The organism is Natronosporangium hydrolyticum (genome assembly GCF_016925615.1).
Lineage (GTDB): Bacteria > Actinomycetota > Actinomycetes > Mycobacteriales > Micromonosporaceae > Natronosporangium > Natronosporangium hydrolyticum.
This window is the reverse complement of the sequence record NZ_CP070499.1, coordinates 4,132,309-4,362,994: the sequence shown is the minus strand read 5'-3', so window position 1 is coordinate 4,362,994 and position 230,686 is coordinate 4,132,309. Positions and strand designations below refer to the sequence as shown.

187 protein-coding genes, 3 tRNA genes and 3 pseudogenes (1 of these 193 cut by a window edge) are annotated in these 230,686 nt (G+C 69.3%); 114 read left to right on the top strand and 79 right to left on the bottom strand.

Annotated elements, in window-relative coordinates:
• The 3 genes in view from JQS43_RS19525 to JQS43_RS19515 are tightly spaced (each overlapping or abutting the next) and all read right to left on the bottom strand, a layout consistent with a single transcriptional unit that may run on beyond the window.
• Positions 1–753, bottom strand: the 5' portion of a protein-coding gene (locus JQS43_RS19525; protein ID WP_239675830.1) for a DUF6807 domain-containing protein. It extends 189 nt beyond the left edge of the window; the window shows 753 of its 942 coding nt (coding positions 1–753); it begins with the start codon at positions 751–753; its stop codon lies off the left edge, out of view.
• Positions 753–1,904 carry a Gfo/Idh/MocA family protein gene (locus JQS43_RS19520; RefSeq protein ID WP_239675829.1) on the bottom strand — a complete coding sequence of 384 codons (1,152 nt, stop codon included), beginning with the start codon at positions 1,902–1,904 and terminating at the stop codon, positions 753–755. Before JQS43_RS19520 ends, JQS43_RS19525 begins: the two co-directional genes overlap by 1 nt.
• Positions 1,901–4,219 (bottom strand): beta-xylosidase/alpha-l-arabinosidase, encoded by a 2,319-nt coding sequence (locus JQS43_RS19515; protein ID WP_239675828.1) that lies wholly within the window; start codon positions 4,217–4,219, stop codon positions 1,901–1,903. Before JQS43_RS19515 ends, JQS43_RS19520 begins: the two co-directional genes overlap by 4 nt.
• A 360-nt stretch (positions 4,220–4,579) precedes the next feature.
• On the opposite strand from JQS43_RS19515, the gene JQS43_RS19510 reads away from it, so the two are divergent.
• From JQS43_RS19510 to xylB, 3 genes are read left to right on the top strand one after another with little or no spacing between them, the layout of a single operon-like run.
• A complete protein-coding gene (locus JQS43_RS19510) occupies positions 4,580–5,626 on the top strand; it encodes a LacI family DNA-binding transcriptional regulator (protein ID WP_239675827.1) in 1,047 nt (348 codons plus the stop codon).
• Between the two features lie 18 nt (positions 5,627–5,644).
• On the top strand, positions 5,645–6,835 hold the full coding sequence (gene xylA / locus JQS43_RS19505; RefSeq protein WP_239675826.1) for a xylose isomerase: 1,191 nt from the start codon (positions 5,645–5,647) through the stop codon (positions 6,833–6,835).
• Between the two features lie 45 nt (positions 6,836–6,880).
• Positions 6,881–8,278: a xylulokinase gene (gene xylB / locus JQS43_RS19500; RefSeq protein WP_239675825.1), complete on the top strand. Its 1,398-nt coding sequence runs from the start codon at positions 6,881–6,883 to the stop codon at positions 8,276–8,278.
• A 106-nt stretch (positions 8,279–8,384) separates the two neighbouring features.
• On the opposite strand, the gene JQS43_RS19495 is transcribed toward xylB, so the two are convergent.
• The 4 genes from JQS43_RS19495 to JQS43_RS19480 all read right to left on the bottom strand — a co-directional run bounded on the left by JQS43_RS19495 (position 8,385) and on the right by JQS43_RS19480 (position 12,959).
• A complete protein-coding gene (locus tag JQS43_RS19495; RefSeq protein ID WP_239675824.1) occupies positions 8,385–9,308 on the bottom strand; it encodes a carbohydrate ABC transporter permease in 924 nt (307 codons plus the stop codon).
• Positions 9,308–10,261 (bottom strand): carbohydrate ABC transporter permease, encoded by a 954-nt coding sequence (locus JQS43_RS19490; protein WP_239675823.1) that lies wholly within the window; start codon positions 10,259–10,261, stop codon positions 9,308–9,310. Before JQS43_RS19490 ends, JQS43_RS19495 begins: the two co-directional genes overlap by 1 nt.
• A 42-nt stretch (positions 10,262–10,303) precedes the next feature.
• Positions 10,304–11,449, bottom strand: coding sequence for an ABC transporter substrate-binding protein (locus JQS43_RS19485; protein ID WP_239675822.1), 1,146 nt, complete (start codon positions 11,447–11,449; stop codon positions 10,304–10,306).
• A gap of 364 nt (positions 11,450–11,813) precedes the next feature.
• Positions 11,814–12,959 carry a winged helix-turn-helix domain-containing protein gene (locus JQS43_RS19480; protein ID WP_239675821.1) on the bottom strand — a complete coding sequence of 382 codons (1,146 nt, stop codon included), beginning with the start codon at positions 12,957–12,959 and terminating at the stop codon, positions 11,814–11,816.
• Positions 12,960–13,109: 150 nt separating this feature from the next.
• On the opposite strand from JQS43_RS19480, the gene JQS43_RS19475 reads away from it, so the two are divergent.
• From JQS43_RS19475 to JQS43_RS26360, 4 genes and pseudogenes are all read left to right on the top strand, one after another.
• Positions 13,110–14,405, top strand: a complete 1,296-nt coding sequence (locus tag JQS43_RS19475) for an ABC transporter substrate-binding protein (RefSeq protein WP_239675820.1) — start codon at positions 13,110–13,112, stop codon at positions 14,403–14,405.
• Positions 14,402–15,706 carry an ABC transporter permease gene (locus JQS43_RS19470; protein WP_239675819.1) on the top strand — a complete coding sequence of 435 codons (1,305 nt, stop codon included), beginning with the start codon at positions 14,402–14,404 and terminating at the stop codon, positions 15,704–15,706. Before JQS43_RS19475 ends, JQS43_RS19470 begins: the two co-directional genes overlap by 4 nt.
• On the top strand, positions 15,706–16,623 hold the full coding sequence (locus tag JQS43_RS19465; RefSeq protein WP_239675818.1) for a carbohydrate ABC transporter permease: 918 nt from the start codon (positions 15,706–15,708) through the stop codon (positions 16,621–16,623). Before JQS43_RS19470 ends, JQS43_RS19465 begins: the two co-directional genes overlap by 1 nt.
• 11 nt (positions 16,624–16,634) lie before the next feature.
• Positions 16,635–16,814, top strand: a pseudogene (locus JQS43_RS26360) (WhiB family transcriptional regulator); the annotation flags it as partial.
• Between the two features lie 175 nt (positions 16,815–16,989).
• Here JQS43_RS26360 and JQS43_RS19460 read toward each other — a convergent pair.
• On the bottom strand, positions 16,990–17,793 hold the full coding sequence (locus tag JQS43_RS19460; RefSeq protein WP_239675817.1) for an MHYT domain-containing protein: 804 nt from the start codon (positions 17,791–17,793) through the stop codon (positions 16,990–16,992).
• 229 nt (positions 17,794–18,022) lie between these two features.
• Complete coding sequence (locus JQS43_RS19455) at positions 18,023–18,706, bottom strand: SDR family NAD(P)-dependent oxidoreductase (protein ID WP_239675816.1); 684 nt, start codon at positions 18,704–18,706, stop codon at positions 18,023–18,025.
• Between the two features lie 341 nt (positions 18,707–19,047).
• Here JQS43_RS19455 and JQS43_RS19450 point away from each other — a divergent pair, with 341 nt between their 5' ends.
• Positions 19,048–19,977 (top strand): sigma-70 family RNA polymerase sigma factor, encoded by a 930-nt coding sequence (locus JQS43_RS19450; protein WP_239675815.1) that lies wholly within the window; start codon positions 19,048–19,050, stop codon positions 19,975–19,977.
• A gap of 46 nt (positions 19,978–20,023) precedes the next feature.
• On the opposite strand, the gene JQS43_RS19445 is transcribed toward JQS43_RS19450, so the two are convergent.
• Both JQS43_RS19445 and JQS43_RS19440 read right to left on the bottom strand, forming a co-directional pair.
• The gene (locus tag JQS43_RS19445) at positions 20,024–21,247 is read right to left on the bottom strand and encodes an acyl-CoA dehydrogenase family protein (protein ID WP_239675814.1); all 1,224 of its coding nucleotides are present in this window, start codon (positions 21,245–21,247) and stop codon (positions 20,024–20,026) included.
• A gap of 10 nt (positions 21,248–21,257) precedes the next feature.
• Complete coding sequence (locus JQS43_RS19440; protein WP_239675813.1) at positions 21,258–22,283, bottom strand: phosphotransferase family protein; 1,026 nt, start codon at positions 22,281–22,283, stop codon at positions 21,258–21,260.
• A gap of 178 nt (positions 22,284–22,461) precedes the next feature.
• On the opposite strand from JQS43_RS19440, the gene JQS43_RS19435 reads away from it, so the two are divergent.
• From JQS43_RS19435 to JQS43_RS19405, 7 genes are all read left to right on the top strand, one after another.
• Positions 22,462–23,274 (top strand): ABC transporter ATP-binding protein, encoded by an 813-nt coding sequence (locus tag JQS43_RS19435; protein WP_239675812.1) that lies wholly within the window; start codon positions 22,462–22,464, stop codon positions 23,272–23,274.
• Positions 23,271–24,053 (top strand): ABC transporter ATP-binding protein, encoded by a 783-nt coding sequence (locus JQS43_RS19430; RefSeq protein WP_239675811.1) that lies wholly within the window; start codon positions 23,271–23,273, stop codon positions 24,051–24,053. The genes JQS43_RS19435 and JQS43_RS19430 overlap by 4 nt, the downstream gene beginning before the upstream one ends.
• A complete protein-coding gene (locus JQS43_RS19425; RefSeq protein WP_239675810.1) occupies positions 24,050–25,936 on the top strand; it encodes an AMP-dependent synthetase/ligase in 1,887 nt (628 codons plus the stop codon). The genes JQS43_RS19430 and JQS43_RS19425 overlap by 4 nt, the downstream gene beginning before the upstream one ends.
• Positions 25,933–26,823 carry a branched-chain amino acid ABC transporter permease gene (locus JQS43_RS19420; RefSeq protein WP_239675809.1) on the top strand — a complete coding sequence of 297 codons (891 nt, stop codon included), beginning with the start codon at positions 25,933–25,935 and terminating at the stop codon, positions 26,821–26,823. Before JQS43_RS19425 ends, JQS43_RS19420 begins: the two co-directional genes overlap by 4 nt.
• A gap of 4 nt (positions 26,824–26,827) precedes the next feature.
• Positions 26,828–27,931, top strand: a complete 1,104-nt coding sequence (locus JQS43_RS19415) for a branched-chain amino acid ABC transporter permease (RefSeq protein ID WP_239675808.1) — start codon at positions 26,828–26,830, stop codon at positions 27,929–27,931.
• Between the two features lie 26 nt (positions 27,932–27,957).
• Positions 27,958–29,280, top strand: coding sequence for an ABC transporter substrate-binding protein (locus tag JQS43_RS19410; protein WP_239675807.1), 1,323 nt, complete (start codon positions 27,958–27,960; stop codon positions 29,278–29,280).
• Positions 29,281–29,744: 464 nt separating this feature from the next.
• Positions 29,745–29,927 carry a DUF6232 family protein gene (locus JQS43_RS19405; RefSeq protein WP_239675806.1) on the top strand — a complete coding sequence of 61 codons (183 nt, stop codon included), beginning with the start codon at positions 29,745–29,747 and terminating at the stop codon, positions 29,925–29,927.
• A 120-nt stretch (positions 29,928–30,047) separates the two neighbouring features.
• Here JQS43_RS19405 and JQS43_RS19400 read toward each other — a convergent pair whose 3' ends face one another.
• The gene (locus JQS43_RS19400; RefSeq protein WP_239675805.1) at positions 30,048–30,923 is read right to left on the bottom strand and encodes a helix-turn-helix domain-containing protein; all 876 of its coding nucleotides are present in this window, start codon (positions 30,921–30,923) and stop codon (positions 30,048–30,050) included.
• A 342-nt stretch (positions 30,924–31,265) separates the two neighbouring features.
• On the opposite strand from JQS43_RS19400, the gene JQS43_RS19395 reads away from it, so the two are divergent.
• Positions 31,266–31,478 (top strand): DUF397 domain-containing protein, encoded by a 213-nt coding sequence (locus JQS43_RS19395; protein WP_239675804.1) that lies wholly within the window; start codon positions 31,266–31,268, stop codon positions 31,476–31,478.
• A gap of 52 nt (positions 31,479–31,530) precedes the next feature.
• On the opposite strand, the gene JQS43_RS19390 is transcribed toward JQS43_RS19395, so the two are convergent.
• The 5 genes from JQS43_RS19390 to JQS43_RS19370 all read right to left on the bottom strand — a co-directional run bounded on the left by JQS43_RS19390 (position 31,531) and on the right by JQS43_RS19370 (position 35,085).
• Positions 31,531–31,857 (bottom strand): DUF3817 domain-containing protein, encoded by a 327-nt coding sequence (locus JQS43_RS19390; protein WP_239675803.1) that lies wholly within the window; start codon positions 31,855–31,857, stop codon positions 31,531–31,533.
• 1 nt (position 31,858) lies between these two features.
• Positions 31,859–32,296, bottom strand: coding sequence for a hypothetical protein (locus JQS43_RS19385; protein ID WP_239675802.1), 438 nt, complete (start codon positions 32,294–32,296; stop codon positions 31,859–31,861).
• Between the two features lie 70 nt (positions 32,297–32,366).
• A complete protein-coding gene (locus JQS43_RS19380; protein ID WP_239675801.1) occupies positions 32,367–33,146 on the bottom strand; it encodes a prepilin peptidase in 780 nt (259 codons plus the stop codon).
• Between the two features lie 13 nt (positions 33,147–33,159).
• Positions 33,160–34,191 carry an ROK family protein gene (locus JQS43_RS19375; protein ID WP_239675800.1) on the bottom strand — a complete coding sequence of 344 codons (1,032 nt, stop codon included), beginning with the start codon at positions 34,189–34,191 and terminating at the stop codon, positions 33,160–33,162.
• A gap of 138 nt (positions 34,192–34,329) precedes the next feature.
• Positions 34,330–35,085, bottom strand: coding sequence for an SDR family NAD(P)-dependent oxidoreductase (locus tag JQS43_RS19370; RefSeq protein WP_239675799.1), 756 nt, complete (start codon positions 35,083–35,085; stop codon positions 34,330–34,332).
• A gap of 133 nt (positions 35,086–35,218) precedes the next feature.
• On the opposite strand from JQS43_RS19370, the gene JQS43_RS19365 reads away from it, so the two are divergent.
• The 3 genes from JQS43_RS19365 to JQS43_RS19355 are packed head-to-tail and all read left to right on the top strand — an operon-like array spanning position 35,219 to position 37,929.
• A complete protein-coding gene (locus tag JQS43_RS19365; protein WP_239675798.1) occupies positions 35,219–36,124 on the top strand; it encodes an ABC transporter substrate-binding protein in 906 nt (301 codons plus the stop codon).
• 17 nt (positions 36,125–36,141) lie between these two features.
• Positions 36,142–37,134, top strand: a complete 993-nt coding sequence (locus JQS43_RS19360; protein ID WP_239675797.1) for an amino acid ABC transporter permease — start codon at positions 36,142–36,144, stop codon at positions 37,132–37,134.
• A gap of 6 nt (positions 37,135–37,140) precedes the next feature.
• Positions 37,141–37,929 carry an amino acid ABC transporter ATP-binding protein gene (locus JQS43_RS19355; RefSeq protein ID WP_275581097.1) on the top strand — a complete coding sequence of 263 codons (789 nt, stop codon included), beginning with the start codon at positions 37,141–37,143 and terminating at the stop codon, positions 37,927–37,929.
• 96 nt (positions 37,930–38,025) lie between these two features.
• Here the strand turns inward: JQS43_RS19355 and JQS43_RS19350 are convergent, their stop codons facing one another.
• Positions 38,026–38,232 carry a hypothetical protein gene (locus tag JQS43_RS19350; RefSeq protein ID WP_239675796.1) on the bottom strand — a complete coding sequence of 69 codons (207 nt, stop codon included), beginning with the start codon at positions 38,230–38,232 and terminating at the stop codon, positions 38,026–38,028.
• Positions 38,233–38,441: 209 nt separating this feature from the next.
• On the opposite strand from JQS43_RS19350, the gene JQS43_RS19345 reads away from it, so the two are divergent.
• Both JQS43_RS19345 and JQS43_RS19340 read left to right on the top strand, forming a co-directional pair.
• A complete protein-coding gene (locus JQS43_RS19345; RefSeq protein ID WP_239675795.1) occupies positions 38,442–40,028 on the top strand; it encodes a BCCT family transporter in 1,587 nt (528 codons plus the stop codon).
• Between the two features lie 189 nt (positions 40,029–40,217).
• Positions 40,218–40,424 (top strand): hypothetical protein, encoded by a 207-nt coding sequence (locus JQS43_RS19340; RefSeq protein ID WP_239675794.1) that lies wholly within the window; start codon positions 40,218–40,220, stop codon positions 40,422–40,424.
• A 25-nt stretch (positions 40,425–40,449) separates the two neighbouring features.
• Here the strand turns inward: JQS43_RS19340 and JQS43_RS19335 are convergent, their stop codons facing one another.
• The 4 genes from JQS43_RS19335 to JQS43_RS19320 all read right to left on the bottom strand — a co-directional run bounded on the left by JQS43_RS19335 (position 40,450) and on the right by JQS43_RS19320 (position 44,896).
• Complete coding sequence (locus tag JQS43_RS19335; protein WP_239675793.1) at positions 40,450–41,646, bottom strand: ROK family transcriptional regulator; 1,197 nt, start codon at positions 41,644–41,646, stop codon at positions 40,450–40,452.
• A gap of 23 nt (positions 41,647–41,669) precedes the next feature.
• Positions 41,670–42,932, bottom strand: a complete 1,263-nt coding sequence (locus JQS43_RS19330; RefSeq protein WP_239675792.1) for a sugar ABC transporter permease — start codon at positions 42,930–42,932, stop codon at positions 41,670–41,672.
• Positions 42,929–43,714, bottom strand: coding sequence for an ATP-binding cassette domain-containing protein (locus JQS43_RS19325; RefSeq protein ID WP_239675791.1), 786 nt, complete (start codon positions 43,712–43,714; stop codon positions 42,929–42,931). The genes JQS43_RS19330 and JQS43_RS19325 overlap by 4 nt, the downstream gene beginning before the upstream one ends.
• A 93-nt stretch (positions 43,715–43,807) precedes the next feature.
• Positions 43,808–44,896: a sugar ABC transporter substrate-binding protein gene (locus tag JQS43_RS19320; protein ID WP_239675790.1), complete on the bottom strand. Its 1,089-nt coding sequence runs from the start codon at positions 44,894–44,896 to the stop codon at positions 43,808–43,810.
• 358 nt (positions 44,897–45,254) lie between these two features.
• Here JQS43_RS19320 and JQS43_RS19315 point away from each other — a divergent pair.
• A tRNA-Arg gene (locus JQS43_RS19315) sits at positions 45,255–45,327 on the top strand.
• Between the two features lie 1,486 nt (positions 45,328–46,813).
• Here the strand turns inward: JQS43_RS19315 and JQS43_RS19305 are convergent.
• Entirely contained in the window at positions 46,814–47,872 is a 1,059-nt protein-coding gene (locus JQS43_RS19305; RefSeq protein ID WP_239675789.1) for an alpha/beta hydrolase, read from the bottom strand.
• A 99-nt stretch (positions 47,873–47,971) separates the two neighbouring features.
• On the opposite strand from JQS43_RS19305, the gene JQS43_RS19300 reads away from it, so the two are divergent.
• The 5 genes from JQS43_RS19300 to JQS43_RS19280 all read left to right on the top strand — a co-directional run bounded on the left by JQS43_RS19300 (position 47,972) and on the right by JQS43_RS19280 (position 54,512).
• The gene (locus JQS43_RS19300) at positions 47,972–49,183 is read left to right on the top strand and encodes a beta-ketoacyl-[acyl-carrier-protein] synthase family protein (protein WP_239675788.1); all 1,212 of its coding nucleotides are present in this window, start codon (positions 47,972–47,974) and stop codon (positions 49,181–49,183) included.
• A 196-nt stretch (positions 49,184–49,379) separates the two neighbouring features.
• Positions 49,380–50,096, top strand: a complete 717-nt coding sequence (gene ssb, locus JQS43_RS19295) for a single-stranded DNA-binding protein (protein WP_239675787.1) — start codon at positions 49,380–49,382, stop codon at positions 50,094–50,096.
• 115 nt (positions 50,097–50,211) lie between these two features.
• Complete coding sequence (locus JQS43_RS19290) at positions 50,212–51,456, top strand: M48 family metallopeptidase (protein ID WP_239675786.1); 1,245 nt, start codon at positions 50,212–50,214, stop codon at positions 51,454–51,456.
• Between the two features lie 93 nt (positions 51,457–51,549).
• Complete coding sequence (locus JQS43_RS19285) at positions 51,550–52,923, top strand: dipeptidase (protein WP_239675785.1); 1,374 nt, start codon at positions 51,550–51,552, stop codon at positions 52,921–52,923.
• Positions 52,924–52,943: 20 nt separating this feature from the next.
• Positions 52,944–54,512: an ATP-dependent DNA ligase gene (locus tag JQS43_RS19280; RefSeq protein ID WP_239675784.1), complete on the top strand. Its 1,569-nt coding sequence runs from the start codon at positions 52,944–52,946 to the stop codon at positions 54,510–54,512.
• Here JQS43_RS19280 and JQS43_RS19275 read toward each other — a convergent pair.
• Positions 54,509–55,117, bottom strand: a complete 609-nt coding sequence (locus tag JQS43_RS19275) for a DUF1707 SHOCT-like domain-containing protein (protein ID WP_239675783.1) — start codon at positions 55,115–55,117, stop codon at positions 54,509–54,511. The genes JQS43_RS19280 and JQS43_RS19275 overlap by 4 nt on opposite strands.
• Positions 55,114–55,920: an SURF1 family cytochrome oxidase biogenesis protein gene (locus tag JQS43_RS19270; RefSeq protein WP_239675782.1), complete on the bottom strand. Its 807-nt coding sequence runs from the start codon at positions 55,918–55,920 to the stop codon at positions 55,114–55,116. Before JQS43_RS19270 ends, JQS43_RS19275 begins: the two co-directional genes overlap by 4 nt.
• A gap of 144 nt (positions 55,921–56,064) precedes the next feature.
• Here JQS43_RS19270 and JQS43_RS19265 point away from each other — a divergent pair, with 144 nt between their 5' ends.
• The gene (locus JQS43_RS19265; RefSeq protein WP_239675781.1) at positions 56,065–56,634 is read left to right on the top strand and encodes a GNAT family N-acetyltransferase; all 570 of its coding nucleotides are present in this window, start codon (positions 56,065–56,067) and stop codon (positions 56,632–56,634) included.
• A gap of 12 nt (positions 56,635–56,646) precedes the next feature.
• Here JQS43_RS19265 and JQS43_RS19260 read toward each other — a convergent pair whose 3' ends face one another.
• Positions 56,647–58,785, bottom strand: a complete 2,139-nt coding sequence (locus JQS43_RS19260) for a transglycosylase domain-containing protein (RefSeq protein WP_239675780.1) — start codon at positions 58,783–58,785, stop codon at positions 56,647–56,649.
• Between the two features lie 89 nt (positions 58,786–58,874).
• On the opposite strand from JQS43_RS19260, the gene cobA reads away from it, so the two are divergent.
• Positions 58,875–60,113: a uroporphyrinogen-III C-methyltransferase gene (cobA, locus tag JQS43_RS19255; protein ID WP_239675779.1), complete on the top strand. Its 1,239-nt coding sequence runs from the start codon at positions 58,875–58,877 to the stop codon at positions 60,111–60,113.
• A gap of 18 nt (positions 60,114–60,131) precedes the next feature.
• Here cobA and otsB read toward each other — a convergent pair whose 3' ends face one another.
• Positions 60,132–60,944, bottom strand: coding sequence for a trehalose-phosphatase (gene otsB / locus JQS43_RS19250; protein WP_239675778.1), 813 nt, complete (start codon positions 60,942–60,944; stop codon positions 60,132–60,134).
• Positions 60,944–62,329, bottom strand: a complete 1,386-nt coding sequence (locus tag JQS43_RS19245) for an alpha,alpha-trehalose-phosphate synthase (UDP-forming) (RefSeq protein ID WP_239675777.1) — start codon at positions 62,327–62,329, stop codon at positions 60,944–60,946. Before JQS43_RS19245 ends, otsB begins: the two co-directional genes overlap by 1 nt.
• 447 nt (positions 62,330–62,776) lie before the next feature.
• Here JQS43_RS19245 and JQS43_RS19240 point away from each other — a divergent pair, with 447 nt between their 5' ends.
• The 7 genes from JQS43_RS19240 (at position 62,777) to JQS43_RS19210 (ending at position 69,063) form a co-directional block, all read left to right on the top strand.
• Complete coding sequence (locus tag JQS43_RS19240; RefSeq protein ID WP_239675776.1) at positions 62,777–63,355, top strand: hypothetical protein; 579 nt, start codon at positions 62,777–62,779, stop codon at positions 63,353–63,355.
• A complete protein-coding gene (locus tag JQS43_RS19235; protein ID WP_239675775.1) occupies positions 63,352–63,633 on the top strand; it encodes a hypothetical protein in 282 nt (93 codons plus the stop codon). The genes JQS43_RS19240 and JQS43_RS19235 overlap by 4 nt, the downstream gene beginning before the upstream one ends.
• Positions 63,634–63,788: 155 nt before the next feature.
• Positions 63,789–65,210, top strand: a complete 1,422-nt coding sequence (locus JQS43_RS19230; RefSeq protein ID WP_239675774.1) for a hypothetical protein — start codon at positions 63,789–63,791, stop codon at positions 65,208–65,210.
• A gap of 111 nt (positions 65,211–65,321) precedes the next feature.
• The gene (locus JQS43_RS19225; RefSeq protein ID WP_239675773.1) at positions 65,322–65,969 is read left to right on the top strand and encodes a hypothetical protein; all 648 of its coding nucleotides are present in this window, start codon (positions 65,322–65,324) and stop codon (positions 65,967–65,969) included.
• A 197-nt stretch (positions 65,970–66,166) separates the two neighbouring features.
• The gene (locus tag JQS43_RS19220) at positions 66,167–66,376 is read left to right on the top strand and encodes a hypothetical protein (RefSeq protein WP_239675772.1); all 210 of its coding nucleotides are present in this window, start codon (positions 66,167–66,169) and stop codon (positions 66,374–66,376) included.
• A gap of 334 nt (positions 66,377–66,710) precedes the next feature.
• Positions 66,711–68,387, top strand: a complete 1,677-nt coding sequence (gene ettA, locus JQS43_RS19215; protein WP_239675771.1) for an energy-dependent translational throttle protein EttA — start codon at positions 66,711–66,713, stop codon at positions 68,385–68,387.
• 7 nt (positions 68,388–68,394) lie between these two features.
• Entirely contained in the window at positions 68,395–69,063 is a 669-nt protein-coding gene (locus JQS43_RS19210; protein ID WP_239675770.1) for a DUF8185 domain-containing protein, read from the top strand.
• 526 nt (positions 69,064–69,589) lie between these two features.
• On the opposite strand, the gene JQS43_RS19205 is transcribed toward JQS43_RS19210, so the two are convergent.
• Positions 69,590–69,742: a hypothetical protein gene (locus tag JQS43_RS19205; RefSeq protein ID WP_239675769.1), complete on the bottom strand. Its 153-nt coding sequence runs from the start codon at positions 69,740–69,742 to the stop codon at positions 69,590–69,592.
• Positions 69,743–69,847: 105 nt separating this feature from the next.
• On the opposite strand from JQS43_RS19205, the gene JQS43_RS19200 reads away from it, so the two are divergent.
• The gene (locus JQS43_RS19200) at positions 69,848–70,810 is read left to right on the top strand and encodes an ATP-binding cassette domain-containing protein (RefSeq protein ID WP_239675768.1); all 963 of its coding nucleotides are present in this window, start codon (positions 69,848–69,850) and stop codon (positions 70,808–70,810) included.
• The gene (locus tag JQS43_RS19195; RefSeq protein WP_239675767.1) at positions 70,807–71,652 is read left to right on the top strand and encodes an ABC transporter permease; all 846 of its coding nucleotides are present in this window, start codon (positions 70,807–70,809) and stop codon (positions 71,650–71,652) included. The genes JQS43_RS19200 and JQS43_RS19195 overlap by 4 nt, the downstream gene beginning before the upstream one ends.
• On the opposite strand, the gene JQS43_RS19190 is transcribed toward JQS43_RS19195, so the two are convergent.
• The 4 genes from JQS43_RS19190 to JQS43_RS19175 all read right to left on the bottom strand — a co-directional run bounded on the left by JQS43_RS19190 (position 71,636) and on the right by JQS43_RS19175 (position 76,266).
• Entirely contained in the window at positions 71,636–74,881 is a 3,246-nt protein-coding gene (locus JQS43_RS19190; protein WP_239675766.1) for an ATP-binding protein, read from the bottom strand. The genes JQS43_RS19195 and JQS43_RS19190 overlap by 17 nt on opposite strands.
• 97 nt (positions 74,882–74,978) lie before the next feature.
• Positions 74,979–75,452, bottom strand: a complete 474-nt coding sequence (locus tag JQS43_RS19185; RefSeq protein WP_239675765.1) for a PLDc N-terminal domain-containing protein — start codon at positions 75,450–75,452, stop codon at positions 74,979–74,981.
• Positions 75,453–75,559: 107 nt separating this feature from the next.
• Positions 75,560–75,889, bottom strand: coding sequence for a DUF202 domain-containing protein (locus tag JQS43_RS19180; RefSeq protein WP_239675764.1), 330 nt, complete (start codon positions 75,887–75,889; stop codon positions 75,560–75,562).
• Positions 75,886–76,266, bottom strand: a complete 381-nt coding sequence (locus JQS43_RS19175) for a YidH family protein (protein WP_239675763.1) — start codon at positions 76,264–76,266, stop codon at positions 75,886–75,888. The genes JQS43_RS19180 and JQS43_RS19175 overlap by 4 nt, the downstream gene beginning before the upstream one ends.
• A gap of 176 nt (positions 76,267–76,442) precedes the next feature.
• Between JQS43_RS19175 and JQS43_RS19170 the strand changes: the two genes are divergently transcribed.
• From JQS43_RS19170 to JQS43_RS19150, 5 genes are all read left to right on the top strand, one after another.
• Complete coding sequence (locus JQS43_RS19170; protein ID WP_239675762.1) at positions 76,443–77,222, top strand: electron transfer flavoprotein subunit beta/FixA family protein; 780 nt, start codon at positions 76,443–76,445, stop codon at positions 77,220–77,222.
• A 13-nt stretch (positions 77,223–77,235) separates the two neighbouring features.
• Positions 77,236–78,198, top strand: coding sequence for an electron transfer flavoprotein subunit alpha/FixB family protein (locus tag JQS43_RS19165; RefSeq protein ID WP_239675761.1), 963 nt, complete (start codon positions 77,236–77,238; stop codon positions 78,196–78,198).
• A 110-nt stretch (positions 78,199–78,308) separates the two neighbouring features.
• Positions 78,309–79,076, top strand: a complete 768-nt coding sequence (locus tag JQS43_RS19160) for a DUF4397 domain-containing protein (protein ID WP_239675760.1) — start codon at positions 78,309–78,311, stop codon at positions 79,074–79,076.
• A gap of 137 nt (positions 79,077–79,213) precedes the next feature.
• On the top strand, positions 79,214–80,050 hold the full coding sequence (locus tag JQS43_RS19155; protein WP_239675759.1) for a DUF4397 domain-containing protein: 837 nt from the start codon (positions 79,214–79,216) through the stop codon (positions 80,048–80,050).
• Positions 80,047–80,775, top strand: coding sequence for a class F sortase (locus tag JQS43_RS19150; protein ID WP_239675758.1), 729 nt, complete (start codon positions 80,047–80,049; stop codon positions 80,773–80,775). The genes JQS43_RS19155 and JQS43_RS19150 overlap by 4 nt, the downstream gene beginning before the upstream one ends.
• 10 nt (positions 80,776–80,785) lie before the next feature.
• Here the strand turns inward: JQS43_RS19150 and JQS43_RS19145 are convergent, their stop codons facing one another.
• The 4 genes from JQS43_RS19145 to JQS43_RS19130 form a co-directional block, all read right to left on the bottom strand.
• Positions 80,786–81,934 (bottom strand): hypothetical protein, encoded by a 1,149-nt coding sequence (locus JQS43_RS19145; RefSeq protein ID WP_239675757.1) that lies wholly within the window; start codon positions 81,932–81,934, stop codon positions 80,786–80,788.
• Positions 81,931–82,536, bottom strand: a complete 606-nt coding sequence (locus JQS43_RS19140; RefSeq protein ID WP_275581096.1) for an ABC transporter ATP-binding protein — start codon at positions 82,534–82,536, stop codon at positions 81,931–81,933. The genes JQS43_RS19145 and JQS43_RS19140 overlap by 4 nt, the downstream gene beginning before the upstream one ends.
• 44 nt (positions 82,537–82,580) lie before the next feature.
• On the bottom strand, positions 82,581–83,429 hold the full coding sequence (locus JQS43_RS19135) for a hypothetical protein (RefSeq protein ID WP_239675756.1): 849 nt from the start codon (positions 83,427–83,429) through the stop codon (positions 82,581–82,583).
• 197 nt (positions 83,430–83,626) lie between these two features.
• Positions 83,627–84,250 (bottom strand): hypothetical protein, encoded by a 624-nt coding sequence (locus JQS43_RS19130; protein ID WP_239675755.1) that lies wholly within the window; start codon positions 84,248–84,250, stop codon positions 83,627–83,629.
• Between the two features lie 790 nt (positions 84,251–85,040).
• Here JQS43_RS19130 and JQS43_RS19125 point away from each other — a divergent pair.
• The 15 genes from JQS43_RS19125 (at position 85,041) to JQS43_RS19035 (ending at position 114,177) form a co-directional block, all read left to right on the top strand.
• Positions 85,041–86,201, top strand: coding sequence for a cysteine desulfurase family protein (locus tag JQS43_RS19125; protein WP_239675754.1), 1,161 nt, complete (start codon positions 85,041–85,043; stop codon positions 86,199–86,201).
• Between the two features lie 28 nt (positions 86,202–86,229).
• Entirely contained in the window at positions 86,230–87,309 is a 1,080-nt protein-coding gene (gene mnmA, locus JQS43_RS19120; protein ID WP_239675753.1) for a tRNA 2-thiouridine(34) synthase MnmA, read from the top strand.
• 134 nt (positions 87,310–87,443) lie between these two features.
• Complete coding sequence (locus JQS43_RS19115; RefSeq protein WP_239675752.1) at positions 87,444–88,832, top strand: ATP-binding protein; 1,389 nt, start codon at positions 87,444–87,446, stop codon at positions 88,830–88,832.
• 72 nt (positions 88,833–88,904) lie between these two features.
• The gene (locus JQS43_RS19110; RefSeq protein ID WP_239675751.1) at positions 88,905–89,393 is read left to right on the top strand and encodes a nucleoside deaminase; all 489 of its coding nucleotides are present in this window, start codon (positions 88,905–88,907) and stop codon (positions 89,391–89,393) included.
• A gap of 82 nt (positions 89,394–89,475) precedes the next feature.
• Positions 89,476–90,477 (top strand): uroporphyrinogen decarboxylase/cobalamine-independent methonine synthase family protein, encoded by a 1,002-nt coding sequence (locus JQS43_RS19105; RefSeq protein WP_239675750.1) that lies wholly within the window; start codon positions 89,476–89,478, stop codon positions 90,475–90,477.
• Between the two features lie 87 nt (positions 90,478–90,564).
• The gene (locus JQS43_RS19100; protein WP_239675749.1) at positions 90,565–90,960 is read left to right on the top strand and encodes a VOC family protein; all 396 of its coding nucleotides are present in this window, start codon (positions 90,565–90,567) and stop codon (positions 90,958–90,960) included.
• Positions 90,961–91,042: 82 nt separating this feature from the next.
• Positions 91,043–93,154 carry an NAD-dependent DNA ligase LigA gene (gene ligA, locus JQS43_RS19095; protein ID WP_239675748.1) on the top strand — a complete coding sequence of 704 codons (2,112 nt, stop codon included), beginning with the start codon at positions 91,043–91,045 and terminating at the stop codon, positions 93,152–93,154.
• Positions 93,155–93,264: 110 nt separating this feature from the next.
• Positions 93,265–95,343, top strand: coding sequence for a putative bifunctional diguanylate cyclase/phosphodiesterase (locus JQS43_RS19090; RefSeq protein WP_239675747.1), 2,079 nt, complete (start codon positions 93,265–93,267; stop codon positions 95,341–95,343).
• Positions 95,324–95,623 (top strand): Asp-tRNA(Asn)/Glu-tRNA(Gln) amidotransferase subunit GatC, encoded by a 300-nt coding sequence (gene gatC, locus JQS43_RS19085; RefSeq protein WP_239675746.1) that lies wholly within the window; start codon positions 95,324–95,326, stop codon positions 95,621–95,623. Before JQS43_RS19090 ends, gatC begins: the two co-directional genes overlap by 20 nt.
• A gap of 5 nt (positions 95,624–95,628) precedes the next feature.
• Positions 95,629–97,137 (top strand): Asp-tRNA(Asn)/Glu-tRNA(Gln) amidotransferase subunit GatA, encoded by a 1,509-nt coding sequence (gatA, locus tag JQS43_RS19080; RefSeq protein WP_239675745.1) that lies wholly within the window; start codon positions 95,629–95,631, stop codon positions 97,135–97,137.
• A 56-nt stretch (positions 97,138–97,193) separates the two neighbouring features.
• Positions 97,194–101,366, top strand: coding sequence for a hypothetical protein (locus JQS43_RS19075; RefSeq protein ID WP_239675744.1), 4,173 nt, complete (start codon positions 97,194–97,196; stop codon positions 101,364–101,366).
• A gap of 21 nt (positions 101,367–101,387) precedes the next feature.
• Positions 101,388–102,878, top strand: a complete 1,491-nt coding sequence (gene gatB, locus JQS43_RS19070) for an Asp-tRNA(Asn)/Glu-tRNA(Gln) amidotransferase subunit GatB (RefSeq protein ID WP_420847713.1) — start codon at positions 101,388–101,390, stop codon at positions 102,876–102,878.
• 410 nt (positions 102,879–103,288) lie between these two features.
• Positions 103,289–108,067 carry a S8 family serine peptidase gene (locus JQS43_RS26100; protein WP_275580927.1) on the top strand — a complete coding sequence of 1,593 codons (4,779 nt, stop codon included), beginning with the start codon at positions 103,289–103,291 and terminating at the stop codon, positions 108,065–108,067.
• Between the two features lie 199 nt (positions 108,068–108,266).
• Entirely contained in the window at positions 108,267–111,953 is a 3,687-nt protein-coding gene (locus JQS43_RS26095) for a S8 family serine peptidase (protein ID WP_275580925.1), read from the top strand.
• A 283-nt stretch (positions 111,954–112,236) separates the two neighbouring features.
• Positions 112,237–114,177, top strand: a complete 1,941-nt coding sequence (locus JQS43_RS19035; protein WP_239675742.1) for a BACON domain-containing protein — start codon at positions 112,237–112,239, stop codon at positions 114,175–114,177.
• A gap of 57 nt (positions 114,178–114,234) precedes the next feature.
• Here JQS43_RS19035 and JQS43_RS19030 read toward each other — a convergent pair whose 3' ends face one another.
• From JQS43_RS19030 to JQS43_RS19020, 3 genes are all read right to left on the bottom strand, one after another.
• Positions 114,235–115,887, bottom strand: a complete 1,653-nt coding sequence (locus JQS43_RS19030) for a metallophosphoesterase family protein (protein ID WP_239675741.1) — start codon at positions 115,885–115,887, stop codon at positions 114,235–114,237.
• 78 nt (positions 115,888–115,965) lie between these two features.
• Positions 115,966–117,129, bottom strand: a complete 1,164-nt coding sequence (locus JQS43_RS19025; protein WP_239675740.1) for a PQQ-dependent sugar dehydrogenase — start codon at positions 117,127–117,129, stop codon at positions 115,966–115,968.
• A gap of 23 nt (positions 117,130–117,152) precedes the next feature.
• On the bottom strand, positions 117,153–117,530 hold the full coding sequence (locus JQS43_RS19020; protein ID WP_239675739.1) for a PH domain-containing protein: 378 nt from the start codon (positions 117,528–117,530) through the stop codon (positions 117,153–117,155).
• A 189-nt stretch (positions 117,531–117,719) separates the two neighbouring features.
• On the opposite strand from JQS43_RS19020, the gene JQS43_RS19015 reads away from it, so the two are divergent.
• The 4 genes from JQS43_RS19015 (at position 117,720) to JQS43_RS19000 (ending at position 122,446) form a co-directional block, all read left to right on the top strand.
• Positions 117,720–120,359, top strand: coding sequence for a putative bifunctional diguanylate cyclase/phosphodiesterase (locus JQS43_RS19015; protein ID WP_239675738.1), 2,640 nt, complete (start codon positions 117,720–117,722; stop codon positions 120,357–120,359).
• Between the two features lie 87 nt (positions 120,360–120,446).
• A complete protein-coding gene (locus tag JQS43_RS19010) occupies positions 120,447–121,532 on the top strand; it encodes a WD40/YVTN/BNR-like repeat-containing protein (protein WP_239675737.1) in 1,086 nt (361 codons plus the stop codon).
• Positions 121,529–121,807: a MoaD/ThiS family protein gene (locus tag JQS43_RS19005; RefSeq protein WP_239675736.1), complete on the top strand. Its 279-nt coding sequence runs from the start codon at positions 121,529–121,531 to the stop codon at positions 121,805–121,807. The genes JQS43_RS19010 and JQS43_RS19005 overlap by 4 nt, the downstream gene beginning before the upstream one ends.
• Positions 121,808–121,873: 66 nt before the next feature.
• Positions 121,874–122,446, top strand: a complete 573-nt coding sequence (locus tag JQS43_RS19000; protein WP_239675735.1) for a thioredoxin family protein — start codon at positions 121,874–121,876, stop codon at positions 122,444–122,446.
• Positions 122,447–122,454: 8 nt separating this feature from the next.
• Here JQS43_RS19000 and JQS43_RS18995 read toward each other — a convergent pair whose 3' ends face one another.
• On the bottom strand, positions 122,455–124,893 hold the full coding sequence (locus JQS43_RS18995) for a putative bifunctional diguanylate cyclase/phosphodiesterase (protein WP_239675734.1): 2,439 nt from the start codon (positions 124,891–124,893) through the stop codon (positions 122,455–122,457).
• 302 nt (positions 124,894–125,195) lie between these two features.
• Between JQS43_RS18995 and JQS43_RS18990 the strand changes: the two genes are divergently transcribed.
• Positions 125,196–126,629, top strand: coding sequence for a cellulase family glycosylhydrolase (locus tag JQS43_RS18990; protein WP_239675733.1), 1,434 nt, complete (start codon positions 125,196–125,198; stop codon positions 126,627–126,629).
• Positions 126,630–126,701: 72 nt separating this feature from the next.
• Here JQS43_RS18990 and JQS43_RS18985 read toward each other — a convergent pair whose 3' ends face one another.
• Complete coding sequence (locus JQS43_RS18985; protein WP_239679497.1) at positions 126,702–128,534, bottom strand: Hsp70 family protein; 1,833 nt, start codon at positions 128,532–128,534, stop codon at positions 126,702–126,704.
• A 151-nt stretch (positions 128,535–128,685) separates the two neighbouring features.
• Between JQS43_RS18985 and JQS43_RS18980 the strand changes: the two genes are divergently transcribed.
• The gene (locus tag JQS43_RS18980) at positions 128,686–129,342 is read left to right on the top strand and encodes a hypothetical protein (RefSeq protein ID WP_239675732.1); all 657 of its coding nucleotides are present in this window, start codon (positions 128,686–128,688) and stop codon (positions 129,340–129,342) included.
• A 5-nt stretch (positions 129,343–129,347) separates the two neighbouring features.
• On the opposite strand, the gene JQS43_RS18975 is transcribed toward JQS43_RS18980, so the two are convergent.
• From JQS43_RS18975 to JQS43_RS18920, 11 genes are all read right to left on the bottom strand, one after another.
• Positions 129,348–130,844 carry a dynamin family protein gene (locus tag JQS43_RS18975; RefSeq protein WP_338037130.1) on the bottom strand — a complete coding sequence of 499 codons (1,497 nt, stop codon included), beginning with the start codon at positions 130,842–130,844 and terminating at the stop codon, positions 129,348–129,350.
• Positions 130,841–132,652, bottom strand: coding sequence for a dynamin family protein (locus JQS43_RS18970; protein WP_239675730.1), 1,812 nt, complete (start codon positions 132,650–132,652; stop codon positions 130,841–130,843). Before JQS43_RS18970 ends, JQS43_RS18975 begins: the two co-directional genes overlap by 4 nt.
• Positions 132,653–132,725: 73 nt before the next feature.
• Positions 132,726–134,132: a hypothetical protein gene (locus JQS43_RS18965; protein WP_275580924.1), complete on the bottom strand. Its 1,407-nt coding sequence runs from the start codon at positions 134,130–134,132 to the stop codon at positions 132,726–132,728.
• Positions 134,133–134,281: 149 nt separating this feature from the next.
• Positions 134,282–136,600 (bottom strand): LuxR C-terminal-related transcriptional regulator, encoded by a 2,319-nt coding sequence (locus tag JQS43_RS18955; RefSeq protein WP_239675728.1) that lies wholly within the window; start codon positions 136,598–136,600, stop codon positions 134,282–134,284.
• 167 nt (positions 136,601–136,767) lie between these two features.
• Complete coding sequence (locus JQS43_RS18950) at positions 136,768–137,664, bottom strand: NAD(P)-dependent oxidoreductase (RefSeq protein WP_239675727.1); 897 nt, start codon at positions 137,662–137,664, stop codon at positions 136,768–136,770.
• Positions 137,661–138,356 carry an SDR family NAD(P)-dependent oxidoreductase gene (locus JQS43_RS18945; protein ID WP_239675726.1) on the bottom strand — a complete coding sequence of 232 codons (696 nt, stop codon included), beginning with the start codon at positions 138,354–138,356 and terminating at the stop codon, positions 137,661–137,663. Before JQS43_RS18945 ends, JQS43_RS18950 begins: the two co-directional genes overlap by 4 nt.
• Positions 138,357–138,358: 2 nt before the next feature.
• Positions 138,359–139,258: a cupin domain-containing protein gene (locus tag JQS43_RS18940; RefSeq protein WP_239675725.1), complete on the bottom strand. Its 900-nt coding sequence runs from the start codon at positions 139,256–139,258 to the stop codon at positions 138,359–138,361.
• Between the two features lie 10 nt (positions 139,259–139,268).
• Positions 139,269–140,609 carry an amidohydrolase family protein gene (locus JQS43_RS18935; protein WP_239675724.1) on the bottom strand — a complete coding sequence of 447 codons (1,341 nt, stop codon included), beginning with the start codon at positions 140,607–140,609 and terminating at the stop codon, positions 139,269–139,271.
• Positions 140,610–140,643: 34 nt separating this feature from the next.
• A complete protein-coding gene (locus tag JQS43_RS18930; protein WP_239675723.1) occupies positions 140,644–141,633 on the bottom strand; it encodes an alpha-ketoacid dehydrogenase subunit beta in 990 nt (329 codons plus the stop codon).
• The gene (locus JQS43_RS18925) at positions 141,621–142,628 is read right to left on the bottom strand and encodes a thiamine pyrophosphate-dependent dehydrogenase E1 component subunit alpha (RefSeq protein ID WP_239675722.1); all 1,008 of its coding nucleotides are present in this window, start codon (positions 142,626–142,628) and stop codon (positions 141,621–141,623) included. Before JQS43_RS18925 ends, JQS43_RS18930 begins: the two co-directional genes overlap by 13 nt.
• Positions 142,625–143,965, bottom strand: a complete 1,341-nt coding sequence (locus tag JQS43_RS18920; RefSeq protein ID WP_239675721.1) for a M24 family metallopeptidase — start codon at positions 143,963–143,965, stop codon at positions 142,625–142,627. The genes JQS43_RS18925 and JQS43_RS18920 overlap by 4 nt, the downstream gene beginning before the upstream one ends.
• A 195-nt stretch (positions 143,966–144,160) precedes the next feature.
• On the opposite strand from JQS43_RS18920, the gene JQS43_RS18915 reads away from it, so the two are divergent.
• The 7 genes from JQS43_RS18915 (at position 144,161) to JQS43_RS18885 (ending at position 153,369) form a co-directional block, all read left to right on the top strand.
• Positions 144,161–144,784: a helix-turn-helix domain-containing protein gene (locus tag JQS43_RS18915; RefSeq protein ID WP_239675720.1), complete on the top strand. Its 624-nt coding sequence runs from the start codon at positions 144,161–144,163 to the stop codon at positions 144,782–144,784.
• A gap of 1,091 nt (positions 144,785–145,875) precedes the next feature.
• On the top strand, positions 145,876–147,606 hold the full coding sequence (locus tag JQS43_RS18910) for an ABC transporter substrate-binding protein (RefSeq protein WP_239675719.1): 1,731 nt from the start codon (positions 145,876–145,878) through the stop codon (positions 147,604–147,606).
• A gap of 99 nt (positions 147,607–147,705) precedes the next feature.
• Complete coding sequence (locus JQS43_RS18905; RefSeq protein ID WP_239675718.1) at positions 147,706–148,701, top strand: ABC transporter permease; 996 nt, start codon at positions 147,706–147,708, stop codon at positions 148,699–148,701.
• The gene (locus JQS43_RS18900; protein ID WP_239675717.1) at positions 148,698–149,684 is read left to right on the top strand and encodes an ABC transporter permease; all 987 of its coding nucleotides are present in this window, start codon (positions 148,698–148,700) and stop codon (positions 149,682–149,684) included. The genes JQS43_RS18905 and JQS43_RS18900 overlap by 4 nt, the downstream gene beginning before the upstream one ends.
• Before the next feature lie 3 nt (positions 149,685–149,687).
• Positions 149,688–150,635, top strand: a complete 948-nt coding sequence (locus JQS43_RS18895) for an ABC transporter ATP-binding protein (RefSeq protein ID WP_239675716.1) — start codon at positions 149,688–149,690, stop codon at positions 150,633–150,635.
• Positions 150,636–150,641: 6 nt separating this feature from the next.
• A complete protein-coding gene (locus JQS43_RS18890) occupies positions 150,642–151,622 on the top strand; it encodes an ABC transporter ATP-binding protein (RefSeq protein WP_239675715.1) in 981 nt (326 codons plus the stop codon).
• A gap of 10 nt (positions 151,623–151,632) precedes the next feature.
• On the top strand, positions 151,633–153,369 hold the full coding sequence (locus tag JQS43_RS18885; RefSeq protein WP_239675714.1) for an ABC transporter substrate-binding protein: 1,737 nt from the start codon (positions 151,633–151,635) through the stop codon (positions 153,367–153,369).
• On the opposite strand, the gene JQS43_RS18880 is transcribed toward JQS43_RS18885, so the two are convergent.
• Positions 153,356–154,390, bottom strand: a complete 1,035-nt coding sequence (locus tag JQS43_RS18880) for a LacI family DNA-binding transcriptional regulator (protein WP_239675713.1) — start codon at positions 154,388–154,390, stop codon at positions 153,356–153,358. The two genes, JQS43_RS18885 and JQS43_RS18880, sit on opposite strands and share 14 nt — an antisense overlap.
• Before the next feature lie 198 nt (positions 154,391–154,588).
• On the opposite strand from JQS43_RS18880, the gene JQS43_RS18875 reads away from it, so the two are divergent.
• From JQS43_RS18875 to JQS43_RS18865, 3 genes are all read left to right on the top strand, one after another.
• Entirely contained in the window at positions 154,589–157,135 is a 2,547-nt protein-coding gene (locus JQS43_RS18875) for a glycoside hydrolase family 2 protein (protein ID WP_239675712.1), read from the top strand.
• A 116-nt stretch (positions 157,136–157,251) separates the two neighbouring features.
• A complete protein-coding gene (locus tag JQS43_RS18870) occupies positions 157,252–157,476 on the top strand; it encodes a type II toxin-antitoxin system Phd/YefM family antitoxin (protein ID WP_239675711.1) in 225 nt (74 codons plus the stop codon).
• Positions 157,464–157,862 (top strand): type II toxin-antitoxin system VapC family toxin, encoded by a 399-nt coding sequence (locus JQS43_RS18865; RefSeq protein ID WP_239675710.1) that lies wholly within the window; start codon positions 157,464–157,466, stop codon positions 157,860–157,862. The genes JQS43_RS18870 and JQS43_RS18865 overlap by 13 nt, the downstream gene beginning before the upstream one ends.
• 4 nt (positions 157,863–157,866) lie before the next feature.
• Here the strand turns inward: JQS43_RS18865 and ilvD are convergent, their stop codons facing one another.
• Positions 157,867–159,714, bottom strand: coding sequence for a dihydroxy-acid dehydratase (gene ilvD / locus JQS43_RS18860; protein ID WP_239675709.1), 1,848 nt, complete (start codon positions 159,712–159,714; stop codon positions 157,867–157,869).
• A 291-nt stretch (positions 159,715–160,005) separates the two neighbouring features.
• Between ilvD and JQS43_RS18855 the strand changes: the two genes are divergently transcribed.
• The 4 genes from JQS43_RS18855 to mpgS all read left to right on the top strand — a co-directional run bounded on the left by JQS43_RS18855 (position 160,006) and on the right by mpgS (position 164,790).
• On the top strand, positions 160,006–161,886 hold the full coding sequence (locus JQS43_RS18855; protein ID WP_239675708.1) for an acetolactate synthase large subunit: 1,881 nt from the start codon (positions 160,006–160,008) through the stop codon (positions 161,884–161,886).
• 11 nt (positions 161,887–161,897) lie between these two features.
• Positions 161,898–162,416 (top strand): acetolactate synthase small subunit, encoded by a 519-nt coding sequence (ilvN, locus tag JQS43_RS18850; RefSeq protein ID WP_239675707.1) that lies wholly within the window; start codon positions 161,898–161,900, stop codon positions 162,414–162,416.
• A 27-nt stretch (positions 162,417–162,443) separates the two neighbouring features.
• On the top strand, positions 162,444–163,457 hold the full coding sequence (ilvC, locus tag JQS43_RS18845) for a ketol-acid reductoisomerase (RefSeq protein WP_239675706.1): 1,014 nt from the start codon (positions 162,444–162,446) through the stop codon (positions 163,455–163,457).
• Positions 163,458–163,545: 88 nt separating this feature from the next.
• Positions 163,546–164,790, top strand: coding sequence for a mannosyl-3-phosphoglycerate synthase (mpgS, locus tag JQS43_RS18840; protein WP_239675705.1), 1,245 nt, complete (start codon positions 163,546–163,548; stop codon positions 164,788–164,790).
• On the opposite strand, the gene JQS43_RS18835 is transcribed toward mpgS, so the two are convergent.
• Complete coding sequence (locus JQS43_RS18835; protein ID WP_239675704.1) at positions 164,784–165,332, bottom strand: hypothetical protein; 549 nt, start codon at positions 165,330–165,332, stop codon at positions 164,784–164,786. The genes mpgS and JQS43_RS18835 overlap by 7 nt on opposite strands.
• Before the next feature lie 169 nt (positions 165,333–165,501).
• Here JQS43_RS18835 and serA point away from each other — a divergent pair, with 169 nt between their 5' ends.
• The 4 genes from serA to JQS43_RS18815 all read left to right on the top strand — a co-directional run bounded on the left by serA (position 165,502) and on the right by JQS43_RS18815 (position 170,246).
• Complete coding sequence (serA, locus tag JQS43_RS18830) at positions 165,502–167,100, top strand: phosphoglycerate dehydrogenase (protein ID WP_239675703.1); 1,599 nt, start codon at positions 165,502–165,504, stop codon at positions 167,098–167,100.
• 34 nt (positions 167,101–167,134) lie between these two features.
• Positions 167,135–167,347: a DUF397 domain-containing protein gene (locus JQS43_RS18825; RefSeq protein ID WP_239679496.1), complete on the top strand. Its 213-nt coding sequence runs from the start codon at positions 167,135–167,137 to the stop codon at positions 167,345–167,347.
• Between the two features lie 611 nt (positions 167,348–167,958).
• A complete protein-coding gene (locus tag JQS43_RS18820) occupies positions 167,959–168,987 on the top strand; it encodes a 3-isopropylmalate dehydrogenase (RefSeq protein WP_239675702.1) in 1,029 nt (342 codons plus the stop codon).
• 161 nt (positions 168,988–169,148) lie between these two features.
• Positions 169,149–170,246, top strand: a complete 1,098-nt coding sequence (locus tag JQS43_RS18815; RefSeq protein WP_239675701.1) for a branched-chain amino acid aminotransferase — start codon at positions 169,149–169,151, stop codon at positions 170,244–170,246.
• 56 nt (positions 170,247–170,302) lie between these two features.
• Here the strand turns inward: JQS43_RS18815 and JQS43_RS18810 are convergent, their stop codons facing one another.
• Positions 170,303–171,040 (bottom strand): tyrosine-protein phosphatase, encoded by a 738-nt coding sequence (locus tag JQS43_RS18810; RefSeq protein WP_239675700.1) that lies wholly within the window; start codon positions 171,038–171,040, stop codon positions 170,303–170,305.
• A 46-nt stretch (positions 171,041–171,086) separates the two neighbouring features.
• Positions 171,087–171,491: a PRC-barrel domain containing protein gene (locus JQS43_RS18805; protein WP_239675699.1), complete on the bottom strand. Its 405-nt coding sequence runs from the start codon at positions 171,489–171,491 to the stop codon at positions 171,087–171,089.
• A gap of 237 nt (positions 171,492–171,728) precedes the next feature.
• Between JQS43_RS18805 and cimA the strand changes: the two genes are divergently transcribed.
• The 4 genes from cimA to JQS43_RS18785 all read left to right on the top strand — a co-directional run bounded on the left by cimA (position 171,729) and on the right by JQS43_RS18785 (position 174,495).
• Positions 171,729–173,318, top strand: coding sequence for a citramalate synthase (gene cimA, locus JQS43_RS18800; RefSeq protein ID WP_239679495.1), 1,590 nt, complete (start codon positions 171,729–171,731; stop codon positions 173,316–173,318).
• A 134-nt stretch (positions 173,319–173,452) separates the two neighbouring features.
• Positions 173,453–174,241: a fumarylacetoacetate hydrolase family protein gene (locus JQS43_RS18795; RefSeq protein WP_239675698.1), complete on the top strand. Its 789-nt coding sequence runs from the start codon at positions 173,453–173,455 to the stop codon at positions 174,239–174,241.
• 84 nt (positions 174,242–174,325) lie between these two features.
• Positions 174,326–174,397: transfer RNA gene (locus tag JQS43_RS18790), tRNA-Gln, on the top strand.
• A 22-nt stretch (positions 174,398–174,419) separates the two neighbouring features.
• Positions 174,420–174,495 (top strand) — tRNA-Glu (locus JQS43_RS18785).
• Between the two features lie 98 nt (positions 174,496–174,593).
• On the opposite strand, the gene JQS43_RS18780 is transcribed toward JQS43_RS18785, so the two are convergent.
• Complete coding sequence (locus JQS43_RS18780) at positions 174,594–175,280, bottom strand: IclR family transcriptional regulator (RefSeq protein ID WP_239679494.1); 687 nt, start codon at positions 175,278–175,280, stop codon at positions 174,594–174,596.
• A gap of 119 nt (positions 175,281–175,399) precedes the next feature.
• Between JQS43_RS18780 and leuC the strand changes: the two genes are divergently transcribed.
• The 3 genes from leuC (at position 175,400) to JQS43_RS18765 (ending at position 178,171) form a co-directional block, all read left to right on the top strand.
• Positions 175,400–176,851 (top strand): 3-isopropylmalate dehydratase large subunit, encoded by a 1,452-nt coding sequence (leuC, locus tag JQS43_RS18775; protein WP_239675697.1) that lies wholly within the window; start codon positions 175,400–175,402, stop codon positions 176,849–176,851.
• Entirely contained in the window at positions 176,851–177,438 is a 588-nt protein-coding gene (gene leuD, locus JQS43_RS18770) for a 3-isopropylmalate dehydratase small subunit (protein ID WP_239675696.1), read from the top strand. Before leuC ends, leuD begins: the two co-directional genes overlap by 1 nt.
• A gap of 208 nt (positions 177,439–177,646) precedes the next feature.
• Positions 177,647–178,171: an HU family DNA-binding protein gene (locus JQS43_RS18765; RefSeq protein ID WP_239675695.1), complete on the top strand. Its 525-nt coding sequence runs from the start codon at positions 177,647–177,649 to the stop codon at positions 178,169–178,171.
• Between the two features lie 4 nt (positions 178,172–178,175).
• On the opposite strand, the gene JQS43_RS18760 is transcribed toward JQS43_RS18765, so the two are convergent.
• The 6 genes from JQS43_RS18760 to cofC all read right to left on the bottom strand — a co-directional run bounded on the left by JQS43_RS18760 (position 178,176) and on the right by cofC (position 185,340).
• Positions 178,176–179,135 (bottom strand): NUDIX hydrolase, encoded by a 960-nt coding sequence (locus JQS43_RS18760; RefSeq protein ID WP_239675694.1) that lies wholly within the window; start codon positions 179,133–179,135, stop codon positions 178,176–178,178.
• Positions 179,123–180,790, bottom strand: a complete 1,668-nt coding sequence (locus JQS43_RS18755) for a CYTH and CHAD domain-containing protein (RefSeq protein ID WP_239675693.1) — start codon at positions 180,788–180,790, stop codon at positions 179,123–179,125. Before JQS43_RS18755 ends, JQS43_RS18760 begins: the two co-directional genes overlap by 13 nt.
• A gap of 10 nt (positions 180,791–180,800) precedes the next feature.
• Positions 180,801–183,053 carry an RNA degradosome polyphosphate kinase gene (locus JQS43_RS18750; RefSeq protein ID WP_239675692.1) on the bottom strand — a complete coding sequence of 751 codons (2,253 nt, stop codon included), beginning with the start codon at positions 183,051–183,053 and terminating at the stop codon, positions 180,801–180,803.
• A gap of 71 nt (positions 183,054–183,124) precedes the next feature.
• Positions 183,125–183,376 (bottom strand): cold-shock protein, encoded by a 252-nt coding sequence (locus JQS43_RS26355; RefSeq protein WP_420847599.1) that lies wholly within the window; start codon positions 183,374–183,376, stop codon positions 183,125–183,127.
• A 35-nt stretch (positions 183,377–183,411) separates the two neighbouring features.
• Positions 183,412–184,482 carry a phosphotransferase family protein gene (locus tag JQS43_RS18740; protein ID WP_239675691.1) on the bottom strand — a complete coding sequence of 357 codons (1,071 nt, stop codon included), beginning with the start codon at positions 184,480–184,482 and terminating at the stop codon, positions 183,412–183,414.
• Positions 184,483–184,644: 162 nt separating this feature from the next.
• Positions 184,645–185,340: a 2-phospho-L-lactate guanylyltransferase gene (gene cofC, locus JQS43_RS18735; RefSeq protein WP_239679493.1), complete on the bottom strand. Its 696-nt coding sequence runs from the start codon at positions 185,338–185,340 to the stop codon at positions 184,645–184,647.
• Between the two features lie 137 nt (positions 185,341–185,477).
• On the opposite strand from cofC, the gene JQS43_RS18730 reads away from it, so the two are divergent.
• The 4 genes and pseudogenes from JQS43_RS18730 (at position 185,478) to JQS43_RS18715 (ending at position 188,774) form a co-directional block, all read left to right on the top strand.
• The gene (locus tag JQS43_RS18730; protein ID WP_239675690.1) at positions 185,478–186,212 is read left to right on the top strand and encodes a lysophospholipid acyltransferase family protein; all 735 of its coding nucleotides are present in this window, start codon (positions 185,478–185,480) and stop codon (positions 186,210–186,212) included.
• Complete coding sequence (locus JQS43_RS18725; protein WP_239675689.1) at positions 186,209–187,201, top strand: NAD(P)H-dependent glycerol-3-phosphate dehydrogenase; 993 nt, start codon at positions 186,209–186,211, stop codon at positions 187,199–187,201. Before JQS43_RS18730 ends, JQS43_RS18725 begins: the two co-directional genes overlap by 4 nt.
• Positions 187,202–187,214: 13 nt before the next feature.
• Positions 187,215–188,312 (top strand): annotated as a pseudogene (locus JQS43_RS18720) (cystathionine gamma-lyase); the annotation flags it as partial.
• 180 nt (positions 188,313–188,492) lie between these two features.
• Complete coding sequence (locus JQS43_RS18715; protein WP_239675687.1) at positions 188,493–188,774, top strand: hypothetical protein; 282 nt, start codon at positions 188,493–188,495, stop codon at positions 188,772–188,774.
• Positions 188,775–188,886: 112 nt separating this feature from the next.
• Here JQS43_RS18715 and mgtE read toward each other — a convergent pair whose 3' ends face one another.
• Both mgtE and JQS43_RS18705 read right to left on the bottom strand, forming a co-directional pair.
• The gene (mgtE, locus tag JQS43_RS18710; protein WP_239675686.1) at positions 188,887–190,242 is read right to left on the bottom strand and encodes a magnesium transporter; all 1,356 of its coding nucleotides are present in this window, start codon (positions 190,240–190,242) and stop codon (positions 188,887–188,889) included.
• 435 nt (positions 190,243–190,677) lie between these two features.
• Entirely contained in the window at positions 190,678–191,175 is a 498-nt protein-coding gene (locus JQS43_RS18705) for a protein-tyrosine phosphatase family protein (protein ID WP_239675685.1), read from the bottom strand.
• A gap of 89 nt (positions 191,176–191,264) precedes the next feature.
• On the opposite strand from JQS43_RS18705, the gene JQS43_RS18700 reads away from it, so the two are divergent.
• The gene (locus JQS43_RS18700) at positions 191,265–192,347 is read left to right on the top strand and encodes a D-alanine--D-alanine ligase family protein (RefSeq protein ID WP_239675684.1); all 1,083 of its coding nucleotides are present in this window, start codon (positions 191,265–191,267) and stop codon (positions 192,345–192,347) included.
• Positions 192,348–192,479: 132 nt separating this feature from the next.
• On the opposite strand, the gene JQS43_RS18695 is transcribed toward JQS43_RS18700, so the two are convergent.
• Together JQS43_RS18695 and JQS43_RS18690 are read right to left on the bottom strand one after the other, a co-directional pair.
• A complete protein-coding gene (locus JQS43_RS18695; RefSeq protein WP_239675683.1) occupies positions 192,480–193,055 on the bottom strand; it encodes a DUF3515 domain-containing protein in 576 nt (191 codons plus the stop codon).
• 20 nt (positions 193,056–193,075) lie between these two features.
• Positions 193,076–193,309, bottom strand: coding sequence for an Lrp/AsnC ligand binding domain-containing protein (locus JQS43_RS18690; protein ID WP_239675682.1), 234 nt, complete (start codon positions 193,307–193,309; stop codon positions 193,076–193,078).
• Between the two features lie 83 nt (positions 193,310–193,392).
• Here JQS43_RS18690 and JQS43_RS18685 point away from each other — a divergent pair, with 83 nt between their 5' ends.
• A complete protein-coding gene (locus JQS43_RS18685) occupies positions 193,393–194,355 on the top strand; it encodes a thiamine-phosphate kinase (RefSeq protein WP_239675681.1) in 963 nt (320 codons plus the stop codon).
• A gap of 41 nt (positions 194,356–194,396) precedes the next feature.
• Positions 194,397–194,864: a GNAT family N-acetyltransferase gene (locus JQS43_RS18680; protein ID WP_239675680.1), complete on the top strand. Its 468-nt coding sequence runs from the start codon at positions 194,397–194,399 to the stop codon at positions 194,862–194,864.
• A 70-nt stretch (positions 194,865–194,934) separates the two neighbouring features.
• Here JQS43_RS18680 and rpmB read toward each other — a convergent pair whose 3' ends face one another.
• Positions 194,935–195,126, bottom strand: coding sequence for a 50S ribosomal protein L28 (gene rpmB, locus JQS43_RS18675; RefSeq protein ID WP_239675679.1), 192 nt, complete (start codon positions 195,124–195,126; stop codon positions 194,935–194,937).
• A gap of 170 nt (positions 195,127–195,296) precedes the next feature.
• Between rpmB and JQS43_RS18670 the strand changes: the two genes are divergently transcribed.
• Both JQS43_RS18670 and recG read left to right on the top strand, forming a co-directional pair.
• Positions 195,297–196,976, top strand: coding sequence for a DAK2 domain-containing protein (locus tag JQS43_RS18670; RefSeq protein WP_239675678.1), 1,680 nt, complete (start codon positions 195,297–195,299; stop codon positions 196,974–196,976).
• Positions 196,973–199,174 (top strand): ATP-dependent DNA helicase RecG, encoded by a 2,202-nt coding sequence (recG, locus tag JQS43_RS18665; protein WP_239675677.1) that lies wholly within the window; start codon positions 196,973–196,975, stop codon positions 199,172–199,174. The genes JQS43_RS18670 and recG overlap by 4 nt, the downstream gene beginning before the upstream one ends.
• Positions 199,175–199,177: 3 nt before the next feature.
• On the opposite strand, the gene JQS43_RS18660 is transcribed toward recG, so the two are convergent.
• Entirely contained in the window at positions 199,178–199,774 is a 597-nt protein-coding gene (locus tag JQS43_RS18660; RefSeq protein ID WP_239675676.1) for a TetR/AcrR family transcriptional regulator, read from the bottom strand.
• A gap of 68 nt (positions 199,775–199,842) precedes the next feature.
• Between JQS43_RS18660 and JQS43_RS18655 the strand changes: the two genes are divergently transcribed.
• The 10 genes and pseudogenes from JQS43_RS18655 (at position 199,843) to JQS43_RS18610 (ending at position 218,745) form a co-directional block, all read left to right on the top strand.
• Positions 199,843–200,844 carry an alpha/beta fold hydrolase gene (locus tag JQS43_RS18655; protein WP_239675675.1) on the top strand — a complete coding sequence of 334 codons (1,002 nt, stop codon included), beginning with the start codon at positions 199,843–199,845 and terminating at the stop codon, positions 200,842–200,844.
• A 252-nt stretch (positions 200,845–201,096) separates the two neighbouring features.
• Positions 201,097–207,033 carry a LamG domain-containing protein gene (locus tag JQS43_RS18650; RefSeq protein WP_239675674.1) on the top strand — a complete coding sequence of 1,979 codons (5,937 nt, stop codon included), beginning with the start codon at positions 201,097–201,099 and terminating at the stop codon, positions 207,031–207,033.
• Between the two features lie 50 nt (positions 207,034–207,083).
• The gene (locus tag JQS43_RS18645; protein ID WP_239675673.1) at positions 207,084–213,809 is read left to right on the top strand and encodes a polymorphic toxin-type HINT domain-containing protein; all 6,726 of its coding nucleotides are present in this window, start codon (positions 207,084–207,086) and stop codon (positions 213,807–213,809) included.
• A 27-nt stretch (positions 213,810–213,836) separates the two neighbouring features.
• A complete protein-coding gene (locus tag JQS43_RS18640; RefSeq protein ID WP_239675672.1) occupies positions 213,837–214,268 on the top strand; it encodes a hypothetical protein in 432 nt (143 codons plus the stop codon).
• Positions 214,269–214,375: 107 nt separating this feature from the next.
• Positions 214,376–214,906, top strand: coding sequence for a DUF4265 domain-containing protein (locus JQS43_RS18635; protein ID WP_239675671.1), 531 nt, complete (start codon positions 214,376–214,378; stop codon positions 214,904–214,906).
• 13 nt (positions 214,907–214,919) lie between these two features.
• Positions 214,920–215,453, top strand: a complete 534-nt coding sequence (locus JQS43_RS18630) for a hypothetical protein (protein ID WP_239675670.1) — start codon at positions 214,920–214,922, stop codon at positions 215,451–215,453.
• Positions 215,454–215,711: 258 nt separating this feature from the next.
• Positions 215,712–216,923 carry an ISAs1 family transposase gene (locus JQS43_RS18625; protein ID WP_239675669.1) on the top strand — a complete coding sequence of 404 codons (1,212 nt, stop codon included), beginning with the start codon at positions 215,712–215,714 and terminating at the stop codon, positions 216,921–216,923.
• A 50-nt stretch (positions 216,924–216,973) separates the two neighbouring features.
• A pseudogene (locus JQS43_RS18620) lies at positions 216,974–217,591 on the top strand (helicase-related protein); the annotation flags it as partial.
• Between the two features lie 144 nt (positions 217,592–217,735).
• Positions 217,736–218,149 (top strand): hypothetical protein, encoded by a 414-nt coding sequence (locus JQS43_RS18615; protein WP_239675668.1) that lies wholly within the window; start codon positions 217,736–217,738, stop codon positions 218,147–218,149.
• 2 nt (positions 218,150–218,151) lie between these two features.
• Positions 218,152–218,745 (top strand): polymorphic toxin-type HINT domain-containing protein, encoded by a 594-nt coding sequence (locus JQS43_RS18610; RefSeq protein WP_239675667.1) that lies wholly within the window; start codon positions 218,152–218,154, stop codon positions 218,743–218,745.
• Positions 218,746–219,318: 573 nt separating this feature from the next.
• Here the strand turns inward: JQS43_RS18610 and JQS43_RS18605 are convergent.
• Entirely contained in the window at positions 219,319–219,684 is a 366-nt protein-coding gene (locus JQS43_RS18605; protein ID WP_239679492.1) for a transposase, read from the bottom strand.
• On the opposite strand from JQS43_RS18605, the gene JQS43_RS18600 reads away from it, so the two are divergent.
• Both JQS43_RS18600 and JQS43_RS18595 read left to right on the top strand, forming a co-directional pair.
• A complete protein-coding gene (locus JQS43_RS18600) occupies positions 219,601–219,789 on the top strand; it encodes a hypothetical protein (protein WP_239679592.1) in 189 nt (62 codons plus the stop codon). The two genes, JQS43_RS18605 and JQS43_RS18600, sit on opposite strands and share 84 nt — an antisense overlap.
• A gap of 157 nt (positions 219,790–219,946) precedes the next feature.
• Positions 219,947–220,963 carry a hypothetical protein gene (locus tag JQS43_RS18595; RefSeq protein ID WP_239679591.1) on the top strand — a complete coding sequence of 339 codons (1,017 nt, stop codon included), beginning with the start codon at positions 219,947–219,949 and terminating at the stop codon, positions 220,961–220,963.
• Positions 220,964–220,980: 17 nt separating this feature from the next.
• Here the strand turns inward: JQS43_RS18595 and JQS43_RS18590 are convergent, their stop codons facing one another.
• A complete protein-coding gene (locus JQS43_RS18590) occupies positions 220,981–221,448 on the bottom strand; it encodes an NUDIX hydrolase (RefSeq protein WP_239675666.1) in 468 nt (155 codons plus the stop codon).
• A 448-nt stretch (positions 221,449–221,896) separates the two neighbouring features.
• On the opposite strand from JQS43_RS18590, the gene JQS43_RS18585 reads away from it, so the two are divergent.
• Positions 221,897–223,675, top strand: coding sequence for a glycoside hydrolase family 6 protein (locus tag JQS43_RS18585; protein WP_239675665.1), 1,779 nt, complete (start codon positions 221,897–221,899; stop codon positions 223,673–223,675).
• Positions 223,676–223,748: 73 nt separating this feature from the next.
• Here the strand turns inward: JQS43_RS18585 and JQS43_RS18580 are convergent, their stop codons facing one another.
• The 6 genes from JQS43_RS18580 to JQS43_RS26205 all read right to left on the bottom strand — a co-directional run bounded on the left by JQS43_RS18580 (position 223,749) and on the right by JQS43_RS26205 (position 228,759).
• On the bottom strand, positions 223,749–224,144 hold the full coding sequence (locus JQS43_RS18580; protein ID WP_239675664.1) for a type II toxin-antitoxin system VapC family toxin: 396 nt from the start codon (positions 224,142–224,144) through the stop codon (positions 223,749–223,751).
• Complete coding sequence (locus tag JQS43_RS18575; protein WP_239675663.1) at positions 224,141–224,380, bottom strand: FitA-like ribbon-helix-helix domain-containing protein; 240 nt, start codon at positions 224,378–224,380, stop codon at positions 224,141–224,143. Before JQS43_RS18575 ends, JQS43_RS18580 begins: the two co-directional genes overlap by 4 nt.
• A gap of 136 nt (positions 224,381–224,516) precedes the next feature.
• Positions 224,517–225,350 carry a hypothetical protein gene (locus JQS43_RS18570; protein WP_239675662.1) on the bottom strand — a complete coding sequence of 278 codons (834 nt, stop codon included), beginning with the start codon at positions 225,348–225,350 and terminating at the stop codon, positions 224,517–224,519.
• Between the two features lie 239 nt (positions 225,351–225,589).
• Positions 225,590–226,615 carry a PVV-CTERM domain-containing choice-of-anchor G protein gene (locus tag JQS43_RS18565; RefSeq protein WP_239675661.1) on the bottom strand — a complete coding sequence of 342 codons (1,026 nt, stop codon included), beginning with the start codon at positions 226,613–226,615 and terminating at the stop codon, positions 225,590–225,592.
• A 266-nt stretch (positions 226,616–226,881) separates the two neighbouring features.
• Positions 226,882–227,766 carry a hypothetical protein gene (locus tag JQS43_RS18560; RefSeq protein WP_239675660.1) on the bottom strand — a complete coding sequence of 295 codons (885 nt, stop codon included), beginning with the start codon at positions 227,764–227,766 and terminating at the stop codon, positions 226,882–226,884.
• A 177-nt stretch (positions 227,767–227,943) separates the two neighbouring features.
• Positions 227,944–228,759: an LPXTG cell wall anchor domain-containing protein gene (locus JQS43_RS26205; protein WP_338037129.1), complete on the bottom strand. Its 816-nt coding sequence runs from the start codon at positions 228,757–228,759 to the stop codon at positions 227,944–227,946.
• A 204-nt stretch (positions 228,760–228,963) separates the two neighbouring features.
• Between JQS43_RS26205 and rsmD the strand changes: the two genes are divergently transcribed.
• The 3 genes from rsmD (at position 228,964) to JQS43_RS18540 (ending at position 230,673) form a co-directional block, all read left to right on the top strand.
• Positions 228,964–229,524, top strand: a complete 561-nt coding sequence (rsmD, locus tag JQS43_RS18550; protein WP_239675659.1) for a 16S rRNA (guanine(966)-N(2))-methyltransferase RsmD — start codon at positions 228,964–228,966, stop codon at positions 229,522–229,524.
• Entirely contained in the window at positions 229,521–230,000 is a 480-nt protein-coding gene (gene coaD / locus JQS43_RS18545) for a pantetheine-phosphate adenylyltransferase (protein WP_239675658.1), read from the top strand. Before rsmD ends, coaD begins: the two co-directional genes overlap by 4 nt.
• Before the next feature lie 166 nt (positions 230,001–230,166).
• A complete protein-coding gene (locus JQS43_RS18540) occupies positions 230,167–230,673 on the top strand; it encodes an ATP synthase subunit B family protein (RefSeq protein WP_239675657.1) in 507 nt (168 codons plus the stop codon).
• The last annotated feature ends 13 nt before the right edge of the window (positions 230,674–230,686 follow it).

Here is a 230,686-nt window from a genome sequence, read left to right as displayed (position 1 = left end):
GCGGACGAACCAGCGGGTGGGGTGGCCGAGGTTCGCTGGCGCGTCGACGAAGACCAGGGTCGAGTGGCGGCCGTGGTCGTCGTGTTGGCCGGTGAATCCGAGCCAGGGGGAGCGGGCGCCCATCAGCTCGTCTTTGCCGCTGCCGGCGGGCAGGTGTGCGGTGCCACCGCTGAACGAGCGGGGGCCACGCCAGAACAGGCCGCCGTAGCCGGCGTTCTGTCGGCCTTCGGTGGTGGGGCTGCCGAAGACCAGGTCGTGCCCGGAGACATTGGTCAGCCGGGTGGCGAATCGGAGCAGCCAACCGTGGTCGGCCAACACATGCACCGACCAGGCGCGCTCCTCGGCGACCCAGCGCCGGCCGGCTTGGGTGATCCAGTCGAGCCGCTGCCGGATCGAGATCTGCTCGCCGTCGGAGTTCAGGTCGAGGAACTCTTGGTGGACCATGGCCCCGTCGTTGGGCAGCTGAACGTAGTCCCGCCCCCGTAGGTAGGTGGGGCCACCCCAGAAGTTCTCGGTACCGTCGGGGCCGGCGAGGTTCGGCAGCGAGAAGGCGATCCCCTTGTGCCACACGTGGTCGTGAGGCCGGTATAGGCTGACCTGGTCACCACCCAATGTGTGCAGTGGATGCCAGTATGGTCGGGGGGACTCAAGCTGCCGGTCGGTGGGTCGGTAGACGTACTGTGCCAGCTCCTGGTCGCCGTACCAGATCCGCAGCGACCCGGATTGCTCGTGTACCAGGCTGAGCTTGCTCACTAAGCCTCCCAGGGGGCGCCGTTGCCGTCCATCCGGTAGTAGAAGGAAGAAGTCTCATCGATCTGGCCTCGGCGCACCGGCGCACCGGTAAACGCCGACGCATAGATCGCCGCGACCAGCTCCATCGTGACGCGGGTGTCAGGCAGCGTCACCGGCGGCGGCTGACCGGCCGCCAGCGCGGACACGACCACCGACAGCTGCGCGTGGTGGCCACTTGGTTGGCCGGTCGGCCCGTCGGCCCACGCTTCGGTCACCGGGTCGGCGTGACCGGGGGCGGGGGTCACCCGCCAGTCTTCGTCGCGGTAGCCGTAGAGGTGTTCCAGCTCCACCGTCGCGTGGGCGAAGTCGAATCGTAGATAGCTGGTCTCCCGCGGGGAGAGCAGGCTGTTCAGCACGGTGACCACCGCTCCGGAGTCGAGGGTGACCAGCGCCGCCGAGACATCCTCGGTCCGGGTCGGCCGGGCACGCCGGTCGGCCACCGCGACCACTTCGCGCCAGTCGCCGAGGATCGAGAGCACCAGGTCGATCTGGTGGATGCCGTGGCCCATGGTGGGCCCACCGCCCTCGACCTCGAAGCTGCCCCGCCACGGCACGTGGAAGTATTCGTCCGGCCGATACCAGAGGGTGTGGCAGACCGCGGTCATGGGTGCTCCCAGCCGGGGGTCGGCGGCGGCGACCAGCGCTCGGAGGCGCTGCGCCCCGCTGCCGAACCGGTGCTGGAAGACGGTCGCGAACGAGCCGCCGCTGCCGGCTTCGGCGGCGGCGATCTGGTCCAGTTCGGCGAGGCTCAACACCGGTGGCTTCTCGCACCAGACGGTCAGATCGCGGGCGAGGCAGGCGATCGCCTGGGCGGTGTGCAACCCGGGCGGGGTGGCGAGGTCGACCAGGTCCGGCCGCTCCGCGTCGAGCATCGCCTCCAGCTTGGTGTACTGCCGGGGGATCGACCAGCGGGCACAGAACTCGGTCAGCCGGTCGGGGTCGGTGTCGACCGCGGCCACGATCCGGGCCCGGTCACCGAGGCGGTCGATGTCGCCGGCGTGAACGGTGGCGATGCCGCCGGTGCCGACGACGGCGATCTGACAGGTCCGGGCGTGGGGCTCGGCCGGTCGTGGGCTCGGCACGGCCACCGTGGGGGTGGGGGTAGTTTTCAACCGATCGTCACCTCCGTGGTGAACCGCCGTCGGTGGCCGATCACTCGCTGCGGCCCGACCAGCTCGACCGTGGCGGTGTGCTCAATGTCCTCACAGGACCTGCCGAGTCGGAGTTCGAGCGAGCCCGGTTCCACGATGCGCTGACCGTCCCGGCCGGTGAACGAGGCCAGGTCGGTCGGCATGGTAAGGGTCACCAGTCGGGACTCGCCGGCGGCCAGCGGCACCCGGGCGAACCCGACTAGCCGCACCACCGGCAGCGCCACTTGGGCCACCGGGTCGTGCAGATACAGCTGGACCACCTCCACACCGGCGCGCGGGCCGGTGTTGCGGACTCGAACCGACACGCTCACCGTACCGTCGGTGCCGACCGCTTGCTCTGCCACGGTTACCTCGTCCCAGCTGAAGGACGTATATGACAGGCCGTAGCCGAACGGGAACAGTGGCGTCGGGTCGATGCTGCTGACCTCGGTGCGTCGGCCCAGTTGTGGCGCGAGGTAGGTGCCGGGCTGGCCACCCGGGTCGCTGGGAATGCTGACCGGCAGGCGACCGCTGGGGTTCACCCGCCCGCTGAGCACCCCGGCGATCGCCGCCCCGCCGGCCTGGCCAGGGAAGAACGCCTGCACGGCGGCGGCGAGCCGATCGATCACCGCGCCGAGGGCGTACGGCCGGCCGGTCAGGAGTACCGCCACCACCGGGGTGGCGGTCTCGGTCAGCGCGGCGAGCAGCTGCTCCTGTTGGTACGGCAGCTGGAGGTCGGCTGCGTCGCAACCCTCGCCGGAGGTGCCCCGGCCGAATAGCCCCGACCGGTCGCCGACGACCGCGACCACCACGTCGGCGGCTTCGGCGGCCGCCACCGCCCCGGCGAGGTCGCCGCCGGTGACCGGGTAGAAGCTGATCGTGGCGTCGGGCAGCTCGTCGTGCAGCGCCGCCAGGACAGTGTCGAACTCGCCTGCGGGGTGTTCGTCGGTCGCGTCGTCCTGGTGCTGGCCGTGGTTCGGGAACGCGTAACAGCCGAAGAGCGGCTGGGTCTCGTCGGCGAGCTCGCCGACCACCGCGATCCGGGGTGCCGTCAACGGCAGCACCCCCTCGTTGCGGAGCAGAATCACTGACTCCTCGGCGAGGATCCGGGCGGTCTCCTGGGCGCCGGGCGGGTCGAAGTCGACCTCGCCGCCGGGTTCCCGCAGGGCCGGCGGCAGCGGATTCCAGTCGGGGTCGAGCAGGCCCAGCTCACACTTCTGGAGCAGCACCCGGGTCACCGCCAGGTCGACAAGCGACTCGTCGAGCTCGCCGGCGCGGACCGAGTCGATCAGCGGCTGGCCGTAGCAGCGCACGGTCGGCAGTTCGACGTCCACCCCGGCGGTCAGCGCCGACCGGGCCGCCTCCGCGGAGGAGCCGGCCACGGCCTGGTTCAGCTCCAGGAATGTGACTCCGAAGTAGTCGGAGACGACGGTGCCGGTGAAACCCCACTCCTGCCGGAGAATGGTGGTCAGCAAGTGGTAATCGCCGTGCGAGGGAACCCCGTCGATCGCCGAGTAGGAGGCCATCACGGAGTCCGCTCCGCCCTCCTGGAGCGCCATCTCGAACGGCGGCAGTAGGACATCGGCGAGCTCGCGCGGGCCGATCGAGATCGGGCCGTGGTTGCGGCCGGCGACGGAGGCGGAGTAGCCGACGAAGTGCTTCAGCGCGGCTAGCACGCCGGCCGATTGCAGCCCGCTGACGTAGGCGCTGCCGATGGTCCCGACCAGGTACGGGTCCTCCCCGACGGTCTCCTCGACCCGGCCCCAGCGCAGATCCCGGGCGACGTCCATCACCGGCGACAGGCCCTGGTGAACCCCGACCGAGTGCATCGCGGCGCCGATCTCGGTCGCCATCTTGGCGACCAGCGGGGCGTCGAAGGATGCGCCCCACGCCAGTGGGGTCGGGTAGATCGTCGCCTGCCAGGTCATGAACCCGGTCAGGCACTCTTCGTGGACCAGCGCCGGGATACCGAACCGGTTGCCGGCGACGACATCGGCCTGCAGTCGAGCCAGCGCCTTGGCCCCCTCGGTGGGGTCGACCGGAGCGGTGCCGAACGGGCGGGTGAGCTGACCTAGCCCCGACTGCAGCAGGGTCGGCAGGTCGAGCCCTGGATCGGCGAGCTCGTGCTGGTGCGGCGCCACGTCGTCACCGGAGGTTTCGACGCCCGCCCACACTCCGTACAGCTGGGCGACCTTCTCTTCGAGGCTCAGCTCGGCCAGGAGGTCGGCCACCCGCGCCGCCGCTGGGCGGTCGGTCTGCTGCCACGGTTTACGCTCGTTGTCGGTTGCCATCCCCATCCCCGTCTGCCTGCCAATCGGGCCCGAAAATTATCGGAAACTATAGCTCCGATTCTCGGTAAGGTTGCCTCAGGGTAGCACCGTAACAACCTGGACAACAGAGGTTGACCAGCCGGTAATTCGGGCGCTAGGGTGCGAGATGTCACTGAAACTACCGCGCTACATCCGAAACTGTTCCGGTCGGGTCGGCCGCCGCTGGCGGATCCGGCCACACCGCATGTCGTGACCGGCGGTTGCTCCGGTGGCGGCGATGCACCCCCGGACTACCATGCGGGAAAGGGCGAGTCGGTCGCTCCGGTCCGGATGGTCCGGGCCGGGTGGATGTTCGGTAGGTGGCAGATGGTGAACGAGGAGGCAGGTGTGACGGTCGACGACCACACCAACCGGCCGGAGGCCACGCGCTCCCGGCGCGTCACCATCAGCACAATCGCGGCCGAGGCCGGAGTCTCGGTGCCGACCGTTTCCCGGGTGATCAACGGGCGTTCGGATGTCGCCCCGCAGACCCGCGAGCGGGTGGAAGAGCTGCTCCGCCGGCACGGCTACCGCCGCCGGGCCTCCCGACCCCGCAGCAATGCCCGGCTGATCGACCTGGTCTTCAACGATCTCGACAGCCCGTGGGCGGTCGAGATCATCCGCGGGGTGGAGGATGTCGCCCACGCCGCCGGTGTCGGCACTGTGGTCTCAGCGATCCACCGCAAGCCCGCGCTGGCGCGGCAGTGGCTACAAAACCTGCGCGCCCGCGCCTCCGACGGGGTCATCCTGGTCTTGTCTAATCTCGACACACCGCTCCAGGCGGAGCTGCGGCGGCTGGCGGTGCCGATGGTGGTGGTCGACCCGGCCGGCGGCCCGAGTCTGGACGCACCGACGATCGGGGCCACCAACTGGGCCGGCGGCCTCGCCGCCACCGAATACCTCCTGTCGCTCGGCCACCAGCGGATCGGGCTGATCTCCGGGCCCCGGCCGCTGCTGTGCAGCCGGGCCCGGCTCGATGGTTACCGGGCCGGCCTGGAGGCGGCGGGGGTTCAGCTCAAGGACGAACTCATCCGGGAGGGCGATTTCTACCACGAGTCTGGCTTTCACGGCGGCCAGGAGCTGCTGTCGTTGCCGGACCCGCCCACCGCGATCTTCGCCTCCAGTGACCAGATGGCGTTCGGGGTGTATGAAGCGATCCGGCAGCGCGGGCGTCGAGTGCCCGACGACGTGAGCGTGATCGGCTTCGACGACCTGCCCGAGGTCCGCTGGTCCTCGCCGCCGTTGACCACCGTCCGCCAACCGTTGGCGGAGATGGGCTCGCTCGCCGCCCGGACCGTGCTGCGCCTCGCCGGTGGGGACACGGTCGACAGCCCGCGGGTCGAGCTCGCCACCGAACTGGTGATCCGAGAGAGCACCGCCGCCGTTGACCGCTGACGAAGGAGCGATCGAGCCATGCAGCTGACCCCGACCCCAGAAGACCGGTTCACCTTTGGCCTGTGGACCGTCGGCTGGACCGCCCGCGACCCGTTCGGGGACGCGACCCGGCCGCCGCTCGACCCGGTCACCGCGGTACACAAGCTCGCCGAGCTCGGCGCGTACGGCGTCACCTTCCACGACGACGACCTGATCCCGTTCGGTGCCAGCGACGAGGTCCGTGACCAGCACATCGCCCGGTTCCGGAAGGCGCTCGACGAGACCGGGCTGGCGGTGCCTATGGTCACCACCAACCTCTTCCTGCACCCGGTCTTCCGGGACGGCGGATTCACCAGCAACGACCGCGAGGTACGCCGGTTCGCGCTGCGCAAGGTCCTGCGCAACATCGACCTCGGCGCGGAGCTGGGCGCCACCACTTATGTGTTGTGGGGCGGCCGGGAGGGCGCCGAGTCGGACGCCGCCAAGGATGTTCGGGTCGCGCTCGACCGGTACCGGGAGGGGCTGGACATCCTCTGCCAGTACGTCATCGACCAGGGCTACGACATGCGGTTCGCGATCGAGCCGAAGCCGAACGAGCCCCGCGGCGACATCCTGCTGCCGACCGTGGGTCACGCGTTGGCGTTCATCAATGGCCTCGCCCATCCGGAGCGGGTCGGGGTCAACCCCGAGGTCGGGCACGAGCAGATGGCCGGCCTGAACTTCGTGCACGGCATCGCCCAGGCCCTCTGGCACGGCAAGCTGTTCCACATCGACCTCAACGGTCAGCGCGGCATCAAGTACGACCAGGATCTGGTCTTCGGCCACGGTGACCTGCTGAACGCGTTCTTCCTGGTCGACCTGTTGGAGTTCGGTGGGCTGAACGGTGGCCGGGCCTACGAGGGGTCCCGGCAGTTCGACTACAAGCCGCTGCGGACCGAAGACATGGCCGGAGTCTGGGCCTCTGCCGCCGCGAACATGCGTACCTACCTGTCGTTGAAGGAGCGGGCCCGGCAGTGGCGGGCCGATCCGGAGGTCGCCGAGGCGCTCGCGGCCAGCCGAGTGGACCAGCTCGCGGTCCCGACGCTGAACCCGGGCGAGTCCTATCAGGATCTTCTCGCCGACCGTTCCGCGTTCGAGGAGTTCGACCCGGACGCGGCGGCGCAGCGCGGCTACGGCTTCGTCCGGCTCAACCAGCTCGCCGTGGACCATCTGCTCGGTTTCCGCGGCTGACTCATCGTCTGACCCGCTGCTGACCCACCGTGGAAGGGGCCGCTTGTGACCCTCGTCGCCGGGGTGGACTCATCCACCCAGTCCTGCAAAGTGGTGATCCGCGACGCCGACACCGGTGAGCTGGTCCGCTCCGGCCGGGCCAACCACCCGGACGGCACCGAGGTCCACCCCGAGGCGTGGTGGGAGGCGCTGTCGGCCGCGACCGAGCAGGCCGGCGGCCTCGCCGACGTGGCCGCGGTCTCGGTCGCCGGTCAGCAGCACGGCATGGTGTGTCTGAACCCGGCCGGCGAGGTGGTCCGGCCGGCGTTGTTGTGGAACGACACCAGGTCGGCGGCGGCCGCCGCCGACCTGGTGTCGGAGCTGCCGGGTGGGGCGAAGGCCTGGGCGGACGCGGTCGGCTCGGTCCCGGTCGCCTCGTTCACGATCAGCAAGCTGCGCTGGCTCGCGCAGCATGAGCCGGCGCACGCCGCGGCCACCGCCACCGTGTGCCTGCCCCATGATTGGCTCACCTGGCGGCTCACCGGCGGGGCCGGGGCACCGGTCACCGACCGCTCCGACGCCAGCGGCACCGGGTACTGGTCGGCGGCGACCGGCGAATACCGGCGTGACCTGCTCCGCCTCGGCCTCGGCCGGGACGACGTGACGCTACCAGCGGTGCTCGGTCCGGCCGAGCGTGCCGGCCAGGCCGCCGGCGGCGCGCTGCTCGGGCCGGGCGCCGGCGACAACGCCGCGGCCGCGCTCGGGGCCGGTGCCCGCCCCGGCGACGTGGTGGTCTCGATCGGGACCTCCGGCACGGTCTTCTCGGTCGCCGATACGCCGGCCGCCGACGCTTCGGGCGCGGTCGCCGGGTTCGCCGATGCCTCGGGCCGGTACCTGCCGTTGGTCTGCACCCTCAACGCTGCCCGGGTGCTGGACGCGGCGGCGACCCTGCTCGGGGTCGACCACCAGGCGCTCTCCGAACTGGCCCTATCCGCGCCAGCGGCTGCCGACGGGCTCACCCTGATCCCGTACCTGGAGGGGGAGCGCACTCCCAACCGTCCGCTGGCGACCGGCGCGGTGCATGGACTCACTCTCGGCACCGCGAGCCCGGCGCATCTGGCCCGGGCGGCGGTCGAGGGGATGCTCTGCGCGCTCGCTGATGGCTTGGACGCGCTGCTCGCCCAGGGCGCGACCGTCCGCCGGGTGATCCTGATCGGGGGCGGCGCCGCCTCGGAGGCGGTCCGCCGGATCGCCCCGCAGGTCTTCGGCTGCCCGGTGCTGGTGCCGCCGATGGGCGAGTATGTAGCCGACGGCGCCGCCCGGCAGGCCGCCTGGGTGCTCACCGGGGCTGCTGAGCCACCGGAGTGGACTTCGGCGGCGGCGGCCACCTACGAGGCCGACCCGGCCCCGGCGATCCGCGAGCAGTACGCCGCCGCCCGCGACCACGTCATCGACCGCCCCTAGCCTTCGACCCGGCCGATCACCCACCCCCGGCCGATCATGAGTTTGTGAGCAGACACGCCGAGCGTGTCTGCTCACAAACTCATGATCGGCGACGAAGTGGTGGGCGTCAGCCCTTGACGCCGCCCGCGGTGAGGCCGGAGACGATGCGACGCTGGAAGATCAACGCCACGATGATCATCGGGATGGTCACCACCACACAGGCCGCGGTGATGGTGCCGATCGGGCGCTGGAACTCCACCGCCCCGGTGAAGCCGGCGATCGCCACCGGCACTGTTTGAGCGATCTCCGGGTTGCGGGGTGCGAAGGTACTGGCGAGCAGGAACTCGTTCCACGACAACACGAAGATGATGATCGCGGCGGCGAACACCCCCGGAGCGGCGAGCGGAAAGATGATCTTATAGAACGCCTGGAATGGAGTGGCACCGTCGATCTTGGCCGCCTCCGCCAGATCCTTCGGAATCGCGGCGAAGAAGGTGGTCAAGATAAAGATGGTCAGCGGTAGCGTGAACGCCGTGTAGGGGATGTAGAGCCCTTCCCAGGTGTTCAGCAGCCCCAGCGTGCGCCACAGTTCATAGAGCGGCGGCACCAGCGCGACCGGCGGGAAGAGCGAAACCGCGAGGACGCTGGAGAGCAGCAGGATCTTCCGCTTGATCGGCAGTCGGGCGATGGCGTACGCGCACAGCGAACCGACGATGACACATAGGATGGTGGTGACACCCGCGATCATCAGTGAGTTTCGCAGGTTCAGATGGAAGCTCTGCTCGAAGACCGCCCGGTAGTTGCCGAGGCCGAACGGGCCCTCGAAGAGGTTGGGGCTGTTGAGCGCCCGGTCGCCCTGCTTGAGGCTGGTCGAGATCAGCCACACGAACGGAAATAGGCACCAGACCATGATGACGCTGAGCAGCGCGGTCTTTCCCCAGACCTGCGCGGCCCGACGACGGTTGAGGCGACGCAGGTCGGAGCTGCCGCCGTGCAACTCCGGGTCGAGCTCTGGATCCCGGGTCGACTCGACCGGGGTGGGGGCAGTCATTACTTACCCTCCTCTCTGCCGATGACGAGATCCCGACCGAGCAGCCGGACGAAGATGATGCCGATACCGAGGATCAGGACGAAGGTGATGGTGGAGAGCGCGGCACCGAGTCCGGGGTTCGGGGTACGGACCACATACTGCTGGACCAGCATCGATAGTGATTCGGTGTCGAACGCCCCACGGGTCATCACCTGGGGCAGGTCGTAGACGCGTAGCGCGTCCACGGTCCGGAACAGCAGCGCCACCAGGATCGCCGGCTTGAGCAGCGGCAGCGTGATGTGGAAGAACCGGGCGGCCGGACCGGCGCCGTCGACCTTGCCGCTCTCGTAGACGTCGTTCGGGATGGTCTGGAGCCCGGCCAGCAGCAGCAGCGCCACGAACGGGGCGGTCTTCCAGACATCCGCGAAGATGATCGCGAAGGCGGCGGTGCCGCTCTGTCCGAGCCAGTTGAAGTTCCCTAGCCCGAAGATGGTGTTGATGAAGCCCGGCGTGACGTTGAACATAAAGAACCACATCTGGGCCGCGACCACCGTCGGGATGACCCACGGGATCAGGATCGCCGCCCGGGTCACCCCCCGGCCGCGGAATGCCTGGTTCATCAGGAGCGCGAAGCCCATGCCGATGACGAATTCCAGCGTCACTGAACTAAGCGTGAAGACGAAGGTGAACTGCAACGAATCCCAGAATCGCGGATTCGTCAACGCCGTCACGTAATTGTCGAAGCCGCCGAAGCCCTCCGGCTGCCGTCGCGTGTAGACGTAGAGGCTGAGGACGAATGCCCAGATGACTGGGAACAGCGCCACCAGCGACATCAACGCGATCGACGGGGAGATGAAAATTCTCCCCAGGGCCTTTTCGGATAGCCCTTGCCGGACGGCGCGGGGACTCCCACGACCGCCACCTCCGGCGCCCGACCGGGTGCCCGGGTCCGGTGCAACTGATGTGCCGGTCATGGGAGCCCCCTTTCCGTACTTAGTGAGCGAACTCAGGGTCGGTTACTGGATGGTGCTCTCGAGGTACTCCCGCACGCTCTCCGCCGCGCTCTGGGCGTCGGCGTCGCCGTTGTAGGCGGGGAAGAGCGCCCGCTGCATCTCGACGCTGATCTCGTTCCAGGCTGGCGACGGGGGACGCGGCAGGGAGTCGGCGAGCACCTCACCCAACAGCGACATCACCGGGTCGCCGGCTAGGTCGTCGTAGACCGAGGCCATGGTCGGCGGCAGCGACTCTTCCGCCAGCAGGGTCTGAACCTCTGGGTCAGTGGCGGCCCAGACGACGAAGTCGGTCGCGGCCTCCGTGTTGTTGGAGTAGGCGCTAACCGCGTTGTTGAAGCCGCCCAGCGCCGAGATGGTGCCGGTGCCGGTGAAGGTCGGCAACGGCGCGATGTCGAAGTTGCCGTTGGCTGGGCTGCCCTCATCGTCCTGGATCTGCCCGTACGCGTACGGCCAGTTCCGCATGAAGACGGCATTGCCGGCCTGGAACTCGTTGCGGGCCTCTTCCTCCTGGGCGGTGTTGAAGCCCGGGGCGAAGCAGTCGCCGAGCGAGTCGTTCATCCACTCGGTCACCTCGACCGCCGCGTCGACGTCGAAGGTGACCGCCGACTCGTCCTCGTTGAACAGGTCGGCGCCGGTGCTCCAGTAGTACTCGAGCCAGTTCACCACGAAGCCCTCGTACTGCGCGCCCTGGGCGACGAAGCCGGCGATTCCTTCCTCGGCGCCCACCTCGGCCCCGACCTCACACAGCTCTTCCCAGGTCGTCGGTGGTTCGTCCACCAGGTCGGTGCGGTAGTAGAGGAACCCGGCGTTGGAGTTGTACGGCGCGGCCCACAGCTCGTCGCCCCAGGTGGCAGAGTTGAACGGTCCGGGCAGGGTGACCGCTTCGATGTCGGCGCGGACATCCTCCAGGCTCTCGACCCAGCCGTTCTCCGAGTACTCGCCGGTCCAGATCACGTCGACCCCGAGCACGTCGAAGCCGCTGCCCTCGGCCTGCAGTTCTAGAGCGTGCTGCTCGCGCTGGCCGTCGGCGTCCTCCGGCAGCACCTCGATGCGGATCGGGGTGTCCGGGTTCTCCTCGGACCACAGCTGGGCGATCTGCTGGTGAACCCGTCCCGGCTGGGCGTCCGCGCCGCCGATCGCCCAGACCATTTCGCCATTCTCGTCATCGTCGCCACTTGGCGTGCAGGCGGTGGTAGCGAGCAGAGCTATCGCCCCGCCGGCAGCCAACCACGATCTGCGAATTCCCATTGTCAGTAATCCCCACTTCTCGTTTGTTGTGCTTTCGTGGCCGTTTTCGGGCTTGTTCGAAAGCACCGGGGTGGTGCATTAACCGGTCCGTAGCGATCATGAAATACCTACCCTGCCGCGGTGTCCAGTGGCCCCTACCGGGTTTGTAGGTAACGATCAGGTCACGGGGCGCCTGGAGGGCTTGCTACCGCGTGCGGTGAGTGCATGGGGCCCGGTGCGCTGCGGATTCCGCACGGCGTACGGCGCGGTCGGGTCACCGCCCGACTCAGAGTGCGAGCCGGTAGCCGTGTTTGACGATGGTCTGCACCAGGTCGGCGGCTGGGTGCGGAGCGGCGGTGCGGAGCGCCTGCCGAAGTCGGGAGATCGCCATCTCTACCGCATGGTCATCCACATCGGAGGGCTGGGGGAGGGCGGCCCGGATGTCGGCGGCCGAGAGCACCTCGCCGGGGTGCTGCGCCAGCGCCCGGAGCACCGCCAGCGGGCCGGCCTGGACCGGGATCAGCGAGCCGTCGAGCACCACCGCGTGACCCCGCAGCTCCAGCTGATGTCTGGCGGAGGCGACCCGTAACGCCCGGCTGGGCAGCCGGGCGAGCAGCGCCTCGGCCAACTCGGCGGGGTACGGGGCGGCGGCGAGCGCCGGTTGCGCGGTGGCGAGCGGGGCCGCGCTGTCCGGCCCCAACGCGACGCAGATCACCTCCTCGCGCAGCGCCTCGGTCAGCTCGGCGAGCCGTCCCTCGCGTACCGCCTGGCTCCGGAGCTGGTCGGCAGCTTGGCCGCCGACCAGCGCTAACGCTTCGACCTGCCGGCGCGCCACCAGGTCGAGTAGCCGGCGTACCGAGAACGTCTCGGCCGGGCCCGTCGCGGTGTAGGTGGGCACGTCGACCACCTCGGCCCCGCGGCCGGCCAAGACCGCGGTCGCCTCGGTCAACGACTGCCGGTCGGTCTGCACCACTACTCGTTGCCCGTGCAGTGACTGCGCCGCTAAGAACCGGAGCAGCTCCTCGGTGCTCTCACCCTCGGTGGAGAAGATTTCGCGGAAGCCGAGCGCCCGCAGTCCGTCGGCGGCGGCGGCGTCCCGGGCGAGCAGGCGGGCACCGGCGAACCGGGCGACCAGTTCGTCGCGCACCCCCCAGCGTCGGGCGGCGGTGAGCCAGGCGCGGAGCCCCAGGGCGGTGGAGATGACGACCTCCTGGCAGGGGGCGGCGAGGCAGCGTTCCGTCGCCGCCCGGAGTTGGGCCGGATCTGGTTTGGCGACCGACCGGGCGGCTTGAACACCGACGGTGCGCGCGCCTACACTCTCCAGCAGTGCCGCGACGCCGTGCCGCCGCCGGTCGCTGGCGATGGCCACCGTGTAGCCCGCCAGCGCCGCCGACGATTCGTCGCGAATGGGCGCGCGGTGCGGACGGGCCAACGGGCCTCCCGGCTCCAGTTGTTGATCTTGTGAGCTGTGTTCAGCTTGGGTTACGAAGTTGTGGCTTCCATTGTGCGCACGTAACGCGGGCGGTCAGGATTCCAGTCACCGCACCCCCACCGCACCCCGCCGTCTTACGGAGCGCAGCGAATGCCACGCAGGGTACAGCTCAGCGCCATCCTGGCGGCGCTCGTGCTGGTCACTGCGGGGTGTGTGGCCACCAACGATGCCGGCGGGAAAGGCCGATTCGCCGGTGAGACCGTCGAGGTCGCCGCGATCTGGACCGGCACCGAGCAGGCCAGCTTCCGAGCCGTACTCGACGCCTTCGAAGAGGATACCGGCGCGACGGTGCGTTACACCTCGGGCGGTGACGATCTCCCTACGCTGTTGAACAGCCGGCTCGCCGGTGGCTCGCCGCCGGACGTGGCGCTGCTGGGGCAGCCCGGCGTGGTAGCCCAGTACGCCCGCCGAGGCGTGCTCGCGGAGCTCACCGGCGAGGCGGCCGAGGCGGTACGGGCCCACTACTCCCCGTTCTGGGTCGAGCTCGGCAGCGTGGAAGACGCCCTGTATGGCGTCCACTACAAGGTCGCCCACAAGTCGCTGATCTGGTACCGGGTCGAGGCGTTCGACGAGGCCGGCGTCTCCCCGCCGCAGACCTGGCCGGAGCTGCTCGACGCCACCCGGACGCTGGCCGACGCGGGCGTCGGCACCATGTCGGTGCCGGGGGCGGACGGCTGGGTGCTGACCGACTGGTTCGAGAACGCGTACCTGCGGGTCGCCGGCGCGGAGCGCTACGACCAGTTGGCGCAGCGGGAGATCCCCTGGACCGACCCGAGCGTGGTGGCGACCCTGGAGCTGCTGCAGGAGTACTGGACCCTGGACCGGGCGGTCCAGGGGGATCCGCTGCAGCTCAAGTTCGACCAGGCGGTGGCGGACGTGTTCGGGCCGGTGCCGAAGTCAGCGATGCTGTTCCAGGCCGACTTCGTCGCCGCCGAGATCCAGCGGCTCGGCACCGTCGCCGTCGGCGACCAGGCCCGGTTCTTCCCGTGGCCGTCGATCGACGGTTCGCCCTCCTCGGTGGTGGTCGCCAGCGACCAGGCGGTGGCGTTCACCGACCGCCCTGCGGCGATGGCGCTGCTCGCCTTCCTCGCCTCGCCGGCGGCCGCGGAGATCGCCGCGGGGTACGGCGGGTTTCTCTCGGCCAACCAACACCTCGATCTCGCCGCCTATCCGGAGCCGGAGACCCGGGAGCTGGCCGAGTCGCTGCACACCGCCGAGGTGGTGCGCTTCGACCTCTCCGACCTCGCCCCGCAGACCTTCGGTGGCGGCACCAGCGCCAGCATGTGGCGGCTGCTGCAGGAGTTCCTCGCGGACCCGGCCGACCCCGCCCGGCTCGCCCAGCGGCTCGAGGCGGCGGCCGAGCGTGACTTCGGGACCCGGCCGTGACCGCCCCGCCGCGGCCGCGGGCCCGGGATCACCGGCGGACCGCGGTCTATTTCCTCGCCCCCACCCTGGTGATCGTGGGAGTGCTGGTCGCCTACCCGATCCTCAGCACGCTGTGGATGAGTCTGCACAGCGACGATGGCACGCGCTTCGTCGGGCTCGCCAACTATGCCGAGATGCTCACCTCGGAGGACACCCGGCGGGCGCTGGCCAACAACGCCATCTGGGTACTGGTAGCGCCGACCGTGGTGACCGCGTTGGGGCTGGTCTTCGCGGTGCTCACCGAGCGGGTCACGCTGGTCAACGCGTTCCGGCTGGTGTTGTTCATGCCGATGGCGATCTCGTTCCTGGCCGCCGGGGTGACCTTCCGGATGGTCTATGACGAGGATCCGAACCGGGGGCTACTCAACGCGGCCCTGGTCAGCGTCCACGACAGCTTCGCTGAACCGTCGCCCTACCCCGGCGCGACGGTCCGCGAGGACCCAGAGCTACGCGCCGTCGATGGGGCCATCCATACCACTACGCCGGTCAGCAGCGGGGAGGTGGTGCTGCTGCCGTTGGTCGGGCTGCCGGCGGACGAGGTTCCCGACGAGGCGGCGCAGGCGGCGGCGCCAGCGCCCGGGCCGGGCGTGTCCGGGCTGGTGTGGCGGGACTTTCTGCGCGGTGGCGAGGGCACGGACGGAGCGGTCGACCCCGGCGAGTACGGGCTGCCGGGGGTGAGTGTGGAGGCGTTGCAGGGCGGGACCGTGGTGGCCGAGACGGTCACCGGGGCCGACGGCAGCTTCGCCTTCCCAGAGCTTGCCGGCGGCGGGTACACGGTCCGGCTCGCCGCCGGCAACTTCACCGAACCGTACCGAGGCCTGACCTGGCTCGGTCCGGGGCTGGTGACTCCGGCGATCATCGGCTCCTACATCTGGGTGTGGGCCGGCTTCGCCATGGTGGTGATCTCCGCCGGGTTCAGCTCGATTCCCCGCGCGGCGGTGGAGTCAGCCCGGCTCGACGGCGCAAGCGAGTGGCAGGTGTTGCGGCTGATTACCATTCCGCTGCTGCGGCCGGTGCTAGCGGTGGTGGTGGTCACCCTGGTGATCAATGTGCTGAAGATCTTCGATCTGGTGTTGGTGCTGGCGCCGGAGTCGGTCCAGCCGGAGGCGAACGTGCTCGGGCTGGAGATGTACCACGCCTCCTTCACCCGGCTCAATGCCGGCCTCGGCAGCGCCATCGCGGTGTTGCTCTTCGCCCTGGTGCTGCCTGGGATGGCGTGGCGGGCGCGGATGCTGCGTCGCCAGGAACGGCGGGGGTACTGATGACCTTCGTCGACACCAGGGTGCCGGAGCTGCGGCCGGCTGGTACGACCCCGGTCGGGCCGCCGAAGCCCAGCCTCGGCACCAGGCTGGCGCGCCGGCTTGGCGGCGTGGCGAGCCAGGTGGCGTTGTTGACGATCACGCTGATCTGGATGTTGCCCACCCTCGGCCTGGCGATCGCCAGTCTGCGGAGCACCGCGGACAACAGTGCGACCGGGTGGTGGACGGCGCTGACCCGGCCGAGTCAACTGACCGTCGACAACTACGTCGCGTTGCTCGGCAACGAGACCATCCTGCGTTCACTATGGAACACAGTGCTGATTACCGTACCCGCCACGGTGCTGGTGGTGGTGATCGGCTCGTTCGCGGCGTACGCGCTGGCCTGGTTGGAGTTTCGCGGCCGGGACTGGCTCTTCGTGGTGCTGGTGGCACTGATCGTGGTGCCGGTCCAGGTGGCGATCATCCCGAACGCCCGACTCTTCGGGCTGCTCGGCATCTACGGGCACGTCGCGGGGGTGGTCGCCTTCCACGTCGCGTTCGGCCTGCCGCTGGCGGTGTTCCTGCTTCGCAACTTCTTTCGGCAGATCCCCCGGGACCTCATCGAAGCGGCCCGGCTCGACGGTGGTACCGAGGCGGCGGTGTTCCGCCGGGTGGTGCTGCCGCTGTCCGGCCCGGCGATCGCCTCGCTGGCCATCTTTCAATTCCTATGGGTGTGGAACGACCTGTTGGTGGCGCTGGTCTTCGCCACCTCAGAGAACGCACCGATCACCTACGCGCTGCGGGAGCAGATGCGGGCCTTCTCGTCGAACATCGACGTCATCGGCCCCGGTGCGTTCGTATCCATGACTGTGCCGCTGATCGTGTTCTTCGCGTTCCAGCGCTATTTCGTACACGGTGTCCTCGCCGGCTCGACAAAGTAAAGGAGAGCCTGATGAATGTTATCGACAGTGAACGGTGGTGGCAGCGCGCCGCGTGCGCGGGCGGGAACCCCACCTGGTGGTCGTCGGATGACCGTCCGATGTGGCCGAGTGCGGTCCGGTTGTGCCTGTCCTGCCCGGTCCGCGAGCGCTGCCTGGAAGATGCCGTGCAGCAGCGGGACAATGGGGTGATCAGGGGTGGCATGCTGCTCGTCGAGACCTCCCGTGGCTACACGGTGGTCCCGCTGATCTGTGCCAACTGCGGGCTGCGACCGGTGCGGCTGACCGAGAGCGGCGGTGTGCCCCGCTACTGCGGCCGGACCTGTCAGGTCAGCAGCCACCAGCGGCGGGCCCGCGCCGGCGGCCGGATCAACGTGGGCCGGCCGACCCGCGCCGCCAGCCCGGCGGCGGGAAGCCGGGAGCCGGCGGGCCGCCGCCGGTGGCCGCAGAGTCCGCTGCCGGCTCCGGTGGGGGCAGCGGCGCGTCCAACTCCTCCTCGGTCATCGCCTGTAGGGCGTTGAACGCGGTCGCCAGCAGGGTCCCGGCCGCCAGCACCGTCATCGGGACGATCAGCAGCATCGAGGTCATCCCGGAAACCTCGGCGAGCGGGTCGGTCAGCTCTACGTGTACGGCGGCCATGCCGGTGTAGTGCATGCCGGCGATCGCCACCGCCATCAGCAACGCCGCCGCGGCGAGGTGGGCGCCCCGCCGTACCGAGACCGCGAACCACAGCGCCACGGTGGCGGCCACGACCGCGATCGCGACCGAGGCCGCCACCAGGTTCGCGTCGTAGTGCACCTCGCCGGGGAGCCGCATCGCGGCCATCCCGGTGTAGTGCATCGACACCACACCGACGCCGGTGAGGACGCCACCGAAGATCAGCCGGGGGACGGTCCGCCGGCCCATCCCGACGACAAACAGTCCTATACCGACGGTCACCACCGCGATCACCATGCTCAGGGCGGTAAGTCCGGGGTCGTAGCGAACCTCGCCTGCGGGCACGTCGAACCCGAGCATCGCCATGAAGTGCATCAGCCAGATCCCCGCCCCGCCGATGGAGATCGCGCCGAGCGCGAGCCACCGGGCGCGGCGGCGGGCACTGCCGGCGTCGCGCGCCCGGGCGGTACAGCCGAGTCCTAGCAGCGACCCGAGGAAGGCGATACTGAACGCCATGACGGGGTTGAACCAACCGTATGCAAAGTGGTGCACCTCGACCATGGCACATATTCCGGCATGGGAGTTGGACAGCCCGTCGCACATATTGTCCGCTATCAAGATCTAGGTGATCTTGTTCACGGTTGCGTACCCCCGACCGGGTACGCAGCAGGGTGGCGTGGTCGCGCTGTGGCGTGCTCCGGGGTACGGCGTGGTCCGGGGTGCGGCGTGGTCCGGTACGAGGTGGTCAGACGGTCACCGGCAGCGCTGCTCCGGTGGTGGGCGCGGATTCGTCACTGGCGAGAAAGTGGATGACCCGGGCCAGGTCGGCCGGCGCCACCCAACCGGACCGGTCGGCGTCCGGCATAGCGCGCCGGTTGCCGGGGGTGTCGATCACCCCGGGCAGGACGGTGTTGCTGCGAACCCCGGCCGGTTGGTACTCCACCGCGACCGCGTTGGCGAAGGCCAGCACCGCCGCCTTGGCGGTGACGTAGCCGGCGGCACCGGTGAACGGGCGCGTCGCGGCTTGGGCGGAGACGCACACTACGGCCCCCGCGCCGGTGGTTACGAGGTGTGGCAGGGCGGCGGCGGTGACCAGGTAGGTCGGGCGCAGATTCAAGGTGAGCATGGCTTCGAAATCAGCGAGCGGCGTCTCGTGGACCCGCCGCCCGGCCTGGAATCCGCCGACCAGGTTCACCACGGCCCGCAGCGGGGCGGTACGGGCGGCGGTGGCGAGCTCGACCGTCGCGCCGACGGCGTCCGGGTCGGTGAGGTCGGCCGCGGCCATCGAAACCCCGTCGGGAATCCGGGCCGGGGCGGTACCCGGCCGGACCGGGGCGACCACCCGCCAGCCCTGGGCCAGGAAGTGTGCGCTGACGGCGGCGCCGAGGCCGCCGCTGGCGCCGGTGATCAATGCTGTCGCCCGAGTCATGCCGATCACGGTAGCGTTGTCCGGTCTCCGGCGGGGCCCAGCGGGGCCTGTCCGGAGTGATCAGGGTCGCAGAGCGTTAGTGATCCCGGTCACTGCGGTTACGGCGGTTGGATGGTGGGATGATCGTGGTGGATTCGGGTCTGGCCCCGACCCGACAACGACGTGAAACAGGGCTTATCGCCTCGAGCCGGGCAGCTCTCAGCCGGCATCCAGGCCGGCGTGACAGTCTTGCCGCGAACTTTCGTTTCATTCGGGCGGCAACGAGGAATCATGTCGGGGCGTCATCCGTTGTGTAGATGGCCAGCACCGCTGACAACGGGGGAGGAGACAGCGTGGAGACGATGACGATTCGCACCGACGAGGTCGCTGAAGAACGCGACTTGGTCGGAGTCTACCTGCACGAGATCTCCCGGACGCCGCTGCTCGACGCGGCCAAAGAGGTTGATCTCTCGAAGGCGATCGAGGCCGGCCTGTACGCGGCCAACCTGCTCGCCGAGGGGGAGATCCCGGCTGGTGTGCAGCGCAGTGAGCTGGTGCAGTTGGTGGCGGAAGGGGACCGGGCAAAAGACCTGTTCATCCGTGCCAACCTGCGGCTTGTCGTCTCCATCGCCCGCCGGTACGTCCGCTCCGGGATGCCGATGCTGGACCTGATCCAGGAGGGCAACACCGGACTGGTCCGGGCGGTGGAGAAGTTCGACTACGAGCGCGGCTATAAGTTCTCGACCTACGCCACCTGGTGGATCCGGCAGGCAATTTCGCGGGCGATCGCCCAGCAGGAGCGGACCGTCCGGCTGCCGGTGCACCTGGTGGAGGATGTCAACCGGATGCGCAACGTGGTCCGGCAACTGACCCGGGAGATGGGCGCGGACCCGCAACCGGAGCAGGTGGCGGACGCGCTCGGGGTGACCGTGGAGCGGGTCAACGAGCTGAAGCGGTGGTCGCAGGACACGGTGTCGCTGGACACCCCGGTCGGCGACGACGGCGACACCAACCTGGGTGACCTGGTGGCCGACTCGGATGAGCCCTCCCCGGAAGAGGTCGTCCTCTCCGGGCTGGAGCGGCAGCGGATCGAGAGCCTGCTCAACCACCTCGACGACCGCTCCGCCGGCATTATGCGGGCGCGCTACGGCCTGGAGGACGGCCGGGAGCACTCGCTTACCGAGGTCGCATCCCGGTTCTCGCTCTCTCGGGAGCGGATCCGGCAGCTGGAGATCCAGGCGCTGGGCCGGCTGCGGGAGCTGGCCCGGGCGGAAGGGCTGCAGACCGCCTGATCCCGAGCCCTTGGCCGATCATGAGCGGCTCCCGGCCTCTGGCCGATCATGATCGGCCAGAGGCTCGGTAGCGGCGGAGTTCCTGCCGCGCCAGTGACGCCTTGTGCACCTCGTCCGGGCCATCGGCCAGCCGGAGCGAGCGGGCATTTGCCCACAGCATGCCGAGCGGGGTGTCTTGGCTGAGGCCGGCGGCGCCGTAGGTCTGGATCGCCTTGTCGATGATCCATTCGACCGCCCGGGGTACGGCGATCTTGATCGCCTGCACGTCGCGATGGGCGGCCCGGTTGCCGTGCTGATCGATCACCCAGGCGGCCCGCAGCACCAGCAGCCGGAGCTGTTCGATGGTGACCCGGGCTTCGGCGATCCAGTCCTGCACCATGCCCTGGTCGGCCAGCGGCCGGCCGAAGCTGACCCGATCCACCGCACGGGCGCAGAGCAGCGCCAGTGCCCGTTCGGCCGCGCCCAGCTGTCGCATGCAGTGGTGGATGCGGCCCGGCCCCAGCCGCGCCTGGGCGATCGCGAAGCCTTCGCCGACCCCGCCGATCACGTGGTCGGCGGGTACCCGCGCCGCCTGGAACGAGATTTCGGCGTGGCCGCCGTGGGAGCGGTCCGCGAAGCCCAGCACCGACAGGCCGCGCCGGATCGTGACGCCCGGCGTGTCGCGGGGGACCAGCACCATCGACTGCTGCCGGTGCCGGTCGGCGGCGGGGTCGGTCTTGCCCATGACGATGAAGAAGGCGCATTGGGAGCTCATCGCGCCGGTGGCGAACCACTTCTCGCCGGTGATCACCCACTCATCGCCGTCCCGGGTGATCCGGGTGGCGACGTTGGTGGCGTCGGAAGATGCCACCTGGGGTTCGGTCATGCAGAAGGCGGACCGGATCGTTCCCGCCAACAGCGGTTCCAACCACCGTCGGCGCTGCTCCGGGGTGCCGTAGCGGGCGAGCAGCTCGATGTTGCCGGTGTCGGGAGCGGCGCAGTTCAGCGCGGCCGGGGCCAGCGATGGACTGTGGCCGGTCAGCTCCGCGATCGGGGCGTACTGCACATTGGTCAGTGCGCCGCCGGCCTCGTGCGGCAGGAAGAGGTTCCAGAGACCGAGGTCCCGCGCCTGAGTTTGGAGCCGGGCGATGATCGGGGGCGCGTCCCAGCTCTCCGGGTTCGCGGCGAGTTCGTCGGCGAGGATTGGTTCGGCCGGGTAGATGTGTTCGTCCATGAAGGCCTGCAGCGTCGCCAGTAGTTCGCGGGTCTGCTCGTCGTGGCCGAATTCCATGGTCGGCTCCTTAACTCTCGTAGCTGGCGAGCGCGGCGAGGCCGTGCCCCACCAGCGGGGGGACCAGCGGCCCGATGTGGTCAAAGCCGTCCCCCACCGTCAGGCCGTGGCAGTAGCGATAGTGGATTCCTTCCAGGATTACGGCGAGTTTGAAGCAGCCGAGCGCGACATACCAGTCGACGGCGCCGGTGTCGTGGCCGGTCGCGGCCTGGTACCAGTGGCGTAGCTGGGCTCCGGCGGGGAAGCCGTGGGCGGGCCCGACGCCGAGCAGCAGCGGACTCTGCAGTTGCGGCACGATCTCCCAGTAGACGAGCAGGAGCCCGAGGTCGGTCAGCGGGTCGCCGAGCGTGGACATCTCCCAGTCCAGCACCGCAGTGATCCGGTCCCCGTCGATCAGCAGGTTCTCCAGCCGGAAGTCGCCATGCACGATGGCTGGTGCCGGGCTGTCGGGCACCGGGTCGGCCAGCCGGGCGGCGAGTTCGTCGATGCCGGCGACCTCCCGGCTGCGGGAGTTGGCGAGCTGTGTGGACCATCGGCGGACCTGCCGGCCGAGGAAGCCGGCGGGTCGGCCGAAGTCGGTGAGCGCTACCGCAGCGGGGTCGACCCGGTGCAGCGCAGCCAGGGTCGCCATCATGGCGGTGGCGATGCCGGTGGCCCGGTCGGTGGTGAGCGCGGCGGTCTGCTTCGGGGATCGCAGCGGTTCGCCGTCGACCCGGGACATGAGGTAGAAGGGAGCGCCGAGGACCGCGGGGTCGGTGCAGAGCAGGAGCGCCTCCGGGACCGGGACTTCGGTCTCGGCGAGCGCGGAGATCACTCGGTGTTCCCTCGCCATGTCGTGGGCGGTGCCGAGGACGTGGCCCAGCGGCGGCCGCCGCAGCACCCACTCCTGGGCGCCGTCGGTGACGACGTAGGTCAGGTTGGAACGGCCGCCGGGCAGTAGCTGCCCGGTGAGCGGGCCGGTGGCGAGCTCCGGCCGGGTGCTGGCCAGATACTCCGCGAGCCGGTCCAGATCGAGTCCGGGTAGTGCTGGGGTCATCACTCTCCGCCTCTCCTGCGGTGGTTGGCCGGGGCCGGGGGTGGCCGGAAATTTGCCTGTGCGGTCCCTTGCTTGGGGGGTGACCGCAGGTTAACTTGCCGGTAACTTGTGGCCGTCAAGTGTGACCTACTAAACTACCGGTGTTAGTTTACGGCACCAACCCCTCGGGAGCCGAGCGATGTTGCAGGTGCAGAACCTCGAGGTCGTCTACGACGACATCATGCTCGTGCTCCGCGGCGTGAGCCTGTCGGTTCCACCAGGGCAGATCGTCGCCCTGCTCGGCGGCAACGGAGCTGGCAAGAGCACGCTGCTCCGGGCGCTTACCGGACTGCTCGACGTCCACCACGGCAAGATCGCGCGAGGTGCGGTCACGCTGGACGGCGAGCGGGTCGGCCAGCTGCGCCCCGCCGCCCTGGTGCGCCGGGGGGTGGCGCAGGTGATGGAGGGCCGACGGATCTTCGCCGAGCTCACCGTGGAGGAGAACCTCCGAATCGGCGGCTACACCAACCCGCGCCAGGTCCGAACCCGCAGCCAGCGGGTGTACGACCTGTTTCCGGTGCTGGCGAAGCGGCGCCGCGACCACGCGGGCTACCTCTCCGGCGGCGAGCAGCAGATGCTGGCGATGGGACGGGCGCTGATGGCCGACCCGCGCTACCTGTTGCTCGACGAACCCAGCCTGGGCCTGGCGCCCCGGTTGGTGGAGCAGATCCGGCAGCTCATCGTCGAGATCAACCGGGACGGGACGGCGGTGCTGCTGGTCGAGCAGAACGCCACCATGGCGCTCTCGATCGCGAGCCACGGGTACGTGCTGGAGACCGGCAAGGTGGTGCTCGACAAACCGGCCGCCCAACTGCTCGACGACGCCGATGTCCGGGAGTTCTATCTGGGGCTGACCAGCGCCCCCGACGGTGAGGAGGGGGCGATCGCGGTCGACCGCAAGTCGTATCGGGATGTCAAGCACTACAAGCGACGGAAGCGGTGGCTGTCATGAGCGACGCGGACCCGATCCTCCGGTTCGAAGCCGTCAACCTGGCCTTCGCCGGAGTGCGGGCGATCGACGGGATCAGCTTCACGGTCGGGCGGGGGGAGCTCTTCGCGATCATCGGTCCGAACGGTGCCGGCAAGACCTCGATCTTCAACGTGCTCTCCGGGGTCTACCGGCCCCAGTCCGGCCGGGTCAGCTTCGACGGACAGCAGCTGATCGGGCGGCGGCCACACCAGATCGCCCGGTGGGGGATGGCCCGGACCTTCCAGAATGTCGAACTGTTCGGCAACTTGAGCGTGCTGGAGAATCTGATGCTCGGCCGTCATCACCACATCCGGTACGGGCCGCTGTCGGCGGTGCTGTGGTTGGGCCGCGCCCGCCGGGCGGAGTTGGCCAACCGGGCCAAGGTCGAAGAGATCATCGATTTCCTGGAGCTGGAGCAGTGGCGCCGGTATCCGGTGCGGCTGCTTCCCTACGGGGTCCAGAAACGAGTCGAGCTGGGCCGGGCGCTGGCGATGGAGCCCCGGTTGCTGTTGCTGGACGAACCGGTGGCGGGCATGAACGTCGAGGAGACCGAGGACATGGCCCGGTACATCCTCGACATCCGGGAAGAGCTCGACATCCCGATGATCCTGGTCGAGCACGACATGGGGCTGGTCATGGACCTCGCTGACCGGGTGCTGGTGGTGGACTTCGGCCGCGCGGTTGCGACGGGTCGGCCGGCGGAGGTCCAACACGACCCGGAAGTGATCAAGGCGTATCTGGGAGAGGTGCAACCGTCATGACAACCAAGGCCGCGCCGCAGGGCGCCGACCTCGTTGACCGGCCGGCCGGGGTGACCACGCTCGCCACCCGGGTCCGGGACTGGGCGGGGTCGGCGCCCGACCGGGTCGCCATGCGCCACAAACACCTTGGCATCTGGCAGGAGGTGACTTGGCAGAGCTACTGGCAGACGGTGCAGACGGTGGGGCACGCGCTGCTGTCGCTCGGCATCGAACCGGGCGACCGGGTGGCGATCCACTCGGAGAACCGTCCGGAGTGGCTCTACGCGGATATCGCCACAGTCTCGGTGCGGGGCGCCACGGTCGGGATCTACCCCACCAATCCGCTCGCCGAGGTCCGGTATCTGCTCGCCCACTCCGGGGCTAAGCTGCTAGTCGCCGAGGATCAGGAACAGCTCGACAAGGCGCTGGCAGTGGTGGACGACTGTCCCGACCTGGCGTACCTGGTCTATCTGGAACCGCGCGGCATCCGGGGCCGGTACCAGCACCCCAAGCTGATGTCCTGGGATGATCTGCTCGCGCGGGGCCGTGCCCACCAGGCCGCCCACCCGGATGCGTTGCTGGAGCGGATGGCCGGGGCCACGCCGGACGACGTCGCCACGCTGATCTATACCTCGGGCACCACCGGGCCGCCTAAGGGCGTCATGCTCAGCATCGCGAACGTCGAGTTCGCGATCTACACCCAGGCCTCGGGCGCGGGCTTCTCCGACCCACCACCGAATCCGGACGACCTGCTGCTGTCCTACCTGCCGCTGTGCCACGTGGTGGAGCGGGTCTTCACCACCTGGTTCAACGCCGGTCTCGGCACCCAGGCCAACTTCGCCGAGTCGATCGCGACCGTGCAGACCAACCTGGCCGAGATCCAGCCGACGCTGCTCTTCTCGGTACCCCGGATCTGGGAGAAGATCCTCGCCGGGGTGCAGATTCGACTCGCTAACGCGGTGCTGCCGAAGCGGGTGCTCGCCCGGATGTCGTTGTCGGTGGCGGACTGGATCGGCGACACCCTGGTGCGTACCGGTGGGCGGCACACGCTGGCGACCCGGCTGGTCTACGCGGTGGGGTGGGTGTGCTGGTTCCGGGCGCTGCGGGTCCGGCTCGGGATGCGGCGGGTGCGGGGCGCGGTCTCCGGCGCGGCGCCGATCGCGCCCGAGGTGTTGAAGTTCTTCATGGGCATCGGGGTGCCGATGTACGAGGCGTACGGCATGACCGAGAACGCGGCGATGGCGTGTTCGAATCGCCCCGGCCGGGTCAAGCTCGGCACGGTCGGCGAACCGCTCTCCATGGTGGAGGTGAGGATCGCCGACGATGGTGAGATCCAGACCCGCCACGGCGGCGTGTTCGCCGGCTACTTCGGTGATCCGGCGGCCACCGCCGAGGTGCTCAGCCCTGACGGTTGGCTGCGCACCGGTGACCTCGGGGAGTGGGTGGATGGCACCCACGTCCGGATCACCGACCGGGCCAAGGACATCATCATCACCGCCGGTGGTAAGAACATCGCCCCCTCCGAGATCGAGAACGCGCTAAAGGCGTCGCCGTTCCTGAAGGAGGTCGTGGTGATCGGCGACCGGCGGCCGTACCTGAGCGCGCTGGTCGGGATCGAATACGACACGGTGGCGGCGTGGGCGCAGCGCCGCCGGCTGGAGTTCACCACCTACCGGGACCTGTCCGAGAAGCCGGAGGTGATCGAGCTGGTGCAGTCGGCAGTGGACGAGGTGAACCAGCGATTCGCCTCGGTCGAGCAGATCAAGCAGTTCCGGATGTTGCCCAAGGAGCTCGACCATGAGGATGGTGAACTGACCGCGACCCAGAAGGTAAGACGGTCGGCGATCGCGGAGCGCTATGCCGACCTGGTCGAGGAGCTCTACTCGGCCCGGAGCACCCGATGATCAGCCTGCTGGAGGTCGTCTTCCGAGGGCTCGGTCAGGGCAGCATCTACGCGTTGATCGCGCTCGGGTTCGTGATCATCTACAAGTCCAGCCGAGTGATCAGCTTCGCCCAGCCCGGCTTCATGATCGCCGGCGTCGTGCTCGTCACCTACCTGGTGCAGATTCCGTGGCTCGGATTCTTCGCCGCCGTCGTGGTGGCCGCCTTGCTGACCGCCGGGTTCGCGCTCGGAGTGGAGCGGACGGTGATCCGGCCGATGATCGGTCGGCCGGTCTTCGCGATCGCGATCATCACCATTGCGCTGGACATCGTGATCCGCACCGTGGCCCACGCCGGGATCGGGATCAACGTCCGGCACGTCGGTGACCCGTGGGGCTTGACCAACACCTCGCTCGGGCCGCTCACCGTGCAGCAGCGACATCTCGCCGCGGTGATCACCGCGGCGGTGCTGGTGACGGCGCTGTTCTTGTTCTTCCGCTACACCCGGATCGGGCTGGCGATGCGCGCGGTCGCCGAGGACCAGGAGGTGGCGCTGGCGCAGGGGGTCGGCGTCGGGATGGTCTTCGCGCTCTCCTGGGCGATGGCCGGTGGACTCGCCGCGGTCGCCGGGGCCTTCGCCGCGGCCGGCCGCAGCGTGGACCCCCAGTTCTGGCTGATCGCATTGACCGCGCTGCCAGTGATCATTTTGGGGGGACTCGACTCGCTGGTCGGCGCCGTGGTGGCGGGGCTGGCGATCGGGGTGGTGCAGGCGCTCGCCGCCGCGTACCCGGCGTACGTGGCCTTCCTCGGCAGCAACGCCTCGCTGATCGTGCCCTGGCTGGTGATGTTGCTCGTGCTGGTGGTCCGCCCGTACGGGCTGTTCGGCACCCGAGAAGTAGAGCGAGTGTGAGCCCGTGCTGACCCGACCGCTGCTGCACACCTCCTACCGCAGCGACATGTCGCTGCTGGACTCGTGGACCAAACGGGCGCTGTTGCTGGGGTTGCTGGCGCTGGGCGTCGCGACTCCGCTGCTGCTGCCCGATCCAGACCTTCGGTTGCTCTCCACCGCCTGCGTCTTCGCGATCGGCGCGATCGGGCTGGGGCTGCTCACCGGCTCGGCCGGGCAGGTATCGCTGGGCCACGCATTCTTTCTCGGGGTGGGCTGCTACACCGCGGCGGTGGTCTCCGGGGACCCGGATGACGCCCGGCTGTGGGGGTTCGGGATCAGTGAGATCCTGATCTGGCTGCCGGCCGCGGGTCTGGTCGCCGCCGCGGTGGGGGTGCTGATCGCGCCGCTGGCGACTCGGCTGCGCGGGCTTTACCTGGCGATCGTCACACTCGGCCTGGTCTTCGTCGGGGAGCACTTCTTCGAGCAGTGGCGCAGCGTCACCGGTGGTGCCCGGGCCGGCCGCGCCGCCGCCGAACCGGTGCTCTTCGGCTATCCGGTCGGCCAGGACGGTGCGTTCTTCACCGAGCAGCAGCAAATCTTCTGGCTGATGTTCGGGCTGCTGGTGGTCTTCGCGCTGGCGGCCCGCAACCTGTCCCGTTCCTCGGTTGGGCGGGCATTCAACGCCATCCGGGACCGGGACATCGCGGCCGGCACCATCGGCGTCAACTTGTTCAAGTACAAGACCATCGCGTTCGGAGTCTCGTCGTTCTACGCCGGCTGCGCCGGGGCGCTGCTCTACGCGATCACCGGCCACGTCAATCCGACCGAGTTCAACCTCGTCCTGTCGGTGTTGTTCATCGCCATGGTGCTGGTAGGTGGCGCCGGCACAGTATCCGGTGCGATCGCCGGCGCGTTCTTCATCACGCTGCTCGGTCGGATGACCGAGGGGCTGGGCGGATGGGTCCCGGTGATCAGCACCCAGTCCAACCAGACGCCCAACATTTTCCAACTACAGAACCTCCTTTATGGAGCGCTGATCATCGGATTCCTGCTGTACGAACCGCGCGGACTGTTCGGCATCTGGCTTCGCATCCGCAACTGGTGGAAGTCCTACCCCTTCTCATATTGATAGAGTTTCATTAGTCAGGAGGAACCATGCGAAGGCTCATCATCGCCGGGGCCGCCGGCATGGCGCTGGTGGTCGCGCTCGGCGCCTGCCGGGGCGACGCCGGCGGCGAGCAGGAGGAGATCGACGGTCTTTCGTTCGACGTCGGGGTCACCACCGACCCCTGCCCGAACGCGGTCGACGAGGAAAATGGCTGCATCTACCTGGGCACCCTGTCCGACCTCAGTGTCGGGCCATTCGCACCGCTGGCGGTGCCGCTGACCGCGGCCCAAGAGGCGTTCTGGCAGCGGGTCAACGAGGAAGGTGGGATTACCGCCGACGGCGTCGACCAGGCATTCGAGGTCGATGTCACCAGCTATCAGCGGGACACCCAGTACAACCCTACTGAACACAGTCGGCACTACGAGGAGATCAAGCCGAACATCCTCGCGCTGGCGCAGACCTTGGGTTCGGCCACCACGAACGCGATCATCAGCGACATGGACGCTAGCGACATCATCGCCGCCCCCGCCGCCTGGAGCTCACTCTACGCGTTCGAGGAGCTGATCCTGGAGTCCGGTGCGAACTACTGCGTCGAGTCCATGAACGCGGTCGACTACGCGGTGGAGGCGCACGGCGTCGACCATGTCATGGCGGTGCACTACGAGGATGACTACGGCGAGGACGCCGCCGCCGGGGCGATGATCGCCGCCGAAGCCAACGGGCTGGAGTTCACCTCGGTCGCCACCCCCACCGGGTCGGACAACCAGGAGGAGGCGATCGGCCGGATCCTCGCTGGCGAGCCCGACCTGGTCATCGTCACCACCGGCCCGTCCGAGCTGGCGGCGATTGTCGGCGGGGCGGCGGCCCAGGGCTTCCTGACCGCCCGCTACATCGGCACCAGCCCGACCTGGAACCCGGCCCTGCTGGAGACCGCGGCCGGGGAGGCGTTGGCCGGCCTCTACGAGCAGACCGGCCCCTGGGTCGACGGCTGGGACGGGGACACCCCCGGGCACCAGGCGATGCGGGAGGCGCTGGGTGATGTGACCGATATCAACGATGGTTACACCTCCGGCTGGATCTGGTCCTACCCGATCAAGGCCGCCCTGGAGGCGGCGATGGCGGAAGGGGATCTGACCCGTGCCGGCGTTCGGGCCGCGGCGACCTCGCTGACCTCGGTGGATTACGAGGGCATGCTGCCGGCGGAGGCGGGCAACTACGCCGCTGGCCCGGAGGGTCAGCTGCGGGCGAACACGATCAACCAGGTCGATCCGGAGTCGTCGACCGGGGTCTCGGTCGGGGTCGAGATGACCACTGGCCCGACCGCCGAGTCGTTCGAGCTCACCCAACCCTGCTACGAGCTGCTCGACTAGCCCCGGGCCGCAGGCTGCGGCCCGACACCCGGGTACCGCCGGACGCCCCGGCTCCCACCAGCGGAGCCGGGGCGTCCGGCGGTTAGTCTGCAACCTGTCACTTCGCTAGGCTTCCAATCACCGGGTGGCGTAATGCACAATGTCATAAGGACGTGCAGGCTCGCGAAGGAGGTCTCAGAGCGGGGTCTCTGGTGAGGAGGTTCTGGTTAGCCGAGCCGACCGCTACAGCGCCGTAGCTGCGCTGCCGGCCGGTGTCGTGGCGAACCCTGGATGCCGGTCGTAGCGCAACTCCCAGCGTGCAGATCAACGACAGGGGGTCCGATGTGAATGCTGACAGCTACGTCGTGCCGGCCCCACAAGGGCCAGAGGAATCCGAAACTGTCCAGCGATCGGCGGTTCTTTACCAAGGGGCGGGGGCCACGGTCACGAGAACGCACCTCCTCGCGGCGGGGCGCCGTTATCCAGTGGCGTCGCTCAGCGAGATTGAACGGGTGGAGCAGGGGGGTCTGCTCCAGTCCCGCAGCTACGAGTTGTGGGCCAGCTTCCGCGGCCAGCGGCACCGGTTGTTCCGGTGCCACGACGCCCGGGAGTTCGGCCAGATATGTCGGGCGCTGACCCGCGCCCGGGAGTACGCCGGAGTGGCGTGACCCGGGTGTGGTGACCGGCCCGGCGGGGCGGGTGAGAGCTGGGGGTTCGGCGTGGGGTGACCGACGCCGGCCCCCAGCCGCCGCACCTGCTCACCGGAGGGTTGAGCGCGCTCAGCGGGGTTAGGCCAGTCGGTCGGCGACCTGCTCGATCAGCGTAAGTGAATCCTCGGCGGCCAGGGACGCGTCCCGTAACCGGCTGAAGGCGTTCCGGTAGGTCTCGATCTCCTCGCCCTCCAGCAAGGTGTGATCGAACGCGCTCTCGACATAGACCGCGTCGGGGTCGGCCGGGTCCGAGAACTCCATCAGGACGAAGTGGCTGAGCATGTTCATCATGCTGGCACTGAAAGGCAGCACCTGGATGGTGATGTGTGGCTCGCTGCCGAGGGTCACCAAGTGGCGCAGCTGCCGCCGCAGCACCTCGGGCCCGCCGATCTGCCGCCAGAGCACCGCCTCGTCGAGGATGGCGGTGATCTCCGGCGGTCGGTCGCGGTGTAGCACCTCTCGTTGCCGGATCTGGCGGACGTTGATCCGGTCGGTCGCGGTGGCCGGGCCGTGGGCGCTGGGGCGGACCGCCCACCAGCTCGCCTCCACCACTGCGCGGGAGTACTCCTCGGTCTGGAGGAGACCCGGGAGGCCCACGGGGGAGACGCATCGCAGCGCGCTGCTCTCGTCCTCCAAGCCGATGTAGGAGAGGTAGCCCGCGGGCAGGGCCTCCCGGAACTGGGTCCACCACGGTCGCCGCCGGCCGACCCGGGCGAGTTCCACCAGCTCGGCCACTTGATCCGGGTCGGAGACCTCGTAGAGCTGCAACAGTTGTCGCAGGTCACTGGTGGAGATACCGACTCCGCCGGTCTCGATCCGGATCACCTTGGACAGCGACCAGTCCATCGCCTCCGCCACTTGCTCCTGCGTGAGGCGTACCTGGTCGCGGACGCGGCGGAGGGTGTTTCGTAATCTGCGCCGCCCCGCGGTTGGGCTGTGCACCCTGCTCGTCACCGGACCCCCACCTTGTAGGCCGGCGAGCCCAGCTCGGCAGCTGGCAAGCTCGCAGAAAGCCACCTGGCACTATGCCAAAGGGTACACCGTGGGGAGAGCAAACGGATTCACCCGCGATCGCCTAAGCTGCCAGAATTGATACGGTTTGTCGGTTACGCAGCGGCCTGCGGCAACGAGGGGCACCCGCCCGGCACCGCCGGAATTCTGGATTCTTACGCCATCCCGCCGCCCTGTTAATTAGGATGCGGATCATGATTTAAGATCCTGTGGGCCGTCCTCGGCTACCCCGATAAGGGCGGCAACCAGGTATTTCACCCCTCAGGGTTGAGAATCGTGTAGCTCATGAATGGAGAACGAGTGGTCCAGCAGGAACCCGTCGCACTGCGGTGGCAAAAGGCTACCCGCTGCGACGCGAACGACTGCGTCGAGGTGGCGTTGTTGGATCGGGGCGTCGCGGTGCGTGACAACACCCGCCCAGCAACTCACCTGACGTTCGACAGCGACAGCTGGCGAACCCTGCTGACGAAAGCGCGCAGTGGCGAACTCCGCCACTGAGTAGCTGCGGGCCGGTCCGGGCGCGTACGGGAGGCGCGCCCCGGGCGGTCGGTCACGCAGTGGGTTGGCCGCTGGTCACCGGCGCCGGCTGCGGCACCCATCGGTGCGTCACCACGCGTTCGGCGTAGAACGACAGCAACGGCACTGTACCCGCGAGCATGACCAGGACCATCCGCTTCAACGACCAGTCGATCCGGCGGCCGAGGTCGAAGACCGCCACCACATAGACCATGTAAAGGAAACCGTGGACCGGGCTCACCGTCTGGGACAGGGTGGGGTAGCCGAAGCCGTACCGAAGCACCACCCCGATGGTGAGCAGAATCAGACACACGCCTACGAGGTAGGCGATGACGCGGAAACGAGTAAGGGCACCGGACACGTCAGCCAGGGTAGTCCACCGCTCGGGCGCCCGGATTGGCGCTCATCCAGGCGAGGAAGCGGTTGTACTCGGCCACCTCGGGATCGTCACCGCCGTCGTACGCGGCCGGCCGTCGGGTGATCACCGGCGCGCCCACCGCCGCGCCCACCGCCACGTGGTCGGGGCCCCTGGGCTCGACCGCCGGCGGCGCCAGACTCGCATCGGTCACCGGCGGTAACACCGGTTCCGGTGCCCCGCGCACCACCCGCCGCGCCTCCCGGACCCAGATCGCCACCGCGAAACCGGCGAAGACCGGCCACTGGAACGCATACCCCCAGCTGAGCGAGTTGCCGCCAGCGGCGCGGGACCATTGCCAACCGGCCAGTCCGAGCATGCCCACCACCGAAGCCACCAGCAGCACATGGATGGCGAGCCAGCCCGGGGTCAGCAACCGCCTCATGGTCAGCAAGGGTACGCCGGGCTGGGGCTACGCCGCCCGGCTGGGGCGACCGCCCCGGGCACCCGGCCGGTCAAGCCGATGCCGACAAACCGACCCAGGCGACGGCACCGAGCGTGCCCAACACCAGGAACGGCCCGAACGGGAGCGAATCCCGCCGGCTCACCTTCTTACTGGCCAGCAGCGCCAGCGCCACCACCCCGCTGGCGAGGAAGGCCAGCAGTAGCCCGGCAACCAGCGCGGTCCAACCCAGCCAGCCCAGCAACGCCCCGATGCTCACTGCGAGCTTGGCATCCCCGAGCCCGAAACCACGGGCCCCGAACAACAGCGTGACGGTGGCGAAGCCGAGGCCGCAGACGGCAGCCGCCGCCGCCGCCCGCAGCCAGTCCCCGCCCGAGCCGCCGGCCAGCGCCGATATCCCAAGGCAGCCGAGGACCCAACCCGCGGCCGGGAGGGTGAACCGGTCCGGCAACCGGTGCACCGCCAGGTCGATGAAGGTGAGCGGGACCGCCGCGACCGCCCAGCCGACGAGGGCGAACGCCGCCCACAGCGGCCAACCGGCGGACCCGGCACCGACCACCCCCACCGCCACCAGCGCGGCGACCGCGATGGTGGTCACCTCGAGTAGATATGGCGGGGCGCCGGCCGGTCGGCGGCACTGTCCGCAGCGCCCGGCCGGCCCGAGCGCGCCCAACCCCTCGGCGGCCAGCAGCGGCGCTTCACAGTGCGGGCAGCCACGCCGCCAAGGCTCGCCCGCCGGCACCGAGTGGACCAGCACCGCCCAGCGCAGCAACGGGGTGACCGGCGCCGCGACCAACCGCCACGGTGGGCGGGTGCTGATCTGCCCGGTCATCGCCCTCACCCGGTCATCCGGCGCTCGCCACCGCGCTCCAGGCGGCGAGCGCGGCGCCCCGGGCACCGGCCATGTCCCGGTGCGGGACCAGCGCAAACTCGACCACCGCGGCCTGTTCATCCCGGAGCACGGTGTGTTCGCGGACAGTGGCCAGGAACCAGTCCCGAAAATGCGGAGCCGCCTCGACCACGCCGCCGCCGACGAAGTAGGCGTGCGGGTCGGTCATGTTCGCCACGATCGTGAACAGCCGCCCCAACGCGATCGCCTGCTGTTCGAAGATCTGCAACGCCAGCCGGTCGCCCTTCTCGGCGTACCTGCGCACCTGCTTGGCCGCCTCCCGCACCGGCGTCACCTTGGCCAGGTCGTGGTCGGGGTAGCGGGTCAGCCAGTACGGCAGCAGGTTGTTGACGATGCCGGTGAGCGAGGCGACGCTCTCGGCGTCGCCCTGGAAACCGCAGTTGCAGCGGGGGACCGGTTGATCCTCGGCGAGTAACCCGGTCATGGGAATGTGGACATGGCCCAGCTCGCCGGCTTGCCCGGCGACCCCGGTGACCACTTGACCGCGATCGACCAGGCCGCCGCCGAGCCCGGTGCCGACCACCGCCGCAACCGACGAGCGCTCCGGCGCGAGCAGGCCAAAATGCACCTGGTGGGCGTAGAGGGCGGCGGCGTTGGCGTCATTCAAGTAGATGACCGGCAGCGCCAACCGCTCCGCCAGCCCACCGCGGAAGTCGAAGCCATGCCAGGCGGGGTCACCGAAGTTGGTGGCTCCCCGGGTGGAGAGCACGCCATCCGGGCTGGCCGGCCCCGGGGTGTCGAGCCCGACCGCCGCGACCGCGGCGAGGGGGATGCCGGTCGAGGTCAGCACCTGCGCCAATGCCTGCGCCAGCACATCCAGCGCGATCGCCGGGCCTTCGGTGACCCGGCTCGGGGTCTCAAACATCTGATCGACGAGGAACTCGCCGGCGGCGGTCAACACCGTGGCGTTGCAGCTGGTGCCGCCAACATCGAGCCCGACCACGACCTGCTGTCCAGCTACGCCCATCTGCCACGCTCTCCTCGATCGGCCGCCTGCACCTCCGGAAGACCCCATCGTCCGTCCGTACCTTAAGTTTGCGGCACAGCGTATCAGCGGCCGCAGATCGACCGACCGCTCGCTGAACCGGCGGGCGCTGCCGGATGGTCAGCCGGGCGGCGGTAGCCGCAGGCCGTGCATGCCGCCGTCGACGGCGAGCGCGGTGCCGGTGGTCGAACCCGCCGCCGGCCCCGCGAGGTAGCAGACTGCGGCGGCCACCTCCGCCGCGCTGACCAGCCGACCGCTCGGCTGCCGCGAGGCCAGCCGGGCCCGTTCGGCGGCGGGATCCTCGGCGGCGGCGAGCAGCCTCGTCACCCACGGGGTGTCCACGGTGCCCGGGCAGACGCAGTTCACCCGGATCTGGTCAGCGACCAGGTCGGCGGCGAGCGCGAACGTCAACGCGTGCACCGCGCCTTTCGAAGCGGAGTAGAGCGACCGGTTGGGCAGCCCAGCCCAGGCCGCGATCGACGAGAGATTGACGATCGACCCGTGCCGGCTGCGCCGGAGGTACGGCAGGGCCGCCCGGCAGGCGCGGGCGATGCCGGTGACGTTCACATCGAGCACCCGGGCCCATTCGGCGTCGTCGTGCCCCTCGAGCGGCCCTGCCGCACCGACCCCGGCGCTGTTGACCAGAATGTCCAGGCCGCCGAACTGGTCGGCGACGCGCGCCACCGCCGTTTTGACCGAAGCGTCGTCGGCGACGTCCGCGGGGACCGGCAGCAGCCCGGGGTCGGTGGTGTCGCCGGGCTGGAGGTCCAGGATGCCGACCTGGGCGCCGGCCGCGTGCAGCGCCGCCACGCAGGCCGCGCCGATGCCCGAGCCGCCACCGGTGACCACCGCTGTCATCCCTTGGAAATCTGCCACCGCTACGCTCCTCGTCGGTCGAACCGCACCGGCGGCCAGGCCTGCGCGGCCCAGGTTACCGGTGTGTAGGTAAAGAGTAATATTCCCTGCCTGGAATCCCAGTGCCGAGGGATGCGGATACAGGAGGGGCACGATGGGGATGCGTTCGACCCGGCGGCGGGCGTTGACCGGGTTCACTGCGGCGTCGGCGGCGGTAGTGCTCGCGCTCGCCGGCTGCGGTAACGGAGACGACAACAACAACGACAACGACAACGGCGATACCCCCACCATCGAGGCCGACCCGGACCTCGCCGAACTGGTGCCGGACGACATCGCCGCCGACGGGCAGCTGTCGGTCGGGGTGGACGCCACCTACCCGCCGAACGAGTACCTCGCCGAGGATGGGCAGACCGTCGAGGGCTTCGACGTCGACCTGTTCGACGCGGTCGCCGCCAAGCTGGGGCTGACCGTCGAATGGTCCCCGGCACCGTTCGGCGCGATCATCCCGGGAGTCGAGTCCGGCGAGTACGAGGTCGGCGTCTCCTCGTTCACCATCAACGAGGAGCGGTTGACCGAGGTCGATATGGTCAGCTACTTCAACGCCGGGACGCAGTGGGCGGCGCCGGCCGGCGAACCGGTCGATCCAGATAACGCCTGCGGTCTGCGAATCGCGGTGCAGCGCGACACCGTGCAGGTGGACGACATCACCGAACGGTCCGAGCAGTGCGAGGCCGACGGTGAGTCGGCGATCACGATCGAACAGTTCCAGGGTCAGGACCTGGCGACCGCGTCGGTGGTCTCCGGGCAGAACGACGCGATGCTCGCGGATTCGCCGGTGAGCGCGTATGCGGTCGCCCAGACCGACGGTGCGCTGGAGCTGGTCGGGGAGATCTACGACGCCGCGCCGTACGGATATGTGGTGAACCAGGACCAGTCGCAGCTCGCCGAAGCGTTGCAGGCGGGGCTGCAGGCAATCATCGACGACGGCACCTACCTCGACATCCTGACCGAGTGGGGGGTTGAGGGCGGCGCCATCGACGACCCGGCCGTCAACCCGTAACTCCCGCCGACCGACCAATGAGTAATCAGGCCACCCCACCGGTTCCGGATCCACCGCCGGATTCGCCTCCGGAGCGGGCTGCTCCGGAGGCGATCCGGGCGATCCCGGTGCGGCATCCGGGCCGGTGGCTGGCGGCCGGCGGCGTCGCGGTGCTGGCGGCGATGTTCGCCCACGTGCTGCTGACGAACGAGGCGTTCCAGTGGTCGTTCGTCTTTGAGAACCTGTTCACCCCGCCGATCCTGCGCGGGGTCCGCACCGTCGTCGTGATCACCCTGTTGGCGATGGCGATCGGCATCACTCTGGGCATCGTCGTGGCGATGATGCGGCTGTCGGCCAACCCGCTGCTCTCCGGCGCGGCCTGGTTCTACACCTGGTTTTTCCGGGCGGTGCCGCGAATCGTGCTGCTGGTGCTCTTCGGCAACCTCGGCATTCTGTGGGACCGGCTGGAGTTCGGGCTGCCGTTCGACCGGCAAATCGGAGCGCTCTTCGGGATTCAGGACTTCCAGGCCCGCATCTTCGGCTTCGACGCCCGCACCGTACTGACCGGGTTCGTCGCGGGCCTGCTTGGGCTGGCGCTGTCGGAGGCGGCGTACATGGCCGAGATCGTCCGGGCCGGGATCCTGTCGGTGGACCCGGGGCAGAGCGAGGCGGCGGCCGCGCTTGGCCTCAGCCGGCCCCAGACCCTGCGCCGGGTGGTGTTGCCGCAGGCCATGCGGGCGATCATCCCGCCGACCGGCAACGAACTGATCGCGCTGCTCAAAGACACCGCGTTACTCGCGTACGTGCCGGTGACGAACGAACTGTGGTTCCAGACCCAGGCGATCGGGGCCCGCACCTTCCGGATTTTCCCGATGCTGGTGGCCGCCTGTATGTGGTATCTCTTCCTGACCAGTGTCCTGATGGTCCTGCAGAACTTCGTCGAACGTTACTTCGCCCGGGGCTACGGCGCCGCTCGTGACCGGGCCCGGGTCCGGCTCCGGAGCTTCACCCGCGGCCAGGGGGGAGCGTAGGTGACCATGGAGGCAGCCATGACCGGCGCGGCCGGTGACTACCTCGTCCGGATCGAGCAGGTCCACAAGAGCTTCGGGCACACCCCGGTGCTCAACGGCGTCGACCTGACCGTCCGGCCCGGCGAGGTGACGGTGGTGCTCGGGCCTTCCGGATCCGGCAAGTCCACGTTACTGCGGTGCGTCAATCACCTGGAGAAGATCAACGCGGGCCGAATCTGGGTGGACGGCGAACTGATCGGTTACCGGGAACGCCGAGGCAAGCTCTACGAGCTTCGCGAGCGAGAGGTCGCCGCGCAGCGCCGCGCCATCGGGATGGTCTTCCAACAGTTCAATCTCTTCCCCCACATGACCGTGCTGGAGAACGTCATGGAGGCGCCGGTCCGACTCCGGCAGGGAAGCAAGTCGGCGATCCGGGACCGGGCGATGGCGCTGCTGGACCGGGTGGGTCTCGCCGACAAGGTCGACTCGTACCCGGCGCACATCTCCGGCGGCCAGCAGCAGCGGGTGGCGATCGCCCGGGCGCTGGCGATGCGTCCGAAGCTCATGCTCTTCGACGAACCGACCAGCGCGCTCGACCCGGAATTGGTAGGCGAGGTGCTGGACGTCATGAAGGGCCTCGCCCAGGACGGCATGACCATGATCGTGGTGACCCACGAGATCGGCTTCGCCCGCGAGGTCGGCGACGCGCTGATCTTCATGGATGAGGGGCGGATCGTCGAGGCGGGGCCGCCGCGGGAGGTGCTGGCCAACCCACAGCACGAGCGGACCAAGTCGTTCCTCGCCAAGGTGCTGTAATCAGCCTGGCGCCTGCCGTCGTCGCTCGGATTCGGCGGCGGTGTGGGCTGGCACACCCCACACCGCCGCCTCGGGGGCGGGTGTCGCGGAACTGGTCTACCGTGGGGATCCGGCGACCAGGTGAGCAGCCTCCGGCTGCTCCGTATCGACGCGAACCCCGGTGTGCAGAGGCTCGGCAGGCAGATCGGCGTCCGCAGCGAGCCCGGCGCGGGTCTGCCGCACCGTCGCGACGGCCACCGCCACCGCAACCATCGTCGCGAACGCCGCTGACGCCGCCAGCCAACCTAAGGTGCCTCTGTTCATCGCCCCGCTCCTCACCGCCGCCGTGGGCTCCGGCTCAGTCGTTCCGTCCCCGGCGGCCTGTCCACACCATCGCGTAGTAGTGACGCCGTCAGCAGAGGCGGTGGTCCCGACCAGGTCGGACCAACGGCCCTAGGCAGCGACCAGGGGGTTCGACACGGCGTGGCAGAATCTGCCCGGCGAAGATGACCACTATTGCACGGGGTGGAGACATGCGGTTGCGGCTTCAGACCAATCCGGTCGTGTTCGGCACCTCGGTGCTCGTCATTGTGGTCTTTCTGATCGCCGGGATCGCGGCGACCGACACCATGGGTCGGGTCTTCGACTCGGTGCAGAGCGGCATCGCCAACACCCTCGGCTGGTATTACATCCTCGTCGTCACCGGCTTCCTGGTCTTCGTGATCTGGCTCGGTACCAGCCGGTTCGGCCGGATCCGGCTGGGGCCACCCGACAGCCGGCCGGAGTACCGCTACCTGACCTGGTTCGCGATGCTCTTCACCGCTGGTATGGGGATCGGGCTGGTTTTCTGGGCGGTCGCCGAGCCGTTGCAGCACCTGGCAGAGTCTCCGACCGGGGGCGCGGGCAATCCCGACGAGGCGATGCGGTTCACCTTCTTCCACTGGGGCCTGCACGCCTGGGCGATCTACATCGTGGTCGGGGTGTCACTGGCGTACTTCGCCTACCGCCACAACCTGCCACTATCGATCCGCAGCGCGCTCTATCCGCTGCTCGGCAACCGCATCCACGGACGGATCGGCGACCTGGTCGACATCTTCGCCGTCTTCGGCACGATGTTCGGGGTCGCCACCTCGCTCGGGTTCGGCATCCTCCAGGTCAACGCCGGGCTGGCGAGCCTCGGCATCATCGATCAGTCCATCACCGTCCAACTGGTCCTGATCGGAGCGATCACCCTGGCGGCGATCGCCTCGCTCATGGCAGGTCTAGACAAGGGCATTCTGCGGCTCTCCGTCACCAACCTCACCATCGGCGTGGTGCTGATGCTCTTCGTGCTTGTCGTCGCCCCCGACACGCTCGGGGTGTTGGCCAGCTTTGTGCAGCAGACCGGCCAGTACGTGCAGCTCCTGCCGGAGACCTCGATGTGGACGGGCGCGCCGGAGTGGCAGGCGGGCAACACCATCTTCTATTGGGGGTGGTGGATCAGTTGGTCGCCGTTTGTCGGCATGTTCATTGCCCGGGTCTCCCGCGGCCGCACGATCCGGGAGTTCGTCTTCGGTGTACTGCTGGTCCCGGTGACGCTCACCTTCCTGTGGATGGCGATCTTCGGTAACAGCGCCTTCCAGGTGGACGAGCGCACCGACGGGGAGCTTTCGCAGGCGGCGAGCGAAGGCCCAGAGACGGCGCTGTTCGGCCTGCTGGAGTCGTTGCCGCTCACCGCGATCATGACCGTGCTGGCGATCCTGCTGGTGGCGACCTACTTCGTCACCTCCTCGGACTCCGCGTCGCTGGTGATCGACATGCTGACCTCGGGTGGCCGGACCGATGCGCCGAAGATCCAGAAGGTCTTCTGGGCGACCCTGGAGGGCGCCATCGCGGGGGTGCTTCTGCTCGCCGGAGCCGGTGGGCTGGCGGCGCTACAGACCGCGGCGGTCACTACTGCGCTGCCGTTCAGCGTCATCATGCTGGTGATGTGTTGGGGGCTGGTCCGAGCGCTCTACGCCGACGACCACCAGAAGCCGCTGGCGCAGGTGACGTTGGTGGAGGCTAGCCATGAGCCAGTGCCGGAGCGGGTGGACGAGCGCCGCAGCCCGTTCAAGGATCACGTGCAAGGCTCGCCCTGACCAGCGCGATCACCCTTCGTGCCCTCGCCAACGCCGATGGTAGTGCACTGGTCACTCCGGACGACCGGCCCGGTCGCGCCCGGTCACGGCGTTGCCTTGGTGATGCGCGACTCGGCCCGGGAACGTATGGTCTAGCTGCCGCCAGGGCGGGTCGCACCAGGGGGCACCAAGAGGCCTAGGGAGGGCGTCGTGCGCAGAAGATCAGTGATCCCGGTGCTGGTCGTCGTCTGGTTACTGGTCGGAGCGGTGGCGGCCGGCCAGCGAGGTTACATGACCACCGACCACGATTGCGCGACCTTCAGCTCCACACTGGTCACCATCTTCGTGGGGCCGCTAAATTACCTCGGGGTCAACCCGGAGGTTGACTGTCCGGAGCTGCCAGAGCCCTCGGAGTGACCCGGCGCCCGCGATGGCGTCGGGGTCAAGCGGCAGCCGCCGAGCCCAACGGGTCCGCCAACAATTGCTCGAAGGCCAGCTCGGCCGCGCCGAGCAGAGCGGCGTCGTCGCCGAGCGCGGGGGTGCGCAACCGAACCCCCGACAGCTGCTCCGGCAGCGTGACCTGGTTGAGCCGGGAACGTAGCGGCGCCGCGGCGGCGAGGAAGATGTCCCGCAACGACCCGCCGAAGATGACCAGCTCCGGGTTGAAGATGTTGATCAGGTTGCCGGTGCCGAGGCCGAGCCACTCGGCGACCCGTCGTAACGCCGCCCGGGCAGTCGGGTCGCCGAAGCTGGCCGCTCGCACAACCGCCCGCACCGCCTCATGGCCGTGCTGCTCGCTCGCGCCGGCGGCGTGCAGCAGCGCACGCTCCCCGGCCTCGGTCTCCCAGCACCCCTGAGAGCCGCAACGGCACCGGTAACCGTCGGGGCGCACCACCATATGGCCGACCTCCCCGGCGGTCCCCTGCCGACCGGCGAACCGGCGGCCGTCGGCGATGATCCCAGCGGTGAGCCCGCCATCTCCGCAGAGATAAATGACGTTCTGCTGACCGGTGGCTGCGCCGCGAGTGTGCTCGGCGTAGGCGGCGAGGTCGGCGGCGCCGCCCGTGAGGAGCTGCGGATTGTCGGGCAGCGCGGCGGTGACCATTGCCCGTAGCGGTTCGTCTACTTCGGTCGGCTGCACCCCGCGGCTGACCGACCCGTCCGGAGCTCGCAGTCGGCTGGTGACCGCCACCCCGCAGCCGATGGTGCGAGGGCCTGCCCCGCCCACCGCAGCGGTGTGCATCTCGGTGAGGAAGGTGGCGAGCGGGTCGGTCGAAGCCGACACCGGCGAGCCCGGCGGGCGGGGGGCCTCCCGCCGGTCGAGCACCACCCCACCGAGGCCCACCCGGGCGGCCTGGACCCGGTCCACCTCCACCGAGACCGCGTACCCGCAGACCGCCCCGGACAACGGTGTGACCAGCGGTGAGGGTCGCCCGGCCCGGCGGGTCTGCCGAGGAGCCTGTTCGGTGACGAGCCCAGCGGCGGCCAGGTCGGCGGTGAGCGCACCAATGGTCGAGCGGTTCAGCCCGGTCCGGGCGGTGAGCTCGGCCCGGGAGACCGCCCCGTGTTGGTGCACGAAGCGCAACAGGGCACCGAGATTCTGCCGGCGGACCTCCTCCTGGCTGGGGGCGGGGCGCATCGCCGGACGGTTATGGACCGCGGTCACCGGGTGCCGGTGGCGAGCGCTCGTCGCCGGGACAGCGCGTCCACCCCGGCGGCGAGTAGCAATACCAGCCCGGTCACCGCGAACTTCACCCCCGCGCTGTAACCCATCAGCCCCATCCCGTTGTTGATGACCGCAACCACGGCGCCTCCGATAACCGCGTTTACCAGCTTTCCCTTACCCCCGAAGAGGCTGGTGCCTCCGATCACCGCCGCGCCGACCGCGAGCAGCAGCACCTCGCTGCCGCCGGTGGTGGCGTCGACCGAGTTGCTGCGGGAGGCGGCGGCGATTCCACCGATCGCCGCCATGGTAGAGCAGATCATAAACGCTGTGATCCGGATCCGGTCGACGTTGATACCGGCGCGGCGAGCGGCCTCCCGGTTGCCGCCGACAGCGTACAGGTGTCGGCCGAACCGAGTGCGGTGCAATAGTAACGTCCCGGCTACCAGCAGAATCGCGATCACCGGTACGACCACCGGCACGCCCTTGAGGGAGACGATGGCGGTCCGGCTGCGCTCCAGGTTGAGCACGTAGACGGCGGCGCCGAGGACGGCGGCGAGGGTGAGTACCCGTAGCGCCACCACCGGGGTCGGGGGTGCGGTGAGCCCTTCCGCGAGCCGGCGGCGCTGGGTGGCGAACTGGACCGCCGCGAACCCGCCGACGGTGACCGCCGCGAAGACCCACCCGGCGGTGGGGGAGAGGTTGCGGTTGACGATGGCGAGCACCACATCGTCCCGGACCGGGACGATGTTGCCACCCCGGATAGCCATAAGCATGATGCCCTGGAATGCCAGGAAACCCGCTAATGTCACCACAAAGGACGGTATGCCGATCTTCGCGACCAGGGTCCCGAGGATGAGCCCGATCAGGGCACCGGTGCCGAGCGCGGCCGCGACCGCCACGTACCACGGCTGGCCGTGCCAGGTCAGCAGCACCGCCAACACCGCCGCGCAGAGCCCGCTGGCGAACCCCGCCGACAGATCGATCTCGCCGACTAGTAGCACGAAGACCAGGCCCATCGCGATCAGCGTGATCTGTGCGCCCTGCAGGAAGAGATTCGCGAAGTTCGCTGAGGTGAGGAAGACCGGGCGGAGCGCGGTGAAGACCACACAGAGCACGATCAGGCCCAGCACGGCCGGTAGGGCGCCGATGTCGCCGCCGCGGATCCGAGCCAGATAGGTACGGGCGTACCCGCCGATGGTGACCGGTGCGGCGGCCGGTGCCGAGGACGGCGGCGGCTGGGCGGTGGTGGTTGCGGTCATCGCTGCTCTCCGGGGGGTGCGAAGGCCTCGGCGGCGCCGAGCAGGCCGCTGCGGCCGGTGGTGATCAGCTCCACGACCTGGGCGTGGGAGACCTCGTCGGCGGACACCTGGGCGACCATCTGGCCCAGGTAGAGCGCGGCGATCCGGTCGGCCACGGCGAAGACGTCGTTGAGATTATGGGAGATGACCAGCACCGCGAGGCCGTTGTCGGCCAGCTGCCGAACCAGCTCCAGCACCTGCGCGGTCTGGGCCACTCCGAGGGCGGCGGTCGGCTCGTCCAGGATCACCACCCGGCTGTCCCACAGCACAGCCTTGGCGATGGCGACGGTCTGCCGCTGCCCGCCGGAGAGGCTGGCCACCGGCTGCCGCAGCGAGGTGAGTGTGCGCACCGAGAGCTTCGCTAGGGTCTCGGCGGCCAGCCACTCCATTGTGGCCTCATCGAGCAGCGGTCCGCGTCGACGTTCCCGGCCAAGGAACATATTCGCGACCACGTCGAGGTTGTCGCAGAGCGCGAGATCCTGATAGACCACCTCGATGCCGAGTGCGGCGGCGGCCCGCGGCCCGTTGATGGTAGCCGGCTCGCCAGCGAACCGGAACTCGCCGGCGTCGACCGGATGAACGCCGCTGATGCATTTGACTAGTGTGGACTTTCCGGCGCCGTTGTCGCCGACGAGCGCGGTCACGGTGCCGGCCGGGATCGTAAGGTCTACCTGACGCAGCACCTGCACCGGCCCGAAGGTCTTCTCGACGCCGCGCACTTCCAACAGCGGGACGGTGGACATGAGCCTCCTCTGGCTGCTGGGGTGTTGCGTCGTGGGCTGTTGCGTCGCGCCGGGCCGGCGCGATGTCGGCGCGGCGGCCCGGCGCGGGTGGGATCAGGAGAGGCCGGCCTCGTCGCAGATGTCGGCGAACTCGCCGTCGCAGAGCTCATCAACGGTGACGTACCCGTCGTCGATCACGTCCTGCACGTTGTCGGCGAAGATGGCCTGCGGCTCCAGCAGCACCGAGGGCACCTCCTCACCGGTCTCCGGGTCGGTCACGGTCTGCTCAGTCTCCGGCTGCTCGCCATTCGCCAGCGCGATCGCCAACTCCGCGGCGGCCTCCGCCTCCTGGCGGATCGCCTTGTAGACGGTCATGCACTGGTCGCCGGTGAGGATGTTCTGCAGGCCCTGGACGGTGGCATCCTGGCCGGTGACCGGTACGGTGCCGTTGAGGCCAAGCCGTCGCAGCACCGAGATGGCGGCGTTGCCGAGCGCGTCGTTGGCGGCGAGAACGCCGTGGATCTCGTTGTCGGTCTGCGTCATCATCTGTTCGAAGATGGTGGCGGCCTCGGTGCTGTCCCAGTCCGGCACATCCTGGTCCGGGCCCTTGACGAAGTCGCCAGCGCCGAACTCCGGCTCAAGTACCGAGTCGTACCCTTCCCGGAAGAGCGACGCATTGTGGTCGGTCGGGGAGCCGTTGAGGTAGGCGACCACCGGGTCCGCCACCTCCTGGTCGGCCAGGCACGTGGCGAGGCCTTCCCCTTGGAGCCGGCCGACCGCCACGTTGTCGAAGCTGACGTAGTAAGCGGCGCCGCCGCCGAGGGTGAGCCGGTCGTAGTCGATGGTGGCCACACCCTGTGAGGCGGCGGTGTCCAGCACCGCCTTGCCGGTGCCCGAGTCGAGGTTGACGATCATCAGGACGGTGGCCCCGTTGGTCATCATCTGGTCGGCGATGGTCTGGAACGCGGTCCGGTCTCCCTGCGCGTTCTGAATGTCGTAGTCGATCCCGGCGGCGTCGAACGCCTCGGCCAGGAACCGGCGGTCGGCGCTCTCCCACCGCACCGAGCTGGCGCTGTCGGGGAGGATCACGCCGATCATCGGGGAGTCGCCGCCGGCCGCGGGTGCGCCGTCGTCGGCACAGGCGACCAGCCCGCTGGCGGTCAGCAGGCCGACCGCGGCGGTGACGAGGATCCGGCTGCGCATGGCAGTGGTCCTTTCGATCGGAGCCCATTGGATGGGCGGGGCGGGAGAAGGGGGTGGTCCATGCGGAGGTTTTGTTGTGCCCGACAACGTATTACGTCGTTCGATCCGGACACAAGGCTCGGAAGGCTGGAGACTGGTCGCGATCGATAACAATTCCGCAACGCGGCTGACATCGACGGAGACGGGCTCAGCTCAGCCGGCCGCGGCGTCGCGCAGCTAACGCCGCGGCGGCGGGCCTCTCGGCAGGGGTGGCCGCTGCTTGTCGGGCGCGGTCGCTCCCGTCCGACCCGACGGCGGCCCTGGGTACGGGCCGCTTGGCCCCGCCTGAAAGCGCCGGACCCGTTAGTATGGCGGCTCGGGCCCCGTAGCTCAGGGGATAGAGCAGCGGTCTTCTAAACCGTCGGTCGTAGGTTCGATTCCTACCGGGGCCGCCCAGGTCACAGCCTTGATCCACCGGTTTGGCCCGATCGCGTGGAGCCTCCGCTGTCGGGTCGCCTTGATCATCAGGCATCGCCGCAGGTCAAGTGGTCTCGCGGCTACGGGAGCCGCTGAACTGGTGTCCTGCGCGCGGCTGCGAGACCACGGCATTTCCGACATGGTTGGGCAGGGGGATCTTGTACGCCGGAATATCCGACTTTTCCGTACGCAAGATCCCTCCCTGCCCAACCATGTCAGGGTTGGCAGGGGCGCCGCTCAATTCGCCCGGTGGGTCGAGTGGCGGCCCGGGCATTGTCCACACCGGACACCACCTAGTCGCAGCAGAACGTCTCGCCAGGGCGCAGGCTTGTCTTAATTGACCAGCAGAGTCGTACAGGACTCTGCTGGTCAATTCAAGACGGGCAGTGACAGCAAGAAGCGTGGCTGGGAGGGGCGCTGAGCTGCCTCCGGGCCGCCGACTTGTGGCGCCGGTCCTCCCTGCCGCCGGCTGACTCGCGCCGGGATCGCGTCCGACGGAAGTCTGTATTGGGTCACGGGCTTGTCAGCAGATCCCCTTGCGCCCGGGGGTCAATATTGTCGGCCGCTTGGTCGGGTGAGTGGTGATCCACTACGGCGACAAACTAGATTCATACTGGCAAATCAGGCGCCACTCGACCCACCAAGTCGGGCGAGACGATCTTCCCGCCGATCTTGCAGCCCGACAGCCCGACAGATGGCGTATGCGTAAGCAAAGCAAACGCTCCGGCCGGATCAGCTCGCCTGCGGCGGGCACGGTGGTCAAGCATTCCAATTTCAATCCCGCTCCGTTTGTGCTAGCAGCGCTCGTAGGCCGCGCAGCCGGGACCACTGCCGCCGCGCTCAGCTATCGAAGATCGTCGAGTGAGGAGTTAGCGGGTGAGAGGGCGGCGGGTGGGTCATCCAGCCAGCAGCGGGTAAGTGTTCCGGGTTGGACGGCGCGTCCAGCCGCAGCGCAGCTCTAGACGCGCCGCGCCGTTGTTACTAAGTTGTTATTCGTGCAGGTGACTCGTGCCACGTACCTCCCGGTGGTGGTGCGCCATGACGATCCGCGGGTTCGCTCGGCCTGCCTGTGCGAACCATTCGTCGCGGAGCTCGCGGTGGCGTACAGCCCTGGGCCGAGGTATGGCCGGACCCTGCTGAGCTGGGAGGAGTTCGACCGCAGCGGTCTCTCCCGGCCGCAGCTGCGCAGCGCGGCCGCGGCGAATCTTTACCGGTCGCTGGACCGGGTGGAGGTGCTGGGGCAACCGCCGGCGCTGCTGCTTGGCTTCGACGGGCTGGAGTCGAGCGTGCTGCTGGCCCACTCGTTCTGGGAGGAGCTGGCCGGGGCCGTGCCGGGTGAGCTGGTGGTCGGCGTACCCACCCGGGACATGGTCATCTTCACCGGCACCGAGTCTCCGGTCGGGCTGCAGAAGGTGCGGCGGGCGGTGGACCGGATGTTTTTCGCCCGGGCGCCGCGGCTGCTCAGCCCCGATCTGCTGGTACGCCGTCGGGGTCGTTGGGAGGTGCTGCCGGCGGGGCCGGTGCGGTCGTCGACGGAGCCGCCGCCAGCACCGACCGCGGGCTCGCCGGCGGTTCCCCGCCCCCGTAGCCGCGCAGCCAACGTGCGAGTTCGGTGAACAGGTGAGTCCGTACCGGGGCGGCCGAAAGCGTGAGGTCGTGCATCCCGCCCGGTATCCGCAGCAGGGTGACGAGCCGACCGAGCATCGGTGTCCAGCGGGTGATGTCGTCGACATCCAGGACGGTGTCGCAGCGGCGGGCGAGTTCGCGCCAGGTCAGGGTCCGCAGTGACCGGGTAGAGCAGGCGACGAGGACCGGCACGTCGATCGAGAGCCCGGCCTGCAACCGGCGTTGCCCGGCCCGGACCGCGGCGTACCAGCCATACCGGACGGGGAAGCCACCGATCGGTTTCCACGCCAGATCGTAGGACCATTCGCCTCGGTAGTCGACGTGCAAACTGTGCCCGTACACCGGGTATAGCGGTCGCCGCACCGCCCCGTACGGGCGGCGGCGGGCCAGTTCGCCGGCGGTGACCTCCAGTGGGGGTCGGGCCCATGCGGGAAGGTGCAGGTCGAAGAACGGGCTGTTGAAGAAGAGCGCGTCGGCCGGTCGGCTCGGGCGGCGTTGGTGCGCCCAGAGCGCGGTGGTGAGCGCGCCCGTGGAGTGTGCGGCGAGCACCAGGGTGTCGTGCTCGTCCACGGTACGGATGATCCGGGCTGCTTCGTCGAGTTCCGGAAAGTATTCGGTGAGGTCGCGGCAGAACGTGGCGGTCTGGTGTGGGCGCAGGCTGCGGCCGTGCTTACGGAGGTCCAGCGCATAGAAGTCGTAACCCTGGCCGATGAAGAAGTCGGCGACGTGGGTCTGGAAGAAGTAGTCCGACCATCCGTGCACCCACAGCACCGCCCGGCGGCTCGGGTGCGGGGCGCGGCGCCGGATCAGCGTGGCGACGACCGGGCCCTCATCGTCGGGCTCGAACTCGAGCGTGCGCTGTTCGTACGGAGGGCCGAGCAGATCTGGTTCCACGGGACTGACGCTACCGTGGGTCGGGCGTTACCGTATGTGGGCGGTGCGGAGCACCCGGTACCGGTGGGCGTACGGTATCGCGCGGGAGGAGACGTTCCATTGATTGAATCGCATGGCGGCCGGCGGGTGATGATCACCGGGGTGGGAGTGGTGGCGCCCGGCGGCACCGGCCCGGAGCAGTTCTGGGCTGGTCTGATGCGAGGTGCGGAGTCGGCGGTGGTGCGCAGGGTCCCGGACTTCGACCCGGCGCAGTGGGGGCTCACCCGGGTGGCGGCGCGGCGGTTGGACCGGTTCGCCCAGTTCGGCCTCGCCGCCGCCGCGCAGGCGTTGACCGACGCTGGCTTCCTCTCCGACCCGGCGACCGCTGGACCGTTGCCGGAGCTGGATCCGGAGCGCGGCGCAGTGCTGATCGGTAGCGGCATCGGCGGCGCGGCGACCTGGGAGTCGCAGGCCGTGGTGCGAGCGGAGCGGGGCGAGCAGGCGGTCTCACCGTTGACGGTGCCGTTGGTGATGCCGAACGCCGCCGCGGCGGCGGCGTCGATGCGCTGGGACCTGCAGGGCCCGTGTGAGGCGATCTCTACCGCCTGCGCTACCGGCACGCACGCGATCGGTGGCGCTGCCCGATGGGTCGCGGCCGGGCGGGCAGAGGTGGCGCTCGCCGGTGGCGCGGAGGCCGCACTGACCGACACCAACGTGGCCGCGTTCACCAACCTGCGGGCGTTGTCCAGCAGCGGCGTGTCCCGCCCGTTCGACCAGGCACGGGACGGCTTCTGCGTGGCCGAGGGGGCGGCGGTGCTGGTGTTGGAGGAGGCGAGACACGCGGCCGCTCGTGGGGTGCGTGCCTACGCTGAGATCGCCGGGGCCGCGGCCACCGCCGACGCTCACCATTTGACCGCGCCGGAGCCGACCGGGCGGGGCGCGCTCGCGTGTATGCGGGCGGCGCTGCGCGACGCCGGAGTGGCACCCGACGATGTGGTCCACGTCAACGCGCACGGCACCTCGACACCTCAGAATGACGCGACCGAGGCGCAGGCGATCGCCCGGTTGTTTCACGGGGCCGCGCCAGCGGTGACATCGGTGAAGGGGGTGACCGGTCATCCACAGGCGGCGGCCGGGGCGATCGAGGCGGTGGCGCTGGCGCTCACCTTCGCCCACCGGACGATTCCGCCCACCGTCGGCACCACGGCGGTGGCCGAAGACTGTCCGGTCGATGTGGTGCTCACGCCCCGGCCGTGGCGGCCCGCGCCCGCGGTGACGAATTCGTTCGGGTTCGGCGGCCACAACGGCTCGTTGCTCTTCGTGCCCGCCTGACCAGGCGGGCGACCGGCCGCCGCCCATACCAGATCAGCACCGGGAGCGGACGGTTGTCCACAACCGGCCCGTTGTCCACAGGGCTGCGGATCGCCACTGGTGCGGACCCTGGCGGTTCGTCCACGCTGGCGTCGAGCTGGCCGCGATCGGACGGGCGGCTCAGCCACGGCGGCCGACGAGACCGAGGACGACATCAATGTACGAGACGCAGCTAACCATCATCGGCAATGTGCTGACCGCCCCGGAGTGGCGGCGGACCAACAACACCGGGGCGCTGGTGACCACCTTCAAGCTGGCCTCCACCGCGCGGCGACTCAATCGCGAGACCGGCCAGTGGGTCGATGGCAATTCACTTCGGGTGCGGATCGTCTGTTGGCGACAGTTGGCCAGCAACGTGTTCGCCTCGGTGACGGTCGGCGACCCGTTGCTTGTGATCGGCCGCTTCTACACCCGCGATTGGGTGGACGACGAGGGGGTCAAGCGCATCCAGTATGAGCTTGAAGCGACCTCCGTCGGCCATGACCTGAGCCGTGGGCGTAACCGGTTCGAACGGGTGAAGGTGACCACGTCGACCAGCATGGTGGAAGATCGGCAAACGCAGCAGCGGGTCGGGGGCGAGGTGACGGAGCCGGTGCCGAGCGAGCAGGCACCGAGTCGCTTCGACGATACCCCCTACCGGCCGGACGACCCGCCGTCGATGACCGAGGTTGTCGATGTGGTCGACCCGCCTGCCGCGCCGGCCCGGGAGCGGGCAACCGCCTCCGCTGCGGCTTCGTCTGAGGCCGCGTCCGAGGCCTCAGACGCGGGGGCCGGGGCTGCGGCGGCGCGGTCGCTGGCCGGTGCGGTCGCTGAGCCGGGGGCGCCGTGGCAGGCGGCCCCAGATCCGGCCGACACCCCGTCGGATCCGGCCTGAGCTGCGCCGTTGTCGATGGCTCGGGTCGTCCACCCGCGGCTCGCCGGGGCTGCGGGTGGACGCTTCACCCTCTGGTGGGGGACTATCGGCTCCGGAGCAGTGGCAGGAGGCGGCGATGGCTGACGGTGATCACCAGGGCAAGCAGCCCGGCAGCGACGGCAACAAGGGCGACAAGAAAGCCACCAAGCAGGACGCCAAGTCCAAGGGTGGCAAGAAGGGCAAGAAGGCCCACGGCGGGCCGGCCGGTGCTACCACCGGGGGCGCTACCGACGTGCCAGCTTCACCGCCGGCCAAGCGTCGGGTGGTGCTCACCGGCATCAGCTCGCGCGCCTGGGAGCACCCGGCCGACCGGGGTGCCCTCACCGCGTTGCGGGAGTTGCGGGGCTTCGACGAGGTGCTGAAGGCGATCGCCGGGCTGTGGAATGAGCGTGCCTGGCGGCTGCAGTTCCTCGGCGGGTCGATCAAGGTGGACCATCGGCAGTATCCACGGTTGCACCGGCTCTACGCCGAGGCCGCCACCTCGCTGGATGTCACCGAGCTGCCGGAGCTGTACGTGCAGAACGACCGCAGCCTCAACGCTATGGCCGTCGGCATGAAGCAGCCGTTCATCGTGGTAAACACCGGCATGATCGAGCTGGCCGACGACGATGAGCTACGGTGCCTGCTCGGGCACGAGCTGGGTCATGTGCTTTCCGGGCACGCCGTCTACCGGACGATGATCATCGTCTTGACCAACGCCATGCTGCGGATGGCGTGGTTCCCGATCGGGGCGATGGTCCTCTACGGAATCATCGCCGCGCTGTACGAGTGGTGGCGCAAGGCAGAGCTCTCGGCCGACCGGGCCGGGCTGCTCGCCTGCCAGGACCCGGCGGCGTCGTTGCGGCTGTCGATGAAGCTCGCCGGCGGCGGCGATCTCTCCGAGGTGGACACTACGGCGTTCCTGGAGCAGGCAGCGGAGTTCGAGCGCGCCGGTGATCTGCGAGACAGCGTCCTCAAGCTATTGATGGTCGCGTTCCGGTCCCACCCCATGCCGGTCGCCCGGGCGGCGGAGATCCGCCGGTGGCTCGACTCGGGTGCGTACCAGCGGATCCTCGCCGGTGAGTACCCGCTCCGGGAGGACGACGCCACCGCCTCCATGACCGAGGACGTGAAGCAGGCCGCCGACTCGTACCGCGAATCTTTCACCCGTTCGGAAGATCCGCTCTTCAAGTTGCTGCGGCGGGTCGGCGACGGGGCGACCGACCTGGGGGCGTGGGTCGGATCGGGCGCCGGCAAGGTCAAGGATTGGATGTCGGCGGCGGGCCGCTCGGCGCGCGACGCCGCAGGTGGCGCCCCCAACGGCCACGACGACCAGCGCTGATCGACGTCGTCGGGCAGGGCGACCAGGGCTGTTCGCCCTGCCCGGCGGCTCGCCGCCGCCCGCGGCCGGTGATCCACTCGTAGGATGGCGGCCATGACCGTACCCCTGACCGAGACCGAGCTCCGGGCGGCGATCACGCGGGAGCTCCCGGGCGTGCACGCCGACCTGGCCCGCCTGGTCGCCGTGCCGAGCATCTCCTTCCCCGAATTCGACCCCGCCCACGTGCAGCGATCCGCCGAGCTGACCGCCGAGCTGCTGCGCGGCTGCGGGCTCAGCACCGAGATCGTCCGGGCCGGCGAGGGCCAGCCCGCGGTGATCGGCCGGCGGCCGGCCCCGCCCGGCGCCCCCACCGTGCTGCTCTACGCCCACCACGACGTCCAGCCGATCGGCGACGAGGCGCAGTGGCGCAGCAACCCGTTCACGGTGACCGAGCGGGACGGTCGGCTCTATGGGCGTGGGGTCACCGACGACAAGGCCGGGGTGCTCGCCCACGTCGCGGCGCTTCGGGCGTTCGGCGACCAGCTGCCGGTGGGCGTCGTCGTCTTCGCCGAGGGCGAGGAGGAGTACGGCTCGGCCACCCTCGAAGAGCTGATCAAGACCTACCGTGACGACCTCACCGCGGACGTGATCGTCATCGCGGACTCCGGCAACTGGGACATCGGCGTGCCGGCGCTCACCACCTCGCTACGGGGGTTGGTCAACCTCTTCGTTGAGGTGCAGACGTTGGAGTCGGCGGTGCACTCCGGGATGTTCGGCGGCGCCGTCCCCGACGCCCTCACCACCTTGGCGCGGCTGCTCGCCTCGCTGCACGACGACGCCGGGGAGGTGGCGGTCGCCGGGCTCTCCCGCGCCGCCGCCGGTCCGCTCGAGTACCCGTCGGACCGGCTGCGCGCCGAGGCCGGGATGCTCGACGGGGTGGCGTTCGTCGGGGAGGGTTCGCTGGTCGAGCGGATGTGGGCGAAGCCGGCGCTCTCGGTGCTCGGCATCGACGCGCCGCGGACCGGGGAGGCGCCCAACGCCCTGGTGCCGAGCGCGAAGGCGAAGCTGAGCCTGCGGATCGCCCCGGGCCAGGACCCGAAGGCGGCGTACGAGGCAGTGGCGGCCCATCTGCGCGACCACACGCCGTGGGGGGCGGCGGTCACGGTGACGTTGGAGGCGGACGGGGAGGCCTGCACCATCGACACCGAGGGGGATGCGTACCCGGCGGCCCGTGACGCGTTCCGGGTCGCCTGGGACGGCGCCGAGCCGGTCGACGTCGGGATCGGCGGGTCGATCCCGTTCATCGCGACCTTCCAGGAGAACTTCCCCGAGGCGGCGATCCTGGTCACCGGTATCGGCGACCCGTACTCCCGGATCCATGGGCCGAACGAGAGCCTCGACATCGCCGAGTTCGCCCGGATCTGTCTCGGTGAGGCGTTGCTGCTCAACAATCTCGCCACGGCGCTGCGGCGGCCAGTTTCGTCGTAGCCGGCTGCCACCATGGTGGGGTGGAGTTCGTAGCGTTGGCGGAGGCGTCGGCGGCGGTGGCGGCCACGACCAGCCGGAAGGCGAAGGTCGAGCTGTTGGCTACGGCGCTGCGGCGGCTGGCGCCGACCGAGATCGAGGCCGGCGCCGCTTTCCTCAGCGGCGAGTTGCGGCAGCGGCAGACCGGCGTGGGCTGGGCCAGCCTGCAGTCGTTGCCGCCGCCGGCCGAGTCGGCGAGCCTGACCGTGGCCGATGTCGACCGGGCGGCGACCGAGCTCGCGGCGGTCGCGGGCGCCGGCTCCAGGTCCCGCCGGCGGGCCGCCCTCGACCGACTCTTCGCCGCCGCTACCGTCCCGGAGCAGGTGCTGCTGCGTGGCCTGTTCAGCGGGGAGCTTCGGCAGGGTGCGGCCGCCGGTGTGCTGGTGGAGGCGGTCGCGCGGGCCGGCGGCGTGAGCGCGCCAGCGGTCCGGCGGGCGTTGCTGCTCGCCGGGGATCTGCCGGCGGTGGCGGTCGCCGCGTTGACCGATGGGGCGGCAGGGCTGGCGGGTTTCGCGCTGCGGGTGGGCACACCGTTGGCGCCGATGTTGGCGGCGAGCGCCGCCACCCCGGCAGCGGCGCTCGCTACCACCGGCGCTCCGGCGCTGGTCGACGTGAAGCTCGACGGAGTGCGGATCCAGGTGCATGTGGAGGGTGAGCAGATCGCGGTCTTCAGCCGGAGCCTCGATGTGATCACCGACCGGATGCCGGAGGTGGTGGCGGCGGCTCGCGAGCTGCCGGTGCGGCAGGCGGTGCTCGACGGCGAGGCGTTGGCGCTGGACGCGGCCGGGCGGCCCCGGCCGTTCCAGGAGACCTCCGGCCGGGCCGCGACCCGGCTGCGGTCGGAGCGGGTGGCGGCGTCACCGGCCGCCGGGCCGGCGGGCCTGAGCCCGTTCTTCTTCGACATCTTGCACCTGGACGGGGAGGATCTGCTGGATCGGCCGCTCGCGGAACGGTCGGCCGCGCTGGTGGCGTCGCTGCCGCCGGATCGGCGGGTGTCGCGGGCGACCGTGGCAGACGACGACGAGGCGGCGGCCCGGTTCGCCGCTGCGGTCGCCGCTGGCCAGGAGGGGGTGGTGGTGAAGTCCCTCGCCGCCGGATATGACGCTGGCCGTCGGGGCAGCGCCTGGGTGAAGGTGAAGCCACGGCACACGCTGGATCTGGTGGTGCTGGCCGCGGAGTGGGGGCACGGCCGCCGGCATGGCTGGCTGTCGAACCTGCACCTGGGCGCCCGGGATGCCGAGGGCGGTAGCTTCGTGATGCTCGGCAAGACCTTCAAAGGGCTCACCGACGAGCTGTTGCGGTGGCAGACCGAGCGGCTGCGGGGGTTGGCGGTGGCGTCCACCGAGTGGCTGGTCCGGGTCCGGCCGGAGCTGGTGGTGGAGATCGCCTTCGACGGGGTCCAGCGCAGCGACCGTTACCCGGGTGGGGTGGCGCTCCGGTTCGCCCGGGTGTTGCGCTACCGGGAGGACAAACCCGCCGCCGAGGCCGACACTATCGAGGCGGTGCGGCGGATCTACCTCGCCAGCCACGGCACGGACGCGACGCCGAGCTAGCCGCTCGACAGCGAACGCGCGTAGGTGACCTGCTGGTGGACGTGGTGGGCGTGCTGGTGACTCTGGATCGGGATCCGCGCGGTGTATTGGCGGGAACCGCTGCTGACCGTCACATCTACCGTGCCGGAGTAGCGGGACTCTTTAGCCAGCAGGAAGAGCAGGCTGAATGGGCCGATGCAGAAGAAGAGCACGACCGCCAGCACGATCCCCCAGGTGGCGATCTTCTGTTCGTGGTGCCAGTGGTCCTGACCGAGCCACTGGGCGCCCCGCAACGGGATTGGCCCGTTCGGAGTGTGCACTGTTGTCTGGGTGATGGTGATCTCGCCGATCTGGGTGAGCACCTGCTCGGCGGGGGTGGGTAGGTCGCCGACGACCGAGTGGAGTTCGACCATGGTGCCCGCCGACTCGGCGGCGCGCAGCCGCCGGTCGTACTCCATCAGGTCCAGTCGGCCCTCATCGACCGCGATCCGCAGCCGGTCGGCGACGACCTTCCGATCGGACTCCGCCGGCGGCCACTGTTCGGGCGATGGCTGCTGATTGCCGAAGTGCGGCTGTCCGGGCGGCGATGGCTGGCCGGGCGGCACAGAGGAGCGTGGGTCGGTCATGCCGTTACGGTAGCGCTGGCGGTCGAGCTGCCGGCGCCGGAGGTGTGCCCGCTGTGGTCGCGGTGGGCTTCGCGGCGGGCGACCCAGCCGTAGCCGAACAGCACCAGCCCGGCGAAGATCCACCACTGGCCGGCGTACCCGGCGTTCAGCCAGCTGTTTTCCCGCCGCGGCGGCACCAGGGTGAACGCCTCGTCCACCGGCGGATCCTGGTCTGCGAGCAGCAGGTAGCCGTCGTAGACGGGGTAGGGCAGGTGCTCGGCGAGCGTGGCGGCGTCGATCCGCCGGGTGTGCAGGTCCCCGTCGCGGCGCTCGACCTGGTCGGGGCGTTCGCTGGGTCGGACCCAGCCGGTCACCGTGACCTCGCCCGCGGGCGGGGCCGGGGCGTCCGGCCGGTCGGCCGCACCGGTCTCCGCTGGCGGCACCCAGCCCCGGTCGATCAGCACCGCGGTGCCGTCGCTGAGCCGAAGCGGTGTGACCACCTCGACACCGACCCGCCCCTCGACGGTGCGGCTGCGGACGAGCACCTCCTGTGCCGGGTCGTACTGGCCGGTCGCGGTGACCATGGCCCAGCCGGCGTCGGCGGGTGGCGGTGGGCCTACCTGGTTGGCTGGCTCCGGGGCGGGTAGGAGACTAGTGAGCGGAGCGGCTTCGCCCGCTTCGGCGGCGTCGATCCGTTGGTTGATCTCGCTGCGATGTTCATACCGCTGCAGCTGCCAGACCCCGAGGAGCGTCATGACCAACGCGAGCACCAGCGTGGCAGCTAGTCCGCCCAGCCAGCGGGGTGAGAACAGGAACCGGTACACGGGGGCAAGGTTACTCAGCCGGGGGAGCTACTCAGTCGGGGGAGCCGGGTAACTCGCCGGTCCGTCGATGGCGGTCCGGTGCGGTATCGTCGCCCGCGGCGCGAAAGGTGGATTAGTGCGGATTCGTGAGCAGAGGGGTGACCGGTGAGCGGACAGGCGACGCTGCCCACGTTCCCAAGCTTGACCGTGGCGACGCCCCGGCTGCAGATCCGGCAGCTGACCGTGGCGGACGCGGCGACAGTGGCGGAGGTCTTCGCGGACAAACAGACCCAACGCTGGCTGCCGGTGCGACCAGATCACGGGGAGTTCGACGCGCTCGCCTGGTGCACCGAGGATGCGGCGGCGCATCGTTCCCGCGGCGACGGTGACCATTACGGGGTCGTCCGGCGGGAGGACGACACGCTGGTGGGATGCCTCTGGACCACCCACACCGACTGGCGGTCCCGGGTCACCGAGGTGGCGTACGCGGTGGCGCCGCACGCGCGGGGCTTCGGCTTGGCGGCCGAGGCGGTCGACGCGTTGGCGATCGCGCTGTTGCTCGAACACGGATTTCAGCGGGTGGAGCTGCGGGTGGCGCCGGGCAACGTGGCTTCCCGCCGGGTCGCGGAGAAGGCCGGCTTCACCTACGAGGGGCTGCTGCGCAACGCCGGCCACCTGCACACCGGTCGAGTGGATCTCGAAGTGTGGTCGCTGGTCACCGCCGACCTGCGCTGATCCGCGCCCGCGCTACCGGATGATCGAGCGGGGCGGCGGTTCGAAGTCGGTGACCGGTTCGCCCCGCAGGGCGTCCCGGAGCGTCTCCGAGACGGTCAGGATCGACTGCGATGCCCGGCCGCCGCCGGCGGCGTTCATCGGGTTGTCCGGATCGGCGGTGAACGCCGCCACCGCCAGCTCCGGGGTATAACCGACCATCCATGCGGTCCGGTTGTCGTCGGTCGTCCCGGTCTTGCCGGCGACCGGGCGGCCGACGATGTCGGAGACCGGTTCGGCGGTCGCCCAGCCGCCGCAGCTGCCGGTTGCCGCGCCGCTGCCGGTCGGGCAGAGCGCGATGTCCGTCGCGGCCCGGGCCACTTCGGGGGTCACCGCCTGCCGGCACCGCGGCTCCGAGACGGGCACCTGGTTGCCGTGCTCGTCGGTGTAGGTGACCTCGTGCCCGTCCCGGTCCTTGATCGAGACCACCGGGAGCGGTTCGCAGTAGTTGCCGTCGGCCGCTGCGACCGCGTAGGCGTTCGCCATCTCCAACGGGTTAGCGTCGGAGACGCCCAGGGTGAACGGCCCCCACCCGTCGGCGCGGTCCGGCGACGCGTGGGTCTGGTCGACCTCGGTGCGCCAGGTCAGCCCCAGGTTCTCCGCCATCCGTACCGCCGCGCCGGCCCCGACCAGCTCCTGCAGCTGTACGAAGTAGGTGTTGACTGACTGGCCGAAGCCGGACCACATGCCGTGGTTGCCGGCCATCTCCGGGCTGGCGTTGCGGGGGCACCAGTAGCCGCCGCAGCTCGCCGGCCCGCCGCTGGGGTAGCTGGAGACGTACTGGTGCGGGGAGCTGATCCGGGTGTCCATCGGCAGGCCGGCGTCGAGCGCGGCGAGCAGCACGAACCATTTGAAGGTCGAACCGGCCTGGTAACCGGCGAGCTCCCCGCCGCCTAGCAGCGGCGCGACCGTGTCCGGGTAGTTCCCCGCGATGTCGTCCACGGTCGCGTCCTCGGCGGCGTTCAGGGCGAAGTTGCGGTTGACCGCCATGCCCTTGACCAGCCCGGTGCCGGGCTCGATCGCCACCGCCCCGTGGGCGAAGGGGCTGCCGGTCGGCTCCTTGGACACGACATGGCCCTGCATGGTTTCCTGCACGTCCGGGTCGATCGAGGTGACGATCTCGTAGCCGCCACGGCGCAGCGCGTCCTGCCGCTGCAGGGGGTTGTCACCGAACGCCTCCTGCGACAGCCACCAGCGCCGGAACAGATCGCAGAAGAATCCCCAGTCGTTGTGGTCGGTGGGCACCGACACGCAGTCGTTCGGCGGGGTGCTGGTGTTCAGCTCGATCGGTTTGCGCTTCTCCTGCTCGGCGACTCTCGGGGCGACGTAGCCGAGCTCGGCCATCCGGTCGATCACCCAGTTGCGCCGTTCGATCGCGGCCTGCTGGTCCTGGGTCACCGGGTCGTACGCCGAGGGCGCCTGCACCAGGCCGGCGAGGACCGCCGACTCGACCAGGGTCAGGTCGCGGGGATGCTTGGAGAAGAAGATCTCGGCGGCGGCGAAGATCCCGTACGCCCGGTGGCCGAAGTAGGCGTGGTTGAGGTAACGCTCCAGGATCTCCGCCTTGCTCAGCTCCTTCTCGACCTCCACTGCGTACTGCGCCTCGCGTACCTTGCGGGTAGCAGACTGCTCGGTCGCCTCCCGTACCTCGGTGGGGGTCTCCGCGCCGTCCCGCAGCGCCATCCGGACGTACTGCATGGTGAGGGTGGAGCCGCCCTGCGCGACGTCGCCGGCCTGAGTGTTGGCGATGAAGGCGCGGGCGACGCCGCGCGGGTCGACCCCGTCGTGTTCGTAGAACCGGGTGTCCTCGGCGGCGACGATCGCCTGCTGGATGTACGGTGACATCTCGGTGATCGGCACGTAGGCGCGGTGCTCTTCGTAGAAGCTGGTCAGCAGGGTCTCGCCGTCACTGGCGTAGACATAGGTGGTCTGGGCTGGCCGGACGGCGGTCAACTCGGTCGGCACCTCGTCGATGAGGTCGGCGCCGGACTTGACCGCTAGCCCACCGATCGCGGCGATCGGGAACAGCACGGCAGCGACGATGACACCGGCGAGCAACGCGGTACGAACCAGCGGTGTCGCTCGGCCGGTAGCGGAGCGGATGCGTCCCAACACCGCCTTAATGTACGACAAATGACGTTTTCTCATGTCAAAAGCGAGTGATTCTCGGCGGTAATCTAGGGTGCGTCTTTTCAGGAGGTGGCATGACCGACCCGCTGTATCCGCTGGGGTTGCGGCTGACCGGCCGGCGCGTGTTGGTGGTGGGCGGCGGGGCGGTCGCCACCCGCCGGGTGCCGGCGCTGTTGACGTGTGGGGCGCAGGTCGTGCTGGTCTCGCCCACCCTGACCCCCGCGCTGCAGAGCCTGGTGACGGCCGGGCAGCTGACCTGGCTGCCGCGCCGGTTCACCCCCGATGACCTGGCCGAAGTGTGGCTGGTCCAGGTGGCGATCGACGATCCGGCGGCGGCGGCGGAGGTCAGCGAGGCGGCCGAGCAGCGGCGCATCTTCTGTGTGCGCGCCGACGACCGGCACGCCGCCACCGCCTGGACCCCGGCGGTCGCCCGGCACGGACCGGTCACCGTGGCGGTGCTCGGCGGCGGCAACCCGCAGCGGGCGGCTGGGCTGCGCGACGCGGTCCGGCAAGGACTGGTGGACGGCAGCCTGAGCTACCAGCCGGGCGCCACCCGGGCCCGGCTGGTCCGCGGCGGGGTGGGCAGCGTGGCCCTGATCGGCGCCGGCCCTGGGGACCCTGACCTGATCACCGCCCGCGGCCGCCGGCTACTCACCGAGGCCGACGTCGTCGTCACCGACCGGCTCGTCCCCGGGCTGCTGCTCGACGAGCTCCGCCCGGAGGTCGAGCTGGTCGACGCGGCCAAGATCCCGTACGGCCCGTCCCGAACCCAGGAAGAGATCAACCGGATTCTGGTCGACCGGGCGCTGGCCGGTGCGTCGGTGGCCCGGCTCAAGGGTGGCGACCCGTACGTCTTCGGCCGCGGCGGGGAAGAAGCCCAGGCGTGCGCCGCCGCCGGCGTACCGGTGACCGTAGTGCCGGGTGTCAGCAGCGCGGTGGCGGTGCCGGCGGCCGCCGGGATTCCGGTGACCCACCGGGGCGTGGCGCACGAATTCGTCGTGGTCTCCGGCCATCTCGCCCCCGACCACCCCGAATCGTTGGTGGCGTGGCCGGCGTTGGCCCAGCTGCGCGGCACCCTGGTCATCCTGATGGGGATGCGCCAAGCCCCGGCGATCACGAAGACTCTGCTGACCCACGGCCGGCCGCCGCAGACGCCGGCGGCGGTGCTCGCCGACGGGACCACGGCCCGGCAGCGGACACTGCGGACCACGCTGGCGGAGCTACCGGCCGCGATCGACCAGGCCGGGCTCGGCCCTCCAGCGGTGATCGTCATCGGCGACGTGGCCGGGGTCGACCTGGGGCCGCCCTGCTGATCTGCTGAGCCGGTCGGGTCAACTGCGACCCGCGACCGCCCCGCTCCGCTGCTCGCGCAGAAACTCCAGCACGGCGACGGCGGCCGGTGGGTCCGCGACCCGGTGACCTGCCCGGGTCTCGCCGGGGCCGACCTTGACCCCCACGTCGGCGTCGCCGAGCACCGCGAAGGCGTTCTCGTCGGTCACGTCGTCGCCGAGAAAGAGCACCGCATCGGCGCCGGTCTCGGTGCGCAGCGCGGCGAGGGCCGTGCCCTTGTTGGCGCTCACCACCGATAGTTCCACCACTTCTTTGCCGGTGCCGAGCGCGACGCCGGGCCAGCTCCCGGGCCCGGCGTGGACCGCGGCTCGGGCCGCCGCCCCCACCTCGGGCGCCGCCGTGCGGGTATGCACCACCAAGCTGGCCGGCTTAGCCTCCAGCCAGGCCCCGGGGTAGTCGGCGACCAGCTCCGCCAGCGCGGTGGCCAGCCGCTCCCGCAGCGCGGCCTGCTCGTCGGTGAGTTGCAACCGCTCGGTCAGCTCGGCGCCGTGGCCGCCGACCAGCCGCACCGGCGGCCCCAGTTCGGCCAGTTTGGCCAGGTCAGCCCGGGCTCGGCCGGAGAGCAGCGCGACCGTCGTCGACGGCAACCCGGCCAGGCTCCGCAGCGCGTCGATACCGGCCGGCAGCGGGAAGGCCCGCGCCGGATCGGTGACGATCGGCGCGAGCACGCCGTCGTAATCGCTGGTCACGAGCAGCCGGTGGACCTTGGCGAGCTGGTCGAGCGCGCCCCGCAGCGCCGGCTCCGACGCCAGCGGGTCGGCGCCGGCCGCCGAGGTCGACTCCGGCGAGGCCATCAGGCGCCGCCTAGCTCGTCGAGGAACGAGCGGGCCCACCGGTCGACATCGTGGTTACGCAGGTGCCGCTGCATCACCTTGATCCGCCGTTTCGCCTCGGACGGGGCGACCGTGATCGCCCGCAGCATCGTCTCCTTGACCGCCTCCGGGTCGTACGGGTTGCACAGAAACGCCTGCCGAAGCTCCGTCGCCGCCCCGGCGAACTCGCTGAGCACCAGCGCCCCGCCAGCGTCGGCCCGGGCGGCAATATACTCCTTGGCCACCAGGTTCATCCCGTCGCGCAGCGGGGTCACCATCATGACGTCCGCCGCACAGTAGAGCGCCGCCAGCTCGGTACGGCTGTACGACTGGTGCAGGTAGTGCACCGCCGGGACGCCGACCCGCCCGAACTCGCCGTTGATCCGACCGACCTCACGCTCCACCCGTACCCGGAGCGTCTGGTAATGCTCGACCCGCTCCCGGCTGGGGGTGGCGACCTGCACCATGACCGCCTGCGGCACCGACAGCCGGCCTTCGCTGAGCAGCTCCCGGAACGCCTTGAACCGCTGCTCGATGCCCTTGGTGTAGTCGAGCCGGTCCACCCCGAGCACCACCGTCTCCGGGTCGCCCAGCTCGGCCCGGATCTGCTTGGCCCGGGCCTGCACGCTCGCGGTAGCGGCGAGCTTCTCCATCTCCTCGACATCGATCGAGATCGGGAACGCGCCAGCTTTGACGGTGCGGTCGTCGACCTTGATCGTGTTGCCCTGGTAGCGCAGGCCCAGCAGATGTCGGGCCAGCCGGACGAAGTTCTGCGCCGCCAACCGCTGTTGGAAGCCGACCAGGTCGGCCCCGAGCAGCCCGCGGAGGATCTCGGCCCGACCGGGCATCTGCATGAACAACTCGATCGGCGGAAACGGAATGTGCAGGAAGAAACCGATCCGTAGGTCCGGCCGGCGCTCCCGGAGCATCGCTGGGACCAGCTGCAACTGGTAGTCCTGGACCCACACGGTGGCGCCCTGCTCGGCGACCTTGTCGACGGCGGTGGCGAATCGGGCGTTCACCTCGCGGTACGACTCCCGCCAGCGGCGCCGGTAGACCGGGGTCTCGACCGCATCGTGGTAGAGCGGCCAGATCGTCGCGTTCGACTGTCCCTCGTAATAACGCTCAAGATCGTCCGCATCCAGCGGCACCGGGTGCAGGTGGATGCCCTCCAGCTCGAACGGTTCGGGTGCCTCGCCGGTGCCGCCGGCCCAACCCACCCAGGTGCCCCGTTGCTTGGCCAACACCGGGTGCAGCGCGGTGACCAGCCCACCCGGGCTGGGGCGCCACTCCTGCCCGGCCTCGGTGGTGACCCGGTCGACCGGTAACCGGTTCGCCACCACGACAAACGAGCTTCGTTTCGCCACGTCGAGACCACCTCCGCCAACGTCCCCCGCTGTAGGGGCTACCTCGTGGTTCCCAGCCTACTGAATACGCTTCGTGACCGCGCTTGCGCGGTGATGGCATGATGGGGTCACTTAGGGGAGGTGAGGGACACCTGGTGCAGTTGGGTCCATTCGAGCATCGTCCGGCTAAGCCCTTCTTCCTGGATCCGGGCGGACTCACTAGTGACTCTCGCCAAACGGGCCGCCGACCACGAGGCCGTGACCAACAAGGCATTCGACCCGGCGGTCGCCTCGTGGGGCGACCGCCGGGTCGGCTCGTGGCGGGGGTGCCATGCCAGCGCGTCCGAGGGTGTCGAGGTCGTGTAGCGCGAGCTCGGAGAAGCCTGGCCGGCGGGGCTTTGAGCGGTCCGGTCCGAACTTGTGGGCGAGTGGCCTGCTTACCCAGGGTTGCCGATCGGGATAGTGGGGGTGATCATTGTGCAGCCGAGGAGTCCTTTTGAACGACATCCGGCTTTGCCCGCGTTGCTGGAGGGCGAGGCCGGGGGCCTGGTTCGTCTGGCGGAGGAGGCCACGGACCACGAGACCCTCACTGATCGGGCATTTGACCCGGCGGTGGCCGCATGGGACGGCCTTGCAGCCGAGGAATTGCAGGCGGCACCGGAAGATCTGCGTGCTGCTGCACGGGACGTAGCGTCGAAGGTGGCATGGGCAGCGGTGCCCCTGTTGACTTGGGCGGAGCACGTGCGAGAGTTCAACCGCCAGGTCGACCAGTTGCTCGAGCAGTTGGGGCAGGTCCCGGTAGACCTCGAGAGGCGGCTCCACGCCAAGTACGCCGACTTTGACGAGCAACCCGACATGCTGAGAGAGCTCCTCCGTAAGTCAGAGCGCGACCTCATGATTCACGAGCTCGAGGAGGAATGGCACCGTGTCTTCACCGTTCATGTAGACGAGGGCGCGCGGGATGTGGCCGGCATGTTACGAACGGCCCAACCTGGGAGAATCTCGAACTGGCGCGGGAGTTGGGTACGATCCCGCCGGGTCCCATGACGGCCTTCTTCGCCGCTGAGTGGGAGTGGGCCGCCACCATTGAGGAAGCACAGCGGATAGTGGGCGTCCTCGAAGATCCGACCCAGACCCCCAGCGACGCGGAGCTCGAGCGGCTGGCCGGTTTTTTTTATGAACATGCGGACGACGAGGAGTTTTCGTACTTTCTGCTCAGCGACCTCGGTCCCGACGGATTGATCAAAGCCAACCAAGCTGTCGTAGAGCTTCAGGACCATGCTGATCTGGATGTGCTGGTGAGGATCCAGGAAGGACTGGGGTAGCGCTGGCTACCGCAACGACTCAGCGAGGTAGCTACGGGTCGGCTCCGTGGGGCGATGGTGAACAGTACCATCCCGCGGAGCATGAGCTATCACCCGAATGGATCGAGGAGCTCATCGCGGCAGGGCGTGAGACATATCCACAACGCCTCGACGGAATGACGACCAAGCAAATCTACGGATATCAGTTGCTGGCTCCGCTGCTCACCCACGGACACTACGACGAGTGGTTTCTGCAGAGAGTCGGCGGCGACATGATCGACTTTGAAATCGAGCTCGGCGGCAATGGCGTCTGGGATGGCACCTATGCGACCGGGCCATTGGATCTGGCGCGGGTACTGGCCGGTGACAACCCGGCCGCCAGCTACTATCCATTGGTGAGCCTAATGGAGGCCTTCGAGAATAATCCCTACGGCGCCCGTGCCGCTTTGGCGGGAAGTGTGGAGTCACTTGAGGGTGGTGGCCTGCATCTGCCCCGGGTGGACTACCTGGTCACTGACAAGGAGTGGGGGCCTTACGAGTCCGGCCTGGAGACCTTCGGACGGGTCCTGGAGCACGTGGCCGGTATCACTATGGAACGTGGCCCGGATGGAGAGCTTCGGCAGCTCTATCCGCCTGACGAACGCTCCTACCGGATCGTCGAGTCGATTGTCTACGCGATCGCGAACGATGACACGGTCAAGGAGACGCCAATTGAAGAACGGGACGTCGTCGTGGACACCCTTCGACCGTATCTGGGGCGTGTCGCTGCGGGTTACATAGATGATATGCACTGGAGCATGCTGGGCGGGCACAGTGACAGTGCGGTCCCAGGCGAGCAGAACGTTAGCGTGGATTCTTCGGATCTGCAGTACTTCCTTGCTGAACTCGGTCGCAATGCTGAGGCAAGGGAGACCGTCATGGTCGCTGAGGAAGTCTACATGAGTGTGCTGTATGACTACTACCTCTCGGGCGCGGGTGGGCATGACGACGTATTTGAGGCGGCGACGAATAGTGTCATTGAACCTGCGGCCAGGATGTTCGGTGCCCTTGATATCGGCGCGGCTACCCAGATCGACGGCAAGTGGGAGGAACAGGCGGCCGCGCATAATCGCGAGTTGGAGAACCGTTACCTTGTCTATCAGCTTGGGGCGAACCTCGGCGGGGACCTGTTGGATGCCACCGGTGCCCCTTTGCCTGTGGGAAGCATAGTCTTTGGCGTCGAGGAGCTGCTGGAGCGACGCATGGAAGGAGAGCAGGTCAGTCACGTCGGCCAGGCGGACTGGGAGATCGGGGTCATGCGGGAACTCAGCCGGCAACGGTTGGAGGAGCAGGCGCTGATGGGCGCCTACCGCCATACCGATCCGGATGAGCTGCCGGACCACGTACAGGCAGTGTTGGTCGAGGATGGAGAACTCAAGCCGATAGAGGAGTGGCTCCATCGGCCGAACAGCCGAGAGTACATAGTCTGGCGGGAGTATCTCAGCAACGGCGGAGCCGACTCCGGCGCCCGCTCCCTCGAGAGCGCGGCGCGTGGAGCGTACAACGAGGAATATGGTGCGGCGAACGATGATCTCGCTGGAAGCAGGCTAGAGAGCTAGTTCCGTGACCCGATGGTGCGGAGGAGCGAAGGAGGACCAGTGCTTCCTCTTACTAATACACGGCGGCGACCTCGATGGCAGGCGACGGCCCACTCCTTTACCGCGGCCTTGGTGCTCGGCGCGGTCACCTTGGCCTGCACCGGATCGGGTCCCGCGCCCCAGCGCACTGCGCCCGGCGAGACCGACTCGTACGAGGAGGAGCTGGCTCGCATACCGCTGGAGGGGATTCCACCTGACTGGCCACTGCACTGGGAGGTTCCCGAGTTTCCTGAGCCTGACCAGGTGGCCGCGGCTGGGGTCGCGCGCCTGTTCGAGGCGCTGGAACACATGTTGATCTTCGGTCCAGTGCCGCGCGAGCCCGAGGATCTTGACCTGCTATTGCTGCTCGCGACTGACGACTACGCAGAACAGGTCCGTGGGTACCACGCCAACGTGCGCGGCACGAACCCGGATCCGTGGATCGGGCCGCGGTGGATCCGAGTGATGGAGGCCAGGGTGAACGGTGATGCCGCAACCGTCCTGCTGTGTGCTGACGAAGGTTTTCACGGCCCGGTCAGCCGCGGTGGCGGTTCTGAAGTGTGGCGCGACCACCGAGCGGTTCTCACCGAGTATGACCTGGTGAGGAGGACAGTCGACGACGATCAACGGTGGCTGGTTGACCACACTGCCTCATACGCCGGCGATGATTACCGGGATCCGGAGGTTGGCTACCAACCCGAGTGTGATGAATGGGCGACCCACAAGCTTGGCGATGCTTAAATAGGTCGGCAGTGCGCAGACGAGAGGAACTACCGTTGCCAGAGCCAGCGTTCTTCGAGGTTCACCCAGACGAGGTAATCCGGGCAGGTCACGCTACCGCGCATACGTCCAGGCCGTGGGATTCCTGGGCCCGCCGGATCAGGATCACCTACCAGGAAACCGCAGGGAAGCTCCACGATACGCGGATCCTCTACGCGATGGATCGCTACGCTGAGATGGTCGTGCCAGCGGCCACCAGGGTCGGCCAGCGGGTCGCGAACCTCGGGGTAGACACCACCTCGGCCGGCAGCGTCGTCCACAACAGCGATGTCGATGCCGCCACCACTCTTCATCGGCAGAGCGGGACCGCCGCAGAGCAGGGCTCGTTCCTGAGCCGGCCGGTCAACAGCTGGACAACGGCGACCTGACTCCGCTGGTGCGGGTGGCGTTCACACTCGTCCGCGTCGGTCACGCGATGCGCGCCGCGGTATCGAGGTGACGCGGAGACAGGCCGACTACACGTCTCGGGGCGTTCCGCGCTGAGGTACCGGGCGGCCGGACGCCTCGACGCGGGCGTGTCAGCTTGCCAGGGCCCAGGTCACTTTCTCGCGGGCTGGTGGTCGGTGACACGCCGGCCGCTGTGGGCGATCCGCGGGGTAGCTGGGAAGATGGAGTGCGGCGTACCCGGCGGGGCGGACCGCGCAGCCGGTCGGGCGTACCAGGCAAGTGGCGATCAACAGACTACCGGAGGTAGGGCTTACCGTGGCCCAGTTCATCTACGTGCTCGACAAGGCCAGGCGGGCCCATGGCGACAAGGTCATCCTCGATGACGTCACGCTGAACTTCCTGCCCGGCGCCAAGATCGGCGTGGTCGGCCCGAACGGGGCCGGCAAGTCCAGCCTGCTCAAGATCATGGCCGGGTTGGACCAGCCGACCAACGGCGACGCCCGGTTGATGCCGGGCTACACCGTCGGCCTACTGGCCCAGGAGCCGCCGCTGACCGAAGACAAGTCGGTGCTCGGCAACATTGAGGAGGCGGTCGCCGACACTAAGGCCAAGCTTGCCCGGTTCAACGAGATCGCCGAACAGCTCGCCACGGACTACACCGACGAGCTGATGGCCGAGATGGGGCGGCTGCAGGAGGAGCTGGACCACGCCGACGCGTGGGACCTCGACTCGAAGCTTGAGCTCGCGATGGATGCGCTGCGGTGCCCGCCACCGGACGCGGAGGTCCGCACCCTCTCCGGCGGTGAGCGGCGGCGGGTGGCGCTGTGCAAGCTGCTGCTGGAGCAGCCCGACCTGCTGCTGCTCGACGAGCCCACCAACCACCTGGACGCCGAGAGTGTGCAGTGGCTGGAGCAGCACCTGGCGAAGTACCCGGGCACCATCCTGGCGGTCACCCACGACCGGTACTTCCTCGACCATGTCGCCGACTGGATCGCTGAGGTCGACCGTGGCAAGGTCCACGGCTACCAGGGCAACTACTCGACCTACCTGGAAAAGAAGGCCGAGCGGATCGGGGTGCAGGGTCGCCGGGATGTGAAGCTGCGCAAGCGCCTCGCCGACGAGCTGGAGTGGGTGCGTTCCGGCGCCAAGGCCCGGCAGAGCAAGAGCCGCGCCCGGCTGCAGCGGTACGAGGAGATGGCGACCGAGGCTGAGCAGACCCGCAAGCTCGACTTCGAGGAGATCCAGATCCCACCGGGTCCGCGGCTGGGCAGCACCGTCATCGAGGCCGACAAGCTGGTCAAGGGCTTCGGCGATCGGGTGCTGATCGACAATCTGAGCTTCTCGCTGCCTCGTAACGGGATCGTCGGCATCATCGGTCCCAACGGTGTCGGCAAGACGACGCTCTTCAAGACAATTGTCGGTTTGGAACAGCCGGACTCCGGTGGGGTCAAGGTCGGGGACACGGTTCAGCTGTCGTACGTCGACCAGAACCGGTCCGGGCTGGACCCGACCAAGACCGTCTGGGAGGTGGTCTCCGACGGGCTCGATCATCTGATGGTCGGCAAGGTCGAGGTGCCGTCGCGGGCGTATGTGGCGGCGTTCGGTTTCAAGGGGCCCGACCAGCAGAAGCCGACCGGGGTCCTCTCCGGTGGTGAACGCAACCGGCTCAACCTCGCGCTCACGCTGAAGATCGGCGGCAACGTGGTGTTGCTCGATGAGCCCACCAACGACCTGGATGTGGAGACCCTCTCCAGTTTGGAGACCGCGCTGCTGAACTTCCCCGGCTGCGCTGTGGTGATCTCCCACGACCGGATGTTCCTGGACCGGGTGGCGACCCACATTCTTGCCTGGGAAGGTGACGATGAGAACCCGGCGAAGTGGTTCTGGTTCGAGGGCAACTTCGACGCGTACGAGAAGAACAAGCTTGATCGACTGGGTGAAGAGGCGGCCCGGCCGCATCGGGTGACGCATCGCCGGCTGACCCGGGACTGATCAAGTGATGGCCGACCGGGTGGCCGGGCAGTTCGTCCCCTCCGACGACGCCCGGGTTTTCCTTGGGAGGTTGACCCGACTCGACCCGATGGCGGTGGTCCGGCTTCGGCCGGTCGCCGCCATCGGGTCATCCCCGAGCCGGGTCGCGCTGTGGGCGTGCCTGCCGTGGGGAACCCTGGTGACCAGGGAGGTTGAAGGGCCCGCCCCGGGCGACGCCACAGTGGCCGCAAGCGCGCTGCTCGACGCCGACGACGGCCAGTTGCCGCAGCGTCGGGATTCAGAGTGGCGGTGGCCGCTGCCGCCGGAGGCCAGCGAGGTGATGGAGGAGATCCCAGCGGAGACGTTGCGCCAGGTCGCGACCGCCGCCGCCGGCACGCTTCGGGACGTCTCCGCCCACGGGCTGGCGGGGCGGACGGTCGGGGTCCGGGTGTTGCGGGAGGCGCTGCTCGATCACGTGCCGATCGTGGTGTCAGCCGACGGTGACGACTCGGCGCGGATCGAGGTGCCGCAGCGACTCGTGCAAGCGATGGTGCGGATGGGCTTCCTGGGGGCCGAAGCGGCTGACGAGCCTTCGGTTCGGGTGCGGGTGGCGGGCCGGTGGGTCGGGCTCTCCGCCCGGTACGGCACGGCCTGGCTGCCGCCGAAATCCGGTCCGCTGACCGTCCTTACTGGATGAGTCAGGTGTTCCTGAGGTGTGGGCCCGCGGGATCAATGACTCTCCTGGCTAGACCGGACATTTGGCCATCATGCATCGCCCCAGCTTAGGTTGTGTTGCAGAGCGTTTGCTCTGCGCACCTATACGCCTGCGCTGGTCGACTTGCCAGTTCACTGGTCTGGCTACAGGTTCTGCTGCGCCTAGGTAGATCCGGTGTGGACGATGCCCGAAGTCGTCCTTCGGCCTACTCGATGAGTGGAGTGGCGGATAACCCCGCCCTCCGGCCTCGACTTGGTTGGCCGGAGAGGGATCTTGCGTACCGGAATATCCGACTTTTCCGTATGCAAGATCCCTCCCTGCCCAACCAAGTCGGAATTGCCCGGTTTTACGCGAGGGTGTTAGCCGGTGTGGGCGACTCGCGCGGGTGCCCTGGGATGACCTGCCGCCGCGCCCGCCCGTACACCGCACCCCTGGATGTGGCGCTCGCCTTCGTTGGGTAGGTGGGTTGGGTGGCGCCTGGCTAGTCGGTTTAGTTCGTTTTGTTGTACTAGTGGATCACCACTGAACCCACCAAGCACGCGCCGATCATGAGCTTCATCACCGACTCGCCCGGCGAGTCTGTCAACAAGCTCATGATCGCCGCCGCGCGCCGCGCGCCGCGCGCGGCGGCGGGGCGGCCGTTGGTAGTGACGCTGTTCACAGCTCCTGTCCCGTACCGCGGATTGGCGGAAAAACGTCAGCGAAATGTCAGGGCAAGGGCTGATAGTGGGCGGAGCTTGTGACAGAGGGGACGGGAGCCAAGCTGATGGATCATGCGATTTGGGCCGAAGGGCTGGTAAAGCGCTTCGGCGAGACGACCGCGCTGGACGGGGTGGATCTTGCGGTCCGCAGCGGGTCGGTGCTGGGACTGCTTGGCCCGAACGGGGCGGGAAAGACTACTGCGGTCAGAGTGCTCGCGACGCTGCTGCGTCCGGATGCCGGGCGCGCCACCGTGGCCGGCTACGACGTGCTGCGGGACGGGCATCAGGTGCGGCAGTTGATCGGGCTGACCGGCCAGTATGCGTCGGTCGATGAACAGCTGACCGGGGTGGAGAATCTGCTGTTGATCGGGCGGCTGTTGGGGTTCAGCCGGGCCCGCGCCAGGGCGCGGGCACACGAGCTGTTGCGCCAGTTCGACCTGACCGAGGCTGGGCATCGGGCGGCACGGACCTTCTCCGGTGGGATGCGGCGCCGACTCGACCTGGCGGCCAGTCTGGTGGGCGAGCCGCCGCTGTTGTATCTGGACGAGCCGACCACCGGGCTCGACCCGCGGGCGCGCACCGATCTGTGGGGAGTGATCCGGTCGCTGGTCGCGGGCGGCACCACGGTGTTGCTCACCACGCAATATCTCGAGGAGGCCGATGAGCTCGCCGACGACATCGTGGTGATCGACCGGGGTCGGGTGATCGCGTCCGGCGCACCGGATGAGCTGAAGGCGAAGGTCGGCGGCCAGACCCTGGTGGTGCGGCCGGCTGATGAGGCGCACTTGCCGACGGTCACCTCGTTGGTGGGCCAGGTCGCGTCGGCGGCGCCCGAGGTGAAGGGCACGTTGGTGAGCGCCCAGGTGGCCGACCCGGCGGTGCTGCCGCAGGTGGTTCGCCGGCTCGATGAGGCAGGAGTGACGGTCACGGAGTTGGCGTTGCGGACCTCGGACATGAACGAGGTCTTCCTGACCTTGACCGGCCAGCCGGTCGACGAGAGCGAGCAGAGTGAAGGGAGTGCGGCATGAGCGCCGTCACCACAGTGGCGCCGCCGGCGCAGTCGTTGAGTCCACGGGTGAATCCGATCGACGGGATCCGCCAGAGTCTGACCCTGGCGTGGCGGACGGTGGTGCAGGTTCGGCACAACCCGTGGGAGCTGAGCGACTTCAGTTTCCAGCCGATCATGTTCGTGCTGTTGTTCACGTTTGTGTTCGGCGGCGCGATCGCTGGCGATTGGCAGGCGTATCTACAGTTCATGCTGCCCGGCATGTTGGTGATGAACATGCTCTTCGTCACCCTCTATGTGGCGCAAGGGTTGAACACCGACCTGACCAAGGGGGTGTTCGACCGGTTCCGGTCGCTGCCGATCGCCCGCTGGGCGCCGCTGGCGGGCCGGATCGGCGCGGACCAGGTCAAGCAGCTGTGGTCGATTGTGTTGGTTCTGATTATCGGACTGATTCTCGGATTCCGGCTCGGCAACGGCGTGGTCGGGCTAATCGGCACGATCGTGTTGTTGCTGGTGTTCGCGCTCGCGTTCTCGTGGCTGTCGGTTCTGATCGGGCTGTTGGCCAAGGATCCGGAGCGGGTGCAGATCTTCGGCATGGTGGCGTTGTTCCCGATCACCTTCGTCAGCAACGTGTTCGTGCCGGCGGACACCATGCCGGGATGGTTGCAGGCGTTCGTCAACGTCAACCCGGTGAGCCAGCTCGCCGACGCGAGCCGGGCGTTGATGTTGGGTGATTCGGCGATCGGCACCCCGTGGTATGTGGAGTCCGCCAGTGGGCCGGTCGCGGCCTCGCTGTTGTGGGCGGCGGCCCTGGTGTTGATCTTCGCGCCGTTGTCGGTGTACGCGTTCAAACGGCGAGTGTGATCTCCGACGGCGTGAGTCCCCCGAGCCAATCGGGGTTTGCATTGCCGCGGGCGCGGGCCTGGGCGAGCAGCTGCTCGCCCAGGCCCGCGCCCGCGGCCGCTTCGATCCGGGCCGCGTCGGCCTGCGACTGGTCCCGGTAGCCGCGGATCGCCTCGCTGACCCCCAGCAGCTCAGCGGCTCGGGTGTGGTCTCCCTCGGTGAGAGCGAGGTCGGCGTGGCCTAGCGCCACGCGGGCGGCGACGGTGCCGGCGCAGCTGCCCTGGCTCAACAGGGCGGCCGCCGTTGCCAGGTAGGCACGTGCGGTGTCCGGGTCGTGCTCGGCCACCGCGAGATGTGCGTGGGCGACCGACAGCGTGATGGCGGGTTCGGTGCCTAGGTAGCTGTCGTCGTCGGGTCCGGTCGCCCACGCTAGCGCGGCGGTGGCGGCGGGAAGGTCATGATCGAGCCGGGCTAGATCCGCGATGGCCCGCCCCACTACCACCCGGGCCGCACGGAGACGGTGGTAGTCAACCTGCTGGCGGCTTTCGGCGAGCGTGGCGTGGGCGGCAGCCCGGTCGCCTTGCAGCCAGCGCAGCTCGGCAAGCCTGGTCTGGAAGTGGATCCGGTCTTCGTGGACCCCGAGCGTGTCGATGATCGCCAGTGCCCGCCGGTTCTCGTTGATCGCGGTGTCGAGGTCGCCGCGGATGGCCGCGATTTCGGCGGACCCGCTCCGGGCGGTCGCTTCGCCCCATCCGTCGCCCACCAGCCGGAAGGCGTCGATCGCGGCTGCGGTGTGTTCGGCGAAGTCGGCCGGATCACCGCCGGTATGCAGAGCGGCCATGAGGTGCATGATCCGCGACGTGCCCCGCACCCAGGGGTCCGGATCATCGAAGAGGTGGGTAATCCGTTGCTCGGGCAGCGGCGGGCGGTCGCGCCAGCTGCGCGGCTGCCAACTGGGGGCGGTGAACAGTTCGTAGAGCGGACCGACCATGCGGACCATCGGGTGGTCGTTGTCGGTTCGAGCGGCAAGTTCGGCGGCGCGCCGGAACCACTCCTCGACGGTGTCCTCGTAGACGTGCTCCACCCCGGTGCAGGCGGCGACCGTGTATGCCTGGGCACGCACCTGATCGGGGGTTTCGCCGGGCAGCGCGAGTGCCTGCCGGGCCAGCGCCACTCCTTCGACCCGGCGGCCCGACAATGCCCAGAACCACCCGAGCGCCGCTACTAGCCGTACTGCGGTGTAAGTGTCGCCGTCGGTGATGGCGCGGCGTAGCGCGGTGTGAAGGTTGTCGGCGTCTGCGTGCAGCCGGCGGAGCCACTCGACCTGTGCACCGGTCCGCAGCAGCGGCTCGGCGGTCTCCGCCATGGTCAAGAAGTGGTCGGTGTGGGCCCGCCGTACCAGCTCTTCCTCGCCGGCCTCGGTGAGCTTCTCCTGCCCGTAGGCCCGGATCGTTTCGAGCATCCGGAATCTGAGCTGGTCGTCGTCGGAGTGGGTAGGCACCAGTAGCGACTTGTCGGCCAGGGCGGTGAGCAGGTCGAGGATCGCCGCCGTCGGCAGGCCCGACCCGGCGCCCACCGCTTCGGCTGCGGCCTGCGAGATTGTGCCGGAGAACCCCGCCAGCCGGCGCAGCAGTTTCTGTTCGTCGGAGTCGAGCAGCTCCCAGCTCCAGTCGACCATGGCGCGCAGGGTGCGGTGGCGCGGCAACGCGGTCCGGTCGCCGCCGGTGAGTACCCGGAACCGGTCGTCTAACCGGCTCGCGAGCTGGCTCAGGCTCATGGTGCGGAGTCGGGCCGCCGCGAGTTCGATCGCCAGCGGCATCCCGTCGAGGGCACGGCAGATGCGTACGGCGGTCCGGGCGTTCGTCTCGTCGACTCGGAGGCCGGGGTGGGCGGCGGCGGCCCGGTCGGCGAACAGGCGCAGCGCCGGGTAGGTGAGGGCCTGCCCGGCCGGCGTCTGCTCGGCGGGTAGCGCCAGCGGGTCGACCGGCCAGGTCGCCTCACCGGTGACCTGTAGCGCCTCCCGGCTGGTGGCGAGGATTCGCAGCTCTGGGCAGCGGCTGAGCAGGTGCTGCGCGAGCTTTGCCACGGCGTCGACCAGGTGCTCGCAGTTGTCCAACAACAGCAGGCAGCGCCGACTGGCGAGCGCCTGGACCAGCCGCTGGGTAGAGTCCGGCTCGGTGCTGTCGGCACGGGCGGTGCGGCGCAGGGCCGTCGGACCCTCGTCGCGTACCCGCAGCGCCGCGAAGACCACCGCGGGTAGGTCGGCCGGGTCGGCGTAGGGCGCGAGTTCGACCAGTGTGACGCCGTCGGGGAACTGGTGGGCAGTGTCCCGGGCGGCTGCTCTGGCCAGCCGGGTCTTGCCCGCGCCGCCTGGGCCGGTGAGGGTGCAGAGTCGTCGAGTCTGTAGTAGCTGGGCCAGCCGGGTCAGATCCTGGTCGCGGCCGACGAAGCTGGTCAGGTCCGCCCGGAGCGCCCCGTCGAGCTGCGCGCCGGTGGTGGTGGTAGCTGGCTGCGGTTCCGGGGCGCCGCGCAGCAGCCGGCGGTGCAGCTCGGTGAGCGGCGGTGACGGGTCGACGCCGAGCTGTTCGGCGAGGACGGTCCGGGTCCGCTGGAAGAGTTCGAGTGCGTCGCCGGTGCGGCCGGCGTGGCTCAGGGCGCGCATCTGGAGGCCGACCGCTCGTTCCCGGCCCGGTTCGGCCGCGAGTAGCGCTGCTAACCGGGGTACCACCGGGTCGGCCGGGCCTACCCGGAGTTGGGCATCGGCCCACTCTTCGACGATGGCGTGCCGGACCTCGGTGAGCTGGGTGACGAGGCGCGCCAACGGGCCGGTCTGCGCCAACCCGGGTAGCACCTCGGGTCCTCGCCACAGCGTCAGCGCCGCGTCGAGGGTGGCGGCGGCGTGATCTGGATGGTGGGGCAGCGCTGCCCGGCCCTGCTCGACGAGCCGGTGGAACTGGTGCAGGTCCACCGCGGTTGGCTCCACCGCGAGCTGGTAGCCGCCGTTGCGGGAGACCACCGCGTCGGCGGGGAGTTGCCGGCGGGCCCGGGACACCAGCGCCTGCAACGCGTTCGCCGTACGGTCGGGTGGTTGGTCGGGCCAGATCCGATCGACGAGGGTAGTGTGACTTACCGGTTGGCCGGCCTCCCAGGCAAGCAGCGCCACCAGCAGCCGAACGCGGCGACCACCCACCTCGATGAGGTCGCCGGTGGCGCTGCGGATCTGCAACGGCCCCAGCAGCGCGATCTCCACGCTTCGATTGTGCCCTGCGATGACCGGTGGGGGTGACCAGGTAGCGGTGGTGGGGTGGAGCCGGTCGGGTGGGGCGGCGTAGCGGGGGAGGGGTGGCTCAGCTCTCGGTGCCGTCGCGGCGGCGGCGCTCCTCCTCCGGTTTTGCCGGGCCATCCGGGGGGTCGTCCTTCCCGCCGCGGTGGTCGTCTTCCCGTCGTTTCAGGTCTTCTTCCCAGCGCCGCAGCAGCTCGTCCTCCTCGGAGGTGGTGCCCTGACCGCCGTCGCCGGTGGCGCGTTCGCCGAGGGAGCGGAGGAACTCCGGGTCGTCGTCCGGGGCTTGCGGGCGTCTCGGCTCGGGGAAGCCGGTGGCGGCCCGCCAGGGGGAGCCGGGCTTACCGACCGGGCGTGCCGGTCGACCGGCGAGGAACCAGCCGCCGGCGCCGAGCAGCGGCACCAGCAGGATCACCAGCACCCAGGCGAAGCGGGGCATCACTCGGATCTCCCGCTTGTCTTCGACCGACAGACAGCTGATCAACGCGAGGGCGGCGAGCAGCACGCTGGCGAGGGAGAGCACAACAGCAGCGCGGAACATGCCGCCATCGTCGCACGCGGTTAGCCCGCCGGCCACTAACCATCGGATCGGCTTGGTCCGGCGGCCCCGCTGTCGGGTCGAACCAGGTTACGCCGGGTCGAATCAGGCTACGCCATCACCAGCAAACCGCCGAGGATCGCGAGCGCGACCGTGAAGAGGGTCAGCGTAGGTACGGGTGAGCCGACCGCGGCCGGTCGGCGGGCCCGCAGCGCGACGATTCGGCGGGAGCTGACCGCCAGGATGGTCAGCCAGCCTGCCACCAGCGCGACGATCGCCAGCGCCCGGAGGGCCGGGGCTGGGACGAGTAGCGCCTGGCGCAGCGCCAGCAGCGCGACGATGGTGACCGCTAGCACCGTCCGTCGCCAGGCGAGCCGGGTGCGTTCGGCGAATCGACCCGGTGGGGGGTCGGGGGTGGGCGGGTCGCCGGTGGTGGTCACCCGGTGAGGCCCTCGATCACCACGATCATCACCAGCAGCGCTGCCCCGGCGGCGACGCCTACCGCCAGCATCGCCGGAAACCGTGACTCGGGCAGATCATGCCCCTGTCGGATCGCCTTCTCGCACCGTACCCAATGGTTGAGCCCGCGGATCGTGACCGTGCCCCCCAGGACCAGCAGGACGATCGCGAGCGCTTCACGGACCAGTGGTATCCGCAGCTCGGGCAGGAACTGCGCGACCACCAGGCCACCGGCGACCAGCGCCAGGCCGGTGCGTAGCCAGGCGAGGAAGGTGCGTTCGTTGGCCAGCGAGAACCGGTAGTCAGGGGTGGAGCCGACGCGGCGGACCGCTTCCGGGTTGAACCACTCCCGCCACATTCGGCCATTATCCGTCAGCTGGCTGCGGTGGCCTGCCCGGCCGGCGGTGTGCCCTCGCCGGCCGGGTAGCGTGCGGGCAGGTCCTGGCCAGTGCGGGCGGCGGGCGACTTCGCTACTGGCGGGTAACATAGGCTGGTCACCCAGGCAGCTTCACACAGGAGGGGTCGTCGGACGCGATGAACATCGTGGTGCTGGTGAAACAGGTGCCGGACTCCGGCGCCGAACGACGGCTGCGGGACGCCGATCACACGGTCGACCGTGAGTCCGCAGACAATCTGATCAACGAAATGGACGACTACGCCATCGAGGAGGCGCTGCGGCTCCGAGAATCACACGGCGGCGAGGTGACCGTCCTCACCATGGGGCCGGAGCGGGCCGGTGAGTCGATCCGCAAGGCGCTCTCGATGGGGCCGGACAAGGCGGTCCACGTCTGCGACGACGCGATCGCCGGATCATGCGCGCTCGCCACGTCGAAGATCCTGGCGGCCGCACTTGGCACCCTGGCGCCGGATCTGGTGCTCAGCGGCGCGGAGTCCACCGACGGGCGGGTGCAGGCGATGCCGCACATGCTCGCCGAGCGGCTGGGGATCGCGGCCCTGACTGGTGCCCGCAAACTGACGGTCGACGGGTCGACGCTGACGGTTGAGCGGCAGACCGACGACGGGTACGAGGTGCTGACCGCGGCGACGCCCGCGGTGGTCAGCGTGTGGGACACCATCAACGAGCCGCGCTACCCGTCCTTCAAGGGGATCATGGCGGCCAAGAAGAAGCCGGTCACCGTCATGACCCTGGCGGAGTTGGAGATCGACCCGGCCGAGGTGGGCGCCGCCGGCGCCAGCAGCGCGGTCGTCGAGCACCAGCCCCGCCCGGCGCGATCGGCGGGCCAGCAGGTCGTGGACGAGGGCGACGGCGGTACGAAGCTGGTCGAGTTCCTCGCGGCTGAGAAGTTCGTCTAGAGGGGGCGGGAAGATGGCTGAGGTGCTAGTAGTCGTCGAACACGGCGACGGGCAGGTCAAGAAGGTCACCTTGGAGATGCTGACGCTCGCCCGGGAGGTCGGCGAGCCGTCCGCGGTGGTCTTCGGCGCCCCGGGGACAGCGGCTCCGCTCGCCGAGAAGCTGGGCGAGTATGGCGCCGCCAAGGTGTACGCGGCCGAGCATGCGGAGATCGACGGGTACCTGGTGGCGCCGAAGGCGACGGTGTTGGCGTCGCTGATCGGCGAGGTCCAACCGGCGGCGGTGCTGCTCGGCGCCGGTCAGGAAGGCAAGGAGATCGCCGGCCGGGTAGCGGTCAAGCTCGACAACGGTGTGCTCACCGACGTCAGCGCGATCGCCGCCGACGGGACCGCCACCCAGGTGGTGTTCGCCGGGGCGACCATTGTTACCTCGAAGGTCACCCGGGGCATTCCGCTGGCCACCGTACGGCCGAACTCGGTGACCCCAGCGCCGGCCGACGCGGCAGCGAGCCCTCCGGTCACCGAGCTGCCGGTGACGCTGGCGGACTCGGCGACCCTGGTGAAGGTGGTCGAGCGGGTCGCCGAGGCCAAGGGTGGCCGGCCGGAGCTCAGCGAGGCCTCGGTGGTGGTCTCCGGCGGCCGGGGTGTCGGCAGTGCGGAGAACTTCTCGTTGGTGGAGGAGCTCGCCGACCGGTTGGGCGGGGCCGTCGGTGCGTCCCGGGCGGCCACCGACTCCGGCTTCTACCCGCACCAGTACCAAGTCGGACAGACCGGCAAGACGGTTTCGCCGCAGCTCTATGTGGCGCTGGGCATCTCCGGGGCGATCCAGCACCGGGCGGGGATGCAGACCTCGAAGACGATCATCGCGGTCAACAAGGACCCGGAGGCGCCGATCTTCGAGCTTGCGGATCTCGGGATCGTCGGCGACCTGTTCGCGGTCGTCCCCCAAGCGGTGACGGAGCTGCAGAAGCGTACGTGACCTCGCCGGCCGGGCGGAGCAGTTTTCGCGAACCCGCCTGGCCGTGAGTTTTCTTCCCTAATCTCGGCCCGATGGCTGACCGCCAGACAGCCGGATTGGGGAGGAGAACAATGAGGTTTAATGCCCACCAATGGTGGCGAAACGGTGCGGTTGTCGCCGCGGCGGCCGCGCTCGCAGTGACGGGCGCGGCCGGATCCGTTTCGGCACAGGAAGACCAACAGAACGACGAGTCCCAGGTGTACGTGGTGCACGGCATCCCAGAGCAGGACGTGGATGTCTACGTGGACCAGGAGCTTACCGTAGAGAGCTTCGCGCCCGGTGACATCACCGGCCCATTGGAGCTGGCTGGTGGCACATACACCATCGCGCTCACCGAACCAGGCGGCTCCGTCGACGATCCGCTCATCAGCTCTGATGTGGATGTGCCCAGTGGGGAGAATGTGAGCCTCGCTGCCCACCTGAGCGAAGACGGCGAGCCGACGCTCACCGCGTTCGTCAACGATCTCGACGAGTTGCCGTCAGATCAGGCGCGGCTGACCGTTCGCCACGTGGCGGCGGCTCCCGCGGTCAATGTGCTGCTCAACGGTGAGGAAGCCTTCACCGACCTCACGAATCCCAATGAGGACACCCAGGACGTTCCGGCCGAGACGGCCAGCGTCGAGGTGGTGCTCGCCAACGGTAGCGATCCGGAGGACACCCAGGATCCGGTGCTCGGCCCCACCGACCTCACCCTCACCGAGGGCACCTTGAACGTCGCGTACGCCATCGGCTCGGCGGACGACGACACGCTGGAGCTCGTGGTGCAGGTGATCGAGGATCCGGAGGGTGGGATGCCGTCGCCTTCGCCGACACCGACCCCGAACGATTCCGGGGAGTGAACGGTCCAGAGCGTGGCCGCACCACGAGGATCATCCATCGTGGTGCGGCCAGGCTCGGGCAAAGTTCCGAATCCCCTCCGTCGGCTGCGATTCGGGACTAGCATCGATATCGGTTGGGTTCTCAATGGGGAGGTAGCATGGGAACTGCTCAACGGTGGTGGCGGCGCGGCCTGACCGCGGCCGCCGCGATCAGCGTCGGCCTACTGGCGCTCGGCGCGCCGGCACAAGCCGAGGATGACGCACAGGTGTATGTGGTCCATGGCATTCCGGACCAGCCGGTGGATGTCTACGTCGACAGTGAACTAACGCTGGAAGGGTTCCAGCCAGGCGAAGTGGCGGGCCCGCTGGCACTGCCGGCCGGCACCTACTCGATCGCGCTGACCGCACCTGGGGACGGGCCGGAGAACGCGATCGTCGCTGCAGACGTGGACGTGCCCGGAGGCGAGAATGTCAGCCTGGTCGCCCATTTGACCGAGGGCGGCGATCCTACGCTTACCGCATTTGTCAACGATGTCAGCGAGGTTCCGGCAGGGGAGGCGCGGCTTACTGTCCGACACACCGCCGCCGCCCCAGCGGTCGATGTCCGGGCGGACGGGGAAGCCCTCGTCACCGACCTGACCAACCCGAACGAGGCGACTGCCCAGGTGCCGGCCGGTACCGTCAGCGCCGAGGTGCTGCTGGCCGGCACCGACGAGGTGGTGATCGGTCCAGCCGATCTGGAGCTGACCGAGGGTGCGTTGACCGTGGTCTACGCGATCGGGTCGGCCGATGCCGGGACGCTCAGTCTGGTCGTCCAGGTGATTGAGCACGACGGCATGCCCGGCACGCCCTCGGGGGTTCCGGGTGGCAGCGCTGGCCTCGCCGCTACGGGCCTACCGATGTGGTGGTTCGGTCTGCTGGCCGCCGGTGCGCTGATGGTCGCGGGAGGTGCGCTCTGGTACCGCCGGAGCGCCGGAGTGACCGCCTCGCAGTGAGGCCGGCGCAGGACCTGCCCCGCCCGCGTACCGACGCCGGTGTTGCCGGCGCTCGGTACGCGGGCGGCCGGGTGTGGGCGGTGCTCAGCATCCTGTGTGGTCTGATTGTGGTGGCGACCGCGGTGGTGGTCGCCACCGGGCGGAGCCAACCCGTCGCCGAGGTCGGGGTGGCGGAGGTGGAGCAGCTGCTCGCCGACGAGCAGCTAGCCGACGAGCAGGGCGGCGGGGCGGCTGATCCCACCCGGGTGCCGGTGGTGCCGGGCACCCCGCCCGCAGCGCCCTCGCAGTCGGTGCCGACCACCGTGGTCATCGAGTCGATCGGCGTGCGGGCACCGGTAGACCCGGTCGGCGTCGAGCCGGGCAGTGGGCAGGTTGCCGTCCCGCCGCCGGAGCGCGTTGGTTGGTACCGGTACGGCCCCGGTCTGGACGCCGCCGCTGGTTCGGTCGTAATCGCCGCTCATGTGGACAGTGCCGCCGGCCCCGCCGTGTTCTTCCGACTCGCCGAGTTGCTGCCCGGTGACCGGGTCGTCGTGGTGGACGAGGCTGGGAGCGAGCACGCCTTCACGGTGATCGGCCGGGAGGTGCACGCCAAGCACGAACTGCCGGCGCACTCCTTCGCCCGCGACGGCCCGCCCCGGCTGACGCTGATCACCTGTGGTGGCCGATTTGACCGGGAGTCGCGTGAATATCACGACAACGTGGTGGTCACTGCCGTGCCGGCGTGACGTCGCGGGGTCATCGGTCCTTGAGATCGGCCAGCAACGAGCGGGGCCGGCGGACCTGGCCGACCAGCACTACTGCCGTGGCTACGAGCAGTGCGGCGACGGTGTGGCGGGCCACGTAGGCCAGGGCGATCGGGAACGCCGAGCTGAGTAGCAGCGCGCCAATGACCCCGCCGGTGACCGCCCAGAGGCCACCGAGGCAGGCTATTACCCCCCACTCGGTGCCCCTGATTACCAGTCTGCTCGTCGCGTCCGCACCCATTGTGGCGTACAGGGCATCCTCGGAGCGCCGCATCCATCGCAACAGTAGCCACACTAGGCCCAGGAGTGGACCGGTGGCTGCCCATGCCCACTGGAGCGGCCGCTGTGCGAGATCCGCAGCCGGGTCGGCAGTGAACTCGCCGGTCCACAACCGGTCGCGCACAGTGGGCGGGTCCGCCCCCAACTGGAGATGGGCCGGTACCGTCGCACGGAGCGTGTCGAGCGTGGCTAGGTCGGTGCGCACCACGCAGGCGTCCGCGATCGGATCGGCGACCGGTGTGGTGGGTAAGAGCACCCCCGTTAGGGCGTCGCCCAACGGCGACATGTCGGCTACGGTCACGCGGATCGGCGCTAGCGGCAGCCTTTCCCCGAGGGTCCCCGGGCTCGGCTCGAGCGCCAGCCAACCTCCATCGGCCACCCCGAGCTGGTCAGCTAGCGTTGTCGGAAGGATGCCGTGCCGCTCTGGGCTGGCAGTTGCTCCTAATAGGCCCCATAAGTCACCGCTGGCTGCGAAGACAGGCACATCCCCGCCGCGGGCATGGCGGGGGGCCGCCGGCTGTGGCAGTCTGGTGAGCGCCACAGCGGAGACGGTTGCGGACTCGTTGAGGGCGGTGCAAGCCGCGGCGGGTACGCCCGACGGCCCCGACCCGTCGCGGCGGTCATTCTCCACGATTAGCACGTCACCACCCGCATCAAGGAAGCGCTGCTCGTCAGCGACGAGCCCGGCCACCATGGCCGCGTCCGCCGCGCCCGGCAGGATGCCACCCCAGACGAGCAGCAAGACCATCATCGCGGCTGGCCAGCGGCCAGCGAGCGCGGCCCGTAGCCCTTCCCCGGCCGCGACCCCGATCCGCCACGGTCGACCCGGTGCCCACACCGTTTCTTCGCTGTTGGCCTTCACGCGACTGCCGGCGGCGCCGGGGATTCGGGATGGAGCACCCCGTCGCGTAGGCGTAATGCGCGGTCGCATCGCCGGGCCACCTCTGGGTCGTGAGTGACGACTACCACGCTGCGTCCGTGCGAGCCGTCGAGCAACACCGAGAGCACCGTGGCGGTGGTGGCAGCATCCAGTTGGCCGGTCGGCTCATCTGCCAGCACCAGTGGCCGAGCAGAAGCCAGTGCCCGTGCGATGACCACTCGCTGGATCTCACCGCCGGAGAGTACCCCCACCGGATCGTCACCCCGCTCCAGCAGCCCGACCTCCGCCAGCCACCACCGGGCTGTCTCCACCGCGTCGGCGTATCGCTGCCCAGCGGAGAGGCCACCGAGCGCTACGTTGTCGGCGACGGTGCGGTCGGCTAGCACGTTGACGGTCTGGAGTACCCAGGCGACGTAGTCAGTCGGCCGGGTAGCTTGATCGTTTGTCACCACTGCTACCAGCCCCTCCTGAACTGGGAGCAGTCCGCCGAGGAGGGCTAACAGGGTGGTTTTTCCGGACCCGGAGGGGCCCATGATCGCGACCGTCTCACCGGTCGTGACCTCAAGTGAGACTCCGTCGAGCACTGGTGGCGACTGCGGCCGGTACCGATGTCGGAGCTCTTCAACGCTCAGTCGCACGATACGTCCTCGCGCACCTCGTGCGGGTTGACCAACACGAGCCTGCCGATCCACTCCTCCGACACCTGCGCGGTCGATAGAGATCCGCCGATGGTCTCTACCGGTGTCGGGTCGCCGGTGACGTCCTCGAATACACAGGTACGACCGTCCGGGTCGGTCACAATAGCTGACACAGGCATTGTCGCCACTTCAACCGGCTCCGCCAAGCGAACGATTCCTCCCCCCTCGCCGCCAGGCAGGGCGTCGGCGATCGTGGCCGCCGCTTCCGGGTCGTCGATCAATCCGCTTTCCACCGTGTAAGGTACGGCGACGTCGCCGACCGCGAGGACGTACTCGGAGCCAGAGTCCATCGCTGACTCGGGCTCCTCAACCAGCACGGTGCCCGGCCGATCGGGGCCCAGCAGCACCGTGACCCCGTCTGAAACGGCTTCACCTACCTGGACCGATACCTCACTGACAGCCAAGGGCTCGGGGCCGATCCAGAGCACCGTGTCCCGATGGAACACGCGATCCTCGCTGCCGCGCCCTAAAGACTGATTGAGCTGCCGAAACCCCTCGGCTGTCGCGTCCGTAGCTCGGCCGGCATCCGCGCCAGCGGGAAAACCGAGGGCATCGAGGAACTCCTGGACTCTGGCCACATCGTCACCGGCCATGCCAGCCGTAATGTCACGCCACGGCGGTGCTTCGGCGGTGAAGGCCAGCCAATCCCGATCGTCCACGCTGACAACCGGGTCACCAGCGGTGATTTCTTCCCCCGGGGCTAGATGAACGGCGGTGACCACACCGGAGCCGCCTGCTATGACGGGAAAGGGTGCGGAATTCTCTATCACCAGACTCACCCGAAACGGGGCATCATGGCTACTCTCGCCTACAGCTAACAGTATCGGCTCGGCCGGGGCGTCTGCCCGCAGGGGACTCTCAACCGACTGCGCCACCAACCAAGCCAGCCCCAGAGCGATCGGCGCAAGGACGGCAACTGCCAATACCGATCCGAGGCCGTGAGGAACGCGTTGAGAAGTCCGCAGAAACCCGCTCACTAGCTAATCCCGTCGGTACAGTAGACCTCGGTCTCACCCTCGTTGTAAGCGGCTATGCTGCGGCCGACTATCTCGAGGATGTCGCCGTCTGGATCGATGTCGATACCCTCCTCCAGTGCACAAGCGACTATTGCGTCCCGGTGGGGCTCGTAGACTGCCCGCTGATGGGACTCAGCAGCCTCGACCGAAGACGGCTGGTTCTGGTATGCGACCTCGATCCAGTGACTGTGGTCGGCGACACAGCGGTGCACAGTGGCGCCTGGCGCGAACTCCACAGCGTCTGCGTCCTCCGCCTCGGTGGGTACACCATAGAGCCGAAATGGGTATCCCTGATTGTGGGTGACGTAGCCTTCATCCGGTTCGAACCCCTGTTCCCGGAGACAGCGGAGGGAACGTTCAATGGCTTCGTTGTAGACCTCGAATGAGACCTCGCCGGCGCGCTGTGCTTCTTCCAGGAGCTCGATCTGTACGTCCGAGGCGCCCAGCTCACGCGCGCGTTCGAGCGCGTTTTCGATGGTGGTCGCGAAGCGACTGTCGTCTTCGCCGGTTCCAGCGTCATCACCGGAGCATGCGGCGGTAGCCGCCGCGACTGCGACGGCTACCAAGGATGTACGGATCCTCACTGGATCCTGCTCTCAGTTTCCATAACCGGAACCTCTTGAGTAGTAGGCGACGGTTGGGGAATACACCGTGGTCGGGGTGGTCGGGCTGATCCCGCTGGCGACCACCCATGGTGTCCACGCGGAGTATCCGCTGTCGGTGTAGTAGAAATGCCGGGCGCCGATCTCGCTGCACGGCCATGCGCTCGGAACGTTGTTTGTGGTGTACTGCCGATGGTTGCTACCGTCTCGGCCGGTGACCCAGGTGCACGAGAAGATCGACTGATCCTCGGGCTCGCTGCTGGCTGCGGACGCTGGAGTGATCACTGCCAGACTCGAGGCTGCCAGGACGGCTGACATCAGCGCGACTACACCTGCTCTACGCGCGTTACTCAGCTTGCGACCGGGGGGGCTTCTGGCGGGTTAGTCACGAGTGCCTCCATTGATGGGGTTGGGGGACTCACTGAAGGTAACGGATAGCTGCCAGCTAAGCAAACTTTAGATGTTTCGATCGAGGTTCGATACTTCGAGTCGTCACTCCATCTTGGCCTAAAGTTCGTACACTATAGCCCGACGCCGCTTGATAGACCGCCTCGGGTGCGGCGCTCCGCTGCCCGGATCCGGTCAGCGCCGGTCCGGAGGATGGGTCGTGGCACTCGGCCCGGTGCAGGTTCCGAGTTCGGCTCGGGTTGTGGCGACTCAAGCTCTATGATCACTAATGGCGGTCTGGTGGGTTTTCACTTCTTGTCCGCTCTGTCGGCTCTGCGGCAGCGCGTAACTGACTCGGCCGTTACCCCGGACTACGCTAGGCAGAATGGCCTACCTTGACCACGCCGCCACGACGCCGATGCTGCCCGAGGCGCTGGAGACGTACGTGGCCACCGCCCGTGAGCTGGGTAACCCGTCGTCGCTGCACGCCGCCGGTCGGGGTGCCCGGCGCCGGGTGGAGGAGTCGCGGGAGCGGATCGCCGCCGCGTTGGGGGCTCGACCCTCGGAGGTGATCTTCACCGGTGGGGGTACCGAGAGCGACAACCTCGCGGTGAAGGGTATTTTCTGGGCGCGCCGGGCGGCTTCCTCGGACCGTTCGCTGGTGGTCGCGAGCCAGATCGAGCACCACGCGGTGCACGACGCGGTCGCCTGGCTGGCCGAGCACGAGGCGGCAGCGGTGCACTGGCTGCCGGTGGACTCCCGTGGCCGGGTGGATCCGGACCTGCTGGCGGAGTTCTGCGCCGATCACCAGGGTGAGGTGGCGCTGATCAGCACCATGTGGGCCAACAACGAAGTGGGCACGGTGCAACCGGTGGCGGAGTTGGCGCAGGTCGCCACCGAGCACGGGATTCCGCTGCACACTGATGCCATTCAGGCCGTCGGGCAGGTGCCGGTCGACTTCGCGGCCGCCGGTGTCGCCGCGCTGACCGTCACCGGCCACAAGCTGGGCGGGCCGGTCGGTGTGGGTGCGCTGTTGCTGGCGCGGGACGTGCCTTGCACGCCGCTGCTGCACGGGGGCGGGCAGGAGCGCGATGTCCGCTCCGGCACCCTCGACGTCGCCGGTGTGGCGGCGTTCGCGGTGGCCGTGGAGATGGTGGTGAAGGGCCAGCAGGAGCACGCCGCGCGGTTGGCCACGTTGCGGGACGAGTTGGTCAGCAAGGTACGGGCGGCGGTGCCGGAGGCGGTCTATAACGGTGACCCGGTGCATCGGCTGCCCGGTAACGCCCATTTCTCTTTCCCTGGGTGCGAGGGCGACGCGCTGTTGTTGCTGCTGGACGCGCAGGGGGTTGCGTGTTCCACCGGGTCGGCCTGTTCGGCCGGGGTGGCCCAGCCGTCCCACGTGCTGCTGGCGATGGGCGCCGACGAGCCGGTGGCGCGCTCGTCACTGCGGTTTACGCTCGGGCACACTTCCGTAACCGAAGAGGTTGACGCGCTGGTGGCGGCGCTGCCGGCGGCGGTGGAGCGGGCGCGGCGGGCCGCTGGCTGAGCTACGCCGGCGCGGTAGGGTAGGGCCCGTGCGAGTGCTGGCGGCGATGTCCGGGGGAGTCGACTCGGCGGTGGCGGCGGCCCGAGCCGTGGCGGCCGGGTATGACGTGACCGGCGTGCACCTGGCGCTGTCCCGCAACCCGCAGACCTATCGCAGCGGCGCCCGCGGCTGCTGCACGATCGAGGATTCCCGTGACGCCCGCCGGGCCGCCGATGTCATCGGTATCCCGTTCTACGTCTGGGATATGGCCGAGCGTTTCCACACCGACGTGATCGAGGATTTCGTCGCTGAGTACGCCGCCGGCCGGACCCCGAACCCGTGCCTGCGCTGCAACGAGAAGATCAAGTTTGAGGCGGTGCTGGACCGCGCGGTCGCGCTCGGGTTCGACGCGGTGGTCACCGGCCACCATGCCCGACTAGGCGCCGACGGGCTACTGCGCCGTAGTGTCGATGCGGCGAAGGACCAGTCGTACGTGCTGGCGGTGTTGACCCGGGCGCAGCTCGACCGGTCGATCTTCCCGTTGGGTGAGCTGACCAAGGCGCAGGTGCGGGCGGAGGCGGCTCAGCGTGGCCTGGCGGTGGCGGAGAAGCCTGACTCGCATGACATCTGCTTCATCGCCGACGGCGACACCCGTGGTTTCCTGGCGCAGCGGCTGGGTGACGAACCGGGCGAGATCGTCGATGCGGAGACCGGCGAGGTGCTGGGCGAGCACAGCGGGGCCTACGCGTACACGGTGGGTCAGCGACGCGGGCTCGGGCTGGAGCGGCCCGCCCCGGATGGTCGACCGCGTTACGTGCTGTCGATCACGCCGGTAAGTAACACCGTGACCGTTGGCCCGGCCGAGGCGCTGGCGGTCCGGACGGTGCACGCCGAACGCCCGGTCTGGACCGGCTCGCCGCCGCCCGCTGGGCCGGTCGAGTGTGAAGTGCAGCTCCGCGCCCACGGCAGCCCGGTGCCGGCGGTGGTCACGCTGGCCGGTGATCAGTTCACCGCGCAGCTGCGGAGCCCCGCCCAGGGCATCGCCCCGGGCCAAGCCGTGGTGGCTTACCGGCAGGATTCGGACGGTGACATTGTGCTCGGATCCGCCACCATCACCGAGGCCCGCTGACCTTCCGGCCCCGCCCCCGGCGCCACCATCCGGTCGGTGTCCCGCCATACGAGGACGTCGTCGACGGATCTGTCGCCGACAAGGATGTCGCCGACATCCTTGTCGGCGACATTTGAGAGGACAATACTGAAGGAGTGGAAGGGTTCGTCGGGAGAGAATCCGAGTTAGCTGAGTTGACGCAGTGGTGGGAGGGTCCTTCCCCTCGCGCCGCCCTGGTGTGGGGTCGGCGCCGGGTGGGCAAAACATCCCTGTTGCGCCACTTCGCGGAGCGTGCCAGCGCCGGCCGTGTGGTGTTTCACACCGGAGCAGGTCGGCCGCGCGACGGCGAACTCGCGGAATTGTCTCGGCACCTTACGGCCTCGCTGCCGGCCGGGGTACGGGATCTTTCTGGCAATCCGCTGCGGACCTGGGACGAGGCGCTCTACCACCTTGGGGAGTTGGCCCGTGATGAGCCCGTGATGCTGGTGTTGGATGAGTTTCCCGAGTTGGTCACGACATCACCGGAGCTGCCCGGGGTGCTACGTGCCTTCCTTGATCGTTCCGGTGAGTGGACTCGGCTCCGTCTGCTGCTCTGCGGTTCAGCGGTGCGGACGATGCAGGCGATTCAGGAGTATCGTGCTCCGCTCTATGGGCGCTTCGATCTCTCCCTCCACCTACACCCATTCCGGCCGTTCGAGGTGAGCCAGCTGCTGCCCGAACTGACCCCCGCCGACCTCGCGGTGGTCTACGGCATCGTCGGGGGCATGCCGCTCTACCTCTCGTGGTGGGACCAGCAGCGTTCCGTGCCGGAAAATCTGCGCCGGTTGGCGGTCCGCCCCGATGCCAGGATGCTCGTCGAGGGCGACTTTGTCCTTGCTGCCGAGGCTGGCGGTGCCCATCCGCACCCGGTGCTGCACGCGATCGCCGCCGGGCGCACCCGACATCACGAGATCGCGGATGCGGTGGGCGTCGACCCGACCCGTACCCTCCGCGATTTGATTACCCTGCGACTGGTTGAGCGGGTTGAGCCAGTCACCGAGGCTGGCAGAAACACTCGCCGCAAGCTCTACCGGATCGCTGACAACTTCCTCTCGTTCCATCTGCGGGTGCTCAGCCGATACCGGACCGAGATCGAGCGCGGGCTCGGCGACACTATCTTGCGAGCGATCACGGCTAGCCTCGACGACCACCTGGGGCTGCCGTGGGAGGAGGCGTTCCGGGATCACCTTCGCCACCGTGCCGGTGAACTCGATCCGCAGGTGGTGGCGGTGGGACCCTGGTGGACCGCCGACGGGCAGGACGAGATCGACGCGGTGGTGCTGCGGGGCCGGAGTCGCGAGCCGTTCCTGGTCGGTGAAGCGAAGTGGGCGAAGAGCGGCAACGCAGCCCGGATCCAGGCGAGGCTGGCAAGGAAGGCGGCCCGGCTGGTTCCGGCCGGCGCGGAACTCCGTTATGCGGTGGCCGCCCGGCATGAGGTCACCCATGCCGACCCGGAGGTTCTGGCCGTGACCGCGGCCGAGATCTTCCCACCGGTGGCGGGCTGAGGCGAACGGGTCCTGATCGCCGCGGTCCGCGGCCGGTGGCGAGTGGGCGATCACGCGGGCTACGGTTCTCCGGTGCCGATCTCGGTTGCGGACCCCCGCCACGCCCATTGGCTCGCTGAAGCTGTCTCGGACGCGGTCGCCAACGTCGCCGCCGGGGGTGGGCCCTTCGCCGCCCTGGTGGTCCAGGGGGAGCAGGTGCTCGGTCGGGGGGTCAACCGGGTCACTGCCGACAACGATCCGACCGCGCACGCCGAGGTGGTGGCGATTCGGGACGCCTGCCGCCGGCTCGGCGACTTCCGGCTCGACGGCTGCGTGCTGGTGAGTTCCTGCGAGCCCTGCCCGATGTGCCTCGGCGCGGCGTTGTGGGCGCACCTGGACCGGATCGTCTACGCCGCCGACCGCCACGACGCCGCCGCCAGCGGCTTCGACGACCGGGCGTTCTACCGGCTCTTCGACACGCCGCGGGAGCAGTGGCCGGTGCCGGTCGAGCGGGTCGTCGTCGGCGATGCCACGGCGCCGTTTCACGCTTGGCGTGCCGATCCGTCCCGGATCGACTACTGACTGTCGTCCGGGCGGTCGCTGCGCCGAAACGGAATCGCTGAACCAGGGCGGAGCTTCGCGGGGCGCGGTAGCGTAAGGGAGCGTGAGCGAGTTCCCCTGGCCAACCGGGGCAGCGACTGGGATCGGGTCGCTGCCGGGCACCGATATCGTCGAAGCGGTCAAGCTGGTCTTTGGCGAGCTGCCCGAGTTTCCATACTTGCCGGAGCTGCCGGCCCGTGGCCCTGGCGCGGACATGCTGGGGCGCAGCGCCGGGCTGTTGGTCGACCTGCCGGTCGAGCTGTACGCGGCGCGCTGGCGGGTGGCCGCGCGCGGCGGCACCGACCTGCGCCGCATCGCGGACCTGCGCGAACGGGACCTGGACGCGCTCACTGAGCAGGCGGTCGACTATCAAGGGCCGGTCAAGATCCAGTGTGCCGGGCCGTGGACGCTCGCGACGAACCTGGAGCTGCGTGGTGGCGGCCCGATGTTGCGCGATCCCGGTGCGGTGGCGGACCTGACCGGTTCGCTCGCCGAGGGGCTGCGGGCGCATCTGGTGGAGCTGACCGCGCGGGTGCCCGGCGCCCGGCTGGTGCTGCAGCTCGATGAGGCGTCACTGCCGGCGGTGCTCGGGGGCCAGGTGCCTACCGAGAGCGGCTTCGGCACCCTCCCGGCGGTGGAGCGGGCCACCGTGATCGAGGCGCTGCGGTCGGTGGTGGAGGTGGTCGGGGTTCCGGTGGTGCTGCACTGCTGCGCGCCGGACGTGCCGGTGGGGTTGGTGCGAGAGATCGGCGCGGTCGGGGTGGCCCTCGACCTCGACCTGTTGCCGGACCTCGACGAGTTGGGCGAGGCGCTCGACGCCGGGCTCGGGCTGCTAGCGGGCGCCGTCCCCACCGAGGTGGCGGCGACCGCGTCGAATCCGGTGTCGCCCACCGCGGGCGAGGTGGCCGACCGGGTACGCCGGCTGTGGGGGCGGTTGGGGTTCGCGCCCGACCGGCTGCCGGAGCAGGTGGTGGTGACCCAGGCGTGCGGCCTGGCCGGGGCGAGCCCGGAGTTCGCCCGCTCGGCGGTTGCCGCGGCTCGCGACGCCGCCCGACAGTTGCCGTGACCGCGGGCTGCCGGTGATTGACGCGTCGCTGTCGTACCCGGCTGGCACCTTTACCGGGTCGATGACGGCGACTCGAACGGAGCAGTGATGACGGCGCGACTGATCACCGTGGTGCTGGACGCACGGGAGCCGAGGGTGTTGGCCGAGTTCTATGCGGAGCTGTTGGGTCTGCCGGTGCTGCGGGTCGACGGCGACTGGGTGGATATCGGTGACGACACCACCCGGCTCAGTTTTCAGCATGCCCCGGAGCACCAGCCGCCTACCTGGCCGGAGCCGGGGACGCCGATGCAGATCCACCTCGACCTGGCGGTCGACGACATCGAGCAGGCCGAGGCGCAGGCGGTGCGGTTGGGGGCGACCAGGCTGCCGTGGGGTTCCGCCGAAGAGGAGGCCAAGGGTCTGCGCCCGCCGGGGGCGGGCGGGTTCCGGGTCTATGCCGACCCGGCCGGTCATCCGTTCTGCCTGTGCTGGGGCGACGGCTGAGCCAGCCTCGACGCGGCTCTCAGCGCAGGTCACGGCGGTGTCGCGAGCGTGGCTGTCGGAGCCGGCCGCTAGCGTACGAGGGGTGGACGCACCAGGAGAGAGCCCCGAGGCCGAGCGTGCGGCGGGTGTCGAGCCGCCGTCGGCCGCCCGGGAGCGGCACGCTGAGCTGGCCAAGGATATTGAGGACCACCGCTACCGCTATTACGTGCTGGACGCGCCGACGATCTCGGACGGTGCCTTTGACGAGCTGATGCGGGAGCTGGAGGCGCTGGAGGTCGAGTTCCCGGCGCTGCGGACCCCCGATTCCCCTAGCCAACGGGTGGGCGGCAGCTACGCTACCGAGTTCACCCCGGTCGCCCACATCGAGCCGATGATGTCGCTGGACAACGGCTTCCACCCGGCGGAGATGGCGGCCTGGGTGCAGCGGGTCCAGCGGGAGTCGGGCGACGAGGCGGTCCGGTTCCTCTGCGAGCCGAAGGTCGACGGGTTGGCGGTCAACTTGACCTACCGGGACGGTCGGTTGGTGCAGGCGGCGACCCGTGGCGACGGCCGCACCGGCGAAGACGTCACCTACAACGTGCGGGCGATCAAGCGAGTCCCGAACCAGCTGGTCGGGGCGGATATCCCGGCGTTGTTGGAGGTCCGGGGGGAGATCTACTTTCCGCTCGCCGCGTTCGGCGAGCTGAACGCGTGGCTGGTGGAGCAGGGGCGGGACCCGTTCGCCAACCCTCGTAACGCCGCCGCCGGCAGCGTCCGGCAGAAGGACCCGAAGGTCAGCGCCGCCCGGCCGTTGGCGATGGTGGTGCACGGTCTGGGGGCTCGGGAGGGGCTCGCCCCGGCTACCCAGTCCGAGGCGTACGAGTTGCTGGCGCGATGGGGGTTGCCGACGAGCGACCGGTGGCGAGTGGTGGACGGGCTAGCCGGGGTGGAGGAGTACATCACCTACTACGCGGAGCACCGGCACGACCTGGAGCACGAGATCGACGGTGTGGTGGTGAAGGTCGACCGGTGGGATCTGCAGGGCCGGTTGGGCGCCACCAGCCGCGCCCCGCGCTGGGCGTTGGCTTACAAATACCCCCCGGAGGAGGTCAACACGGTCCTCCGCGACATCTTGGTCAACGTGGGCCGGACCGGCCGGGTCACGCCGTACGCGGAGTTGGCGCCGGTCCGGGTCGCTGGCTCGACGGTCACCTTCGCCACCCTGCACAACGCTCGCGAGGTGGTCCGGAAGGGCGTGTTGATCGGCGACACGGTGGTGATCCGCAAGGCCGGGGATGTCATTCCGGAGGTGCTGGGGCCGGTGGCGGAGCTGCGCCCCGACGATGCGCGGGAGTTCGTCATGCCCAGCCATTGCCCGGAGTGCGGGTCGCAGCTGGCACCGGCGAAGGAGAGCGATGTCGATATCCGGTGTCCGAATCAGCGCAGCTGTCCGGCGCAGTTGCGGGAGCGGGTCTTCCACCTGGCCGGTCGGGGCGCCTTCGACATCGAGATGCTGGGTTACAAAGCGGCCGCCGCGCTGCTGGAATCTGGCGTGATCACCGATGAGGGGGAGCTGTTCGCGCTCGATGAGGCCGCGCTGACCCGGTCCGAGTTCTTCGTCAACAAAGACGGTTCGTTGGGCAGCAACGGTGACAAACTGCTGAAAAACCTGGCTGTCGCGAAGCGGCAGCCGTTGTGGCGGGTGCTGGTGGGGCTTTCGATTCGGCATGTCGGGCCGACCGCGGCCCAGGCGTTGGCGGCCGAGTTCGGCTCGATTGAGGCGATCGAGGCGGCGAGTGAGGAGGAGTTGGCGGCGGTGGACGGGGTCGGGCCCACCATCGCCGCCAGCCTCCGGGAGTGGTTCGCGGTCCAGTGGCATCGGGAGGTGGTGCGCAAGTGGCGCGAGGCCGGGGTCCGGATGGCGGAGGAGCGGCCGGCCGCCGGTCCGCGCCCGTTGGCCGGCCTCACGCTGGTGGTGACCGGGACGCTCGCCGGCTACTCCCGGGATCAGGCGACTGCGGCGGTGACCGGGCAGGGTGGCAAGGTGACGAGCTCCGTGTCGAAGAAGACTTCATACCTGGTGGCGGGGGACAATCCAGGCAGTAAGTACGACAAGGCTCGCTCGCTCGGAGTTCCGGTGCTCGACGAGGCCGGGTTCGCGACTCTGCTGGCGGAGGGTCCGGAGGCGGTGGCGCCGGCCACCGAGCCGGAGTAGGCCTGCTACCTCGCCGATTGTACAGTTTGCCGAGTCTGACTGCTATGCCAGATTCGCGGCAAAGGTCGGTGTGGTCATACTGTGGGGGTCATCCGCCGGTAGGAGGTTCGATGGTGTCCGAGGCACTGCGCAACACCATCCCCACCGAGCGGCGGCTGCCCTTCTTAGCGCTGGTCGGCGCGGTCCTCGCCGGGGGCGCGGCGGTGATCGGAGTGGCGGTGAGTCAGCTGCCCGGCGCTTCTCTTCCCGTCGCTTTCTGGTTGATGGCGACCATCGCGGTGGTCGCCGACGCCCGACCCTTTACGCCACCGGGTCGGCGGCAGACACTGGCGGTCTTCCCCTCGATCTGCCTCACCTTCGCGATCCTGCTCGCGTGGGGGCTCGGGCCGGCGCTGGCGGTGCAGGCGGCCGCGGTGGTGGTGGCCTCGTGGCGGATGCGCCACGCGGTCTGGCGCGGGCTGTACAACCTCGGGCAGTACGCACTCGCGTTCGGTGCCGCCGAGTTGGTGCTCCAGCTAGGGGGCGCCCGACCGTATCCGCTGGTTGGGCTGAGCGTCGGCCAGGTGGCGACCGTGGTGGTCGCGACCATTGCCTGGTTCACGGTCAAGTACGGCTCGGTCACCCTCACCATCCGGCTGCGGTTCGGTGAGTCCGCCTGGCGGCTGCTCCGGCGCACGATGGTCTGGGAAGCATTGACCTACGGGGCGTTGTTGCTGCTCAGCCCGGTTTTGGTGGCGGCCGCCGCGGCCAGCCCGGCGTTGGTGCCGTTGGTGGTGGTCCCGCTGTACGCGGTCTACCGGATGGCCCGGCTCGCCGAGGATCTCGTCGGGTTGACTCGTCGCGACCCGTTGACCGGGCTGGCGAACCGGCCGGCCCTGGCCAGCGCGGCGGCCGAACAGGTCACGATCCACAAGGACCTGGCCGCCCGCGGGGACCCGGCGAGCCGGTTCGGCCTGCTGCTGGTGGATCTCGACCGATTTAAGAACGTCAACGACGCGCTCGGGCACGAGGTCGGTGATCAGCTGTTGGTCGAGGTAGGAGCCAGGCTGCAGGCGACGGTCGGCCCGCGTGACCTGGTGGCCCGGCTCGGCGGCGACGAGTTCGCGGTGCTGGCGCCGCGGCTGTCCGGGGCCGCCGAGGCCCGGGCCTTCGCCGGCCGGCTCGCCGCCGCGCTCGCCGAGCCGGTGCGGCTGGAGGGTCTGCCGCTGGATGTCTCCGGTTCGATTGGGGTGGCGGTCTGGCCGGATCACGGCGCTGAGGTCGCCGAACTGCTGCGGCGCGCGGATGTGGCGATGTACGACGCGAAGCAACGCGCGGCGCCGGTGGCGGTCTACAGCCCCGAGAGCGATCACCACACCCCGCAGCGGTTGTCGCTGCTGGCCGACTTACGGACCTCGTTGGAGCAGCCCGGAGCCGACGGCGTCACGATGCATTACCAGCCGCAGGTGGCGGTCGCGACCGGCGAGATCGTGGGGGTGGAGGCGCTGCTGCGCTGGCAACATCCGGTCCGCGGGCCGGTCCCCCCGGACCAGTTGATCAAGGTGGCGGAGCACACCGCGGTGATGCGGATGTTGACGCTGCGCATCATCGACGAGGTGGTGGCGCAGTTGGCGAGGTGGGCCGCCGCCGGCGAGTCGGTCCGCGCGTCGGTCAACGTCAGCATCCGAGATCTGCACACCGGTGATGTCGCCGAACGGATCGCCGGGCAGCTCCGCCGTTACGGCATTCCGCCGCGGCAACTGCAGCTGGAGATCACCGAGGGGGCGCTGATGGCCGATCCGCGGCGAGTGTTGGCGACTATCGGAGCGCTGGACCGGCTCGGGGTAGCGATCTCGCTCGACGATTTCGGCACCGGCTACTCCTCGCTGCAACACCTGCGCCGGCTGCCGCTGGCCGAGGTCAAGGTGGATCGTTCCTTTGTGCTGGGCATGGCCCACGACGCGGACGACGCCGCGATCGTCGGGTCGATCGTCGAGCTGGCCGGGGCGCTCGGGCTGCGGGTGGTCGCCGAGGGGGTGGAGGACGCGCAGACCTGTCAGCAGCTCGCCGACGCCGGCTGCCACGTCGCGCAGGGGTGGTATTACGCCCGCCCGATGCCCGCCGACGAGCTGCTGCCGTGGCTGGAGCGCTACCGTAAACTGGCCGACGATCTGGGAGGAGAGAAGCCGCATGACAACCATCTCTCGTGACGAGGTGGCGCACTTGGCGCGGTTGGCCCGGCTGGCCGTGACCGAGCAGGAGCTGGACACGTTCGCCGGTCAACTCGACGTGATCCTGCAGGCGGTCGCCCGGGTCGGTGAGGTCACCGCCGGGGAGATCCCGCCCACGTCACACGCTGTGCCGCTGACTAACGTGTTGCGCCCCGACGAAGTGACCCCGAGCCTGCCGGTGGCCGAAGCGCTCGCGCAGGCGCCGGACGCGGCTGAGGGCCGTTTCCGGGTGCCCCGGATTCTGGACGAGGAGGAGTGAGCACGGTGGCTGAGCCGACCGAGCTGACCACGCAGACCGCCGCCCGATTGGCGGCGTTGATCGCCGCCGGGGAGGTCTCCGCGGTGGCGGTGACCCAGGCTCACCTGGACCGGATCGCCGCTACCGAGCCGAGCGTCCACGCGTTCCTTCACGTCGATGCCGAGGGCGCGTTGGCGGCCGCCGCCGAGGTGGACCGTGCCCGCGCCGCGGGTGAACCGCTGGGGCCGTTGGCCGGGGTTCCGGTCGCCGTCAAGGACGCGTTCACCACTCGGGGCGTGCCGACCACCTCCGGCTCCCGGATCCTCGCCGACTGGCGGCCGCCCTACGACGCGACCGTGGTGGCCCGGCTGCGCGACGCCGGGCTGGTGATCCTCGGTAAGACCAACATGGACGAGTTCGCGATGGGTTCGTCCACCGAGTATTCAGCCTTCGGGCCGACTCGCAACCCGTGGGATCTGGCCCGGATTCCGGGTGGTTCGGGTGGTGGCTCGGCGGCGGCGCTCGCCGCTTACCAGGCACCGCTGTCGATCGGCAGCGACACCGGCGGGTCCATCCGGCAGCCCGGGGCGGTCACCGGCACGGTCGGCGCCAAACCGACGTACGGCGGCACCTCCCGGTACGGGTTGATCGCGTTCTCATCCTCGTTGGACACACCTGGCCCCTGCGGGCGTACGGTGGCCGACACCGCGGCGCTGCACACGGTGATCGCCGGCCACGATCCGCGGGACTCGACCTCGATTCCGCAGCAGGTGCCGGATCTGGTCGGCGCGGCCGCCCGTGGTGGCGAGGGTGACCTGTCCGGGGTCCGGCTCGGCCTGGTGCGGGAGCTCTCCGGGCAGGGCGCCGAGCCGGGCGTGGCGGCGGCGTTCCGGGACGCGGTCACCACCCTGACCAAGCTCGGCGCCGAGGTGGTGGAGGTCTCCTGCCCCCACTTCGAGTACGCGCTGCCGGCGTACTATCTGATCGCGCCGAGCGAGTGTTCGTCCAACCTGGCCCGCTTCGACGGGGTGCGGTATGGCCTGCGCGCCGGTGACGACGGGGTCCGGTCGCTGGAGGAGGTCATGTCGCTGACCCGGGAGGCCGGTTTCGGCCCCGAGGTGAAGCGGCGGGTCATGCTCGGCACCTACGCGCTCTCTTCCGGTTACTACGACGCCTACTACGGCCAGGCGCAGAAGGTCCGAACGCTGATCTCCCGCGACTTCGCCGCCGCCTTCGAGCAGGCTGATGTGCTGATCTCGCCGACGACACCGTTCGTCGCTTTCCCGTTCGGGCAGCGCACCGATGACCCGTACCAGATGTATCTGGCCGATCTCTACACGATCCCCAGCAACCTGTACGGCGGTCCGGCGATCTCGGTGCCCAGCGGGCTCGCTGACGGCCTGCCGGTCGGCTTCCAGGTGATGGCGCCCACGCTCGCCGACGACCGGATGTACCACGTCGCGGCCGCGCTGGAGTCGGCGTTGCCGGCTCGTCGGCCGCCGCAGCTGGAGCCCGGCTCCAGCATCGGCGGATAAAGAATGCACGCTTCTACTTATAGCTAAGCCTTCGGAGCGCGCCGCATGCTGTGGCGATGAGCCGTGGACATCGCAGAGTGGGCGGATTCGCGTTGGCGTGCGTGCTCGTCGCCACGCTGGTCCCGGGTGCGCCGGCAATTGCCGCCGCGCCCGGGACCAGCGTCGCGGGCGGGCAGGTGCTTGACGATCCCGGGTTCGATTGGAGCCGGACCTTCTACGGTCCTGGCTTGGACACCGGCCTGAGCGCGACCGGCAGTGGTGGTGCGGCGGCGACAGCGGTCTGGGACGACGGCGACGGAGCAGCGCTCTATGTCGGCGGCTGGACCATGACCGCGGGTGAGCATGTGGTGAATCGGATCGCCCGCTGGGACGGCGCCGGCTGGTCCCCGCTGACCGGTCCGGACGGCACCGGGGTGACCACCGAAGGCAGCGGCAACCCGAACATCAAAGCCCTCGCGGTCTATCAGGACAAGCTGATCGTCGCCGGTTACTTCAACCGGGCCGGCGGGGTGCCGGTCGACAACATCGCGCAGTGGGACGGCGAACGGTGGTCGGCGCTACCGGGTGGTGGGGTGACCGGTGGGATCGGTGTCGAGGCGCTCACTGTCCACGATGGCGTGCTGGTCGCCGGCGGTTCGTTCACCACCGCCGGTGGCGAGCCGGTGGCCCGGGTCGCCGGCTGGGACGGCGAGCAGTGGTCGTCGTATGACGTGGGGGTCGAGGGCGGCTCCGTCTTTGCGCTCGAGAGCTACCAGGACGACCTCTACGTGGGAGGTTCCTTCACTCACGCCGGTGGCGCGCAGGTCGGCCGGATCGCCCGGTGGGACGCGGCGCAGCGGCAGTGGCACGCGGTGGCCGGCGGGGCGAACAACATCGTCCGGGCCCTCTACGCGCACGAGGGCGCGCTCTACGCTGGCGGGAACTTCACCGTGATCGGTGACCGGACCGCCAACCACATCGCCCGGTGGGACGGCAGCGGCTGGTCGGCGCTGGGCGGTGGCATGTCCGGCCAGGGGAACCCGCGAGTCGAGAGCATCCTGGCGTACGCGGGGGAGCTGGTGGCGGCCGGGAGCTTCCAGTCCGCCGAAGGCGGGACCGTCAACCACATCGCCCGGTGGGACGGTACCGGCTGGTCGCCGCTGGCCGGCCCGGGCGGGGCCGGCGCCGATCTGGGAATCGGCACCCTGGCCGCCTTCGAGGGGCGGCTGGTCGCGGGAAGCATGGGTTTCCGGGAGATCGGTGGGGTCGCTGCGAACTACATCGCCCAGTGGGACGGCGACGGCTGGGAGCCGCTGCGCGACGGTCCCAGTAATGGCCTCAGCGACATCACCTCTGGCATCGCCGACGTGACCGCGGCCGTGGTGTGGCGCGGCGACCTGATCGTGGCCGGCTCGTTCGTCCGCGCTGGCGAAGTGCGGGCAAATCGGATCGCCCGGTGGGATGGCGCCAGCTGGACACCGCTGGCCGGCACCTACGGCACCGGTGTCTCGGGCACGATCACCGCGTTGACCGAGTACGACGGTGACCTGATCGCCGCGGGCGCCTTCGTCGAGGCGGGCGGGCTGACCGTCAACTACATCGCCCGGTACGACGGACGGGAGTGGGCGCCGCTGGTCACCCCCAGCGGGGTCGGCACCGACTTCCCGATCGACGCGCTCGCCACCTACGACGGGGCGCTGGTCGCCGCGGGCAACTTCAGCCAGGCCGGCGGCGCAACGGCCCGGCACCTGGCCGCCTGGGACGGCGCCGGCTGGGCACCGCTCGGCGGCGGCACCAACGGTCGGGTGAACGCACTGGCGGTGGTCGGCGGCGACCTGATCCTCGGCGGGAGCTTCACCGAGGCCGGAGGCGCTGCGGCGAACCGGGTGGCCAGCTGGGATGGTTCCGGATTCACGCCGTTGGCCGGCGGCTTCAACGGCGGCGTGAACGTGCTCACCAGCATCGACGGCGAAATCTTCGCCGGGGGCGCCTTCACCCAGGCCGACGGGGCGACTGTGAACCGGGTCGCCCGGTGGGACGGCACCGGGTGGTCGGCGCTGGCCGGCCCGGACGGCACCGGTGTGACCGCGCCGGTGAACGCCCTCGCCGGGTACCACGGGTCGCTCTACGTCGGCGGGCGGTTCGCCGAGGCCGGTGGGGTCACCGTCGACCACCTCGCCCGGTGGGACGGCGACGAGTGGTCCGCGATCGGGGAGGGCGAGCAGGTCGGTGTCGGGGCGGTGACGATCGGCGATGTCCGATTGCTGTACCTGATCGAGGGCGACGATCACGTGCCGGACCAGCTGGCGGTCGGTGGCGCCTTCCAGCGCGCCGGTGGCTCCGCCAGCTGGGGCTTCGCGGTCTACGGGCCGACCGCGCCGTTCGCCGCGCTGACCGCCAGCCCGCGGGAGGTCGAGTTCGGGGCGCTCACGGCGGAGGAGACCGGTACGGCGACGGTGACCCTCACCGCGACCGGTACCGCACCGGTCACCATCACCGAGTTGACCGAACCGGCCGAACCATTCGCAGTGGCCGAGCGGGATTGTCCCGCAGCGACGATGCGGCTGGAGCCGGCGCAGTCGTGCACGATCACGTACGAGTTCGCCCCCACCAGCGGCGGCGAGTACGCCGAGGAGCTGCCGGTAACCAGCGACGCCAATCCGGTGTCGGTCTCGCTACGCGGGCTCGGCCTGACCGCGCCCCCGCAGATCGACGTGGACCCGGGGGAGGTGGCGGTGAGCGTGCCGGCCGAGCAGCGGGACAGTACGCCGATCACCTTGACGAACCTGGGCGAGGCGGAGCTGAGTTGGCGAGCGGCGCCGGAGGGCTTCGACGCGGTCGGTCCGCCGGCCGCCGGGCTGGCACCGGGACTGTCCGCACCAGAGCCGGCTGCCTCGGAACCGACAGCGCCGGAGCCGGGCAACGAGGTCGCGCGCGCGGACGGCGCCGGAACCGAAGCAGCTGGCGCAGCCGACCCGGGTTCGCCGGCGATCACCGTCGGCGATGAGCACACCGTGCTCTCGCACTCGGAGTCGATGGCGGTATCGCCGCAGCACGCGGTCACCTGCCTGAATGTGGCGACCGGCCATAGCCGCGCCGCCGGGCATCTGCGGGCGTTCCATCTGCCGGAATTCGGGGTGTCCGACGACTTCCTGGTCACTGACGTCACCTTCGGCGTCCAGGCGGCGAACCCGGAGATCGGGGTGGAGGTGAACCTGTACACCCTTGACGGCGCCCTGCGCTACGAGAATCTGCACCCGCTCGGGTCGGCGACCGGCACCGTGGCGGGCAAGGACCAAGGGCGGTTGGTCACGGTCCCGGTTCACACCGTAGTACCGGCCGGTAGCACCTTGGTGGTCGAGTTGGCCACCGCGGATCTGCTCGGCACTGGCTGGTTCCTGCCCGGGACGAACGACCAGGGCGAGTCGGCTCCGTCGTACTTCGCTTCCGAGGCCTGCGGGGTGCCGGAGCCGACGCCGCTGGCCAACGTGGGGTTCGGTTACCCGGACGTCCACCTCGCCATGTCGGTCCGTGGCCGGGCACCGGTCGACTGCGGTCAGCCAGCGTGGCTGGCGGTCGCCCCGGCGGCGGGCACAGTGGCCGGCGGCGGCGATGCCCAGGTGTCGCTGGAGTTCGACACCGCCGGGCTGGCGGTTGGCGACGAAGCGACGGCGACCCTCTGCCTGGTGAGCGACGATCCGGTGGCGAGCCTGGTCACCGTGCCGGTGACGGTCACTGTGACCGACGATGACGATCCGCCGGGTGGTCCGGTGGTGTGCGATGAGACGATCACTGGGGTGCATGCTGGTGCGTTGACTGTCACTGAGGGGGTTACCTGTCTGGCGGCGGGTGCTGCGGTGCTCGGTGAGGTGAATGTGTCGGCGGGTGCTGGTCTGGTGGCGACGGCTGCGGTGGTGCAGGGTCCGGTGTCTGCGGTGGGTGCCGCGGTGGTGGATCTGTCGTTTACGCAGGTGACTGGTCCGGTGGTGGTGTCTGGTGCGACTGGGTCGGTGTCGTTGTTCGCTAGTCAGGTGACCGGGTCGGTCAGTGTGGTGAACGGTGCGATGGCGTCGGCTGCGGTGGTGGCTGGTAACACGATCATTGGTTCGTTGTCGTGTGTGGGTAATGACCCGGCGCCGACGGATCTGGGTCTGGCTAACACTGCTACCGGCGGCGCCACCGGGCAGTGCGCGGCCGGCGCGATGGCCAGCGGGCCCACCCGGGTCGGCGGCGACCTGGCGTCGCGCTAGGCTGCGCTGGTGAGCGCTACCGTGGTGACTGACATCGAGGATGTGGTGCGCCGGTATGAACCGGTGATCGGCCTTGAGGTGCATGTCGAGTTGGGCACCCGTACGAAGATGTTCTGCGGCTGCCCGACGGAGTTCGGCGCACCACCGAACTCGCAGGTGTGCCCGGTGTGTCTGGGGTTGCCCGGCAGTCTGCCGGTGGCGAACCAGGCAGCGATCGAGGCGATCATCCGGATCGGGCTGGCGCTCAACTGCGACATCGCCGATTGGTGCCGGTTCGCCCGGAAGAATTACTTCTATCCGGATATGCCGAAGAACTTTCAGATCAGTCAGTATGATGAGCCGCTCTGCACCGACGGCTGGCTCGACGTGCTGGTCGACGGGGAGCAGGTGCGGGTCGGCATCGAGCGGGTGCACCTGGAAGAGGACACCGGCAAGACGCTGCATGTCGGCGGCGCCACCGGTCGCATCCACGGGGCGACCGAGTCGCTGGTCGACTACAACCGTGCCGGCATTCCATTGGTCGAGATCGTGACCAAACCGGTCCCGGGCGCGGGCATCCTGGCGCCCTCGGTGGCCCGCGCCTACGTGACCGAGCTACGCGACGTGATCAGGAGCCTCGGCGTCTCCGACGTGAAGATGGAGCAGGGTTCGCTCCGGTGCGACGTCAACACCTCGCTCACCCCGGTCGGAGCAGCGGCCTGGGGCACCCGGACCGAGACCAAGAACGTCAACTCGCTCCGGAGCGTCGAGCGGGCGGTCCGCTCGGAGATGCTGCGGCAAGCCGCGTTGTTGGACCGTGGTGAGACGGTGGTGCAGGAGACCCGCCACTTTCATGAGGAGACCGGCGACACCACCGCCGGCCGCTCCAAGGAGACCGCGACCGACTACCGCTACTTCCCGGAGCCGGACCTGGTGCCGCTGGCGCCCGATCCGTCCTGGGTGGAGCAACTGCGGGCGGGCCTGCCGGAGCTGCCGCGCGCCCGCCGCGAGCGGCTCGCGCAGGAGTGGGGATACAGCGACCTGGACATGCAGGCGGTGATCAACGCCGGGGCGTTGGAGTTGGTGGCGGCGACGGTCGCGGCCGGCGCGACCGCGGAGGCGGCCCGGAAGTGGTGGCTCGGCGAGTTGTCGCGGCGCGCGAACGAGGCCGGTGTCGAGTTGGCCGAGGTGGGCGCCGCACCATCCGATGTGGCCGCCATCCAGCAGCTGATCGACGAGGGCAAACTCAGCGACAAGCTCGCGCGGACCGTGCTGGAGGGCGTGCTCGCTGGCGAGGGAGATCCGGCGACGGTGATCTCCGCACGTGGTCTGGCGATGGTCTCCGACGCCGAGACGCTCACCACCGCGGTCGATGAAGCCATCGCCGCCAACCCGGAGGTGGCGGCGAAGGTCCGCGATGGCAAGGTGACGGCGGCCGGGGTGCTGGTCGGCGCGGTGATGAAGGCGACCCGGGGCCAGGCGGACGCGAAGACCGTCCGCGACCTGGTCCTCGCCCGGCTCAGCAGCGGCTGAGTCTCCGCGACATCTGCTTGGCCGTCCACGCGCGCGTCGCGTCGCAGCGGTTTCCTGCGAACTTCGGAGTCGTAACGGCCGAGTATTCCAGGCACGTTTATATAGATACCTTTAATTTATTCCGGAGCCTTGTGGCGGGAGTTTTCGGCCAGTTCGCCGCCGACCTATCCCGTTCGATGACTTCCCAGCTCCCGGCAGATCCGAAACTGTCCGATGTCGGTCCGATTTTGGGGGATTTGCTATCTTGTCCGGCTTGCTTGCGGCGTACTAGGTTCGGGGGCGGTAAGCGGTCGTTTAGGTGAGCGGGGGCGCCTTTATGGTACGAGGGAGTACCCCTGGTGACACTTCGCTCTCGAAGTTTCTTATCTAAACTCGTCGCCCTCACCGGGGCGGCGACTCTGGTGGTGGCGATGCCACAGCCGGCCGCAGGACAACCGTCCTTCGGCGACAACAACCATGAAGCCTTCGATCTGGCCGATCCTGGAACCCAGTTCTCGGAGGAGTCCGCCACCGGTCAGTGGATCGTCGCGCTCGACGCGGCGCCGCTCGCGGCGTACCGGGGCGATGTGCCGGGTCTCGCTGCGACCAGCCCCAGCGTGACCGGCGCGGCAAAACTCGATGTGGACGCTCCGCACAGCGCTGCCTACCTCGACCACTTGGCCGGGGTGCAGGATGAGTTCATCGGGTCGATGGAGCAGACCCTGGACCGCTCCGTCACGGTCGCCTTCCAGTACCGCAACGTCCTGAACGGGATGGCGGTCGAGGTGAGCGCTGCCGAGGCCGCGGAGTTGGCGCAGCTGCCGGGGGTCGCCTCTGTCACCCCGGATGAGGAGCGGGAGCTGACCACCGATGTCAGCCACTCGCTGATCGGTTCACCGAGCTTCTGGGAGGGGGACACCGGCACCGGCGTGGCGACGCACGGCGAGGGAGTCGTCGTCGGCATGCTCGACACCGGCGTCAACCCCGACCACCCGTCCTTCGCGGAGGTCGATGGCGAGGGTTACGCCCACGAGAACCCGTACGGTTCCGGGACCTACGTCGGCGTCTGCGACCCCGACCACCCGGCGCACGACCCGGTCTGCAACGACAAGCTGATCGGCGCCTGGAACTTCAACACCACCGGGCCGAACTACCCGAGCATCCACGACTGGGACAGCCACGGCAGCCACGTCGGCGGGACCATCGCGGGCAACCGGCACGATGCCGTGTTCACGTTCGGGCAGACCGAGTTCACTCGGACCGTCCAGGGCGTGGCGCCGCGCGCGAACGTCATCTCCTACCTGGTCTGCGATCCGGGCTGCCCGGGGGCCGCGAGCGTCGCGGCGGTCAACCAGGCGGTCGAGGATGGCGTCGATGTCCTGAACTACTCGATCTCCGGGGTGGACAACCCATGGGCCGACCCGGTCGACCTGGCGTTCCTGGACGCCTTCGAGGCCGGCATGGTGGTCTCCGCGTCCGCCGGCAACGCCGGGCCGAACACGGTCGCCAAGACCGGCCCGTGGAACCTCACCGTCGCGGCGAGCACCCACGAGCGGATCTTCGCCCACACCGTGGACGTTCCGGGCGAGGCCGAGCTCTCCGAACTGCCGGCAGTCCCTGGTGATGGCCCTCAGCTCGGCGAGGACCTGACCGCGGAGCTTCGCGCCGCCGAGGGCAACCCGCTCGGCTGCACCCCCTTCGACAGCGGCGTCTTCGATGGCGCCATCGCGCTGATTGAGCGGGGCGACTGCACCTTCGGGGAGAAGGTTCTCAATGCGGAGGCCGCCGGTGCGGTCGGGGTCGCCCTCTACAACAACCAGGGTGGGCCGCCGGTCTCCCCCGGTGGTCTCGGCCCGGACGACGACGACACCAACGTCCCCGCGGTGATGCTGGAGGCTGCCAGCGGCCAGGCGCTGCTGGACCACGTCACCGGCAGCTCCGAGCCGGTGACGGCGCGGATCAACCTGGAGACCGAGGTCTTCATCGACCCGGCGTGGGAAGACGTCATGGCGGGCTTCAGCTCGACCGGGCCGAGCCAGTTCGAGATGTTGGCTCCCACGGTCACCGCACCGGGAGTGAACATCCTCGCAGCGGCTAGCGCCAGCGGTGGCGACAGCGAAACCTACACCCAGATGCAGGGCACGTCGATGTCCTCGCCGCACGCTGCCGGCTCCGCCGCGCTGCTGGTGGCGCTGCATCCGGAGTGGAGCCCGGCGCAGGTGCGCTCGGCGCTCGCCAGCACCGCCGACCCGAGTGGCTTGCGGGCTCCGGACGGTGAGTCGGCGGCAGATCCGTTCAACTACGGCTCCGGTCGGGTCGACCTCGCCGAGGCGGCGCGGATCGGGCTGGTGATGGACGAGACGCACGCCAACATGGTGGCTGCCAACCCGGCTGCGGGTGGGCAACCGAGGACCCTGAACCTGCCAGCCTTCGTCGACCACGGCTGTGCCGAGTGCAGCTGGGAGCGGACGGTCACCAGCGTGGCCGACACCGAGGCCAGCTACACGGCGCAGGTCGACGCGCCCAGCGGGATGACCGTGACGGTCGAGCCGGCAGAGTTCACCGTTGAGCCAGGCGATTCGGTCGACCTGACCGTGACGGTCGACGCGACCGGCATGCCCGAGGGTGAGTGGGCGTTCGCCGACGTGGTCCTCGCGACCGCCGATGCCCACGCCAACGGTGCGGAGATCGCGGGCGTTCACTACCCGGTGACGGTGATCGCCGCCGCCGAGCAGACCGAGGCGCCGGAAATCACTGTGGATCCGTCGGAGTTGTCGTCGGTGCAGGGTCCGGACACGGTGGTGACGCAGGAGTTGACCATCGGCAACGTGGGTGACGCGGAGCTGTCCTGGGAGATTCTGGATGAGCCGGCCGGGTCGCCTGGTGCGACGTCGGTGACGTCGGTGGAGCCGGGTGAGGTCTCGGGTGAGGCGTCGTTGTCGACGGCGCCGTCGTTGTTGCGTGGGGTGTTTGGTTCGTCCCCGCGGGTGGCGACGCCGGAGGTGCCGGTGGTGCAGGATGCGGTGACGTTGTCGCATTCGGAGTCGATGTCGATTGTGGCGGAGAACTCGGTCGGGTGTACGCCGGATCAGGGTCTGTCGACGACGGAGAATTCGTATCTGCGGCACTTCGTGTTGGATGACTTCGGGATCACCGACGAGTTCGATGTGTCCGAGGTGTCGTTCGGTGTCGAGGTGGTGCGTGGGGTTTCTCCGACGGTGTCGGTGAATCTGTATGAGATGGTCGATCCGGCTGGGTCGTTCGAGTATGGCAACTTTGAGCTGATTGGTTCGGCGGAGGAGACGCTGGAGCCGATGGAGCTGGAGGTTGTGACGGTGCCGGTGTCGGGTACCGCGGCGGCGGGTTCGACTCTGGTGGTGGAGGTTGATGTTCCGGATCTTTCGGGGTCGGGGGCGTTGTTCATCGGGTCGAATCCGGATGGTCAGACTGCGCCGTCGTATTTGGCGTCGGGGTCGTGTGGGTTGCCGGAGCCGACGGATACGTCGGCGATCGGGTTCCCGGGTATGCATGTGGTGATGTCGGTTACCGGTGGTGGTGACGTGTCGGAGCCGTCGTGTGAGGTGCCGGGTTGGTTGTCGGTGTCGCCGGCGGCTGGTGCGGTGGCTCCGGGTGGGTCGCAGGTGGTCGAGGTTAGTTTCGACTCGGCGGGGCTTGCCGACGGTGATGTGGTGGCCGGGACCTTGTGTGTGGCCTCTGATGATCCGGAGTCGCCGGTGGTGGAGATTCCGGTGGAGTTGGTGGTCGAGGAGGTGACGGCTCCGGTGGTGGAGGTGTCGCCGGGTTCGTTGTCGGCGGAGGTGCCGGTCGACGGGGTGGTGGAGCAGGAGTTGTCGGTGGGTAACACCGGCGATGCCACCCTCGACTGGGAGATTCACACCGCCGAGGCGCCGGAGGCGCTCGCCAGCGACACGCTCTTCGACAGCGGCCCGTTCGTCACCCATCCGGGGGCGGGTCCAGACGGCTCCGACCACAGCACCTTGCAGAGCCAGACGCTCGAGATGCTGACGCTGGGCGCCAACGTCAGTGCCGCTGGTGGCTTCCGCGTAGCGGATGTCTTCACTGTGGACGAGGGCGGCTGGCAGGTCGACGGGCTCACCTTCTACGGCTACCAGACCGGGTCTTCGACCACGTCGTCGTTCACCGCGGTGAACTACCAGATCTGGGACGGGCCGCCGGACGAGGCGGGCAGCTCCGTGGTCTTCGGTGACAGCAGCACCAACCAGCTTCGGGACACCGGGTGGACCAACGCATACCGGATCTCGGAGACGGCGGTGGACACCACCCGGCCGATCATGTTCATCGAGGCTGATGGTGAGTTCGAGCTGGCCGAAGGGACCTACTGGATCGACTGGCAGCTCGACGGCTCGGTGGCATCCGGGCCATGGCAGCCGCCGATCACCATCCTCGGCGAGACCACGACCGGAGCCGCCAAGCAGTGGACCGGTACGGCCTGGCAGGAGTGGGTCGACACCGGCACGCTGACTCAGCAGGGCGCACCGTTCACGCTCACCGGCGTCCCCGGTGGTGCGGGTGGCTGCGCTGCTCCGGGCGAGGTCTCCTGGCTGTCGGTGTCGCCGGCGTCGGGTAGCACCGAGCCGGGTGGGTCGAGTTCGGTGGCGGTGAGTTTCGATGCTGCCGGGGTTGAGCCGGGTGATTATGAGGCGCTGTTGTGTGTGGCGTCGAATGATCCGGCCTCGCCGGTGGTGGAGGTGCCGGTGAGCATGTCGGTGGTGGAGTCGGACGGGCCGGGTGAGCCGGTGGTGTGCGACGAGACGATCACTGGAGTGCATGCTGGTGCGTTGACTGTCACTGAGGGGGTTACCTGTCTAGCGGCGGGTGCTCAGGTACTCGGTGAGGTGAATGTGTCGGCGGGTGCTGGTCTGGTGGCGACGGCTGCGGTGGTGCAGGGTCCGGTGTCTGCGGTGGGTGCCGCGGTGGTGGATCTGTCGTTTACGCAGGTAACTGGTCCGGTGGTGGTTTCGGGTGCGACCGGGTCGGTGTCGTTGTTCGCTAGCCAGGTGACCGGGTCGGTCAGTGTGGTGAACGGTGCGACGGCGTCGGCTGCGGTGGTGGCTGGTAACACGATCATTGGTTCGTTGTCGTGTCTGGGTAATGACCCGGCGCCGACGGATCTGGGTCTGGCCAACACTGCTACCGGCGGCAAGCTCGGCCAGTGCGCGGAGCTGTAACAATTTAACCGAACCGCAATAAGAGCAGCGCCCCGCCGGAGTTACATTCCGGCGGGGCGCTGCTACACTTTGGAACAATTGTCATTCGGTGGGCGGGGGCACTGACTGGTACGAAGGAGTGCCTTGCGTGTCACTACGGCGCAGATCCCTTTTGTCCACGTTAGTCGCCGCCGCTAGCGCGGCGGTCCTTACCCTGTCAATGCCGCAGCCGGCGTTGGCGCAGTCCTTGCACACCACTCCGGACTTCGGTCCGGGCGCGCCTGAACTCACCGAATCAGCCACTGGCCTGTGGATCGTGCAGCTCGCCGACGCTCCGTTGGCGACCTACGGCGGCGACCTCGCCGGCCTGCCAGCGACCAGCCCGGCCATCACCGGAGCGGACCGGCTCGACGTCGAAGCCCCGGCGAGCGTCCGTTACCTCGACTACCTCGCGGACCAACAGGCTGAGGCCGTAGCCGGGTTCAGCCGGGCGTTGGGGCGCGACGTGGCGCCGCAGTTCGAGTATCTCAACGTGTTGAACGCGGTCGCGCTGCGGATCAGCGCGGCGGAGGCCGCGCAGCTGGCCAGCCTGCCCGGTGTCACGAACGTGTTCCCGGACGAGATCCGGGAGCTCGAAACCGATGTGAGCCACGAGCTAATGGGCTCGGCCAGCTTCTGGGACGGGGTAACCGGGCCGGACCTGGCGACCAGCGGTGAGGGCGTGGTGATCGGCATGCTCGACACCGGAGTCAACGCCTTCCACCCGTCCTTCGCCGAGGTGGACGGCGACGGCTATGTCCACGACAATCCGCTCGGCTCGGGTGAGTTCGTCGGTGCCTGCGCGCCGGACCACGCCGACCACCAGGATGTCTGCAATGACAAGCTGATCGGCGCCTGGAACTTCAACACCACCGGCCCGAGCTACCCGGATGTCCTGGACCGCAACAGCCACGGCAGTCACGTGGGTGGGACCATCGCGGGCAACCGGCACGAGGCCACCTTCAGCGTCGGCGGCGACGAATACACCCGGACCATTCAAGGGGTGGCGCCCCGCGCCAACGTGATCTCGTACCTGGTGTGTGACCCCGGCTGTCCCCAGACTGCCAGCGTCGCCGCGGTCAACCAGGCGATCGCCGACCCGACCAACGTGTTGAACTACTCCATCTCCGGCACCGACAACCCGTGGGTGGACGCGGTCGACCTGGCGTTCCTGGACGCCTTCGAGGCCGGGATCTTCGTCGCAGCCTCGGCGGGTAACACCGGCCCGGCGGCGACGGTGGCGAAGACCGGCCCGTGGAATGCGACGGTGGCCGCCTCCACGCTGGACCGGATCATCCACCACGACCTCGACGTCACCGGTCCCGGCCCGGTGCCGGCGGAGTTGGTCGGGCTCGCCGCAGCCCCGGCCAATCCGCTCCGCGGCCCGATCGTCGAGGATGACATCACCGCGGAGATCAGGCATGTGGTCGGCAACGCTTTCGGCTGCCAGTCGTTCGCGGCCGGGGCCTTCGAGGGCGCACTGGCCCTGATTCAGCGGGGCGGTGGCTGCAACTTCGCGGTCAAGGTCAACAATGCCGCGGCGGCCGGCGCGGTCGGGGTTGTCCTCTTCAGCGATATGGCCGGCCCACCGGTCTTCCTGAGTGGCCTGGAGACCACCAGTATCCCGGCGGTCAATCTCAGCCTTCCGCAGGGTTCCGAGCTTCGGGACTTCATCGTGGACAGCTCCCCGGAGCCCACCGAGGTGCACCTGCACGGGGACACCGCCCTGCTGCGCGACGATGCCTATCAGGACATCGTCGCGACCTTCAGCGCCCGTGGGCCGAGCCAGTTCAACGTGCTGGCGCCGACCTTCGCCGCTCCCGGTGTCAACGTGCTGGCCGCCGGTGTCGAGATCGGCGGTGACCCGCTCCAGTACATGTTCAACCAGGGCACCTCGATGTCGTCGCCGCACGGCGCCGGCTCCGCGGCGTTGCTGATGGCGCTACACCCCGAGTGGTCACCGGCCGAGGTCCGGTCGGCGCTGGCCGGGACCGCTGATCCGGATGTGCTGGCCGTCGACGACGAGGGCACGCCGGCTACTGCGTTCGACCACGGCTCGGGGCGGGTGGACCTCGAAGCGGCCGCCCGGACCGGGCTGGTGATGGACGAGAGCCACGCCAACTTCGTGGCCGCCAACCCCGCCGCTGGCGGCGATCCGCGGACGTTGAACGTGCCGCACCTGGTCGACCGTACCTGCGGGGACGAGTGCTCCTTTACCCGTACCGTGACCAGCGTGGCGGACGCTCCGGTGACGTATCAGGCCGAGGTGGACGCGCCGGCGGGGACGACGGTCTCGGTGAGCCCGGCGGAGTTCAGCATCGATGCTGGTGCGTCGCAGGAGATCGTGGTGACGGTCACCGGGCAGGAGAGCGCCACCGGCGACTGGGCCTTCGGCGATCTGCGGCTAACGACCACCGACTCGCACAGCGGTGGCGCAGCGGTCGCCGGCGTCCACTACCCGATCGTGGTGATCGCGCAGGCGCCGGTTGACGAGGCCCCGGCGATCGAGGTGTCGCCGGCCGAGCTGTCGGTGGAGGTGCAGACCGACCAGGCGGCCGAGGAGGAGCTGACGATCGCCAACACCGGCACCGGTGAGCTGACGTGGTCGATCACCGAGGCCGAGCAAGCGGGCGCCACCGAAGAGGGCAGCGCACTGCGGGCGGTGCCGGACACGGTGCCGCCAGCGAGCACGTTGGAACGGGACTACCAGAACGTGCCTGCGTCCGATGTCATCCTGGACGGTGGGTTCGAGGCTGGTTCGCCCAACCCGTTCTGGGACGAGGGGTCGACCACCTTCGGCACGCCGCTGTGCACGATCGATGTGTGTGGCTTCGGTAACGGCACCGGGCCTCGCAACGGTGAGTGGTGGACCTGGTTCGGCGGGATCGCGGCACCGGAGACCGGGTTTGTCCGGCAGGATGTGACGCTGCAGCCGGGCGTCGCCGAACTGCGGTTCTGGTTGGAGATCCCGGCTGCCGGCGGCAGTGGGGACGACTTCCTGCGGGTGTCGCTGGACGACACCGAGGTCTTCTCGGTCACCGACGCGGACGCCGCGGACTACGCCACCTACGCCGAGGTGGTGGTGGACGTCAGCGACTTCGCCGACGGCGGCACCTACACGCTCAGCTTCGACTCGACCGTCTCGGGGGTTGGCACCACCAACTTCTTCATCGACGATGTCTCGCTCGACAATCAGGGCGCCCCGGGGGCCTGCGCGGCTCCGGGGGACGTGCCGTGGTTGTCGGTGTCGCCGGCGTCGGGTAGCACCGAGCCGGGTGGGTCGAGTTCGGTGGCGGTGAGTTTCGATGCTGCCGGGGTTGAGCCGGGTGATTATGAGGCGCTGTTGTGTGTGGCGTCGAATGATCCGGTCTCGCCGGTGGTGGAGGTGCCGGTGAGCATGTCGGTGGTCGAGGACGATGATCCGCCGGGTGGTCCGGTGGTGTGCGACGAGACGATCACTGGGGTGCATGCTGGTGCGTTGACTGTCACTGAGGGGGTTACCTGTCTAGCGGCGGGTGCTCAGGTGCTCGGTGAGGTGAATGTGTCGGCGGGTGCTGGTCTGGTGGCGACGGCTGCGGTGGTGCAGGGTCCGGTGTCTGCGGTGGGTGCCGCGGTGGTGGATCTGTCGTTTACGCAGGTGACTGGTCCGGTGGTGGTGTCTGGTGCGACTGGGTCGGTGTCGTTGTTCGCTAGTCAGGTGACCGGGTCGGTCAGTGTGGTGAACGGTGCGACGGCGTCGGCTGCGGTGGTGGCTGGTAACACGATCATTGGTTCGTTGTCGTGTCTGGGTAATGACCCGGCGCCGACGGATCTGGGTCTGGCTAACACTGCTACAGGCGGCAAGCTCGGCCAGTGCGCCGAGCTGTAACAGGTCAGACTCGGCCGATTGGCTGAGTAGTAACTGATACCCGGGCCGGGGAGCGCCTAACGCTCCCCGGCCCGGCTGATCATGGACTAAGGGTCCATGATCAGCGTCGTTCGGCGGACTTTTCCCCATGATCGTTTATCGGGCGGTGGCTGGGGTGCGTGGTAGGTTACCCCTGCTACCAGCAGTTCTCGGGCGGGCGGGGGCGCCGACCGGGCACAGAGGAGTCTTAGCGGTGACCATGCGTCGTCGGAACAGAACAATGGTGAACCGGGCCGGATCGGCAGTGGCGGTCTTGGCCGTAGCGGCGCTGGCGGTGACGTTCGCGCCGCCCGCCGCCGCCCAGCAACGGCCGGGCCTGCCACAACCTGGTGCTGGTGAGTCGCCGGCCACTTCCCCGGGCGGGGGCGAATCCGCTGACGAAGCGCCAGCGATCGTGGTGGAGCCTGCGGCGATCACAACCGATCAGGCCCCGGGCGAGGTCACCGACCATCCGCTCACCGTCGGCAACGACGGGGCGGCGCCGCTGCACTGGGAGGCGGTCGGGGAGCCGGATGACCAGCGGCGGCTGCCGATCCATCCGCCGACACCGGTGGACCCGGTAGCTCAGGAGCCTGGGGGTGGCGGCGCGCTGGAGTCCTTCCCCGGGCATCGTGGCCGTCCGGGATGGACCGTCGAGCCGGAGCTGCCGCCGGTGCCGGCCGGCGAGCTGGCCCTCACGCACTCGTCGGAGAGTACGCTCGTGGCCGGTACATCCCGTGCGTGTTCACCGAACCGCGGCGCCCAGACCACCGACAGCGGCTATCTGCGGCACTTCACACCGGCCGACTTCGGGGTGGTTGGCGACTTCGAGGTGAGCGCAGTCTCCTTCGGCGTGGAGGGATCGCGTGGCGCGGCGGCCGCGGTCACCGTCAACCTCTACGCGTTCGACTCGCAACAGCCGTTCCAGTACGAGAACTTTACGCTGCTCGGCAGCGCCGAGACCAGCGTCGGAAACGAAATCATGTCGGCGGTGACGGTGCCGGTGGCGGGCGTGGTTCCGGCCGGCGCCACCCTGGTGGTGGAGATCGACGTCCCGGCGCAGAGCGGGGGCGGGCTGTATGTCGGCGCCCACTCCGGCACCGAGACCGCGCCGTCGTACCTGCGGGCCGAGGCGTGTGGGCTACCCGAGCCGGCGCCGACCGGCGAGCTCGGCGCTGGCGAGCCGCAACTGTTGATTGAGGTCACCGGCGGCGGTCCGCTGGTCGGTTGCGAGCTGCCGACCGACGTGCCGTGGTTGGCGGTAGCACCGGCGGGAGGGACTGTGGCGCCGGGCGCGAACGAGTCGGTGACGGTGACGGTGGACGCTACCGGCCTGTCCGACGGTGATGAGCGGTCCACCGTGCTGTGCCTGGCGAGTAACGATCCGACCCGTCCCCGGGTCGAGGTCCCGGTGTCGCTGTCGGTGGCGGCCCAGCCCGAACTCGAAGTGACCCCGGAGCAGATCGAGGTTTCGCAACGGCTGGGGGAGGCTACCGAGCAGTGGCTCGAGGTGGCCAACGTCGGCGACGGGGTGCTCACCTGGGAGGCGTCGCTCATGGCGCAGGAGTGCGGCGGCCCGGCGGGTGTGCCGTGGCTCGAACTCACCCCGTCAGAGGGTGAGTTGAGCGCTGGTGAGGTGGCACAGCTCCGGTTGACGCTCGATGCGGCTGAGGTCACGGCCGGTGACCACGCGGCACTGGTCTGTGTGGATAGTAACGATCCGTCCCAGCCCCGGGCCGAGGTGCCGGTGACGATGCAGGTCTTCGGGCCTGCCTGTGATGTGGTCATCGAAGGCGTGCATGCGGGGCCGTTGACCGTGGCCGAGGGCGTCACCTGCCTGGCCCCCGATGCGCAGGTCCAGGGCGAGGTGAACGTCTTCGAGGGGGCCGGCCTGATCGCCACCTCGGCGACCATCCAGGGGCCGCTCGCTACCTTCGGAGCTGCCCTGGTGGAGGTGACGGATGGGCTGGTGGTGGGCCCGGTGTCGCTGCGGGGCACCGGCGGTTGGGTGACGTTCACCGGCAACCAGGTGGTGGGGTCGATGCTGGTGGTGGACAACACCACCGCCGACGGACCGCTGTTGATCGCCGGCAATCAACTGGTCGGCTCGCTCTACTGCACCGGCAACCAGCCACCGCCGGAGCACGGCGGGCAGGTCAACAGCGTGATCGGCGGGATGAAGCTCGCCCAGTGTGCGGAGCTGTAGCGGCTGATCTCCGTGCCGGCCGGCGCCGGGTGATCTCTGCGCCGGCCGGCCAGACCGCTAATCAGCGGGGCCGGTCGGGGCCGGCTCCTCCCCGGTCGCGGCCTCATCGTCGGGAGCCTCCCCCGCGGGAGCCTCATCGTCGGCGGCGGGGGCGTCGCCACCGGGCACCGGCACCTGATGCCGCTGCACCGAGGCCTCGGAGAGTCCGTGACCACCGATGCTGATGTCGTCGTAGGCGGCGAGTTGCTGCTCGTCGTTGTAGTAGAGCACGGTGAGAGCCAGCGGGTCGGGGTGCTCGCCCTCCAGGCCGCGCAGGCCCGCGCCGCCGGTCGACCCCTGCACCATTAGGCGGGTCTGCCCCGGCTCCAGCGGGGGTGGTTCCTCCGCCACCGGCCACTCGACGACCGGGCCTACCCAACGGCTGTGGGCGTGACCGGCGAGCACCGTCGGCACCACCCCGTCGAGCAGCTCCGCCGCCACCGGATCGTGCACCGCCGCGATCTGCACCGGTTCGTCGTACGCGAGGATGGTGTCGGCGAGCACGCCGCCGGAGTCGGTGACCTCTTGCCGGACTGCGGCGAGTTCTTCTTCGCTGAACGGGCCGGTGCGCTGGTCGGGGGTGAAGCGCGGGTCGCCGATGCCGGCGACCGTGATGCCGGAGACGGTGGTGATGTCGTCGTCGAGCACGATCGCGTTTGGCTGGGCCGCCACCGCCTCCTGGGTCAGCTGCGAATCGTGGTTTCCGCGGACGAAGACGTACGGCACCCCCATCAGCCGGATGGAGTCGAGGTACTGCGACTCGGGGCCGGTGCCCCAGTCCACGATGTCGCCGCAGTCGATGATGAAGTCGATGCCGTACTGTTCGACCACCGTCCGCATCACCGGCCAGGCGGCGGGGTTGAGGTGCAGGTCGGCGACGTGGAGGACCCGGGTCATGCTGTCGTCGGGCTGGAAGGCCTCCAGGGTGGAGGCTGCGGTGTAGAGCGTGCTGACGTTCTCGACCATGCTCTGCAAGTTGTCGGTGTAGCGCTGGTAGTCGTCGGCGATCTGTTGCACGTCACCGATGAGCGCAGGCGCATTGATCAGCAGCCCTTCGAATCGTGGCTCTTCGATGGCGTCGGGGCGCAGGGTGGCGGCGGCGGTGCCGAAGCTGCTCAGGACCAGGGCGAGCGACACGCCACCGGCCCAGGCGACCCGGCGGGTGTCCCGGAACACCAGCGCTGCCAGCACCATCGAGCCCAGCACCGCAGCGCCGAGCGTGCCGAATCCGAGCTGGATCACACCGTCCATGACGTCGTCGGCGACCGTTTCGACCGCGCGGGTCACCCCGCCCGGGTCGTCGATCATGACCTGGGTGCGAGCCTGGTCGAGCGACCCCAGCTGCAGGGTGAGATGAGCGGGGCCGTCGTGCGTGTCGACGTGGAGCGAGCCCAGCGGGGGGATGAGGACCGAGGTCTCGCCGTTGACGGAGGGGGTGACGCGGAGTTCCGCGTTGAACGGCCCGACCTCGACGCCGGTACGGGCGCCGAGTAGGACGCCGAGCACACTGCCGACGATCGCGACCAGCAGCACCAGCGCGCCGGCCACCACCCGGCGGTCGGGACGGGCGACAGCTTCGAGCGCCGCCCGAGAGCGGCGCAACCAGCGGCGGCCGGCCGGTTCTGGCTGCTCGCCGAGGGGACCGTCGGTCGAATCGGTTACATCACTCATGAGATGCCCTTTCCCGCATGCAAGGGTCGTTGGCCGACCGGCCGGCGGCGGTCGGGGGTGGGGTCGGCGCCAGCCTGGTCACACCTGCCCCGCTCCGTCGCTGCCGGCGAGGACCAGCCGGAGGATCCGGTCGTCGTCCGGGTCCGGCCCGTCCGGCGCCTGGCCATCACGGTTGGAGGTGGTCACCCACAGCGAGCCGTCCGGGGCGGCCACCACGGTCCGGAGCCGACCGTACTCTTCGATCAACATCGGCTCCGGCGCTCCCCACACCGCACCGGAGTCGGTAAGCGTCATCGCCCACAGCCGTTCGCCGCGCAGACAGGCGGTGAGCAGCGTGTCGCCGGTGATGGCCGCGCCGGAGCACGACGCCTCCGCGGGCTCCCAGACGACCTTGGGATCCACGAACTCCGGGTCGTTCCCGACCCCCTCCACCTGCGGCCAGCCGTAGTTTGCGCCGGGCTCGATTTGGTTGAGTTCGTCCCAGTCGTCCGCGCCGAAGTCGGTCGCCCACAGCTGCTCCTGCCCGTCCCAGGCGAGCCCTTGGACGTTGCGAACGCCGATCGCGTAGATCAGGGAGTCGTCCGGGTTGCCGGGGGCAGGCTCACCGTCCGGGGTCATCCGCAGGATGGCACCGGCCAGATCCTGGTCGTCCTGGGCCCGGTCCGGCTCGCCAGCGTCACCGGTGCCGGCGTACAGGTAGCCGTCGGGCCCGAACGCCAACCGGCCGCCATTGTGCGTGTCGTCGCGAGGGATCCCGGTTACGATCGGTGCCGGCTCGTCGCCGAGGGTCAGCGAAGCGATCCGGTTGTCGTCCGCGGTGGTGTAGTAGACGTAGACCAGACCGTCGGCTAGGTAATCGGGGGAGACCGCGAGGCCGAGTAGGCCACCTTCGCCGGTGTTGTCGATCTCGGAGATGGTCTGTACCTCCTCGGTGACCAACCCGTCGGTGTCCGGCTCGGGTCCGACCCGCAGGATCCGGCCGGTGTCCCGTTCGGTGACCAGCGCGGCGCCGTCGGGCAGGAAGTCGATCCCCCAAGGCACCGCCAGTCCGGCGGCGACCACCTCATGGACCTCGTCGACCTCGCCGGGGGTGGCCGCAGCGCTCGGGGTGGGAAAGACCGGGGCACCCTGACCTGGCTCCGGCTCCGGCGGAGCACCGAGGCCGCACCCGGTGACCAGCACCGTCGCGGTGACGGCGCCGGTGAGCCGGGCGAGCCGTGGCGCGCGGCGGGCGGTCTTCATCCGGCCAGGTTAGCCGTGGCCGCTCACACCGGTGAAGCGCCCGGCGCCAGCTGGGCCAATCGGGGCAGGTCGGCGGCGGTGACCGCGGTCAGCGGCACCTGCCCACCGGTGGTCAGCGCGGCGACCACCCGATCGGGTGATTCTGACCGCACCGACTCTATCCGCGACCAGGGCAACCAGCGGGAGGCGAAGAGTGCCCGCACCCGGAGCCCGTCGGCATCGACGTCGGTGCCGGCCCGTAGCACCCAGCTGGTCCACGCCACCGGCGGCACCAGGAGCAGGGCGAACCAGCCGGAGACCGGTAGCAGCGTGCAGAGACTGATGATCACGATGATGCCGGCCACCGCCCGGCCGCGGTGGAGGCGGAACTGGAGCCCCGGGTCGGAGTCGCGCGTACCCACGTCGGTAATCCTGCCACGGGCCCGTAACTGAACGGTCTTCGGCGTCGTTTGGTTCACGACACAGGTGGCGGCCTACCGGCCGCGGATGGGCACCCCTCGACGCACGGAAGGCACCCCGGTCTCGTGAGCACCCAGTCCCCCTCCGATCAACCCCTTCCCCCGCCCCCGACCCCGGCCGAGACTGGGACCGTGCCCCGCGGCGGCTCCGGACTGCCCGACCTTCCGCCGTTGCTCCCGGCGATGATCAGCATCGGTGCGCTGGCGGCGCTCGCCGGGTCGCAGTTCGGCGGGTTCGACGCGATCGCAGCCGCCGCGCTGGCCGTGGCGGTCAGCGCGCTACTACCGGCCCTGGCCCTGGTACGCCGGGGGTGGGCGATCCGTACCTCCGGCCGAGTCAGCGCTCGGGTCGCGCGGGGCGCGTGCCGATGCCCGGGCCTGCTCGGCGTCGGGGTGGTGAGCACTGGCGGTACGGTGGCGGCGCTGCCGTGGGTCCCGGCTGACCTGCGGCCGATGCTCGCGGCCGGCGGTCTGGTGGTGGCCGCCGGGGCGTTCATCGTAGGGCTGTTGCAGATTCCGGGCGCCGCGTTCACGCTCGCTGGCCGGCTGCGGCACGGTTTCGACGGGTTGATCGTCGGGATGTGCCTGGCGCTGGTGGGTTGGCTGCTGATCCCGGGTTTCGGCGCCGAGTATCCGTTGGGTTACCTCGCGGCGAGCCTCGCCGCAGCCGGTGCGGCGGTCGCCGCGACGGTGGTGCTCGGCCCGGTCCGGCGCCGGATTGCGGTGGTGCCGTGCGCAGGCGGCGCGGTGCTGGCGATCGCCGGGTTGGCGCTGCTCGTAGTGACGCTAGGGAAGTCCGGGCCGAGCTGGCTGACGCTGGCGGCGGCCGGGTTGGCGGTGGGCGGGCCGCCGCTCATCTGGTTCGGGGCGCGGTTGGTAGCGCCGGCGTCCGAGCCGGTGCCGATGGGGAGGGTGGCGCCGGCCTTCGGCGGGTATCCGGTGCTGGCGATCCCGGTGGCGGCCGCGACCCTGGCGATCGCCCATCACCTGCTCACCTCCGCGGAGTTGGACCGGGCCGCGATGTTCCTGGGCGCCCTGGTGGGGGGCTTGCTGGCGCTCCGCGAGTTCCCGAACGCCGCCGACCTGCGCCGGTACGCGCATCGGCTCGCTGCCCAGGAGACCCGGCTGCGGGCGCTGCTCGCCGGTGCGAACGACGTCACCATGGTGCTAGACAACGACTTCGTCGTGCGGTGGCAGTCGCCAGCGGCGGAGCGACTGTTCGGACTCCACCGCGAAGACCTGGTGGGGCACCGATTTCTTGATCTGCTGCACCCGGACGACCGGGCCATCGCGGCGGACGAGCTGCGCGCGGTGGTCGGGCGGACGCCTGCCGCGCGCCCGTCGCTGCTGGTGGCTCGGCTGCGTGACGGCTTGGGGTGCTGGCGGGACACCGAGTCGACCGTTAGTGACCTGCGGGCGAACCCGGTGGTCGGGGCGTTGGTGTTGCAGGTCCGCGACGTGAGCCAGCGGGTCGTGCTGGAGCGGACGCTGCAGCGGTTGACCTGCTGCGACCAGCTGACCGGCCTGTCCAACCGGCGGGAGCTGCTGCGGGCGATCAGCTCTCGCCGCGGCGCCGGCCGCCGGTCCGGGACGCTGCTGGTGGTGGACCTGACCGGGTTCTGCGCGATCAATGACGTGGTGGGCCGGGCGGCGGGCGACTCGTTGCTGCTCGCAGCGGCGCAGCGGCTCCGTAGCCTGGTCGGCGCCGAGGATCTCGCGAGCCGGCTCGGCGAGCGCCAGTTCGCGGTGGTTACGGCCAGTGGGCCGATCGAGGCGTACGCGTTGGGTTGCCGGTTGCTGGCGGAGCTCAGCCGGGCGTACCCGTTGCCGGCTGGGCGACCGGTGCGGTTGGTGGTCAGCGTGGGGCTGACCGCATTGGAGGAGACGGCCTCTGCCGAAGAGGTGGTGCGGCGGGGGGATCTGGCGGTGCGGCGGGCGGCCGAGAGCGGCGCCACCCGGATCGACTGGTACGACGAGAGCTTGGAGGAGCTGCTGGTCCGCCGGTTGGATGTGGAGCGGCACCTGCCCGGGGCGGCCGGCCGCGGTGAGTTGGACCTGCTCTACCAGCCGGTGGTCGAGTTGGGCAGCGGCCGGCCGGTGGGGGTCGAGGCGCTGCTGCGGTGGCGGCACCCGGTGCTGGGCACGGTGCTGCCAGCGGAGCTGCTGCCGGCGGCGGAGCGGCTGCGGGTCGCCGGTGAGATCAGCGAGTGGGCGTTGCATACCGCCTGCCGGCAAGTGGCGGCGTGGCGCCGCCGCGGGCACGATCTGTGGCTGGCGATGAATGTCTCGGCCCGGCAACTCGCATCGTCCGAGTTCGTTCCGGAGGTGGCGGCCGCGCTGAGCGTCCACCAGAGCCCGCCGGAGCGGTTGACCATCGAGGTCTCCGAGGTGGAGCTGGCCGACCAGGTGTCGTCGGTGGCCGGACAGCTGAGCCGGCTGCGGGCGCTCGGGGTTCGGACCGGCTTGGACGACGTCGGCACCTGCGACACCGATCTGGCGCGGCTGCGACGGCTGCCGATTGATGTGGTGAAGCTGTGCCCGCCGGGCGCGATCGCCGGCGACGGCGCGGCGTTGGAGGTGGCGGCGGCGGTGGTCGAGGTGGCTCGCCGGCTCGGCGCGGTGGTGGTCGCCGAGGGGTTGGAGACCGACGACGAGCGCCGGCTGGCGCATGACGCCGGGTGCGAGTTCGGGCAGGGCTTCGTAGTTGCGGCATTTTCGCCGGCGGAGCACCTGGAAGCCTTCTTGGAGCGGCACCGCCCGGCTCCTCGGTAGTTGTCGTAGGGGTGGTTGACAATGACCGCGGCGGTGAGCCGGCCGCTGCCAGCCGGCCGCCCAGGCAGCCACCGGAGGGAGTTCAGCATGGGCACGATATTGATGATCGGTACCGGTAAGGGTCTGTTTCTGGCCCGCAGCGACGATGACCGGCGGTCGTGGCAGGTGACCGGCCCGCACTATGCCATGACCGCGGTGTACGCGGTGGCGATCGACCGGCGCCGGTCGGTGCCGCGGCTGCTCGCCGGGGTCACCAGCTCACACTTCGGGCCTACGGTGGCGACCAGTGACGACCTCGGCGGGAGCTGGCACGAGCCGGCGCAGGCGCCGGTAGCGTTCCCGGCCGATACCGGGGTGGCCCTGGAGCGGGTCTGGCAGATCGCGCCCGGTCCGGCGAGCAGACCGGAGCGGGTCTACATCGGCACCCAACCGTCGGCGTTGTTCGTCTCGGACGACGGCGGCGTCTCCTACGAGCTGGTCCGGTCGCTGTGGGACCATCCGCACCGGCCACAGTGGGAGGCTGGCTTCGGTGGGCAGGCCATCCACACGGTGCTGCCGCGGCCGGACGATCCGGCCACCGTGCTGGTGGCGATGTCCACCGGCGGGGTCTACCGGAGCACCGACGGCGGCGGCTCGTGGGCTCCCGGCAACACCGGCATCAGGGCCGACTTCTTGCCGGATCCCTGGCCGGAGTTCGGGCAGTGTGTGCACAAGGTCGCGCGCGACGCCGACGACCCGCACCGGCTCTACGCACAGGTTCACCACGGCGTGTATAGGTCCGACGACGACGGCCAGAGCTGGGTGTCGATCGCGGCGGGGCTGCCGAGCGACTTCGGGTTCCCGATGGTCGCCCACCCGCGGACGGCTGGCGTGGTGTGGAATTTCCCGCTCACCGCCGACAGCCACCGGTTCCCGCCCGACGCAAAATGCCGGGTCTTCCGTTCCCGTGATGCCGGCGGCAGCTGGGAACCGCTCACCGCCGGGCTGCCGACCGAGCCGTTCTATCCGTCGGTGCTGCGGGACGCGATGAGCGTCGACGACGAGGATCCGGCCGGAGTCTACTTTGGCACCCGGTCCGGCGAGGTCTACGCCAGCCGGGACGAGGGCGACAGTTGGTCACAGGTGGTCGCCCACCTGCCGGAGGTGCTCTGTGTCCGGGCGGCCCGGCTGTGAGCGTCCAGGTGCTGGTCCCCGGTCCGCTGCGCGCGGAGGTGGGTGGCGCCGCCCGGTTGGAGGTGACGGCGGCGGGGACGCTGCGGTCGGTCCTGGCCGAGCTGGATCAGCGCTGGCCGCGGCTGGGCCGGCGGATCCGGGACGAATCAGGGGCGATTCGCCGATACGTCAATGTCTTCGTCGACGGCGAAGACGTCCGGCGACTGTCCGGCCTGGACACCCCGGTCGGGGCCGCCGCAGAGGTGCAGATTCTACCCAGCGTCGCTGGTGGGTGACCCGATGGTGTTGGTCGTCGGCCGGTCGCCGTAGGCACGGCCGGGGACCTTGGGCAGTATGGGGGGATGGCTGTCAACTCTTTCATGGTCCCGCTCGGTAGCCCCGCCCCCGACTTCACGCTTCCACGCGCCGACGGCGCCGGGGAGGTGAGCCTCAAGGAGATCACCGAGGCGCCCGCGCTGCTGGTCGCCTTCCTGTGCAACCACTGCCCCTATGTGCAACACATCGAGACCGCGTTCGGCGAGTTCACCCGCGAGTACGCGGCCCGCGGGCTGGCGACGGTGGCGATCTGCGCCAACGACGCGCTCACCTACCCCGACGACGAGCCAGCGCAGCTGGTAGCCCAGGCCCGCCGGGCCGGCTTCGAGTTCCCTTACCTGGTCGACGAGGCGCAGGAGGTAGCGCTCGCGTACCACGCGGCCTGCACGCCGGACTTCTTCCTGTACGACGCGCGGCGCCAGCTCGCCTATCGTGGCCAGTTCGACGAGAGTCGGCCCCGCTCGGGGGAGGCTCCGACCGGGGCGGCGCTGCGCGCGGCGGTTGATCATGTGCTCGCCGATTCGCCGGTGCCGGAGCCGCATCACCCGAGCGTGGGCTGCGGCATCAAGTGGCGGCCGGGCGTGGAGCCCACGGGCTGACCCGGGCGCTACCGCCCCACCCGGCGCGGGGCGGTGGCCGGCGCCGGTGGCTCCGCTGCGGCTGTCAAGCTCTGGACGATCAGCTCCCCGGGCATCGGCCGCCCGAACAGGAAGCCTTGCACCAGTCGGCAGCGGAGCGCCCGCAGCTGTTCCAGCTGGTCCAGCGTCTCGACGCCCTCGGCGATCGCCTGCAGTTGCAGCGACTCGACGAGTTGCAGCACCGCCCGGGTGAACGCCCATCCTTGGCCATCCGGGGTGGCTTGGGGCGGGTGTTGCACGAACGACCGGTCCAGCTTGACGATGTCGACGGGCAGCCGGGCGACGTAGGCCAGCGACGAGTACCCGGTTCCGAAGTCGTCGATCGCCACGCGTACCCCGTGCTCCCGGAGCCGGTCGAGCTGGCGCAGGGTGTCGCTGTTGGCGGCGGTGGCCACCAGGCTGCTCTCAGTGACCTCGACGATCAGCCCGTTGCCGGGTAGGCCCGCCTCCCGGAGGGCGCTGAGCACCAGGTCGGCGAAGTCGGGGTCGGTGAGCTGTTGGGGGGAGACGTTCACCGCCAACCCGACTGCGTGCTGGTCGTACCAGGGCCGGGCGTCCAGGCAGGCTTGTCGCAACACCCAGGCCCCCAACGGGCGGATGAGCCCGGTCTCCTCCGCCACCGGGATGAACTCCGCCGGTGACACCGCCGGGCGGTCCGGCGGTTGCCACCGGGCCAGCGCCTCCACCGCCGCCACCTGCCCGGTCTCGGTGTCCACCACCGGCTGGTAGTGGACCGCGAACTCGTCCTCGGCCAGCGCCCGCCGCAGGCCGGCGCTGAGCCGGCTGACGTTGCGCTGCGCGGTGCGCAGCTCCGGCCGGAACTGGACCACCCGGTCGCGACCGGCGGCTTTCGCCGCCGAGAGCGCGACATCGGCGTCGCGCAGCGCGTTGGCGGCGCTGGTGCGAGGGATAGTCGGTTCGGCGATGAGCAGCCCGACGCTGGTGCTGAGCGCCAGCTCCTGACCGTCGATCCGGTACGGCTGCCGGAGCGCGCGCCGAAGCTGGTCGGCCAATTGCCGGGCCTGGCTGGGGGAGGTCTCCTCCACGAGGACCGCGAATTCGTCACCCCCCAGCCGGGCGAGAGTGCTGCCGGCCGGAGTGATCGCGAGGAGCTGGTGCGAGATCTCGACAAGTAGTTCGTCACCGGCGGGGTGACCGAGGGTGTCGTTGACGTCTTTGAACCGGTCCAGGTCGAGCAGGATCAGCGCCTGGGTGCCGGCCCCGGTCCGGTGCAGCGCCCACTCCAATCGTTCGGTCACCATGAGTCGGTTCGCCAGCCCGGTGAGCGGGTCGTGCAGCGCCTGGTGGCGTAGCTGTTGCTGCAACTCCTGTTGGTCCGCCACGGCCTGCGCCAGATCCTCCGATCGTCTGGCGAGCTCCGCGGCCCGCCGTTGGGCCATGTCCGCGGTGATCCCTAGTCGGCCGACCAGCAGGAGCAGCAGGCCGGCGGCGGCGACCAGCGGCATCGTGACGCCGACCGCGTCGACCTCGCTCGCCTGCCGCACCTCGATGATCACCGCTACCGGGGCCACCACCGCGAAGATCGCCAGCACCGCCATCCGCCGTTTGGAGACCGCGTCGTCGCCGGGGTTTGGCCGTGGCCGGGTGTGGCGGAGCGAGGGGTGCAGCAGCGCGGCGCCGAGTAACAGGTAAGAGATGACCGACAGCGGGCGGGTCAGCGGTCCGACCTGCAAGGAGCCGCTGGTCAGGGCTGGCACGAGCAGGGTCACCGTGGCTGCGACCCGGGTGAGCATGCCCAGCAGCAGCAGGCCCAGCGCCGGGTTGGGCACGCCGACGCTGAGCAGTAGCCGGACCACCATCGCCAGCAGCAGCAGCGCGCCGAGCGGCAGGCTGATCGCGACCAGCAGAGCGAACGAGCCCGGCGGCACCACCGGCCGGATCACCAGGGCGAAGAGCACCAGGAAGGTGGCGAGCCCGATGGTGACCGCGTCGAGCAGGTCGGTTTTGGTGCCGCGGCCGCCGAGTCGGGCGAGCAGCGCCAGGCCGGCCACGTAGAGGGGTAGCTGAGCTGCGGCGAGGGCCGCGTAGCTCCACTCTTCGGGCTGAAAGTCGCCGGTCTGCGCGGTGCTGACGAATCCGGCGCCGGTGGCGAGTAGTCCGGCGACCGAGCCGGCCACCACCAGCCACCAGCCGGCCTTTACCACCGGTCGGTGCAGCAGGACACCGATGACCATCGCCGCGACCGCAGCCGCTCCGGCTAGCAGCCGGGCGCCGCTGGATAGCAGCGGCGGTCCGTCGACCGACAGCACGATGGCCGCGGCCGCGAGCCCGCCGGCCAGCACCAGGTAAGTCGCGAAGATCCGGTGGGGCGTCAGCCACCGTGCTCGGTCGGCGCCCGCGGTGGTGGCGTCGGCGGTCGTGATTCGGAGGTCTGCTGGTCTGGTCACCGCTGCCTCGGAGAATTGGGAGACACCCCCCTTAGTCAATCATGCTTTGCGGCTTTTGCCAGTCCCGAGTAGCTAGCAATATTTGTCCCTGTATGCCGGTTTCGGGAGTGTGGCAAGGATATTTGTCCGATTTCGGACCGCGGCGGTGGGTGTCCCGTGCCGGCTCCCCGGGGCGGTGGTTGCAACTTAACCGTTTCAGTGGTTTAGTGAGGGCGGTACCGCACCTCTGGAGCCAGGGCTGTCGATGCGGACGGCGAGCAGCCGACCGCCACCTGTCACTCTGCTCAATAGTGAGGTAGGAAATGAAGAAACGACTCGCCACGGCGGCGGCCACGCTGGTCGGCCTGGTCGCCTCCCTGGTTGTGGTAGCCACGGTGTCGAATCCGGCGCAGGCCCAGCAGGGCGGCTTCCAGGTCAGTGGTGATCAGCTACTGGACGCGAACGGCAACCCCTTCGTCTTCCGGGGGAGCAGCCTCCCGCACGTCTGGTTCCCCCACGAGCCACAGATGTTCGCCGACGCCGCCGGTCTGGGCGTCAACTCGGCCCGAGTGGTGCTCGGCAGCGGGCAACATGCCGGCGGCTGGGGTCCGAACTCGCCCTCGGACGTCGCCGACGTGGTCGCCGAGTGCAAGCAGCTTGAGATCGTCTGCATGCTGGAGGTGCACGACGCCACCGGCTACGGGGACGACGCCGACGCAGTGTCAATCATGGATATTGTCGATGGTTACTGGGCCGACCCGGCGCTGCGGGACGTCCTGGCCGGAGAAGAAGCCTATGTCCTGATCAACATCGCCAATGAGCCCCGCGGCAACAACAACACGCAGGCGTGGGTCGGGGAGACGGTCGAGGCGATCGAGACCATGCGGGATCTCGGCTACGAGCACACGCTGGTGGTCGATGCGCCAAACTGGGGGCAGGACTGGGAGTTCATCATGCGGGACAACGCCCCGCAGGTGGCGGCGGCCGATCCGCACGGCAACACCGTCTTCTCCATCCACATGTACGAGGTGTTCAGCTCGCCGAGCAACGTCATCGACTACTTCGACGCCTTCGCGCAGATGGACCTGCCGCTGGTGGTCGGCGAGTTCGGGCACCACCACTACGGTCAGGATGTCGCTTGGCAGACCATCATGTCCGAGGCGCAGGCCCGGGGGATCGGCTGGATCGCCTGGTCGTGGAGCGGCAACTACGAGGGCGCGGCCTACCTCGACCAGGTGAACAACTTCGACGCCGGCAGCCTCACCGAGTGGGGTGAGAACGTCTTCCTGAGCCAGCACGGGATCGCGCAGACGGCCGAGTGCGCCACGGTCTTCCCGACCTGCGGCGGCACCACCCCACCAACCACGCCGCCGACCACGCCGCCGACGACCCCACCAACCACCCCGCCGACCACGCCGCCGCCCGCGGGTGACTGCGCGGTGGCCTATGAGGCCAACAACTGGGGTGGCAGCCCTGGCTACACCGCCAATGTCACCATCACCAACAACAGCAGCAGCACCATCAACGGCTGGAGCCTGACCTACGACTACTCCGCCGGCCAGACCGTCGAACCACCCGGCTGGAACGCCACCGTCAGCCAGTCCGGCAGCAGCGTCACCGCTGCCAACGCCGGCTGGAACGGCACCCTGGCCCCCGGCCAGTCCACCTCCTTCGGGTACAACGCCGCCGCCGCCAGCGCCGGCAACAACCCCGCCCCGGGCGGGTTCGCCCTCAACGGCACGACCTGCACCACCTGACCCAGGAGCTAGGGCGCCCCGGTTCCGGACCGGATCCGGGGCGCGCTGCTGGCGCGGACCCACACCGCCAGCTCAGACTCGGCTGATCGGCACACAGTTGCCGGTGGTGTAGCCACCGTCCACTGCGGGCACCAGGTGGTGCCACTGGTCGGCGATCCGGGCACAGATCTTCGGGTGCTCACCGACCACCCCGGCGACCTGGTCGGCGCTGAGGGTAGCGGGGCTGGTCTCGTCGGTCATCCACAGTAGGCCAGGGGCCTCGGTGTTGGTCGCCATGGCCTCGTCGGAGGGATCGACGCCGTCCCCGCCGTACAGGTGGACGTGGTATCCGTCCCCGACGCTGGGGGCGCCACCCGCCCACTGCACCTCGAACTCGACGATGAGCTGACCATCGGTCACTGTGGCGGCGGACAGGCAAACCCACCGTTCGTTGCGTTTGATCTCGTCGGTGCACTGCTCGTCGGGCGGCACGGTGCTGGCCGAGGGCGATGCGGTAGGGCCGGTGTCGCCCGCCTCGACCAGGTCGGGGCGCTCGGAGGTATCGCCGCGGGTCATGCCGTACGAGACTCCGCCAGCGAGGAGCACGACGGCCAGCACCGCCGCGGCGACCAGCCACGGCAGCCGGCGGCGGGAGGAGGCTGGCGGCGGCCCGTCCGGCGTCGCCGGCGCGGCCACGGCGCGTCCCACCGCCGCGGTGGCGCTCGGCGGGGTCATGCTTCTGGCCGAGGCGCGAGGCGGCACGGCAGACCCTGTCGGCGCCGGGTCGGACCGGGGAGCCGACGCGGTGTCGGAGGCCGTGACGGTGTCGGACGCTGTGACCGGGCCGGGGGCCGTGATGGCGTCGGCCCCGTCCCCGACCAGCCAGGCCGACCCGAGCGCGATCGCGTGCTTGGGGTGCGCGTCGATCGCCACCGGCCGGCCCAGCTCGGCGCTGACCAGCTGCGCCACCAGCGGCATCCGGGAAGACCCACCGACTAGGAGCACTGCGTGCAGCTGCGCTGGGTCCACCTCGGCCGAGCGCAGCGCCCGCCGGAGGGCCGCGATCGTCTCGCTCAACGCCGGGCGCACCATTGCTTCCAGCTCGGCGCGAGTCAGCCGTACCTCGGTCGCGATGTTGGGCAGCAGCACCGAGATGGTGACGTCGGTGTCGGAGGAGAGCGCCTCCTTCGCCGCCACACACTCCTCCCGTAGCCGGGCCGCCGCGGCGATCGAAGCTGGATCATCCTCGTCCAGCTCGGCCAGTTTGCCGCCGAGCGCCTGGCTCACGTGGTGGAATACCGCCGCGTCGAAATCGATCCCGCCCATCCGCTCGATCCCTTCGGGCTGGCCGAGGATGGTGAACCCGTGCGGGGTCTTGCGCAGGACGGCGGCGTCGAAGGTGCCACCTCCGAGGTCGTACACCGCCACCACCGAGTCCGGGTCGACGCGCTGCTGGTGGGCGTAGAAGACCGCCGCCGCCACCGGCTCGGTGGTGAGGGTCACCGGCTGCTCGATGTTGGCCAGCCGGACCGCCTGCTGCAGCAGGTCGGTCTTGTACGGGCCCCAGTTCGCCGGATGCGAGATGCAGATCGCGTCGGGTTGGCCGCCCTCGCGCTGTGCCACCTCCCCAATCACCGACTGCAGCAGCCGGCTCATCAGCGTCTCCGCCGAGTACGGTGCGCCACCGAGCAGGATCGGTGTGGTGTCCCCGAGCCGGCGTTTGAATTCCCGCGCCATCCGGTGCGGCTCGGTGAGGCCGCGCCGGTTCGCCGACTCGCCGGTGAGGATCGTCTCGTCGTCCCGCAGCAGCACCACTGAGGGGATCGCCGCTGCCCTGCTGCCGAGCTCCGCGATCTCGACGCGGCCGTCGCGGCAGATCGCCGCCGCCGTGAAGGTGGTTCCGAGGTCGATGCCGAGTGCGTACATCACAACTGCTCCGTGGTCGTGGGGGGAGGGGGTAGTTGCCCACGCTGTCGGTGGCGCAGGTACGGGGGGTGGGGGGCGATCCGTCAGTTAGGGGGCGTGCCCGGGAAGTCCCCCTGTCCGGTGCCGGTGGTGCCGTTCCTACAGTGGGAACATGGCACCGGCGCGCCCCCTGCGTGAGATCTTCGAAGGGCTGACCGGCGTCGGCGAGGTCGACGCCGACGCCGATTCGGTGCTGCGCGCCAGCGGTCACGCCGATCTGCCGGAGGAGCTCCTCGCCGAGGCGATTGGAAGCTATGCCGACACCGCCCGGGTCGAGGTGGCTGAGCTGCTGGCGCCGGTCGTCATGGCCCACCGCGGGATGGGCGCCGACGGTGACGTGGCAGCGGGCCCGGGAGCCGCGCTGGAGTTGCTCGCCGCCGCTCCGCCGGCCGGGCTCGACGAGGTCGAGGTCGAGGGCGGGGCGGAACTCGACCCCGCCGCGCCGCCGCCCGGCGACTTCGGCGCCAGCCCGGCCGAGGGCACCGTTGATATTGCCTTCGGCCAGGGCGGGGACACGGCCTTCGGCCAGGGCGAAAGCGCACCGCTCGGGCTCTCCGAGCCGGCCGCCGGAGCCGAACCCGCGTCGACGATAGCCGAGCAACCGTCGCTGGCCGCGCCGCCGCCGGCCGACGCATGGGGGCTGGCTGAGCCGCCGGGGGAGCCCGAAACCGATCTCGACCCCACCCACGACCCGACCCACGACCCCACCCTCGGCCTCGACCATCTCGACAGCCTCGACCATCTCGACGGCCTCAACGGCGGGGGCTGAGCCGGTCACCGGGCACTCCGAAGCTCGGCGAGAACGCCCTCGCAAGAGCGCACCGCCACCCGGGCGGCGAGGGCGAGTTCGTGCCCGGTCAGCGGGTTCTCGGCCCGCCGTTGCCAACGCTCGAGCGCGTCGGCGGCGGCCCGGGTGAGGTCGTCGCGGCCGGCGTCGGCCGGCAGCTGCAGCCGGCTGTGGTGGGAGTTGCCGGCGCCGCCGATGAGCCGTTCCAGCTCCTCGATCACCTCCGGCTTGCCGGCGACCCAACCGGCCCGGACTGCGGAGAGCACCCGCAACTCCCGGAACGGGTGGGCGGAGGAGACGATCTCCTCCACCTCGGCCGCCACCGCCTCGCTGCCGCCGACCGGCTGGGCCCGGGTCAACGTGTCGAGCGCGAGCAGCGCGGAGCGGCTCTTGAGCACCTCCCGGCGTTCGGTGAACAGGGTGGCGAGGACCTCCCGTAGCTCCGCTATGCCGCTGCGGTCAGCCAACTCCCGGGCCAGCTCGGTGGCGTTCGACGCGACCCCGTGCCGTAGCTGGGTGGTCGCTAGCCGGACTCCGAACATGCCGAACCGGATCAGCAGCGCCTCCCGCTCCAGGTCGGTCAGGCCCAGCTCGGGTCGGGTCCGCAGGAACCGGTCGGCGGAGAGCAGCAGCTGCTCCGCCTCGCTGACGGGCAGGTCGGCGACCCGGCGCAGCTGCCCCACCTCGGATTCGGTGAGCGTCGCCGCGGTCTCGGCGAGCAGCCCTGCCACCGGCACCACCGTCTGCACCAACCGGCGTACGCTCCGGTCGGTGGCGAGCCGGGCGGCGACCCGGCGGGCGGACGCCATCGCGTCCAGCCGGCCGACGCCGATCTCATCGGCCCGGGACAGCACGCCGATCGCGTTGACCGGGTTGGGGGCGGAGACCTCGGTGTCGTGGAAGGCCCGCAGGAAGTCGATGTCGTTGCCGTGAAGGTGGCGCATGAGGTAAAGGACCGCATCGGCGGGGGTCTCTTCGTCCTCGGCGGTGAGCAGGTCCCACGTCCGGTTCGCCACCTGTTCAGAGAGCGATCCGATGCCGGGCGTGTCGATCAAGGTGGTGGTGCGCAGCGCCCGCGACGGCCAGGTCAGCTCCAGCCGGTGGATCTGCTCCGGGGGGAGCCCGGCGAGGTCTATCTCGATCGCGCCCTCCTCGCGTTGGAACCGCAGCTGGCGAGGCTCCCCGGCGGTGGGGTGGGCGAGGACCCGGTAGGTGTGGCCGTCCTGATACCAGGTGACGATGCGGGTGCATTCGCCGGCGTCGGTGGGCGCCAGCCGGTCCCGCACCAGCGCGTTGAGCAGCGTGGACTTGCCGGCCTTGATCCGCCCGGCCACCGCCACCCGCAGCGGCTCGTCGAGCCGGTCGCGCAACCCGGCCAGGCGGCTGCGGATCTCGGGGTCGCGATAGACGCCCAGTGCCCGCTCCAGCGTCGCCCGGGTCCGCGTCAGCAAGCTCGGGGAGGTTGGTGCACCGGGTTGGCTCATGCCGGCAGCACCGCCGCGGCGTGCTCGCGCAGTTGACGCAGCCGGTCCAGCTCGGCCGCCAGGTCGCGGAGCCGCCCTTCCCGCTCCGCCGAGGTCTGCTTCGCCGCCGCTGAGGCGGCGGCGAGCGCTTCGGTGTTGGAGCGGGACAGCTCGTCGGCCAGTGCACTGTAGTGGTCCCGCAGCTGGCGCTGGATCCGCCGCAAGGTGTCCCGGGAGTCCTTGTTCATCACGAAACTGACCTCGTCGCAGTAGCGGCGTACGGCGTTGCGGGCTTGGGTCTGCCGGGCCGCCCGCTGGCGCTTCTTCTCGTCCCGCAGGCCCTTGCGCCCCATTACCAGCCCGATGCCCAAGCCGATCGGGCCGAGTGAGATGCCGCTCATGGCGCCCAGCATCACAAACATCAGTGCTCCGCCGTACGCGCTCTTGAGCGCCACCATGGCCTGCTTGCCGAGCTTCATCTTCTCGAGCTCGATCTTGTGCTCGACCTGGGCGGTGGCGAGCAACGGGACCGGGTTGGCGATCGCCACCTGGCGGAGTACTTCGCCCGCGGCCTCCCGGAAGTGTTCGCTCACCTCCTCGCTCAACCAGGTCGCCCGGTCGCGCAGCAGCTTGTAGTTGGCGAGCAGCTCGTGCGAGACCCGGGCCTGTAGCCAGCGCTCGGTCTCGTCCCAGGTGTCGGCGGGGTCGATCGCCTCGATAGCGTCGTCGGCTTCTTCGATGACGCGCCGGATCCGGGCACGCAGGTCGTGATCGATGTCCGCGGTGAGGTCGGCGACGCCGTCGGAGAGGGTCTGGTTCCACTTCGCCGCAGCGGTCTTGACCGCCTCCACTCGCTGCTTGACCGCGGTGAGCTCGTCCACCACCTGGGCGGCGGCCGCGGGGTCGGCGAGCGCGGCGCGTTCGGCCTCGAACTGACTCTCGATCTGCTCGCAGACCTCGACCACCGATACCGCGGCCTGGGCCGCGATCCGATTCGCCGCGCCACCGCTGACCCGTTGCGTGAGGAACCGCACCAGCTCCGGGAAGCCGGATTCGGTGTTCAGCTCCTTGTCGTTGGCGGCGACGGCCCGCAGCCGCAGTGTGGACGAGACCGGAATGATCGGTAGGTCCAGGTGGTCGCGTAGGTGCTCGGTGTCCAGATCGCGAATCTTGCGCCACTGTGGATATAAGTCGGTCTTTGTCAGTACGCATATCACCGTGCCGCACATCTGCCTGGCCTGGTGCAGGAAGTCCAGCTCGCTGCGGGTGAGTTCCTGTGCGGCGTCGGTGACGAACACGAGGGCGTCGGCCATAGAGGCGGCGGCTACGCTGGCGGCCGCGTGGAGCGACCCCAGCCCACCGACTCCCGGAGTGTCCACCATCACCAGACCGGAGGAGAGTAGTTGGCGGGGTAGGCGGACCTCCACCCCCGCGACCCCCTCGGCGGTGTCGTCGGCCTGGTCCTCCAGCACCACCTGCCGGACCTGCTCCATGGGGATCGGCTCCCGCTGGGGTGGATCGCCGTGGCGAAGCAGCTGCGCCGCCGGTTCTGCCCCAAATCGGATATGCGTCGGGATCGCGGTGGCGACATCGTCGTCGACCGGGCAGACGTTCGCCCCGACCAGGGCGTTGACCAGTGAACTCTTGCCCTGTTTGAACTCTCCCACCACGACGACGTGCACCACCGGATCGGCGAGTGTGCCCCGGGTCGCGGTCAGCCGGGTGGCGAGGTCGGCGCGACCGTACGCCTCGGCCGCGCGCAGTCCGAGGTCGACGACCTCGATCGCCCGTGGTAACGCGCCGTCAGCAGGCGCGGCGGTGCCGGTCATCCTCGCCTCTCCGGTCACGGGGTGGGTACGGCGGCGGGCCAGCGGGGATCCGCTGGCCCGCCGTTGGTACAGGTTACGCGCCGGGTGTGTCGGCCTCGGCCGCTGCCTCGGTCACCGGCGCCGGGGGCTCGACCGACTCGACTGATTCGACCAACTCGCCCAGGCTGCCCGAGTCCTCCACGTCCAGAGAATCGGCCGCGTTGAAGGAGTCGTTAGTAGATTGATCGTTGAACGAGTCCTGGGCGGAACGGGCGTCGCCGCCGGCCGCCACGGACGAGTCGGCGATGTCCGAGTCGGTGACGTTCTGCTGGCTGCCCCCACCGAAGTTGATGTTGATGGGCCCCGCCGCCCCACCGGCGCCGCCGCTGGCGTCGCCACCGGTGCCGGCGGCGTCGGCGGCGACGCCGCCTCCCGCGGCGCTGCCGCCGACGGCTGTGCCCCCGGAGCCACCGTCACCACCGTCCCCGCCGGACCCGCTGCCGCTGCCGCCGCCGCGGAGGCCGACGCTGGTGCCGACCCCGGCGCCGACGCCGACACCGCCGGCCGCGCCATTCCCGCCATCGGCGCTGGCATCGCCGCCGACGCCGCCGTCCCCGCCGGACCCGGCCGCGTTACCGCCGGTGCCGCTGGCGTTGCCGCCCGCCCCGCCCCCGGTGTCGATGTCGAACTGGGCGGCCTGGTTGCCGTCCCCGACCACCGCCCGGTCGACGTCTCCACCGGCCAGAACGCCCGAGTTGGAGCCGGTGTTGGCCGGTCCGTCGATGTCGCCGCCGGCCGTGACCGCGTTGTCGCCGGTGTTTCCGACGACATCGCCGAAGGTAGAGCTGCCGGCGAAGGCCCCCTCGCTGGTAGCCCCGACCACGTCTGCGCCGCCGGCGCCGATGACCGACTGGTCGCCGGCCGTGATCCGGTCGCCGTCGCCCTGGTCAGCCACCGCCCCGTCGCCGGTGGCGGCGTTGACGTCGCCATCGCCGATGGCGCCGACGTTGCCCTCCCCGACCTGGCTGACATTGTCGACATCGACGTCGATGTCGCCGAGGACTGGACCGTCCACCTGCACATCCACGGAATTGTCGATATTGGTCGAGTTGTCGGTGATGGTAGTTGACTGGTCCTGGTGGAAGTTTTGGGTGACCGTGGTGACCTGCTCCACGGTCTCCGGCGGCGGGACGTAGCCGTTGCTGACGCCACCGCCACCGCCACCGCCACCGCCACCACCACCGCCGCCACCACCGCCGGTCATGGCACCGCCGCCGCCCGTACCCCCGCCACTGCCCGCACCGGGCCCCGGGTAAGCAGTCTGGTAGACGACCTGGTCGACATCGACGTTGGCGAACATGTCTGGCTCGATCCCATGGGCGGCGAAGGCTCCTTCCGGGTCGGCGAGGAACTTGGCGGCCTCCTCCTCGCTGCCGAATACCTTCTCGTACAAAGCCTTGACTTTCTCCATGATCAGCGGCGTTACCTCAACGTCGGCCATAGCGTCTCCTAGAGTCGGGCCCGGCCCCGGCGGTCGGACGTACCAAGGTTGCACCCCGCGCGGGATGGTCCGCATCGGGGCTTCCCCCATGCCACACCCGCGCCGCTAGGGGGTGGCGCGTGCGCAGCCGGCCGGTCTACCCACGGCGATCACGACTCCGCTGGTAGCAGGCCCTGCAACGCCGCCACCAACTCAGCCCGGCTGGTCGCGCCGAGCTTGTTGCGGATCCGGGCCACGTGATGTTCGACCGTCTTGGGGGAGAGATAAAGCTGCGCCCCGATTTCACGATGGGTGCGTCCAGCAAGGACCAGGCGCGCCACCGCCAGCTCCCGGTCGGACAGCCCACCGCGGGGTGCCTGCTCGGCGCCGGCCGGCGGGGCGGTGAACTCCCGTGCCCGCTCCAGCAGCCGGCGCGCGGCCGAAGCGTCGGTGGTACGGATCGCGGCGTGTCCGACCATCCGGGACGCCTCCCACGGCAGCTCGGCCATGGCCAGCTCCGCCGCGTCCGCCAGGACCGCCTCCGGGTCCACATCGCCGGCGAGCGCGGCGGCCCACCGGCTGGCTGCCCGGCACTGGGCGAGCTGCCGGGCACCGTCGGGAGCGAGGGCGCCCAGCTGGCGGGCGGCGGCGGTAGCCGCCGCGGCGTCCTCGCCGACGATCGCCACCTGCAGCCGGAGCCACCCGAGCGCCACCGCCCACGCCACCGGCCGGCCAAGCCGGTCGATGATCGCGTCGAGTTCTTCGAGGACCGGCGCGATCCGCTGGTGCTGCCGCAGCCTGGCGGCGGCGACCAGCAGCTCTTCGAGCACCTCCAGTTGGAACAGGTCCACCGCCTGCCGGGCCAGGACCGGATCCGCGGCGGACCACGCCGCGCGAAGCTGGGCGATATCTCCGCTGCGCCGGGCAATGCCCGCCCGCAGACCCGCGACCAGCAGCCGTTCCCGGCCGGGGAGCGGGGCGTCGGTGAGGCGGTTTAGTTCGGCGACGGCGGTGTCGAAGCGGCCGGCCCGCAGCCGGACCCAACCCAACAGGGTACGGTGCCGATTCCGGGCCACCGGCCCACCGGCTCCGCTGGCGAGCGCCCGGTCGAGCAGGTGCTCGGCGGACGCGGTGTCGCCCGCGGTCACCGCGACCAGCGCGCCGAGCGCGTGGGGCGGGTCCGGGACCGCGACCGTCGGCGGGGCCTGCTCGAAGCCTTCGGCCGCCTCGATCAGCAGCGGCAGGGCCACGGCGGGTTTCCCGACCGTCAGCGCCCCCTCGGCGAGCCGCCGCAGCGGCAGCGGCGCTCGGCCGGCAGCTGCGGTACGGGCGCGATCCGGGGCACCGATGGCCATCAGCGACGGGACGGCCAGGACCGGGCCCGGCTCGCCAGCATCGCACAGCGCCTCCGCAGCGCGCCTGGCACGGCCGTCGAAGGCGGCCGCCGCACCGGCCACCAGGGCGAGCCGAGCGGCGTCCGCTGGTGCCGCGATCGGACTGTCCAGGTCGACCGGCAGGCCAAGCAGCGCAGCCGCCTCGGCCCGGCCGACCCCCACCAGGGCCGGATCGGCGCCCGCGTTGAGCGCCTCGTCGTACCAGGACAGGGCGGTGCCGGGGTCGGCGAAGCGCAGCAGGTCCGCCGCGCGCCGGTAGACGTCGGCCGCCGCCGGGGTCCGTACCCGGGCGGCGCGCAGTTGACCGGCGGCGTGCACCGGGTCCGCGCCCGTGTTCAACAGGGCGGTCGCCACCGTCTCGTGCAGCCGGCGTCGCTGGGTGGGAGGCAGGTCGGCGAGCACCGCGCGGGCGACCGCCGGGATCATCCGCTCGCCATCGGGCGTCAGCATGCCGGCGTCCCGCAGCGACCGCACGGCGGCCGCCGCTGACGTGGGCTCGAGGCCCGCGGCGGCGCCGAGGACCTCATCGGCCAGGTCGAGCTCGAGCGCGAGGATCCCGGCGAGGTCCGCCTCGCTCTTGCCGAGCCGGGCGAGCCGCCGCTGTACCCGGGCGACCAGCGTCGGCGGCGTCTCGTCAGGTGCGTCCGCGATCGCCGCGGCCACGGCGGCGAGGCCGGCCGAGGCCGCGTGGACCGCCGACACCTGCTCGGGGGTTGCCGGCGCTCCGGTTACCGCGGCCACCAGCTCGGCGAGCTCGTCCGGGTCGAGCGGGCCGAGCTGCTCGACCGGGCCCTGGCCGGCCACCACCTCGTCGAGATCGGCCAGCTCGGGTCCGCTGATCGTGGGGCGGCGTGCGATCACCATCCCGACGCCGCCGCGGGCGGCGGCAGCCAAGGTCCGCAGGGTTGCCGGGGCCAGCTGGTGGGCGTCGTCGACGACCACCAGCGCACCGTCGGAGTGGGCTCGGGCGAGCCGGGTGGCGAGATCCGCACCGGCGTCGGGGGCCACCTGCAGCACCGGCGACCCGGCGGCCCCGACGAGCTCGCCGAGCCGGCGAGTGCGTCCGGAGCCATCGACTCCTATTACGACCGTCACCCGCGCCAGCTCCTTCCGTTCGCGCAGGGCGTTACCCCCAGCGAGCGGACTCTAGCGCGCCGACGTCGTCCCCGACATCGGCCCGCGCGCCGATCTGCCGATGCCGGCCGGGTGAAGCGCCTCGGGTCTTCGTCAGCTGGCGGACGCAGTCAGCTGTGGCGGCGCGGTCAGCTGTGGCGGCGCAGGAGTTCGGCCACCGCGCTCAGGTCGCGGTCGCCGAGCCCCTCAGCGACCGCCGCTTCGACCACTGCCCGAGTGGCAGCGGTCAGCTCCATCCGGGCGCCGGACTCCGCGGCCAGCGTCTGGATCAGGTCGAGGTCCTTGGCGACCAGGTCCAGCGAGAAGGCCACCGGGGCCTGGTCCGGGTGCAGAAACGACTCCTGCTTGTATTGGACGTACGGGGCCGCCGCCGCACTGTTGGCGAAGACTTCGTAGGCGGCAGCCCTCGCCACCCCGGCCTTCTCGGCGAGCACCAACGCTTCGGCGAGCACCTGGTTGAGCCCGTGCACGATCGAGTTGACCGCCAGCTTCATGGTCGCCCCGGCTCCCAGATCCCCGAGGTGGAAGATCTTCTTGGCGAAGGTCTCCAGGGCCGGCCGGGCCCGGTCCAGCGCCGCCGGGTCCCCGGCGGCCAGCACGGTGAGCTGGCCCTGCTGCACGGTGGCGACGCTGCCGGAGACCGGGGCGTCGACCAGGATCCCGCCCTGGTCGGTGACCAACGGGGCCAGGGCCCGGACCGTGGCCGGGGCGAGGGTGCTCATCTCCAGCACCACCGTGCCCGGTCGTACCCCGGCGGCGACCCCGGCGTCCCCCCGGTACGCGGCGGTGACCGCCGCGTCGTCGGCGAGCGAGACCAGAACGACGTCGGCGGAGTGGGCGGCGGCTGCTGCCGTGTCGTAGACCGTCGCGGGGCCGGCCAACTCCGCCGCGACCCGATCGGCCTTCGCTCGGGTGCGGTTGAACAGCGCCACCGGAAATCCGGCGTCGGTGAGGCGGCCGGCCATCGCCGCCCCCATCCGGCCGGTGCCGATCAGCGCTACCCGGGTCCGGTCGGCCCCGGTCATCGCCAACCCCCGTCGACTACCAGGTCGACCCCGTTGACCGAGGGGTTCTCCAGCAGAAACCGGGTGGCGGCCACGACGTCGGCCATGGTGGCGAGTTGACCGGTGAGCGTGCCGGCCCGGAACGTCTCCAGCACCTGGGCTGGTTTGTCGGCCCAGAACGGACTGTCGCCGACGATGCCGGGATGGATCGAGTTGACGCGGACCGGCGCCAGCTCCACCGACAAGGTGCGGACCATCCCGGTCACCCCGCCGTTGACGGTGGAGACCATTGTCGATCCCGGGTAGGGCCGGAGCCGCGCCTGCCCGCCGAAGACCACGATCGAGGCCGGATCGGCGAGCCGGGACCGGAGGGCGTGCACCACTTCGATGTAACCGACCAGCTTCTGGGTGGCGAGCTGCACCGCCTGGGTTACGTCGTAGTCGGCGACGGAGTTGACACCCCGGTCGATGCCGGACAGGACCAGGGAGGTCACCGCGCCCACTTCAGCCAGGGCGGCGTCGATCTGGCCGGGAACGGTCAGGTCGAGGCCGATGCCGCGGACATCGCCGCCGATCTCGGCGGCGACCATCGCGGCGCGGCCGGGGTCCCGGCCGGAGAGCACCACGGGCCGGCCCGCAGCCGCATAGTGGCGGGCGATCTCGTAGCCGAGGCCACTGGTGCCGCCGATGACGACGACCGCTCCGGTGATCATGGTTACTGCTCCTTCACGTTGTCGGTCAGATAGTCCCAGTCCCGCCGGAACCGGTAGGAGTGCCGCGCCGGAGGTTGCGGCGCCTGGGTCTCCAACCACCGCAGCGGTCCGTCGGTCAGGTTGCGGAAGCTGTGTACGCAGCCGACTCCGGCGAACGCGACGTCGCCCGGCCCGAGTTCGTAGGCGGTGCCGTCGAAGGTGCCCTCGGCACGACCCTCTAGGAAGAGATAGGTCTCCTCGAATGGGTGATCATGCGGCCCGGCGACTCCGGCCGGGTCGTAGTGGACCATGAACATGGTGGTCAGGTCGGCGCCCAGGTCCGAGTCGACCATCATCTTGACCGAGATGCCGCTGTAGACCAGCAGCGCGGTGCGCATGCTCGCCGACACCGCCAGCCGTTCCTGGGACTGCTGCCTGACGTCCATGTTCGCGGCTTCGATGTGGCCGTAGCGGCGGGTCCGGGGATCTCGCGGGTCGACCGGCGCGGCGGCGGTCGCGGGCAGCTCGGGCACCGGGGTCGAGTCGCCGCCGTGCCGGGCCCGGGGCTGCGGGGCGAGCATCTGCGCCCACCGGGCCGGCGCGGCGGACTCGTTACGCCAGCTATACGGCACCCCGACCGGGATCAGCCCGTAGTCCCCGGGGCGGAGCCGGGTCGCGCCCTCGCCGGTCTGCAGCACCACCTCGCCGTCGAGCAGGAAGATGCTCTGCTCGTAGGCGGCGACCCGGCTCGCCACCGTGCCGCCGGCCGCGAGCCGGCACACATCGAATCCGGTGTGCACCGCGCCCGGCGTGGCGTCGTCGATGACCGGCCACCGCTCGAACCCGGTGCTGGGCCCGGTCAGCGGCTCCGGCGGTTGGAAGCGGGCGTCGGCCGCCCGGGCCACCAGGTGACGGGATGCCATCAAGGTCTCCTCACAGGCTGGGGAGCTGGAAGCCGGAGGCGGAGACCACATGGTCGCGGGACGCCTCGGCGAGGGCGGTGACCCGGGTGAGGTCCACATCGAGGAGTTGGCCGTGCCGTTTCCGCGGTTGGCCGGCGACGAAGACCGAGTCGACATTGCTGGTGTCCATGCCCATCACCACCGCGCCGATCGGATCGTTGACCGGCAGCACGTTGATCAGGTCGGTGCGGAGCAGGATCACGTCGGCCTGTTTGCCTACGCTCAGGCTGCCGGTGCGGTGCTCCAATCCGTTCGCCCGCGCACCCTCCAGAGTGGCCCAGCGTAGTACGTCCCGGGTGGTGACGGCGTCCGGGACGGCCTCCTCGCCGGCCAGCTGCCGGTCGAAGACCAGCGCGTGCTGCAACGCCATAGCGCTCTGCATCTGGGTGAACATGTCCGCCGGGACGTTGGTCTCCACGTCGACGCTGAGGCTGGGGGCCAGGCCCCGATCCAGGAATCGTTGCGTGGGCACCATGCCGTGGCCCATCAACATCTCGACCGGCACCGCCAACGAGATCGTCCCCCCGGTGTCGACGATCATCTGCACCTCGTCGTCGTTGAGGGTGGTGCAGTGGATGTAGGTGGTGTCCGGCCCCAGCAGCCCGGCCCGGCCGGCCTCGCCGAGTTTGTCGTGCTTGCCGAACGAGCCGACCCCGACATGGACGGTGATCCGGGCGCCGACCTCCCGGGCCAGGTCCCAGTGGGCCTTTGTCACCTCCGGCGGGGTGAACTCGGGCCCGTGTGGGGCCAGCGCCAGGGTCAGCAGTTGATCGTCGCTGTTGAAGTGTTCGTTCGCCACCCGGGTGAACCAGGCCGGCTGCTCCGGGTCCCACTCGCCGTGCCACGGGAAACCATAAGCGAAGACCGACCGGATCCCGGACTCACGTAGGGCGCTGATCGCCGCGTCGGCGTGCTCGGGTGAGGTCAGGTTGTGCGACCAGTCCAGCACGGTGGTGATCCCGGCGTTGATCGCGCCGAGCGCGCTGACCAGGTTGCCGGCGTAGATGTCCGCCGGCCGGTAGGCGGGCGCCAGGGTGCCGAGCACGAAGGCGAGGTAGCTGGTGTCCCCCTCAAGCGGCACATCGGTTCCGATGTTGCGGAGGATGCCTTCCCAAAGGTGTCGATGGGTGTCGATGAAGCCGGGCATCACGACCATGCCGGTGGCGTCGACCACCTCGGCGTCGGTCACCTCGAGCTGTGGGCCGACCGCGGCGATGCGGGTGTCCTCAATCAGGACATCGCCGGTCCGGAAGTTGCCGAGCGTCGGGTCTACCGTGACGACGGTGCCGCCGCGGATCAAAATCTTGCTCATGGCGGGTCTCCTCTGGCGGGGCGGTGCGGCGGGTCTAGTAGGCGGCGAGCCGGCGCACCGCGTCGACGACTCTGGCCACGGTGGGTATCACCTCGTCCTCCAGCCGATCGGCGAAGGGGAGCGGGACGCACTCGGCCGCCACCCGGCGGATCGGAGCGTCGAGCAGTTCGAACCCCTCATCGGCGGCGATGCCGGCGATGGTGCCGCCCCAGCCGCCCTGGTACGGGTTCTCCTCCACGGTCATGAGCCGGGAGGTGCGCTGGAGCGAGTCGAGCACGGTTCGCATGTCCAGCGGGATCAGGCAACGCAGGTCGATCACCTCGACCGAGATTCCCTCGGCGGCGAGCTGGTCGGCGGCGGCGAGCGCGGTAGGCACGGTGGCGGCGAGCGCCACCAGGGTCAGATCGTCACCGGAGCGGGCGATCCGGGCTTCACCGAGCGGCACCACATGGTCGGCCGGGGCGGGCTCGCCGCGGCTGGCGAACAGCCCTTTGTGTTCGAAGAAGACGACCGGGTCGTCGCTGCGGACGGCGGCGGCCATGAGCCCCACCACGTCCGCCGGGGTCGCCGGTGCGGCGATCTTCAGCCCGGGCACCGCGAAGGCCCAGTTCTCGACCGCCTGCGAGTGCTGGGCGCCGAAGCCGAGCCCGCCCCCGTTGGCGGTACGGATGACCAGCGGCACGGTGACCTGGCCGCCGGTCATGTAGCGGACCTTCGGAATCTCGTTGGCGACATGGTCCCAGCAGCAGGCCAGGAAGTCGGAGAACATGATCTCGGCGACCGGGCGAAGGCCGGTCATCGCCGCGCCCATCGCGGTGCCGACGATCGCCTGTTCGGAGATCGGGGTGTCCCAGACCCGCCGCGCACCGAACTCCTGGAACAGCCCGACCGAGGTTTTGAAGACGCCTTCGGCGGCGCCGATGTCCTCGCCCAGACACACCACCGAGGGGTCCCGACGCATCTCGCGGGCGATCCCGTCGGCGACCGCGTCCCGATAGGTGACCAGCTCGGCTACGTCCGCCATGTCGCGCTCCCGTCGGCCCAGACATCGGTGAAGGCGGTGGCCGGGTCAGGCTCCGGCGCGGCTTTGGCGGCCGCGACCGCGTCGCGTACCAATTGCTCGGCGTGCTGGTCGGCGGCGGCGAGTCGGTCGTCGGCCACACCCCGGGCGGAGAGCTGAGACCTGGCCTGTACCAGCGGGTCCCGGGCCAGCCACTCGGCGACCTCGGCCTCCGGCCGGTACTTAGCCGGATCGGTACGGCTGTGCCCGTAGTGCCGGTAGGTGCGGGCCTCCAGAATGGTCGGCCCTTCGCCGGCCCGGGCGCGTTCGGCCGCCTGCCGCACCGCGTCGTAGACGACCGACACGTCGTTGCCGTCGATGACGTGGCCCGGGAGCTGGTACGCGGCGGCGCGGTCGGCGGCGGGGTTCGGCACCGCGGTGACGGCGCCGATCGGGGTGTACTCCATGTAGAGGTTGTTCTCGCAGATGAAGAGCACCGGTAGCCGCCAGACCGCGGCCAGGTTGAGCGCCTCGTGGAAGGTGCCGATGTTGGTGGCGCCGTCGCCGAAGAAGGCGACCGCCAGCTGCCCGGTGCCGCGCAGCATCGCCGACCATGCCGCCCCGGTGGCCATCGGCAGGTGGGCGCCGACGATCGCGTACGAGCCGAGCATCTGCCGGTCGGCCTTGGTGAGGTGCATCGACCCGCCCTTGGCGGCGCAGACGCCGGTGGCCTTCTGCATCAGCTCGGCGAGGCACTCCTCCGGCGTGGCGCCGCGGGCGATGGCGTGGTGATGGCCGCGGTAGGTCGCGAATACGTAGTCGTCGTCCCGCAACGCGGCGCTGGCGCCGACCGCGACCGCCTCATGGCCGGCGGCGAGGTGAGTCGTACCCTTGACCAGCCCGGCGAGGAAGAGATCCTGGGCGGCCTTCTCGGTCCGCCGGATCACCGCCATCTGCTGGTAAAGCTCGAGCAGCCGATCGTCGGTGAGCGCTGGGGTCGGTGTGGTGGCGGTGGTCACGACGAGGGCCCTTCCTCGGCCGCGAGGTCGCCGCGGCCGGCGGCAGTGTTCAAATGGGACTGCGACTCCCGGCGGTGGTCGAGCGGGCCGTCCACCGTGTAGTAACGCTGGCCGGCGACGAGGAGCTCCTCGGCCGGGAACTTGGTGATCACCTCACAGCCGTCGGCGGTGACCACCACCTCTTCCTCGATCCGGGCGGCCGACCAGCCGTCCGCGGCCGGCCAGTAGGTCTCCAGCGCGAAGACCATCCCCTCCTCGAGCGTCTCCGGGTGGTCCAGTGACACCAGCCGGCTGAAGATGGGTTTCTCCCAGATCGAAAGCCCAACCCCGTGTCCGTACTGGAGGGCGAAGGCCGCCTCTTCATTGGGGAAGCCGAACTCCTCCGCGCGGGGCCAGACCGAGACGATGTCGGCGGTGGTTGCACCGGGCTTGACCAACGCGATCGCCTGGTCCATGTATTCGCGGCAGCGGATGTACGCGTCGCGTTGGGCGCGGGAGGCGCTGCCGACCGCGAAACAGCGGTAGTAGCAGGTACGGTAGCCCAGATGACTGTGGAGGATGTCGAAGAAGGCTGGGTCGCCAGGGCGTAGCAGCCGGTCACTGTAGACATGTGGGTGCGGGGCGCAGCGTTCGCCGGAGATGGCGTTGACCCCCTCCACGTACTCGCTGCCGAGGTCGTAGAGCACCTTGCTGACCAGGCCGACGCACTCGTTCTCCCGGACGCCGGGCCGCAGGAAGCGGTACAGCTCCTCGTAGGCGGCATCGACCATGGAGCACGCCTGGGTGAGTAGTGCGATCTCGTCGGAGGTTTTGATCTTTCGGGCGGCGAGGAAGACCTGCTGGCCGTCGGTGACCCGGAGCCCTTTGGCCTGCAGCGCGGCGAGGATCGGCAGCTCGATCAGGTCTACTCCGAGCGGCTCACCGGTGAGCCCGTGTTCGGCCAGCACCTCATAGACCTTGTTCGCCACGTCTTCGGCGATGCCGGCGTCGGGGTGAAAGGCCCCCCGCAGGGTGGAGATGCCGGCGCGGGCGCGCTCGGTGCCGTCGAGCCACGGGTTGAAGAGCTGGTGGTGTCGGGCGGCCGAGCCGAAGTCCCAGAGCACGGGCTCGCCACCGCGGGGGAGGACCGCGAACCGGATCAGCTTGTCCATCGCCCAGGTGCCGATGTGGGTAGCGGTCAGGTATCGGATGTTCGAGAAGTCGAAGGTCAGCAGCGCGCCCAGTTCGGAGCCGGCTAGGGTCTGCTGGAGCCGGGTCAGCCGCTCTGTTCGGAGCCGACCGAGGTCGACCCGTTCCTCCCAATCCACGGCGTTCTGTCCGTATGTCCGGATCGCCATCGCCGCCCCCTCACCGGGAAATCGCAGGTAGCGGGAGTGCCTGATACTTGCGTCACCATAGAACCCGGCTGAATATGGTGTCAAGCAATACTGAACAGTTCGCTTAACACGTTGGCAACAGCGGCCGGGTAGACAGCGTCGAGGTAGACCACGACGAGGTAGAGCTCAGAGCGAGCCGGAAGCGAGGGAGGGCGGATGACCGCGCCGGAGGTGGAGCGACTCGGCCCGCGGCTGCGGGAGGAGCGCGAGAAGCGGGGGGTCAGCCTCCGCGGGCTGGCGCGGGAAGTCGGGGTCTCCGCGAGCATGATCTCCCAGATCGAGACCGGCAAGGTGCAGCCCTCGGTCAGCACGCTGTACGCGATCACGACCACGCTCGGCATCAGCGTCGAGGCGCTCTTCACGGCAGCTGGCGACGATGCCCGGGGGGTCGACGGCGACTCCCCTTGGGGCAAGGTGGCCGAGCTGCGGGGGCAGCGGCTCGGGCCGCTGGTGCCGCCCGCCCAGCGGCGGGTGCTGCAGCTCGACTCCGGGGTGACGTGGGAGCTGCTCGGCGAGTTGCCGCAGCACACGGTCGACTTCCTGTTGGTGACCTACGCGCCGGGGAGCACCAGCTCCTCCGGCGGCGGGTTGATGCGGCACCCGGGTAGCGAGTACGGGCACCTGCTCACCGGCGAGCTGCGGCTCACGCTCGGGTTCGAGGAGTTGGTGCTGACCCCCGGAGATTCGATCTCGTTCGACTCCACCACCCCGCACAGCTATCGCAACGAAGGCAGCGAACCGGCGGTCGGGGTCTGGTTCGTGATCGAACGCGGCCACTAACGCCCGGTACGCGCCTGGGTGCTGGTAGCTCGTCGGCTCGGTCGCAGGTGCCTCAATCGACCGGCCGCACTCCAAGATCATCGACGGTGTCGGGCGGCCCGGGTCTGCTTGCGCATACGCCATCGGTGGGCTTTCTCGGCTTGGTCGGTTGAGTGGCGCCTGTTTTGCCAGGATGAGCCCGGTTTGTCGCCCTAGTCGATCACCACTCAACCGACCAAGAGATACATGCTCGCTGGCGCGTGCACCCGTAGCGATCCCGGTGTGGGTCACGCGGCGGCGGGGAGGCCCGGAGCCGCTGCCGCGCGCAGACGGCATTTCAGACATGGTTGGGCAGGGAGGGATCTTGCATACCGGAATATCCGACTTTTCCGTACGCAAGATCCCTCCCTGCCCAACCATGTCGGGGTTGGGCAGGGCGCCGCTCAACTCGCCCTGCCGCCGACCCAGCCGCCAGCGGTCAACCACCGTCGGCCGCTTGGTCGGTTGAGTGGTGATCCACTAGGGTGGCAAACTAGTCTAATACTCGCAAATCAGGCACCACTCGACCCACCAAGTCGGGTGAGGCGGTCTGCCTGCCGATCTTGCGGCCCGACAGCCCAACAGCCCGACAGCCCGGTCGATGGCGTATGCGTAAGCAAAGCAAACGCTCCCGCAGCACCACCTGAGCTGCGGCGATGTCTGATGATCAAGTGGCCCGATTCAGCGCGGCGGTCATGGGCGATTAATGCTGTTTGGGCGACTTGTCAGCTACCAGGGGTGCTGGCACGTGTAGGTAACGAATTGAGCACGAGGTTCATCCGCCGTTGACAGCGCTCCCACGCGATCGTAAGGTCGCGTTACTTACCCGGTTCAGTGATTCGGCCCACAGTCGCCTGCGCGGTGACGGGCCAGGTGATTGCTGATGATCTTGCCATGGGACGGGGGTCGCCGGTGACGAGAGCTGGTCTTGACGCCCGGCGTCCGGCATGTTTCGCTGAGATTACTTACCCGGTTCAGTGAAACGGACTCTCACCCCAGCGCGCCGCTGCGAACCCTGGCGCGTGGCCCAGCGAAGAGCGAATGCACCCTCCGAGGTGGAAGGAAAGACCGAGATGACACGGAAGCGGCTGAGGTTCTTAGCGCCGTTGTTCGCGACCGGGCTGGTGGTGACGACCGCGGCCTGTCAGGCCGACGAGGATGGCGGCGACACCTCCGGCTCCGGCGAGTTCCCCCGTAACGAAACCCTCTACACCACCGGCACCGAGTGGGGCACCTACTCGAACTACAACCCGACCCAGGGCGGTGGTCAGGCGACCGGCGTCCGCGGGTTGATCTACGAGACGCTCTACGTCTTCGATCCGCACACCGCTGAGCTTGAGCCGTGGCTCGCCGAGAGCGGCGACTGGATCGACGACGAGGTCTACGAGCTGACCCTGCGCGAGGGCATCCAGTGGCACGACGGCGAGGCGCTCACCGCCGACGACGTCGTCTTCACCACCGATCTGCGGTTCAACGAGGCGGTTCCGTTCTCCACGATGGCCGACTGGCTGGAGACCGCAGAGGCGGTAGACGACCTGACCGTCCGGTTCACCTTCTCCGACCCCCGCCGCGGCGAGTGGGACAACTTCCTCTACAGCGAGCAGATTATCCCGGAGCACACCTGGGGTGAGGTCGCCGAGGAAGACCTGATGACCGTCGCCGGCGACGACATCATCTACGGCACCGGGCCGTATACCTACCACAGCAACACCGAGGACCGGCTGGTGCTCGAGCGCAACGACGACTGGTGGGGCACCGAACACCTTGGCCTGGAGATGGCGCCGCGGTTCATCGTCGACTTCGTGAACCAGGGCAACGACGTGGTGCTGCCGCAGCTGATCCAGGGTGAGATCGACCTCAGCAACAACTTCATCCTCGGGATCAACCAGATCAACGAGTTCGGCGACGACGTCACCACCTTCTACGACGAGCCGCCGTACATGCTCTCGGCGAACACCGCTTATCTGATCCCGAACACCGAGCGGGAGCCGATGAACGATCCGGAGTTCCGGCGGGCGCTGGCGTACAGCGTCGACGTGGACACCATCGTCGGCACCATCTACCAGGACATCGTGGCCCCGGCCGACCCGACCGGGCTGCTGCCGACCTGGACCGAGCAGGGCATGGTCGACCAGTCGGTCGTCTCCGAGCACGGGTTCAGCTACGACCCGGCACAGGCCGAGCAGATCCTCGCCGACGCCGGGTACGAGGACACCAACGGCGACGGCTTCGTGGAGTCGCCGGACGGCGAGGAGATCGAGCTGGAGCTGATCGTGCCGGCCGGCTGGACCGACTGGAACGAGGCCGCCGACGTGATCGCCGAGAGCGCGCAGGCGATCGGGGTCAACGTCTACACCAACTTCCCGGACAGCGCGGAGGTGGACGAAGCTCGTACCACCGGCGACTTCGACCTGGTGGTCAACAACTGGACCGATCTGGACAACACCCCCTGGGCCACCTACAACTACCTGTTCCGGTTGCCGGTGCAGGATGCCCAGGAGAGCGCCAACTTCGCCCGGTGGGAGAACGAAGAGGCCTGGCAGCTCACCCAGGACCTGGGTCGGCTGTCGGTCGGTGACCCCGGCTTCGACGAGCTGCTCTCGCAGCTGCAGGAGATCCAGCTGACCGAGATGCCGGCGATCCCGATGTGGTACAACGGCCTCTGGTCGCAGGTCAACAACAGCACCTGGACAAACTGGCCCACCGACGACCCGGACACCCCTGACTACTACCCGAGCGCCTGGAACAACTTCTGGGAGAAGAAAGCCGTCTACATGCTGGCCGAGATCCAGCCGGCGGGTTAACGGTCTCGCGACCTGACGATCGGGCGGCTGGCCCGCGGGTGATCCGCGGACCAGCCGCCCGGTCCGGGTCCGTAACTCCAAGGAAGGAACGGGATCCAGGTGGGGCGCTACTTCGGACGTAAGGCCCTGATCTACGCCCTGACGTTGGTCGTCGCGGTGACGCTGAACTGGATGATCCCGCGGTTCATGCCGGGGGATCCGATCGGGCAGATGATGGGCCGGGTGCGTACCTCCAACCCGGAGGCGAACGAACGGATGCGCGCCTACTACGAAGACCTGTTCGGGCTGGATCAGCCGCTTTGGCAGCAGTACCTCAACTACTGGCGGGAGCTGTTCACCGGCAACCTCGGCATCAGCACCTGGTCGTTTCCCCGGCCGGTGCTCGAGATCGTGCTCGGGGCGCTGCCGTACACGCTGGCGCTGCTGATTCCGGCGATCCTGCTCAGCTGGTATGCGGGTAACAAACTCGGCGCGCTGGCGGCCCGCCGGAAATGGCTCGACAACTCGCTGCTACCCCTGTCCTATGTGCTCACCGCTACGCCGTACATGTGGCTGGCGATCCTGCTGGTCTGGGCCGGCGGGATCGTGCTCGGGATCTTCCCCACCGCCCGCGCCTACTCCGGCAATCTGACTCCGGGCTTCAACTGGACTTTCATCAGCGACTTCGCCTCCCATTGGGTGCTGCCCTTCCTGTCGCTGTTCCTGGTCGCGCTCGGCGGTTGGGCGATCGGCATGCGCAACCTGGTGATCTACGAGTTGGAGTCGGATTACTCCAACTATCTGAGTTCGTTGGGCGCACCGTCCCGGCTGATCCGGCGGTACGCGTTCCGGAACGCGATGCTTCCGCAGGTCACCGGCCTCGCATTGCAGCTCGGGGTGATCTTGGGTGGCAACATCCTGACCGAGGTGGTCTTCGGCTACCCGGGGTTGGGCAAGCTGGTGCTGGACTCGATCGCGGCCCGGGACTTCTTCCTGTTGCAGGGAGTCCTCCTGTTCATCGTGATCGGGGTGCTGATCTGTAACTTCATCATCGACATCGTCTATGTCTGGGTCGATCCGCGGACCCGGACCGGGATGCAGGGGGCGTCTGTATGACCGACATCAAGACCCCCGAGGGAGCCGACAACCCGGCGGGCGCGGTCGACCCCACCGCCACGCCGGCCGCCGCGGGCGCGCCGGGTGGGCCGGGCGGCCCGACCGCGGTCGCCGGTGGCGCCGGTGGGCTGGCGGGCCGCCGGTTCGAGGGGCTGTACTTCGCGCTGCGCAACCCGAAGGTGATCGGCGGCCTCTCGATAATCATCTTCTTCCTGTTGTTGGGGTTGATCGGCCCGCTCTTCACCGATTTCGGGCCGCGGGAGCGCAACGTCGGTCCGTTGGGGGCGCCACCGTCGGCCGAGCACTGGGTCGGCACCACCTGGTATGGGCAGGATGTCTTCACCCAGCTCGCCTACGGGGCCCGGGCGTCGTTCCTGGTCGGGGTCTCGGCGGCGCTGATCGCCGCGCTGATCGGGATGACCATGGGGTTCATCGCCGGCTACCGCGGTGGTTGGGTGGACGAGATCCTGATGACTATCACCAACGTGGTGCTGGTGCTGCCGGCGTTCGTGGTGCTGATCGTGGTCACCGCCTATCTCGGCATCAACAATCACTTCACCCAGGCCTTCGTGATCGGCATCTTCTCCTGGCCCTGGGTGGCCCGGGCGGTCCGGGCCCAGACGTTCTCGCTCCGCAATCGGGACTTCGTCGACCTCGCTCGACTCACCGGCGTCCGTCCATTGACGATCATCCGCAAGGAGATCGCTCCGAACATGGGCTCGTATCTGCTGATGTCGTTCGTGCTGTTGTTCGCCGGGGCGGTGCTCTTCGCCGCGTCGCTGGACTTCCTCGGGCTCGGCCCGCGGGATTCGATGTCGCTGGGGCTGATGCTGGAGCAGGCGCGGGCGGCCAACGCCTGGATCCTCGGTGTGTGGTGGTGGTTCATCCCGCCGGGCCTGGCGATCACGATGATCACCGGGGCGGCGTACGTCACCAACGTGGGCCTGGACGAGGTGTTCAACCCCAAGCTGAGGGAGATGTGACCCGTGAGTCTGAGCGTTGAGGAGCTGCGGGTCTACTACCGCACCATGCGCGGGGATGTGCAGGCGCTGGACGGGGTGACCTTCGAGGTCGCCGACGGCGAGATCATGGGCGTCGCGGGGGAGTCCGGCTGCGGCAAGACCACGCTGAGCAAGAGCCTGATCCGGCTGGACGGCCGGATGCAGTACATCGGCGGGTCGGTGGAGCTCGACGGTGTCACCCTGCCGGTGCACGACCAGCACAAGATGAACAAGTTCCGCTACCGCGAGGTCTCGATCGTCCCGCAGTACGCGATGAGCGCCATGAATCCGATCCGCAAGATCGGAAAGATGATCTCGGAGTTGCTGGGGTCACGCGGCCACTCGTACCGGGAGCTGCTGCCGGAGCTGGAGCGGCGGCTGGAGCTGGTGGGGCTGCCCCCGGAGGTGCTCGGGCGGTATCCGCTGGAGCTCTCTGGCGGGATGAAACAGCGGATGGTGTTGGTGATCTCGACGCTGCTGGATCCCTCGCTGCTGATCGCCGATGAGGTCACCTCGGCGTTGGACGTCTCCACTCAGAAGGCGGTGGCGGAGACACTGGTCGAGTTCCGGGACCGGCAGTTCGTCAAGAGCATGATTGTGGTGACGCACGACATCTCGCTCGTCTACCAGATCGCCGACACGATCATGGTGATGTACGCCGGAAAGTTGGCAGAGAAGGCGTCCACTGAGACGATCATCAACTCGCCACGGCATCCCTACACCCAGCTGTTGATCTCCTCGCTGCCGGAGGTCGGGGTGCGGTACGCCGACAAGCAGCTGACCGGTATCCCGGGCAGCCCACCGCATCTGCTGGACCCGCCGCAGGGTTGCCGGTTCCGGGATCGGTGTCCGTTCGCGTTCGAGAAGTGTGTCGAGGAGCCCCCCTACGTCGAGGTCGCTCCGAACCACTCCGTCGCCTGCTGGAAGGCCTGACTGACGATGTTGACGTTGGAGCGGGTGTGGAAGAGCTACAAGGTCGGAACCTTCGGCGGCCGGGAGCTGGTCGCGGTCCGCGATGTCAGCTTTAGTGTCGGGCCGGGCGAGGTGGTCTCGCTGATCGGCGAGAGCGGGAGCGGCAAGAGCACCATCGGCCGGATGGTGCTGCGACTCAACTCGATCAGCCGGGGCGCCATCAACTTTCAGGGCCGGGACGTGTCCCGGCTGCGGGGTAACGCGCTACGCGAGTATTACCGGCAGGTGCAGGGAGTGTTCCAGGACCCGTTCAGCTCCTACAACCCGATCTTCAAGGCAGACCGGGTGTTGGCGATGGTTCGGGATCAGTTCTTCCCGGAGGTGAAGCCGGCGACCTGGTGGGAGCGGGTGGACTCGACGCTCGCTAGTGTCAGGCTGGACCCGGCCCAGGTCCGCAACAAGTATCCGCATCAGCTCTCCGGTGGTCAGTTGCAGCGGATGTTGATCGCCCGGGCGTTGCTGCTCGACATCGATCTACTCGTCGCCGACGAGGTGATCAGCATGCTCGATGCTTCGACTCGGATCGATGTGCTAAACCTGTTGGCGGACCTGAAAGCGCGCGGGCTCGGGGTGCTCTTCGTCACCCATGACCTGGCGTTGGGCAACTACATCAGCACGAAGACGGTGATCCTCCGGAAGGGGGTCGCGGTCGAGATGGGGGACACGGGAAAGGTCTTCGCCAACCCGCAGCACCCGTACTCGCGGATCCTGCTCGGCTCGGTGCCGCAGCTGCACAAGAAGTGGAGCGAGGTCGCGGCCGAGCTGGAACTGGACAACCGGGAAGTAATCGAACGTTGCCTCTATCATGAGCAGTATCCCGGTGAATGCGGCCAACCCCCCGCGGATCCGCAGCAACCGGTCTTGGCCACTGTGGAGTCAGATCATTTTGTGGCCTGTGCTCAGGAAGGGAACGTTCAGGCAGGCGCGCTCGCGGCCAGTATCCCTTAGCATGGCCCCCATGATGTCCCCTGCGCGCAAGCGGATGCGGTACGCGGCCCCGCTGCTGGTCGTGGCGCTGACGGCCACGGTCGGCTGCGCTGAACCGGAGACCACCAGCAACGAACCGGCCGCGCCGGAGTTTCCGCGGGCGGAGACGCTCTACACCGGCGGCTCCCAGTGGGGGCCACCCACCTCCTGGAATCCGCTCAGCGGGGGAGATGACGCGACCGGGGTCCGGGGCCTGCTCTACGAGCCGCTCTACCTCTTCGACCCGTGGACCGCGGAGTTGGAGCCCTGGCTGGCGGAGCAGAGCGACTGGGTCGAGGACGACGTCTATGAGCTCACCCTCCGGCAGGGGATCGAGTGGTCCGACGGTACGCCGATGACCGCCGACGACGTCGTGTTCACTGTGGAACTTGGGCGGATCGACGGGATGCCGTACGCGGACGTGTTCGACTGGCTGGACGAGGTGGTGGCGCTCGATGACCACACGGTCCGGTTCACCTTCAGCGACCCGCGGCGCGGCGAGTGGGACAATTTCCTCACCAGTCACCACATCGTGCCGGAGCACCTGTGGTCCCGGCTCTCGGAAGAAGACGTCCCGACACATACCAACCACGACAATCCAGTCGGTTCCGGAGCCTACCTCTACCACAGCCATACCGAGGACCGGATGGTGTGGGAGCGCAACGACGACTGGTGGGGGACCGAGGCGCTCGACCTGGAGATGCGCCCCCGCTACGTGATCGATGTGGTGAACGCCAGCAACGAGATCGCGTTCCGGCAGATCGTGCAGAATCAGCTTGATCTGAGCAACTTCTTCCTGCCCGGTATCGAACAGACCGTCGCCGAGCAGGAGGCGGTCGCCACCTTCTACCCCGAAGAGCCATACATGCTCTCGGCCAACACCGCTTACCTGGTCCCCAACACCACCCGGGCGCCGCTCGACGACCCGGAGTTCCGCCGCGCGCTCGCGTTCAGCATCGATGTGTCGGCCATCGTCGAGCAGGTCTACGGCGGGATCGTCCGGGCGGCGGACCCGACCGGGCTACTTCCCACTTGGGACGACTACGTCGATGACGCAGTGGTCGCCGAGTTCGGCTTCGAGTATGACCCGTCGGAGGCCGAGGAGATCCTGGCCGCCGCCGGCTACTCCGATACCACCGGCGACGGCTACGTCGAGACCCCCGACGGCAGCCAGATCGAACTGAGCCTGATCGTGCCCGACGGGTGGAGCGACTGGAACGAGGCGGCGTTCGTCATCGCCGACGGGGCGCGGGAGGCCGGGATCAGCCTGGCGGTCGACTTCCCGGCGAACTCCACCCTCAACGATCGGCGGAACGCCGGCGAGTTCGACCTGATCATCGACAACCGGACGCCGCTGACCAACACCCCGTGGTCGACCTACCGGTTCCTGTTCAATATGCCGATTCGGGACAGCCAGCCCGAGTTCAACGCGGGCCGATATGAAAACCCCGAGGCCTGGCAACTGACCCAGGGGCTGGCCAGAATGTCGGTGGGTGACCCGGGGTTCCAGGAGACGATGTCGGCGCTGCAGGAGATCACGCTGCGGGAGCTGCCGGCGATTCCGATGTGGTATAACGGCGCCTGGTCGCAGGTAAACCACTCGACCTGGACGAACTGGCCGTCCGACGATGACGACACCCCCAACCACTACCCGGTCACCTGGGGCGGATATTGGGACATGGGGGCGATCTATATGCTCGCCGAGTTGGAGCCGGTTACCGGAGGGTGATCGTCGGCGCCGGCTTGGCGGTGCTCCCCCGGGGGGTGAGCCGGGCGGTCGTCATCTGCTGCGACATCGGCGGTTGCGCTCCGCTGATCACGTCCAGCAGCTGCCGGGCGGCCCGCGCGCCGTGGGCGGGGATGTCGCGGGTCAACGCGGTCAGTGGCGGATGCACCAGCCGGCATAGCGGCGAATCGTCGAAGGCGACGATCGACACGTCGCCGGGGACCGCTAGCCCCATCTCCTGCGCCACCGAAAGGCCGGCGATCGCCATCACATCGTTGTCGTAGATCAACGCGGTGGGCCGGTCCGGGCCGCTGAGCAGCCGGCGGGTCGCCTGGGCCCCCTGCTCGCCGGAGTAGTCGGTCGATTCGGTCACCGCCAGGGTCAGCGCCAGGCGGCGACAGGCCTGGTCGAACGCCTCCGCCCGCACCCGGGTGTGGCGAAGGTCGGACAGGCCCGCCACCCGTCCCAGCCGGCGGTGACCGAGCGCGGCTAGATACTCCACCGTCTCGGCGAGCGCGGCACCGTCGTCGTTCCAGGTGTTGGCGAGCCCGTCCACACCGTCTGGTCCGCCGATCACCACCGCCGGCAGCTCCAGCTCGGTTAAGGCCTTCACCCGTGGGTCGTCCAGTCGCAGATCGCAGATGAGCACCCCGTCCACTCGGCGCTCGCCCCACCAGCGGCGGTAGACCCCGATCTCCGCCTCGGAGTCGGCCACCACCTGCAACATCAATCCGTACGAGGCGGTGGCGAGCTCAGCCTCCACCCCGCTGATCAGCTCCATGTAGAAGGGTTCCAGGCCCAGGACCCGGGCCGGCCGGCGCAGCGCCAGCCCGATCGCGTTCGCGGCGGCGCCGGAGAGCGCCCGGGCGGCGCTGTTCGGGTTCCAGCCGATCTCCTCGGCGATCGTCAGCACCCGTTGCCGGGTCGCCTCGGAGACGCCCGGCTGCCCGTTGAGCGCGTACGACACGGCGCCCTTGGAGACGCCGGCCCGTCGCGCGATGTCGGCGATCGTTGGTCGTTTCACTGGGTGTCCTTCCTTCGGTTCGCCGTCGGTTGAGGTCGACAACTGAACCGGTTACTACACGCTATCGTCTCCAGGCTCTCGCTGGCTGGTTACGCCGTTGACACGAGAGCTACGGCGCCGTACGGTCAGGTTACTTATCCGGTTCAGTAGTTGCACCCTGTTTTCCTGCGCCCTCAGGCCATCGCCAGGAGAGAATCCATGAACCATTACCGTCCGCTGCACGATGGCTGGACGGTGGCGCCGGTTGCCCCTCGCGACGCCGTGCCACCGGAGGTCGCTGAGCGTACCGACCCGGTGCCCGCCACGGTCCCCGGCTGTGTGCACACCGACCTCCTCGCCGCCGACCTGATCTGCGACCCCTTCCTCGATGACAACGAGCGAGACCTGGCCTGGATCGGCCGTACCGACTGGCGATATGAGACCCGGTTCGAGTGGCCGGACGAGGAGCGACCAGCGCCCGGGCAGGTCGACCTGGTCTGCGAGGGGTTGGACACGGTCGCCCGGATCGAGGTCAACGGGCACCAGGTCGCCGCCACCGCGAACATGCACCGGCGGTACCGCTTCCCGGTGACCTCGCTGCTGCGGGCGGGCGAGAACCAGCTCGGCGTGCACTTCACCTCGGCCTACCAGTACGCCGAAGGGGTGCGGGAAGAGCTGGGTGACCGGCCGGGCCCGTACCACCCCGAGCCGTACCCGTTCATCCGCAAGATGGCGTGCAACTTCGGGTGGGACTGGGGGCCGAACGTGGTCACCGCCGGGATCTGGCGGCAGATCGGCCTGCACCGCTGGCACACCGCCCGGCTCGATCAGGTCCGCCCGCAGGTCACCGTCGCCGGTGGAGAGGGTCGGGTCGACCTCCAGGTCTCGGTGATCCGGGCCGAGTCCGCCGCGGAGGAGCCAGTGACCGTCACCGCGGTGGTACGCGGTCCGGTCTACCCCGGTTGGGACGGCGAGCCGGGGCAGCGGCCGGCCGCGCTGGACGGCCAGCGGGCCGAGGTGCAGCCGGGGCATGTGCTGCTCGGGCCGACCCAACGGCACGCCACGGTCACGCTGGCGGTGCGTGACCCCGCCCGGTGGTGGCCCCGCGGCTACGGCGACCAGCCCCTCTACGAGCTGGAGGTGCAGCTGCACGACCGGCATGGCGAGGAGCTGGACCGGTGGCAGCGTCGGATCGGGTTCCGGTCGGTGCGGCTCGACACCACCTCGGACGCCGACGGCACCCCGTACACCCTCGTCGTAAACGGAGTGCCGGTCTTCGTCCGGGGAGTCAACTGGATCCCCGACGACGCGTTCGTGACCCGGGTGACCCGGCAGCGGTATGCGCAGCGCCTCGACCAGGCGTGCGAGGCGAACCTGAACCTGCTGCGGGTGTGGGGCGGCGGGATCTACGAGTCGGCCGACTTCTACGAGCTCTGCGACGAGAAGGGGCTGCTGGTCGCCCAGGACTTCCTCTTCGCCTGCGCCGCCTACCCGGAGGAGTCGCCGGTCGCCGAGGAGGTGGCCGCCGAGGCGCGCGACAACGTGCTCCGGCTCGCCCACCATCCCAGCCTGGTGACCTGGACAGGCAACAACGAGAACATCTGGGGCTGGCACGACTGGGACTGGCAGCCGCAGCTGCGCGGGCGCAGCTGGGGAGCGAAGTACTACTTCGAGACGTTGCCCCAGATCGTGGCCGAGCTGGACCCCACCCGGCCGTACTGGCCGGGCAGCCCCTACTCGGGCACCCCGCACCGGCACCCGAACGAGCCGGGGCACGGCAGCATGCACATCTGGGACGTCTGGAACGACGTCGACTACACCCACTACCGCTCGTACACTCCGCGGTTCGTGGCCGAGTTCGGGTGGCAGGCGCCGCCGGCGTACGCGACGTTGCGCCGGGCGATCTCCGACCAGCCGTTGGCGAGTGATTCGCCGGGGATGCGCCACCACCAGAAGGCCCGCGACGGCGACGGCAAGCTGTGGCGCGGGCTGCGGGCGCACCTGCCCGCGCCCCGCGACTTCGACGACTGGCACTGGTATACCCAGCTGACCCAGGCCCGGGCGATCACGGTCGGGGTGGAGCACTTTCGGTCGCTTCGGCCGGTCTGCATGGGGGCGATCGTGTGGCAGCTCAACGACTGCTGGCCGGTCACCTCGTGGGCGGCGATCGACGGCGACGGCCGCCGCAAACCGCTGTGGTACGCGCTGCGCCGGATGTTCGCCGACCGGCTGCTCACCATCCAGCCCCGGGAGGAGGGCCTGGTGCTGGTGGCGGTCAACGAGTCGGCGGAGCCGTGGTCTACCGAGGCGGTGGTGACCCGGATGAGTCTGGCCGGCGAGCCGCTCGCCAAGCACGAGGCGCCGGTCACGGTGGCGCCTCGGTCAGCGGTGACGTTGCCGTTGCCGGCCCCGGTCGCTAGCGCTGGGGAGCCGATCCGGGAGTTGCTGCTCGCTACTGCGGGGGAGGAGCGGGCGTGGTGGTTCTTCGCCGAGGATGTCGACCTGGCCTACCCGACGGCGGAGTACGACGCGGTGGTGTCGCGCTCGCCGGCCGGCACCCAGGTGACGGTGACCGCCCGGACGTTGCTGCGGGAGCTGACGCTCTTTCCGGACCGGCTGGACCCGGCGGCCGAGGTTGATGAGGCGTTGGTGACGCTGTTGCCGGGGGAGTCGGCGACGTTCACCATCACCGGCGTCACCGACCTGGACGAGACCGCTCTGACCGAGCCCCCCGTCCTCCGCTGCACCAACGACTTCCCGAGTTGATCATGGACCTAGGTACATGATTCGGGCTCAAATCGGTCCCTAATCCCATGGTCAACGCGTCGGGGGCGTCTCGGTACGTACGTGCTAGTCTGGTGTACGTACGTGGGAGGTGCGCGATGGCGATCACGGCATCGGAGCTACGCCAGAATGTCTACCGGCTCCTTGACGAGGTGTTGCGGTCGGGCGAGCCGCTCGAGATCGAGCGGGGCGGCCGGCGGCTGCGACTGGTGCCGGTGGAAGCCCCGGACAAACTGGCCCGGCTCCAGGCACACCCGGGTGCGATCGTCGGTGACCCGGAGGACCTCGTCCATCTTGACTGGTCCAGTGAGTGGCGGCCGTGATCCTGCTCGACACTCACGTGTTGGTCTGGCTCTATGCCGACCCCGATCGGTTGCTGCCGGCCGCGGTGCGGCGCCGACTGAACGCGGAACCCCTCGGATTGTCTCCGTTCGTGCGGCTTGAGCTGCACTACCTTCATGAGGTGGGGAAGCTGACCGTGCCCGCTGCCCAGGTGCTGGAGGAGTTGACCGCCAAGCTGGAGATGTCGGTGACCGATCCACCGGCTGCCCTGGTCTGCGAGGCCGCGACGGAGCTGACGTGGACCCGTGACCCGTTCGACCGGCTGCTGGCAGCGCAAGCGATTGCCACCGCCACGCCGCTGATCACCAAGGATCGGACGATCCGGGCGCAGCTTTCGCTCGCCTGGTGGGATGAGGATCGGGCGTGAGCTGCTACTCCGGCACGCGGCGGTAGGCGCCGTCGCTGGCGCTGGTCGCCATCGACGCGTACGCGCGCAGCGCCGCCGAGACCGTGCGTTCCCGATCCACCGGGGTGTACGGGCGGTCTCGCTTCTCCTCGGCCACCCGGCGCGCGGCCAACTCGTCGTCGCCGACGTCGAGCCGGATCGACCGGGCCGGGATATCGATCTCGATCGGGTCGCCGTCGCGGACCAGCGCGATCAACCCGCCGCCGGCCGCCTCCGGGGAGATGTGCCCGATCGACAGGCCGGAGCTGCCACCGGAGAACCGGCCGTCGGTGACGAGCGCGCACACCTGACCGAGACCGCGTCCCTTCAGGAACGAGGTGGGGTAGAGCATCTCTTGCATGCCCGGGCCGCCGCGCGGGCCCTCGTAGCGGATCACCACCACGTCGCCGGCGACGATCTCCTTGCCGAGGATGGCCGCGACCGCGGCGTCCTGTGACTCGAACACCTTCGCCGGGCCGCGGAAGGTGAGCCGGTCGGCCGGGACCCCGGCGGTCTTCACGACGCAACCCTCCGGCGCCAGGTTGCCGGCGAGGATCGCCAGCCCACCGTCGGCGGTGTAGGCGTGGGCGGCGTCGCGGATGCAGCCGGTGGCCTGGTCGGTGTCGAGCGAACTCCAGCGGTTTTCGGTGGAGAACGGCTCGGTGGTGCGCACACCGCCGGGTGCGGCGTGGTAGAGCTCCACCGCCTCGGGCCGGGCGGTGCCGCCGCGGATGTCCCAGTCGGCGAGCCACTGGGTCAGCGAGGGCGAGTGGATCGCGTGCACCTCGCGGCGCAGCAGGCCGGCCCGGTCCAGCTCACCCAGGATGGCCGGGATGCCGCCGGCCCGGTGGACGTCCTCCATGTAGTAGTCGGGGGAGTTCGGCGCGACCTTCGACAGGCACGGCACCCGGCGGGAGATCTCGTCGATCCGGTCGACGTGGAAGTCGAGTTCGGCCTCGCGGGCGGCGGCGAGCAGGTGCAGCACCGTGTTGGTGGAGCCGCCCATCGCCACGTCGAGCGCGACCGCGTTGTCGAACGCGGCGGCCGAACCGATGGCGCGGGGCAGCACGGTTTCGTCGTCGCCGTCGTAGTACCGCTTCGCCAGGTCGACGATGATCTCGCCAGCCTGGGTGAAGAGGGCCTTGCGGGCGGCGTGGGTGGCCAGCGTCGAACCGTTGCCCGGCAGCGCTAGCCCGATCGCCTCGGTGAGGCAGTTCATCGAGTTGGCGGTGAACATGCCGGAGCAGGAGCCGCAGGTGGGGCAGGCGGAGCGTTCGATCTCGCCGAGCTCGGCGTCGCTGACCGCCTCGTCGGCCGAGGCGATCATGGTGGAGATCAGGTCCAGCTTGCGGTGGACCACCCCGTCGACCGCGACGGTCTTGCCGGCCTCCATCGGGCCGCCGGAGACGAAGACGGTCGGAACGTTCAGCCGCATCGCGGCGAGCAGCATCCCCGGGGTGATCTTGTCGCAGTTCGAGATGCAGACCAGGGCGTCGGCGCAGTGGGCGTTGACCATGTACTCCACCGCGTCGGCGATCAGCTCCCGGCTGGGTAGGGAGTAGAGCATGCCGCCGTGGCCCATGGCGATGCCGTCGTCGACCGCGATGGTGTTGAACTCGCGGCCTACGCCGCCGGCGCTCGCCACCGAGTCGGCGACCAGCCCGCCGAGGTCCTTCAGGTGGACGTGGCCGGGCACGAATTGGGTGAAGCTGTTGGCGATCGCCACGATCGGCTTGCCGAAGTCGTCGTCGGTCATGCCGGTGGCCCGCCACAGGGCGCGGGCGCCGGCCATGGTCCGGCCGTGGGTCGAGGTACGGCTGCGTAGCTCGGGCATGCCTCCCAGTGTGGCACCATTCACCCGGCTGACCAGGATTCGCGACCCGCCGTACCAGTATTTGAGAGAGGTTGACTCAGAGGCTGGGAGCAGGCATGCTATGTGTCGTGACGTACCAGTCATCTCGAGTACTTACCTGAGCGCACTCTCCCACCGCGAGAGTGCGCTAGCCCCGTGCAACCGTTGCACGAGGGCTTTTATTTTGCGCTGTGTTAGACGTGACCCGAGTTCGCACACCTTCTCCTAATACAAGTATCCGCACGACTGGTTCTCAAGGCTTAGGTGACTGACATGACCAGACCCAACCCCCAGCTACTCGCGCAACGCGCGGCCAGCCGGTCGGGCCGGGGCTCGGCGGGTGACCATCCTCACCACGCTGCCGGGCACAAGCCGGCCCGCCCGGACGCCGAGCCGCCGGCCGGCCCCAGGACTCCGACGACCGGGGCCGGTTCCCTGGTCAAGTCGCTGGAAGCGCTGGGGGTCGAGGTAGCGTTCGGCATCCCCGGCGGGGCGATCCTGCCCGCGTACGACCCGCTCTTCGACTCGTCGGTGCGACACATCCTGGTCCGGCATGAGCAGGGGGCCGGCCACGCCGCGACCGGGTACGCGCAGGCCACCGGCAAGGTCGGGGTGTGCTTCGCCACCTCCGGCCCGGGCGCCACCAACCTGGTGACCCCGATCGCCGACGCGAACATGGACTCGGTGCCGATGGTGGCGATCACCGGCCAGGTGCCGAGTAGCGCGATCGGTAGCGACGCGTTCCAAGAGGCCGATATCTACGGCATCACGCTGCCGATCACCAAGCACAACTATCTGGTGCAGACCGCCGAGGAGATCCCGCGGGTGCTGGCCGAGGCGTTCCACCTCGCCGCGACCGGCCGTCCCGGCCCGGTGCTGGTCGACATCCCCAAGGATGTCCTGCAGGCGGCGACCACCTTCAGCTGGCCGCCGGTGCAGGAGCTCGCCGGTTACCGGCCCACGCTGCATCCGCACGGCAAGCAGATCGTGGCCGCGGCCCGGCTGCTCACCAGCGCTGCCCGCCCGATCTTGTACGTCGGCGGCGGGGTGCTCAAGGCCGGGGCGACCGAGGGGCTGCGCCGGCTGGCGGAGCTGACCGGGGCGCCGGTCACCACCACGCTGATGGCGCGGGGGGCGTTCCCCGACTCGCACCGGCAGCACCTGGGCATGCCGGGGATGCACGGCACCGTCGCGGCCGTCTCCGGGCTGCAGAAGTCGGATCTGATCGTGGCGCTCGGCGCCCGCTTCGACGACCGGGTGACTGGCCGGCTGGACTCGTTCGCACCCGGCGCGGCGGTGGTGCACGCCGATATCGACCCGGCGGAGATCGGTAAGAACCGGCACGCGGACGTGCCGATCGTCGGCGACGCCAAGTACGTCATCGACGAGTTGATCGCCGCGGTGGAGGCGGAGCACGCCGCCCGGGGCGAGCCGGATCTCAGCGGCTGGTGGCGTTACCTGGATGACCTGCTGGGCCGCTACCCGTTGGGCTGGGAGGAGCACGCCGACGGCACCATGGCGCCGCAGCAGGTGCTCAAGCGGTTGGGCGAGATCGTCGGGCCGGAGGGGATCTACGTCGCCGGCGTCGGCCAGCACCAGATGTGGGCCAGCCAGTTCATCTCGTACGAGCGCCCCTACACCTGGCTCAACTCGGGCGGTCTCGGCACCATGGGTTATTCGGTGCCGGCGGCGATGGGCGCGAAGGTGGGGCAACCGGACACCACCGTCTGGGCGATCGACGGTGACGGCTGTTTCCAGATGACCAATCAGGAGCTCGCCACCTGCGCGCTGGAGGGCATCCCGATCAAGGTGGCGGTGATCAACAACGGCAACCTGGGCATGGTCCGGCAGTGGCAGACCCTCTTCTACGACGAGCGGTACTCCAACACCGACCTGGGTACGCACAAGCACCGGGTGCCGGACTTCGTGAAGCTCGCCGAGGCGCTGGGCTGTGTCGGGCTGCGCTGCGAGTCGGCGCAGGACATCGACGCCACGATCGAGGCGGCGATGAAGGTCACCGACGCGCCGGTGGTGGTCGACTTCGTGGTCGGCAAGGACGCGATGGTGTGGCCGATGGTGGCCGCCGGCACCAGCAATGACGAGATCATGTCCGCCCGGGGCGCGCGCCCGATCTTCGACGACGACGACCTGTGAGAGTGACCACGATGAGCAGACACACCCTCTCGGTGTTGGTGGAGAACAAGCCGGGCGTGCTGGCGCGGGTGGCGGGACTGTTCTCCCGCCGCGGTTTCAACATCGATTCGTTGGCGGTGGGCGAGACCGAGCACAAGGAGGTCTCCCGGATCACGATCGTGGTCAATGTGGCGGACTCCCCGCTAGAACAGGTCACGAAGCAGCTCAACAAGCTGGTCAACGTGCTGAAGATCGTCGAGCTGGACCCGGCCGACTCGGTGCAGCGGGAACTACTGCTGGTGAAGGTGCGGGCGGAGCGGCCGGTGCGGACCCAGGTGATGGAGACGGTGAACCTGTTCCGGGCCCGGGTGGTGGATGTCGCCGGCGACACGCTCACCATCGAGGCGACCGGCACGTCCGACAAGAACGACGCGCTCCTCCGGGACCTCGAACCGTACGGAATCAAGGAGATGGTGCAGTCCGGCCTGGTCGCGGTGGGCCGCGGTTCCCGGTCGATCACCGCGGCTCCGGCCCTGCGCCCCGCCGCTTGACCCTGACTGTGGAGAAGAGAGGAAGACATGACTGCTGAGGTTTTCTACGACGACCAGGCCGACCTGTCGCTGGTGGCCGGCCGCACCGTGGCCGTGATCGGGTATGGCAGCCAGGGCCACGCGCACGCGCTGTCGCTGCGGGATTCCGGGGTGCCGGTGGTGATCGGCCTGCCGGAGGGCTCCAAGAGCCGGGCCAAGGCCCAGGAGCAGGGGCTGACGGTGAAGACGCCGGCCGAAGCCGCGGCTGAGGCCGACGTGATCATGATCCTGGCGCCGGATACGGCCCAGCGCACCATCTACGCCGAGTCGATCGCGCCGAATCTGACTGCGGGGAAGGCGCTCTTCTTCGGCCACGGGTTCAACATCCGGTACGGCCTGATCGAGCCACCGGCGGATGTGGACGTGGCGATGGTGGCGCCGAAGGGTCCGGGGCATCTGGTGCGTCGCCAATTCGTCGAGGGCAAGGGCGTGCCGGTGCTGGTCGCGGTGGAGCAGGACGCCAGCGGGTCGGCGTTCGCGCTGGCGCTGTCGTACGCGAAGGCGATCGGCGGCACGCGGGCCGGGGCGATCCGGACTACCTTCACCGAGGAGACCGAGACCGACCTCTTCGGGGAGCAGGCGGTGCTCTGTGGCGGGGCGACCGCGCTGGTGCAGACGGGGTTCGAGGTGCTGACCGAGGCGGGCTACGCCCCGGAGGTGGCGTACTTCGAGTGTCTGCATGAGCTCAAGTTGATCGTCGACCTGATGTATGAGAACGGGCTCGCCGGGATGCGCTACAGCGTCTCCGACACCGCCGAGTACGGCGACCTGACCCGGGGCCCGCGGGTGGTCGATGAGAGCACCAAGGAGCGGATGCGGCAGATCCTGGCGGATGTGCGTTCCGGGGAGTTTGCCCGGGAGTGGGTGGCCGAGGACGACGCTGGTCGACCAAACTTCACCAAACTGCGCGAACAGGCCGCTTCGCACCCGATCGAGGAGACCGGGAAGACGCTCCGGGGGATGATGAGCTGGGTGAGCCGACCCCTCTCCGAGACCGCGTAGATTAACACGACATATCCGCTTATTTCCGTGCGGAAAACCCGCCTCCGGGAGGTGTACATACGCCTCCCGGCGGCGGTACTGTCGCCGCATGCGTTTGGAGCGACCGCACCGCACTGAGCGTTTCGGGGCCGTGCGCATCCACGAACTCCAGCGGGTTATCGAGCTGGATAGCGGCGACGCGGCCATGGCGGGGCCGCGCAGCCGGGAGAGCCTACGGGTCCCCTCGGCGCAGCTCCGGGCCATCGAGCAGGACATGGTAATCGTGGTCCCGTGCATGAACGAGACCCGGCGGGTGATCGAGGGTGTGCTCTCGGGGGTGCCGCACGACTGCCTGGTGATCATGGTCTCGAATAGCGCCCGGGGGCCGGTTGACCGGTACGAGATCGAGGCGCAGACGGTCGAGCAGTTCTGTCAAGCGGCGGAGCGTCCGGCGATCACCGTGCATCAGCGCGATCCCGGGTTGGCGGCAGCGGTCAAGGCGGCGGGCGCCGCTGACTTGATCGACGACGAAGGTCTGGTCCGCGGCGGCAAAGGTGAGGCGATGTTCGTCGGCCTCGCCATGGCTGCGTTGACCGGCCGCCGCTACCTCGGATTTATCGACGCAGACAACTTCGTCCCCGGTGCGGTCAACGAGTACTGCAAGGCGTACGCGGCCGCCTTTCAGCTGGCGGACAGCCCGTACTCGATGGTGCGGATCTCCTGGCATTCGAAGCCGAAGCTGCGGGACGGCCGGCTGTTCTTCAGCCGGCGGGGTCGCACCTCCGAGGTGACCAACCAGTTTCTGAACCAGTTGATCGGGGAGTACAGCGGCTTCGGCACCGAGGTGGTCGCCACCGGTAACGCTGGCGAACACGCGTTCAGTCTGCAGTTGGGGTTGAAGCTGCGACTGGCCGGTGGTTTCGCGGTCGAGCCGTACGAATATCTGGACATGTTCGAGCAGTTCGGTGGGGTGCTTGATTCTCCGCACCAGGAAGTGCTGGACAAATCAGTTTCGGTTAGCCAGATCGAGACCCGTAACCCGCATTTTCATGACAACAAGGGCGATCACCACGTTCAGGACATGCGGATGCAGGCGCTGAATGTGCTCTACCACTCGCCGGTGTGTCTACCGTCGGTGCGCTCGGAGATCCTCGATTTCATGCTCGCCCATCGGGCGATCGGTGAGGGCGATGAGCCGCCGCGGGAGCGAATCTACCCACCGGTCGGCACCCTGGCGCTGGACCGATTCTGCGACATGCTCACCACTGAGGCCCACAGCCTGCGCCAGGTCCCGTCGGACGGGGGTGACGGGCTCAGCTACGCACCGCAGCTGAGCCGCTGGCCCCGTCACTGACCGGCGCCCGCTGCGTCGGGTGGCGCTGGCCGGACCTGGTGCCGTCGTCGCGCCAGCCAACTGCTGACCGGGGCGCTGCGCAGTAGCAGGGTCATGGTCAGGGCGCTGGCGAGGGTGACCGCCAACCACGGCACCGTCCCGGCTACCTCACTCCACCGGCGGGGGCCGTCGCCGCCGATCCGACCTGGGTCCGCGACCACGCAGAATCCGAAGGCCGCCAGGCCGGTCAGCACCCAGCCGGCGGTGACCGGTATCCGGTACCAGCCTCGCCGCGAGATCTGCACCGCACTGGGGGCCAGGGTGGCGAGGAGCAGCAGGCCGGCGACGGCCAGCAGCCCGTTCGAGGTGACCAAGGTCAAGGGCGCGACGGGCCCGGTCAGGAGAATGATCGTGGCCGGCCCGGCCAGCGCCAGGATGCCGGCTGCCAGCAGCGCGTTTACTCCCGCCAGCATCGCCGCAATCCGGACACCGCGCGGCGGCGGACCGAGTTCGCCGCCCAGATATCGCTCAGATACCGGACGGAGCCATTCGGGGGTGGTCATCGCGCTCCTCTGGTTTGTTTAGTCAGCATAGCGGGCAGTTCTACCAGAAAATCGCCGTGAGAGCGGTCACGGTCGGCGCCGGGGTGCACTTCTGGTCGGCGCGCGGGGCATAAGATCGATGGATCGTCGAAGCAAGGACCGATAGCACCCCACCCGCCGAGCAGGAGATATGACTCCCGTCGTACTTATTACCGAAGAACTCGCCCCGGCCGCGATCGACATCCTTGCCCAGGAGTTCGAGGTCCGGCACGTGGATGGCACGGACCGTGGCGCGCTGTTCGCCGCCCTGGCCGAGGCGGAGGCGGTCATCGTCCGCTCCGCTACCCAGATGGACGCCGCCGCGATCGAGGCGGCCCCGAAACTGCGCGTGATCGCCCGGGCCGGCGTGGGCCTCGACAACGTCGAGGTGCCGGCCGCTACCGCCCGCGGCATCATGGTCGTCAACGCCCCTACCTCCAACATCGTCTCCACCGCCGAGCAGGCCGCAGCGCTGCTGCTGTCGACCGCCCGGAACACGGTCGCGGCGAGCGCCTCGCTGAAGGCTGGCGAGTGGCAGCGCTCCAAATACACCGGCGTCGAGTTGGCCGGCAAGACTGTCGGGGTGATCGGCCTCGGCCGGGTCGGGGTGCTGTTCGCTCAGCGGATGGCGGCCTTCGGCACCCGGCTGATCGCCCACGACCCGTATGTGCAGCCGGCCCGCGCTGCCCAGCTCGGGGTTCGGATGGTGGGCCTGGAGGAGCTGCTCCGCGAGGCGGACTTCATCTCCATCCACGTCACCAAGACCCCGGAGACGGTGGGGCTGCTCGGTGCCCGGGAGCTGGCGCTGGTCAAGCCTGGTGTAAGGATCGTCAACGCGGCCCGCGGCGGCATCATCGACGAGCAGGCGCTCGCCGACGCGCTCGCCGAGGGCCGGGTGGGCGGCGTCGGGATCGACGTCTACGCCAAGGAGCCCTGCACCTCATCGCCGCTGTTCGCATTCGACAACGTGGTCTGCACCCCGCATCTTGGCGCGTCCACCCACGAGGCCCAGGATAAGGCCGGGACAGCGGTCGCCCGCAGCGTCAAGCTGGCGTTGCAGGGCGAGTTCGTGCCCGACGCGGTAAACGTCCAGGCCGGCGGCGTGGTCGCCGAGGATGTGCGGCCGCTGCTGCCGTTGGCGGAGCGGTTGGGCAAGGTCTTCACCGCGGTCGCCGGGGGCGTCGCCGCCAGCGTCACTGTTGAGGTCAAGGGCGAGGTGGTCGCGAACGACGTCTCGGTGCTGCGGCTCGCCGCCACTAAGGGGCTCTTCGAGGACGTCGTCGAGGATCAGGTCAGCTACGTCAACGCGCCCTTGCTGGCGGCCGATCGGGGGGTCGAGGTCGACCTCGCCACCGAGCAGGAGTCGCCGGACCATCACAACCTGGTGACGGTCCGGGGTGCGCTCGCCGATGGCCGGACGGTCAGCGTCTCCGGCACGCTCTGGAGCAACGGCTTGCGGGAGACCCTGAAGCTGACCGAGGTCAACGGCTTCGACCTGGAGCTCGACGCCGAGGGCATCCTGCTCTTCTTCCGCTACACAGACCGGCCCGGGGTGGTCGGCCAGGTTGGCAGCACCTTGGGTAGCTCCGGCATCAACATCGCGTCGATGCAGGTGTCGCGGCGTGCCGCCGGCGGCGAGGCGCTGATGACGCTCACAGTGGACTCCTCGGTCTCGGCCGATCAGCTGCACGCGGCCGCGCATCAGATCGGTGCGGTCGGCAGCAGCGCGGTCGACCTGCGCGAGGAGTGACCGTTACCATCGCCGGGTGAGCAACAGTGAGCACATTGTGCAGCACCCGTTGAAGGGCGATTTCGACCTGAGCCGCGCCGAGTGGCGCAGCTCAGGTCGGATCGAGATCGCCTTCGTTGACGACTTGATCGGCATGCGTGACGGCGAGAATCCCGACGGTCCGATCCTCATCTTCGATGAGGCGGAGTGGGAGGCGTTCGTAGCCGGCGCCAAGGACGGCGAGTTCGACCTCCCCGACGAGGCGTAGCCAGCGAGCCGGCCGCCCCAGGAGGGTGCTCCCTCCTGGGGCGGCCGTTCCCACGGCGGGCTCTCCACGGCACACTGCTGGCCCGTTGCGTCTCACCCGACTTGGTGGGCCGAGTGGCGCCTGATTTGCCAGTATGAATCTAGTTTGTCGCCGTAGTGGATCACCACTCACCCGACCAAGCGGCCGACGGTGTTGACGGCCGGGCGCAAGGGGGTCTGCTGACAAGCCCGTGACCTGGTACTGACTTCCGTCGGACGCGATCCCGGCGCGAGTCAGCCGGCGCCAGGGAGGACCGGCTCCACAAGTCGGCGGCCCGGAGGCAGCTCAGCGGCCCTCCCAGCCACGTTTCTTGCTGTCCCTGCCCCTCTTGCAGGGCATTTCCGGCTTGCAGCTTGCAGCCCCTCTCGAATTGACCAGCTGGCGGGTGGAGTCCTTCACGCTGTTTGTCAGCAACAGTGGCCCGCTCGCCGCGGTCTGGTGTGCGAGTTCGTCGTCTGCATAGTGGGATGGTGGTGTCGTAACGTGGGAACGTGGCCTAGCGTCCGCAGGGGTGACTTAACGTTCGGTAGGACCGCTGCCCGGTCCGGGCAGCAACGGGGAAGGAGCGCGCGGTGGCGCGGATCGCAGTGGTGGCCGGGGACGGCATCGGACCAGAGGTGATCGCGGAGGCGGGCAAGGTGCTCACCGCGGTCTTGCCAGCCGCCGAGCTGACCCCGTACGACCTGGGTGCGGGCCGTTGGCACCGCACCGGGGAGACGTTGCCGGACTCGGTGCTCGCCGAGCTCCGCGGCCACGACGCGATCCTGCTCGGGGCGGTCGGGGACCCGACGGTGCCGCCGGGGGTGCTGGAGCGAGGGCTGTTGCTGCGGCTCCGGTTCGAGTTCGACCAGTACGTCAACCTCCGCCCGGCCCGGTTGTTCGCTGGCACCGCCGGCCCACTGGCCCAGGTCAAGCCAGGCGAGATCGACCTGGTGGTGGTCCGGGAGGGCACCGAAGGGCTGTACGCCGGCGCGGGCGGGACCCTGCGGCGGGACACCCCGGCGGAGGTCGCCACCGAGGAGAGCCTCAACACCCGGTATGGCGTGGAGCGGGTGATCCGCGACGCGTTCGTCCGGGCGCAGGCGCGGCCCCGGCAGACGCTCACCTGTGTGCACAAGACCAATGTGCTGACCCACGCCGGCGATCTGTGGGCCCGGACCTTCGCCGCGGTGGCCGCCGAGTTTCCCACGGTGACCACCGAGTATCAGCACGTCGACGCGGCCGCGATGTATTTGGTGACCCAGCCGCAGCGCTACGACGTGGTGGTCACCGACAACCTGTTCGGCGACATCCTGACCGACCTGGCCGCTGCGGTGACCGGGGGGATCGGGTTGGCGGCGAGCGGATGCATCGATCCCACCCGGACCCACCCGTCCATGTTCGAACCGGTGCACGGGTCTGCACCGGATATCGCGGGCAGCGGCGTCGCCGATCCGGTGGCCGCGGTCCTCTCGGTCAGCCTGCTGCTCGACCACCTCGGCCACCAGCGTGAGGCGGAGCAGGTTTCGGCGGCGGTCGCCGCCGAGTTGGCGGAGCGGGCGCCCGGCGCGCCGGTGCGCACCACCGAGGTCGGGGACCGGCTCGCGGCACGGATGGGCTGACCCGCCCCCGCCGACCTGACCGCCGCCGATGGGGGAACCCCGTGGCGGGCTTCACAGTGACCAGGGCTCAAGGTACGTTTCAAGGGCCCTGGCTTCCCAGCATGTGGCACAGCCGGGGTGAAGTGCCCGGTTTGTCGGAGCAGTAGGAGAGGTGCAGCGTCATGAGCGGTGGTGACAAGCTCGACTTCGAGATCCGTCCGAATCCCCGGCCGGTAGCCGCCGCCGAGCGCGAGGCGTTGTTGGCCAACCCCGGCTTCGGCCGGATCTTCACCGACCATCTGGTCGCCATCCGATGGGCCGAGGGCAAGGGGTGGTATGACGCCCGGGTGGAGCCGTACGGCCCGATTCAGCTCGACCCGGCGACCGCGGTGCTTCACTACGCTCAGGAGATCTTCGAAGGGCTCAAGGCGTACGCCGCCGATGACGGCGGCGTCGTGCTGTTCCGGCCGGAGGCCAACGCGGCCCGGTTCGCTGCTTCCGCCCGGCGGATGGCGATGGCGCCGCTGCCCGAGTCGACCTTCCTGGACTCGCTGCACAAGCTAATCGAGGTCGACCGGGGGTGGGTTCCCACCGCCGATGAGGGCAGCCTCTACCTGCGGCCATTCATGTACGCCAGCGAGGTCTTCCTGGGTGTCAAGCCGGCCTCCGAATATCTATATATGCTGATCGCCTCGCCCGTCGGTCCGTACTTCACCGGCGGCGTGAAGCCGGTGACCGTGTGGGTGTCGGACGATTACACCCGCGCCGCCCCGGGCGGCACCGGGGAGGCCAAGTGCGGCGGCAACTACGCCGCGTCCCTGGTGGCGCAGGCGGAGGCCATCTCGCACGGCTGCGACCAGGTGGTGTTCCTCGACGCCGTGCACCGGCGCTACGTGGACGAGCTGGGCGGTATGAACGTCTTCTTCGTCTACGACGACGGCACGCTGGTCACCCCCGAGCTCTCCGGCTCGATCCTGCCGGGCATCACCCGGGACTCGGTGATCACGCTCGCTCGGCATCAGGGCCGGACCGTGGTCGAGCGGCAGGTCTCGTTCGACGAGTGGCGGGCGGACGCGGCCAGCGGCCGGTTGCGCGAGGTCTTCGCGTGCGGCACCGCGGCGGTGCTTACCCCGATCGGTCAGGCCCGGTGGTCCGGAGGTGAGCTGACCGTCGCCGACGGCGGGCCGGGCGAGGTGACGATGGGCCTGCGGCAGCAGTTGGTCGACATCCAGCGGGGGCGGGCAGCCGACCCGTTCGGCTGGGTGCACCGGGTGCTCTGACCGGTGCCGCGCGCTCGCATCGGCATCCGCGTCGGGCGCTGGCCGCCGCCGGGGGACTACTCGAGCAGCTGCTCCCGGAGCGTGGTGATCCGCTCCGGGCCCAGCCCGGCCTTGCCTACGTACTCCTCGACCGAGCCGTGCCGTTCCCGGAGCTCTTGCAGGAAAAGCCGCATGGTGCCCGGGTGGGAGTAGAACCAGGGCCGCATCACCGCGTCGGGTCGGCCGTTGCGCTGGATCCACTCGATGTAGCGCTGATTGCCGATCGAGCTGTGGGCGTAGTCCGCATCGATGACCTCGTCGTCGACGCCCAACAGCGACAGGGTGAGGGCGCAGACCACCCCGGTGCGGTCCTTGCCGGCCACGCAGTGCACCACGGCCGGCACGGTGTCGGAGTCGGCGAGCATCGCCACCGCGCGGACCAGTCCGGCAGCACCGGTATCGGCCATGTCCCGGTACCGGTCGGCGAGGTAGCGCTGCGGGTCCAGGCCGTCCTGGTAGGGAGTGAGACTCCACTCGGGGTGACCCGGGTCGATGTTGTGGTGGGTCACCCCGTCCCACGCTGGCACCCGGCCGTCCGCCGCCAGCTCGTAGGAGCGGCGCAGGTCGATCACGGTGCGAATGCCGAGTTGCTGGAACGGTTCGCGATCCGGATCGGTAAGGTTGGAGAGCGCGTCGGAGCGGAACAACCGCCGCCAGCGTACGGTGCGGCCGTCGGCGGTGGGATGACCCCCGAGATCGCGAAAGTTGAACACCTGAGAGAACTCGTATGTGCGCTGTCCGATCTCATCTGCCACGTCGCCACCGTACCCAATCGGGCACGGTGGCGACCGGGCGCCGGGGTCAGGCGGCGCCAGTGTGGTAGGTGGCCTGGTAGTAGTCGGCCACCGTTTGTTGCTGCGCCGGGTCGGTCGCCGCCTCGGCGGCGACGGTCGGGGCACCCTTGACCTGCTCCCGGCTGCGGTCAAGGTAGATGACGCGTTCGGTGTCGTCGATGTGGTTGATGGTCCCGGCGGGCACCAGCGTCTTCTTGCCGATCAGTTTGCCGGTGCTCACCAGCAGGTAGCTGCCGTCGCGGGTGAGACTGGCGTCGACTACTTTTCCGACCCCGCCGTTGATCGCCTCTACCTGGTAGCCGGCGAGCTGAGCGCTCTGCATCTCGACGGCGGCGTCGGCCCGCAGGTTCCAGGGGTCGAAGGGACGGTCGGGCACCGGCTCGGGAAGGTCTTGGGGGTTGAGCGCGGTCATAACCCACCTCCTTAGTTGTGTCTGTTTCGTTACCCGGGGGGCGGGCGAGGCAAACTTAACGTGTCAGCATGTGGGAGAGGACTTCCACAGGACGGGCGTAGGTGGCAGACTACCGATCGTGAGCACCAGCCTAGTCCTGATTATCGGCGCCTAGCGCGCCCGGACACCCCACTTCGCCGAGCGCGCAAACCTCCCGCAGCCGCGGGAGGTTTTTTCATGGGAAAGGAAGACCAGCAGATGACCTACCAGGTGTACGACACGACCCTGCGCGACGGTGCCCAGCGCGAGGGGATCGGCTACTCCGTGGCGGACAAGCTCGCGGTGGCGCGGCTGCTCGACGAGCTCGGGGTCGGTTTCATCGAGGGTGGTTGGCCTGGTGCGCTGCCCAGCGACACCGAGTTCTTCGCCCGGGCGCGGAAGGAGTTGGAGCTACGCCATGCGGTGCTGGTCGCCTTCGGCGCCACCCGCCGGGCCGACCGACCGGTCGCCGACGATCCGCAGGTCCGGGCGCTGCTCGACGCCGACACCCCGGCCATCTGCCTGGTAGCCAAGTCGGATCTGCGCCATGTGGAACGCGCGCTCCGCACCACCGCCGAGCAGAACCTGGCGATGGTGGCAGACACCGTGTCACACCTGGTGGCCGAGGGGCGGCGGGTCTTCCTCGACTGCGAGCACTTCTTCGACGGCTTCCGGTTCGACCCGGCGTACGCGGCGTCGGTGGTCCGGACCGCCAGCGAGGCGGGGGCGGAGGCGGTGGTCTTGTGTGACACCAACGGCGGGATGCTGCCATCGTGGATCTCCACCGCGATCGGTGAGGTGGTGGAGCGCAGCGGGGTGCCCGTCACCCAGCTGGGAATCCATTGCCAGAACGACACCGCGTGCGCGGTGGCGAACACGGTCGCCGCGGTCGAAGCCGGCGTGCGCCATTTCCAGTGCACCGCCAACGGTTACGGCGAACGGCCAGGCAACGCCGACCTGTTCGCGGTGCTCGGCAACCTGGCCCTGAAGCTGGGGCTGCCGGTGCTGCCGGAAGGTGGCCTGGAGCAGATGGTCCGGGTGTCGCACGCCATCGCCGAGATCGCCAACCTCGCCCCCGACACCCATCAGGCGTACGTGGGGTCGGCCGCCTTCGCGCACAAAGCCGGGCTGCACGCCAGTGCGATCAAAGTGGATCCGCTGCTCTACAACCACATCGAGCCGGAGACCGTCGGCAATGACATGCGGATCCTGGTCACCGAGATGGCGGGCCGGGCGAGCATCGAGCTGAAGAGTAAGGAGCTGGGGCTGGACCTCAGCGATCGGCCGGAGGCGCTGACCGAGGTGACCAACCTGGTCAAGCAGCGGGAGTCGAAGGGTTGGTCGTACGAGGCCGCGGACGCTTCGTTCGAACTCCTGGTACGCGGAGCGCTCGGGGCCGATCTGGAGCCGTTCACGCTCGACTCGTACCGGGTGCAGGTGGAGCACCGGGACGGCGGTGCGGTGGTCTCCGAGGCGACCGTCCGGGTCCGGATCGGGGGTGAGCGGGTGATCGCCACCGCCGAGGGCAATGGGCCGGTCAACGCGCTCGATCAGGCGTTGCGTAGCGCCCTGTCTCGCCACTATCCGGAGCTGGCCGATGTGGAGCTGGCCGACTTCAAGGTGCGGATCCTGGCGGGCTCGCACGGCACCGGGGCGGTCACCCGGGTGTTGGTGGAGACGGTGGACCGATCGGGGCGGGACTGGACCACGGTCGGCGTGCACGAGAACGTGGTGGAGGCGAGTTGGCACGCGTTGGTCGACGCGCTCACCTATCCGCTCGCCCGGAGCGCCGATCCGGCTGGGCAGTGAGCCGCCGCCGGGTGCCCGTTGCCGGTCCCTGGCGCCGGTGGGCGCAGCCGGCCCGCCAGGTAGGTTTCGGCGGGTAGGTTGAAACGCGGCCCGCGGCGCGGTGCCGGGGTCGGGCCGAGCAGAGAGGGAGACCGGTGCGGATTGCACGGTTCGCGCATCCCGGCGGGATGTCGTTCGGAGTGGTCGAGGGTGAGGCGGAGGCCGGTGCGGCGGGGTTGACCGTGGCGCAGATCGAGGGCCACCCGTTCGGCCAACTCCGGTTTACTGAGCAACGGTGGGCGCTGGCCGATGTGCGGCTGCTCTCGCCGATCCTGCCGAGCAAGGTGGTGTGCGTCGGCCGCAACTACCGCGACCACGCGGCGGAACACGCCGCTGAGGTTCCGGCCGAGCCGTTGCTGTTCCTGAAACCGTCCACCTCGGTGATCGGCCCGCAGGACGCCATTCGGTTGCCGCCGCAGTCTGTGCAGGTGGAGCACGAGGCCGAGGTCGCGGTGGTGATCGGGCCGCCGGGGGCTCGGCGGGTGGACCGGGCCGGGGCCGAGCGGGCCATCTTCGGCTGGACCTGCGCCAACGATGTCACCGCCCGGGATCTGCAACGCATGGATGGCCAGTGGACCCGGGCCAAGGGGTTCGATTCGTTCTGCCCGCTGGGTCCATGGATCGTCACCGGCGAGGACCTCGCCGACCGGGAGGTTCGCTGCGAGGTCGACGAGGAGGTCCGGCAGTTGGGTCGGACCAGCGAGATGGTCTTCGACCCGGCCACCCTGGTGTCGTATGTGTCACATGTGATGACGCTGCTGCCGGGCGATGTAGTGCTCACCGGCACTCCGGCCGGGGTGGGTCCGCTGGCGGCGGGGGAGACCGTGACCGTCCGGGTGGCCGGGATGGGAGAGCTTGCCAATCCGGTGCTGGAGCTTGAATAACCAGCTCATGACGGTGTCGGGTGGGCGGTTTGGCGCCGGCCGCCCGGGTACGGTACAGTCTTCGACGGCGTGGTTACACGCCACTGGGGTATGGGGTAATTGGCAGCCCAACGGATTCTGGTTCCGTTAGTCTAGGTTCGAGTCCTGGTACCCCAGCTGGTAGGCTTCATGCCTGCAAGGCCCCGTCGTCTAGCGGCCTAGGACGCCGCCCTCTCAAGGCGGTAGCGGGAGTTCGAATCTCCTCGGGGCTACCAGCGCGAAGAGCGCCTCACCGATTCGGTGGGGCGCTCTTCAGTTTGTGCGCGTGCCCTTCAGCGTGTGTGCCGGGCCCGGGTCGGGGCCGGGCTGGTGGTTACAGCCCGGAGAGCCGCTGGCCGGCCCGGACGACGGCCATCGCGTACTTCTCGCCCGGCCGCCGGCCCATCCGCTCGATCGGGCCGGAGACGCTGATCGCGGCCACCACTCGGCCCGAGCGGTCCCGGACCGGAGCGGAGACGCTGGCGACGCCGGCCTCTCGTTCGGCGACGCTCTGCGCCCAACCGCGCCGGCGTACCTCGGCCAGTGTCTTGCCGGTAAAGCGGCAGCGGGGCAGCAGCGGCAGGTAGGCCTCCGGGGGTTCCCAGGCGAGTAGCACCTGGGCGCCGGAGCCGGCGTGCATCGGCAGCACCGAACCGACCGGCACGGTGTCCCGTAGGCCCCGGGCCCGCTCCGCGGAGGCCACACAGACCCGCTCGTCGGCCCGCCGGAGGAACAGCTGCGCGCTCTCCCCGGTGGTGTCGCGTAGCGCGGCCAGCATCGGCTCCGCGGCGGTCAGCAGCACGTCTGGGGCGGCGTTGGCGAGCTCCCCCAGCCGCGGGCCGGGGCGCCAGCGGCCTTGCGTGTCCCGCACTAGCAGCCGGTGCACTTCGAGTGCCTGAGCCAGCCGGTGTGCGGTCGCCCGTGGCAACTTGGTCCGGTCTACGAGTTCGGCCAGGCTGGCCCCCTCAACGCAGGCAGAAAGAATCAGCACTGCCTTGTCAAGGACGCCTACTCCGCTGATACCGTTTCCCACAGAACGAAAACTACCTCCCAAATTTTAGGATGTCCAGCCGGTGACTCGCTGGCACCTCGCCCCGGGTCCCGCCGCCAGCGGCGTCACCAGCAGAAAGGGAAACTGCGATGGGAGTACAAAAACCCAGAACGATGGCCGAAAAGGTGTGGGACGACCATCTGGTGCGTTCGACCCCGGGCGAACCAGATCTGCTCTACGTCGACCTGCATCTGCTGCACGAGGTGACCAGTCCGCAAGCATTCGACGGATTGCGGGCGACCGGCCGGAAGGTTCGGCGCACCGACCTTACGCTGGCCACAGAGGATCACAACACCCCGACCGGGTACGACGATCCGAGCCACGCCGGTCGGCGGGGAGATCTGATCACCATCGGTGATCTCACCTCCCGCACCCAGATCGAAACCCTGCGCCGCAACTGCGAAGAGTACGGGATCCGGCTGCATCGGCTGGGCGACGCGGATCAGGGGATCGTGCATGTAATCGGCCCGCAGCTGGGGTTGACCCAACCCGGGCTGACCATGGTGTGCGGTGATTCGCACACCGCCACCCACGGCGCGTTCGGGGCGCTAGCTTTCGGGATCGGCACCAGCGAGGTGGAGCATGTGCTGGCGACCCAGACGCTGCCGCAACAGCGGCCCAAGACCATGGCGGTCACCGTCACCGGCGCCCTGCGCGGCGGCGTCACCGCCAAAGATCTGATTCTGGCGCTGATCGCCCAGGTCGGCACCGGCGCGGGCCGTGGCCACATCGTGGAGTACCGCGGATCGGCGGTCGCCGGCCTGTCCATGGAGGGCCGGATGACGGTGGCGAACATGTCGATCGAGTGGGGGGCGAAGGCCGGCATGGTCGCACCGGACGACACCACCTACGAATTCCTCGCCGGCCGGCGCTACGCGCCCAGCGGCAAACTGTGGGAGCAGGCGCTGGATCACTGGCGAGGGCTGCCCACCGACCCGGGCGCCGAGTTCGACACCGAGGTGGTGTTGGCGGCCGACCAGATCTCGCCGTTCGTCACCTGGGGCACCAATCCCGGGCAGGGCGTGCCGCTCGACGGGGCGGTGCCGGATCCGGCGCACTTCGCCGACGCCGCCGCCCAGTCCGCGGCGCAGCGGGCGCTGGAGTACATGGCGCTGCGCCCCGGCACCGCGATGCGGGAGGTGCCGATCGACGTGGTGTTTGTGGGCTCCTGCACCAACGGGCGGCTCGAAGACCTACGGACCGCCGCCGAAGTGATCCGGGGCCGGCGAGTCGCCGACGGGGTACGGATGCTGGTGGTGCCGGGCTCCGACGCGGTTCGCGCCGCCGCGGAACAGGAAGGCCTCCACGAAATCTTCACCGCCGCGGGCGCCGAATGGCGCTACGCCGGCTGCTCGATGTGCCTGGGCATGAACCCGGACACGCTTTCGCCGGGGCAGCGCGCCGCCTCGACGTCGAACCGGAACTTCGAGGGTCGGCAGGGCCAGGGCGGCCGTACCCATCTGGTGTCGCCGCCGGTCGCCGCCGCCACCGCGGTAACCGGCCGATTGGCTGACCCGACCGATCTGAAAGGCGGCTCTTGATGGAGAAGTTCACGGTACACAGCGGTGCGGCGGCGCCGTTGCGCCGTTCCAACGTAGATACGGATCAGATCATCCCGGCGGTCTACCTCAAGCGGGTGAGTAAGACCGGATTCGCCGACGGCCTGTTCCGGGCCTGGCGTAACGACCCGGACTTCGTGCTGAACCAGCCGGCCCACGAGGCGGCGACGATCCTTGTGGCCGGCCCGGAGTTCGGTGTCGGCTCGTCCCGGGAGCACGCGGTGTGGGCCTTGCGGGACTGGGGCTTCCGGGCGGTGATCTCGCCCCGATTCGGCGACATCTTCCGGGGCAACTCGCTCAAGGAAGGGTTGCTGCCGGTCGAACTGCCGTTGCCCATTGTCGAACAGCTCTGGGAGCAGCTGGAACGGGACCCGGCCACGCAGGTCACGGTGGACCTTGTCGAACGCCAGGTACGCGTTGGGGAAGCGAGCTGGGAGTTTCCGATCGACGACTTCAGCCGATGGCGGTTGCTAGAAGGCCTCGACGACATCGGTCTGACCTTGCGGCATGAGGCGGCAATCCTCGCTTATGAGGACGGCCGACCCCCGTTTACGCCGGTTGTGACGTAGTCTGAGCACGGCGAAGCCGCAGCGCCGCGCTTTTGCGCGCTTCGGTTAGCCGGCAATCCGCCGATTGGCCCCGCCCGGCGCCGCCGGGCGGGGCCAATCGTGTTGCGACACAAGGGGTTTTTTCTTCCGGATGTTTGTAAGTTAGTGTCATAGGGCATACCGTCGCCCAGAAAGACTCGCGTGGAGTCCACACAGTTGGAGGGATGTCGTGAACAAGGCCGAGCTCATTGAGGCGCTTGCTACCCGGCTAGGGGAAGACAAGCGCGCGGCCGGTACGGCCCTGGACGCGGTTCTGGCAGAAGTCCAGGCCGCAGTGACCAAGGGGGAGAAGGTCTCCATCACCGGCTTCGGTGTCTTCGAGAAGCGCGTCCGTGCTGCTCGGATGGCCCGCAACCCCCGCACCGGTGAGTCCGTACGTGTCAAGAAGACCTCGGTGCCGGCGTTCCGGCCCGGCTCGGGGTTCAAGGAAATGGTGGCGAGCGGCAAGGTGCCGAAGGCGCTCAAGGCCGCCCCGGCGAAGAAGACCACCGCCCAGAAGGCCACCACCACCACTACCACCACCACCAAGAAGGCCGCAGCTCCGGCGAAGAAGACCACCACGGCCAAGAAGGCCGCGCCGGCGCGCACCAGCACCGCGAAGAAGACCACCCGGGCCACCCCTCGCAAGGCCAGCACCGCGAAGAAGGCCCCGGCCAAGAAGGCGCCGGCCAAGAAGGCCACCAAGCGTCGCTGACTGGTCAGCCAGGTGGCGCACCATCGGTCAACCGCAGCGGTGCGATCCCGACCGGAAACGGGCCGGAGAAGGGCAACAGCCAACCGTCTCCCTTGGCGGTGGCGAAGCCACTTCTCCGGCCCGTTTCGTGTGTCTGGCCATCGGCCGCCGGCGGGCCCAGTTGCTGCCCTTGTGCAGCAGCGGTCTTGGTCAGCCAGGCCAGCACCGGCGGGATGACCGCCCCCTGCGAACACACCACCGTGGTCACCTCAGTGGTGGCTAACTCGACCAGCTGGCGACCGGCCGCGACCGGGTCGCCAGTGGTCTCGTCGAAGACCGCCGCCACCGACAGCGGCAGCGCCAGCTCGCTGCCGAGCGGCGCCAACGTCTGCCGGCACCGGCGCGGACTCGCCGAGACCAGTCGGGTGGGGGCGCACAGCGCCAGCAGCTTGCCCAACCGGGCCGCGTCGCCGATCCCGCGGGCGGTGAGCGGTCGCAGCGCGTCCGTCCCGGCCGGCCACCCCGCCCGGTCGCCAGCGTCGGCGTGGCGTACCAGCGCGACCAGCCCGGTGATCCGCGGCGTCGCCGCCCATCGGCGCAGCAGCGCGGCGTCGAGCGGGTGGCTCACCCGCGCCACCGCCGCCGCGGTCGGCAGCCAGGCCACCTCGTCTACTTCAGAACCTTGCCGAGCGGTGGGCGCCGCCGCGGCGGCCGCCATCACCCAGTAGTCGACCTGCTTCGGCGCCCCGTCGGCCAGGTAGCGCACCGGTGGCAGCGCCGCCCGGGGAACTGCCCTAACTCCCGTCTCTTCCGCGACTTCCCGGACCGCGGCGGCGAGCGGATGCTCGCCCGGGTGCAGCTTGCCCTTCGGCAGCGACCAGTCGTCGTACCGGGGACGGTGGACCAGGCACACCAACGGTTCGTCGCGATCCGGCCCGCCCGGGCGCCAGACCACGCCGCCGGCGGCCCGGATCAGCCCAGCCACCGCACCAGGCCCGGCCGGCTGGCAGCGTGCCAGGCAGCGGGGTACTCCGCCCGCACTCGAGCGATCGCCGCCCGTTCCCGCTCATAGAGCCGGCCGGCGGCGAGCAGCAGCCCGGCGTCGCCCGGCCGGTCCCACGCGATCTGGCGCCAGGTGTCGGCGGCGACCGCGGCGTCCTGGTGTTCCCCCAGCACGTCCTGCAGCCGCGACAGCCGCCGGCCCAGCTTCGTCGCCGGGCCCGCCATCGGCTCGGCGACCGCCTCCACTGCGTACCGGGCTCGTTTCGCCCGGACCCGAACCGCGTGCCAGGCCGCGTCCGGGTCGTCCGGCGACAACTCGCCAGCGCCCGGCCAATCCGCGTCACCGGTTACCAGCGCCTGCCACGGTTCGGCCACCAGCGGCGGCAGGACCTCGGTGGCCGCCGCGGCCGCCAGCGCGGTGGTGCGCGGACGTTGCGCGGCGCCGACGAGCGCGTCCAGCAGCGACCGGTAGCGGTCACTGGCGAGCGTCGACCGCAGCCGCTTCTCCGCCCGCCGCTGCGCTTCGGCGAGGTGTGCGTCGATCCGCGCCACCGCCGCCGGGTCGACCGGGTCGAGCGGATCCGCCGCGGTCCGCCACAACCGTCCCCGCAGCACCTCCAGGTCGCGTACGGCGCCCAGTCGCCGCGCCAGCCAACGGAGTTCCCGTCGCAGCCGGTTGGCCCACGCCGCGTCCACCAGCACCCCGAAGGTGCGCAGATCACTGCGGAGCCGCCGGCAACCGACCCGCAGTTGGTGGACCGGGGTGTCCCCGTCGGGCAGCGGCTCACCGAGGCGTACCAACGGGTCGTGGTCGAGAAGCCGGCCCACCGAGCGGCGGAGCGCAGCGGATAAGACATCACCGGCGCGCGGTTTGGCCGGCAGCGGCTCCGGTGCGGGCAGGTCGGGGGGCCGGTTCGCGGCCGGTCCCAACGCTCGGGCGTACTTGGACCGGAACTCGGTGGACTGGCCGACCAGGGCACCTGCGGCGATTAACCTGGCTGCCACCGCGTCGAGCAGCTCCGGGCTCGCCCCAGCACGTTCCACTTCGACTTCCCGAAACCGCCACTCGGCGTTGGAGCCGACTGCGACGCCCTCGGCGTTGGAGCCGACTGTGACGCCCTCGGCGTTGGAGCCGACTGTGACGCCCTCGGCGTTGGAGCCGACTGTGACGCCCTCGGCGTTGGAGCCGACTGTGACGCCCTCGGCGTTGGAGCCGACTGTGACATCGTCGTCAGCGACCTCGGCGAGCAGCTGCCCGGCAGCGTCCCGCAGCTCGTAGCGCCGCCGCTGGGACCGCAGCATTACCACCGGAGCGATCGGGGCGCCCCGGGTGGCGGCGGTAACCAGCGCCACCAGCTCGGCCGGGGGCTCGCCAGGTTCGCCGGCGCGGGAAATCTCGTGCCGGACACCGGGGGTGCCGGTGGGCAGCTTGACGGTCCACGGCGACCGGTCACCCTGGCGGTAGCGCAGCGAAGCCCCGGACCTGGCCAGCCGGAGATCGGGGGTGTCGTAGTAGGTGGCGGTGAGCGTGACCACACCGCGATCGACCAGCTCGCCGCCGGGCGGCACCGCAGCGGTCAGGTCCGGCATCACGAACGACGGGCCGACGTCGTACTTGCGTTCTTCCTCCCGCGCCATGCCCCGCTCCCTACGCGCCGCCGGCGCTCGCCGTCGCTGGCGCCCCGGTCCCGACCGCGCGGGCGAGCAGCGTTCCCTGGAGATGCTGCGGGTCCGGCGGGATCCGGTGGGTCCATACCCCGTCCGGCCCGAGGTCGAACCCTTCGGACCGCTCATTCATCGCGGTGTCCAACACCTGGGCGAGCTCGTCGCGGGCGGCCTGGTCAGTGACTCGTACCAGCGCCTCGACCCGGCGGTCCAGGTTACGTTCCATCAGATCGGCCGAGCCGATCCAGAATTCGGCGGTCTGCGGATCGGCGCCGAATCGGAAAATCCGGGAGTGTTCCAGGAACCGACCGAGGATCGAGCGAACCCGGATGGACTCCGACAGCCCCGGCACACCCGGCCGCAGCGTGCACATGCCGCGGATGACCAGATCCACCTGCACACCCGCCTGCGCAGCCCGGTAGAGCGCGTCCACCAGCTGGTCGGCGACGAGGGCGTTGGCCTTGAACTGGATCAGCGCCGGCTCACCGGCGCGGGCCTTGGCCGCCTGCGCGTCGATTCGTTCCACCAGCCCGCTGCGGATACCGTGCGGCGCCACCAACAGTCGCCGGTACGTGGTCTGCCGGCTGTAGCCGGTGAGTGTGTTGAACAGGTCGGTGAGGTCCGCACCGACCTCTGGGTCGGCGGTCAACAGGCCGAAATCCTCGTAGAGTCGGGCGGTCCGCGGATGGTAGTTACCGGTGCCGATGTGGCAATAACGCCGGATCTGGCCCGCCTCTTCGCGTACCACCAGCGCGGTCTTGCAGTGGGTCTTCAACCCGACCAGGCCGTAGACCACATGGCAGCCGGCCCGCTCCAACGCCCGCGCCCAACCGATGTTGGCCAGCTCGTCGAAGCGCGCCTTCACCTCCACCAACACCACCACTTGTTTGCCGGCTTCGGCGGCGTCGATCAGCGTGTCCACGATCGGTGACTCGCCGCTGGTGCGGTAAAGCGTCTGCTTGATCGCCAACACGTGCGGGTCGGCGGCGGCCTGCTCGATGAAGCGCTGCACGCTGGTGGAGAAGGAGTGGTACGGGTGATGCACCAGGACATCGGTGCCCCGCAGCGTCGCGAAGACGCTGCGCGGGGTCTCGCCCTCGATCAGCCGGGCGTGGGTGGCCGGCACGAACGGCGGGTCTTTCAACTCCGGCCGCTCCACCTGATCGTAGATCTCCCACAGCGCGGAGAGGTCCAGCGGACCGGGGATTCGTAGAACGTCGTGGGAGTCCATGTCTAGTTCGCGGACGAGTAGCTCCAACACGTGATCGGAGATGGAGGCGGCCACCTCCAACCGGACCGGTGGGCCGAACCGCCGCTGTGCCAGTTCCCGCTCCAACGCCTGCAACAGATCCTCGTCGCGGTCCTCGTCGAGTTCGTAGTCGGCGTTGCGGGTGACCCGGAACAGGTGGTGCTCCACCACCTGCATGCCCGGAAAGAGCTGGTTGAGGTGGACCGCGATCAGCTCCTCCACCGGCAGGAACCGGGTCGGCGTCGTGGTCGGCCGAGCCTGCTGGGAACGTCGGTCCGCGTCGATGACCACGAACCGGGGTACGTTGTTGGGCACCTTCACCCGGGCGAAGCGCTCCGGGCTCTCGGCGGAGTCGCGGACCGTCACGGCGAGGTTGAGCGACAGCCCGGAGATGTACGGGAACGGGTGCGCGGGATCCACCGCCAGCGGAGTCAGGACCGGAAACACGTGCTCCCGGAAGTAGCTACGCAGCTGCTCCTGTTCGCCCGGGGCGAGCTCGGACCAGGAGACGATGTGAATGTTCTCCTCGCCGAGCAGCTTCTGCACCTCATCCCGAAAACAGCGGGCGTGCTGGGCGACCAGGTCTGCGCTGCGCTCAGCCACCACCTCCAGCTGTTCGCGGGCGGGCAGTCGGTCCGGGCCGCGAACCGGCAACCCGGCCTGGGCGCGCCGCTTGAGCCCGGCCAGCCGCACCATGTAGAACTCATCGAGGTTGCTGGCGAAGATGGCGAGAAACTTGATCCGTTCCAGCAGCGGCGTGCGGGGATCCTCGGCGAGCGCCAGCACCCGGGCGTTGAAATCTAGCCAGGAGAGTTCGCGGTTGAGGAAACGGTCGTCGGGCAGCGGGGTCTCCGCGGCGAGATCGGCGTCGGGCTGGCCAGTCTCGGGCTCGACCGGGGCGGAGCCCGGGTCGGGGTCGGCGTCGCTAACGGTGCCGGGGATACCGGTTGCGGGCGGTCGGGCGGCGCTGGGCGGGGTGGCGCTCATGTCCCCATTCTGGCGCGTACCCTAGGCACACTCGCCACTACTAACGGGCAAACTGTCGGCAACGGCGAGGTTCACGAGCCGCTCATCGTGGGCAGTGTGACGCGGATCACTTCGCCCGGCGTGGATTCGGGCTGGTCCGGATCGGCTCCGGCCTGACCCGGGTCGGCTCCGGCGAGTTCGATCTGCACCCGCTGCCCCAGCCGGAGCAACCGCAGCCCGGAGGCGTCGAAGGCGCTCGCCCCGAACTCAAGCCGGCGGCCGTCATCGAGCAGCAGCGACCCGCTCCGGGTCGTTGGGTCGAAGTCAGCCACTGTCCCCTGCACACCGGCACGGTAACACCGTGACCGGGGGCGCCGCGCTACGCCGTCAGCCCGGCGAGCTGCTGCCGCAGCTGCTCAATGAGGAATTCGCGCCGCCGCCGCCACCGGTCGCCGACCATGCCTCGGCTGGGCATCTCTGCGACCATCAGCAGATACAGGTGCAGCCGATACAGCATCAGCCGCCGCCGGACTGACCGATCGAAGCTGACCGGCCCATGCACCGCCGCGTACCCCTGGACGAAGGGGTGGTCCGGCTCGTCCTCGATCCGGCGGAACAGCGCGACCGAGACGAAGTCCACTAGCGGGTCGCCGTAGAGGTAGCGTTCGCCGTCGACCAGGCCGCGTAGTCGCAGCTGGCCGTCGTCGCCCGGACTGGCCAGGACATTGCCGTCCCACAGGTCGTAGTGCAGCAACGCCGGCCGAGCCACCAGGTCGAGCAGCGCCGCGTGGCGCCGTACCAGCGCCCGGATCTCGGGCGCGGTGGCGGGTAGCGTCACCCGCCAGGCCCCGGCGTCGTCGAGCAGCTCGTCGATGATGGCGGTGAAGGCTCCCCGCCAGGTCGGCGCGGCGACCCGGCCGCCGTCATAGCCGAAGGTCGGCCCGGTGACCCGATGCAGGCTGGCGACTGCCTCGCCGAGCGCGTGGCGGACCGGGTGGTCGTCGACCGGCGCCGCCCCCGCTTCCGGTGCCGCTGTCCAGTCGGGTAGCGGGCGTCCCGGCAGCCGCTCGGTGAAGAGCCACTCTCCGTCGAGCACCGCCGGGTCGGCCCCGTGGTGGTGCACCAGGGGCAGTGGCACTGTCGCCGCCTGGGCCGCCGTACGGTAGTAGCGCGCCTCCGCCGCCAGCAGGCCTCGCTCATAGCTGAGCAGCGGCACCGTCGCCGGTGGCGCGGTCTTCAACACCATCTCCCGGCCGGGGCCCGCCCGGCCGTCGTCGAGGGTTACCGACCAGACTGCGGCGAAGCCGCCCCCGGGTAGCGGCTGGCACTCGCGTACCCGGGTGCCGGCGCCGAACGAAGCCACAGCCAACCGGTGGAGATCGGCCGACGTCAACCGGCGCTGGGTCGGGCTGATCGGCTCGGCCTCGCCGCCAGCCGCTGCTCCGGACACGAACGGCACCATAGCACCGGACCGTTGATCTTGAAGCTCTCTCGCAACCGGTGTTGGTGTAGGCGCCACTCGACCCACCAAGTTGAGTGAGCCGACCGCTGGCGTATGCGTAAACAGAGCAAACGCTCCTCCTGCACCACTGTGCTCGGGCGATGTAGATGATCAAGGCCCGCAGGCGCTGCCGGCGCCGGGCACCCCGGTCTGGGGTGGGGGCGGGGGCCAGCAACCGCGGGTGGCCGGACCCAACCCCAGTCGGGCGGCTTCGGCCAGGTCGTGGGCGGTGTCCACGTCACGGCGCAGGCTCGGCCAGCCGCCGGTCAGCCGGTGGGCGCCCGAGGCGGTGTGCCGGGCCGCGGAGCCCGGACCGAACCGCGGGTCGAGTCCAGCAGCGGGCTCAAGCCCGGCGCGCCGGTCGGGCGACCAAGCGAGCAACGTAGTGCCGGTCCCGGCCGCGTCGGGGACGAAGCCGCGCCCGCCGGCCAGCTCACCGGTAGCCCGTAGCGCCGCGGCCAGCTCGGTCGGCCGCAGCGCGGGCAGGTCGGCGGTGAGCGCGGCCACCGGCCGGTCGCGGGAGACCTGGCTGGCGGCGTAGGAGATGGCCGGATTCAACCCGGCGTCCGGCAGGTCGGGCACCACCCGCGCGCCGAGCTCGGTGAGCGCGCCGGCGGCCACCGGATCGTCGGTCACCACCAGCACCTCGGCGACCAGCGGGCAGGCGCGTGCCGCCCGGACGGTGTCTTGGGCCAGCGCCAACACCAGGTGCTCATGCGGTACGGGGCCGGTGGCGCCCCGCAGCCGGCTCTTGGCCTGGGCGAGCCGCTTCACCGGGATCACCGCCGCCCAGCCAGGCCCTTGCATGCGGCCCATCGTGGCACCGCTGGCCGGCCTGCCAGACAGCACCCCAGCCGCCGGGCTCGCGGTGGCGCCGGAAACGGCGGCGGGGCATGATAGGTCGCGCCTCGTGCCGGGGCCAGACGACGTGGGAGGGTGACCGGGTGGGACGACGCAGGCTCGGGTTTTGGCGACGGTTGACGGTGGCCATCGTCAAGCCGTCGATGCTGGCGCTGACCCGCAGCGACTGGCAGGGCCTCGACCGGGTGCCGGCGGACGGCGGGGTGATCCTCGTCGGCAACCACCTCTCCCATGCCGACCCGCTGGTGATGGCCCACTTCGTCCACGATGCCGGCCGCTGGCCGCAGTTCCTCGGCAAGGAGAGCCTGTTCGCGGTGCCACTGATGGGCCGGGCCCTGCGGCGGCTGCGGCAGATCCCGGTGAAGCGGGGCACGGTCGACGCCGCGAAAGCCCTGGACGCCGCGATCGCCGCGGTCGACGCCGGCGACGCTGTGATCATTTATCCGGAGGGCACCACCACCCGCGAGCCCGAGCTGTGGCCGATGCGGGGCCGGACCGGCGTCGCCCGGCTGTGGTGGGAGACCGGCGCGCCGGTGGTGCCGGTGGCGATGTGGGGCCCGCAGCGCATCTTCGATCCGCGCACCCGAAAGTTTCGGCCGCGCCCCCGTACCCCGGTGTCGGTGATCGCCGGCCCACCGGTGGACCTCTCCGGGTACCGCGACGACGGCGAGCCGCTTAGCGCCGCCGCCATGCACGAGATTACCGACCTGGTGATGACCCGGGTTCGGGACTTGCTGGCGGACCTTCGCGGGGAGTCGCCGCCGCCGTTGTGGAGCCCGGATGGGGTCTCCGAGGCCGGGAAGGACGAGCCACGATGAAAGCGGTTGTGCTGGGCGCGGGCTCCTGGGGCACCGCGTACGCCAAGGTGTTGGGCGACGCCGGTAACGATGTCACGATCTGGGCCCGCCGCCCGGAGATGGCCGAGGCGATCCGTAGCGGGCGGCGCAACCCCGACTACCACCGGGAGGTCCGGCTGCCGGAGCGGGTGACCGCGACCGCCGACCCGGAGGCGGCGATCCGCGGCGCCGGGCTGGTGGTGCTGGCGGTGCCGTCGCAGACGTTGCGGGGCAACCTGGCGGGGTGGCGGCAGTGGCTGGAGCCCGACGCGACGCTGGTCAGCCTCGCCAAAGGGATCGAGCTCGGCACCACTCGCCGGATGAGTGAGGTCATCGTCGAAGCAGCCAAAGTCTCCCCCCACCAGGTGGTGGTGGTCTCCGGGCCGAACCTGGCGCCGGAGATCGCGGCCGAGCAACCCACCGCCACGGTGGTGGCGGGCACCGAACCGGCCCGTACGGCCGCGGTGCAGCAGGCATCGTCGACCGCTTACTTCCGGCCCTACACCAACGACGATGTGGTCGGCTGTGAGCTCGGTGGTGCGGTGAAGAACGTGATCGCCCTGGCTTACGGGATCGCCACTGCCATGGGGTTGGGGGACAACACCAAAGCCACCTTGATCACCCGGGGGCTCGCGGAGACTGCCCGGCTCGGCGTACGCCTCGGGGCCGACCCGATGACCTTCGCCGGGCTCGCCGGCCTCGGCGACCTGGTCGCCACCTGCACCTCGCCGCTGTCGCGGAACCGGACCTTCGGCGAACAGCTGGGCCTCGGCGGCAGCCTGGCGCAGGCCCAGGCGGCGACGAGACAGACCGCCGAAGGGGTGAAGAGTTGCCTCGCGATCCGGGATCTGGCGCGCAGCCACGACGTGGAGATGCCGATCACCGAACAGGTCGAACGGGTCTGCCACGAAGGGGTGGATCCGCGGGCGGCGCTCACAACCCTGATGTCCCGTTCCATCAAGCCGGAGTAGGTGAGGTGGCGGCGTGAGCGAACTGCGTGACGGTACCCGCTGTGTCCAGGCTGGATTGCCGGCGCCGGCGCCGGGCGAACCGTTCCTGCCCGGACCGGTCTTCGCCGCTCCGTACCATCTCGATCCAGCGACCGGGCCGATCCCCGGACGGGATGGTTACGGTCGTCCCGACAATCCCACCCGGCGCCGGCTGGAAGCCGCGATCGGGGAGTTGGAGGGCGGCGAGTGCCTGACCTTCGCCTCCGGCCAGGCGGCGATCACCGCGCTGCTGCTCAGTGTGTTACGCCCAGGCGACACCGTGGTGTTGCCGGCCGACGGGTATTACACCGTCCGGGCGTTCGCCCGGGAGACGCTGCGCTCGCGTGGGGTGGCGGTGCTCCTCGCCGCGACCGCCGGGCCGTATCCGCCGCTGCTCGGCACCCGGCTGGCGTTGCTGGAGACCCCCGCCAACCCGGGTCTGGATGTCTGCGACATCGCCGAGCTGGCGACCGCCGCCGAGGCGACCGGTACGCTGCTGGCGGTCGACAACACCACGGCCACCCCATTGGGCCAGCGGCCGCTGGAGCTGGGAGCGCGGGTGGTGGTGGCTTCTGGTACCAAGGCGCTGACTGGCCACTCCGATCTGCTGCTGGGCTATGTGGCGACCCGGGACGAGCAGTTGCTGGCGACGTTGCGGCAGTGGCGGGACTGGACCGGGGCGGTACCCAGCCCGTTCGATGCCTGGCTGGCCCACCGGTCACTGGCGACGCTGGACCTTCGGTTGGCGCGGCAGAGCGCGAACGCGGCGGCGGTGGCGGCGATGCTGGCCTCCCGCACCGACGTCGCCGGGGTTCGGTGGCCAGGTTTGCCGGGCGACCCGGCCCATACGGTGGCGCTGGGGCAGATGCGGCGGATGCCGGGGGTGGTGTCGTTCGACCTGGGGTCGGCTGACCGGGTGACGGCGATGCTGCGGGGCTGCCGGCTGGTCGGCGCCGCGACCTCGTTTGGCGGTCTGCACACCACCGCCGACCGGCGGGCGCAGTGGGGCGACGAAGTCCCCGCCGGGTTTGTGCGGCTCTCGTGTGGCATCGAAGACACCGACGACGTCCTTGATGATCTGTCGCAGGCGCTGGATGGCGCTCCGCCCGATCAGCCGGCCAACGGTTCCCACGACGCCACCGCCGAGGCCGGCGAGACGGACAACTTCGAGGATCTGACCGGTTCGGAGCAGTCAGGTTGGTCCACCGAGGCGGGGTAGCCTGGTTCCGAGGCCAGTAGCCTGGTTCGGGAGGCCAGCAGGAGGGAGATCCCGGTGCGGCCAGCGCAGGATCCGCAAGACCGGCGAGCCCGACCGGAGCGCTCTGGCGCCGACCCGGCTCGCCGGGAGGGTATGCCGGCGGCGGTCCGCCGGCCGTGGCACTGGCTGACTCGGCGGCTCAACCCGCTCCAGTCCTGGCTGGTGGTGATGGCGGTGATCGTAGGCCTGAGCCTGCTGGGGCTGCGGCTGTTGGCGTTGGCGGTGGCGGTGGCCTGGAGCGCGTACGCCGTCTTTACCTGGCTTCGCCCGTCTGCTCGCCGCCGCCTGCGCCGCTGAGCGGCCCAGTGCGGCCCAGCGCGGCCCGGCTGGCCGCGGCCCAGTTGGTCGCGGCCCGGCTGGTCGCGGTAGGTCGCCGCGACCAGCCGGGAGCGGAAGGCCCGCAGTCAGCTCAGCCGAGTACGCCGCTGAGCTGGTCGCCCATCACCACATAGGCGATGGAGAAGTAGATCAGCAGGCCGGTGGCGTCCACCAGCGTGGTGATGAACGGGGAGGAGAAGACCGCCGGATCGATGCCGAGCCGGCGGGCGATCAGCGGCAGCATGCCGCCGGCGAAACTGGCCCAGGTGCAGATCCCCACCAAGGTCAGCGAGATGACCGCCCCAATGGAGATCGAGTAGAAGATGGAGACGAGCGGGAAGGCGATCGTCGCCAGCAGGGCGCCGAGCATCAGCCCGACCCGCATCTCCCGCAGGATAATCCGGGCCAGGTCTCCAAATCGGACCTCACCGACCGCGAGCGCCCGGACCACAAGGGTGGCCGCCTGGGCGCCGGAGTTGCCGCCGGTGCCGATCAGCATCGGGATGAAGAACGCCAGCGCCGGCACCGCCTCCAGCGCGCTCTCGAAGGAGGCGAGCACCACCACCGTGAGCGTGAACGCCACCGCCAGCATCATCAGCCACGGAGCCCGCTTCCGCGCGAGCTGGAACACACTGGCCGACAGGTACGGCTGGTCGAGCGGCTCGGCGCCGCCGGCGCGGGAGAAGTCCTTGGTGTCCTCTTCCTCGAGGATCTCCATCGCATCGTCGAAAGTGATCATCCCGACGAGCCGGTCTTCCTTGTCGACCACCGGTAGCGCGGAGAGGTCCGCCTCCTGCAGCAGCCGGGCCGCCCGCTCCTGCTCGTCGTCGACCCGTACCGACAGGGTCTCCGGCGCCACCAGCTCCCGCAGCCGGGTGTCCGGGGCAGCGGTGACCAGGTCGGTGAGGTCGACCACCCCGGTGAGCCGGCGCTCGTCGTCGGTGACCGGCAGCACCAGCGCCTGGGCCCGGGTGGGCCGGCGGCCGGCCCGCCGCAGCTTCGTCAACGCGTCGGCGGCGGTCATGCTGGCGCGCACGTTGGTGAAGTCCGGGGTCATGATCCGGCCGGCCGATTCGGACGGGTAGCCGAGCAGGGCAGCGGTGGCCGCCCGCTGCTGCGGCGTCAACCCGGCCTGCAGCCGGGCCGCCACCGTGGCCGGCACCTCGTCGAGCAGCCGGGCCTGGTCGTCGGCCTCAAGGCCGCGGAAGAGCTCCCGGACGCGTTCGTCGCGCAGCGCCTCCAGCAGCTGCTGCTGGTGCAGCGGATCCATCGCCTCGAAGACCGCCAGTGCCCGATCCTTGTCGAGCAGCCGGAACGAGACCGCCCGCTCCTCGGGCTCCAGCCGCACCAGCGCGTCGGTGATGTCGAGCGTGCCGTTCTCGGCCAGCCAGGCGCGTAGTGAGCCGAGGTCGCCCTCATAGGTCAGCGTACGCAGCTCCGTCACCATGATGTTCCCCCTCGCTGTGCGGTCGCCGGGTGTTGCCGATGCCAGCGCCACTGGGCAGACGCGCACAATCCGCCAGCCCCGCGGGGTGAAGCGGGACCGGACGTGGACGTGGTTGCAGCGACCAGCCGACGGTCAGCTATAGCGCGGCGGCTGGTAGTGGTAGCAGTGGCTATCGCACCGAGCTGGCTGAGCGGGGGAGACGACCACCACTGCTGCCAGCACGGTGCCGGCGACTACTGTCACCGTCGGCCACGGTGGTCACCTCCTTGCCCTCAGTGCCAGCGGACACCGCAAGACGTGTCCGGCAAGCAGAACATGCGCGACGGTCCGGGACGCGAGCGTCGTGGCCGCCGGCAGATGTCAGGAGTCGACGCGGAGAAGGACCACGCCGTACGGGAGTGTATCTCGGCCGAAAACGCCGCGACTACCCGGCCTCTACTCAGCCTCGGCAAACCTGAACAGCCACCGCTCCTGGTCGGCGCTGTCCGGCACCGGCAGGCCACGCGCCGCCCGGATCCGCTGCCACGACTCCGCCGGGGAGAAACCGAGCCGTACCAGGGTCGCCCCGGCCAGCAGCGAGGAGCGGCCGATCCCGGCCCAGCAGTGGGTCGCCACGTACCGGCCGGCTCGGACCTCCCCGGCGAGTTGGTCGGCGAGATCGCTGACCGCCGGCAGCTGGTGGGCTTGCGGTGTGGTGCGGTCGGGGATCGGGAACCGCACATACGTCAACCCGGCGGTGGCGGCGGCGCCGGGCGCCCCGGTCAGCTCCAGCCTGGCCAGCTCATCGTCGGTCAGCGCGCAGACCAGGGTGGCCACGCCGGCCTCCGCCAGCGCGGTCATGCTCGCGGAGAGCTGCTCGCCGCCGGCGGGGTGGGCCATGGTGGCGAGCCGGCCCGGGCCAGGCCCGTCGATCAGGTGCAGGGTGGCGCGCATTGCTCATCCTTGTCGGTTGGAGATCGTGGCTCCGGTGGTTGATCTCCAAGGGTAGGGTCGGCGCGGAAGCGAGCGGATGGGGGTGGCCGGTGAACGGGAAGAAGACCCGGGTGGCGCTGGTGTTCGGCGGACGGAGCGCAGAGCACGCGATCTCGTGCCTGACCGCCGGCAGTGTGCTGAACGCGATTGATCCCGACGAGTTCGAGGTGGTGCCGATCGGTATCACCCGCGCCGGGCAGTGGGTGCTCACCACCGGCGAGCGCAGCCAGCTGGAACTCCAGGGGCGGACGCTGCCCGAGGTCACCGAGGCCGCCGGCAGCCCGGTGATGCTGCCGCCGGACCCGACCGCCCGGGGCAGGCTGGTTTTGGCCGCCACCGACGCGGTCAGCGCCCTGGGGGAGGTGGATCTGGTCTTCCCGGTGCTGCACGGCGCCTACGGAGAGGACGGCACCATCCAGGGCCTGCTGGAGATGGCCGGCGTGCCGTACGTGGGGTCGGGGGTCTTCGCCTCAGCCGCGGCGATGGACAAGGAGTTCAGCAAGCAGTTGGCGGTCGCCGCCGGGATCCCGGTCGGCCCCTACGCGGTGCTGCGGGCCGGCGCGTCGCTGCCGGCGACCGAGCGGGAGCGGTTGGGGCTGCCGGTCTTCGTGAAACCGTCGCGGGCCGGATCGTCGTTCGGCATCACCAAGGTGACCGACTGGGCGCAGTTCGACGACGCGCTCGCGGTCGCCCGGGAGGTCGATTCGAAGGTGCTGGTCGAGGCGGCGGTCGTGGGCCGGGAGATCGAGTGCGGGGTGTTAGCTGGGGAGCAGGGCGGTGAGCCGGAGGCCAGCCAGCTCGCGGAGGTCCGGCCGGCGGCCGGCCACGAGTTCTACGACTTCGAGGCGAAGTATCTGGACGACTCGCTGGAGATGGAGATTCCGGCGCCGTTGCCGGAGCGGGTGACCGCCCAACTCCAGCGGTACGCCACGACGATCTTCACGGCGTTGGACTGCGCGGGCCTGGCCCGGGTGGATTTCTTCGTCACTGCGGAGCTGGACGTCTACTTCAATGAGCTGAATACGATGCCGGGGTTCACTCCGAGCAGCGTCTTCCCCCGGGTGTGGGCAGCGAGCGGGTTGCCCTACCCGAAGCTGGTAGCCCGGCTGATCCGGACCGCCCTCGCCCGCTGAGCACCGTCGCCCGTCGTCCGTCCGCCCCGCCTGGACCTCCCATGATCAAAGTGATTCTCTGGCTGCTATAGCAGCCACCTAGTCACCATGATCTTGGCGCCGGGCGCCGGGCGCCCGGCCGGTGGGCCGGAGTCAGCAGCCGGCCGGGGCCTCGTCGGCCGACCGGATCGTCTGGGTGATGGTCTGATTGAGCGCCCCCACCTGCTGGAAGGGTCCGTCGTAGGCGGCCGGCACGTGGACCTGCACCGGCACCTCGCGGTCCAGGGTGGTCCACACGCTCTGCTCCGGGAACTCCTCGGCGTGCCAGCACACCCCGTCCTGCGGGAAGACCATGTCGGTCGGGTCGATCTCGACCGGTTCGACCCCGCAGGCCACGGTGATCGGCGGCTCGCCGTAGGCGGCGTTCTGCTCCGGGCCCTCGGTGACCAGCCGTTGCGGTAGGCCTTCGAGCTCCTGCGGCAACTGGGAGAGCAGCGCCCGGCAGACCGTCTCGTCCCATTCGCCGAGGTCCCGCGCCGGCATCGCCACCGGCTCGGCCGGCGGCGGGTCAGCCGGGGCGGTCTCGGTGGGCGTGGGTTGGGTGGTCGGGTCGGGCTCGGCGAACGCGTTGCCCAGCAGCAGGAACGTGCCGAAGCCCGCGAGCAGGGCCAACGGCACTGCGATCAACGCCGCCAGTTTGGCAGCGGAGCGGGAAACCTGATCAGCCACCCCTTACGTCTATCACTCGGTCAGAGGTGCACCACCGAGCAGGTGAGGGTGCGGGTGATGCCGGACACCAGTTGCACCCGGCTGACGATCATCTTGCCGAGTTCGTCGACGTTGCGGGCCTCGCCCAAGACGACCACGTCGTAGGGGCCGGTCACGGCGTCCACCCTGACCACCCCGTCGACCTGAGCGATCTCGGCCGCCACCTCACGGGCTTTGCCGACCTCGGTCTGGATCAGGATGTAAGCCTGAACCACGACACGCCCTCCTTCCACCACCGGCGTGGGCTTGCCCGTGAAACTACCGTACGGGACAGGGTTCGTAGGGGTAGGAGATTGCCATGAGTGTGACGCAGACCGGAGAGTTCGGCCTCATCGAGCGGATTACCGCCCGCCTGGGGCCGGCGGCGGGTGGCCGGTCCGGAGCAGGTGTGCTGCTCGGACCGGGAGATGACGCGGCGGTGGTGGCCGCGCCGGATGCGCGGGTGGTCGCCTCCACCGACGTGCTCGTCGCCGGGAGACATTTTCGGCGGGACTGGTCGAGTCCGGTGGATATCGGGCACCGGGCCGCCGCGGCGAACCTGGCCGACATCGCGGCGATGGGGGCGACCCCCACGGCGTTGCTGGTGGCGTTGTGTACCCCACCGGATCTGGAGGCCAGCTGGGTAGACGGGCTGATCGACGGGATGGTGGCCGAGGCGGCGACGGTCGGGGCGGGGCTGGTCGGCGGGGATATCTCCGCCAGCCCGACGCTGACCGTCTCGGTTACCGCGCTCGGGGATCTCGCCGGGCTGGCGCCGGTGACCCGCAGCGGGGCCCGGCCCGGCGACGTGGTGGCGATGGCCGGTCGGGTCGGCTACGCGGCAGCCGGCTACACCGTGCTGTCGCGGGGTTTCCGGTCGCCCCGGCTGCTGGTGGAGGCGTACCGCCGGCCGGAGGTGCCGTACCACGTCGGGCCAGCCGCGGCGATGCTCGGCGCCACCTCGATGATCGACATCTCGGACGGGCTGCTCGCAGATCTGGGGCACATCGCCACCGCCAGCGGGGTGGCGGTAGATCTGCGGCGGAACGTCTTCAGCCTGCCCGACCAGCTGCGCAACGCCGCCGACGCGCTCGGGGTCGACCCGTACGACTGGGTCTTCGCCGGCGGGGACGATCACCCGTTAGTGGCGACGTTCCCCGAGAACACGCTGCTGCCGGAGGAGTGGCGGCTGATCGGCTCGGTGCAGGTCGGCTCCGGGGTGACCGTCGATGGTAAGCCGCACGCCGGCCCGGCCGGATGGGACCATTTCCGGGCGAACTAGTGGCTGACCACCCCGGTTAGAGGCCGCGTAGCCTCGGAGCCGTGACCGAGGTGGAGATCCGGCCGGTGGGGTATGACGACCCGGCGGCGCAGCAACTGGTGACGGCGGCGCTGGCCGATCTGGGCCAGCGGTACGGGGGACCGGGCGACCAGACGCCGGTGGCGCCGACGCAGTTCCGCCCGCCGGAGGGCGGGTTCTTCGTCGCGTACCTGGCCGGTGAGGGGGTGGGCTGCGGTGGCTGGCGCGGCTACGCCCAGGACCGGGCCGTGGCGGAGCTGAAGCGGATGTACGTCGCCCCGGCTGCCCGCGGCCGAGGGGTGGCGCGGCGGTTGCTCGAGGCGGTCGAGCAGGCGGCCCGCCAGCATGGGCGGACCAGGATGATTCTGGAGTGCGGCGACAAGCAGCCGGAGGCGGTGACGCTCTACCGGTCGCGGGGGTACGAGCCGATCCCGCACTTCGGGTACTACAAAGACGCCCCAGGAGTGATCTCCCTGGGGCGGACTCTGTAGCGGTGGCCAGCTAGCGACCGCGAGGTTTGCCGGGGCAGGGGCGCAGCGGCGCCCCACCAGCGGCGCCGGATCAGGCGCGGGCGACCTTGCCGGCCTTCAGGCACGAGGTGCACACGCGCATCTTGCGAGTGGTGCCGCCACCGGCCGGGGTGCGGACCATCTGGATGTTCGGCAGCCAGCGGCGCCGGGTCCGGCGGTGCGAGTGGGACACGTTGTTGCCGAAACCCGGCTTCTTGCCGCAGACGTCGCACACGTGGGACACGGGACTCTCCTGAAAACTCGTGGCGAGTGGTGGGGTGCGGCGCCGGGGTCGACGCGCGCGCCAGCCCACCCTCGGCGGGCAACCGGAACAGATTACCTGACCCTGCCGGCCGGCGGCCAACCGGGCCGCGCCGGCCCGCCGCAACGCGTCGCCGCCACTAGACTGCCACGGTGCCCGAGACGTTGGACGCTGCCGTGGTGCGCCGCTGGTGCGCCGCCGCCACCGCAGCGCTCGGTCGGCACGAGCAGGAGATCAACGACCTCAACGTCTACCCCGTCCCGGACGGCGACACCGGGACGAACCTGCTGCTCACCCTTGCCGCCGCCGAGCATGTGCTGGCCGATCACCCCACGGCCGGCGAGTCGGCCGCCGCCACCTTGCGGGTGGCGGCCCGCGGGGCGCTGCTCGGCGCCCGGGGCAACTCCGGCGTGATCATCGCCCAGCTGCTGCGCGGGCTCGCGGACGCCCTCACCGCCGCTGAGCAGACCCGCGGCGACGAGCAGGCGGCCGCCGACCGGCAGCCCGGCGGTGCCGAGTTCGCCGAGGCGTTGGCCGCCGCCGCGAAGGCCAGCTACGCCGCGGTCGCTGAACCGGTGGAGGGCACCATCCTCACCGTGGCCCGGGTCGCCGCCCGGGCCGCGACCGACCACGCCGAGGATCTGGCCGCCGACGGTGCCCCGACCGCCGACGCTCTGACCACGGTGGTCCGGGCCGCTGCCGAGTCGGCCGCCGGCGCCCTGACTCGTACCCCGCAGCAGTTGCCGGTGCTCGCCGCCGCCGGTGTGGTCGACGCTGGCGGGCGCGGGCTGGTGCTGCTGCTCGATGCGCTGCTGTCGACGCTCACCGAAGACTCGACGCTGACCGAAGACTCGGCGTTGCCCGCGCCGGCTGTGGGTCACCGGCCCCAGTCGACGCCGGCGACCCCGCTGACCCGCAGCCGGGAGGCCGGCTCGCTGGCGTACGCCTACGAGGTGCAGTATCTGCTCGACGCCGACGACGCCGCGGTCACTACGCTGCGCCGTACCCTGGGGCGGTTGGGTGACTCGCTGGTGGTGGTCGGCACCGGCGACGGCACCTGGCGGGTGCACGTCCACGTCAACGACGTCGGCGCGGCGATCGAGGCCGGCGTCACCGCTGGCCGGCCGTATCAGATCGCCGTGACCAGATTCGACGAACCCGAGCCGACGCCGCCGCTGGCGACCGCCCGCGGCGCGGTGGTGGTGGCCAGCGGCCCCGGCCTGGCCGAGCTGCTCACCGCCGAGGGTGCGGTGGTGATCGGCCCCACCCCCGCCACCAAGGAGGTGCTCGCCGCCGTTCACGCCACCCGCGCGGCAGAGGTGGTGGTGCTGCCCAACGACCCGAACACCCAGGCGGTGGCGGCGACTGCGGCCGCCGAGGCGGCGGCCGAGGAGATCCGGGTCTCGGTGATCCCCACCCACTCCCCGGTGCAGGCGCTCGCCGCGCTCGCCGTCCGCGACCCGCACCGCCGCTTCGACGATGACGTCATCGCCATGGCCGAGGCCGCCGGTGCCTGCCGGTACGCGGAAGTGTGCTGGGCCGGCCGGGACGCGCTCACCGTCGCCGGCCGCTGCCGCACCGGCGACGTACTGGCGCTGGTGGAGGGGGAGGTGCACCTGATCGGCGAGGATTTGGCCGAGGTCTGCCGCCAGCTGCTGGACCGGCTGCTCGGCGGCGGTGGGGAGCTGGTGAGCCTGCTGCTCGGCGCCGACGCCCCGGCCGGGTTGGCCGAGCTGCTCACCGACCATCTCGCCGGTGGCTGGCCGTTCGTGACGGCGCAGGTGCACCAGGCCGGCCAGCCCCACTACCCGCTGGTGGTGGGGGTCGAATGAGCCCGGTCGTGGACTTCGACACGCCGTTGTCGAAAGTGGTGGGAAAGGGCCATGTGAAGCTCGGCAAGGAGCTGGAGCTGCACACGGTCCGGGAGCTGCTGTTCCACCTGCCGCGCCGGTACGAACAGCGGGGCAGCCTCACCGACATCCGGTCGCTGGAGGCCGACGAACAGGTCACCATCCAGGCCCGGGTGCTGTCGGTCCGTTCCCGCCGGATGCGCAACCGCCCCGGCAGCCTGCTGGAGGCGGTGGTCACCGACGACAGCGGCGGCACCATCACCCTGGTCTTCTTCGGCAAACACTCACTCGCCTGGCTGGAGCGGGCGCTGACGCCGGGCCGGTGGGGGCTGTTCGCCGGCAAGGTCAGCGACTACCGCTCCGGCCGGCAACAGGTACGGCAACTGGCGCACCCGAAGTATGAGCTGCTCGACGAGCCGGAAGACAGGGTCGCCGAAGACTTCGCCGCCGAACTGATCCCGATCTATCCGGCCACAAAGGAGGTCACCAGCTGGGAGCTGAGCAAGGCGATCCGGATGGTGCTGGATGTGGTGACGATGCCACCGGACCCGCTGCCCGCGGCGATCCGCAGCGGCCGCCGGCTGGCCGACCTCGGCGCCGCGCTGCGCGACATCCACCGGCCGACCTCCTGGGAGACGCTCGCTCCGGCCCGGCGGCGGCTGAAATGGGACGAAGCCTTCGCGGTGCAGCTGACCCTGGTGCAGCGGCGCCGGCGCGCCGAAGCCTGGCCGGCCACCCCCCGCCCGTACCAGGCCGGCGGCATCCTCGACGCGTTCGACGCCCGGCTGCCGTACGAGCTGACCGGCGGGCAACAGGCGGTCGGCGAGCAGCTGGCGGCCGAGCTGGCGCAGTCGCACCCGATGCACCGGCTGCTGCAGGGCGAGGTCGGCTCCGGCAAGACGGTCTGCGCGCTGCGGGCAGCGCTGCAGGTGGTCGACGCCGGCGGGCAGGCGGCGCTGCTGGCACCAACGGAGGTGCTCGCCGCCCAGCACTATCGGGGCGTGGCGGAGCTGCTGGGCCCGCTCGGCCGAGCCGGTGAGCTGGCCGGCGACACCGACGGCACCCAGCTGGCGCTGCTCACCGGCTCGCTGCCGGCGGCGGCCCGGCGGCGGGCGCTGGCGGCGGCCGCCTCCGGCGAGGCCGGGATCGTGGTCGGCACCCACGCGCTGCTCTACGACCAGGTGGCCTTCCGGGATCTGGGGCTGGTCATCGTCGACGAGCAGCACCGGTTCGGAGTGGAGCAGCGGGACGCGTTGCGGGCCAAGGCCGAGCAGCCGCCGCATGTGCTGGTGATGACCGCGACCCCGATCCCGCGTACCGTCGCGATGACTGTCTACGGTGACCTGACCGTCTCCACGCTGCGGGAGCTGCCGCGGGGCCGGTCACCGATCACCACCCACGTGGTGCCGGCGGCGGAACAGCCGGCGCTGCTGGCACGGGGCTGGCAGCGGGCCCGTGAGGAGGTCGCCGCCGGCCACCAGGTGTACGTGGTCTGCCCGCGGATCGGTGACACGGAGCCGGAGGAGGCGCCGGGGCCTGAGTCCGAGTCGGCCGACGAGTCCCGCCGACCGCCGTTGGCGGTGCTGGAGGTGGCCGAATCGCTGGCCGCTGGGCCGCTCTCGGAGCTGCGGGTGCGGGTGTTGCACGGCCGGCTGCCGGCCGACGAGAAGGACGCGGTGATGCGCGCCTTCGCCGCCGGTGAGGTGGATGTCGTGGTCTCCACCACAGTGGTCGAGGTGGGGGTGGATGTCCCCAACGCCACCATGATGATCGTGCTCGACGCCGACCGGTTCGGGGTGTCGCAGCTGCATCAGCTGCGGGGCCGGGTGGGCCGCGGGTCGGCGCCGGGGCTGTGCCTGCTGGTGACCGAGGCGGAGGCGGAGACCCCGGCCCGGGAACGGTTGGCCGCGGTCGCGTCGACACTGGACGGCTTCGAGCTGGCCGAGCTCGATGTGGAGCAGCGGCGGGAGGGTGATGTGCTGGGCGCGATGCAGTCGGGTCGGCGCTCGCACCTGCGGCTGCTGTCGTTGCTGAAGGACGCGGACCTGATCGCGGAGGCGCGGACCGAGGCGGAGCAGCTGCTGGCGGATGATCCCGAGCTGACGGAGCACCCGGGGCTGGCAGCGGTGGTTGAGGCCCTGGTCGACGAGGAGCGGGCGGAGTACCTCGAGAAGACCTGAGGTTTACCCGGTTTCCCGGCGGTAGACCAGGGTGATCAGCTGCTCGGCGGCGGCTGAGGTGTCGTAGCCGGGGTCGTGGAGCCGTTCGGCGACGATGGCGTCGACCGCGCCGCCGATGACAATGGCGGTGGTCCGCGGGTCGCCGCCGCCGACGGTCCCGCCGGCCAGCCGCGCGGCGGTGATGATCTCCGCCAGCGGCCGCCACCGGTCGGCCGGGTCGTAGTCGCCGCCGTCGTGGCTCATCGCCTCAACGATCATCCGGGTGTGGCGGGGATGCTCCCGCAGGTGCCCGATCATCGACCGGATGTACGCCGCCGGTTGCTCCGGCACCGGCGCGGCCGCTACCGCCGCCGCCACCTCGTCGGTCAGGGCGGTGAGCGCGTGGCCGTGGGCGGCCTGGATCACCGCCGCCTTGGTGGGGAAGTGGTAGAGCACCGCGGCCTTGGTGATGCCCGCGCGCTCGGCGATGCCGGAGAGCGAGGCCCCGGCGTACCCCTTGTCGGCGACCAGCTCGATGGTGACCTCGATCAGCTGCGCCCGGCGGGCGCGCTCGGTCAACGTCGGCTCGCCGCCGCCGCGGCTGGTGCGTCCGGTTGTCATGGCGGCCAGCTTACCGTACGGTGGAATCACTGACCGATCGGTTAGTAGTGTCGTGGGGAGGAAGATTGATGAGTGAGCCGGCGACCCGACGGCCGCGCCACCGCTGGCGGCGCCGGCAGACCGTGCTGGTGGCGGCCGGGGCGGCGCTGGTGCTGCTGCTCGTCGCCGGCGTCTTCGCGCTGCGCAGCCCGTCTCCGGTCGGGCACTGGGACAGCGCCGACGGGCACGACCGCTACCTGGCGGCCTACACCGAGGCCTTCGCCGACCTGCCCGAGCCGCAGCAGACCCACGATGTGCGCACCGACTTCGGGGTGGTGCGGGTCTACCGGTTCGCCGGCACCGGCGACGCCGCCGCCCCGCTGGTCCTGCTGCCGGGGCGCGCCGCGGCCAGCCCGGTGTGGGCCGACAACCTCCCGCTGCTGCTGGAGATCGGCGACGTCTACACCATCGACCTGCTCGGAGAACCGGGCAAGAGCGTGCAGGAACGCCCGATCCGCGACGACGCGGACCAGGCCGAATGGCTGCACCAGACCCTGCAGGCGCTGCCCGAGCCAGAATTCCACATCGTCGGCATGTCGATCGGCGGCTGGACTGCGGTGAACCTGGCGATTCATCGACCGGCCACGGTCGCCTCGGTGACCACTGTCGACCCGGTCTTCGTTTTTGCGGACATGCCGCTGGGCACGATCGTGCGGTCTATCCCTGCGTCGTTGCCGTGGCTGCCGAAATCCTGGCGGGACAGCTTCAACTCCTACACCGCCGGCGGCGCCGAGGTCGAGGACGTGCCGGTCGCCGACATGATCGAGGCGGGGATGCAGCACTACCGGCTCCGGTTGCCGCAGCCGAGCAGGATCAGCGAGGACGAGCTGGCGGGGTTGGGCGTGCCGGTGCTCGCGATCATCGCCGGCGACTCGGTCATGCACGACGCGGAGCGCGCCGCCGCCACCGCCGAACGCGCCCTACCCGACGGCGTCGTCCACCTCTACGACGGAGCTTCGCACGCGGTGAACGGCGAACACCCCGAGCAGATCGCCGACGACCTCGACGCCTTCCTCGAGCGGAACTCCTAACCAGCCGCTGCTGTCACATCGACACTCCTCGGTTGCCTTGACATGGAGTGACGACCAGGGGGCAGTTTGGGTCTGATGTCCGATGTGCGACTACGGAGGGTGGTTGGGGTTGCGCCTGCTGTTGTAGGCCGTTTATGGTCCTGGGACAACCTTTCCGGCGGGGGATCTGACCTGAAGGGACTCTGTCACATGGGTAACCCTGCCGATGTGTGGTTGGTTGCTGCGCCTGTGGGGCGGCGATATCGACGGGTGGTGAGGTCTCTCCGGTCTGCCGTCGTCCGTTGGACGGCGGCTTTGTTGTGTCTGGTGCTGGTGGTGGCGGTCGAGCAGCCGGCGTTAGCGCAGGGTCCGGACGGTGCACCGTCAACATTGTGCGCCGCGCAGGAAGGCCCTTATGGCCTTACGGCCGGGGACCATGGTTCCGCGGCGCGGTTGGCGGCTGAGTGTGGCGAGTCGGTGGAGATCGAGGCTGGGCGGAGCCCGACGCAGCGGCAGGTCGCGGAGCCGGATGGTTCGGTGACGTTGGAGAGCTATCTGCGGCCGCAGTGGGCGCGGGATGCGGCGGGGGAGTGGGTGGATGTTGACCCGCAGCTGGTGCCGGATGGTGCGGGCGGGTTCACTACGGCAGCGTCGGTGGTCGACATTGAGGTGTCTGGTGGTGGTGCCGGTGCGCTGGTGCGGGCGACCGATCAGGCAGGGCGCTGGTTAAGCGTGACCTGGCCGGACACACTCCCTGAGCCCGCGGTCGAGGGCGCGTCGGCGACCTTTCCGGGGGTGTTCGAGGGGGTTGACCTGCGGGTCACCGCGGGCGTGGACTCGTTCGCCTACATGCTGGTGGTGCACTCGGCCGAGGCGGCGGCGGTGGAGTTGGCCGATGTGGGGGTTCGGCTGGCGGCGGAGGAGTTGGAGGTTGCCCAGGAGCCGACTGGTGGGGTAGTGGCGGTTGACCCCGACGGTGAGGTGGTGTTCGGTGCCCCGGGCGCGGCGATGTGGGACTCGTCGGTTGCCGGTCTGGACATCGAGCAGCAGGCATCGTTAGCACAGGGGAACCCGGAGTGGGGAGCATCCCAGTATAGGCATGAGGACGATCCGCAACCGGGACAGCGGGTAGATCTGGATCTCTCGCTCGATGGCGACGTCCTCCATGTCCTGACTGACGTGGAGTTTCTCTCCGACCCCAGCGTGGCGTTCCCAGTGACGATCGATCCCACCTTCTCTGCTGCTAAGACGGCGTGGACGGTGGTCGCCGATGGCCAGTACAGCAACACCACCTGGTGGGACGACAACGCCTGGCCACGTGACGGGTTCGGTGGACGAATCCGGATGGGGTATGACAGCAGAGATGGGCTCAGTTGGCGTTCGATGGCTAGTTTCGACGTCGCCGGGATCGGGTCATCGGTAGTTAATAGCGCGGAACTCGGGTTGAGAGTGCGACATGTACACACCTGTGCGTCCGGCAACGCGTCCGCCAGAGTCTTTGTCGAGGTCGGCAGATCCGATGCCCTCGTCCAAGATGAGGTGCCGACCTCCTGGAGTTCGACGAGCGGTGGTTGGTTTGCCGACGGGCGGCTCGCCACGGCGCCCTATCCCGATTTTGTGGTGGAAGCTGGAACCTGCGGTGGTGTCGATGTGATCGGCGCGGGCGGTGGTCGAGACATGACGGTCGGTGGTGCTGACCTGCGTGGTCTGCTGCAGCACCAGGCCGATTCTTCGGGTGAGGTCGTCACCCTGGGCTTGGATGCCTACGGCGAGCACAGCGCAGCTCGGGCCACGGGATATGCGGATTCGCTGGCGTTGACGGTCAACTACACGCCGGTGGTGGCGGTGCCGACTGATCTGTCCACCGGTGGGGTGGGGTGTTTGGCGCCGGCTGGTTCGCGGGTGTCTGGTGCGTTGCCGGTGTTGGCGGGTGTTCCCCGCAATAGTGAGGGCACGGTGGTGGCGGAGTTTGAGCTGCGGACGTTGGGTGGGTCGCAGCCGTTGCAGTCGTGGATATCGGAGGTGCTTGCCTCGGGGGAGCCGGTGGGGTGGCAGGTGGCGGAGTCGTTGCCGGATGGGGAGTATCGGTGGCGGATGCGTTCGGAGCATCCGGATTCGGGTGTGAGTAGTGGTTGGTCTGGGTGGTGTGAGTTTCGGGTGGATTCGTTGGTGGATGTGGAGCCGCCGGCGGAGTTTGAGGAGCCGATGGAGTGTCCGGTGACGGTGCCGGCCTCGGGGGAGGAGTTGCTGGAGGCCGCGGATGAGTCGATGGCGTTGTTGTTGGCGCAGGTGTGTGATGCCGAGGTGGAGGCGCTGTCGGAGCGGGAGTTCGGTATGCGGGTGGTGGCTCGGCCGGATGGCAATCTGGTGGCCGAGCAGTACACGATGCCGCGGTGGGCCCACGATGAGGATGGTGAGTGGGCGGAGGTGGACCCCGCCTTTGAGGCGGATGGGCAGGGGCGGTTGGTGACCTCGGTGGCGGTGTCGCAGGTCGAGGTTTCTGCTGGTGGCGAGGCTGATCCGTTGGTGACGGCGACGGATCCTGATGGTGGGTCAGTGTCCTTGTGGTGGCCTGATGAGCTGCCGACACCGGTGGTCGATGGGGAGACGGTCACGTATCCCGAGGTGTTCGACGAGGTGGATCTGCAGGTGACCGCCGGTGTGGACGGGTTTTCGTATGTGCTGGTGGTGAAGTCGGCTGCGGCTGCCGTGTCGCCGGAGCTGGCGGCGGTTGAGGTGGGCATCACCGCGGGGGACGGGTTCGATCTGTTGCAGGATGCCGATGGTGTGGTGATGGTCCGCGATGGTGCGGGTGAGGCGGTGTTTTCGTCGCCGGCGGCGTATATGTGGGACTCTTCGGAGCCGGTGGCTGCCGAGTCGGGTGCGGGGATCAGTGGCGAGGGTGAGGGGTCGGGGGATCCGGAGCCGACGCCGGGTCGGATTGCGCAGATGCCGTTGGACCTCGACGGTGGTGTGCTGCGGGTGGAGCCTGATCAGGATTTGTTGTCGGATCCGGATGTCGAGTTTCCGGTGATGATCGACCCGCCGTTTACTGGCAGGCATACGCATTGGGCGAGTGTGCATCAGCAGCAGGCTGGCCGGGGTTGGACCGATGATTCGGCGTGGCCGCGGCAGGGTGGCATGCGGGTCGGCAGGTTGGGTAACTGGCCGAACAGTCAGCCGTGTCAGGACGCGTGCGGGCTGTGGCGTTCGGCGGTGCGGTTCAACATCAACAGGTTGAGTGGGCGGCATATCGTCTCGGCGCAGGTGAAGCTCACCCAGACCCACACGTCCGGATGCGGCACCTACGGGTTGCAGTTGTGGTATGTCACGGCGATCACCTCTGGGGTGACGTGGAATCAGATGCAGTCGCGGTGGCAGAACCAGCTGCAGTCGCAGAATGTCGCCTCGTCTAATAGTGGCTGTGGGCTGCCCAATCGGGGTGTGACGTTCGGTGCGTCGGCGGTGCGTTCTCGGGTGCAGACCCACGCTAACGCGGGGCATTCGCAGCTGTCGTTCGGGCTGCGTTCGACTCCGGAGTCGTCGATCGATCCGTATCGGCGGATCGCGCCGGGCAGTCTGGCGTTGGAGGTGGTGTATAACCAGTTCGCGCAGATGCCGACCAACCTGTCGACGGATGGGCGTGGGTGTGCTACCTCTGGTCCGGGTCCGTGGTTGACCACGCAGCGGCCGACGTTGTCGGGTGTGCCGCGGGATCCGGATGGGCGTACGGGGGCGCATCTGCAGATTCGGCGGATCGGTTCGTCGGCGACGCATTACAGCTGGCAAACCGCCCGCAACCGGAACCACAACACGGTGGTGAACCATCGGATTCCCACCTCCGATCGGCTTTCGTCCGGGTCGTATCGGTGGCGGATGCGTTCGTTGGACAACCTGGCTTCGGCGGGGGCGTCGGATTGGCGGCAGTGGTGCTATTTCCGGGTGGATGTGACCTCGCCGACCGCGCCGACGGTGGAGGTGGTCGGTGATCCACCCGCGGCGGGCGATGAGGTGACGCTGCGGTTCCGTTCGTCGGATGCGCATTCGGGGCTGGACCGGTTCGAGTTCGGCATCAACGAGGAGGTGCGTCGGCAGCAGGTGTCTGCCTCGTCGTCGGGCACGGCCGAGGTGACGTTCACCGCCAGCGAGTCCGGTGGTCACATGTGGGTGTATGTGTGGTCGCGGGACAACGCCGGGAATCTGTCGAACCGATCGGTGTTCGACTTCTACGCGGCCCGGTTTGTGGAGGCGACGCCAGCGGCGGCGTGGCGGCTGGACGGCGACGCGGTCGACGACTCGGGGCAGGGCCACGAGTTGATGTTCGGCAACGGCGCCGACTGGGAGGCCGACGCCGGCCTGCCGGGCGACACGTCACTCGGGTTTGACGGTGAGGGCTGTGTATCGACCACCGCGCCGGTGGTTCGTACTGATGCTGAGTACACGGTTTCGGCGTGGGTGCGGCTGGACGACAATAGTCAGCGGCAGACCGTCATGGGGCCGGCCGGTGACGGGCGGATGGGTTTCTACCTGCGCTATCGGCAGGCCAGCGACCAGTGGCAGTTCATGCTCGGTCAGAACGATGACCGGGAGCAGGTGTTCGCCAGTCTGTTCTCGGCGCAGGCGCCCGTGGTGGGGCAGTGGACTCACATCACGGTGCGGGTGGACCCCGCGGCCCGGTATATGCAGATGTTCATCGACGGGCAGTTGGTGGACGGGCGGGCTATCCCGTGGGCGACCTGGAACGCCACGGGGCCGATGTATGTCGGCTGTTCGGCCCGCAACTCCGGCTACACCTGGGACTATTTCGACGGTGCGATCCACCATGTCGGGGTGTGGCAGGGGCTGCGCACGGTGGATGAGATCGAGGCGGCGTATCAGGGTGAGCTGCCGGCGGGTCTGACCGGCGACTGGCAGCTGCGCGGCGACGGTCGCGACTCTTCCGACCACGTCCGCGGGGTAGAGGTCCCTACCGGGGTTGGGTTCGTCGACGACCAGTACGGCAGGCAACGCTCGGCGATGCAGCTGCCCGGTGGGCTCGAGGCGCAGGCGCAGACCCCGGTGGTCAAGACCGATCAGGCGTTTTCGGTGGCGGCGTGGGCGCGGCTGGATGACAAGGGCGGGTTCCGGACGGTGGTGTCGCAGGGCGGCGAGCATGTGAACACGTTCAACCTTGGCTATCACGGCTCGCTTGATCGGTGGCAGTTGTCGATGCCGTCAAATGATGCGGCTGCGCCGGCGCATTGGCATCATGCGTTGTCGGCGGGGGCGCCGCAGGTGGGGCAGTGGTATCACCTGGTTGGGGTGTTCGATCCTGCCGCGGGCCGGTTGCGGCTCTACGTCGATGGTGCTTTGTCGGGGTCCAACAACGGGCCGGCGCAGCCGTGGCGGGGGCAGGACACGTTGCTGATCGGTGCCGGCGGCACCGCGGACGGTTCCCGGTTCAACCACATGGTCGGTGCGATCTCCGACGTCAAGACCTGGCGCGGTGCGCTCACCGATGAGCAGGCGGCGCACGCCTACGGCGGCAACCCGGCGGTGGAGTGGCTGTCCCAGTGGAACCTGAACGGTAACGGTCAGGACGTGCGAGGCAATCATCCGTTGACGATGGTGGGGACCGATGGCGTCGACTACGAGTGGGTTTCGGACCAGCGGTGTCGCCCGTTCCACGCGCTTGGACTGCACCTGTCGGGTGCCGGTCACGCGGTGACCTCCGGCCCGGTGGTGACGACGGATGAGTCGTTCACGGTTACCGCCTGGGTGAAGGTTGACTCGATTGGTGGTTACCAGACGGTGCTGTCGCAGGCCGGGCAGACCAGGTCGGCGTTTTACCTGCAGGCGACGCCGGAGGGGGCATGGCGGTTCGCCATGCCGCAAGAGGACGCCGACTCCACTGCTTGGGTCGCCGCTGACTCCTCAACCGGTGCGGTTCAGGAGGGTCAGTGGACCCATCTGGCCGGTGTGTTCGACCTGGCCGCTGGGGAGATACGGCTTTACGTCGACGGCCAGCTCGAAGCGACTGGCTCGGGTATAACGGCGCCTTGGCAGGCTGCGGGTTCGCTCTACATCGGTGCCGGGCTCGACGATGGGCAGGTTGCGCAGAACCTCCAGGGTGCGGTGGACATGGCTACCGCTTGGTCGTCGACCGTCGATCCTGACCGGCTGCTTGAGATGGGCCGGTCGACGGGTGTGCCCGGCTTCTGTCCGTTCTGATCTCTGAATTTCTCATTTCGGTCGGTGCGCAGTGAAGGAAGCAGGTTGTCATGACAAGTGTGCTCGGTCGTCTCCCGAAGCGGGCGGGTTACGCGCTTGCGGTGCTGATGCTCGCCGAGATGGTGGTGGCGGTGCCGGCGGCTGAGGCTGCGGAATCGCAGTCGGCTCTTCAACTGCCGGAGCTGCGTACCGATGAGTCGGTGGCGATGACTGCGCTGGAGGCCGCGGGCTCTGGGTGGGTTGACCCGTCGGCGGATCAGGTGTGGGAGCAGGGCGTGGCAGCCGCGAGCGTTCCGGAACCTGCGGTATCGGTGTTCGATCTCGGTGCGGGCTGGTCGGCTTCTGAGCAGCGCGACGATGAAGGGCCGGTACGAGTGCGTGCGCTGTCCTCGCATCCAGCGTGGGGAGGTGACCGCGCATCCGGTACGGCGCGGGTAGAGCTGTTCGACCAGGCGACCGCCGAGGCGGCCGGCGTGGCGGGGGTGCTGTTTGAGGTGACTCCGAGCGGGTCGGGCATGGCCGAGATGTTGGTGGACTATGGGGAGTTCGCTGCCTTGTACGGAGGCGGGTGGGCGTCGCGGCTCCAACTGTTGGAGTTGCCAGCCTGCGCGGCCACAACTCCGCAGGCGGCGGAGTGTCTAGCGGTGCGTCCGGTGGAGGCCCGTAACGAGGTGTCTGAGCAGCGGTTGTCGGCTTCGATTCAGCTCGACCAGCAGAGCGACGCTGATGATGGGGCTGGATCGGGGCGGGTTTTCGCGGTGACAGCGTTGGCGTCATCGCAGGGCGCCGGTGACTACCGAGCGACGGACCTGGAGCCAACCGGGTCGTGGACGGCGGGCGGGCACGACGGGGCGTTCACGTATGCGTACCCGTTGCGGGTGCCGCCGGCCAACGGGCCGGTGCCGTCGGTGGCGTTGACCTACTCCAGCGCGTCGCACGACGGGCGGACCAGCGGCCGGAACAGCCAAGCGTCGTGGGCCGGTGACGGCTGGACGTATGAGCCAGGGTTTATCGAGCGGTCGTACAAGCCCTGTTCGTTGGATGAGGATGGCAGCAACAACCCGCAGGCAACCGGAGACCAGTGTTGGGACGGTGACGGCGCCAGCGTGACGATGTCGCTCAATGGCACCAACACCACCCTGGTCTTGGATGATGCGACCGGGGTATGGCGGGCGAGCGTGGACACCAACTGGCGTATCGAGTTGTTGGGGTCGCCGGCCTCCCACAGTAGTCCGACGAGTGAGCGGTGGCGGGTGACGACGCCGGATGGTACGCAGTACTACTTCGCCGGGGAGGCTGCCGCGTCGAGTTCGCGGTGGACGATGCCGGTGTTCGGGAACCATCCGGGTGAGCCGTGTCGTCAAAGCGCGTTCGAGGATTCGTCGTGTCGGCAGGCGTACCGGTGGATGGTGGACAAGGTCGTAGATGTGCACGGCAACATGGTCCGTTACTTCTACGCCACCACCACGGGGCATTATGGTGCGGCTGGTGACTCGAACAATCGGGTGGGGTATCACCGGGCTGGCCGCCTGGTCCGGATCGAGTATGGGCTACGTGACGGGCAGTCGAGCGTGCCGGCGACCGCCCGGGTGCTGTTCGATACTGAATATCGGTGTTTTGACGACTGCGGATCTGCGTCCAATCCGGAGGAGGAGAACTGGCCGGACACTCCCTGGGATCTGCACTGTGACTCCGCCCCGTGCACGACGCAGTTGTCGCCAGTGTTCTTCTCGACCGATCGGCTGAACCGGGTCCGCACGGAGGTTCGTGACGGTAGCGGGTTTCGGCAGGTGGACTCCTGGGATTTGGAGCATGAGTTCAAAGATTACGGCGATGACGAGCAGGTGACGTTGTGGCTTAAGTCGATTCGCCACACCGGCCACGTGGGGGGTGAGGCGTCGCTGCCAAAGCTGGAGTTCGGCGGGGAGGCGTTGCCGAACCGGGTGGATGCCGCGCCGGGGGTGCCGGTGATGTGGCGGTGGCGCATGTCGTCGATCAAGACTGAGACCGGTTCTGTCGTCACCGTCGGCTACGACGACCCACAATGCACGCCAGGCAACCTTCCCAGCAACGCGCACAGTAACTCGATGCGGTGTTATCCGGTCCGGTGGACCCCGGAGTTTCACACCGAGCCGATCCAGGACTGGTTCCACAAGTATGTGGTGACCTCGGTAGTGGAGACCGACACCACCGGTGGGATGCCGGCGGTGGAGACCTACTACCAGTACGCCACCTCTGGTGGCGGCACATCGGTGCTGTGGGCGTTCGACGACTCCGAGTTCACCGAGGATGAGCACCGCACCTACAACCAGTGGCGTGGGTTCGCGCAAGTCACCACCCGGGTGGGTGATCCGGCGCAGCCGCAGACCCGTACCCGCAGCCGGTTCTACCGCGGCATGCATGGCCAGCCGCTCCCCTCGGGTGGTACCCGCAGTGTCAGTCTTACGGATGCGGAGGGTAATACCGTCACCGACCATGAGGCGCTAGCCGGTCGGGTGTGGGAGAACCTGTCTTACGACGGGTCAACCGTGGTCGAAGGTGCGACGTATGAGTTCTGGCGGCGCCGGACCGCCCGTCGGGACCGGGACCACGACGGCGGCAGCGTAGACGCGTGGTTGACCGGCCTGACGGTGGAGAAGTCCCGTACCCGGCTGACCTCGTCTGCGTGGCAGCGCACCGAGACCCGCACCAGCTTCGACAACGAAGGCCGGGTCACCCAGGTAAACAGCCTCGGCGACGTAGCCCACTCGGGTGACGAGTACTGCGAACGTATCGAGTATGCGCCTAACAGCAGCGTGTGGATCCGAAACACGGTCAAGCGGTCGGAGACGGTCGCGGTGCCCTGCGGCACGTCACCGTCGCGGCCAGACGATGTTGTCTCCGACACCCTCACGTTTTACGACGGGTCCAACACCCACGGGGCTACCCCGAGCAAGGGGTTGGCCACCCGGGTGGATGTGCTCGACGACTGGGATAGCGGCCCGGTCTATGTCACCACGGTCCGTACCAGCCATGACCCGCTGGGCCGGGCGGTGGAGGCAACTGACGCGCTGGAGCGTACGTCGACTACCAGCTACACCCCGGCCGGGCCGGGACCACTGGTCGAACAGACGACCACCAATCCGCTGGGGCACCAGTCCACCACCGAACTTGAGCCGGCGTGGGGCGCTCCGGTGGCGACGGTCGAACCTAACGGGCGCCGTACTGATCTGGCCTACGACCCGATGGGACGCTCGACCAGTGTGTGGCTGCCGGGACGAAACAAGGGCAGCCAGAGCCCGAACCTGCAGTTCGAGTACCTGGTCCGGGACAATGCGCCGTCGGCGGTGACCACCCAGACCATGAACCACGCCGGGGACTACGTCGTCCAGGTGATGCTGTTCGACTCGCTGCTTCGCGAGCGGCAGATCCAGGCCGAGACCGCAGACCACGGACGGCTGGTCACCGAGACCGTCTACGACACCCAGGGGCGGGTGGAGGAAGATTTCGGTCCGAACTACAACGACGATCCGCCGGACACCACGATTGTGCGGGCGCGGGAGGACGAGTCGGCGCGCCGGTTCGAATATCTCTACGACGGGGCCAGCCGTCCCACAGCCGAGATCTTCTACAACAAGCATGAGGAGCGGTGGCGCACCACCACCAGCTACGGCGGCACCAGCAGCGGGTTCATGGTTACCGTGCAGCCGCCCGATGGCGCCCCCGCGAGCGCCACTATCACCGACGCTCGCGGCCGGATTACCCAACGACGGACCTACCAGTCCAATACTCCAGGCGGAAGCTACGACGCGCTCACCTACGACTATTCGCCGGCCGGTCGGCTGGAGACGATGACCGACCAGGCGGGAAATCAGTGGACCTGGCAGCACGACCTACGCGGCAGGGAGACCGCCGCGCACGACCCGGACGCGGGCACCACCACAACCGAGTACGACGCCGCCGGGCAGGTCGTTTCGACCACCGACGCCCGGGGCCAGACCACTATCAACAGCTACGACGACCTGGGGCGGCAGGTCACCCGCCACACCGGCTCCGGCACTCTGCTGGCCGACTGGGAGTACGACACCGCGATTGGCGGCATCGGCCTACCGGCAAAGGCCACCCGTTGGCACGACGGCGAGGCCTACGTCACCGAGACCTACGCCTATAACGCGCTCGGCCTGTCGGCCTTGGAGGCCATCACCCTGCCGCAGGCCGAGGGAGAACTCGCCGGCTGGCACTGGGTTAGTCAGAACTACTACCCCAACGGGCAGTCCAGCGGGATCGGGTTCCAAAGCGCCGGCGACGTCGAAGGCGGTGGACTGGCCCGGTTCTACGACCATGTGGGTAACCCCGACCAGCTGATCTTCCACGGCGACGATAACGGCACCACTGTAATCGTCGACCAGGCTTCATACACGCCCTTTAATGAAATCCAGTCCCGTGTGCTCGGAAGCTCGGGTGGAAGGCAGGCCGGTCACGCGTTCGCCTATGAGGAGGACACCCGCCGGCTGGAACGTACTGCCTTCACCCGAGAGGCGAGCATCCCGTTCGTCGCCGATGTGCGGTACACCTATGACGACGCGGGCAACGTCCTGTCTATCGCCGACGTACCCGAAGGGCTTCCAGGCAACCACGAGCTCCAGTGCTTTGAGTATGACCACAACCGGCGGTTGATTGAGGCGTGGGCGCAGGGCGACACGGAGCAGTGCGCCAGCACCCCGAGCATGAACGTATTGGGTGGGCCGGCGCCGTACTGGCACTCCTACGATCACGACACCACCGGTAACCGCACCTCCGAAACCCTCCGGAAACCAAACACCAGCCCGGTCACCCGCACGTATAGCTATCCTCAGGCTGGGCAGTCGCAACCCCACACCCTGCAGCAAGTCACCACCAACAGCGGCGCGGGGCAGGACATCACCTACACCTACGACCAGGCCGGCAACACCACCAGCCGCGACGTCGACGGCCATGTCCAGACGCTTGAGTGGGACGCCGAAGGCCGGATCGAGTCCGTTGATGATGGTGGCGACACCATCCGTATGGTCTACGACGCCGACGGTAGCCGGCTCATCCGCGACGATGGTGACCAGGTCACCGCTTACCTGCCCCACACTGAGCTCACCTGGAACAAGACCACCGACACCCTGGACGCGACCCGGTACTTCACCCACAACGGCCAAGTGGTTGCCACCTGCACCGGAAGCGATGTAGCCGACTGGGTTTGGATGGGAGCCGATCACCACGGCACTACCACCACCCACGCGGTCAACGCCTTCACCGCCGTCGAGCAGGTCCGCCGGATGGACCCCTACGGCAACCCCCGCGGACCGGCGCCCCACGCCTGGCCAGGGCAGCAATCCTTCGTCGGCGGCATCGAAGACCCGACCGGGCTGATCCATATCGGCGCCCGCAGCTACGACCCCACCACCGGTCGTTTTCTGTCTGCCGACCCCATCATCGCGCTGGACGACGACCAGCAGATCAACGGTTACGCCTACGCCCACAACAACCCCATCACCCATACCGACCCGACAGGGCTGTTCACCAGCGTCAACGGCGTGCCGTGCATCGACGGCGACTGCTCGTATCACAACCCGGACGGCAGCGTCAAAAACCGGGACCAGTGCAAGGCAACCGGCGGCTGCGGCCGTGGCCCAGGTAGCAGCACCGCCGCCCGGGGCAGCAGCGGCAACTCAATCGGCGCCGGTGGCGGCGGCGGTTCGGGCGGGCCACCGGCAGCCGCCGCCTACGACCCGGACGTCATCCGAGCCCAAGAAATCAAAGAACAGAGCCTGCTCGATGTGATTCTGGTCGCCGGTGGCGAGATCCTGATGGAGTTCTTCGGGATCAACGACATCCTCGACTGCGTACAAAAGGGCGACATCGGCGCCTGCGCCTGGGCGCTGGTGGGTGCCCTGCCCTGGGGCAAGGTCCTCAAAGCCAAAAAGATCATCGGTTCGTTCTGGGACGCCGGCAAGGCGGTGATGCGCTGGCGCGACAACACCAGATGGGCCGACGACGTGCTACGACGCGCCGAGAAATGTTCAGTCAACAGTTTCCTGCCCGGAACCGCGGTACTGCTCGCCAACGGTCAGACCACACCGATCGAGGACGTCGAGGTCGGTGACCTCGTCCTCGCTACTGACCCTGAGACCGGCCAGACCGAGGCGAAACAGGTCATTGCCACCATCTTCGGCGACGGCGACAAGGCACTGGTGGAGGTGACGATCGACATCGTTGGCCCGACCACCACCGAGGCCACGATGACGGTGGTGGCCACCGACGGACACCCCTTCTGGGTCGCCTCCACGCAACAGTGGCTCGACGCCTCCGACCTGCAGGAAGGCCAGTGGCTGCAAACCGCCGCCGGCACCCAGGCCCAGATCACCTCCACCGAGCAGTACACCACCACCGCGGACGTGTACAACCTGACAGTCGCCGACATCCACACGTACTATGTAATAGCCGGTGATACACCCATACTCGTTCATAACTGCAATACGTGGTCAGGCTCGAACCGCCTAGCCGAAAAGCACAAGAAACACGGAACGGAGATGGGTGCTCAATCCGAGAGGGAGTACGCCGAGGGTGCCATTGATCTCACTTGCTTGTGCGATGGTGGCAGGCCAGGCGTTGTGAGGCGAACGAACTCGGTCTCAGGGAAGACCTATCACTACGATCCCCAGACGGGCGAGTTTGCCATTACCCACGGACAGCATGGCATTCTGAACTATTACAACCTAGATGGCGGGATGAAGTCCTTCAACGGCCTTCCTGGGGATTTAAATTGATCCACCTGGACACTATTGGAGCGTGCTGTGAGCTTCGAGGACGCTTACTTGGCAGCAAGAATTGATCTCGGCCTGCCCCCTCGCCCCAAGGTGATGAGATCTCTGGATGAGCTGGTATCGCGGTGGGTCGAATTTGTGGCTGAATGCGAAACGTCATATCAAGGCGACCTCGACGAGTACTACAATTTCATTGGCCTTAGGAGTATGTTATCTGACTTTTTCGCAAATAAGAGGATTATTGCATACCCGGATGTTGTGGACTGCATTTTCAACGTGGTCCAGGCGGATCGACGTTTGGTTGCATTGCTGGACCATGAACAGCCCATTGACGTCGCGAGAGACATGATTGATGACGGCACAGCGTGGTACTGGCATTTCTTCCCACGCTACTGTGGCCCGGCTCTCGCCCAGGAAATCCACGCGAACTACCAGATAACCCTCGAAGTGAGAGGTGGGTAAGCAGGCTGGCCCCAGGTCAGAGTCGGGTAGCCGGCGTCTTTGTGATCGCGCTCCGACGTCTAGGTATTCGGCGTCGGAGCGCAGCTTTGGTGAGAGTGGGTTAGGTCGTGTCCGTCGCGAAGTATATTGTCCATGAATCTCCCGTAGGACGCGCCAGCTCGAACTATCTTGTGATGGTGGATCTTGAGGCCTATGGCTTTGCGGGCACCCTGGAACAGATTTGGTTGAGGCCGCTTGATAGCAAGGCCTACGAAGTCTCGTGTATTCCATTCCGGGTATACGGGCTAGCGCTCAACGATGTGGTGGAACTCGATGCTGATGGGAAGAAGGTAGTCGGAGTGGTCAGGCGCTCCGGACATCGCGTCTTCCGCGTTCTTTTGACGCCTTTGCTATCTGTATCAAAGTTGGACGAGGTGCGGAATTCTGTTACCGGTGCCATCATTGACGATGCCCTGAAAGCTGAGTGGAGCGGGGATCGGCATGTTGCTGTTGACGTGCCGCCTAACGGCTGGGATAAGGGTCCGAGGTTCCGAGGTACTGGAGGACCTCACTCGGGAATTGAGCCTCCAATCTACTACCCTAGAGGTGGCGGGCGCGGGATTCCGGCCGAGGGAGAAAACCTCCCTCGAGGTTACTAGATAGGAGAAGTTGATGTCGGATGAAAGGGCCGGCGTGATCCTTCGCGCTGCATTTCCTGACGTTGGCTCCGACGATCCGGTTGCCTATTTCGGAAATCAAGGGGATGTATTCCAGGCGCTGAGTTTTGCCTGGCTCTTCTGGCCTCGACTGGTCGAGCTGCATGGAGCTGTCTTCATCGCTCTGAACGGGGACGACGAGGCCGAGATTTCTGCTCGGTTGAGGAGGCCACTAGCCGATACCGATGCGAGTTGGCCTCCAATGGCGTGGTCGGCTGCGGTAGATAGCTACAACTGGTTTGAGGTAGAGCAGCTGTTCTTGAGGTGGCGAGGGCCGCGTGAGTTCGTGACCGACGCCGAGGAAGAGCTGGCTGAAACATTGGTTAAGACATGGCGGGCTCGGCTGGCTGACGGGTATCCGGAGCGGCGTTTCGCTGTAACCTTGACTTTGGCTAATGAATCCGCCGGGTTGAGGATCGTAGTGCGTCAGGAGTCACCTCGGTTGGAAACCCCCAGGAGTTGGGATGAGCGACGTAGGTTCATTTCCTGAATAGGGCGAGGGCCCAGGGCCGTTGCGAGTCGTTGATTGGGCGGGTACGCGAGGAGGTCGCCGCCGGCCACCAGGTGTACGTGGTCTGTCCGCGGATCGGCGACTCCGAGCCGGAGGCAGGGCCGTTGCGTAGTCGTTGATTGGGCGGGCTGACCTGGGCTGATGTGGACGGCTGGTGCGCTTGGGGCAGGTGCGGCCCGCGCGGTGATCATGGAGTTGCTGAAGCCCTCACGACTCCCAGAAGGACCGCACCTGCTGATGTCATCTTCGCTGATCGACGCTGTCCGCCCCCACCTGCCCACTGACCTGGACACTCCCGATTGTCTCGACGCCGACGTGCAACGGGACCTGCTGTACGCCCTGGCCGAGGTTCCCGACCCACGGCAGCGCCGCGGGGTTCGCTACCGGCTGGCCAGCCTGCTGGCGGTGGCAGTCTGTGCGGTGCTGGCCGGAGCGTCCACGTTCGCCGCGATCGCGGACTGGGCTGCTGATCTGGATCCACCGGCCAGGCGCCGGTTGGGGTTGCTGGGGCGGATACCGGCCGGTAGTACGGTGTGGCGCTTCCTGGTCCGGGTGGATGCGACAGTGTTGCAGGCGGTACTGACCGGCTGGCTACGCCGCCGCATGCCGACTCGGCCTGCCGAACCAGGTCGCAGAGCTCGGGCGGTGATCGCGGTCGACGGCAAACTGCTACGCGGTGCCCGGCTACCCGCCGGTCGGCAGGTGCACCTGCTGGCGGCCTACGAGGTCGCCACCGGCATCGTGCTGGCCCAGGTCGCCGTCGAGGCGAAGTCGAACGAGAATCCGGCGTTCGCTCCGTTGCTGGATCAGGTGCAGGCACGGCTGGGCTCGCTTGCCGGCACGATCATCGTTGCCGACGCGCTGCACGCCCAGGTGGGCCACGCCCACACGGTGGCCGCCCACGGTGGGTATCTGATGGTCACGGTGAAGGCCAACCGGCCCACACTGCTGGAGCAACTACGTACGCTGCCGTGGGCGCAGGTGCCGGTCGGGCACCGCACCCGCAGCCGCGCTCACGGCCGCCGCGAGACCCGCACCGTCAAGGCGGTCACCGTGGCCACGCCGGATGGGTTGCAGTTCCCGCATGCGGCCCAGGCGGTGCGGATCACCCGCACACGCACCCTCGGCGGCAAGACGACTCGCCAGACGGCCTACCTGGTGGTCAGCCTGCCCGCCGCAGACGCCCAGCCAGCTGACCTTGCCGACTGGTCCCGCCGCGCCTGGCACATCGAAAACCGTCTTCATTGGGTGAGGGACGTGACCTTCGGCGAGGATGCTCACCAGGCACGTACCGGCAACGGCCCCGCCGTGGCTGCGGTGCTACGCAACACCGCCATCGGCTTCCACCGCAGCAACGGCGAGCCCAACATCGCCCGCGCCACCAGACGAGCCAGCCGACGTCCCCACGACCTCATCGACGCCGTGACCAGCAGAACGAGAACGCAATAGCCCTGGAGCCGGAGGAGGCGCCGGCGCCTGAGTCCGAGTCGGCCGGCGAGGCCCGTCGGCCGCCGCTGGCGGTGCTGGAGGTGGCCGAATCGCTGGCGGCAGGTCCGCTGTCGGAGCTGCGGGTGCGGGTGTTGCATGGCCGGTTGCCGGCTGATGAGAAGGACCCAGTCACGGGCGTTCGCCGCTGGCGAGGTCGATGTGGTGGTCTCGACCACGGTGGTCGAAGTGGGAGTGGATGTCCCCAACGCCACCATGATGATCGTGCTCGACGCCGACCGGTTCGGAGTGTCGCAGCTGCACCAGCTGCGCGGACGGGTAGGCCGCGGGTCGGCGCCAGGGCTGTGCCTGCTGGTAACCGAGGCGGAGGCGGAGACCCCGGCCCGGGAACGGTTGACAGCGGTAGCGTCGACTCTGGACGGATTCGAGCTGGCGGAGTTGGATGTCGAGCAGCGCCGGGAGGGGACGTGCTAGGCGCGATGCAGTCGGGCCGGCGCTCGCACCTGCGGCTGCTGTCGCTGCTGAAGGACGCGGATCTGATCGCGGAGGCGCGAGCCGAGGCGGAGCAGCTGCTAGCGGACGATCCGGAGTTGACCGACCATCCGGAGCTGGCGGCGGTGATTGAGGCCCTGGTGGACGAGGAGCGGGCGGAGTACCTCGAGAAGACCTGAGGTTCACCCGGTTTACCGGCGGTAGACCAGGGCGATCAGCTGCTCGGCGGCGGCGGCGGCGGTTCGGGCGGGCCACCGGCAGCCGCCGCCTACGACCCGGACGTCATCCGAGCCCAAGAAATCAAAGAACAGAGCCTGCTCGATGTGATTCTGGTCGCCGGTGGCGAGATCCTGATGGAGTTCTTCGGGATCAACGACATCCTCGACTGCGTACAAAAGGGCGACATCGGCGCCTGCGCCTGGGCGCTGGTGGGTGCCCTGCCCTGGGGCAAGGTCCTCAAAGCCAAAAAGATCATCGGTTCCTTCTGGGACGCCGGCAAGGCGGTGATGCGCTGGCGCGACAACACCAGATGGGCCGACGACGTGCTGCGGCGCGCAGGCTGTTCAGGCAACAGTTTCCTGCCCGGAACCGCGGTACTGCTGGCCAACGGCCAGACCAGACCGATCGAGGATGTCGAGGTCGGCGACCTCGTCCTCGCCACCGACCCCGAGACTGGCCAGACCCAGGCGAGAGAGGTCACCGCCACCATCTTCGGCACGGCGACAAAGCCCTGGTAGAGGTGACGATCGACATCGTCGGTCCGACCATCACCGAGGCCACGATGACGGTGGTGGCCACCGATGGGCACCCCTTCTGGGTCACCTCCACTCAGCAGTGGCTCGACGCCTCCGAGCTGCAGGAAGGCCAGTGGCTGCAGACCGCCGCCGGCACCCAGGCCCAGATCACCTCCACCGAGCAGTACACCACCACCGCGGACGTGTACAACCTGACCGTCGCCGACATCCACACGTACTATGTAACAGCCGGCAACACTCCCGTCCTGGTTCACAACGCCAATGAAGGCTGCCTGGTCACCCAGACGCTCGGCGCAGGCCCGTATGCTAAGGAGGGTGTTGGGCTTGTGAATGGCAACATAAAGGATCCTGGAGTAATAAAGCTCGTAAACGAGGCTGGCAACAAGCACGGTTGTCATACCTGTGGCGCGACGGCGCCTGGGACCAGCAGCGGTTCGTGGGTTCGGGATCATCAGCCGCCAACATCCCTAGCTGGGCGAGGTCCGCAAACCGCGTACCCTCAATGCATGGACTGCATGAGGCAGCAAGGTGGAATGGTCCGGCAGTTGGGAGAGGAGAATTATCATTTTCACCGATAACCTGCTGGGGTCGTTTACCGTCCCATTCGAGCATGGTCTGTTGGTCGTAGAAGACTCCGCCACTCGCGCCAGGCATGATAGTTGGATCGCTGCTGCTGAGCAGGTACACTTGGACCATGACTCCCTCTACCTGGGGGTGCAGGCTTCCGTAGACGGGCCGGTCTCGGTCGAGGTTTACGACGCGGATCTTCCCGAGGTGGCGACCGCGGAAATGACACTCCGCTACGGCGGAGAGATGCCGTTGTCATCACGCGTTCTCCGAGTGAGCGATTCTGACAATTTTGCTGTCCTCTCGCTGCGGACAAGAGGCGACAGTGTGCGTATTCGAGTTCTCGTCGATGATGACGAATGGCCGGCTCGGGTGGTCATCATTCTTATGTAGAAGAATTGGTGGGATTTTTGTGGGGAGACTGACCCTGATTCCTCACGGGTGTGATGTGGCTGGCTGACCCGACCGTTGTCTGTCGATGGCCGTGGATGGATCTGGTGGTTGGGTGTGTAGTGTCGGCGGCTGTCGCGCCGCTGGCGTGGGTTCCCTGGGCTCCTGGGTCGTTGGGATGGTGTTGTGGCTGGTCAGCCGGGCTGCGGGGTGGGTAGCGGCAGCTGGCGGATTTTGTCTATGGCGGTGGCGAGCGCCTCGGCCCAGGGCCAGTGGCGGGGCAGGCGTAGCCACCTGCGCCGCTGTCCGCGGGTGAGTCTGGCCGGGACGGCGAGCAGCCGGTAGCGCAGCGTCTTCGGTTCGGCGTGGGCCAGTTCGCCGGTCAAGGCCAGGAGTTTGAACCAGGCCAGCAGGTCGGCGGCGATCGTCACGGCGTGGCACCAGCCGGTGTTGATCTGCCAGGACTTGGAGGGCAGGTGGCCCGGGCCGGTGTCTTTGGTGGTGCGGACCTGGTCCTCGACGCGGGCGTGGGCACGGTGACGGGCGTCGAGCTGTTGCAGGTTCAGGCCGGTGGTGGTGGTGACGAAGCAGCTGTGCTTGTATCCGTCGAGGTGGAACAGGGTGGGCTGCTCGCCGGGGGCCTGCTTGCGTGGCTGGCTTTGTAGCAGCGGCTGGGTTCCGGCGTGGAGGTCTGTGGTAGACAGTGTTGTTTTCGTGGGAAGGCAGGGAAGGTTGAGCGCCGAAGGACAGGCCGTGGAGGTCGCTCGCCCAGGTTGGCGGACGGGCAGGCGGCGGTTGGTGTTTGCGGTGGTGGCTGCTGCTGTGGCTGCCGTGACCGCGGCGGTCGTGCTTACGCAGGTCGCACTGGGCGGTGGTTCGGGTGACGTGGTGGACGCCTCGGGGTTACCTGCGACCGTCGATTCTGCGGATGGGTCGGCCACGATCCCGGATGAGGGGCCGGTCGGTCGTGGAGAGATGCTTTACCAGTGTCGGGAGTGCGATGTGATGCTGGTGCTCGACAGTGGTGAGCAGCTTGCACTGACCGAGGATTTGGGGTTCGGCGCCTTGACGGCGTTCAGTCTTTCACCGGATGGGCGGTGGCTGGCGCACGGTGGGCCGGGCGGGACGGTGGTCCGTGATCTCATCGGCGAGGAGCGTCACTTCGTGGCGGCGCCGTTGGGTCCGGTGGTTTGGTCGGGGGAGAGCCGGTGGCTTCTTCTGGTGGAGTTCGGGTCCGGTGACGCCCCGGCCGGTTACTTTCTCGTGGACACCGATGATGGCTCTTTGGTCGAGGCGGCGGTGATTGCGGACCATGACTATGTGGCGGTGCTACCTGGTGGCGAGCTGATCGCCCTCGACCGGATGGTGGGTGCGGAGGAGCCGGTTGCGGTGGTGCATGGCGAGGTGGTGGTTCCCGGTCGGGAAGCGACATCGTCACTGGTGATCGATGCAGAGGATTGGCTCGAACCGGGTGAGACGCTTGTGGAGGCCGGGCAACTTGGCGGGGTGCAGTTCGTGCTGGACCCGGCCGGGGAGGGCGCTTACCTGTCCGTGTTTACCGGCACGTCTCCGGTGGCGTTGCTGCGCGTCACGTTGGCGGGGGAGGTGACGGATCGGGTTTCGCTCGCCTTCCCGTCGGAGCGGGGTTGGTGGGCGCTGGAAGGGCAGCTCGACGGTCAGCTCGTGGTGTCGCGCGCCCATATCCCCGAGCCTCGGAGCTTTGCTCGGACGCTCTACGCGGTCTTGCCCGATGGGGAGCTTCAGGAGCTGACGATCGTCAGCGGCGCCGACATGTTGCGACTTCCCGGCACCGGTGCCTTCGGTGGTTCGATGCTGTAGCGGCGCGACCGGTCGGCTCAGTGGTGGATGAGGCCGCCGACCGGGACGGCGGCGATGTGGCCTGTCGCCGGCCGGGTCTGCGCGAGGGTGAGACCAACATCGACCAGCGAGGATCGGCTGAGGCGGGCGACGTCCGGGATGGCGGTCCAGGCCGACTCGATGATGTCGCCGTCCGGTTCGGGGCGGAGGGTGCCGCCGGTGATCCGGACCTGGTAGTAGATGCCGATGTTCTGGTGCGTGACCCCCAACCGTGCCTCGGCGGCGGGTATCACCCGGGAATCGACGCCCAGCAGGCGTTCGACCACCGCCTCGTAGCCGGTCTCTTCGGTGATCTCCCGGGTGACCGTGTCGAACGGATCCTCGGTGTGTTCCACCTTGCCGCCGGGGAGGGTCCAGTGCGTGGTGCCGGCCGGTGATGCGCAGCGGGCTAGCAGGAGTCGGTCTTCCTCGATGCAGACCCCGTACGCCGCCAGCCGCAGACTCATCCTCGGACCTCCCACCCGGACCTTATCCCGGAGGCTGCGGTCATGATCTCGTCCGTTCGTGGGCGTAAACCGTAAACCTCTATCGTCAGCCTCGATGGATACACAGAGTATCCACCGAATGGCTGCTTGTCGCCGGGGGCGGCTGGTGCCACACTCCACTTAGTCGCATGTGGGAGCCTGTGCGCAGCGACAACGCAGAAGGGTGGCCTGGGTGGTGGGCGCCGCTCGGGCCGGGGGCGAATCCCTTCGTGCCCGCCGCACTCCGCGGTCGGGCCTTCCGTGGACCGGCGCTCCGGTTCACATCAGTCGGTTCGGACGGTCTGCCCTCCGCACATCGTGCCCGCGCCCGGCGCCCGCCGGGACCCCGTACGGTGCCCGGCGACGCGCCCGCCCCGCCGTTGGGTGTGCCAGGACAATCCTCCTGGCACGGCGACACAGGAGAACAATCATGAGGCTCGGTACGAGTCGATCCGGCCGGCGCGGCATCGTCGCGGTGGCCGCCGCGGGGGCGTTGGTCGCCGCCGCACTCGTGGTCCCTTCCCCAGCTCAGGCCGCGGTGGTCTGCAACGTCAGCTACCAGGCGAACACCTGGAACGAAGGGCCCAGCGCCGGCGGGTTCACCGCCGCGATCACCATCACCAACATCGAGGACCCGGTCTCCGGCTGGACCCTCCAGTTCACCCTCCCCGCCGGCCAGACCCGCACCGACAGCTGGTCGGCCAACTGGAGCGGCACCTCCGGCACCGTCACGGCCACCAACCTGTCGTGGAACGGCTCGCTGGGGACCGGCACCGCCACCACGATCGGGTTCAACGGCCGCTGGACCGGCAGCTACAGCAGCCCCACCGCGTTCACGCTCAACGGCGTGACCTGCAACGCGGGGTCGGGTGGACCTGGGCCGTCCCCCACCCCCACCGCGACGCCGACGGCGAGTCCCAGCCCGACGCCGAGCCCGACCTCGCCGCCGCCCGGCCAGCGGGTCGACAACCCGTACGCGGGCGCCGACGTCTACGTCAACCCGATCTGGCGGGCGAACGCCATGGCCGAGCCCGGCGGCAGCCGGATCGCCAACCAGCCCACCGGGGTGTGGCTGGACCGCACCAGCGCCATCTACGGAAACAACAGCCCGACCACCGGTGACATGGGCCTCGCTGACCACCTCGACGAGGCGGTCCGGCAGGACCAGGCCAACGGTGCGCAGCCGTTGGTCTTCCAGGTTGTGATCTACAACCTGCCGGGTCGTGACTGCTCGGCGCTGGCGTCCAATGGTGAGTTGGGACCGGAGGAGATCGGCCGGTACCGCACCGAATACATCGACGTGATCGCAGAAATCCTTGCCCGGCCGGCCTACCAGAACCTGCGGATCGTCACCATCATCGAGATCGACTCGCTGCCGAATCTGGTCACCAACGTCGACGGTGCCGCCGGCACCGACATGTGCCGGACCGTGCAGCAGAACGGCGCCTACGTCAACGGTGTCGGGTACGCGCTGGCCACGCTCGGTGCCGTCCCGAACGTCTACAACTATGTGGACGCCGCCCACCACGGCTGGATCGGTTGGGACGACAACTTCGGCCCGACCGCGCAGCTGCTCTTCCAGGCGGCGAACGCCTCCGGTGCGAGCCCGTCGGACGTGCACGGGTTCATCACCAATACTGCCAACTACTCGGCGCTGACCGAACCGTACATCGAAGTGAACGACACCACCCGGCCTTCGAGTTGGATCGACTGGAACCGGTACAACGACGAGCTGACCTTCGCCCAGGCGTTCCGGCAGCGGCTGGTGCAGGCCGGCTTCCCCAGCGGCGTCGGGATGCTGATCGACACCTCCCGCAACGGGTGGGGCGGCCCCGACCGGCCCAGCCAGGCGAGCTCCGCGTCCGATCTCAACACCCGGATCGACCAGTCCCGCATCGACCGGCGGATCCACAAGGGCAACTGGTGCAATCAGGCCGGCGCCGGACTGGGTGAACGGCCGACGTCGGCCCCGGCGGCCGGGATCGACGCGTACGTCTGGATCAAGCCGCCGGGCGAGTCGGACGGCTCGAGCAGGTTGATCCCGAACGACGAAGGGAAGGGCTTCGACGGGATGTGTGACCCCACGTACGGCGGGAACGCCCGCAATGGCAACAGTCCGAGCGGGGCGCTCGACAACGCGCCGGTCTCGGGCCACTGGTTCTCCGAACAGTTCCAGGAGCTGATGCGTAACGCGTACCCGCCGTTGTAGGGCGCGCCTGTACGGCTGACCGCCTGGCCCGCCCGGTCACACCGGGCGGGCCAGGCGCCCGGGCCGGGGCCGGTCACGCGCCCGGCGGGTAGAGCGCGACGGTGGCCCGGTGCCCGCCGCCGACCAGCTTCGCGTCCCGGGTCACCAGCGGGCAGCCGAGGACCTCCGCCAGAGCGACATACGCAGCGTCGTACGCGGTGAGGTTGTGCCGCAGGCTCCAGATCCGCTCCGCGAGCGCACTCATCGGATACCGGGTGATCCGGAGCCGCCCGACGAGGTGACGAGCGTGTTCCGCCCGCTCCGCACTGAGCTTCCGGCCAGCCACCAGCCCCCGCAGCGCGTGGAGGACCTCGACGTCGAGCAGGTGCGGGGCGTGGATCGGGTCGAGCGACAGCCGCTCCACCAGCGCCTGGTCAAGCTTGGCCGCCGTGAACACATGCACGATCGCCGAGCAGTCGGCGACGATCACCGTTCCCGTCCCGCGCGGATCACGGCGAGGATGTCGTCATCCTCGGCGCCGCCGCCGGCCTGCGCCAGCTCGCCTGCCCGCGCCAAGACCTCGGCGTTGGTCGGTCCGGCCGCAAGCTCGCTGAGCGCTTGCGCTACGTACGCCGAAAGGGACATCCTCGCCGCCGCCGCGCGAGCCTTGAGGATGTCGAGAACACCTTCGTCGAGGTCTCGGATCTGCAGGGTCTTGGTCGCCATCCGGCAATGGTAGCTGAATGGTGCAGCTATCACATGCAATCTGCACCTGGGTAAACCGACATGCCGGGTCGCCGACATCAGATGTCGCCGACCTCAGATGTATGCGCGGAAGACTGCGGCCGTGGCCGGGGCGCGCTCAGGCGGTGAAGCGGATCCGGCGGCGCCGGGCGACCAGGTAGAGGCCGGTGCCGAGACCGAGCAACGCCAGCGCGCCGACGGTGACGAGGGCGACCTTGGAGCCGGTGGCGGCGAGCCCGACCGGCTCAGCGGCCGCGTCGCCGTCGCACTCCTGCGCCTCCAGGTCGGCCTTGGAGATGGTGATCGGCTCGGCCGGGTCCACGACCGAGTGGCCATCGAGTAGGACGTCGACCGACTGGCCCGCGGTGGCCGGGAAGCGGACGTTGGCGGATTCGCCGCCGGCCACGTCGACCCCGAACGGGTCGCCGTCGACCGGCTCGAACGTGACCCGCACCGTCTCGCTGTCGGGGTTCGTGATGGTGATGGTGAGGGTTCGGCAGTCGAAGGTGAAGCCGGAGACCAGCTCGGGGCGCGGCGGGGCCTCGCAGTCGACCGTGCCGGACAGCTCCTCGGTCGTCGCCTGCGGGTCGTCCCAGGCCACGCTCACCACGAGTTGGACCGGACCGTCGCCTAGCTCGGACACCTGGTGGGTGAGAGTGAGTGGCTGGCTGGGGTCGTGCGGCCCGGAACCGCCGACCGGGCCGGTCAGCTCGCCGGTAGGCTCGCTGCTCACGTCGGCGATGATGAACGCGGCAGCGTCGGCGGGCGGGTGGGGCTGAATGACCCACTCCACGGTCCAGGCCGAGGCATCGGGATCCCACCCGCACTCGCCGCTGACCGAGGTCGGCTCGGCCTGGGCGGGGGAGGTGACCAGGATTGCCCCAAGCAACCCGAGCAGCGCGCTCGCGACAGTGGCGAGCACGCGGAGGGCGGCGCGGTGTCGGTGGTCCACGCGGGGCACTCTCCGGTGTGGTGAGGATGGGCGCCGGCCGGCGGAGGTGCCGACCCGACTGGACAAGACCTTACCCACTTGAAGCTAACGATGGGTTTCTGCTCAGCTGAAGTACAGCTTCGTTATACAAGCGTTATCAAAGTCTGCGAGGCAGTCTGGTTGTCGCAGCAAGACAGGGGCCCTGCCGACCGGAGTCGGCAGGGCCCCTGGGTGCTATGAACCCCTGGTGGTTACGGGGATCAGGCGGTGAAGGTCACCCGACGCCGGCGGGCCACCATGAACATGCCGCCGCCCAGCGCCAGCAGCGCCAGGGCGCCGCCCGCGATCAGCAGGGTGGAGGAACCGGTGACCGGCAGCTCGTCCTCGCCGCCCTCGCCGCCGTCAACTTCGCAGTCGAGCCCGTCGACCTCGTCGTTGAAGGAGACGATGGCGTCGCCGAACTCCAACTCTTCGCCGTTAAGGGTCAGGCCGACGCTGATCTCGAGGCCCTCCGAAGCGTGGAAGCCCACAGCAGTCGCACCGTCACCGGGAGCGTGCTCAACCACGACTGGGCTCTCGGCCGAAGCCTCACCGTCAGTCGCGACGCTGGCGTCATCTTCGATGACGGGCACGACCTCGCCGTCCTCGTCGATGGTGTAGGAGAAGCCGCTCGCCTCGCCGTAGGCAACTTCCTGGTTCGGGCTGAAGGTGACAACCGTGTCCGCCTCGCCCTGGCTGTTGTCGATGATGAAGACCAGGTGGGTGCAGTCGACGAGGTAGACGACGTCCGGGCCGAGGGGTTCGCCCTCGTCGGAGTGGTCTTTGCAGTCCTCGAGGTCGACGGTGGTGGACTTGCTCTTGGTCTTGGTCTTCCAGCCCCACTTGCCGGTGAACTCGACCTCAAGGGTGGCGGACTCGACGCCGTGCTCGACCTCCTGCGTGCCCGACACGCTCGCTGGCTTGTGGTGCGAATGCCTGCTGAGCTTGGTGCCGACCGCAATGTCACCGAGGGCGTCGACGCTCTCGCCGTCCGACTTGACCTCGGTGATCTCCACCTTGGCGTTGCTGCGAGGTGACACGGTCCACTCGATCGTCCAGTTACCGGTCGCGGGGTCGCACTCGGCCGTGTAATCGATCTTGGGCTTCTTGACCATCGACCCGCCGCCGAAAGTCCGTGCGTCGTCCTGGGCCGCGGCCGGGGCCGCGAACGCGAAGGCGCTGGTGGCGGCTAGCGCCAGACCGGCGGCGCCGGCGAGCAGCCGGCGGCTGAGAGAGGTTTGCTTCACTCCATGACTCCCGGGGTGAGTGTGGTTTCTGGAATGCCTGGGGGAGTTGAAACTCCTGGCACAGACGGGAACCTTAGCGGTCTGAAGCAAACTCTGCGCTCCCGCACAGCCCTCGTACAGGCTTGTTATAGAACCGTTATCAACCGAGCCGGCGTGGACGAACCTGATAATGCGTAGACGGGTATAAAGCGTGCTAATCGGGCGGCCGCTGCTAAAGAAGTGGCTCCCCGCGATCTGCGGGGAGCCACGGCCGGTCAGCGGCGGGGTCAGGCGGTGAAGGTCAGCCGGCGCCGGCGGGCCAGCAGGAAGAGCGTGGCGCCCAATGTGAGCAGCAGCACCGCGCCGCCGGCGATCAGTGCTGTCGTCGAACCGGTGATCGGCAGCTCGTCCTCGCCGCCGGCGCCGCCGTCGTCGCCCTGGTCACCATCGCAGTCGCCTGGGTCCTGCCAGGCGATCTCCTGTGATTCGTCACCGACAGTCAGGGTGACGGTGGTCCCCGCCTCGAAGCTCGCAGTGGCGCTCTGGCCGACCTCGATGGTGAGCGTCTCGGTGCCGTTTTCGCTGGTGAAGGTCGCTTCGAGCGAATCATGCGGGAACGGGTTGGTCACGGTCACCGCGAGCGAGTCGCACTGGGACACCGTATCGACCGGCACCTCGACCTCACCTGGATCGTCGCCGTTGTCGTCCCCGTTGCCGGGCCCGCCGTCATCATCGTCATCCTCCCGGCAGCCGTCCGGGCGGGTGACCGTCTCATCGACGGTCCGGGTGATCTGGTTGTTCCAGCGTACGGTGGCGGTGAGCTGCACCGACTCGACGTCGAGCGGAAGCCACTGCTCGGCGACGAACTCCTCCTCGAGGTCACGATCTTCGCCGATCGGGAGGTCGGGGGGAGCCAGCTCGGCCGGGCTGACCGAGACCTCCGTGATCTGGTATTGGTCCGGGAAGCGGACGGTTAGCTGTGCACTACTGACCGTCCAGGTTGCTAGCCACTGTCCAGGGGTCTCGTCGGCGCATTCGGCGACCCCGGCGACGTACGCCTCAGTGACGTATTGAGCGCCTGCCGGCGCGGCTACGGCGAAAGCGCCGGTCAGGCCGACGGCTAAGGCGCTGGCGGCAGCGAGGCCGCGACGAAAGAGTAGGGCTGTCTTCACTCAGAGCTCCCAGGAAACAGCGGTGATCAGGTCGTGGGTGGAGGGCTCAGCTCCGGAGCGCACTGTACGCCGGATCCGGTCGGCGCGCGGGCCGAGCGTGGCAGCGGATCTCGGCGTCCGAAAGGGGGGCCCCACCATCCTTTCGGACAGTAGGGTCCCCCAGGAGGAGCCGTTTTGTCAGGCGGTGAAGTTGACCCGCCGCCGGCGGGCCACCACGAACAGCACCGCGCCGAGCGCGAGCAGCGCCACCGCGCCAGCCGCGATCAGTGCGGTCGAGGCGCCGGTCAGCGGCAGTTCGTCCTCGCCGCCCTCCCCGCCGGCCTCGTCGCCGTCGGCGGTGCAGCCCGTCGCGGCCCACTCCTCCGAGGTGATCTCGATCCGATCGGTGATCGGCAGGTCGTTGCCGAGGATCCAGATTTCGAGGTTCTCGGCGCTGGCCACGTGCAGGGTGGCGGTGTCACCCACGGCGATGTCGGCCTGCGAGGTCTCACCGGCGCTGGTCTCGACGGTGAAGGTGACGACATCGCCGAACTCGTCCGCGGGGAAGGTGTTGGTGAGGACGACCTCCACCTGCTGGCAGTCGAAGCCCCAGCTCCCGATCTCCTCGGGCAGCTCCGGCCGCTCCTCGCAGTCGGCGGGGGCGGTCCAGCTCCATGTCTGGGTCCAACCTTCGGGCGAGCCGGTGTAGGTCACCGCAAGCTCGTCCCACTGCCAGGGAGCGAGCACCGTCGCGCTTTGGCCGGCGGGGACATCCTCGCGCGTGCCGCCCTCACCTCCGTCGTGCCCGATGACCCATTCGTACACGTCCTGGTCGGTGCCGCTGTGCAGCGTAACCAGTGTCCCGTCGCATGTGTTCTCAAATTCGACGCTCGGCTCGACGGGTTCGTCCACGACAGCCTGTGCGGGGATGGTGAATGCCAGCGCGCCGACCGTTCCGATGGCCACACCGGCTGCCCCGGCGATGAGCCGGCGCGTGAGAGAGGGGTTCTTCACCCAAAACTCCTGTAGGGATAGAGCGAACTAGACGGTGCCCGGCGTCGACCCGACGCCGGGCGGGGGGAGTCTTGACCTTACCGCTCCGAAAAGGATCCTGGGAGCCCGCACAGGCTCGTTGCCGAATCGTTACCGGGAGTGGTGTCCGTCGCGGCTTCCGGGTATCGCGGCTACGACCCGCGGGTAGCCGGTAGTGTCGCTCGCGTGACCAGGATCGTGGCTGGCAGGTTGGGTGGGCGGCGGCTCGACGCCCCGCCCGGTCGGGGCACCCGCCCTACCTCGGACCGGGTCCGGGAGGCGTTGTTCAGCAGCCTCGGGTCGCTCACCGAACTCGCCGGTGCCCGCTTCGCCGACCTGTACGCCGGTTCCGGGGCGGTCGGTCTGGAGGCGTACTCCCGCGGGGCCGAGCAGGTGCTGCTGGTCGAGTCGGATCAGAAGGCCGCCCGGGCCGCCCGCGCCAACATCGCCGCGCTCGGCGCCGGTGGCGCCGTCACCCTGGTCCGCAGCGCGGTCAGCACCGCGCTCGCCAGCGATCCGCTCGACCCGTACGACATCGTCTTCGCCGACCCGCCGTACACCGTCGGCGACCATCAGCTGGTCGCCGTGCAGCAGGCGTTGCTGGCCGGTCCGTGGTTGGCGCCGGGGGCGGTGGTGGTGTTCGAGCGGGCGAGTCGCGGCGGCCCGTTGCCGTGGGTCGATCCGATCAAGGCGCTCCGTGAGCGGCGGTACGGGGAGACCACTCTTTGGTACGGTCAGCGATCATGAGACGCGCGGTGTGTCCCGGCTCCTTCGATCCGGTGACGAACGGGCATATGGACATTATCGGCCGTTCGGCCGGGCTCTTCGACGAGGTCATCATCGCGGTGCTGGTCAACGAGTCGAAGACCGGTCTGTTTCCGGTCGAGGAGCGGATGGCGCTGCTGCGTGAGGTCAGCGCCGACTACCCCAACGTCCGGGTGGAGTCGTTTCGCGGGCTGCTGGTCGATTTCTGCCAGGCAATGGAGGCCCGGGTGGTGGTCAAGGGGATCCGGGCGGTCAGCGACTTCGACTACGAGCTGCAGATGGCCCAGATGAATATCGGCCTGGCCGGGGTCGAGACCTTGTTCATGCCGACCAACCCGCTCTACTCCTTCCTCTCCTCCAGCTTGGTCAAGGAGGTCGCCCGGTGGGGTGGTGACGTGACTGCTCATGTTCCGCCGCAGGTGTCGGCGCGGCTGGGTGAGCGGCTGCGCGGGTCTTGACCAGCCCGGCCGGGTGAGACGGTAGCCACTCCGGCGACACTCCGTGGCACGATCAGGTGGGGCCTGTGGTGGTGGACAGGTCGCATGATGGAGGTGTGTCGCGTGGGGGCGGCGTGGGGATCGAGGTCCCTCACCGGCCATGGATCGAGGACAGGGAGCAGACCGGGTGGACGCGCTAGAGCGGATCGACGAGATCGTTGCGACCGTGGAGAGTGCCCGCGCGATGCCGATGTCGCGCAACTGCCTGATTGACCGGCAGGAGTTGATCAACGCGCTCGAGGAGCTGCGGAACGAGGTGCCGAGCGAGCTGCGCCGCGCGGCCAACCTGCTGGTCGAGCGTGACAAGATCCTTGATGCGGGCAAGCGGGAGGCGGACCGGATCATCGCCGAGGGTGAGCAGGAGCACTCCCGGTTGGTGTCGGTGCATGAGGTGGTGGTCTCCGCCGAGCACGAGGCGAACCGGATGGTGACCGAGGCCCGGGAGGAGGCGCAGCGGTTGCGGGACGAGGTGGACGACTATGTCGACACCGCGCTCGCCAACTTCGAGCAGTTCCTCACGAAGTCGTTGGCCTCGATCGAGCGGGGGCGGGACAAGATGCACGCGCTGCGGGAGATCGGCGCCTTCAGCGCGTCGGAGGAGGAGTTGCCGGAGGCGGAGCCGCAGTCCTTCTGAGTTCTGCGGGCGC

Coding starts and splice junctions, on each gene's coding strand:
- JQS43_RS19515 (WP_239675828.1), bottom strand. CDS start 4,219: ATGGGGATGGCAACCGACAACGAGCGTAAACCGTGGCAGCAGACCGAC.
- xylA (WP_239675826.1), top strand. CDS start 5,645: ATGCAGCTGACCCCGACCCCAGAAGACCGGTTCACCTTTGGCCTGTGG.
- JQS43_RS19495 (WP_239675824.1), bottom strand. CDS start 9,308: ATGACTGCCCCCACCCCGGTCGAGTCGACCCGGGATCCAGAGCTCGAC.
- JQS43_RS19490 (WP_239675823.1), bottom strand. CDS start 10,261: ATGACCGGCACATCAGTTGCACCGGACCCGGGCACCCGGTCGGGCGCC.
- JQS43_RS19485 (WP_239675822.1), bottom strand. CDS start 11,449: ATGGTCTGGGCGATCGGCGGCGCGGACGCCCAGCCGGGACGGGTTCAC.
- JQS43_RS19475 (WP_239675820.1), top strand. CDS start 13,110: ATGCCACGCAGGGTACAGCTCAGCGCCATCCTGGCGGCGCTCGTGCTG.
- JQS43_RS19465 (WP_239675818.1), top strand. CDS start 15,706: ATGACCTTCGTCGACACCAGGGTGCCGGAGCTGCGGCCGGCTGGTACG.
- JQS43_RS19460 (WP_239675817.1), bottom strand. CDS start 17,793: ATGGCGTTCAGTATCGCCTTCCTCGGGTCGCTGCTAGGACTCGGCTGT.
- JQS43_RS19455 (WP_239675816.1), bottom strand. CDS start 18,706: ATGACTCGGGCGACAGCATTGATCACCGGCGCCAGCGGCGGCCTCGGC.
- JQS43_RS19450 (WP_239675815.1), top strand. CDS start 19,048: ATGACGATTCGCACCGACGAGGTCGCTGAAGAACGCGACTTGGTCGGA.
- JQS43_RS19445 (WP_239675814.1), bottom strand. CDS start 21,247: ATGGAATTCGGCCACGACGAGCAGACCCGCGAACTACTGGCGACGCTG.
- JQS43_RS19440 (WP_239675813.1), bottom strand. CDS start 22,283: ATGACCCCAGCACTACCCGGACTCGATCTGGACCGGCTCGCGGAGTAT.
- JQS43_RS19435 (WP_239675812.1), top strand. CDS start 22,462: ATGTTGCAGGTGCAGAACCTCGAGGTCGTCTACGACGACATCATGCTC.
- JQS43_RS19430 (WP_239675811.1), top strand. CDS start 23,271: ATGAGCGACGCGGACCCGATCCTCCGGTTCGAAGCCGTCAACCTGGCC.
- JQS43_RS19425 (WP_239675810.1), top strand. CDS start 24,050: ATGACAACCAAGGCCGCGCCGCAGGGCGCCGACCTCGTTGACCGGCCG.
- JQS43_RS19420 (WP_239675809.1), top strand. CDS start 25,933: ATGATCAGCCTGCTGGAGGTCGTCTTCCGAGGGCTCGGTCAGGGCAGC.
- JQS43_RS19410 (WP_239675807.1), top strand. CDS start 27,958: ATGCGAAGGCTCATCATCGCCGGGGCCGCCGGCATGGCGCTGGTGGTC.
- JQS43_RS19395 (WP_239675804.1), top strand. CDS start 31,266: ATGAATGGAGAACGAGTGGTCCAGCAGGAACCCGTCGCACTGCGGTGG.
- JQS43_RS19385 (WP_239675802.1), bottom strand. CDS start 32,296: ATGAGGCGGTTGCTGACCCCGGGCTGGCTCGCCATCCATGTGCTGCTG.
- JQS43_RS19380 (WP_239675801.1), bottom strand. CDS start 33,146: ATGACCGGGCAGATCAGCACCCGCCCACCGTGGCGGTTGGTCGCGGCG.
- JQS43_RS19375 (WP_239675800.1), bottom strand. CDS start 34,191: ATGGGCGTAGCTGGACAGCAGGTCGTGGTCGGGCTCGATGTTGGCGGC.
- JQS43_RS19365 (WP_239675798.1), top strand. CDS start 35,219: ATGGGGATGCGTTCGACCCGGCGGCGGGCGTTGACCGGGTTCACTGCG.
- JQS43_RS19360 (WP_239675797.1), top strand. CDS start 36,142: ATGAGTAATCAGGCCACCCCACCGGTTCCGGATCCACCGCCGGATTCG.
- JQS43_RS19355 (WP_275581097.1), top strand. CDS start 37,141: ATGGAGGCAGCCATGACCGGCGCGGCCGGTGACTACCTCGTCCGGATC.
- JQS43_RS19350 (WP_239675796.1), bottom strand. CDS start 38,232: ATGAACAGAGGCACCTTAGGTTGGCTGGCGGCGTCAGCGGCGTTCGCG.
- JQS43_RS19345 (WP_239675795.1), top strand. CDS start 38,442: ATGCGGTTGCGGCTTCAGACCAATCCGGTCGTGTTCGGCACCTCGGTG.
- JQS43_RS19335 (WP_239675793.1), bottom strand. CDS start 41,646: ATGCGCCCCGCCCCCAGCCAGGAGGAGGTCCGCCGGCAGAATCTCGGT.
- JQS43_RS19330 (WP_239675792.1), bottom strand. CDS start 42,932: ATGACCGCAACCACCACCGCCCAGCCGCCGCCGTCCTCGGCACCGGCC.
- JQS43_RS19325 (WP_239675791.1), bottom strand. CDS start 43,714: ATGTCCACCGTCCCGCTGTTGGAAGTGCGCGGCGTCGAGAAGACCTTC.
- JQS43_RS19320 (WP_239675790.1), bottom strand. CDS start 44,896: ATGCGCAGCCGGATCCTCGTCACCGCCGCGGTCGGCCTGCTGACCGCC.
- ssb (WP_239675787.1), top strand. CDS start 49,380: ATGTACGAGACGCAGCTAACCATCATCGGCAATGTGCTGACCGCCCCG.
- JQS43_RS19290 (WP_239675786.1), top strand. CDS start 50,212: ATGGCTGACGGTGATCACCAGGGCAAGCAGCCCGGCAGCGACGGCAAC.
- JQS43_RS19285 (WP_239675785.1), top strand. CDS start 51,550: ATGACCGTACCCCTGACCGAGACCGAGCTCCGGGCGGCGATCACGCGG.
- JQS43_RS19275 (WP_239675783.1), bottom strand. CDS start 55,117: ATGACCGACCCACGCTCCTCTGTGCCGCCCGGCCAGCCATCGCCGCCC.
- cobA (WP_239675779.1), top strand. CDS start 58,875: ATGACCGACCCGCTGTATCCGCTGGGGTTGCGGCTGACCGGCCGGCGC.
- otsB (WP_239675778.1), bottom strand. CDS start 60,944: ATGGCCTCGCCGGAGTCGACCTCGGCGGCCGGCGCCGACCCGCTGGCG.
- JQS43_RS19235 (WP_239675775.1), top strand. CDS start 63,352: ATGACGGCCTTCTTCGCCGCTGAGTGGGAGTGGGCCGCCACCATTGAG.
- JQS43_RS19230 (WP_239675774.1), top strand. CDS start 63,789: ATGACGACCAAGCAAATCTACGGATATCAGTTGCTGGCTCCGCTGCTC.
- JQS43_RS19220 (WP_239675772.1), top strand. CDS start 66,167: ATGGATCGCTACGCTGAGATGGTCGTGCCAGCGGCCACCAGGGTCGGC.
- JQS43_RS19210 (WP_239675770.1), top strand. CDS start 68,395: ATGGCCGACCGGGTGGCCGGGCAGTTCGTCCCCTCCGACGACGCCCGG.
- JQS43_RS19200 (WP_239675768.1), top strand. CDS start 69,848: ATGGATCATGCGATTTGGGCCGAAGGGCTGGTAAAGCGCTTCGGCGAG.
- JQS43_RS19195 (WP_239675767.1), top strand. CDS start 70,807: ATGAGCGCCGTCACCACAGTGGCGCCGCCGGCGCAGTCGTTGAGTCCA.
- JQS43_RS19185 (WP_239675765.1), bottom strand. CDS start 75,452: ATGTTCCGCGCTGCTGTTGTGCTCTCCCTCGCCAGCGTGCTGCTCGCC.
- JQS43_RS19175 (WP_239675763.1), bottom strand. CDS start 76,266: ATGTGGCGGGAGTGGTTCAACCCGGAAGCGGTCCGCCGCGTCGGCTCC.
- JQS43_RS19170 (WP_239675762.1), top strand. CDS start 76,443: ATGAACATCGTGGTGCTGGTGAAACAGGTGCCGGACTCCGGCGCCGAA.
- JQS43_RS19165 (WP_239675761.1), top strand. CDS start 77,236: ATGGCTGAGGTGCTAGTAGTCGTCGAACACGGCGACGGGCAGGTCAAG.
- JQS43_RS19160 (WP_239675760.1), top strand. CDS start 78,309: ATGAGGTTTAATGCCCACCAATGGTGGCGAAACGGTGCGGTTGTCGCC.
- JQS43_RS19155 (WP_239675759.1), top strand. CDS start 79,214: ATGGGAACTGCTCAACGGTGGTGGCGGCGCGGCCTGACCGCGGCCGCC.
- JQS43_RS19125 (WP_239675754.1), top strand. CDS start 85,041: ATGGCCTACCTTGACCACGCCGCCACGACGCCGATGCTGCCCGAGGCG.
- JQS43_RS19100 (WP_239675749.1), top strand. CDS start 90,565: ATGACGGCGCGACTGATCACCGTGGTGCTGGACGCACGGGAGCCGAGG.
- JQS43_RS19090 (WP_239675747.1), top strand. CDS start 93,265: ATGGTGTCCGAGGCACTGCGCAACACCATCCCCACCGAGCGGCGGCTG.
- gatC (WP_239675746.1), top strand. CDS start 95,324: ATGACAACCATCTCTCGTGACGAGGTGGCGCACTTGGCGCGGTTGGCC.
- JQS43_RS19075 (WP_239675744.1), top strand. CDS start 97,194: ATGAGCCGTGGACATCGCAGAGTGGGCGGATTCGCGTTGGCGTGCGTG.
- JQS43_RS26100 (WP_275580927.1), top strand. CDS start 103,289: ATGCCACAGCCGGCCGCAGGACAACCGTCCTTCGGCGACAACAACCAT.
- JQS43_RS26095 (WP_275580925.1), top strand. CDS start 108,267: ATGCCGCAGCCGGCGTTGGCGCAGTCCTTGCACACCACTCCGGACTTC.
- JQS43_RS19030 (WP_239675741.1), bottom strand. CDS start 115,887: ATGAGTGATGTAACCGATTCGACCGACGGTCCCCTCGGCGAGCAGCCA.
- JQS43_RS19025 (WP_239675740.1), bottom strand. CDS start 117,129: ATGAAGACCGCCCGCCGCGCGCCACGGCTCGCCCGGCTCACCGGCGCC.
- JQS43_RS19010 (WP_239675737.1), top strand. CDS start 120,447: ATGGGCACGATATTGATGATCGGTACCGGTAAGGGTCTGTTTCTGGCC.
- JQS43_RS19000 (WP_239675735.1), top strand. CDS start 121,874: ATGGCTGTCAACTCTTTCATGGTCCCGCTCGGTAGCCCCGCCCCCGAC.
- JQS43_RS18990 (WP_239675733.1), top strand. CDS start 125,196: ATGAAGAAACGACTCGCCACGGCGGCGGCCACGCTGGTCGGCCTGGTC.
- JQS43_RS18985 (WP_239679497.1), bottom strand. CDS start 128,534: ATGTACGCACTCGGCATCGACCTCGGAACCACCTTCACGGCGGCGGCG.
- JQS43_RS18980 (WP_239675732.1), top strand. CDS start 128,686: ATGGCACCGGCGCGCCCCCTGCGTGAGATCTTCGAAGGGCTGACCGGC.
- JQS43_RS18975 (WP_338037130.1), bottom strand. CDS start 130,844: ATGAGCCAACCCGGTGCACCAACCTCCCCGAGCTTGCTGACGCGGACC.
- JQS43_RS18970 (WP_239675730.1), bottom strand. CDS start 132,652: ATGACCGGCACCGCCGCGCCTGCTGACGGCGCGTTACCACGGGCGATC.
- JQS43_RS18965 (WP_275580924.1), bottom strand. CDS start 134,132: ATGGCCGACGTTGAGGTAACGCCGCTGATCATGGAGAAAGTCAAGGCT.
- JQS43_RS18950 (WP_239675727.1), bottom strand. CDS start 137,664: ATGACCGGGGCCGACCGGACCCGGGTAGCGCTGATCGGCACCGGCCGG.
- JQS43_RS18945 (WP_239675726.1), bottom strand. CDS start 138,356: ATGATCACCGGAGCGGTCGTCGTCATCGGCGGCACCAGTGGCCTCGGC.
- JQS43_RS18940 (WP_239675725.1), bottom strand. CDS start 139,258: ATGGCATCCCGTCACCTGGTGGCCCGGGCGGCCGACGCCCGCTTCCAA.
- JQS43_RS18935 (WP_239675724.1), bottom strand. CDS start 140,609: ATGAGCAAGATTTTGATCCGCGGCGGCACCGTCGTCACGGTAGACCCG.
- JQS43_RS18930 (WP_239675723.1), bottom strand. CDS start 141,633: ATGGCGGACGTAGCCGAGCTGGTCACCTATCGGGACGCGGTCGCCGAC.
- JQS43_RS18920 (WP_239675721.1), bottom strand. CDS start 143,965: ATGGCGATCCGGACATACGGACAGAACGCCGTGGATTGGGAGGAACGG.
- JQS43_RS18915 (WP_239675720.1), top strand. CDS start 144,161: ATGACCGCGCCGGAGGTGGAGCGACTCGGCCCGCGGCTGCGGGAGGAG.
- JQS43_RS18910 (WP_239675719.1), top strand. CDS start 145,876: ATGACACGGAAGCGGCTGAGGTTCTTAGCGCCGTTGTTCGCGACCGGG.
- JQS43_RS18900 (WP_239675717.1), top strand. CDS start 148,698: ATGACCGACATCAAGACCCCCGAGGGAGCCGACAACCCGGCGGGCGCG.
- JQS43_RS18890 (WP_239675715.1), top strand. CDS start 150,642: ATGTTGACGTTGGAGCGGGTGTGGAAGAGCTACAAGGTCGGAACCTTC.
- JQS43_RS18885 (WP_239675714.1), top strand. CDS start 151,633: ATGATGTCCCCTGCGCGCAAGCGGATGCGGTACGCGGCCCCGCTGCTG.
- JQS43_RS18875 (WP_239675712.1), top strand. CDS start 154,589: ATGAACCATTACCGTCCGCTGCACGATGGCTGGACGGTGGCGCCGGTT.
- JQS43_RS18870 (WP_239675711.1), top strand. CDS start 157,252: ATGGCGATCACGGCATCGGAGCTACGCCAGAATGTCTACCGGCTCCTT.
- ilvD (WP_239675709.1), bottom strand. CDS start 159,714: ATGCCCGAGCTACGCAGCCGTACCTCGACCCACGGCCGGACCATGGCC.
- JQS43_RS18855 (WP_239675708.1), top strand. CDS start 160,006: ATGACCAGACCCAACCCCCAGCTACTCGCGCAACGCGCGGCCAGCCGG.
- ilvN (WP_239675707.1), top strand. CDS start 161,898: ATGAGCAGACACACCCTCTCGGTGTTGGTGGAGAACAAGCCGGGCGTG.
- ilvC (WP_239675706.1), top strand. CDS start 162,444: ATGACTGCTGAGGTTTTCTACGACGACCAGGCCGACCTGTCGCTGGTG.
- mpgS (WP_239675705.1), top strand. CDS start 163,546: ATGCGTTTGGAGCGACCGCACCGCACTGAGCGTTTCGGGGCCGTGCGC.
- JQS43_RS18835 (WP_239675704.1), bottom strand. CDS start 165,332: ATGACCACCCCCGAATGGCTCCGTCCGGTATCTGAGCGATATCTGGGC.
- serA (WP_239675703.1), top strand. CDS start 165,502: ATGACTCCCGTCGTACTTATTACCGAAGAACTCGCCCCGGCCGCGATC.
- JQS43_RS18815 (WP_239675701.1), top strand. CDS start 169,149: ATGAGCGGTGGTGACAAGCTCGACTTCGAGATCCGTCCGAATCCCCGG.
- JQS43_RS18805 (WP_239675699.1), bottom strand. CDS start 171,491: ATGACCGCGCTCAACCCCCAAGACCTTCCCGAGCCGGTGCCCGACCGT.
- cimA (WP_239679495.1), top strand. CDS start 171,729: ATGACCTACCAGGTGTACGACACGACCCTGCGCGACGGTGCCCAGCGC.
- leuC (WP_239675697.1), top strand. CDS start 175,400: ATGGGAGTACAAAAACCCAGAACGATGGCCGAAAAGGTGTGGGACGAC.
- leuD (WP_239675696.1), top strand. CDS start 176,851: ATGGAGAAGTTCACGGTACACAGCGGTGCGGCGGCGCCGTTGCGCCGT.
- JQS43_RS18755 (WP_239675693.1), bottom strand. CDS start 180,790: ATGGCGCGGGAGGAAGAACGCAAGTACGACGTCGGCCCGTCGTTCGTG.
- JQS43_RS18750 (WP_239675692.1), bottom strand. CDS start 183,053: ATGAGCGCCACCCCGCCCAGCGCCGCCCGACCGCCCGCAACCGGTATC.
- cofC (WP_239679493.1), bottom strand. CDS start 185,340: ATGCAAGGGCCTGGCTGGGCGGCGGTGATCCCGGTGAAGCGGCTCGCC.
- JQS43_RS18725 (WP_239675689.1), top strand. CDS start 186,209: ATGAAAGCGGTTGTGCTGGGCGCGGGCTCCTGGGGCACCGCGTACGCC.
- mgtE (WP_239675686.1), bottom strand. CDS start 190,242: ATGGTGACGGAGCTGCGTACGCTGACCTATGAGGGCGACCTCGGCTCA.
- JQS43_RS18705 (WP_239675685.1), bottom strand. CDS start 191,175: ATGCGCGCCACCCTGCACCTGATCGACGGGCCTGGCCCGGGCCGGCTC.
- JQS43_RS18685 (WP_239675681.1), top strand. CDS start 193,393: ATGAGTGTGACGCAGACCGGAGAGTTCGGCCTCATCGAGCGGATTACC.
- recG (WP_239675677.1), top strand. CDS start 196,973: ATGAGCCCGGTCGTGGACTTCGACACGCCGTTGTCGAAAGTGGTGGGA.
- JQS43_RS18660 (WP_239675676.1), bottom strand. CDS start 199,774: ATGACAACCGGACGCACCAGCCGCGGCGGCGGCGAGCCGACGTTGACC.
- JQS43_RS18655 (WP_239675675.1), top strand. CDS start 199,843: ATGAGTGAGCCGGCGACCCGACGGCCGCGCCACCGCTGGCGGCGCCGG.
- JQS43_RS18645 (WP_239675673.1), top strand. CDS start 207,084: ATGACAAGTGTGCTCGGTCGTCTCCCGAAGCGGGCGGGTTACGCGCTT.
- JQS43_RS18630 (WP_239675670.1), top strand. CDS start 214,920: ATGTCGGATGAAAGGGCCGGCGTGATCCTTCGCGCTGCATTTCCTGAC.
- JQS43_RS18625 (WP_239675669.1), top strand. CDS start 215,712: ATGTCATCTTCGCTGATCGACGCTGTCCGCCCCCACCTGCCCACTGAC.
- JQS43_RS18590 (WP_239675666.1), bottom strand. CDS start 221,448: ATGAGTCTGCGGCTGGCGGCGTACGGGGTCTGCATCGAGGAAGACCGA.
- JQS43_RS18585 (WP_239675665.1), top strand. CDS start 221,897: ATGAGGCTCGGTACGAGTCGATCCGGCCGGCGCGGCATCGTCGCGGTG.
- JQS43_RS18575 (WP_239675663.1), bottom strand. CDS start 224,380: ATGGCGACCAAGACCCTGCAGATCCGAGACCTCGACGAAGGTGTTCTC.
- coaD (WP_239675658.1), top strand. CDS start 229,521: ATGAGACGCGCGGTGTGTCCCGGCTCCTTCGATCCGGTGACGAACGGG.